At 68.7% G+C, this 227,415-nt stretch carries 210 protein-coding genes (1 of these 210 only partly in view); 84 read left to right on the top strand and 126 right to left on the bottom strand.

Annotated elements, in window-relative coordinates; genetic code table 11:
• Positions 1-11: 11 nt before the first annotated feature.
• From AB7E03_RS16675 to AB7E03_RS16665, 3 genes are read right to left on the bottom strand one after another with little or no spacing between them, the layout of a single operon-like run.
• Positions 12-851 carry a carbohydrate ABC transporter permease gene (locus AB7E03_RS16675; protein WP_489942450.1) on the bottom strand — a complete coding sequence of 280 codons (840 nt, stop codon included), beginning with the start codon at positions 849-851 and terminating at the stop codon, positions 12-14.
• The gene (locus AB7E03_RS16670; protein ID WP_489942928.1) at positions 848-1,801 is read right to left on the bottom strand and encodes a carbohydrate ABC transporter permease; all 954 of its coding nucleotides are present in this window, start codon (positions 1,799-1,801) and stop codon (positions 848-850) included. Before AB7E03_RS16670 ends, AB7E03_RS16675 begins: the two co-directional genes overlap by 4 nt.
• Complete coding sequence (locus tag AB7E03_RS16665; RefSeq protein WP_489942449.1) at positions 1,801-3,078, bottom strand: ABC transporter substrate-binding protein; 1,278 nt, start codon at positions 3,076-3,078, stop codon at positions 1,801-1,803. Before AB7E03_RS16665 ends, AB7E03_RS16670 begins: the two co-directional genes overlap by 1 nt.
• Before the next feature lie 255 nt (positions 3,079-3,333).
• On the opposite strand from AB7E03_RS16665, the gene AB7E03_RS16660 reads away from it, so the two are divergent.
• Complete coding sequence (locus tag AB7E03_RS16660; protein ID WP_489942448.1) at positions 3,334-4,575, top strand: MFS transporter; 1,242 nt, start codon at positions 3,334-3,336, stop codon at positions 4,573-4,575.
• A 109-nt stretch (positions 4,576-4,684) separates the two neighbouring features.
• On the opposite strand, the gene AB7E03_RS16655 is transcribed toward AB7E03_RS16660, so the two are convergent.
• Together AB7E03_RS16655 and AB7E03_RS16650 are read right to left on the bottom strand one after the other, a co-directional pair.
• Positions 4,685-5,566, bottom strand: a complete 882-nt coding sequence (locus AB7E03_RS16655; RefSeq protein ID WP_489942447.1) for an AraC family transcriptional regulator — start codon at positions 5,564-5,566, stop codon at positions 4,685-4,687.
• 70 nt (positions 5,567-5,636) lie between these two features.
• Positions 5,637-6,587, bottom strand: coding sequence for a zinc-binding dehydrogenase (locus AB7E03_RS16650; RefSeq protein WP_489942446.1), 951 nt, complete (start codon positions 6,585-6,587; stop codon positions 5,637-5,639).
• Positions 6,588-6,657: 70 nt separating this feature from the next.
• On the opposite strand from AB7E03_RS16650, the gene AB7E03_RS16645 reads away from it, so the two are divergent.
• Both AB7E03_RS16645 and AB7E03_RS16640 read left to right on the top strand, forming a co-directional pair.
• Positions 6,658-7,101, top strand: coding sequence for a MarR family winged helix-turn-helix transcriptional regulator (locus tag AB7E03_RS16645; protein WP_489942445.1), 444 nt, complete (start codon positions 6,658-6,660; stop codon positions 7,099-7,101).
• A 71-nt stretch (positions 7,102-7,172) separates the two neighbouring features.
• Positions 7,173-7,955: a FadR/GntR family transcriptional regulator gene (locus AB7E03_RS16640; RefSeq protein ID WP_489942444.1), complete on the top strand. Its 783-nt coding sequence runs from the start codon at positions 7,173-7,175 to the stop codon at positions 7,953-7,955.
• Here the strand turns inward: AB7E03_RS16640 and AB7E03_RS16635 are convergent.
• The 10 genes from AB7E03_RS16635 to AB7E03_RS16590 form a co-directional block, all read right to left on the bottom strand.
• Positions 7,940-8,773 carry an amidohydrolase family protein gene (locus tag AB7E03_RS16635; protein ID WP_489942443.1) on the bottom strand — a complete coding sequence of 278 codons (834 nt, stop codon included), beginning with the start codon at positions 8,771-8,773 and terminating at the stop codon, positions 7,940-7,942. The two genes, AB7E03_RS16640 and AB7E03_RS16635, sit on opposite strands and share 16 nt — an antisense overlap.
• Positions 8,770-9,108, bottom strand: a complete 339-nt coding sequence (locus AB7E03_RS16630) for an L-rhamnose mutarotase (RefSeq protein ID WP_489942442.1) — start codon at positions 9,106-9,108, stop codon at positions 8,770-8,772. The genes AB7E03_RS16635 and AB7E03_RS16630 overlap by 4 nt, the downstream gene beginning before the upstream one ends.
• The gene (locus AB7E03_RS16625; protein WP_489942441.1) at positions 9,105-10,283 is read right to left on the bottom strand and encodes a mandelate racemase/muconate lactonizing enzyme family protein; all 1,179 of its coding nucleotides are present in this window, start codon (positions 10,281-10,283) and stop codon (positions 9,105-9,107) included. The genes AB7E03_RS16630 and AB7E03_RS16625 overlap by 4 nt, the downstream gene beginning before the upstream one ends.
• Before the next feature lie 28 nt (positions 10,284-10,311).
• Entirely contained in the window at positions 10,312-11,214 is a 903-nt protein-coding gene (locus AB7E03_RS16620) for a carbohydrate ABC transporter permease (RefSeq protein ID WP_441783557.1), read from the bottom strand.
• Positions 11,215-11,216: 2 nt separating this feature from the next.
• On the bottom strand, positions 11,217-12,158 hold the full coding sequence (locus AB7E03_RS16615; RefSeq protein WP_441783556.1) for a carbohydrate ABC transporter permease: 942 nt from the start codon (positions 12,156-12,158) through the stop codon (positions 11,217-11,219).
• Between the two features lies 1 nt (position 12,159).
• Entirely contained in the window at positions 12,160-13,533 is a 1,374-nt protein-coding gene (locus AB7E03_RS16610) for an ABC transporter substrate-binding protein (protein WP_489942440.1), read from the bottom strand.
• Positions 13,534-13,632: 99 nt separating this feature from the next.
• Positions 13,633-14,583, bottom strand: a complete 951-nt coding sequence (locus AB7E03_RS16605) for a sugar kinase (RefSeq protein ID WP_489942439.1) — start codon at positions 14,581-14,583, stop codon at positions 13,633-13,635.
• The gene (eda, locus tag AB7E03_RS16600) at positions 14,580-15,203 is read right to left on the bottom strand and encodes a bifunctional 4-hydroxy-2-oxoglutarate aldolase/2-dehydro-3-deoxy-phosphogluconate aldolase (protein WP_489942438.1); all 624 of its coding nucleotides are present in this window, start codon (positions 15,201-15,203) and stop codon (positions 14,580-14,582) included. Before eda ends, AB7E03_RS16605 begins: the two co-directional genes overlap by 4 nt.
• A complete protein-coding gene (locus AB7E03_RS16595) occupies positions 15,200-15,961 on the bottom strand; it encodes an SDR family oxidoreductase (RefSeq protein ID WP_489942437.1) in 762 nt (253 codons plus the stop codon). The genes eda and AB7E03_RS16595 overlap by 4 nt, the downstream gene beginning before the upstream one ends.
• Positions 15,958-16,974, bottom strand: a complete 1,017-nt coding sequence (locus tag AB7E03_RS16590) for a zinc-dependent alcohol dehydrogenase (RefSeq protein ID WP_489942436.1) — start codon at positions 16,972-16,974, stop codon at positions 15,958-15,960. The genes AB7E03_RS16595 and AB7E03_RS16590 overlap by 4 nt, the downstream gene beginning before the upstream one ends.
• Positions 16,975-17,051: 77 nt before the next feature.
• Between AB7E03_RS16590 and AB7E03_RS16585 the strand changes: the two genes are divergently transcribed.
• Together AB7E03_RS16585 and AB7E03_RS16580 are read left to right on the top strand one after the other, a co-directional pair.
• A complete protein-coding gene (locus AB7E03_RS16585) occupies positions 17,052-18,056 on the top strand; it encodes an aldo/keto reductase (RefSeq protein ID WP_489942435.1) in 1,005 nt (334 codons plus the stop codon).
• A 129-nt stretch (positions 18,057-18,185) separates the two neighbouring features.
• Entirely contained in the window at positions 18,186-20,801 is a 2,616-nt protein-coding gene (locus AB7E03_RS16580) for a right-handed parallel beta-helix repeat-containing protein (RefSeq protein ID WP_489942434.1), read from the top strand.
• 88 nt (positions 20,802-20,889) lie between these two features.
• Here AB7E03_RS16580 and AB7E03_RS16575 read toward each other — a convergent pair whose 3' ends face one another.
• Together AB7E03_RS16575 and AB7E03_RS16570 are read right to left on the bottom strand one after the other, a co-directional pair.
• Positions 20,890-21,594, bottom strand: coding sequence for a hypothetical protein (locus AB7E03_RS16575; RefSeq protein WP_489942433.1), 705 nt, complete (start codon positions 21,592-21,594; stop codon positions 20,890-20,892).
• Entirely contained in the window at positions 21,591-22,478 is an 888-nt protein-coding gene (locus AB7E03_RS16570; RefSeq protein WP_489942432.1) for a DUF5996 family protein, read from the bottom strand. Before AB7E03_RS16570 ends, AB7E03_RS16575 begins: the two co-directional genes overlap by 4 nt.
• Before the next feature lie 33 nt (positions 22,479-22,511).
• Here AB7E03_RS16570 and AB7E03_RS16565 point away from each other — a divergent pair, with 33 nt between their 5' ends.
• The 3 genes from AB7E03_RS16565 to AB7E03_RS16555 are packed head-to-tail and all read left to right on the top strand — an operon-like array spanning position 22,512 to position 24,809.
• Positions 22,512-23,213 carry a YoaK family protein gene (locus tag AB7E03_RS16565; RefSeq protein WP_489942431.1) on the top strand — a complete coding sequence of 234 codons (702 nt, stop codon included), beginning with the start codon at positions 22,512-22,514 and terminating at the stop codon, positions 23,211-23,213.
• Between the two features lie 10 nt (positions 23,214-23,223).
• Positions 23,224-24,216 (top strand): class I mannose-6-phosphate isomerase, encoded by a 993-nt coding sequence (locus AB7E03_RS16560; RefSeq protein WP_489942430.1) that lies wholly within the window; start codon positions 23,224-23,226, stop codon positions 24,214-24,216.
• Between the two features lie 50 nt (positions 24,217-24,266).
• Complete coding sequence (locus tag AB7E03_RS16555) at positions 24,267-24,809, top strand: GIY-YIG nuclease family protein (protein ID WP_489942429.1); 543 nt, start codon at positions 24,267-24,269, stop codon at positions 24,807-24,809.
• Between the two features lie 87 nt (positions 24,810-24,896).
• Here AB7E03_RS16555 and AB7E03_RS16550 read toward each other — a convergent pair whose 3' ends face one another.
• Positions 24,897-26,477, bottom strand: a complete 1,581-nt coding sequence (locus AB7E03_RS16550) for an MFS transporter (RefSeq protein WP_489942428.1) — start codon at positions 26,475-26,477, stop codon at positions 24,897-24,899.
• 155 nt (positions 26,478-26,632) lie between these two features.
• Here AB7E03_RS16550 and AB7E03_RS16545 point away from each other — a divergent pair, with 155 nt between their 5' ends.
• The 4 genes from AB7E03_RS16545 to AB7E03_RS16530 all read left to right on the top strand — a co-directional run bounded on the left by AB7E03_RS16545 (position 26,633) and on the right by AB7E03_RS16530 (position 31,245).
• Entirely contained in the window at positions 26,633-27,199 is a 567-nt protein-coding gene (locus AB7E03_RS16545) for a TetR/AcrR family transcriptional regulator (protein ID WP_489942427.1), read from the top strand.
• A 37-nt stretch (positions 27,200-27,236) separates the two neighbouring features.
• A complete protein-coding gene (locus AB7E03_RS16540; RefSeq protein WP_489942426.1) occupies positions 27,237-28,964 on the top strand; it encodes a cation:proton antiporter in 1,728 nt (575 codons plus the stop codon).
• Positions 28,965-29,270: 306 nt separating this feature from the next.
• The gene (locus AB7E03_RS16535) at positions 29,271-29,705 is read left to right on the top strand and encodes a Fur family transcriptional regulator (RefSeq protein ID WP_489942425.1); all 435 of its coding nucleotides are present in this window, start codon (positions 29,271-29,273) and stop codon (positions 29,703-29,705) included.
• A 46-nt stretch (positions 29,706-29,751) separates the two neighbouring features.
• Positions 29,752-31,245: a catalase gene (locus AB7E03_RS16530; protein ID WP_489942424.1), complete on the top strand. Its 1,494-nt coding sequence runs from the start codon at positions 29,752-29,754 to the stop codon at positions 31,243-31,245.
• 81 nt (positions 31,246-31,326) lie between these two features.
• Here AB7E03_RS16530 and AB7E03_RS16525 read toward each other — a convergent pair whose 3' ends face one another.
• The gene (locus tag AB7E03_RS16525) at positions 31,327-32,019 is read right to left on the bottom strand and encodes a PhzF family phenazine biosynthesis protein (protein ID WP_489942423.1); all 693 of its coding nucleotides are present in this window, start codon (positions 32,017-32,019) and stop codon (positions 31,327-31,329) included.
• A 62-nt stretch (positions 32,020-32,081) separates the two neighbouring features.
• On the opposite strand from AB7E03_RS16525, the gene AB7E03_RS16520 reads away from it, so the two are divergent.
• The gene (locus AB7E03_RS16520) at positions 32,082-32,306 is read left to right on the top strand and encodes a three-helix bundle dimerization domain-containing protein (protein WP_489942422.1); all 225 of its coding nucleotides are present in this window, start codon (positions 32,082-32,084) and stop codon (positions 32,304-32,306) included.
• Positions 32,307-32,336: 30 nt separating this feature from the next.
• Here AB7E03_RS16520 and AB7E03_RS16515 read toward each other — a convergent pair whose 3' ends face one another.
• A complete protein-coding gene (locus AB7E03_RS16515) occupies positions 32,337-33,827 on the bottom strand; it encodes an NAD-dependent succinate-semialdehyde dehydrogenase (protein WP_489942421.1) in 1,491 nt (496 codons plus the stop codon).
• Positions 33,824-35,185, bottom strand: coding sequence for a 4-aminobutyrate--2-oxoglutarate transaminase (gene gabT / locus AB7E03_RS16510; protein ID WP_489942420.1), 1,362 nt, complete (start codon positions 35,183-35,185; stop codon positions 33,824-33,826). The genes AB7E03_RS16515 and gabT overlap by 4 nt, the downstream gene beginning before the upstream one ends.
• Positions 35,186-35,276: 91 nt before the next feature.
• On the opposite strand from gabT, the gene AB7E03_RS16505 reads away from it, so the two are divergent.
• Complete coding sequence (locus AB7E03_RS16505) at positions 35,277-36,728, top strand: PucR family transcriptional regulator (RefSeq protein WP_489942419.1); 1,452 nt, start codon at positions 35,277-35,279, stop codon at positions 36,726-36,728.
• 113 nt (positions 36,729-36,841) lie between these two features.
• On the top strand, positions 36,842-37,765 hold the full coding sequence (locus AB7E03_RS16500) for an aldose 1-epimerase family protein (RefSeq protein WP_489942418.1): 924 nt from the start codon (positions 36,842-36,844) through the stop codon (positions 37,763-37,765).
• Positions 37,766-37,782: 17 nt separating this feature from the next.
• Here the strand turns inward: AB7E03_RS16500 and AB7E03_RS16495 are convergent, their stop codons facing one another.
• From AB7E03_RS16495 to AB7E03_RS16470, 6 genes are all read right to left on the bottom strand, one after another.
• The gene (locus AB7E03_RS16495; RefSeq protein ID WP_489942417.1) at positions 37,783-39,387 is read right to left on the bottom strand and encodes an alpha-amylase family glycosyl hydrolase; all 1,605 of its coding nucleotides are present in this window, start codon (positions 39,385-39,387) and stop codon (positions 37,783-37,785) included.
• A 34-nt stretch (positions 39,388-39,421) separates the two neighbouring features.
• A complete protein-coding gene (locus tag AB7E03_RS16490; RefSeq protein ID WP_489942416.1) occupies positions 39,422-40,432 on the bottom strand; it encodes a LacI family DNA-binding transcriptional regulator in 1,011 nt (336 codons plus the stop codon).
• Between the two features lie 31 nt (positions 40,433-40,463).
• Positions 40,464-41,321 carry a carbohydrate ABC transporter permease gene (locus tag AB7E03_RS16485; protein WP_489942415.1) on the bottom strand — a complete coding sequence of 286 codons (858 nt, stop codon included), beginning with the start codon at positions 41,319-41,321 and terminating at the stop codon, positions 40,464-40,466.
• Positions 41,318-42,256 carry a carbohydrate ABC transporter permease gene (locus AB7E03_RS16480; RefSeq protein ID WP_489942414.1) on the bottom strand — a complete coding sequence of 313 codons (939 nt, stop codon included), beginning with the start codon at positions 42,254-42,256 and terminating at the stop codon, positions 41,318-41,320. Before AB7E03_RS16480 ends, AB7E03_RS16485 begins: the two co-directional genes overlap by 4 nt.
• Before the next feature lie 86 nt (positions 42,257-42,342).
• Positions 42,343-43,665 carry an ABC transporter substrate-binding protein gene (locus AB7E03_RS16475; RefSeq protein WP_489942413.1) on the bottom strand — a complete coding sequence of 441 codons (1,323 nt, stop codon included), beginning with the start codon at positions 43,663-43,665 and terminating at the stop codon, positions 42,343-42,345.
• A 37-nt stretch (positions 43,666-43,702) separates the two neighbouring features.
• Complete coding sequence (locus AB7E03_RS16470; RefSeq protein ID WP_489942412.1) at positions 43,703-45,838, bottom strand: glycoside hydrolase family 36 protein; 2,136 nt, start codon at positions 45,836-45,838, stop codon at positions 43,703-43,705.
• A 242-nt stretch (positions 45,839-46,080) separates the two neighbouring features.
• Here AB7E03_RS16470 and AB7E03_RS16465 point away from each other — a divergent pair, with 242 nt between their 5' ends.
• On the top strand, positions 46,081-48,789 hold the full coding sequence (locus tag AB7E03_RS16465) for a CBM35 domain-containing protein (RefSeq protein ID WP_489942411.1): 2,709 nt from the start codon (positions 46,081-46,083) through the stop codon (positions 48,787-48,789).
• 57 nt (positions 48,790-48,846) lie between these two features.
• Here AB7E03_RS16465 and AB7E03_RS16460 read toward each other — a convergent pair whose 3' ends face one another.
• From AB7E03_RS16460 to AB7E03_RS16450, 3 genes are all read right to left on the bottom strand, one after another.
• Complete coding sequence (locus AB7E03_RS16460) at positions 48,847-49,620, bottom strand: isocitrate lyase/PEP mutase family protein (protein WP_489942410.1); 774 nt, start codon at positions 49,618-49,620, stop codon at positions 48,847-48,849.
• 64 nt (positions 49,621-49,684) lie between these two features.
• Positions 49,685-50,059: a DUF2255 family protein gene (locus AB7E03_RS16455; protein ID WP_489942409.1), complete on the bottom strand. Its 375-nt coding sequence runs from the start codon at positions 50,057-50,059 to the stop codon at positions 49,685-49,687.
• Entirely contained in the window at positions 50,056-50,946 is an 891-nt protein-coding gene (locus tag AB7E03_RS16450; RefSeq protein WP_489942408.1) for a helix-turn-helix transcriptional regulator, read from the bottom strand. The genes AB7E03_RS16455 and AB7E03_RS16450 overlap by 4 nt, the downstream gene beginning before the upstream one ends.
• A 155-nt stretch (positions 50,947-51,101) precedes the next feature.
• Here AB7E03_RS16450 and AB7E03_RS16445 point away from each other — a divergent pair, with 155 nt between their 5' ends.
• From AB7E03_RS16445 to AB7E03_RS16435, 3 genes are read left to right on the top strand one after another with little or no spacing between them, the layout of a single operon-like run.
• Entirely contained in the window at positions 51,102-52,124 is a 1,023-nt protein-coding gene (locus tag AB7E03_RS16445; RefSeq protein ID WP_489942407.1) for a zinc-dependent alcohol dehydrogenase family protein, read from the top strand.
• A gap of 22 nt (positions 52,125-52,146) precedes the next feature.
• Positions 52,147-52,554 (top strand): (R)-mandelonitrile lyase, encoded by a 408-nt coding sequence (locus AB7E03_RS16440; protein WP_489942406.1) that lies wholly within the window; start codon positions 52,147-52,149, stop codon positions 52,552-52,554.
• Positions 52,551-52,883, top strand: a complete 333-nt coding sequence (locus tag AB7E03_RS16435) for a carboxymuconolactone decarboxylase family protein (protein ID WP_489942405.1) — start codon at positions 52,551-52,553, stop codon at positions 52,881-52,883. Before AB7E03_RS16440 ends, AB7E03_RS16435 begins: the two co-directional genes overlap by 4 nt.
• A 6-nt stretch (positions 52,884-52,889) precedes the next feature.
• Here the strand turns inward: AB7E03_RS16435 and AB7E03_RS16430 are convergent, their stop codons facing one another.
• From AB7E03_RS16430 to chvE, 4 genes are all read right to left on the bottom strand, one after another.
• On the bottom strand, positions 52,890-53,807 hold the full coding sequence (locus tag AB7E03_RS16430) for an NADP-dependent oxidoreductase (RefSeq protein ID WP_489942404.1): 918 nt from the start codon (positions 53,805-53,807) through the stop codon (positions 52,890-52,892).
• A 57-nt stretch (positions 53,808-53,864) separates the two neighbouring features.
• Positions 53,865-55,040 (bottom strand): multiple monosaccharide ABC transporter permease, encoded by a 1,176-nt coding sequence (gene mmsB, locus AB7E03_RS16425; RefSeq protein ID WP_441783514.1) that lies wholly within the window; start codon positions 55,038-55,040, stop codon positions 53,865-53,867.
• The gene (gene mmsA, locus AB7E03_RS16420) at positions 55,037-56,581 is read right to left on the bottom strand and encodes a multiple monosaccharide ABC transporter ATP-binding protein (protein WP_441783513.1); all 1,545 of its coding nucleotides are present in this window, start codon (positions 56,579-56,581) and stop codon (positions 55,037-55,039) included. Before mmsA ends, mmsB begins: the two co-directional genes overlap by 4 nt.
• 68 nt (positions 56,582-56,649) lie before the next feature.
• On the bottom strand, positions 56,650-57,777 hold the full coding sequence (gene chvE, locus AB7E03_RS16415) for a multiple monosaccharide ABC transporter substrate-binding protein (RefSeq protein ID WP_489942403.1): 1,128 nt from the start codon (positions 57,775-57,777) through the stop codon (positions 56,650-56,652).
• Positions 57,778-58,089: 312 nt separating this feature from the next.
• On the opposite strand from chvE, the gene AB7E03_RS16410 reads away from it, so the two are divergent.
• Positions 58,090-59,121, top strand: a complete 1,032-nt coding sequence (locus AB7E03_RS16410; protein WP_489942402.1) for a LacI family DNA-binding transcriptional regulator — start codon at positions 58,090-58,092, stop codon at positions 59,119-59,121.
• Positions 59,122-59,170: 49 nt separating this feature from the next.
• On the opposite strand, the gene AB7E03_RS16405 is transcribed toward AB7E03_RS16410, so the two are convergent.
• Genes AB7E03_RS16405 through AB7E03_RS16390 form a run of 4 tightly spaced genes read right to left on the bottom strand, consistent with a single transcriptional unit; the run spans position 59,171 to position 64,471 of the window.
• Positions 59,171-61,273 (bottom strand): beta-galactosidase, encoded by a 2,103-nt coding sequence (locus tag AB7E03_RS16405; RefSeq protein ID WP_489942401.1) that lies wholly within the window; start codon positions 61,271-61,273, stop codon positions 59,171-59,173.
• Between the two features lie 14 nt (positions 61,274-61,287).
• Positions 61,288-62,184, bottom strand: coding sequence for a carbohydrate ABC transporter permease (locus AB7E03_RS16400; protein ID WP_489942400.1), 897 nt, complete (start codon positions 62,182-62,184; stop codon positions 61,288-61,290).
• Positions 62,185-62,201: 17 nt separating this feature from the next.
• Entirely contained in the window at positions 62,202-63,143 is a 942-nt protein-coding gene (locus AB7E03_RS16395; RefSeq protein WP_489942399.1) for a carbohydrate ABC transporter permease, read from the bottom strand.
• Positions 63,140-64,471, bottom strand: a complete 1,332-nt coding sequence (locus AB7E03_RS16390; protein ID WP_489942398.1) for an ABC transporter substrate-binding protein — start codon at positions 64,469-64,471, stop codon at positions 63,140-63,142. Before AB7E03_RS16390 ends, AB7E03_RS16395 begins: the two co-directional genes overlap by 4 nt.
• A 198-nt stretch (positions 64,472-64,669) precedes the next feature.
• On the opposite strand from AB7E03_RS16390, the gene AB7E03_RS16385 reads away from it, so the two are divergent.
• Positions 64,670-65,299 (top strand): TetR family transcriptional regulator, encoded by a 630-nt coding sequence (locus AB7E03_RS16385; RefSeq protein WP_489942397.1) that lies wholly within the window; start codon positions 64,670-64,672, stop codon positions 65,297-65,299.
• A gap of 54 nt (positions 65,300-65,353) precedes the next feature.
• On the opposite strand, the gene AB7E03_RS16380 is transcribed toward AB7E03_RS16385, so the two are convergent.
• The 6 genes from AB7E03_RS16380 to uidA are packed head-to-tail and all read right to left on the bottom strand — an operon-like array spanning position 65,354 to position 72,834.
• On the bottom strand, positions 65,354-66,139 hold the full coding sequence (locus tag AB7E03_RS16380) for an SDR family NAD(P)-dependent oxidoreductase (protein ID WP_489942396.1): 786 nt from the start codon (positions 66,137-66,139) through the stop codon (positions 65,354-65,356).
• A 43-nt stretch (positions 66,140-66,182) separates the two neighbouring features.
• On the bottom strand, positions 66,183-67,808 hold the full coding sequence (locus AB7E03_RS16375; protein WP_489942395.1) for a hypothetical protein: 1,626 nt from the start codon (positions 67,806-67,808) through the stop codon (positions 66,183-66,185).
• On the bottom strand, positions 67,805-68,353 hold the full coding sequence (locus tag AB7E03_RS16370; RefSeq protein WP_489942394.1) for a gluconokinase: 549 nt from the start codon (positions 68,351-68,353) through the stop codon (positions 67,805-67,807). The genes AB7E03_RS16375 and AB7E03_RS16370 overlap by 4 nt, the downstream gene beginning before the upstream one ends.
• Positions 68,343-69,716, bottom strand: coding sequence for an MFS transporter (locus AB7E03_RS16365; RefSeq protein WP_441783502.1), 1,374 nt, complete (start codon positions 69,714-69,716; stop codon positions 68,343-68,345). Before AB7E03_RS16365 ends, AB7E03_RS16370 begins: the two co-directional genes overlap by 11 nt.
• A gap of 50 nt (positions 69,717-69,766) precedes the next feature.
• Entirely contained in the window at positions 69,767-71,005 is a 1,239-nt protein-coding gene (gene manD, locus AB7E03_RS16360; RefSeq protein ID WP_489942393.1) for a D-mannonate dehydratase ManD, read from the bottom strand.
• Entirely contained in the window at positions 71,002-72,834 is a 1,833-nt protein-coding gene (gene uidA / locus AB7E03_RS16355; RefSeq protein ID WP_489942392.1) for a beta-glucuronidase, read from the bottom strand. The genes manD and uidA overlap by 4 nt, the downstream gene beginning before the upstream one ends.
• 125 nt (positions 72,835-72,959) lie before the next feature.
• Between uidA and AB7E03_RS16350 the strand changes: the two genes are divergently transcribed.
• The gene (locus tag AB7E03_RS16350; RefSeq protein ID WP_489942391.1) at positions 72,960-75,596 is read left to right on the top strand and encodes a family 78 glycoside hydrolase catalytic domain; all 2,637 of its coding nucleotides are present in this window, start codon (positions 72,960-72,962) and stop codon (positions 75,594-75,596) included.
• 88 nt (positions 75,597-75,684) lie between these two features.
• On the opposite strand, the gene AB7E03_RS16345 is transcribed toward AB7E03_RS16350, so the two are convergent.
• From AB7E03_RS16345 to uxaC, 6 genes are all read right to left on the bottom strand, one after another.
• Positions 75,685-76,482: a DUF6999 family protein gene (locus AB7E03_RS16345; RefSeq protein ID WP_489942927.1), complete on the bottom strand. Its 798-nt coding sequence runs from the start codon at positions 76,480-76,482 to the stop codon at positions 75,685-75,687.
• Positions 76,483-76,513: 31 nt separating this feature from the next.
• On the bottom strand, positions 76,514-77,212 hold the full coding sequence (locus AB7E03_RS16340) for an iron-containing redox enzyme family protein (protein ID WP_489942390.1): 699 nt from the start codon (positions 77,210-77,212) through the stop codon (positions 76,514-76,516).
• On the bottom strand, positions 77,209-78,342 hold the full coding sequence (locus tag AB7E03_RS16335) for a 3-oxoacyl-[acyl-carrier-protein] synthase III C-terminal domain-containing protein (protein WP_489942389.1): 1,134 nt from the start codon (positions 78,340-78,342) through the stop codon (positions 77,209-77,211). The genes AB7E03_RS16340 and AB7E03_RS16335 overlap by 4 nt, the downstream gene beginning before the upstream one ends.
• A gap of 217 nt (positions 78,343-78,559) precedes the next feature.
• On the bottom strand, positions 78,560-79,777 hold the full coding sequence (locus AB7E03_RS16330) for a family 1 glycosylhydrolase (protein ID WP_489942388.1): 1,218 nt from the start codon (positions 79,775-79,777) through the stop codon (positions 78,560-78,562).
• Positions 79,774-81,153 carry a mannitol dehydrogenase family protein gene (locus tag AB7E03_RS16325; protein WP_489942387.1) on the bottom strand — a complete coding sequence of 460 codons (1,380 nt, stop codon included), beginning with the start codon at positions 81,151-81,153 and terminating at the stop codon, positions 79,774-79,776. The genes AB7E03_RS16330 and AB7E03_RS16325 overlap by 4 nt, the downstream gene beginning before the upstream one ends.
• Positions 81,150-82,544 carry a glucuronate isomerase gene (gene uxaC / locus AB7E03_RS16320; protein WP_489942386.1) on the bottom strand — a complete coding sequence of 465 codons (1,395 nt, stop codon included), beginning with the start codon at positions 82,542-82,544 and terminating at the stop codon, positions 81,150-81,152. Before uxaC ends, AB7E03_RS16325 begins: the two co-directional genes overlap by 4 nt.
• Positions 82,545-82,726: 182 nt before the next feature.
• Here uxaC and AB7E03_RS16315 point away from each other — a divergent pair, with 182 nt between their 5' ends.
• Together AB7E03_RS16315 and AB7E03_RS16310 are read left to right on the top strand one after the other, a co-directional pair.
• Positions 82,727-83,752: a LacI family DNA-binding transcriptional regulator gene (locus AB7E03_RS16315; protein WP_489942385.1), complete on the top strand. Its 1,026-nt coding sequence runs from the start codon at positions 82,727-82,729 to the stop codon at positions 83,750-83,752.
• Positions 83,753-83,804: 52 nt separating this feature from the next.
• Entirely contained in the window at positions 83,805-85,760 is a 1,956-nt protein-coding gene (locus AB7E03_RS16310; protein ID WP_489942384.1) for a potassium transporter Kup, read from the top strand.
• Positions 85,761-85,766: 6 nt separating this feature from the next.
• On the opposite strand, the gene AB7E03_RS16305 is transcribed toward AB7E03_RS16310, so the two are convergent.
• Positions 85,767-86,699, bottom strand: coding sequence for an NADP-dependent oxidoreductase (locus AB7E03_RS16305; RefSeq protein ID WP_489942383.1), 933 nt, complete (start codon positions 86,697-86,699; stop codon positions 85,767-85,769).
• A 91-nt stretch (positions 86,700-86,790) separates the two neighbouring features.
• On the opposite strand from AB7E03_RS16305, the gene AB7E03_RS16300 reads away from it, so the two are divergent.
• The 3 genes from AB7E03_RS16300 (at position 86,791) to AB7E03_RS16290 (ending at position 88,703) form a co-directional block, all read left to right on the top strand.
• Entirely contained in the window at positions 86,791-87,291 is a 501-nt protein-coding gene (locus AB7E03_RS16300; protein ID WP_489942382.1) for a MarR family winged helix-turn-helix transcriptional regulator, read from the top strand.
• Complete coding sequence (locus AB7E03_RS16295) at positions 87,288-87,836, top strand: RBBP9/YdeN family alpha/beta hydrolase (RefSeq protein WP_489942381.1); 549 nt, start codon at positions 87,288-87,290, stop codon at positions 87,834-87,836. Before AB7E03_RS16300 ends, AB7E03_RS16295 begins: the two co-directional genes overlap by 4 nt.
• Positions 87,837-88,109: 273 nt before the next feature.
• Complete coding sequence (locus tag AB7E03_RS16290; protein WP_441783490.1) at positions 88,110-88,703, top strand: hypothetical protein; 594 nt, start codon at positions 88,110-88,112, stop codon at positions 88,701-88,703.
• Between the two features lie 68 nt (positions 88,704-88,771).
• Here AB7E03_RS16290 and AB7E03_RS16285 read toward each other — a convergent pair whose 3' ends face one another.
• Complete coding sequence (locus tag AB7E03_RS16285) at positions 88,772-89,641, bottom strand: SDR family oxidoreductase (RefSeq protein ID WP_489942380.1); 870 nt, start codon at positions 89,639-89,641, stop codon at positions 88,772-88,774.
• Between the two features lie 93 nt (positions 89,642-89,734).
• Between AB7E03_RS16285 and AB7E03_RS16280 the strand changes: the two genes are divergently transcribed.
• Positions 89,735-90,136, top strand: coding sequence for a winged helix-turn-helix transcriptional regulator (locus AB7E03_RS16280; protein WP_489942379.1), 402 nt, complete (start codon positions 89,735-89,737; stop codon positions 90,134-90,136).
• Between the two features lie 28 nt (positions 90,137-90,164).
• Here the strand turns inward: AB7E03_RS16280 and AB7E03_RS16275 are convergent, their stop codons facing one another.
• From AB7E03_RS16275 to AB7E03_RS16265, 3 genes are read right to left on the bottom strand one after another with little or no spacing between them, the layout of a single operon-like run.
• Positions 90,165-90,764, bottom strand: a complete 600-nt coding sequence (locus AB7E03_RS16275) for a DUF1349 domain-containing protein (RefSeq protein WP_489942378.1) — start codon at positions 90,762-90,764, stop codon at positions 90,165-90,167.
• Between the two features lie 45 nt (positions 90,765-90,809).
• Entirely contained in the window at positions 90,810-92,438 is a 1,629-nt protein-coding gene (locus AB7E03_RS16270) for an amidohydrolase (RefSeq protein ID WP_489942377.1), read from the bottom strand.
• Entirely contained in the window at positions 92,435-93,865 is a 1,431-nt protein-coding gene (locus tag AB7E03_RS16265; RefSeq protein ID WP_489942376.1) for a purine-cytosine permease family protein, read from the bottom strand. The genes AB7E03_RS16270 and AB7E03_RS16265 overlap by 4 nt, the downstream gene beginning before the upstream one ends.
• 84 nt (positions 93,866-93,949) lie before the next feature.
• Between AB7E03_RS16265 and AB7E03_RS16260 the strand changes: the two genes are divergently transcribed.
• On the top strand, positions 93,950-94,579 hold the full coding sequence (locus AB7E03_RS16260) for a TetR family transcriptional regulator (protein WP_489942375.1): 630 nt from the start codon (positions 93,950-93,952) through the stop codon (positions 94,577-94,579).
• A gap of 18 nt (positions 94,580-94,597) precedes the next feature.
• Here the strand turns inward: AB7E03_RS16260 and AB7E03_RS16255 are convergent, their stop codons facing one another.
• On the bottom strand, positions 94,598-95,638 hold the full coding sequence (locus AB7E03_RS16255) for an aldo/keto reductase (protein ID WP_489942374.1): 1,041 nt from the start codon (positions 95,636-95,638) through the stop codon (positions 94,598-94,600).
• Between the two features lie 158 nt (positions 95,639-95,796).
• Between AB7E03_RS16255 and AB7E03_RS16250 the strand changes: the two genes are divergently transcribed.
• The gene (locus AB7E03_RS16250; RefSeq protein WP_489942373.1) at positions 95,797-96,711 is read left to right on the top strand and encodes an AraC family transcriptional regulator; all 915 of its coding nucleotides are present in this window, start codon (positions 95,797-95,799) and stop codon (positions 96,709-96,711) included.
• Between the two features lie 22 nt (positions 96,712-96,733).
• On the opposite strand, the gene AB7E03_RS16245 is transcribed toward AB7E03_RS16250, so the two are convergent.
• Positions 96,734-97,453, bottom strand: a complete 720-nt coding sequence (locus tag AB7E03_RS16245) for an SDR family oxidoreductase (RefSeq protein WP_489942372.1) — start codon at positions 97,451-97,453, stop codon at positions 96,734-96,736.
• Positions 97,454-97,569: 116 nt separating this feature from the next.
• On the opposite strand from AB7E03_RS16245, the gene AB7E03_RS16240 reads away from it, so the two are divergent.
• Positions 97,570-98,436, top strand: coding sequence for a LysR family transcriptional regulator (locus AB7E03_RS16240; RefSeq protein ID WP_489942371.1), 867 nt, complete (start codon positions 97,570-97,572; stop codon positions 98,434-98,436).
• Positions 98,437-98,446: 10 nt separating this feature from the next.
• On the opposite strand, the gene AB7E03_RS16235 is transcribed toward AB7E03_RS16240, so the two are convergent.
• The 11 genes from AB7E03_RS16235 to AB7E03_RS16185 form a co-directional block, all read right to left on the bottom strand.
• Positions 98,447-100,444: a beta-galactosidase gene (locus tag AB7E03_RS16235; protein ID WP_489942370.1), complete on the bottom strand. Its 1,998-nt coding sequence runs from the start codon at positions 100,442-100,444 to the stop codon at positions 98,447-98,449.
• Positions 100,441-101,382, bottom strand: coding sequence for a carbohydrate ABC transporter permease (locus AB7E03_RS16230; protein ID WP_441783477.1), 942 nt, complete (start codon positions 101,380-101,382; stop codon positions 100,441-100,443). Before AB7E03_RS16230 ends, AB7E03_RS16235 begins: the two co-directional genes overlap by 4 nt.
• The gene (locus AB7E03_RS16225) at positions 101,375-102,328 is read right to left on the bottom strand and encodes a carbohydrate ABC transporter permease (RefSeq protein WP_441783476.1); all 954 of its coding nucleotides are present in this window, start codon (positions 102,326-102,328) and stop codon (positions 101,375-101,377) included. Before AB7E03_RS16225 ends, AB7E03_RS16230 begins: the two co-directional genes overlap by 8 nt.
• A 72-nt stretch (positions 102,329-102,400) precedes the next feature.
• Positions 102,401-103,759: an ABC transporter substrate-binding protein gene (locus tag AB7E03_RS16220; RefSeq protein WP_489942369.1), complete on the bottom strand. Its 1,359-nt coding sequence runs from the start codon at positions 103,757-103,759 to the stop codon at positions 102,401-102,403.
• Between the two features lie 28 nt (positions 103,760-103,787).
• Positions 103,788-105,899 carry a beta-galactosidase gene (locus tag AB7E03_RS16215; RefSeq protein ID WP_489942368.1) on the bottom strand — a complete coding sequence of 704 codons (2,112 nt, stop codon included), beginning with the start codon at positions 105,897-105,899 and terminating at the stop codon, positions 103,788-103,790.
• A 132-nt stretch (positions 105,900-106,031) separates the two neighbouring features.
• Complete coding sequence (locus AB7E03_RS16210; protein ID WP_489942367.1) at positions 106,032-107,030, bottom strand: LacI family DNA-binding transcriptional regulator; 999 nt, start codon at positions 107,028-107,030, stop codon at positions 106,032-106,034.
• A 37-nt stretch (positions 107,031-107,067) separates the two neighbouring features.
• Positions 107,068-107,841 (bottom strand): SDR family NAD(P)-dependent oxidoreductase, encoded by a 774-nt coding sequence (locus tag AB7E03_RS16205; protein ID WP_489942366.1) that lies wholly within the window; start codon positions 107,839-107,841, stop codon positions 107,068-107,070.
• 64 nt (positions 107,842-107,905) lie between these two features.
• Positions 107,906-108,244, bottom strand: a complete 339-nt coding sequence (locus AB7E03_RS16200; RefSeq protein ID WP_489942365.1) for a hypothetical protein — start codon at positions 108,242-108,244, stop codon at positions 107,906-107,908.
• Positions 108,245-108,249: 5 nt separating this feature from the next.
• The gene (gene panD, locus AB7E03_RS16195; RefSeq protein ID WP_489942364.1) at positions 108,250-108,666 is read right to left on the bottom strand and encodes an aspartate 1-decarboxylase; all 417 of its coding nucleotides are present in this window, start codon (positions 108,664-108,666) and stop codon (positions 108,250-108,252) included.
• 148 nt (positions 108,667-108,814) lie between these two features.
• Positions 108,815-109,825: an aldo/keto reductase family protein gene (locus tag AB7E03_RS16190; RefSeq protein WP_489942363.1), complete on the bottom strand. Its 1,011-nt coding sequence runs from the start codon at positions 109,823-109,825 to the stop codon at positions 108,815-108,817.
• A gap of 177 nt (positions 109,826-110,002) precedes the next feature.
• Positions 110,003-113,362, bottom strand: a complete 3,360-nt coding sequence (locus tag AB7E03_RS16185; protein ID WP_489942362.1) for an RICIN domain-containing protein — start codon at positions 113,360-113,362, stop codon at positions 110,003-110,005.
• A 291-nt stretch (positions 113,363-113,653) separates the two neighbouring features.
• Here AB7E03_RS16185 and AB7E03_RS16180 point away from each other — a divergent pair, with 291 nt between their 5' ends.
• The 7 genes from AB7E03_RS16180 to AB7E03_RS16150 all read left to right on the top strand — a co-directional run bounded on the left by AB7E03_RS16180 (position 113,654) and on the right by AB7E03_RS16150 (position 123,135).
• Entirely contained in the window at positions 113,654-114,670 is a 1,017-nt protein-coding gene (locus tag AB7E03_RS16180; protein WP_489942361.1) for a LacI family DNA-binding transcriptional regulator, read from the top strand.
• A 665-nt stretch (positions 114,671-115,335) separates the two neighbouring features.
• On the top strand, positions 115,336-116,343 hold the full coding sequence (locus AB7E03_RS16175) for a LacI family DNA-binding transcriptional regulator (RefSeq protein WP_441783466.1): 1,008 nt from the start codon (positions 115,336-115,338) through the stop codon (positions 116,341-116,343).
• A gap of 85 nt (positions 116,344-116,428) precedes the next feature.
• Positions 116,429-117,679: a sugar ABC transporter substrate-binding protein gene (locus AB7E03_RS16170; protein ID WP_489942360.1), complete on the top strand. Its 1,251-nt coding sequence runs from the start codon at positions 116,429-116,431 to the stop codon at positions 117,677-117,679.
• Between the two features lie 32 nt (positions 117,680-117,711).
• Positions 117,712-118,680, top strand: coding sequence for a carbohydrate ABC transporter permease (locus AB7E03_RS16165; protein WP_489942359.1), 969 nt, complete (start codon positions 117,712-117,714; stop codon positions 118,678-118,680).
• A complete protein-coding gene (locus AB7E03_RS16160) occupies positions 118,677-119,495 on the top strand; it encodes a carbohydrate ABC transporter permease (RefSeq protein WP_489942358.1) in 819 nt (272 codons plus the stop codon). The genes AB7E03_RS16165 and AB7E03_RS16160 overlap by 4 nt, the downstream gene beginning before the upstream one ends.
• 2 nt (positions 119,496-119,497) lie before the next feature.
• Positions 119,498-121,219: an amylo-alpha-1,6-glucosidase gene (locus tag AB7E03_RS16155; RefSeq protein WP_489942357.1), complete on the top strand. Its 1,722-nt coding sequence runs from the start codon at positions 119,498-119,500 to the stop codon at positions 121,217-121,219.
• The gene (locus tag AB7E03_RS16150; RefSeq protein WP_489942356.1) at positions 121,216-123,135 is read left to right on the top strand and encodes a glycoside hydrolase family 127 protein; all 1,920 of its coding nucleotides are present in this window, start codon (positions 121,216-121,218) and stop codon (positions 123,133-123,135) included. Before AB7E03_RS16155 ends, AB7E03_RS16150 begins: the two co-directional genes overlap by 4 nt.
• Here the strand turns inward: AB7E03_RS16150 and AB7E03_RS16145 are convergent.
• Together AB7E03_RS16145 and AB7E03_RS16140 are read right to left on the bottom strand one after the other, a co-directional pair.
• Entirely contained in the window at positions 123,132-123,599 is a 468-nt protein-coding gene (locus tag AB7E03_RS16145; protein ID WP_489942355.1) for an MSMEG_6728 family protein, read from the bottom strand. The genes AB7E03_RS16150 and AB7E03_RS16145 overlap by 4 nt on opposite strands.
• Before the next feature lie 23 nt (positions 123,600-123,622).
• Positions 123,623-124,249, bottom strand: coding sequence for a TetR/AcrR family transcriptional regulator (locus AB7E03_RS16140; protein WP_489942354.1), 627 nt, complete (start codon positions 124,247-124,249; stop codon positions 123,623-123,625).
• Positions 124,250-124,320: 71 nt separating this feature from the next.
• Here AB7E03_RS16140 and AB7E03_RS16135 point away from each other — a divergent pair, with 71 nt between their 5' ends.
• Positions 124,321-125,865, top strand: coding sequence for an MFS transporter (locus AB7E03_RS16135; RefSeq protein WP_489942353.1), 1,545 nt, complete (start codon positions 124,321-124,323; stop codon positions 125,863-125,865).
• 109 nt (positions 125,866-125,974) lie between these two features.
• Here AB7E03_RS16135 and AB7E03_RS16130 read toward each other — a convergent pair whose 3' ends face one another.
• The 6 genes from AB7E03_RS16130 to AB7E03_RS16105 all read right to left on the bottom strand — a co-directional run bounded on the left by AB7E03_RS16130 (position 125,975) and on the right by AB7E03_RS16105 (position 132,383).
• Positions 125,975-126,409: a hypothetical protein gene (locus AB7E03_RS16130; RefSeq protein WP_489942352.1), complete on the bottom strand. Its 435-nt coding sequence runs from the start codon at positions 126,407-126,409 to the stop codon at positions 125,975-125,977.
• Positions 126,410-126,966: 557 nt separating this feature from the next.
• Positions 126,967-127,257 carry a hypothetical protein gene (locus AB7E03_RS16125; protein ID WP_489942351.1) on the bottom strand — a complete coding sequence of 97 codons (291 nt, stop codon included), beginning with the start codon at positions 127,255-127,257 and terminating at the stop codon, positions 126,967-126,969.
• Positions 127,258-127,444: 187 nt separating this feature from the next.
• Positions 127,445-129,220, bottom strand: a complete 1,776-nt coding sequence (locus AB7E03_RS16120) for a DEAD/DEAH box helicase (protein ID WP_489942350.1) — start codon at positions 129,218-129,220, stop codon at positions 127,445-127,447.
• A gap of 58 nt (positions 129,221-129,278) precedes the next feature.
• Positions 129,279-131,192 (bottom strand): Na+/H+ antiporter NhaA, encoded by a 1,914-nt coding sequence (locus AB7E03_RS16115; RefSeq protein WP_489942349.1) that lies wholly within the window; start codon positions 131,190-131,192, stop codon positions 129,279-129,281.
• 1 nt (position 131,193) lies between these two features.
• Entirely contained in the window at positions 131,194-131,610 is a 417-nt protein-coding gene (locus tag AB7E03_RS16110) for a GNAT family N-acetyltransferase (protein WP_489942348.1), read from the bottom strand.
• Positions 131,611-131,750: 140 nt separating this feature from the next.
• Positions 131,751-132,383 carry a TetR/AcrR family transcriptional regulator C-terminal domain-containing protein gene (locus AB7E03_RS16105; protein ID WP_489942347.1) on the bottom strand — a complete coding sequence of 211 codons (633 nt, stop codon included), beginning with the start codon at positions 132,381-132,383 and terminating at the stop codon, positions 131,751-131,753.
• Between the two features lie 86 nt (positions 132,384-132,469).
• On the opposite strand from AB7E03_RS16105, the gene AB7E03_RS16100 reads away from it, so the two are divergent.
• Both AB7E03_RS16100 and AB7E03_RS16095 read left to right on the top strand, forming a co-directional pair.
• Positions 132,470-132,661 (top strand): DUF7489 domain-containing protein, encoded by a 192-nt coding sequence (locus AB7E03_RS16100; RefSeq protein ID WP_489942346.1) that lies wholly within the window; start codon positions 132,470-132,472, stop codon positions 132,659-132,661.
• Entirely contained in the window at positions 132,658-133,257 is a 600-nt protein-coding gene (locus AB7E03_RS16095; RefSeq protein WP_489942345.1) for a dihydrofolate reductase family protein, read from the top strand. Before AB7E03_RS16100 ends, AB7E03_RS16095 begins: the two co-directional genes overlap by 4 nt.
• Positions 133,258-133,353: 96 nt before the next feature.
• On the opposite strand, the gene AB7E03_RS16090 is transcribed toward AB7E03_RS16095, so the two are convergent.
• A complete protein-coding gene (locus AB7E03_RS16090) occupies positions 133,354-134,094 on the bottom strand; it encodes a sirohydrochlorin chelatase (protein WP_489942344.1) in 741 nt (246 codons plus the stop codon).
• The gene (gene nirD / locus AB7E03_RS16085; protein ID WP_441783447.1) at positions 134,091-134,462 is read right to left on the bottom strand and encodes a nitrite reductase small subunit NirD; all 372 of its coding nucleotides are present in this window, start codon (positions 134,460-134,462) and stop codon (positions 134,091-134,093) included. The genes AB7E03_RS16090 and nirD overlap by 4 nt, the downstream gene beginning before the upstream one ends.
• A 221-nt stretch (positions 134,463-134,683) precedes the next feature.
• Here nirD and nirB point away from each other — a divergent pair, with 221 nt between their 5' ends.
• The 7 genes from nirB to AB7E03_RS16050 all read left to right on the top strand — a co-directional run bounded on the left by nirB (position 134,684) and on the right by AB7E03_RS16050 (position 141,681).
• Entirely contained in the window at positions 134,684-137,266 is a 2,583-nt protein-coding gene (gene nirB / locus AB7E03_RS16080) for a nitrite reductase large subunit NirB (protein WP_489942343.1), read from the top strand.
• Positions 137,263-138,042 (top strand): uroporphyrinogen-III C-methyltransferase, encoded by a 780-nt coding sequence (gene cobA / locus AB7E03_RS16075; RefSeq protein ID WP_489942342.1) that lies wholly within the window; start codon positions 137,263-137,265, stop codon positions 138,040-138,042. The genes nirB and cobA overlap by 4 nt, the downstream gene beginning before the upstream one ends.
• 1 nt (position 138,043) lies before the next feature.
• Positions 138,044-139,174 (top strand): uroporphyrinogen-III synthase, encoded by a 1,131-nt coding sequence (locus AB7E03_RS16070; RefSeq protein WP_489942341.1) that lies wholly within the window; start codon positions 138,044-138,046, stop codon positions 139,172-139,174.
• Between the two features lie 153 nt (positions 139,175-139,327).
• Positions 139,328-139,729, top strand: a complete 402-nt coding sequence (locus AB7E03_RS16065) for a hypothetical protein (RefSeq protein WP_489942340.1) — start codon at positions 139,328-139,330, stop codon at positions 139,727-139,729.
• A complete protein-coding gene (locus AB7E03_RS16060; protein ID WP_489942339.1) occupies positions 139,726-140,955 on the top strand; it encodes a hypothetical protein in 1,230 nt (409 codons plus the stop codon). The genes AB7E03_RS16065 and AB7E03_RS16060 overlap by 4 nt, the downstream gene beginning before the upstream one ends.
• 22 nt (positions 140,956-140,977) lie before the next feature.
• Positions 140,978-141,334, top strand: a complete 357-nt coding sequence (locus AB7E03_RS16055; RefSeq protein WP_441783441.1) for a hypothetical protein — start codon at positions 140,978-140,980, stop codon at positions 141,332-141,334.
• The gene (locus AB7E03_RS16050) at positions 141,331-141,681 is read left to right on the top strand and encodes a hypothetical protein (RefSeq protein ID WP_489942338.1); all 351 of its coding nucleotides are present in this window, start codon (positions 141,331-141,333) and stop codon (positions 141,679-141,681) included. The genes AB7E03_RS16055 and AB7E03_RS16050 overlap by 4 nt, the downstream gene beginning before the upstream one ends.
• 1 nt (position 141,682) lies before the next feature.
• On the opposite strand, the gene AB7E03_RS16045 is transcribed toward AB7E03_RS16050, so the two are convergent.
• The 3 genes from AB7E03_RS16045 to AB7E03_RS16035 are packed head-to-tail and all read right to left on the bottom strand — an operon-like array spanning position 141,683 to position 146,795.
• Positions 141,683-143,275 (bottom strand): FAD-dependent oxidoreductase, encoded by a 1,593-nt coding sequence (locus AB7E03_RS16045; protein WP_489942337.1) that lies wholly within the window; start codon positions 143,273-143,275, stop codon positions 141,683-141,685.
• On the bottom strand, positions 143,272-145,371 hold the full coding sequence (locus tag AB7E03_RS16040; protein ID WP_489942336.1) for a molybdopterin oxidoreductase family protein: 2,100 nt from the start codon (positions 145,369-145,371) through the stop codon (positions 143,272-143,274). Before AB7E03_RS16040 ends, AB7E03_RS16045 begins: the two co-directional genes overlap by 4 nt.
• 14 nt (positions 145,372-145,385) lie before the next feature.
• Positions 145,386-146,795, bottom strand: coding sequence for an MFS transporter (locus tag AB7E03_RS16035; RefSeq protein WP_489942335.1), 1,410 nt, complete (start codon positions 146,793-146,795; stop codon positions 145,386-145,388).
• Between the two features lie 220 nt (positions 146,796-147,015).
• On the opposite strand from AB7E03_RS16035, the gene AB7E03_RS16030 reads away from it, so the two are divergent.
• Positions 147,016-148,251, top strand: coding sequence for a molybdopterin molybdotransferase MoeA (locus AB7E03_RS16030; RefSeq protein WP_489942334.1), 1,236 nt, complete (start codon positions 147,016-147,018; stop codon positions 148,249-148,251).
• Between the two features lie 21 nt (positions 148,252-148,272).
• On the opposite strand, the gene AB7E03_RS16025 is transcribed toward AB7E03_RS16030, so the two are convergent.
• Positions 148,273-149,349, bottom strand: coding sequence for a fatty acid desaturase family protein (locus AB7E03_RS16025; protein WP_489942333.1), 1,077 nt, complete (start codon positions 149,347-149,349; stop codon positions 148,273-148,275).
• A 122-nt stretch (positions 149,350-149,471) separates the two neighbouring features.
• On the opposite strand from AB7E03_RS16025, the gene AB7E03_RS16020 reads away from it, so the two are divergent.
• Both AB7E03_RS16020 and AB7E03_RS16015 read left to right on the top strand, forming a co-directional pair.
• On the top strand, positions 149,472-149,801 hold the full coding sequence (locus tag AB7E03_RS16020; RefSeq protein ID WP_489942332.1) for a hypothetical protein: 330 nt from the start codon (positions 149,472-149,474) through the stop codon (positions 149,799-149,801).
• A gap of 37 nt (positions 149,802-149,838) precedes the next feature.
• Positions 149,839-150,192: a DUF7882 family protein gene (locus AB7E03_RS16015; RefSeq protein WP_489942331.1), complete on the top strand. Its 354-nt coding sequence runs from the start codon at positions 149,839-149,841 to the stop codon at positions 150,190-150,192.
• On the opposite strand, the gene AB7E03_RS16010 is transcribed toward AB7E03_RS16015, so the two are convergent.
• The 3 genes from AB7E03_RS16010 to AB7E03_RS16000 form a co-directional block, all read right to left on the bottom strand.
• Positions 150,189-152,078 carry an alkyl/aryl-sulfatase gene (locus AB7E03_RS16010; protein WP_489942330.1) on the bottom strand — a complete coding sequence of 630 codons (1,890 nt, stop codon included), beginning with the start codon at positions 152,076-152,078 and terminating at the stop codon, positions 150,189-150,191. The two genes, AB7E03_RS16015 and AB7E03_RS16010, sit on opposite strands and share 4 nt — an antisense overlap.
• A gap of 97 nt (positions 152,079-152,175) precedes the next feature.
• Entirely contained in the window at positions 152,176-152,613 is a 438-nt protein-coding gene (locus tag AB7E03_RS16005) for a VOC family protein (RefSeq protein ID WP_489942329.1), read from the bottom strand.
• Between the two features lie 8 nt (positions 152,614-152,621).
• The gene (locus AB7E03_RS16000) at positions 152,622-153,590 is read right to left on the bottom strand and encodes a zinc-binding dehydrogenase (RefSeq protein WP_489942328.1); all 969 of its coding nucleotides are present in this window, start codon (positions 153,588-153,590) and stop codon (positions 152,622-152,624) included.
• Between the two features lie 83 nt (positions 153,591-153,673).
• On the opposite strand from AB7E03_RS16000, the gene AB7E03_RS15995 reads away from it, so the two are divergent.
• Positions 153,674-154,339 (top strand): TetR/AcrR family transcriptional regulator, encoded by a 666-nt coding sequence (locus AB7E03_RS15995; RefSeq protein WP_489942327.1) that lies wholly within the window; start codon positions 153,674-153,676, stop codon positions 154,337-154,339.
• Here AB7E03_RS15995 and AB7E03_RS15990 read toward each other — a convergent pair.
• On the bottom strand, positions 154,270-155,295 hold the full coding sequence (locus tag AB7E03_RS15990) for an aldo/keto reductase (protein ID WP_489942326.1): 1,026 nt from the start codon (positions 155,293-155,295) through the stop codon (positions 154,270-154,272). The two genes, AB7E03_RS15995 and AB7E03_RS15990, sit on opposite strands and share 70 nt — an antisense overlap.
• 129 nt (positions 155,296-155,424) lie before the next feature.
• Between AB7E03_RS15990 and AB7E03_RS15985 the strand changes: the two genes are divergently transcribed.
• The 7 genes from AB7E03_RS15985 to AB7E03_RS15955 all read left to right on the top strand — a co-directional run bounded on the left by AB7E03_RS15985 (position 155,425) and on the right by AB7E03_RS15955 (position 161,204).
• Positions 155,425-156,048: a TetR/AcrR family transcriptional regulator gene (locus AB7E03_RS15985; protein ID WP_489942325.1), complete on the top strand. Its 624-nt coding sequence runs from the start codon at positions 155,425-155,427 to the stop codon at positions 156,046-156,048.
• Positions 156,049-156,224: 176 nt separating this feature from the next.
• The gene (locus AB7E03_RS15980) at positions 156,225-156,551 is read left to right on the top strand and encodes a DUF7882 family protein (RefSeq protein WP_489942324.1); all 327 of its coding nucleotides are present in this window, start codon (positions 156,225-156,227) and stop codon (positions 156,549-156,551) included.
• Between the two features lie 85 nt (positions 156,552-156,636).
• The gene (locus AB7E03_RS15975) at positions 156,637-158,016 is read left to right on the top strand and encodes a ferredoxin reductase family protein (RefSeq protein ID WP_489942323.1); all 1,380 of its coding nucleotides are present in this window, start codon (positions 156,637-156,639) and stop codon (positions 158,014-158,016) included.
• Positions 158,013-158,528 carry an FMN-binding protein gene (locus tag AB7E03_RS15970; RefSeq protein ID WP_489942322.1) on the top strand — a complete coding sequence of 172 codons (516 nt, stop codon included), beginning with the start codon at positions 158,013-158,015 and terminating at the stop codon, positions 158,526-158,528. The genes AB7E03_RS15975 and AB7E03_RS15970 overlap by 4 nt, the downstream gene beginning before the upstream one ends.
• The gene (locus tag AB7E03_RS15965) at positions 158,525-159,277 is read left to right on the top strand and encodes an FAD:protein FMN transferase (RefSeq protein ID WP_489942321.1); all 753 of its coding nucleotides are present in this window, start codon (positions 158,525-158,527) and stop codon (positions 159,275-159,277) included. Before AB7E03_RS15970 ends, AB7E03_RS15965 begins: the two co-directional genes overlap by 4 nt.
• A gap of 47 nt (positions 159,278-159,324) precedes the next feature.
• Complete coding sequence (locus tag AB7E03_RS15960; protein WP_489942320.1) at positions 159,325-159,993, top strand: response regulator transcription factor; 669 nt, start codon at positions 159,325-159,327, stop codon at positions 159,991-159,993.
• On the top strand, positions 159,990-161,204 hold the full coding sequence (locus tag AB7E03_RS15955; protein WP_489942319.1) for a sensor histidine kinase: 1,215 nt from the start codon (positions 159,990-159,992) through the stop codon (positions 161,202-161,204). The genes AB7E03_RS15960 and AB7E03_RS15955 overlap by 4 nt, the downstream gene beginning before the upstream one ends.
• Positions 161,205-161,233: 29 nt before the next feature.
• Here AB7E03_RS15955 and AB7E03_RS15950 read toward each other — a convergent pair whose 3' ends face one another.
• The 4 genes from AB7E03_RS15950 to AB7E03_RS15935 form a co-directional block, all read right to left on the bottom strand.
• Positions 161,234-162,463, bottom strand: a complete 1,230-nt coding sequence (locus AB7E03_RS15950) for an ABC transporter permease (protein ID WP_489942318.1) — start codon at positions 162,461-162,463, stop codon at positions 161,234-161,236.
• Entirely contained in the window at positions 162,460-163,158 is a 699-nt protein-coding gene (locus AB7E03_RS15945; RefSeq protein ID WP_489942317.1) for an ABC transporter ATP-binding protein, read from the bottom strand. Before AB7E03_RS15945 ends, AB7E03_RS15950 begins: the two co-directional genes overlap by 4 nt.
• Positions 163,158-164,186: an efflux RND transporter periplasmic adaptor subunit gene (locus AB7E03_RS15940; protein WP_489942316.1), complete on the bottom strand. Its 1,029-nt coding sequence runs from the start codon at positions 164,184-164,186 to the stop codon at positions 163,158-163,160. Before AB7E03_RS15940 ends, AB7E03_RS15945 begins: the two co-directional genes overlap by 1 nt.
• 118 nt (positions 164,187-164,304) lie before the next feature.
• Entirely contained in the window at positions 164,305-165,771 is a 1,467-nt protein-coding gene (locus AB7E03_RS15935; protein ID WP_489942315.1) for an MDR family MFS transporter, read from the bottom strand.
• 216 nt (positions 165,772-165,987) lie between these two features.
• Here AB7E03_RS15935 and AB7E03_RS15930 point away from each other — a divergent pair, with 216 nt between their 5' ends.
• On the top strand, positions 165,988-167,094 hold the full coding sequence (locus AB7E03_RS15930) for an epoxide hydrolase family protein (RefSeq protein ID WP_489942314.1): 1,107 nt from the start codon (positions 165,988-165,990) through the stop codon (positions 167,092-167,094).
• Between the two features lie 25 nt (positions 167,095-167,119).
• Here AB7E03_RS15930 and AB7E03_RS15925 read toward each other — a convergent pair whose 3' ends face one another.
• Positions 167,120-167,761 carry a TetR/AcrR family transcriptional regulator gene (locus tag AB7E03_RS15925; protein ID WP_489942313.1) on the bottom strand — a complete coding sequence of 214 codons (642 nt, stop codon included), beginning with the start codon at positions 167,759-167,761 and terminating at the stop codon, positions 167,120-167,122.
• 84 nt (positions 167,762-167,845) lie between these two features.
• Here AB7E03_RS15925 and AB7E03_RS15920 point away from each other — a divergent pair, with 84 nt between their 5' ends.
• Entirely contained in the window at positions 167,846-168,592 is a 747-nt protein-coding gene (locus tag AB7E03_RS15920; RefSeq protein ID WP_489942312.1) for an SDR family NAD(P)-dependent oxidoreductase, read from the top strand.
• A gap of 50 nt (positions 168,593-168,642) precedes the next feature.
• Here AB7E03_RS15920 and AB7E03_RS15915 read toward each other — a convergent pair whose 3' ends face one another.
• Positions 168,643-169,638 (bottom strand): GlxA family transcriptional regulator, encoded by a 996-nt coding sequence (locus AB7E03_RS15915; RefSeq protein WP_489942311.1) that lies wholly within the window; start codon positions 169,636-169,638, stop codon positions 168,643-168,645.
• 137 nt (positions 169,639-169,775) lie between these two features.
• Here AB7E03_RS15915 and AB7E03_RS15910 point away from each other — a divergent pair, with 137 nt between their 5' ends.
• The gene (locus tag AB7E03_RS15910) at positions 169,776-170,417 is read left to right on the top strand and encodes an HD domain-containing protein (RefSeq protein ID WP_489942310.1); all 642 of its coding nucleotides are present in this window, start codon (positions 169,776-169,778) and stop codon (positions 170,415-170,417) included.
• Positions 170,418-170,451: 34 nt separating this feature from the next.
• Positions 170,452-171,189 carry an SDR family oxidoreductase gene (locus AB7E03_RS15905; RefSeq protein ID WP_489942309.1) on the top strand — a complete coding sequence of 246 codons (738 nt, stop codon included), beginning with the start codon at positions 170,452-170,454 and terminating at the stop codon, positions 171,187-171,189.
• A gap of 35 nt (positions 171,190-171,224) precedes the next feature.
• Here AB7E03_RS15905 and AB7E03_RS15900 read toward each other — a convergent pair whose 3' ends face one another.
• The 8 genes from AB7E03_RS15900 to AB7E03_RS15865 all read right to left on the bottom strand — a co-directional run bounded on the left by AB7E03_RS15900 (position 171,225) and on the right by AB7E03_RS15865 (position 179,882).
• Complete coding sequence (locus AB7E03_RS15900; protein WP_489942308.1) at positions 171,225-172,310, bottom strand: CapA family protein; 1,086 nt, start codon at positions 172,308-172,310, stop codon at positions 171,225-171,227.
• Positions 172,310-173,416 carry an acyltransferase family protein gene (locus tag AB7E03_RS15895; protein ID WP_489942307.1) on the bottom strand — a complete coding sequence of 369 codons (1,107 nt, stop codon included), beginning with the start codon at positions 173,414-173,416 and terminating at the stop codon, positions 172,310-172,312. Before AB7E03_RS15895 ends, AB7E03_RS15900 begins: the two co-directional genes overlap by 1 nt.
• Positions 173,413-174,411, bottom strand: a complete 999-nt coding sequence (locus AB7E03_RS15890; protein WP_489942306.1) for a D-alanine--D-alanine ligase family protein — start codon at positions 174,409-174,411, stop codon at positions 173,413-173,415. The genes AB7E03_RS15895 and AB7E03_RS15890 overlap by 4 nt, the downstream gene beginning before the upstream one ends.
• The gene (gene alr / locus AB7E03_RS15885) at positions 174,404-175,546 is read right to left on the bottom strand and encodes an alanine racemase (protein ID WP_489942305.1); all 1,143 of its coding nucleotides are present in this window, start codon (positions 175,544-175,546) and stop codon (positions 174,404-174,406) included. Before alr ends, AB7E03_RS15890 begins: the two co-directional genes overlap by 8 nt.
• A 151-nt stretch (positions 175,547-175,697) precedes the next feature.
• Positions 175,698-176,666 carry a glycosyl hydrolase family 32 gene (locus AB7E03_RS15880; protein ID WP_489942304.1) on the bottom strand — a complete coding sequence of 323 codons (969 nt, stop codon included), beginning with the start codon at positions 176,664-176,666 and terminating at the stop codon, positions 175,698-175,700.
• Positions 176,667-176,669: 3 nt separating this feature from the next.
• Positions 176,670-177,599, bottom strand: coding sequence for a carbohydrate ABC transporter permease (locus AB7E03_RS15875; protein WP_489942303.1), 930 nt, complete (start codon positions 177,597-177,599; stop codon positions 176,670-176,672).
• Entirely contained in the window at positions 177,599-178,537 is a 939-nt protein-coding gene (locus AB7E03_RS15870; RefSeq protein ID WP_489942302.1) for a carbohydrate ABC transporter permease, read from the bottom strand. Before AB7E03_RS15870 ends, AB7E03_RS15875 begins: the two co-directional genes overlap by 1 nt.
• Positions 178,538-178,589: 52 nt before the next feature.
• Entirely contained in the window at positions 178,590-179,882 is a 1,293-nt protein-coding gene (locus AB7E03_RS15865) for a sugar ABC transporter substrate-binding protein (RefSeq protein WP_489942301.1), read from the bottom strand.
• A 168-nt stretch (positions 179,883-180,050) separates the two neighbouring features.
• Here AB7E03_RS15865 and AB7E03_RS15860 point away from each other — a divergent pair, with 168 nt between their 5' ends.
• Together AB7E03_RS15860 and AB7E03_RS15855 are read left to right on the top strand one after the other, a co-directional pair.
• Positions 180,051-181,067, top strand: coding sequence for a LacI family DNA-binding transcriptional regulator (locus AB7E03_RS15860; RefSeq protein WP_489942300.1), 1,017 nt, complete (start codon positions 180,051-180,053; stop codon positions 181,065-181,067).
• Positions 181,068-181,100: 33 nt separating this feature from the next.
• Positions 181,101-181,715 carry an MBL fold metallo-hydrolase gene (locus AB7E03_RS15855; protein ID WP_489942299.1) on the top strand — a complete coding sequence of 205 codons (615 nt, stop codon included), beginning with the start codon at positions 181,101-181,103 and terminating at the stop codon, positions 181,713-181,715.
• 6 nt (positions 181,716-181,721) lie between these two features.
• Here AB7E03_RS15855 and AB7E03_RS15850 read toward each other — a convergent pair whose 3' ends face one another.
• The 5 genes from AB7E03_RS15850 to AB7E03_RS15830 form a co-directional block, all read right to left on the bottom strand.
• Complete coding sequence (locus AB7E03_RS15850; RefSeq protein ID WP_489942298.1) at positions 181,722-182,819, bottom strand: glycoside hydrolase family 172 protein; 1,098 nt, start codon at positions 182,817-182,819, stop codon at positions 181,722-181,724.
• Positions 182,820-182,845: 26 nt separating this feature from the next.
• Entirely contained in the window at positions 182,846-183,754 is a 909-nt protein-coding gene (locus AB7E03_RS15845) for a carbohydrate ABC transporter permease (RefSeq protein ID WP_489942297.1), read from the bottom strand.
• On the bottom strand, positions 183,751-184,680 hold the full coding sequence (locus AB7E03_RS15840; RefSeq protein ID WP_489942296.1) for a carbohydrate ABC transporter permease: 930 nt from the start codon (positions 184,678-184,680) through the stop codon (positions 183,751-183,753). The genes AB7E03_RS15845 and AB7E03_RS15840 overlap by 4 nt, the downstream gene beginning before the upstream one ends.
• 69 nt (positions 184,681-184,749) lie before the next feature.
• A complete protein-coding gene (locus AB7E03_RS15835) occupies positions 184,750-186,087 on the bottom strand; it encodes an ABC transporter substrate-binding protein (protein WP_489942295.1) in 1,338 nt (445 codons plus the stop codon).
• Between the two features lie 125 nt (positions 186,088-186,212).
• Positions 186,213-187,247, bottom strand: a complete 1,035-nt coding sequence (locus tag AB7E03_RS15830) for a LacI family DNA-binding transcriptional regulator (RefSeq protein ID WP_489942294.1) — start codon at positions 187,245-187,247, stop codon at positions 186,213-186,215.
• Between the two features lie 455 nt (positions 187,248-187,702).
• On the opposite strand from AB7E03_RS15830, the gene AB7E03_RS15825 reads away from it, so the two are divergent.
• Positions 187,703-189,388, top strand: a complete 1,686-nt coding sequence (locus AB7E03_RS15825; RefSeq protein ID WP_489942293.1) for an ATP-dependent nuclease — start codon at positions 187,703-187,705, stop codon at positions 189,386-189,388.
• Between the two features lie 248 nt (positions 189,389-189,636).
• Positions 189,637-189,825, top strand: a complete 189-nt coding sequence (locus AB7E03_RS15820) for a hypothetical protein (RefSeq protein ID WP_489942292.1) — start codon at positions 189,637-189,639, stop codon at positions 189,823-189,825.
• 165 nt (positions 189,826-189,990) lie between these two features.
• Here the strand turns inward: AB7E03_RS15820 and AB7E03_RS15815 are convergent, their stop codons facing one another.
• Positions 189,991-190,494, bottom strand: coding sequence for a hypothetical protein (locus tag AB7E03_RS15815; RefSeq protein WP_489942291.1), 504 nt, complete (start codon positions 190,492-190,494; stop codon positions 189,991-189,993).
• A gap of 335 nt (positions 190,495-190,829) precedes the next feature.
• On the opposite strand from AB7E03_RS15815, the gene AB7E03_RS15810 reads away from it, so the two are divergent.
• Both AB7E03_RS15810 and AB7E03_RS15805 read left to right on the top strand, forming a co-directional pair.
• Positions 190,830-191,423 (top strand): RNA polymerase sigma factor, encoded by a 594-nt coding sequence (locus AB7E03_RS15810; RefSeq protein ID WP_489942290.1) that lies wholly within the window; start codon positions 190,830-190,832, stop codon positions 191,421-191,423.
• Positions 191,420-192,028, top strand: coding sequence for a hypothetical protein (locus tag AB7E03_RS15805; protein WP_489942289.1), 609 nt, complete (start codon positions 191,420-191,422; stop codon positions 192,026-192,028). The genes AB7E03_RS15810 and AB7E03_RS15805 overlap by 4 nt, the downstream gene beginning before the upstream one ends.
• 142 nt (positions 192,029-192,170) lie before the next feature.
• Here the strand turns inward: AB7E03_RS15805 and AB7E03_RS15800 are convergent, their stop codons facing one another.
• The 3 genes from AB7E03_RS15800 to AB7E03_RS15790 all read right to left on the bottom strand — a co-directional run bounded on the left by AB7E03_RS15800 (position 192,171) and on the right by AB7E03_RS15790 (position 194,094).
• Positions 192,171-192,665, bottom strand: a complete 495-nt coding sequence (locus AB7E03_RS15800) for a DUF402 domain-containing protein (RefSeq protein WP_489942288.1) — start codon at positions 192,663-192,665, stop codon at positions 192,171-192,173.
• A 169-nt stretch (positions 192,666-192,834) separates the two neighbouring features.
• Entirely contained in the window at positions 192,835-193,377 is a 543-nt protein-coding gene (locus tag AB7E03_RS15795; protein ID WP_489942287.1) for a GNAT family N-acetyltransferase, read from the bottom strand.
• A 150-nt stretch (positions 193,378-193,527) separates the two neighbouring features.
• Positions 193,528-194,094, bottom strand: coding sequence for a hypothetical protein (locus AB7E03_RS15790; RefSeq protein ID WP_489942286.1), 567 nt, complete (start codon positions 194,092-194,094; stop codon positions 193,528-193,530).
• A 276-nt stretch (positions 194,095-194,370) separates the two neighbouring features.
• Between AB7E03_RS15790 and AB7E03_RS15785 the strand changes: the two genes are divergently transcribed.
• A complete protein-coding gene (locus AB7E03_RS15785) occupies positions 194,371-194,655 on the top strand; it encodes a hypothetical protein (protein ID WP_489942285.1) in 285 nt (94 codons plus the stop codon).
• Positions 194,656-195,111: 456 nt separating this feature from the next.
• Here AB7E03_RS15785 and AB7E03_RS15780 read toward each other — a convergent pair whose 3' ends face one another.
• Positions 195,112-195,468 carry a PASTA domain-containing protein gene (locus AB7E03_RS15780; protein ID WP_489942284.1) on the bottom strand — a complete coding sequence of 119 codons (357 nt, stop codon included), beginning with the start codon at positions 195,466-195,468 and terminating at the stop codon, positions 195,112-195,114.
• 564 nt (positions 195,469-196,032) lie between these two features.
• Here AB7E03_RS15780 and AB7E03_RS15775 point away from each other — a divergent pair.
• The 3 genes from AB7E03_RS15775 to AB7E03_RS15765 all read left to right on the top strand — a co-directional run bounded on the left by AB7E03_RS15775 (position 196,033) and on the right by AB7E03_RS15765 (position 198,184).
• Positions 196,033-196,575 carry a DUF2087 domain-containing protein gene (locus tag AB7E03_RS15775; protein ID WP_489942283.1) on the top strand — a complete coding sequence of 181 codons (543 nt, stop codon included), beginning with the start codon at positions 196,033-196,035 and terminating at the stop codon, positions 196,573-196,575.
• A gap of 133 nt (positions 196,576-196,708) precedes the next feature.
• Entirely contained in the window at positions 196,709-197,401 is a 693-nt protein-coding gene (locus AB7E03_RS15770) for a GNAT family N-acetyltransferase (protein ID WP_489942282.1), read from the top strand.
• A 141-nt stretch (positions 197,402-197,542) separates the two neighbouring features.
• A complete protein-coding gene (locus AB7E03_RS15765) occupies positions 197,543-198,184 on the top strand; it encodes a class I SAM-dependent methyltransferase (RefSeq protein ID WP_489942281.1) in 642 nt (213 codons plus the stop codon).
• A gap of 39 nt (positions 198,185-198,223) precedes the next feature.
• On the opposite strand, the gene AB7E03_RS15760 is transcribed toward AB7E03_RS15765, so the two are convergent.
• A complete protein-coding gene (locus AB7E03_RS15760) occupies positions 198,224-198,970 on the bottom strand; it encodes a nucleoside phosphorylase (protein WP_489942280.1) in 747 nt (248 codons plus the stop codon).
• A gap of 167 nt (positions 198,971-199,137) precedes the next feature.
• On the opposite strand from AB7E03_RS15760, the gene AB7E03_RS15755 reads away from it, so the two are divergent.
• Together AB7E03_RS15755 and AB7E03_RS15750 are read left to right on the top strand one after the other, a co-directional pair.
• Positions 199,138-199,893: a phosphotransferase gene (locus AB7E03_RS15755; protein WP_489942279.1), complete on the top strand. Its 756-nt coding sequence runs from the start codon at positions 199,138-199,140 to the stop codon at positions 199,891-199,893.
• A gap of 158 nt (positions 199,894-200,051) precedes the next feature.
• Entirely contained in the window at positions 200,052-202,160 is a 2,109-nt protein-coding gene (locus tag AB7E03_RS15750) for an NPCBM/NEW2 domain-containing protein (RefSeq protein WP_489942278.1), read from the top strand.
• Between the two features lie 55 nt (positions 202,161-202,215).
• Here AB7E03_RS15750 and AB7E03_RS15745 read toward each other — a convergent pair whose 3' ends face one another.
• The 5 genes from AB7E03_RS15745 to AB7E03_RS15725 are packed head-to-tail and all read right to left on the bottom strand — an operon-like array spanning position 202,216 to position 208,339.
• Positions 202,216-203,064 (bottom strand): aldose epimerase family protein, encoded by an 849-nt coding sequence (locus AB7E03_RS15745; protein ID WP_489942277.1) that lies wholly within the window; start codon positions 203,062-203,064, stop codon positions 202,216-202,218.
• A 49-nt stretch (positions 203,065-203,113) separates the two neighbouring features.
• Positions 203,114-205,252, bottom strand: a complete 2,139-nt coding sequence (locus AB7E03_RS15740; protein WP_489942276.1) for an alpha-galactosidase — start codon at positions 205,250-205,252, stop codon at positions 203,114-203,116.
• Positions 205,253-205,257: 5 nt separating this feature from the next.
• Positions 205,258-206,151 carry a carbohydrate ABC transporter permease gene (locus AB7E03_RS15735; protein ID WP_489942275.1) on the bottom strand — a complete coding sequence of 298 codons (894 nt, stop codon included), beginning with the start codon at positions 206,149-206,151 and terminating at the stop codon, positions 205,258-205,260.
• Positions 206,148-207,053 carry a carbohydrate ABC transporter permease gene (locus AB7E03_RS15730; RefSeq protein ID WP_489942274.1) on the bottom strand — a complete coding sequence of 302 codons (906 nt, stop codon included), beginning with the start codon at positions 207,051-207,053 and terminating at the stop codon, positions 206,148-206,150. The genes AB7E03_RS15735 and AB7E03_RS15730 overlap by 4 nt, the downstream gene beginning before the upstream one ends.
• The gene (locus AB7E03_RS15725) at positions 207,050-208,339 is read right to left on the bottom strand and encodes an ABC transporter substrate-binding protein (protein WP_489942273.1); all 1,290 of its coding nucleotides are present in this window, start codon (positions 208,337-208,339) and stop codon (positions 207,050-207,052) included. Before AB7E03_RS15725 ends, AB7E03_RS15730 begins: the two co-directional genes overlap by 4 nt.
• A 114-nt stretch (positions 208,340-208,453) precedes the next feature.
• Between AB7E03_RS15725 and AB7E03_RS15720 the strand changes: the two genes are divergently transcribed.
• Positions 208,454-209,362: an AraC family transcriptional regulator gene (locus AB7E03_RS15720; RefSeq protein ID WP_489942272.1), complete on the top strand. Its 909-nt coding sequence runs from the start codon at positions 208,454-208,456 to the stop codon at positions 209,360-209,362.
• Here AB7E03_RS15720 and AB7E03_RS15715 read toward each other — a convergent pair whose 3' ends face one another.
• Both AB7E03_RS15715 and AB7E03_RS15710 read right to left on the bottom strand, forming a co-directional pair.
• The gene (locus tag AB7E03_RS15715; protein WP_489942271.1) at positions 209,363-212,749 is read right to left on the bottom strand and encodes a DUF5107 domain-containing protein; all 3,387 of its coding nucleotides are present in this window, start codon (positions 212,747-212,749) and stop codon (positions 209,363-209,365) included. It abuts the gene before it with no gap.
• Between the two features lie 88 nt (positions 212,750-212,837).
• Entirely contained in the window at positions 212,838-213,770 is a 933-nt protein-coding gene (locus AB7E03_RS15710; RefSeq protein WP_489942270.1) for an SDR family oxidoreductase, read from the bottom strand.
• Positions 213,771-213,847: 77 nt separating this feature from the next.
• On the opposite strand from AB7E03_RS15710, the gene AB7E03_RS15705 reads away from it, so the two are divergent.
• Entirely contained in the window at positions 213,848-214,495 is a 648-nt protein-coding gene (locus AB7E03_RS15705; protein WP_489942269.1) for a TetR/AcrR family transcriptional regulator, read from the top strand.
• A 7-nt stretch (positions 214,496-214,502) separates the two neighbouring features.
• Here the strand turns inward: AB7E03_RS15705 and AB7E03_RS15700 are convergent, their stop codons facing one another.
• Together AB7E03_RS15700 and AB7E03_RS15695 are read right to left on the bottom strand one after the other, a co-directional pair.
• Positions 214,503-216,020, bottom strand: coding sequence for a SulP family inorganic anion transporter (locus tag AB7E03_RS15700; protein ID WP_489942268.1), 1,518 nt, complete (start codon positions 216,018-216,020; stop codon positions 214,503-214,505).
• Between the two features lie 85 nt (positions 216,021-216,105).
• Positions 216,106-216,519, bottom strand: a complete 414-nt coding sequence (locus tag AB7E03_RS15695; protein ID WP_489942267.1) for a MarR family winged helix-turn-helix transcriptional regulator — start codon at positions 216,517-216,519, stop codon at positions 216,106-216,108.
• A gap of 50 nt (positions 216,520-216,569) precedes the next feature.
• Between AB7E03_RS15695 and AB7E03_RS15690 the strand changes: the two genes are divergently transcribed.
• Entirely contained in the window at positions 216,570-217,346 is a 777-nt protein-coding gene (locus AB7E03_RS15690) for an alpha/beta fold hydrolase (RefSeq protein ID WP_489942266.1), read from the top strand.
• Here AB7E03_RS15690 and AB7E03_RS15685 read toward each other — a convergent pair.
• Positions 217,343-218,092 carry a sugar phosphate isomerase/epimerase family protein gene (locus tag AB7E03_RS15685; protein WP_489942265.1) on the bottom strand — a complete coding sequence of 250 codons (750 nt, stop codon included), beginning with the start codon at positions 218,090-218,092 and terminating at the stop codon, positions 217,343-217,345. The two genes, AB7E03_RS15690 and AB7E03_RS15685, sit on opposite strands and share 4 nt — an antisense overlap.
• An 82-nt stretch (positions 218,093-218,174) precedes the next feature.
• On the opposite strand from AB7E03_RS15685, the gene AB7E03_RS15680 reads away from it, so the two are divergent.
• The 3 genes from AB7E03_RS15680 (at position 218,175) to AB7E03_RS15670 (ending at position 220,175) form a co-directional block, all read left to right on the top strand.
• Entirely contained in the window at positions 218,175-218,864 is a 690-nt protein-coding gene (locus AB7E03_RS15680) for an aspartate/glutamate racemase family protein (RefSeq protein ID WP_489942264.1), read from the top strand.
• Positions 218,865-218,893: 29 nt separating this feature from the next.
• Complete coding sequence (locus AB7E03_RS15675; RefSeq protein WP_489942263.1) at positions 218,894-219,532, top strand: M23 family metallopeptidase; 639 nt, start codon at positions 218,894-218,896, stop codon at positions 219,530-219,532.
• 61 nt (positions 219,533-219,593) lie between these two features.
• Positions 219,594-220,175, top strand: coding sequence for a dihydrofolate reductase family protein (locus AB7E03_RS15670; RefSeq protein ID WP_489942262.1), 582 nt, complete (start codon positions 219,594-219,596; stop codon positions 220,173-220,175).
• Positions 220,176-220,188: 13 nt separating this feature from the next.
• Here the strand turns inward: AB7E03_RS15670 and AB7E03_RS15665 are convergent, their stop codons facing one another.
• Positions 220,189-221,217 carry an NAD(P)-dependent alcohol dehydrogenase gene (locus AB7E03_RS15665; RefSeq protein WP_489942261.1) on the bottom strand — a complete coding sequence of 343 codons (1,029 nt, stop codon included), beginning with the start codon at positions 221,215-221,217 and terminating at the stop codon, positions 220,189-220,191.
• An 88-nt stretch (positions 221,218-221,305) separates the two neighbouring features.
• Here AB7E03_RS15665 and AB7E03_RS15660 point away from each other — a divergent pair, with 88 nt between their 5' ends.
• From AB7E03_RS15660 to AB7E03_RS15650, 3 genes are all read left to right on the top strand, one after another.
• Positions 221,306-221,983, top strand: coding sequence for a TetR/AcrR family transcriptional regulator C-terminal domain-containing protein (locus AB7E03_RS15660; RefSeq protein ID WP_489942260.1), 678 nt, complete (start codon positions 221,306-221,308; stop codon positions 221,981-221,983).
• 99 nt (positions 221,984-222,082) lie between these two features.
• Positions 222,083-223,312 (top strand): acyl-CoA dehydrogenase family protein, encoded by a 1,230-nt coding sequence (locus AB7E03_RS15655; RefSeq protein ID WP_489942259.1) that lies wholly within the window; start codon positions 222,083-222,085, stop codon positions 223,310-223,312.
• 15 nt (positions 223,313-223,327) lie between these two features.
• Positions 223,328-224,212, top strand: a complete 885-nt coding sequence (locus AB7E03_RS15650; protein ID WP_489942258.1) for a PhzF family phenazine biosynthesis protein — start codon at positions 223,328-223,330, stop codon at positions 224,210-224,212.
• 16 nt (positions 224,213-224,228) lie between these two features.
• Here the strand turns inward: AB7E03_RS15650 and AB7E03_RS15645 are convergent, their stop codons facing one another.
• From AB7E03_RS15645 to AB7E03_RS15630, 4 genes are all read right to left on the bottom strand, one after another.
• Complete coding sequence (locus tag AB7E03_RS15645) at positions 224,229-224,711, bottom strand: hypothetical protein (RefSeq protein ID WP_489942257.1); 483 nt, start codon at positions 224,709-224,711, stop codon at positions 224,229-224,231.
• Positions 224,695-225,429: an alpha/beta fold hydrolase gene (locus AB7E03_RS15640; protein ID WP_489942256.1), complete on the bottom strand. Its 735-nt coding sequence runs from the start codon at positions 225,427-225,429 to the stop codon at positions 224,695-224,697. The genes AB7E03_RS15645 and AB7E03_RS15640 overlap by 17 nt, the downstream gene beginning before the upstream one ends.
• Before the next feature lie 83 nt (positions 225,430-225,512).
• Positions 225,513-226,586: a DNA glycosylase AlkZ-like family protein gene (locus AB7E03_RS15635; RefSeq protein ID WP_489942255.1), complete on the bottom strand. Its 1,074-nt coding sequence runs from the start codon at positions 226,584-226,586 to the stop codon at positions 225,513-225,515.
• Positions 226,587-226,608: 22 nt separating this feature from the next.
• Positions 226,609-227,415 carry the 3' portion of an NAD(P)-dependent oxidoreductase gene (locus tag AB7E03_RS15630; protein ID WP_489942254.1) on the bottom strand. Its footprint extends 99 nt past the window's final position, so 807 of the gene's 906 nt are visible here — the last part of the coding sequence; its start codon lies off the right edge, out of view; the stop codon is at positions 226,609-226,611.

Below are 227,415 nucleotides of genomic sequence, written 5' to 3'. Positions count from 1 at the left end.
CCCCACGAAGCTCATCCCTTCACCGCACCGAGCGTGAGTCCAGCAACGATATGCCGCTGCAGGAGCAACGTGAGCAGAATCACCGGGATCGAATAGATGACGGCAAGGGCGGTCATCGATCCCCAGTCGAGCCCGAACTGCGTCTGGAAGTTGGCGATCACGATCGGCGTGGTCTGCGACCGGACCGCCGTCAGCAGCAACGCGAACAAGAACTCGTTCCAGCTGGCCAGAAAGGCGAAGATTGCGGTGACCGCGACCCCGCCCGCCGTCACCGGGATGACCACCCGCCAGAGTGCGCCGAGCCGGCTGTTGCCGTCGATCTTCGCCGCCTCTTCGAGCTCACCGGGCACTGCTTCGAAGAAGCTCGACATGAGCCAGATCGACAGCGGCAGGGAGATCGTGGTGTGGGCGATCGCCAACGCCAGTGAGGTGTCCGAAATGCCCAGGTTGCGGAAGATGGAGATCATCGGAACGCCGATCACGATCGGCGGCACCATGCGGGCGACGAGCGCCAGGACGATGAAGATCCTGCCCGTCCGGGTCCGGAACCGCGTCACCGCATAGGCCGCCGGGATGGCGAGCACGAGAGAGATGAGAGTGCTCAGGACGGCGGTGATGATGCTGTTGATGAAGGAGGCGAGGACCCCGTCGCGGGTGAGCGCCGAAACGTAGTTGTCGACGGTCCACACGCTCGGGAGCAGCCTCGGCGGGACAGAAATGGTCTCCAGCGGCGTCTTGAATGACGTGAAGAGCATGTAGAGGAAGGGGAACCCGTACAGCAGGACGACAGCGATCAGGATCAGCCAGAGGAGCGCACGGGAACTCAGGCGACGCGCTTCCAGTCCGTTCATCGCTCCGTCTCGCTTCCTGGCCGCCAGATCGTCAGGATCGCGAAAAGGGCGACGGCGAGCATCGCGATCAAGTAGATGGTTCCCATTGCGCTTGCGAGGCCCGGGTCGCCGAAGCGCACCATCGTCCGGTAGATCAACAGCGACAGAGTCTCCGTGCTCTGCTGGGGTCCGCCGTTGGTCTGGATAACGATCACGTCGAAGGCGCGGGCAGCGTCGATGCCGCGCACGATCAAGGCAACGGCGATCACCGGTCGAAGCAGCGGGATGATGATGCGGAACAGGATGGTGGTGTACCGCGCACCGTCGAGCCTGGCCGCCTCGATCACATCCCCCGGGATGTTCTGCAGGCCGGCGAAGAGCACGAGTGTGATGAAGGAGGTGGTGAGCCAGATGTCGGGAATCGCGACGGAGAACAGGGCGATGTTCGGGTCGCTCAGCCACTGGATCTGGTCGCTGGAGTGGATGATTCCGACCGACTTCAGCAGCTCGTTGACGATTCCGAAGTTGTCGATGAGCAGGAATCGCCAGAGCAGACCGGCGACGATCGGTGCGATCATCAGGGGGTAAAGGAAGATCGTGCGGAAGACCCGCGACGAGTTGCCCAGTGAGGTGAACAGGAGCGCCACCAGCAGTCCGAGGACGAACTCGAAGGCGACCACGATCACTGTGTAGAGGATGGTCCGCCACACCGCGTTGGTGAAGTCGTCGCTGGTCAACGCAGTGACGTAGTTCGCGAACCCGACGAACTCGCGCGGCCCTCCGGCGATCGGGCTGATCTTGAAGAAGCTGTCGCTGACGAACTGAAGCAGCGGCCATCCGATGAAGATGGCAAGGAACAGTCCGGCCGGCAGCATCAGCAGTGCTGCGAACCGCCGATCGGCGGTGCGGAGAGAACGTTTACGAGGAGACCGAAGTGGGCGGCCGGTGCGGCCGCCCACTCGCTGCTCCATCACTTGACTAGCGATTGGACCTGCTCCTTTGCTGCGTTCAGCAGCGCCTGCTTGTCAGCGCCGGGCTGCAACGACTTCTGAATCATCGGGACCAGCACCGTGTCCACGATCTGCTGCCACTTCGGGTTAGCCGGCCGCGGGATCGTCGCCTGCGCATCCAGCGTCTCCACCAGCGGCTTGTAGTTCTCGTAACCCGGCTGATCCTGGTACTTCTCGAACGCCGACTTACGGGCGACAAGACCGAGAGAGGTCTTCGCGCTCAGTTCGTTGTGCTCATAGGCGAACTTCACGAAGTCCAGACCCTGCTGCTGCTTCTTGCTGGCCTTCGCCACGGACAGGTACCAGGCGCCGGGCACGCCGGCGATGCCGCCGGACCCGGCGATCATCGGCGCGACGCCGACCTTGCCGTACACGGAGGCGTCCTTCGGGATCTGCCGGTAGGCATGAGCCCAGAACCGCATCATTGCCGTCTTGCCCTGGTTGAACAGGTTCTGCGCACCGGCCCAGTCGAGCTGGGCGGATCCGGCAGGCGCGTACTTCTGCATCGCGGTGTAGAAGTCGAGGGCCTTGAGACTGTTCTCGTCCCCCAGCGACACCTCGCTGCCCGAGTTGTTCAGCACCATGGTCTTTTCGCCGGTCTGGGACAGCGTGGCGAGATACTCGGTCTCGACGGCGCCCTTCATGTCGGTGCCGTAGAGGCCCTTGTCGGGCTGGGTGAAGAACTCAGCCGCGTCCTGATACTGCTGCCATGTGGTCGGCGGGACCAGGTCGTAGCCGTACTTGGTCTTGAACGCGGCCTTGTTCGCCGCGTCGTCGAAGAGGTCTTTCCGGTAGTACAGGATCTCCGAGTTCGTCCAGACCGGCATCCCGGCGTAGGTGCCGTCGACGTTCGCCTCCTTGACGAGGGCAGGGAACAGGTCGCTCTTCACCTCCGAGGTGAAGAGCTTGTCCAGCGGCGTGACGGCGTCCTTGAATGCCGGCAGCCAGATGGAGTCGAGCGCGGCGACGTCGAACGAGACGGTTCCGGACGTGAACTCGCTGTTGAGACGGTTGTAGAGACCGTCGTACGGGAGCTCGACGAAGGTCACCTTGGTACCGGTGTCCTTCTTGTACAGGTCGGCGATCGGCTGGAGTTCAGCGTGGCCGCCGGCCTCGACGAGCACGGTGATGGCTTTGTCCGACGAGGAACCGTCCCCGCCGCCGACGCCGCACCCTGCGAGGGTGAGCGCAACCGCGGTGCCGACTGCTGCGGCGGCCGCGAACTTCTTACGAAGCATCGTTACTCCGAATCTGCTGTGCAGCGAACGGCTGCGTGAATGAGGGTGCGTGTGCCAAGACGTTTTGGCAAAACGTCTTGGCACGACGATAAGGAGGGTCGCAGGCAGTCGTCAACCGCCAAACAATGCCAAAATGCCAAAACTTGCCAAACGACGGGGAGTCGGGAAGCAGCGGATCGCCGATTCCGGACGGAGGATCAGGCACCCCGGACGATCGGTTCGGCGCATCCGCGCACAGCCGACCACGATCGAAGGATGAGCGTCGAAACGTCCTCCCCCTCCGATACGTCGTCCGTCCCTGCGGTCTCCGCCGCGTCCGCCCGCTCCGCCGCCTCCGCCACACCGGCGCGCCGCGCATCCTGGGGCGGCGTGGTCGCCCTCATGGTGGGAGTCTTCGCGCTCGTCACCGGCGAGTTCCTCCCGGCGAGCCTGCTGTCGCCGATCGCCTCGGGGCTAGGAGTCAGCGAAGGAACGGCCGGGCAGGCGGTCACCGCGACAGCACTCATCGGTGTGATCGCGGGGCCCGCGATCGGGCCCCTGTTCCCGCGGCTCGACCGGCGCATCCTGCTTGTCGGGCTCGCGGTGCTCGCGGCGGTCTCGAACATCCTCGTCGCCGTCGCTCCGCAGTTCTGGCTGCTGCTGGTGGCTCGAGTGCTTCTGGGTGTCGCGATCTCCGGCTTCTGGTCCATGGCGGTCGCGGTCGCCGCGCAGTTGGTGCCCGCCCAGCATCTCGGACGCGCCATGATGATCGTCAACACGGGCGTGTCGCTCGCGACGGTGGTCGCCGTACCGCTCGGCGCGTTCCTCGGCGCAATCTGGGGATGGCGCGCCGTCTTCCTCCTCGTCGCGGCGATGTCCGTCGCAGCAGCAGTGGCGCAGGTCCTGCTCCTACCGCGGGTCGCCCCGGCCAAGGGGTCCGGTGTGCGGACGCTCCTGGCCGCCGTGCGCGCGCCGGTCATGATCGTCGGGCTGCTCGGCATCGCGCTGCTCGCGGGCGGACACTTCGCCGGGTTCACCTACATCCGGTTGGGTGCCGCCGACATCCCGGGTCTCACCGCAGGCGGCCTTGCGATCCTGTTGGCGGCGTACGGCCTCGGTGGCTTCGCCGGCAACATCATCGCCGGAATCGTGGCCGACCGACGGCTGCGGACGGCCCTGATCGTGATGCCGGCCGTGCTGGGAACCGCGGTGACGGTATTTGCGCTGGTCCCCGACTTCGTACCGCTCGCCTTCGCCGCGGTCGTGCTGTGGGGCTTCGCGTTCGGTGGCGTCCCGACGCTCGTGCAGACCTGGGCGGCTCGCGTGGAGCCGGAGCGGATGGAGGCCGCCGGCGGGCTCGTCGTCGCCGCCTTCCAGCTGGCGATCGCTCTCGGTGCCGCGGTCGGCGGGGTGCTCGTCGACGGAGCAGGCGTGAAGGCGGCGCTCGTCACCGGGGGCGTGGTCGCCGTCCTCGGCGGTGTCCTGCTGGGCTCCGCCCGGAGAGGCAAGGCGCTCTAGCGGCGAAGCAGCCGCCCTGCCGGGCAAGGGAAACCGGCAGGGCGGCTCGAGGACGATCGCACTGCGGGCGCGCTCGCTCCTCACCGAGATAGACGAGGGATTCCGCGTGTTATGACGCCATCGCGGACTCGCGACGCCACGTCGCCGGGCTCGTCCCGGTGTGGCGGCGGAACGCGCGGCTGAAGGCGACGTCCGACCCGTACCCGAGGCGCAGCGCGACCTCGCCGACGCTGAGCCGGCCGTCACCCAGCAGCTGCTTGGCCTGATCCATCCGGAGTCCGGTGAGATAGCGGCTCGGGGAGTCACCGACGACTTCGCGGAAACGTTCGGCGAACACGGTCCGCGAAGCGCTGGCCACGTGGGCCAGCCGGTCCACCGTCCACTGCTCGCCCGGTGATTGCTGCATCGCAGCGAGGGCGCGCGCGATGTGCGGGTCACTCACGCGCACCAGCCACTGGTCCGGCGCACAGCCGTTCTCGGCCCAGGCGCGCACCGCCGCGGAGGCGATGATCGTCGCGATCCGGCTGGCCATCACGCAGGTTCCGGCGCGCATCCCGCCGTATTCGTGACTCAACGTCTCGATGAGGGGTCCCATGTGGGGTTCGCGCACAACGAACCCGCAGGCGACGAGCAGCTCGGGCAGCGCGAGCACGAACGGCACGCCGGCGGCGGTCGCCGCTTCAAGTTCGCCTGACGCGAGGACCGTGTCCTCCGTGGCGAGGATGCGGTGGGCGCCGGCCCGGGGCAGCATCAGGAAGTCGCCCGCGGCGAGCCGCAGCGGCGAGTCGCCGCCCGACACCTCGACCGCCCCCTCGACCACGTAGTGGAAGCGCACGTGCCCGCCGGGGATCGCCGCGAGACCTCCGGCGACCAGCTCACGCCGGCTGAAGTCGAGCAGCGTCCACTCGAGCCGAGCCAGCATCCGCCCCAGCTCGCCGATGGTGGCCGGCTCGGGGGTCACCGCGCGAGTGACGGGCAGAGTCAGGGTCATGGAGTAGCGAACCGCCCAACGACAACAGGCATTCCCCGGCACCGTCCTCTGCCCGTCCATGCGGGTCACCTCACGGGATGACGACGGTCCGCTCGCCGCGGGCATCCGAATGCTCCCACGCCTCCTCGATATCGCTCAGCGCAACGACGCGGGGCCGGATCGCGAGGGCTCCGGAGGCGACCGCCGCAGCGAGTTCAGGCAGCCGCGCCTTCCCCAGGTCGGCGGAGCCGAGTCCGCTCCCGCTGACGCGAAGCGCGTTCGACCGAAGCCAGGCGCCGTCCAGAGTGATGGCAGGGCCGCCCATCCCACCGATGTGCACCCAGTCGAGCAGCTGGGTGTGGTCTCGTCGCGCGCTCAGGATGGCCAGCATGGCGCGCTCGGCCGGCGCACCCCACACATAGTCGAGGACGATGTCGACGTCCGCCGCCGCCTCCGCGATAGAGGTGGCTGTCGCCTTCTCATCGGAAGACAGCACCACCCGGTCGTCCGCTCCCTCCGCGAGCAATTGGTCGAGTCGTTCGGTGTCGCGTCCGGCCGCGATGACGCGCCCCGCCCCGAGGTGACGTGCCGCCTTGACCGCCATCGAGCCGGCGGCCCCGGTCGCGCCCAGAACGAGCACCGACTGCCCTTCGGCGAACGGCACCCGGGAGGTGAGGACGACCCAGGACGACATAGCGGGGTTCATGGATGCGGCCACGGTCGCCGGGTCCGCATCCTCAGGCAGAGCGACGGCCCTGCGCGGATCGATCAGGATGCGCTCCGCCATGGTGCCGCCGAGACCGCCGACATAGGCCAGCGAGCCATCCGCCCGCCGGACGACGCCGTCGATTCCGGGCACCAGGGGAAGCACGCCGGAGCTCGCATAGTGCCGCCCCGCGGCGATGCCCCGGGTGACCGGGTGGATGCCGACGGCGAGCACGTCGGCCAGTTCGCGCCCGGCTTCCGCGCGGGGTGCGGGGATGGAGCGGTACCGCGGTGATTCGCCGAACGACTCGACGAGGGCTGCAGCGATGGTGTCCACGAGACCTCCTATTAGTACGTGATACGCACTAATATAGTACGCATCGCGGACTATTCGCTAGACTGAGGCCATGAGCGAGGAAGATCACCGGACGGCGCTCGAGCTTCTCGCACAGCTCTCCTTCGAGACGAGCGAGCGCCTGCAGGAACGGGCCGCGGAGGCCGGGCTGTCCATGCAGCAGGCGCGCCTGCTCGGCATCCTGAGGGACCGCGAACCCACGATCAACGACCTCACCACGCATCTACGATTGGACAAGTCCAGCGTCAGCGGCCTGGTGATCCGCGCCGAACGCCGGGGACTGGTCAGCCGAATCCGGCACGAGAGCGACGGGCGCGCCGTGCGGGTCCGGTTGGAGCCGCCCGGCCGCGCGCTGATCGACGCGGCCAACGCGCGATTCGAAGAGGACATGCGCGACTTCTTCACGACACTGGACGACGCCGAGCGGAGGCAGTGGACGGCCATGACCGCCCGGCTCCTCACCGCCGAAGCAGAACGGCGACGCTCCGCTCTGTAAGCCCCACCCGCCCCAGACCGGGCCGCGGAACCCACGGCCATTTCGCACCACCGAGCGCTAAGGTCATACCTATGACGCCAGACTCCACGGCTGCGACGCGGCTCATTCCGCAGCGGCTGCCCGCCGAGCGGCTCGGGGTGGCGGTCGTCGCCGAGCTGGTCGAGATCATCGTGACCGGTCAGCTCAACGAGGGCGACCTCCTACCGCCGGAAGGCCCGCTCAGCGAGCACTTCGGCGTGAGCCGGACCGTCCTCCGCGAGTCGGTGAAGCGCCTGGAGGAGAAGGGGCTCGTCATCGTCTCCCAGGGTCGCGGCACGCAGGTGCAGGCGCCCGGGTACTGGAACATGCTCGATCCGATCGTCCTGTCGGCCCTCATCGACAACGACGAGAGCCTCGGCGTGCTCGATGAGTTGACGGTCGTCCGTGCGAGCCTCGAATCGGCGATGGCGGGAGCGGTGGCCCGTTCCCACTCTTCGGAGGAGCTGCGCCGTCTCGAGAACGCGCTCACCGCGATGCGCGAGAGCGAGTCGGAGACCGACTCGTTCCGGCAGGCGGACGTCGTCTTCCACTACGCGCTGATGGAGATCTCGGGTAATCGGCTCGCCGAGAACATCGCCAAGCACCTGTACAAGCGCGCCGTCGAATCCAGCCGCTACCAGGGCATCAACCCGCCGGATGCTGTGGCGCTCACACTCGACGAGCATGCAGCGATCGTGGAGGCCATCGCCGGCAACGATCCGGCCGCAGCCGAGAAGGCGATGCACGACCACATCCACGTCTCGTGGGAGCGTCGACGCCTACCCGACCACGCGCCCCGCACGCGCAAGAGCACGAAGGCTCAGGCCACCGAGTAGACCCTCGCCGCCGTCCCGCCGAGGACGTCGTCGCGTTCCGCTGCCGAGAACCCGGCCGTGAGGATGTCGAACGCGTCCCGCCAGGCCGTGGCGCCTCCGCCGAGTTCGGCGAGCGGCCAGTCCGAGCCGTACAGCAGGCGGTCCGTGCCGAAGGCGTCGACGGCGATGTCGACGACCGATCGCAGGTCGTCCGCCGACCACTGGCCGGGCGCGAGGCCGGAGCTGAGGCCGGACACCTTGGCCGTCACATTCGGCCGGCGCGCGAGCTCGCGAAGCCCTGCCTCCCAGCGCGCCGGGTGTGCGTCCTCCGCGAGCGGACCGCCGAGGTGGTCCAGCACGAAACGGACGCCGTCGTGGCGGGCCGCCAGGTCTGCGGCTTGCCCGAGCTGCCAGTCGCGGACGACGAGGTCGAACGCGAGCCCCTCGCGACCGAGCGCCGCGATACCCTCCGACACGCCGTCCCGGAGCAGCCATTCCGGGTCCGGATCGATGTGCGCGAGATGCCGCACGCCGACGACGGGGACGGTGCCCGCCCGCACGCGGGCCAGCTGCGCAGAGACGTCGCCGGTCAGGTCCACCCAGGCGACCAGCCCAGCCACGACGGCCGGGTCGGATCGCGAGAGCCGCTCGCTCTCCGCCAGGCTGTTGCTCGCCTGCACGAGAATCGCCCGGTCCATCCCGGTGGCCGCCAGCATCGCGCTCAGTTCGTCGCCCCCGAAATCGCGGTCGATCGCGGCCATCGTGTCCGGGTCGATCCAGTCCTGCGGGTCGGTCCGGCGGTTCCAGAGGTGAACGTGGGTGTCGACGCGTCCCGTCATCTCTGGCGCCACACCTCGTCGATGGGCTGCCAGAGCGCCCCCGGGTCGCGCTCCTCGGCGATCCTGACCTGGCACGGATCGGTGTGCGTCCACCACTCCTGCGACACCGGATCCTCGCCGATCCGTCGCAGGTCGGCTGCGTGATCGTCCCCGATGTACTCGTAGTGGGCGAACAGGATGTCGCCGAAGACGAAGATGCTGTAGTTACGGATGTTGCACTCCGTCAGCTTCGCCTCGACCCCCGGCCACACGGTTCGGTGGAGCTCGAGATACTCCTCACGCTTCTCCGGCCGGACCCCGACGACCAGGGCGAACCGCTGCGGCTCTCCGCTCACGAAACGGTCCTCACCGGCACGGTGGGGTCGTCGTTCACGTCCGGCTCGGCGACCAGGCGCAGCGCGGCCCGCTCCGGCCGGATGTGCGGCCCGGTCGCGGGCGGAGCACCCGGGGTGCCCGCGGCTGTCAGCAGCGACTCGTCGACGATGATCCCGAGCCCTGGCCGGTCGCCGAGGACGATGCCTCCGTCGTCGAACTGCTGGTCCACATCCAGCCCCCGGGGGAAGGCGAGATCCTGCACCTCGTGCGTGAGGAGGTTCGGCACGGCGGCGGCCGCGTGCGCGATCGGGTTGGCGTTGTAGGCAACCGGGCTGACCGGCAGGTCGTGCCCGTGCGCAAGGGTCGCGACACGGAGGAAGTGCGTGATCCCCCAGACGTTGCCGACCTGGACGACGTCGACGGCATTGGCATCGAGGAGCGGACGGTACTGCTCCAACCCGGTGAGGTTCTCACCGCTGGCGACGGCCGCCTTGATCTTGCCGCGCAACGCGGCCATCCCCGCCGCATCCCACCGACGTAGCGGCTCCTCCACCCAGGTCAGGTCGAGGCGCTCTTCGATCGCGCCGACATACCGCGCCGCCTGTGCGTGGTTCCACGACTCGTTCACGTCGAACATGATCGCGGGATGCCGGGAGTTGCGGCTCAGCACATCCCGCATGATCTCCAGCCGCGGAAGGTCGCGGTCGAGATCGCGACCGCCCTTGAGCTTTCCCGCCTTGAATCCGCGGTCGGCGAATCGCCCGTACAGCTCGGCCAGCTCGTCGTCGGTCTGCCCGTACTCGAGCCCGGACGCGTAGCCGGGCACGAAGCGCTCCCGGGCGCCGAGCGTCCGCCAGAGCGGCTCCTCCGCCGCCTTCGCCTTCAGATCCCAGAGCGCCATGTCGATGGCGCCGATCGTGCCGAAGGTTGAGCCGGAGTGGCCGGCCTTGAAGACCCAGTCGAGCATCCGGTCGTAGAGCGCGACGACCGCGCGCGGGTCCTCGCCCTCGATCGCCGGGAAGACCCGGGCGATGTCATCGTGGGCGCCGAGCCCGACGCCCTCCAGACCGCTGTCCGTCTCGAGGATGAGCACGGGGACGGGCGTCGTGTTGCCGACCTGGACCCCGTTGACGTCGCCGGTGACACGTCCCCAGTCGTGGACGGTGGTCAGGCTGCGGTAGCCGGTGATCTTCATGGGCGGTTCTCCTTCGGTGCGGGCGTGATCATTCCTTGGTTCCTCCCGCCGTCATGCCCGCGACGAGGAAGCGCTGGGAGAAGAGGAAGACGATGAGCACGGGGAGGATCGACACGATGGTCGCCAGCGCCAGGGTGGGCAGCTGGACCGAGTCGGATCCCGCCGAGCTGGGGTTGAACGCGGGGGTCGCGGCGAGCAGCGACGTCAGCCCGACCTGCACGGGGTACCCGTCGCTGGAGGGCAGCATCACGAACGGCAGGAAGAAGTTGTTCCAGTTCTGCACGAAGCTGAAGAACGCGACCAGGGCCACGACCGGCGCGGCGAGCGGCAGCGCCACCCGGGCGAACACCTGGAACTCCGTACAGCCGTCGATGCGTGCCGCGGCAAGGAGGTCGCGCGGGATGCTCGTCGAGAAGTAGATGTAGGTCAGGTAGACGCCGAACGGGAAGAACGACATCGGAAGGATGACCGACAGCGGGCTCCCGATCAGGCCGACCGTGTTGAGCTCCAGGAAGATCGGCAGCACCAGGGCGGTGCTCGGAATAAGCATGACCACCAGGGTCAGTACCAGCAGCGCCTTCCGCAGACGGAACTCGGTGAGCGCCAGGGCGTAGCCGGCCGGGATGCTCACCAGCAGGGTGATGACGAGCGCGCCGATGGAGTACAGCGCCGAGTTGCCGATCCACAGGGTGACGGCGCCGTCCTGGAAGCCGAACAGCTGGTTCCAGTTCGCGGTGAAGTCGGCCCACGATCCGATCGCGAACGGGTTGTCCACGATGAGCGCCTTGGACGACTTGGTGACGGCGAACAGCAGCCACACGATCGGGATGGCGAAGAACAGGACGAAGACGGCCAGGACGACGCCGGCGATGGTGCGGCCGCTCCACCCGCGGAGGCTCGCGCGGCGACGCTCGCCGGTGAGTGCAGTCATTGTCATTCCTTTTCGAAGAGGCCGCCGCGGGTGACGAACACCCAGGAGAGCAGGAGCGCGACGATCAGCAGGAGGAGCGAGATCGCGGCAGCGCCGTTGAAGTCGTTCTGCTGGAACGCGTACTGGTAGGCGAGCTGGTTCAGCGAGTAGTCGTTGGGAACCACGGCGTTGCTCGCCTGGCTGAGGAGTTGCGGTTCGACGAACAGCTGCGTGCCCGCCGCCAGCGACATCACGCCCATGTAGGCGATCCACTTGCGCAGCATCGGCAGCTGGATGCGGATGGCGATCTGCGCGGCGTTCGCGCCGTCGATACGCGCGGCCTCGAGGATGTCGGTGCTGATGTTGTTCAGCGCTCCGTACATGATCACGATCCAGCCGCCCGCGCCTGTCCAGAAGGCGATGATCGCGAAGATCGCCGGGAGGTTGCCGGGCTGGATGACCTGCACGAAACTGTTCAACCCCATCAGCCGGAGCAGCCCGCTCACCGGGCTCGCGGTCGGGTCGAGCACGAACAGCCAGAGCAGCACACTCGACGCACCCGCCAGGGCGCCGGGGAGGTAATAGACGAAGCGGAGCGTCGTGCTCGCCCAGCGGACGCGGAGGGCGTGGACCACCAGCGCGAGCAGCACCACGAAGATCACCAGGCTGATCAGCCAGATCACGAGGTAGATCGTGACGTGGAGAACCGCGGGCCAGAACCGGAAGTCGGTGACGACCTTGATGAAGTTGTCGAAGCCGGCGAATCCGCCGTCGGCGTTGGTGAAGGCGAGCAGCACCGCGTAGAGCGCGGGGATGATGCCGAAGGCGATGGCGAGCAGGGCGTAGAGCGAGACGAAGACGTAGCCGATGGGCGTGCGTCCTGGCGCCCGGCTGCTCCGCCGGGCCGACCGCCGGCGCGCGGAGGCGCCGGCGGTCAGCTGGTCGCTCGGAGGAGCGAGGGTCATGTCAGTTCACCTTGTATCCGTCGACCTTGGCCTGGTTCTCGATCGCCTGCTGCCAGGTCGGGAGCAGCTCCTTGATCGTCTTGCCACCGGAGATGGCCGGGGTCATCGTCTTCGCCCAGACGGCCTCCTGGCTGAAGATGCCGTAGCCCCAGCCGTCCCAGACCTGCGAGGCGGCGGTGGCGACGGGTGCGAGCGAGGTGGCGAAGTACTTGCTCGCCTCCTGCTTCTCCACCCACTTCTTGGCAGCGGGAGCGTAGGCCGGGTATCCGGGAGCGACGTTCACCTGGTAGTCGTCGGACGTCGTGACGAACTGCGCGAACTTCTCGGCGGCCTTCAGGTTCTTGGAGTGGCTGGAGATGAACCAGGTTCCGCCGCCGACGTTTCCGGTGACGGCCTTGTCCTCGCCCTTCCACGGCAGGGGCGCAGCCACACCGAGTTCACCGGCGGGCACGTTGAGCGACTGCGGGTTGTTGAAGATGGCGCCCGCGTACCAGGCCGGACCGGGCATCATCAGGACCTTGCCCGCGTAGCTCTTGACGAACTCCGGGGTGAAGACGCTGATCGCCGGCACGGTGCCGTTCTCGCGGAGGGTGTCGAGCAGGGATGCCGCCCGTGCGCACTCGTCGCTGTCGGTCTTCACCGTGACGGACTTCGGCCCGGTGATGTCGTTGGCCTGGCACTTGCTGGCCCACATGAACACCTCGGGCGTCCACGCGTCACCGGCGGTCCCGATGATGTAGCCGGGGTGCTCCTTGGCGACCTTCTCGCCGAGGGCCTGGTACTCCTCCCACGTCGTGGGGACGGTGTAGCCGAACTTGTCCAGCTGCGCCTTGTCGTACCAGAGCACCGCCTGTGCGAGGTCGTTGCGGAGGCAGTACACCTGCCCGTTCACGGTGCAGGGGTTGAGGGCGCCCTCGGTGAAGTTGTCGAGGGTGTCCTTGGGCACGAGGCCCTTGTCGAGGACCGCCGCGAACGCCTGCTTGCCGTTGCTCTTCTGGCTGGCCCAGGCGGCGTCGTTGTTCTGGCTGGAGAAGACCACATCCGGCCAGCCGCTTCCGGCCCGGTCGAACAGCTGCATCTTCGTGCGGAACGAGTTGGACCCGTTCGCGGAGCCGTCGTAGGTGACGACCTTGATCTTGGTGTCCGGGTTCGCCTTCTCGAATGCCTTCGCCGCGGCCTGACGGTCCGCGTCCACCCAGACGGTGATCGTCGAGGAGGTGTCCTGCTTGGCTTCGGGAAAGCCGTACGACCCGTTCGCCGAGCTCCCACCGGTACTGCAACCGGTGAGGGCCAGGAGCGCCGTCGCGGCGCCAAGTGCGGCGACGGTCAGCGCCGACGAACGGCGTGAACGCACCACAGTGTGGATTCCGACCATGAGATGTCCTTGTCTTGTCGACTTCGTTGACGACTCCGAGGAGGCGTGTTCTGACTATAGAGCATACGTATGATGTTTGCCAACAGCACGTCGAGGCGACTAGCGCGACACCGGATCGCCGTCACCCAGAAGGGCCAGTTCCTCCGAACGCGGCATGCTCTCCCAGTCGCCCCAGCCCATGCACGCGAAGGCGCCGCAGGCATTCGCCGTGCTGAGAGAGTCGGCCAGACTCTCGCCACGGAGGCGTCCGGCGAGAAAGCCCGCGACGAAGGCGTCGCCCGCGCCGACGGTGTCCACGACCGGGACATGAAGAGCCGGATGCTCGACCAGCGCGCCGCCGTCGGAGGCCATGCTGCCGAGCGCCCCGCGCTTGAGGACCGCCGTCGTCGGCCCCAGCTCGCGCATCCCCTCGACCAGTGCTGCGGCGTCGGCATCGGGCCGGCCGAGCAGCAGCGCCGCCTCGTCGTCGCCGGCGAAGATCACATCGGCCCTGGCCGCGATCTGCCGGTACACCTCCGCCGGATCACCGGTCGTCCACAGCGCGCTGCGGTGGTTCACGTCGAAGGAGACGGGGATGCCGTTCTCTCGCGTGATCTCGAGCACGCGGTGGACGGTCTCCCGCCCGGACCCGGAGATCGACGCCGTGATGCCGGTCATGTGCACGAGCTCCGCAGTCTCGATCAACCGCCGATCGATGTCGCCGGGCTCGAGTCGGCTCCCGGCGCTGCCCGAGCGGTAGAACCAGACCTTCGTCGTGTGCGGAGTCCGCTTCTCCTTGACCATCAGGCCGGTGGGATGGTCGGCGTCGACGATCGGATGCGCATCCACTCCCTGGCCGAGGACGTCCCGGAGCACCCGCCGACCGAGGCCATCGGCGCCGACCCGGCCCACCCAGGCCGTCGGGATTCCGAGTCGACTGAGGCCGATGGCGACGTTGCTGTCCGCTCCGCCTGTCCCGATCCGCGCCATGTCGATGTCAGCGAGGCTTCCGACTTCCGCCGCGCGGAAGAGCCCCATCGTCTCGCCGAAGGTGAGGACGTGGCCGCTCATGGTGCGGCCTCGACGGCCTCGACGGCCTGGACCGCGTGTCGGCAGAGCGACTCGATCGCCGCGAAGTCACGCGCGGAGAGGGCGGCTCGGGGCACCATCCAGCTTCCGCCGACCGCGACGACCGACGGCAGCGTGAGGTACTCCCCGGCGCGCGCCGCGTCGATGCCGCCGGTCGGGACGAAGCGGATCTCCGGGAACACGGTGGACAGCGCAGCGACCGCGGCGCGGCCTCCCGACGCCTCGGCCGGGAAGAATTTCAGCGTGCGCAGCCCGAGAGCTCGGGCGCGCATGACTTCGGTGGCCGTGACGACGCCGGGCACCGCCGGCACGCCCCGCCGGGCGCACACTGCGATGACAGCGTCGGCGAGCCCTGGGCTCACGATGAACGACGCGCCGGCATCGATCGCCGCCTCCGCCTGATCGGCATCCAGCACTGTTCCTGCGCCCACTCGCAGCCCGGGAACCGCGCCCATCCTGCGCAGCGCTTCGAGGGCCGCGGGCGTCCGGAGGGTGATCTCGGCTTGCCGGATGCCTCCGGCGACGAGCGCGCGGCCGAGGCTCTCGGCGGCGTCCGCGTCGTCGATCACGACGACTGGGAGGATCGGCTCGAACGCGATCATCGACCGAGCCAGCCGCCGTCGACGGGCAGGATCGCTCCGGAGATGTAGCGCGCGGCATCCGAGGCGAGGAAGACGGCCGCTCCCCCGATGTCCTCTGCGCTGCCCCAGCGGCCCGCCGGGATCCGGTCGAGGATGGCGCGCGACCGCTCCGGGTCGTCTTGGAGGGCCTGCGTGTTGTCCGTCGCGATGTAGCCGGGGGCGATGCCGTTCACGGTGACGCCGCGTCCCGCCCACTCGTTCGAGAGGGCGCGCACGAGACCTGCGACCCCGGACTTCGCCGCGGCGTAGCCCGGAACGGTGATGCCGCCCTGGAAGGACAGCAGCGACGCCGTGAAGACGATCCGCCCGCCGCCTTCCCGCAGCATCCGGCCGCCGAGCGCCTGGCTGAGCACGAACCCGCTGGTCAGGTCGACCTCGAGCACCTCGTCGAACCAGTCGAGGGGATGCTCGGCTGCGGGCGCACGGCGGATCGTTCCCGCGTTGTTGACGAGGATGTCCACGGGTCGCTCCTGCGTCGCCAGCCCGGAGGCCAGCTCGGTCACTTGAGCCCGGTCGGCGAAGTCGACGCGATGGCCCTCGAAGCTCCGCCCCAGCTCGCGCACCCGGTCGCCGATCGCGGACGACGCCGGATCGAGCGTGGCCGACACCCCCACGATGTCCGCCCCGGCTTCGGCGAGCGCCTCGGCGATCGCGAACCCGATCCCGCGCTTGGCGCCGGTGACGACCGCCAGCCGGCCGGTGAGGTCGAATGCGGTCATCGTGCGACCTCCACGAGCAGCTTCATGGCCTGCCCGGCTTCGAGCGTCTCGAACGCCGACGCGACCTCGGGCAGAGGCACGACGCGGGTGATCAGGCGGTCGGCCGGGATCTCGCCCGCGGCGACCAGCTCGACCGCGCGCTCGAAGTCGCGACGCTCGTACACCCGGGCGCCGAGGATGCGCAGCTCCCGCCAGAAGAGGCGGTGCAGGTCGATCGGGCGCGGCTGCGAGTGGATGGCGACCACCACGAGCGTGCCCCGCACCTTCGCCAGCGAGGTCGCCCCGAGCACTGCTGCCGCGGCGCCGGAGACCTCAAAGACGACGTCCGCCCCCGCCCCTCCGGTCCACTCCTCCGCCCAGGCCACCTGGTCTACCGCCGACGGGTCGAGCGTGCGCAGCCCCATCTCCTCGGCAGCGGCCCGGCGGTTGGGATCGATCTCGGCGACCACGACCTCCGCCCCGAACGCTGCGGCGACAGTGGCGATGAGGACCCCGATGGGTCCGGCGCCGATGACGACCGCCTTGTCGCCGGGCGCGAGTTCGGAACGGCGGACGTCGTGGACGGCCACCGCGACCGGCTCGACGAGCGCCGCATCCCGGAGCGAGACGCCGGAGGGAAGCCGGACGAGGGTCGACGCCGGCACGTTCCACAGCTCCTGCAAGGCGCCCGCGCTGTCGATCCCGATGAAGTCGAGGTTCTGACAGATGTGCTGGTTGCCCGCGAGGCAGGCCGGGCACGTGCCGTCCCAGTCGAGCGGCATGACCGTCACCGCATCGCCGACGGCCCAGCCGTCGACCTCCGGCCCGAGCTCGACGATGGTCCCGGACATCTCGTGCCCGATGGTGGCGGGCATGGTGACCCGCGCATCCATGTCTCCGTGGAAGACGTGGAGGTCGGTCCCGCAGATGCCCACGTAGGCGACCGCGAGGCGCACTTCTCCGGGATTCAAGGGTTCTGGTTCGCGCTCCTCGATCGTGATCGTCCGGTCGCCTACATAGTTCGCCGCCAACATCGCCGGGGTGTCCCTTCTTCGAAACTCTCGTGGGTATCCAAACATAATACGTATGCTGAGTGGAATAGACTGCGGCAATGACTCAGCCCTTGCCCACCCGCGCGCTCCGCACCGGGACCGAGCTCACCGAACTCGGCTTTGGAGCCGCGCAGCTCGGCAACCTCTTCCGCGAGACCACCGACGAGGAGTCGGCGGCGGCCGTCTCCACTGCCCTCGACGGAGGGATCCGCTACCTCGACACGGCCCCGCACTACGGGCTGGGGCTGTCCGAACGCCGCCTCGGCGCCGCGCTGAGGGAGGTTCCGCGCGACACGATCGCTCTCTCCTCGAAGGTGGGGCGACTGCTGGTCGACAGCCCTGAAACAGCCGACCGCCTCGACGACGATGGGTTCATCGTCGCGGCAGCGACCACGCGCGTCTGGGACTTCAGCCGCGACGGCATCCTGCGTTCGGTCGAGGCGTCGCTGGGGCGACTCGGCACCGATCACCTCGACATCGCCTACCTCCACGACCCCGACGAGCATTGGGAGGCGGCATCCACCACCGGCATCGACGCCCTGATCGAACTGCGGGACGCAGGGGTCGTCCGAGCCATCGGCGCGGGAATGAACCAGTCGGCGATGCTCGCCGAGTTCGTCCGGCGTACCGACGTGGATGTCGTGATGGTCGCCGGCCGTTTCACCCTGCTCGACCAGTCGGCGCTCGACGATCTCCTGCCGCTGGCGCAGGAACGCGGGGTCGGGGTCGTCGCCGCGGCCGTGTACAACTCGGGGCTGCTGAGCAGCGAGACCGTCGACCGGACCGCCAAGTTCGACTACGGCACCGCCCCAGAGGCCGTCGTCGATCGCGCCGTACGCATCGCCGAGGTCTGCGCGCGGCACGAGGTGAGCCTTCCGGCGGCCGCCATCCAGTACCCGCTGCGGCATCCCGCTGTCGTGTCGGTCGTGACGGGGATGCGCACCGCAGCACACGTGAACAGCACGATCGACCGCTACAGGGCGACGATTCCCGAGGCGCTCTGGGAAGAACTGGAAGCCTCCGGTCTTGCTCCCGACCCGGCTCGGAACGACGCGCGGCGCTGAGCGAACGCAAAGGTCATACGTCTCTTGCTGTAAACGTCATACGTATGATAACCCTGTTGCGGGGGCATCGACGCTCCCCACGACAGGAAGCGATCCAACATGACATTGACGTCAGAACCGGGGCGTTCGATGACGAGGCGAAAGGGGAGGTCGGCGCTGCTGGCACTCCTCGGCGCAGGCGTCGTCATCGCGTCGGCGCTCATCCCGCTCAAGGCGGAAGCCGCTCCATCGACCATCTTCTACGCAGCACCCGACGGTAAAGACGCCGGGCACTGCAGCCAGAGCATGCCGTGCTCGCTCGAACGCGCACAGCATGTGCTCCGTCCCTCCATCAAGCACGGGGATGTGACCGTCCAGCTCGCCGACGGCACCTACCGCCTCTCCAAGCCGCTCAGCTTCGACGCGGGCGACGGCGGAGGCACGAACACGGTCCACTGGACCGCCGCCCCGGGCGCCCACCCCGTCATCAGCGGCGCTTCGGACGTCACCGGGTGGTCGCAGTCCGACGCCGGCACCGGCATCTGGGAGGCCCCGACACCCGCCGGGCTCGACACGCGGCAGCTCTACGTGAACGGCACCATCGCCCCCCGCGCGGCCATCCGGCTCGCCAACGCCGACGTCACCCCGACCGCCACCGGCCTGACGATCAAGAATCCGGCCCTCGCCTCCATGGCGAACCTGCCGGACCAGGGACGCATCGAGTTCGAGTCGCTCGGCGACTTCACCAACCGGTATTCGCCCGTACAGAGCATCAGCCCCACCGAGATCACCATGGCGCAGCCGGCCTGGGACAACAACACCTGGGGCTGGGACACCGTCCAAAGATCCTTCCTCGCCGGCCCCAGCTGGTACCTCGACAACTCGCTCGCCTTCCTCACGCAGACGAACCAGTGGTACATCGACCCGAGCGGCGGGAAGCTCTACTACAAGCCCGCCGCGGGCGTCGACCCGAACAAGCTCGACATCGAGTTGCCGCGCCTGCAGTCGCTGATCAGCATCGGCGGCACGTACGACAAGCCGGTCAGCGGACTGTCGTTCGAGGGCATCCAGTTCTCGGGAACCTCCTGGCTCGGCCCGTCCACCGACGGCTACGCCGACCAGCAGAACGGGCTTTTCTTGAAGGGGACGTACGACTACCGGCCCGCCGACGCGTTCACCAGCTGCTCCCGCGGCTGCGAGATGTTCGAGCGCGCGCGCACCAGCTGGTTCCAGGAGCCGTCAGCGGTCCAGGTCTCGGCGGCCAGCCACATCTCCTTCACCGGCAACACCTTCACCAACCTGGGCTCCACAGCGCTCGGCATCGGGAACGATGCCAACGCCACGGTCACCGGCGTCGGCTACGGAGCAAGCAGCATCGACGTGGTCGGCAACCGGTTCACGGAGGACAGCGGGCACGGTGTCGCCGTCGGCGGAGTACTGCCGGACGCGCACCACCCGAGCGATGTGCGGATGACCAACCAGGACATCCGCATCCAGGACAACACGATCGACCACGTGTCGGTGGACTACAAGGACAACAGCGGGATCCTGAGCACCTACGTGACGAACGCGCAGATCCTGCACAACGAGGTGTCCAACGTCCCGTACGACGGCATCGACACCGGCTACGGCTGGGGCATCAACGACGCGGGCGGATCGAACGACTACGTCGACCGCGGCTACTACAACTGGAACACCCTGTACACGACGCCGACGACGCTGAAGGACAACCGCGTCGAAGGCAACCTCGTGCACAACACCAAGGCGCGTTTCGCCGACGGCGGGTCGGTGTACAACCTCTCCGCCAGCCCGGGCAGCGTCGTAGACAAGAACTACCTGTTCAACATCTCGGGAGTCGGCCTCTACCTCGATGAGGGATCGCGCTCGCTGACCTATGAGAACAACGTGGTCCAGGGCGGTTCGTTCGTCTTCACCAACGCCTCCAGCCTCCGGAACAACACCAGCGACAACACCATCCAGAACAACTGGTACAACTCCGGCGGCGTCTCGGCGCCGAACGCGGCCGCGCACAACAACAAGCTGATCAACAACGTCAAGGTCACCGGCGCCAACTGGCCGCAGGGTGCCCGGGACGTGATCTGCGCAGCCGGGGTGGCGCCTCAGTACCGCACCTCGCTCAACGCCAACCAGTTCGGCTTCACCGGGTGCCCGGTGACCGCGCCGGTGGGTGCCGGATTCGCCACGACCGGGGCCTCGGCCGTCAGCTCGTACTTCGGGCAGGCGGGCGGAGCGTTCGGGATCGCGGCGGCCGGAGCGGACGTATGGGGCGCCGGCGGTCAGCACTCCGACCAGTTCGGCGCGATCTACAAGGACGACTCCTTCGGTTCGGCGTCGAGCGTCTCGGCCCGGGTGGTGTCGGTGAACGACGCCAACGCCTCCGCGAAGTCGGGTGTGATGGTCCGCAACGACATCACGAAGGCGGGGGCCTCGGCCGGCTACGCGGTCGTCGCGGTCACCGCCCGCAACGGGGTCGTCTTCGAGTGGGATGCGAACGGCGACGGCTACCTGGACTCGGAGGCGAAAGCCTCCGTGGACGTGTTCCGCCCGATCTGGGTGCAGCTGACCCGGAGCGGCTCGTCGTTCACCGCGTCGTACTCGTACGACGGCGCGAACTACGTGCCGATCGGGTCGCCGGTCACGCTGGCCTCGGCCGCGGCGACGCAGGATGCGGGGCTCTTCTCGACCTCGCACGATGTCACGCAGTCCGCGATCAACCAGTTCGACGGGTTCACGGTCACGCCGTGATCCGCTGACGCTTGGCGCGCTGACAACAGCGAGGGCGACGGGCCGAACGGTCCGTCGCCCTCCTGCGTTTGCCTCGTGCGTTTCCGGATCAGCTCTCGGTGGAGGGAATCCTCTGCCCGGATGGCCCCGCCAGCAGCCGCCGCTGCCGGCCGTACCGCGTCTCCTGGTAGGCGCCGTGCAGGATCGCGAACACGACCGCTGCGCCGATGCCGACGGCGATAGCGGCGGGGAAGGCCGCGGACCAGACGTAGACGAGCAGGGACACCCCGACGCCCGCCACGATCGAGTTCACGATCGCGATGGCGGACGAGATGGTGAAGAAGACGCCCCTCCGGTAGCCCCTCTGCCCGATCTCCAGCAGTTCGTTGGGCGCGTCGCCCGGAGGGATCGGGAAGTACCGGTCGGCGCCGGGCAGGAGCGACCCGTAGTAACGGCGGATGCGCTGGATGGACGCGAGCGCGGCAACGTCCTCGAGGGAGGTCTGGACGAGCCTTTCGTAGGTGAAGACCCCGAGGATGACGATGACGGGGATGATGACCGCGAGGAATCCGACGGCGAACGGCGTCGACGCCAGGAAGCCGAAGGCGACGAGCGCACTGGAGAGCGTCATCAGGTAGAGAGATGCCCTGCTGCTCGACTCGCTGACGGTGATCCCGCGGGCGGATTCCAGGACGAAATGCTCCGTCAGCAGCGCGTTGTAGAAGGCGAGCGGCCGGTCGGCGAGCGCCCGGGCGGAGTCGTCCGCGCTGGGCAGCGGCACATCGCCTGCGCTGTCGGCATCACGCTCGCTCATCGTTCCCCTTTCTCGACCGAGGGCCACTCCCCCAGCCGGACGGCCGCGGCGTAGGTCGCCTCCAGGAACCCGAGCACCAGCGCATCCGGGTCCTGCGAGCGCCGCACGGTCTCGTACGGGAGCAGGAACTCGCCGTACTCCTCGCTGAAGACCGCGCCATCGGGCACCGGTGCGTCAGCGAATCCGGCGGGCGCCGGGTACGCGTAGGAGTAATACGCACCCTCGGCACCCCCGCCGGGCCAGAATCCGGCGCTGCTGATCTCGTGCGAGTAGCCCTCGACCATCACGCGGTCCGGGCAGTTCGGCACGCCGCCAGGATGCGCGGGCGCCGTCCGCCCCGAGAACCGGGTGACCGCCAGATCCATCGCGCCCCAGAAGTAGTGCACCGGGCTCACTTTGCCGACGAACCTGGAGCGGAAGCGCTGCAGCAGTCGCTGCGCGTCGATCAGCTGCCGCCAGAACGCCTGCGCCTGCTCGGGGACGTACGTGCAGTGCGTGGTGTCGTCCGCGAACGGGATCGCCACCTCCACCTCGTTCGGCACCGGGTGGATGGACACATCCACCCCCAGGGCGCCGAGCGCCGCGAGGGTCTCCTCGTAGAACTGCGCGACCGACTTCCCCGCGAGCGGGAAGCTGCGCCGGCCGCCGTCGCTCGTGCGCAGCACCAGTTCGTGCTCGAGGAAGTCGAACTCGATGTCGAGGATCCCGCCGGGGATGGGCACCGGCCCGGTGCCAAGGCCGCGCGCGCTCAGGTACAGCGTGACGTGCCACCAGTGGTTGACCGGCGGGGTCAGCGCCATCCGGATCTTGCCGACGACCTGCGTCCACAGATGGAGGGTGTCGCGGGTGGCCTGCCAGGAGGCGACGGTGAGCTCGGTCCGCACACGTGAGATCCTATCCAGCGCAGGAGGCGACGAATGGCAGAGATGGACAACCGGCAACGCGAGATGACCCTGGTGCTGATGCTCGCGCTCACTTTCTCCACGGGGATCGTGGATGCGGTCGGGTACTTAGGGCTGGACAAGGTGTTCGCGGGCAACATGACCGGCAACGTGGTGATCCTCGGCATGGCCCTGGTGGGCGCAGAGGGGCTGCCGTGGGTGGGGCCGCTGATCGCGCTGGTCGCCTTCATGGCGGGCGCCGTGATCGGTGGCCGGACGCTGCGGCGCGAGAGCACCGGCTGGAACACCCGGACCAGCTGGTCCTTCACCGCGGTGGCGGTCGCGCTTGCCGTGCTCACCACCGTGACGACGATCACGGGAGGCGTTCCCCCGAAGCCGTGGGAGCTGGCGATCACGACGCTTCTCGCGGCCGCGATGGGCTTCCAGGCGGCGGTCGCACGGCACCTCGCGGTGAAGGACGTCACGACGGTCGTGGTCACCTCCACCATCACCGGACTTGCCGCGGACTCGGTGCTCGCCGGCGGCAGCGGCCAGCCGTGGCGGCGGCGCGCGGCGGCCGTCGTCCTCATCGCCGTCGGCGCACTGGTCGGAGCGCTGCTGCTCCGGCTGGGCATCGCGTTCCCGCTCGGTCTCGCCACGGTCGTCACCGGGGCCGCGGCGGTCGTCGGGCACCTCGCGGCCCACGAGACGCGCGCCGCGCATCCGGTGCACGACTAGATTTCTGACCGTGAGCACTCCGACACCGATCCTTCTCAGCCCGAACCAGCCCCTCGACCGCCCCTACCGCGGCGGCGCGGGGATCGCCCGCTTCCGCGGCACGGCCCAGCCGAGCCCGTTCACGCCGGAGGACTTCGTGGGCTCCACCACGGAGGTCTTCGCCGGCGGAGGCGTCGGCCTCACTGTTCTCCCGGACGGCCGGACACTGCGGGATGCTGTCGCCGCCGACCCGGTCTTCTTCCTCGGCGAACGGCACGTCGAACGGTTCGGCGCCCGCACGATGCTCCTCGTCAAGCTGCTGGACACCGCCGAACGGCTCTTCGTCCACTACCACCCGGACGACGCGTTCGCCGCCCGCCACCTCTCCAGTCCGCTCGGGAAGACGGAAGCGTGGGCGATCATCGACGCGGCCGACGACGCTTACGCGTCCCTCGGCTTCCGGCGGCCGGTCTCGCCCGACGAGGTGCGGGCCTGGTGGACGGGGCAGGATGCCGACGCCATGCTCGACGCGATGAACCGGGTGCCGCTGGCCGCAGGCGACACCCTGCTGGTGCCCGCCGGCCTCGCCCACGCGATCGGTCCGGGCGTCACCCTCGTCGAACTGCAGCAGCCCACCGACCTCTCGGTGCTGCTGGAGCGACGCACGCTGACCGAGGCGGAGGCGCTGCTGGGGTTGGACTTCGACACCGCCATCGGCGGACTCGTGCGCGAGGTCACGCCGGAGGAGCGCATCCACTCGCTGCGTCAGGGCCGGGGCGGGGAGACGCTTTTCCCCGCCGACGCCGACCCCTTCTTCGCCGCCGAGCGCATCACGGTGGACGGCAGCCGCGAGCTGGAGCCGTCCTTCTCGGTGCTCGTCGTACTCGACGGCGAGGGCACGCTTGAGGCGGAGGCCGGATCGCTGCCCCTGCGCCGGGGCGCGACCGTGCTGACCGCATACGGCGACGGACCGGTCGGCCTCAGCGGCCGGCTGGCGTTGGTCCGCTGTCGTCCTCCGCGCTGAGAGCTGGCGCTGCCGCCGCCACTGTCACCGGCTCCGGTTACGCTGACCCAGTGACCAGCCCGTGTGCCGTGTGCGGGGCCTCCGCACATCCCGAGGCTCCGGTCGCGCTCTGCCTGTCGCACCTGCTGGAGGCGCACGACTGGGTGGCCGGCGAGTTCGGGGTGACCGACGTGCTGCCGTCGCCCTGCGCCTTCTGCGGCTCAAGGCTCGGCGTTCGGTACCCATCCGGCTGGCTGTGCGCCGTGTGCGAGTGGCGCGTCGGCGAGCCGCCGCCGGACGACGCGACCACCACTCGTGTCGACGTCGTCTACTACCTGCGGTACCGCGACCGCATCAAGATCGGCACGACGGCGAACCCCGCGCAACGGTTCGCCGCGCTCCCCCACGACGAGGTGCTGGCGTTCGAACGGGGTGACAGGATGCTCGAGCACCGCCGGCACGAAGAATTCGCTCACCTGCGCATCCCCGGCACAGAGTGGTTCGAGACCGACGCGGCGCTGCTGGAGCACGTCGAGCGCGTACGCGAGGGTGCCCCCGAACCCTGGGCGTTGCTGGCCCGCTGGCGCAGCGAGGCCGCGGCGCTCCACGGCTGAACCCTGACCATCCCATAGGACTGGGCCCGGGGATGACGAAGGCCCGGATCCGTGCGGATCCGGGCCTTGCTGAGACCGACGGGACGCTCAGGCGACCTCGAGGCTCTCGCGCCGGCCGCTGTGGGCAGTGAGCGGCAGCTCCCCGTCCACCTTCGCTGCGAGGCGCGCCATCTCGTCCGCCTCCGCCTCCGCCGAGGAGACCGCGGCCATGACCATCGCGGGGGCGGCGGGCTCGAGGGTCTCCACCGATGCGGCGGCGACCAGTTCCTCGGCCTGAGCCACGGCGGAACGGCGAGCGGCCCGCATGATGCCCGCCGCGACGACCGTCACGACGCCCGCCGCGAACGCCAGGATGCCAGCGGTGGCGAAGCCCTCGGTGTAGCCCGACTCGGCCGGGAGGCCGTCCGGCGCGATGGCGCCGGTGACCAGCGCGGTCATCACGGCCGCCCCGACCGCCGAGCCCACGGTGCGCAGGTTGGCGTTCATCCCGCTGGCGATGCCGGTCTGGGTGGCCGGCACGCTCTGCACGACGACGCTGGTGATCGCCGCATAGATCAGGCCGAGTCCGAGGCCGAACACACCCGAAGCGGTGGCGACCGCGAACAGGGAGCCGTGGACGAATGCGAGCGACAGGCTCGCGACGCCCATGAGCACCGCCGAGACCACGATCTGCGCCCGGAAGCCGATCCAGCGGGCGAGGGGTCCGCTCAGGAAGCCGGTCACGGCCATGGTCACGAGCATCGGGAGCATCAGCATCCCCGACTCCGCCACGGACGCGCCCAGGCCGTAGCCGGTGGAGGTGGGCGTCTGCACGAACCGCGGGAAGAAGGCGAACACCGCGAACATCGACGCGCCGATGAAGACGGCCGCTGCGTTCATCGACCAGACGCCCGGGTCGCGCATGAGCCGCATGTCGACGAGGGGATGCCGCGAGCGCAGCTCGACCAGGATCCAGGCGGCGAGCAGAATCGCTGCGAGGAGGAACAGGCCGATCACGACCGGTGACGACCATCCCCACTGCGCGCCGGTGCTGAGCGGCAGCAGCAGCGCGATGAGCCAGCCGGAGAGCAGCAGGCCTGCCCACGGGTTCACGCCGCCGGTCGCCCGGGTGGGCGATTCGGGGATGAAGATGAGGGCAAGGACGGCCGCCGTCACGGTGAGCGCGACAGGCAGCAGGAAGAGTCCACGCCAGCTGAGCGCGTCGGCCAGCGGGCCGGCGAGCACGGTGCCGAGGCCGCTGCCGATCGCGATGATCGACGCGATGGCGCCGATGGCGGAGGGCAGCCGGCGGGCGGGGAACTCGTCGCGGATGATGCCGAAGGCGAGCGGGAACATCGCCCCGCCGAGGCCCTGGATGACGCGGCCGGCGATGACGACGCCGATGGTGGGCGCCACAGCGGCGACCACGCTTCCGAGCGCGACGGCGAGGAGGGCGAGCACGAGGATGCGGCGCTTGCCGACCAGGTCGCCGACGCGACCGAGGAGGGGCGTTGCGACCGCGGCGGCGATGAGCCACGCGGTCATGGTCCAGGTGACGCCCGCGGTGGTGGTGTGCAGGTCGGACTGGATGACGGGAAGGACGGGGACGACGAGCGACTGGAGGGTCGCGAAGGAACCGACGCTGAGCGCCAGGATGGCGAAGGTCAGTCCAGGGTGGGATCGAGACATTGTCGGGAGTTTTCCGTTTCTCGAGGTGATGCCGGAAAGGCGCTAGAATTGGAGGGAGGCTCCGTTCGGAGGGTTCCTCCGGTTAGCTCCTACAGTACCGGAGGCAGCCTCCGCTTCGCAACCCCGGCTTTACCGACCTGAGAGGACCCCTCGCCGTGACCGGCACCCAGACACCCGTCGTGGGCGTCGTCCGCCCCCAGCGGGCGGACGCGCGCCGCAACTTCGACGCGCTTCTCACTGCAGCGCGCGAGGCGTTCGCCGCGCAGGGACCGAGCGCACCTCTCGAGGACATCGCTCGCCGCGCCGGCGTCGGGATCGGGACGCTGTACCGCAACTTCCCGACTCGGGATGCTCTGGTGGAGGCCGTCTACATCGACGAGGTCGCGGCGGTGGTCCGTGCGGCAGACGAGGCCGGATCCCTCGACCCGTGGGAGGCCGTCCAGGCGTGGCTCCGCCGCTTCGTCGCGTACGTCGGCACCAAGCGCGCGCTGGTCGAGGGCCTCAACAAGGAGTCGCCGGTGCTGCTCAGCTGCCGCACCTCGCTCTACGACGCAGGCGAGCCGTTGCTTCAGCGCGCCCAGGCCGCCGGCGAGCTCCGCGATGACGCCACGATCGGCGACGTCATCCGGATGGTCTCCGGCATCGCCGGCGTCGCCTTCGACGACGACGAGCAGCGCGACCGCGTGATCGCCATGGCGATCGACGGGCTCCGCGCCCGCTGAACCCGGCCGTCCCGTGGCATCCCCGTAGGCTTGGGGAATGGAGCTGGGCGTCTATGCGGTGATCGCCGTGGCGGTCATCGTCGGCGTGGCCGCCTTCGCGCGCAAGCTCGGGGTCGCGGCCCCGATCATCCTCGTGATCGTCGGGGTGACCCTCTCCTTCCTTCCCGGGGTGCCCGAGATCGAGGTGCCGCCGGAGATCATCCTGGATGGGCTGCTCCCGCCCATCCTGTACGCCGCGGCGATCAGCGTCCCGCTCACCGATTTCCGACGCAACCTCGCGCCGATCGCCGGGCTGTCGGTGGTGCTCGTCGTGATCACTGCGTTCGCCTCTGGGTTCGTGCTCTTCACGATGCTGCCGGACCTGAACCTGGCGGCCGCGATCGCCCTCGGCGCGATCATCAGCCCACCGGATGCCGTGGCCGCCACCTCCATCGGCCGCAAGCTCGGCCTGCCTCCGCGCCTGCTCACGGTGCTGGAAGGCGAGGGGCTGGTCAACGACGCGACGGCCCTCGTGCTGCTGCGCACGGCTCTGGCTGCGGCGCTCGGCACCCTCGCCACGCCCTGGGCGGGTGTCGTCGACTTCTTCTCGGCCGTCATCATCGCGATCGTCGTCGGTCTCATCGTCGGCTTCGTCTCGGTCTGGGTGCGCTCGAAACTCAACGACCCCGTCCTCGACACGGCGCTGTCGGTCGTCGTGCCGTTCGCCGCGTTCGCCCCCACCGAGGCGCTGCACGGGTCGGGCGTGCTCGCCGTCGTGATCACGGGCCTCTACACCGGCCACGCGGCGCCGTCGCAGTTCAGCGCGCAGGCCCGCATCAGCGATCAGATCAACTGGCGCACCATCCAGTTCCTGCTCGAGAACGGCGTGTTCCTGCTGATCGGCCTCGAACTGCGCACGCTCGTCGCCGACGTGCAGAATCCGGAGATCCTGAGCGTCTGGAACGCCGTCGGCCTGGGGCTCATCGCCGTTGTCTCCCTCATCATCATCCGTTTCATCCTCATCGTCCCGTTGATCTACGGCTTGCGAAGACGCGCGGAGCTCGCCGAGCGCTCGGTGCTGCGGGAGTGGCTGATGATCAGCTTCTTCCGCGACCATCCCGTGCGCTACCGCTGGCAGGCGCTGCGGAAGCAACGGGCGGAGCAGCGGTACCTCCGGCACCGCACCGACCTCGAGGAGTACCGCCAGGAGGCGATCGACTGGAAGGGCGGTGTGGTGCTGGGCTGGGCCGGGATGCGCGGCGTCGTCACGCTCGCGGCCGCACAGTCGCTGCCCTCCGGCATCCCGTACCGTCCGCAGCTCATCCTGATCGCGTTCACGGTCGCGTTCGTCAGCCTGGTCGTGCAGGGCGGCACGCTTCCGTGGCTGATCCGCACGCTCGGGCTCCAGGGGGCGGATGCGAAGGAGGACCGTCGCCTGCTCGCACACCTGCTCGACGACCTGAGCGAGGCCGGGCTGGCCGTGCTCGACGATCCTGAGACGGCAGCCGGGGCCGCCACTCCGATCGACCCGGAGGTGGTCGAACGGGTGCGTCAGTCCTCGTATCTGCGTGCGGAGTCGGCGTGGGAGCGAACGCTGCTGAGCGACTCTCCGCAGGAGAGCCGGCCGCACCACATCTACCGGACGCTGCGCCTCGCGGTGGTCGACGCAGAGCGCACGCGCCTGCTGCTCGAGCGCGCCCGTGGCTCCTACCCCTCGCGCGTCCTGACCGAGGCGCAGTCGCTCCTGGATCTCGAGGAGACTCGGCTGCGGTCCCGCTCGCGCTGATCCCGCGGTCTCTCGTCATGACCGGCCGTCTCCTTCGTCTCTAGTGATGAGACCCGCGCAGGGGGCGGGAGGAAGGGGAATCATGGAGCTCACCGTGATTCGCAGCGAAGATCGACGCCGCATGGTCGTGTCGGTCGAGGCGACAACAGAGACAGAGGCTCTCCAGACCATCGGCAAGGCCATGGGCCCGGTCACGCTGGCACTGAGGCAGCTGTCCGTCCGCAAGCGGCGCGGGCCGGTCGGAGACCAACACGCCCGACCTCCCAGTAATTTTAGTTATTCAAAATAACCGACTAGGGTCGAGCCATGGACACGGCACGGCTCGAAAGCATCCTGCGGGAAGCCGGCCTGAAAGCGACGAGAGGCCGGGTCGCCGTCCTCGAAACGCTGACCGAACGGCCGCACGCCGACGCGGAGACCGTCTTCCGCGCGTTGGGGCCGGTGCTTCCGGGCACCTCGATCCAGAACGTGCACAACGTCCTGGGCGACCTGACGGCCGCAGGCCTCGTGCGACGCATCGAACCGGCCGGGTCGGCCGCTCTCTACGAGCGACGGATCGGCGACAACCACCACCACGTGGTGTGCACCGGGTGCGGTGCCGTCGCCGACGTCGACTGCGTCGTGGGGCGCGCGCCCTGCCTGCATCCGTCGGATGCGGGCGGGTTCGCGATCAGCACCGCCGAGGTCACGTTCTGGGGCCTGTGCCCGTCCTGCCAAGAGCGCACGGCGCTCGCTCCGTAATCCGAGCGCCCGCCACGGCGCGCGCTCAACCGACACCGGGAGAAGTATGTCCGACGACTACACCACCACCCAGACCGGAACGCCGGTCGCCAGCGACGCCCACTCGCTGACGGCAGGGCGCGACGGAGCCACCGCGCTGCACGACCGCTACCTCGTGGAGAAGCTCGCCCAGTTCAACCGGGAGCGCATCCCCGAGCGCATCGTGCACGCGAAGGGCGGTGGCGCGTTCGGCCGGTTCGTCGTGACGGGCGATGTGACGGCCTTCACCAAGGCGGCTGTCTTCCAGCCGGGCACCACGACCCGCACGCTGCAGCGCTTCTCGTCGGTCGCCGGTGAGCAGGGGTCGCCCGACACCTGGCGCGACGTGCGCGGCTTCTCGGTGAAGTTCTACACGACCGAGGGCAACTACGACATCGTCGGCAACAACACCCCGGTCTTCTTCATCCGTGACGGCATCAAGTTCCCCGACTTCATCCACTCGCAGAAGCGCCTTCCCGGCTCAGGTCTGCGCGACGCCGACATGCAGTGGGACTTCTGGACGCTGTCGCCCGAGTCGGCCCACCAGGTCACCTACCTCATGGGCGACCGCGGCCTCCCCCGCTCCTGGCGCACCATGCCCGGCTACGGCTCGCACACCTACCAGTGGATCAACGCGGCCGGCGAGCGCTTCTGGGTGAAGTACCACTTCCACTCGCTGCAGGGCAACGAGGAGATCACCGGCGTCGAGGCGGAGCAGCTCGCGGGCGCCGACGCCGACTACTACCGGCGCGACCTGTACGAGGCGATCGAGCGCGGCGAGTTCCCCGCCTGGCGCGTCTCGGTGCAGGTGATGCCGTACGAGCACGCCAAGGACTACCGCTTCAACCCGTTCGACCTGACCAAGGTGTGGCCGCACAGCGACTACCCACTGATCGAGGTCGGCATCCACACGCTCACCGAGAACCCGCAGAACTTCTTCGCCGAGATCGAGCAGGCCGCCTTCTCGCCGGCGAACACCGTGCCGGGTATCGACATCAGCCCGGACAAGATGCTCATGGCCCGCGTCTTCTCCTACCCGGACGCGCAGCGGTACCGCGTCGGCACCAACTACAACGAGCTGCCGGTCAACCGACCCGTAGCCCCGGTCAACAACTACTCGCAGGATGGCGCCGGCCGTCACGGCTTCAAGCCGGCCGACGCGCCGGTGTACGCGCCAAACTCCTTCGGCGGCCCGGCCGCGCAGCCGGAGCGCGCGGGTGAGGGCGCGTGGGAGTCGGACGGCGCGCTGGTCCGCTCCGCGGCGACGCTCCACACGGAGGACGACGACTTCGGTCAGGCAGGCACCCTCTACCGCGAGGTGTTCGACGACGCCGCGCGGGCGCGCTTCCTCGACACGATCGCCGGAGCGGTCGGCGGCGTGAAGCGCGAAGACATCCGCGAGCGCGCCATCCAGTACTGGACGAACGTGGATGCGGCCCTCGGCCGTGCGCTGCGCGACCGTCTCGAGTCGGGCGCGCAGACTCCCGACGAGGACGCCGAGTACGTCGGCGTCGCCGAGTAACGAGCAGCCGGGTAACAACCAGTTGACGCAACACGCCGTCATCGCTCCGGCGATGGCGGCGTGTTGCGTCAGGCAGACGGGCTAGAGGGTCGCCTCGATGGTGCGGTCGTACACGGTGGTCCCGCCCACGCGCACCCGGCCGTCGTCGAGCAGCTCGGTCTGGAGCTGGGAGCCCTCCCCCTGCACGATGCTGAGCGAGCGGCCCAGCCGGGCCGTCAGCGCGATGGCCGCAGCGCCGGTCGCCTCGTCCTCGATGATGCCCATCTCGGGCGCGAACATGCGGGAGCGCAGCGTGCCGGCCGCCTCGTCGATCCAGGCGTAGGCGTAGTGCTGACCGGACGGGAAGGCGAACGGGTCGAGGGCGTCGACGTCGTCCGGCGACTGCAAGACCAGCCACTCGAATTCGGGCGCCCACTCCGGCCGGGCGGTGATCCAGGCGGTGTCGTCGTCGACCGCCACCTCGACATCCCCGGCGCGCTCGATCAGCACGTCGACCGGAGTGCGGCGATCCGAGAGCCACCAGGCGGTGCCGACGCTGGGATGCCCGGCGAACGGCAGCTCCTTCGCCGGCGTGAAGATGCGCAGCGCCGCGTCACGCGTGCTCTCATCCACCCCATCGAGGAACACCGTCTCGCTGAACCCGAGGGCGGAGGCGATCTCCTGCTCCCGTGAGGCTGTCGCCTCAGAACTGCGCACGATGCCGAGCTCGTTGCCGTTGCGCCCGCTCTCATCGGTGAACACCCGTACTACGACTACCTCGATGGTCTCGTCCATGCCCCCAGCCTGCCAGAACCCACCCATACCGCGCGTTAACTATGCGGGTGCATAATCTCGGCATGACGACCGACGATCGCCAGAAGGCTGCAGAAGAGGACCTCGCCGTGGAACACGCTGCCGAGCGGCTCGCCGACCGCTACCCCGGGGTGCCGCGCGAACGCATCGACGAGCTGGTCGAGAAGTACCACGGGGAGTTCGACGGCGCACCCGTGCGCGACTTCGTTCCTGTGTTGATCGAGCACGATGTCAAGCGCGAGCTGAACGCGGAGAAGCGCGCCGACTGAATCAGACCGGCGCGCTCCTCGGTGCTCCGGTCAGGCCGGGATGAGCGTGTACTTGGTGCTCAGGTACTCGTGGATGCCCTCCAGGCCGCCCTCGCGGCCGAGCCCCGACTGCTTGACGCCGCCGAACGGTGCGGCCGCGTTGGAGACGAGACCCGTGTTGAGCCCCATCATTCCGGTGTCGATGCGATCGATCATCCGCTGACCGCGGGCGAGATCCGCCGTGAAGACGTAGCCGACCAGCCCGTACTCGGTCGAGTTGGCGGCAGCGACGGCCTCATCCTCGGTCGAGAAGGTGCTGATCGCCAGGATGGGCCCGAAGATCTCCTCGCGGAGGAGGTCGCTGCCGGGCTGCACATCCACGATCACGGTCGGCTCGAAGAAGAACCCGTCGCCCGCGGGTGCGGTCCCGCCGGTGAGCACGCGTGCGCCGCGGGCCACCGCATCCTGAACCAGTGCCGACATGGATGCGACAGCACGGTCGTCGATCAGCGGCCCGATGGTCACGCCGTCGTCGGTGCCGCGACCGATCCGCAGCGCCTCGACCTTCTCGGTGACGCGCCGCGCGAACTCGTCGGCGACGGACTCGTGCACGAGGAACCGGTTGGCCGCGGTGCACGCCTGCCCGATGTTGCGGAACTTGGCGAGCATCGCTCCGTTGACCGCCGCATCCAGGTCCGCGTCCTCGAACACCACGAAGGGGGCGTTACCGCCGAGCTCCATGGAGGTGCGGAGCACGTTCTGGCCTGCCTGGGCGAGCAGCGAGCGGCCCACCGGCGTGGAACCGGTGAACGACAGCTTGCGCAGCCGCGGGTCGGCGATGATCGGCTCGGACACGGTCCGCGCGGTGCTCGTCGGCACCACATTGACGACGCCGGCCGGAACCCCCGCGTCGGCGAGCAGCTGCACGAAGAACAGCGTGGTCAGCGGCGTCAGCTCGGCCGGCTTGACCACGACGGTGCAGCCCGCGGCGAGCGCGGGGGCGATCTTGCGGGTCGCCATCGCGAGCGGGAAGTTCCACGGCGTGATCAGGTAGCACGGCCCGACCGGACGCTGCGAGACGACCATGGTGCCGGTCCCCTCGGGGTTCTGCCCGAAGCGCCCGGAGATGCGCACGGCCTCCTCCGAGAACCAGCGCAGAAACTCGCCGCCGTAGGTGACCTCGCCGTTGGCCTCGGCGAGGGGCTTGCCCATCTCCAGGGTCATCAGCAGGGCGAAGTCGTCGCGGCGCTCCTGCAGCAGGTCGAACGCGCGGCGCAGGATCTCGGCACGGACGCGGGGCGGGGTGGCGGCCCACTCGTCGGCGGCGCCAACAGCAGCGTCGAGCGCGCGCATCCCGTCCTCCGGCGTCGCGTTGGCGATGCGCTTGATGACGCGGCCGGTGGCGGGATCCTGCACCTCGATCGGGTCGCGGCTTCCGGCCTCCCACTGTCCCGCGATGAAGAGACCGTCGGGGACGCGGGAGAGCAGGTCGGCCTCGCGAGCGGTTGCAGTCGTGTCTGCGGTGGTGTCGACGATGGTCATGCGCCCGCCACCGCCTCCGCGACGACGTCGAGACCCTCGATGAGGAGGTGGTCCGGGATGCTCAGCGGCGGGAGGAAGCGGATGACGTTCCCGTAGGTGCCGCAGGTGAGCAGGATGACGCCCGCGGCGTGGGCGGCCGCAGCGACCTTCGAAGTGAGGGCCGCATCCGGCTCTCCCGTGGCCGGGTCGACGAGCTCGATCGCGACCATCGCGCCGCGTCCGCGCACTTCGGCGACGCGCGGGTCGGCGTCGCGCAGGGCGCCGAGCTTCTCGAACAGGATGTCGCCGATCTGCCGGGCGCGCCCCGCCAGGTCCTCCTGCTCGTAGGTCTCGATCGTCGCGAGCGCGGCGACGCAGGCGAGCGGGTTGCCTCCGTAAGTGCCGCCGAGGCCGCCGACCTGCGGGGCGTCCATGATCTCGGCACGGCCGGTGACGGCGGACAGCGGCAGACCACCGGCGATGCCCTTGGCGGTGACGATGAGGTCGGGGGTGATCCCGAACTGCTCGGACGCGAACATCGTGCCGGTGCGGGCGAAGCCGGTCTGCACCTCGTCGGCGATGAAGACGACGCCGTTGGCGTTCGCCCACTCCTGCAGCGCCGGCAGGAAGCCGTCGGCGGGGACGATGAAGCCGCCCTCGCCCTGGATCGGCTCGATGATGAGCGCGGCCAGGTTGGCGGCGCCGATCTGCTTCTCGATCATCGAGATGGCGCGCGCCGCGGCCTCGGTGCCCGAGAGGCCGCCGTCGCGCAGCGGGTAGCTGAGCGGTGCGCGGTAGATCTCGGGGGCGAACGGTCCGAACCCGTTCTTGTACGGCTGGTTCTTGGCGGTCAGGCCCATCGTGAGGTTCGTGCGGCCGTGGTACGCGTGGTCGAACGCGACGACCGCCTGCTTGCCGGTGTAGTGACGGGCGATCTTCACCGCGTTCTCGACGGCCTCGGCGCCGGAGTTGAACAGGGCGCTGCGCTTGGCGAAGTCGCCGGGGGTGAGGCGGTTGAGGGCCTCGGCCACGTCGACGTAGGAGTCGTACGGAGCGATGGTGAAGCAGGTGTGCGTGAAGGCGGCGACCTGCGCGGTGACCGCCTCGACGACGCGGGGAGCGGAGTTGCCGACGCCGGTCACCGCGATGCCCGAGCCGAGATCGATGAGAGAGTTGCCGTCCACATCCACGAGCACGCCGCCGCCGGCTGCGACCGCGTACACCGGGATGGTGGTGCCGACGCCGGCCGCGACGGCCTGCGCCTTGCGCTCGGCCCGCTTGCGCGACTCCGGGCCGGGGATCGGGGTGACGAGCCGGCGCTCCTGCGGGAGCGAGGGTCCGCCGACGGGGGCGTCGATGGCGGTGTCGAGGATGGTCATGGTTCGAATGTAGGAACCCGACACGCGATCAGGGCTGGACACGACGTACAATCACTCCGCCGGGGATCGACACCCTGGCGGATGGAGCCCCATGCCCGCGACTCTCACCCAGCTGCTGGCGCGCGCCGAGCTGGGCCTGCGCCTGCTGACACCGCCCACCGTCGGAGACCTCGACGCCCCGCTGGCCTGGGCGCACAGCTCCGACCTGCCGGACCCGACGCCGTTTCTCTCCGCTGGTCAGGTCCTGCTGCTGACCCAGCCACCGGAGGACCCCGAGCCGTACGTGCGGCGGCTGGCCGAGCACGGCATCGCCGCGCTGGGATTCGGAACGGAGGTCGTCCGCGACGGGACGCCGGTTGCGCTCGTCGAGGCGTGCTCGCGCCTCGGGCTGCCGCTCTTCGAGGTGCCGTACCGGACGCCGTTCATCGCCGTGGCGCGCTTCGTCGCCGACCGCGTCGCCGCCGACGCGTACGCCCGGAGCACCTGGGCGCTGCGGGCGTCGCGCGCGATCTCCCTGGCCGCGCTCCGACCGGATGCGCTGGGTGCCGTGCTCTCCGAGCTCTCGCGCCAGATCGAGCGGCCGGTGGCGCTCGTGGGCAGCGACGGCGCCGTCGGGCGCAGCTACCCCTCCGGTGCGCTCGACGCCCGCGCGCGGCGGGCTCTCGCGGAGGCGGCCGACCCGCTGCTGCGGAGCGGACGGCGGGCAGCGGGCACCGTCGGCACCGATGCCGGTCCGTTCGCCCTCCAGACGCTCGGTGCCGCTGGTCGCCTGCGCGGCGTCCTCGCGGTCGGTTCGGAGGGACTGGATGCGCCCGCCCAGCAGGTCGTGACCGGCGTGGTCGCGCTCGCCGGGCTCGCGCTCGAGCAGTCACGGGCGGCGGATGCGGCACGCGCCCGGCTGCGGACCGCCGTCTGGCGGGCGCTGCTGGCCGGCGACACGGCGGTCGCCGCCTCCATCGCCGAGCCGGTGCTGGGGGTGCTGCCCGCATCCCCGCTCCGGGTGGCGGTGCTGAGCGGGCCGGCCGTGGCGGCTGCGCTCGACTGGCTGGAGGCGAACTCTGACGGGTTCTTCGCCCGTGACGGAGCGGACCTCGTCGTGCTCGGCGACGACGCGGCCGCCACGGCACTCGCTAAGCGCTTCGAACTGCGCGGGGGGATCTCCTCAGACACCGCCCTGGATGCGCTCGACGCAGCCCTCGAACAGGCCCACGCCGCGCGCAGCCGGGCCTCGGCCGACGAGCCGGTCCCCTCGTTCGACGACGTCGCGTCGGCGGGCATGCTGGCGCTGCTGCACACACCGGATGCCCGCGCGGTCGCGGCGACCGCCCTGCAGCCGCTCGTCGCATCCGACCCGTCGCTGCCGGGAGTGCTCCGCACGTGGCTCGACGCGGACGGCGTCTACGACGTTGCCGCCCGGCAGCTCGGCATCCACCGCCACACCCTGCGCGCCCGGGTGGCCGAGGCGGAGCGCCTGCTGGGCCGAGACCTCGGCTCCTTCGCTGCTCGCGCCGACCTCTACGCCGCCCTGCGCGCGACCGCATAACCCCTCCCGAATCCCCCTCCATCGAGTCCGCGCACTTTGCACGCTGAGAGCCCCCTGAGCGCGCAAAAGTTGCGGACTCGACGGTGGGCGGACGGGTTGGAGACAATGGGCGGATGAACACACCCATCTCCGGAACCCACTTCGGCCTCACCGCGGGCGACTACCACGCGACCATCGCGTCCGTCGGCGCGACGCTGCGTACGCTGCAGTTCGACGGTCGCGACCTCGTCGTGCCGTTCGGCGCAGATGAGGTGCGCCCCGCTTTCCGGGGCGCGACGCTCGCGCCGTGGCCGAACCGGGTCGTCGATGGGCGGTACGCGTTCGACGGTTTCGAGCAGCAGCTGGCGCTCACCGAGCCCAACCGCGGGCATGCCCTCCACGGCCTCGCCGCATGGCTCGACTTCGCCGCCGTCGACCGCGCTGCGGACAGCGTGACGTTCGCGGCCACCATCGAGGCGCAGCAGGGCTACCCGCACCGCGTGGAGGTGAGCGTCGCCTTCACCCTCGACGAGGAGGGACTGCACACCACGGTCACCGGCACGAACACCGGCCCGACGCGCGCGCCGTGGGGCACCGGGCCGCATCCCTATCTGGTGGCCGGCGACGGACGGGTCGACGACTGGACGCTGACCCTCCCCGCCGATGAGGTGCTGACGGTCACCGAAGACCGTCTCGTCCCCATCGGTCTCGTCGATGTCGCGACGGAGCGGGACGGCGTCTGGGACTTCCGCGCCGCGCGGGTGATCGGAGACACCTTCATCGACCACGCGTTCACCGGGCTCGAGCGCACCGCCGACGGTGCAGCCACCGTCCGGGTGACCGCCCCGTCCGGGACCGGAGTGGAGCTGGCGTGGGGCGAGGACTGCCCGTGGGTGCAGATCCACACCGCCGACCAGCCGGTGCCGGAACTGAACCGTCTGGGCCTTGCCGTCGAGCCGATGACCTGTCCGCCGGACGCCTTCAACTCCGGCACGGACCTCGTCGTGCTGGAGCCCGGTGCGTCGGCGTCGGCCTCCTGGACCATCCGCGCGGTCTGAGCGGCGATCTCGGCGAGTCAGTCCGAGAGCCAGGCGAAGCCGTACCCGCCGAGGGTCCGGCCGTCCCAGCGTTCCGTCAGGACGTCGCCGCACTCGACGTCGAGCTGCACCTCGACGTCGTCCGGCGACAGGTTGTGCAGGGTGATCAACCCGTCGCGACGCATGGCGAGCACGGAGGACTGCCCCACGTCGAGCACCGTCCAGCCCCCCGCATCGGCGTCCTTCTCCCGCCGCACCCGGGAGATGCGGCGCACGAGCGACAACAGGGAGTCCGGGTCCGCGTCCTGCGCCCGGACGTTCACCGTCCCGGAGCCGAACGGCCCGCTCGCCTGCGCCGGCAGGGTGAGCGGTGATGCCTCGGCCGAGGTGAAGCCGCCCCAGCGGGTGTCGTCCCACTGCATCGTGGTGCGCGCAGCACCGCGCCCCTCGATCGTGAGGTCGTCGCCGACGCCCAGTTCCTGCCCGGCCAACAGCAGCGGCACGCCGGGCAGGGCGTACAGCAGGCTCACGGTCATCCGGAGGCGCTGCTGCGGCTGCATCATCGGCGCCCAGCCGCGACGGATGCCGCGCCCATAGATCAGCATGGCCTCCTCCGGCGCGAAGTGCTCGAAGGCCTCCGCCCGTTCCGCGTCGGTGAGTTGTTGCAGGTCGATCTCGTCGGCGTTGTGCAGGAAGTTGAGCCGGGCGACCGGCGGGATGCTGTCATCCAACCGGCTTAGCGCATCCACCACCGGCTGGGCCTCGCCCCGCGTCAGCGCGAGGATCACCGCGTTGTTGAGCGTGAAGTCGATGACCGCCTCGAACCGGCCGTTCTCCACCAGCGCCGCCATCAGCTCCGGCGACTCGTCGGCCTCGGCGATCAGCGCGACGTCGTGCCGCACCTCCCGCAGCCGCGCCCGCAACTCGTCGAAGAAGGAGCCGTCCTCCACATCCGTGTCCGGCCGGCCCTTGCCCTGCACGATCAGCAGGGCCGCGTCGATCCGGAACCCGTCGACGCCCACCTCCAGCCAGAAGCTGAGCACGTGAACGATCGCCTCGAACACGTCGGGGTCGGTGGCGTTGAGGTCCGGCTGGAACCCATAGAACTGGTGGTGGAAGTAGCGGCCCGCCCGCTCGTCGAACCGCCAGACTTCGTCGTCCTCGCCGGGGAACATGGGATGGTCGCCCGGCTCCATCGAGTCGTCCTCGCTCCAGACGAAGAACCGGCCGGCCTCGCCGTCGGGGTCCTCCCGCGCGGCGAGGAACCACTCGTGCCGGTCGGACGTGTGGTGCAGGACGGCGTCGATGAGGACGCGCATCCCCCGCTCATGGGCGGCGGCGAGAAACGCGCGAACGTCGTCGAGGTCGCCGAAGCGCGGGTCGACGGCCAGGTGGTCGTCGACGTCGTAGCCGTTGTCGCGCCGGGCGCTCGGGTAGAACGGGAGAAGCCAGATCCACGTCACCCCGAGCGACGCGAGGTAGTCGAGGTGCTGCATCGCGCCGGCGAAGTCACCGAATCCGTCGCCGTCGCCGTCTGCGAACCGCGAGAGGTCGAGTCCGTACACGAGTTCGCCCGGGTCGCCTGCCCAGCCGTTCTCCCATTCACGGGCAGGATCGTGCCGGACGTCAGGAGTTGTGGTCATGTCCCACTAATACGCCACCGAGGTGACGCGCGGCTCAGGATGGCGGCGGCGCGGTGCTCTCGCGGATGACGACCGTTGGACGTTCCGAGGAGAACTTCCGCACCCTGCCGCCGGCCATCACGCCTTCGAGCAGGTCGTAGGCGCGCGAACCGAGGCCGACGAAGTCCTGGTCCACGGTGGTCAGCGGCGGCGTCCACATGCGGGCGAGGGGATGGTCGTCGAAGCCGGCGACGCTGACGTCGTCGGGCACCCGCTTGCCGCCCTCCACGAGGCCGCGGATGACGCCCATCGCGATCTCGTCGTTGCCGCAGAAGACCGCGGTAACGGCCGGGTCGTCGGCCAGCGCGCGGCCGATCTCCCGGCCGGACTCCGGCTCCCAGCTCGCGTCGATCGGGGTCGGGACGGGCGCGCCATGGGCGACGAGCGCCCGCTTCCAGCCGGTCGTCCGGCCGTCCTCCTTGCGCGACGGAGGCACCCGGACATGCTGGACGGTCGCATGGCCGAGCTCCAGCAGGTAACCGACGACCTCTTCGGCGGCATCCGCCTCCGCGAGCACCGCCTGTGGGACGCCCGACTCGCGCACGCCCGAGATCGAGACCGTCGGGATCGACTTCGGGAGCCGGTGCAGGGCCGCGACGCCGGGCGGATCGAACTTGAGCACGACGAGCCCGGCGATGGGCTGCTCGAGCACGAGCGACACGGCGGTGTCGATCGTCTCGTCGTCGGCCGACTCCACCACCGTGATCGTCACCGTGTAGCCGGCGGCACGCGCCCGCTCCTCGATGCCGCGGATGGTCTCGGCGTAGCCGTACCGGGAGGTGTTGCCCGCGATGACGGCGATCAGCTTCGGCTGCCGGGCGACGAGCGCGCGGGCGGCAGCGGACGGCCGGAAGTCGAGCTCCTGGATGGCCTGCATCACCCGCGACCGCTTCTCGTCGGAGACGTACGCGGCACCGTTGAGGACGCGCGACACGGTCGGGACCGAGACGCCCGCCCGGCGCGCGACATCGCTGATCACGGGCGGTTTCGGCGCGTTGTTCGGCATCGCCCTCAGCATAGCCAGGTGCCCCGCTCGATCATTTGACTGCCCCGCTGGTGATGCCCGAGATGATGCGGCGCTGCATCACCGTGAAGGTGATCAGCAGCGGCAGGCTCATCAGGATGATGTAGGCGAAGATCAGGTGCCAGTTCTGCAGATAGAGCCCCGCGCTCGCCACCTGGTACAGGTTGAGCGGGAGCGTGTCGAGGCGGCCGCCGATCACGAACAGCGCGTAGAAGACGTCGTTCCAGATGTACAGGCAGATCAGGATGGTCGCCGTCGCGAGCGTCGGAGTGAGCAGCGGCAGGATGACGCGGAAGAACACCTTCACCGGTCCGGCGCCGTCCACCCGTGCAGCCTCCTCCAGCTCGACCGGGATGGTCCGGACGAACCCGGTCACGAAGAAGATCACGGTGGACATGTACATGCCCATGTAGACCCCGATCATGCCGACCGCTGTGCCGGCGAGGCCGAGCTGCCGCAGCAACAGCACGATCGTCACGACCGCGGGCGGCAGCACGATACCGCTGATGCCGAGCGCGTAGACGAACGCGATTCCGCGACCTCGGCGCCGCCCCAGGATCCACGAGGCCATGGCCCCGAGCAGCAGTACGCCGAAGACCGACGGCACCATGATCAGGAGGCTGCCGAAGAAGGCGGGAACCATCCGGCCCTGGTCGAGGACCGTGGCGAAGTTCTGCAGGAGGTGCCACGCGGTCGGCAGCGCGAGGCTCGGGTTGAGAGCTTCCGCCTGGTCCTTCCCGGCGGTCACGACGACCAGCCAGAACGGGACGCCGAGGAGGAGCACCACGAGCACGATCGCGAGGATCGGCTGCAGGATGCGCGACGGCTTCAGTGCCCGCCGGCGACGACTAGTGGAGGCGAGCGCGCTCACAGCACGTTCTCCCTTCTGCGCAGGAAGTAGATGACGGGGAACGCGAGGATCGCCACCATCAGGAAGAGTGCCAGGCTCATCGTGGTCGCCTGGGCGAACAGCCCCTGCCCGAAGGTGCGGAAGATGAAGATGTTGAGGAGCTCGGTCGTGCCGCCCGGCCCACCGCCGGTGGTCGCCTGGACGATGTCGAACCCGTTCATCGACCCGAGCAGTGCCGTCGCCACGTTGAAGGTCACGGCGGGCGCGAGCAGCGGGAAGCGGATGGTGCGGAAGGTGGTCCACCAACCGGCGCCGTCGAGGCGGGCGGCTTCGAGGATGTCCTCATTGATGGTCTTGAGTCCCGCGAGGAAGATCAGCATCGAGAGCCCCATCCACTTCCACGCGTGGATGAGCGCGACGACGACGATGGTCCAGGTGGTGCTGCCGAGCCACGCGATTGTGACGTGCTGGCCGGTGAAGAAGCCGAGGATCTGGTTGAACGCGCCCTCGGGCTTCAGCATCGCCTGGAAGATGTAGCCGACCGCGAGCGCCGACATCACGACGGGAACGAAGAAGGCCACGCGAGCGAACCGGTTGATCGCGGTGTCTCGCTCCAGCACGAGCGCGAGGACGAGGCCGAAGAGGTTCTGGAACACGGCGACCAGCACCGCGTAGACGAGGGTGATGCGCAGGTCGTTCAGGAGGCTGCCGTTGCTGAACAGCGACGCGAAGTTGTCGAAGCCGACGAAGCCGATGTCGCTGTGGAAGCTGGACCAGTTCGTGAACGCGTAGACGAAGTTGAAGATCGTCGGCACGAAGAAGAAGACGACCAGCACCAGCAGGGCGGGCACGAGGAACCAGGCCGGGTGGTCCTGGCGCCGACGCGGACGCGGGGCGCGCTGGCGGGCGGGCGGCGGCGCCGTGGTGGGCGCCGGCGGGGCGAGTTGTGCGGTCACGGTGTCTGCCTTCCTTCGTGATCGGCGGGTTCGGGAGGGGCCGGGAACCGCCGGGGCGACGTCACCGCCGCCCCGGCGTCCGAGGGCTAGAAGCCCTTCACCCCTTGGGCCTTGGCCAGCTGGGCGAACTGCGCCTGCGTGGCCTCTGCGACCTGGGCTGGGGTCTTGGTGCCCTGGATCATGTCGGCGAGGTTCAGGTACAGGTCCGGGTTCGCCACGGCGAGCGCCTGCATCGACCCGACGGAGCTGTCGAGCGAGGCGGCCACGTCGGTCAGGGCGGTCGGAACCGTGCTCGGGGTGTCGACGCCCTTGATCAGGGAGACGGTGGACTGCGCCTTCACGAAGTCCGCGTACCCGTCGCCGAGCCAGTAGCTGAGGAACTGGCGTGCCGCAGCCTCCCGCTTGCTGTCACCGGTCTTGAACGCGACGAGGGCGTTGGACTGGTCGGGGATGTACGTGCCGACGTTGCCCTTCGGCGAGATCGGGAAGAAGCCGATCTTCTTGTTCAGCTCCTCCGTGTTCGAGGTCGCCTGCAGCTCACCGAAGAACGAGTTGACCTGCATCGCCATGGCGGCTTTGCCGCCCAGCAGCGCGGTCCCCTGGTCGACGAAGGTCGCCGTCTTGATGTCGGAGTTGAACAATCCCTGCTGGATCAGCTTCTGGTAGCTGTCGATGGCGCCCTGGATGGTCGGGTCGGTGAACTTCTCCTTGTTCTGGTTCACCTTGTCCCACAGGCCGTCCTTGGCGGCATCCGCCAGCTGGGCCTGCACCCACCACTGGGTGGCCCACTTGTCGCCGCCCATCTCGTAGAACGGGTCGACGCCCTTGGCCTTGAGCTGCTCGGCCAGCGCGATGAACTCGTCCCAGTTCTTCGGGGTGGTGGTGATGCCGTTCGCCGCGAAGACGTCCTTGTTGTAGTAGACGCCGATGACGGCCGGGGTGGTGACGAGCGCCGCGTAGCGGGTGCCGTCGAGCTTGCCGGTCATGTCGGCCAGGTTGCCCGTGTAGTTCTTCACCCAGGGCGCGCCTTCCAGCGACTGCAGGTTCTGGGTGGCGTTGAGGGCGGTGAGTTCGGATGCGGTGGGCTGCCAGAAGGCGAGGTCCGGCTTGTCACCGGTCGCCACCTTCGTCTGCACACCCTGCTCGTACGGGTCGGGGATGGTGACGACCTTGACCTTCGCACCGGTCGCCTTCTCGAAACCGGAGATGACGCTCTCCGGGGTCTTGTTCGAGTTCTGCGCGGCCCAGATGGTGAGGCTGACGCCGTCCAGTTTCGTGTCCTGTGCCGGCCACGACGCGCTGCCCGCGCTGCCGCCTCCGGAGCCGGGGTCGCTGCACCCCGACAGAACGAGCGCCGCGGCGGCCGCGATGGCCGCGATCGAGGCGGCTCCCTTCCAAGCGATCTTCATTGAACTGCTCTCCTTGTGTGACGTAGCGACGGTAGCGCTACTGGCTCGGTGTTGCGGAATACGTTGCGGACGCGACGTTCGTCGCGACCTCGATGCGGAGAACGCGCGCGCCGACCTCGCCGAGGGGGCTGGCGACGTGGAGCTCTCCTGTACCCGCGTCCCAGTGGAACTGCCACTCGGGAAGGGATCGCGGGAAGACGGTGGTGACGGCCAGCTCGCGCCCGGCGAAGGCCGGCAGCGCGAGGATGGTCTCCGGAGCCGATGGGTCCCGGTTCCAGACGGTGACGAGCGCGCCGCCGTCGACGACGAGCCCGAGCGAAGTCCAGGCGGCATCCCAGGTGGGGATGCCGAGCGGCCAGAACGGAGTGGATGCGGCGAGCTCGCCGCGCAGCTCCTTGGCGACCGCGACGGCGTCGGACACCAGCGCGAGCCGCTCGTCGTCCATGCGGGCGAGGTGACCGGACACGTAGTAGCGGCCGAGCATCCCGGTCGCCAGGCAGAAGGCGACCTCCTCCCGGGTCATCTCGGGCTGGGGATACGCCCAGCTGGCCGCCTGCTCCGGCAGCATGGCCGCCGGGGCGCTCGCGGCGATGGGCGGGTACTTGAGGAAGTCCTGCTGATCGGAGGTCGACTGCATCTGCAGACGCGACAGCATGGCGAAATCGGAACGCATCGCACCGGACGCGCAGTTTTCGAGCACGAGCCCGGGGTGCCGGTCGAGGACGCCGTCGAGCCAGTCGAGGTGGGCGCGGTTGTGCGCGAGGAGCCCGGCGCCGACGCTGTCCGCGTCGCGGTCCGTACCGGGGCCCGGGTTGATGTTGTAGTCCAGTTTGAAGAAGCCGATGCCGAACTCCTCGACCAGCCGATCGACCACCCCGTCGAGGTGCGCGCGGGCCGCCGGGTGCCGGAGGTCGAGGTGGTAGCGGTGGTGCTCGACCACGCGCTCGCCCTTGCGCTGGAGGAACGCTTCGTCCGGCATGCGCTCCGCCATCGGGCTGTTCACGCCGATGACCTCGGGCTCGAGCCAGAGCCCCGGCACCATCCCGGCGTCGCGGATGTGGTCGATCACCTCGGAGAGGCCGCCGGGGAAGCGCGTCGTGCTCGGCACCCACTCGCCGACGGTGTCCCACCATTCGCCGCTGTCGTCGTACCAGCCGGCATCGATGCAGAAGACCTCCGCTCCGGCCCGCGCTGCCGCGTCGATCAGGGGTAGCAGCTTCTCGGTGGTGGGGTCGCCGTTGAGCGTGTTCATGTAGTCGTTGAAGACGACTGGCATCGCGGCGTTGTCGGGATGCGCGCGGCGGCGGGCCCGGCGGTAGGCGGTGAGCTGCCCGACCGCGGAGGTGACGTCGCGCGCCAGGGCCAGCGCAGCGGGGACAGTCGTGAAGGAGTCGCCCGGGCGGAGCTCCTGGCTCCACTGGTGGTCCGTGTCGGTGGGCCCGGAGAGGGCGAGGTATCCGCTCGCGGTGTCCTCGCCGAGCTCCCAGCGCCATGCTCCGTTGTGCTCGATCTGCCACGCCCAGGCGGCGCCGAGCAGCGTCGACCGGATCGCGGCGACCGGGAGGTGCTTGCCGGTGGACCAGGTGCCGGAGGAGATCACGCTGAACTCGCCGCGCGGGTTGTGGTTCGTCAGGTGCTGCTCGAGGCGCGGGAAGCGGACCCCGTTCAGCGGCTCCCGCACCCACCGGCCCTCGCCCAGCCAATCGCTCAGGGCGTGGTACACCTCCCAGTCGCGGATGCTGCTCCGGCCGTTCCCGCCGAGGTAGAGGGCGAGCGAGGGGATGGAGCGCAGCACGACCGGCTCGGAACCGCCGTTGACCACGGTGGCGCTCGACCGCAGGACGGAGAGTCCGTCGGTAAGCTCCAGCCGGAGTTCGATGGCGAGTCCGCTGCCGGCGTGCGCCATCCGGAACCGCAACTCAGGACCGTGCTCGGTCCGCTCCTCGTCGTGGCCGGCGTAGCGGAGGTCGTGGCCGATGGCCGTGTGGACGAGGCGATCGCTGGCGAGGGAGTGGCCGTGGCTGACCGCGAGCACGTCGACGAGCGGGAGCCCCGGCGGCATCTCCAGCCGGAGCCCGTCGGTTTCGATCGCGGCCACGCGCGGTGCGGAGTCGGGCGACCATTCGACCTCGACGGTCAGCGTCGCACTTCCCCAGCTCAGGCGCTCGGTCATCGGTCTCCTCGTCGTCGCGGATGGTCGCGGCCGGTCGCCGCATCGGTTCATGATAGCGCTATCAGAAGCTTTTGCAACTCAATTCTGATAGCGCTATCAGATCAGTGATCATATGACTTCGTCTCGCTCTTGTGGATGGTGGCGAAATCGCTATCATGATAGCGGTTTCAGAAATGCGCTCCACGGTGGAGACCCGACGCGAGCCCGGAACCAATCAACCGATCCGTACGAAGGAGTACCGCGTGAACGGAACACAACGCAGGCACCGCCTGCGAAGCATCCTCCCGCCCTCGATCGCGCTTGCCGCGGGGCTCGCCCTCGCGTCGGGCGGCCTCTCCGCCCTCCCCGCCGCGGCCGCAGGAGTCGACCACCTCGGCGTCGACCTGTCGCAGACGACCGGCGCGTTCCGGGGCGGCGCCACCGGCACGCTCTACGGTCTCGGCGATGACGGGGTGCCCAGCCAGTCCGTCCTCGACGGCGCCCACATCACCAACACCTCGCAGAAGCCGCCGTTCGGTGCCCAGCATCCCAACGGCGACGCCCTCCAGGTCGAGTCGTCGTTCTTCGCCGGCGGCGGGCAGGACCTGTACGTCTATGCGCAGGACATGTACCCCGACTGGCCGTACAACGCCGGAAAGCGCCCAGGCGACGCGAACGGCGACGGAGTCTGGGACTACCTGCCCGTGCTGAAGAAGGTCGTCGAGGATGTGGCCACCACATCCAAGCATCCCGAGAAGTACGTCTTCATCCCGTTCAACGAGCCCGACGGCGGCAACTGGTACCCCAACTGGTCGACGCAGAAGGACCAGTTCCTCGCCGACTGGTCCGCGGCCTACGACCTGATCCAGGGCGTCTACGCCGAGCACGGGCTGGGCCACGCGCGAGTGGGCGGCCCGGGCGACTCGGTCTGGCACGCCGACCGCAGCACCGACTTCCTCACCTACGCCAAGGCGCACTCCGAACTGCCCGACATCTTCATCTGGCACGAGCTGGGCACGAACAACCTGGCGACCTTCCGCGGCCACCACGACGAGTACACCGCGCTGCTTCAGCGGCTCGGCATCCCGCCCATCCCGGTCAACATCACCGAGTTCGGGATGCTGCGCGACATGGGCGTGCCCGGCCAGCTGGTGCAGTGGATCTCGATGTTCGAGAGCGAGAAGGTCGACGCCCAGACCGCCTATTGGAACTACGCGGGCAACCTCTCCGACAACTCATCGCGCAACAACGGCGCGAACGGAGGATGGTGGATGTTCAACTGGTACGGCGACCTCGCCGGCTCCCAGACCGCGCAGGTCACTCCCCCGCAGCTGAACAAGCCCGACACCCTGCAGGGTCTCGCCGCGCTCGACAGTGACGCCCGCACGGCGACCGTACTCTTCGGCGGAGGCACCTCCGATGTGAGCGTGGACGTGAAGGGACTGGACGCCTCCACCTTCGGCACCACGGTGGACGTGCGGGTGCGCGCCGACCGCCTGAACGGCGCCGAGGGCGCCTCGCTGCAGCCGCCGGTCATCCTCTCGACGACGGCGAAGGTCGACCACGGCAGCATCTCGGTCACCGTTCCGAACAGCGACCGATACTCGGCGTACCAGCTGCAGATCACGCCGCAGGCGACCGACCCGCAGCCGGTCGCCGCCGACCTGGTCAACAGCACGGAGGCCGAGAACGCAACGCTCTCGAACGCCACCGTCTACACCCAGGATCCGTCGCGCGAGTGGTCCTTCATGGCCTCCGGTGGCAAGGACGTCGGCTCGTTCAACCGCGCCGGCTCCTCGGCCACCTGGAATGTGACCGTCCCGACGTCCGGCGACTACCGCCTTTCGGTGCTGAGCGGGTCGAACGCGACGCCGGGCAAGCACGCCCTCTTCGTCGACGGCACGCTGAATCAGCTCGTGAAGTACTCGGCCGATCTCAACTGGGGCTACCGGGGCACCGCCGAGGCGACCATCCACCTGTCCGCCGGAACGCACGCCCTGTCGCTGCGCGCCAGCGCCGACGGCACGACGGTCCTGCCCGGCGCCGACATCACGCTCGACCGGTTCGACCTGTACGACGTCACCTCGGGTGAGCGTGCGACCTACCCGGCCGTCGACGCAAGGCTGGCCGGTGGAGCGGCGCTGTCCTGGAAGCAGCCCGCCGCTCGCGGCTACGCGTCGGTGAGCGGAGGCGGCAGCGCCACCTTCTTCGCCGCCACCGCGGCGACCGGGTACTACGACGTGACCACGCACTTCGCGGCGACAGGGAAGGGCGGAACGCCCGTCCTCGTCGTCAACGGCCGCAGTGTCGCGCTTCCCGCATCCACGGGTCCGGGCGTCTTCGACGCCACCGTCCGGCTGTTCCTGCCGCAGGGCGTCAACGAGCTGTCCGTCCGCGCGGCGGCCGGCACTGTGCTCGTCGGCGACGTGTCGACGGTGCGCGGGGCGGAGCAGAAGGCGGCCGACGCGGATGCGTCGCTCGTCTTCCGCAGCGAGGCGGAGGCCCTGCCGCTGGCAGGGGCGGCAAAGGTGCAGACCGACCCGGCCAACTCGAACGGCTCGGCGGATGCGCAGGGCGTCGTCCGCGACGTCGGCTACCTCGGCAACGGTGCGGCCAACACCCTCACCGTGCCGCGGCCCAGCGGATTCGCCGCGGGCGACTACCAGCTGGTCCTCGGGGCGGCGAACGCCGACAAGTCGGCGGCGATCAACTACAACCCGCAGGTGATCAGTCGCTTCCTCGACGTGACCGAGGCCGGCGGCGCTACGACCCGCGCTGCCTTCCGGCACAACTACTCGTGGAACAGCTACTGGGACAAGACCGTCCCGCTGACGCTGACGACGGGTGGAGGCGCGCTCACGCTCGGCAACGCCACGGCGTACGGGCCGAACCTCGACACTGTGACGCTTGCGAAGTTCGTGGGCGGGTCGGCGTCGATCACCCGGCTCCAGACGGGGCTCGGGGCCAAGTAGTAGTCCCGGTGACGGCGCCGGAGGCTTCGGCCTTCGGCGCCGTTCTCGTGTTCGGGGTCAGCGGTGCGTGCGCTGCGAGAAGTCGATCAGCCGCTGCTGCGACTCGGCGTATGAAGTGGCCGGCGGAACCTCCCGGCCGTCGCGGACCGCGGTCGCGACGCCGACCGCCGCGTCGATCGCGACGCGGTATGGGAGGGATCCCGTGCTGACGCGGCGCACACCCAGGCGCCCCAACTCAGTGAGGGTGAGCCCCGGCACGACGAGCACGTTCAAGGGGAGCGGGATGGATGCGGCCAGCTGCTCCAGTGTCGCGGGGTCGGAAGCGCCCGGGACGAAGATTCCGTCCGCACCCGCGTCGGCGTACGCCTTCGCCCGATCGCGCACCGCGGGCACCGTGGCCTCCTCGTGGAACCAGTACGAGTCGACGCGCGCGTTGACGAAGACCTCGGGCGCCGCCTTCCTGATGGCGGCAATCTTCGCAGCCGGGATGGACGGGTCGACCAGGTGCCCACCGGCCGAGTCCTCGAGATTCACACCGGCGACACCGAGACCCGCGACGAGGTCGGCGACCTCTGCCGGGTCGTCGCTGAAACCGTCCTCGATGTCGGCGGAGATGTACACAGGAAGTGCCGTGATCAGTGCCACCAAGGTCAGAGTGGCCTCGCGGCTCGCTCCGTCGGAGTCGGGCCGGCCCGTGGAGGCGTTCACGCCGAAGCTGGTCGTCCCGACCGCGTCGAATCCGGCCTCGGCGAATGCGATCGCCGACCCCACATCCCACGCATTGGGCAGCAGGAGGGGCAGGTCGGCGGTGTGCAGCTCGCGGAACGACATCGTGCTCCCTCCCTGACGGGAGGATAGCGCTGACCGACGACGGCGGGCAGCCGTCATCCGGGGCTCAGCGCGGATCGACGCGAACGGTCGCCGCCCGCGTCTTCGCCGTCACCATCGGCGGGAAGTACGGGCTGTCGCCGTATTTCGCCTCGTAGGCGGCGTCCACGCGGTCGTTGACAGCGCCATCCTCGACCGGGGTGAAGACGACGTCCTTCTGGATGCCGCCCGCGGTGACCCGGCCGGCGCGCTGCGCTCGCGCGGCCCGGTACCAGCGCGAGGCGGTGCCGTTGTAGGCGCGGACCCAGACGGTGTCGTCCACGACGACCGACCAGATCCAGGTGGGGGTGCCCAGCGTCGTCCCGTCCTCACGGAACGGCGAGATGTGGAAGTCGTCGGTGGAGGCGATGGCGCGCAGCTCCTCGGGAGTCCAGCCGGTCATGCCTCCGCGATCCTCTCCGTCTGGGGGATGACAGGGTGCTCCGCCGCCCACGATGCGAGCAGTCGCAGCTTCTGCGCAGAGTCGGAGCCCGGCTCGGCGGTGTACACCAGGACGACGTGCCCGGGTTCGGCGGTGACCGCCAGCTCCTCGAAGGCGAGAGTGACGTCCCCGACGACCGGGTGGTGGAAACGCTTCGTGCCGGCGCCGTGGGTGCGGACGTTGTGCGCGCCCCACAGCCGGCGGAAGGAGTCGCTGCGGGTGGACAGCTCCCCGACGAGTTCCTGCAGAGCCGGATTGTGCGGGTCGCGGCCCGCCTCGGCGCGCATGACGGCGACGCACATGTCGGCGAACAGGTCCCAGTCGGGGTAGAAGTCGCGGGAGGCCGGATCGAGGAACTGGAAGCGCGCGAAGTTCGGCGTGCGTCCTCCGTCCCCGATCATGGGCGCGTAGAACGCGCGGCCCAGCGCGTTGAAGGCGATCACATCCGACTGGACGTTGCGGACGACGGCGATGCCCTCGGTGACGGCCTCGAGCATCCACTGCAGACTCGGTCGCTGAACCGGGTTGCGGGTGCTGCGGCGCCGGGACCGTCCGGAGGTGGGAATGCCGTCAGCCGCGCGAGCCAGGTCGAGCAGGTGCGCACGCTCGGCGTCGTCGAGCTGGAGCGCCTGCGACACCGCGTCGAGTACGGCGGCGGAGGCGCCCGAAATCGAGCCGCGCTCCAGCTTCGCGTAGTACTCCACGCTGACCCCCGCGAGCATCGCGACCTCGGAACGGCGCAGGCCGCTGACGCGCCGGCCCTCGCCGGCGGGCAGGCCGGCCATCTCGGGTCGGAGCCGCGCGCGCCTGCTCATCAGGAACTCGCGTACCTCTGCTCGGTTGTCCATGGCATCGAGAGTACGTCCGTGCGGCCGGCGGAGGGGTTCCCTCTCAGTACACGTCATGCCAGTGCACGTCACGCCAGTGCACGTCACATCAGGGACTCCCGCGCCCGCCGTCGAGCGGGTGTCATGGATGCGTACCCAACGGAAGGACCTCGCACATGCGTGGAGTAGTCATGTACGCACCCCGGGACGTCCGCGTCGAAGAGCGTGACGACCCGAGAATCCAGGAGCCGACGGACGCGATCATCCGCGTCGAGGCGGCCTGCATCTGCGGCTCGGACCTGTGGCCGTACCGCGGGACGGACCCGGTGGACCGGCCGACCCCCATGGGCCACGAGTACGTGGGAGTCGTGGAGCAGGTCGGCGACGCCGTCTCCACCCTCTCCGTCGGCGACTTCGTCGTGGGCTCGTTCTTCGCCTCCGACAACACCTGTGAGATCTGCCGGGCCGGCTACCAGTCGCGCTGCGTCCACGCCGTGCCGATGGGCGCCATCGGCACGCAGGCGGAGAAGCTGCGCGTCCCGCTGGCCGACGGCACGCTCGTCGTCGTTCCCGGCCAACCGGACGAGAAGCAGGTTCGCGGTCTGCTCGCCGCGTCCGACGTACTCGGCACGGGATGGTTCGCCGCCGTCGCCGCCGAGGCCGGGCCCGGGAAGACCGTCGCCGTGGTCGGCGACGGCGCGGTCGGGCTGCTCGGCGTCCTCGCGGCGAAGCAGCTCGGCGCCGAGCGCATCATCGCCATGAGCCGCCACGCCGACCGGCACGCACTCGCCCGCCGCTTCGGCGCCACCGACATCGTCGAGGAGCGCGGCGACGCGGGTGTGGAGAAGATCAAGGAGCTCACCGACGGGCTCGGCGCCCACTCTGTCATCGAGGCCGTCGGAACGCAGGAGTCGATGATGCAGGCGATCCGCGCCACCCGCCCCGGCGGACACGTCGGCTACGTCGGCGTCTCGCACGACGTCGAGCTGCCCGGCCTCGAACTGTTCTTCTCCGGCGTGCACCTGCACGGCGGACCCGCGCCCGTGCGCCGGTTCCTCCCGGAGCTGATCGGGCTCATCATGGACGGCGAGATCGACCCCGGGCTCGTTTTCGACCTCACTCTTCCGCTGGAGGACGCGGCCGAAGGTTACCGGGCGATGGATGAGCGCCGCGCCACCAAGGTGCTGCTCACGCTGTGATCGCTCACAGAAAGGACGCGCGATGAACATCGAGCCCCGCATCCCCACCATCCTGAATCCACCGGAGCAGTTCGCCGGCGAGGTCTGGGTGGACCCGATCGCCGGCCCGCACGAGGACGACCAGCGGATGACCGTCGCGCTGGTCCGCTTCGCGCCCGGCGCCCGCACCGCCTGGCACAGCCATGCGCGCGGCCAGTACCTGCGGGTCACGGCCGGGGTCGCCCGCTTCGGCGACCGCGACGGCACCATCATCGAGGTGCACCCGGGAGAGACCCTCTACACACCGCCCGGCCAGGATCACTGGCACGCCGCGGCGCCGGGCTGCTTCATGGAGCACATCGCGATGCTGGAGTCGGCGGACGACCCCGCGAAGACCACTACGTGGAAAGAGCACATCACGGACGACGAGTACGAAGGGCGCAGCGCATGAGCGACGAGACGACGGGATGGACGGGCGGACAGCGCGCATTCGGCGACTTCGCCCCGGGGCTCGTGCACTACACCGACCGGGTGCTCTTCGACGAGGTGTGGGAACGGCCGGAGCTGTCCAAGCGCGACCGGAGCCTCGTGACGGTGGCCGCGCTGCTGACCGGCGGCAACGTCGAGCAGCTGCGCTTCCACCTCGCGTTCGCGCGCGACAACGGCGCGACGGAGGCGGAGCTGGTCGAGGCGATCACGCACCTCGCGTTCTACGCGGGCTGGCCGAAGGCCATGTCGGCGATGGCCGTCGCCAAGGAGGTCTTCGCGTCCGAGGCCTGACGGGCGCTAGTCCTCCGCGACCCGCACGATCGTCTTGCCTCCGCCGCGCGGGCCGCTTCCGCTGAACGCCGCAGGCGCCTCGCTGAGCGGCACCACCGCCCCGACGAACGTTCGCAACTCTCCGCGGCGCACCCGTCCCACGAGCTCGACGAGCTCCGCCCTGCTCGGCTCCACCACGAAGAAAACGGACCGCACGCCCACGCGCGAACCCTCGGGCGGCGCCGCGATCGAGATCAGCGTTCCGCCCTCGCGAACCAGGGCCGCGGCCTGCGACCCCACCTCTCCGCCGAGCACGTCGAAGACCGCATCCACCTCGCCCACCTGCGCAAGGTCCGACACCTCGGCGAACGCGTGCGCACCCGCTTCCTCGGCCCGCGAACGATGCCCGTCACGCCCGACACCGATCACCCGAGCGCCGGCAGCCCGCGCCAGCTGCACCACGACCGAGCCGACCCCGCCGGCCGCGCCCGTGACGAGCACGGTCTGGCCAGCCTGCACCCCGCCGTGCAGGAAGAGCCCCTGCCAGGCGGTCAGTCCTGAGATCGGGAGGCTGGCTCCCTTCACGAAGTCGACGTCGGCGGGCAGCGGGGCGAGGTTCCGCGCCTCCACGGCGACGTACTCCGCCAGCGTGCCGTCGCGCGTCCAGTCGGCCAGCCCGAACACGCGCTGGCCGACCGTCAGGCCGGTCGTGCCGTAGCCCAGCTCGGTCACCACCCCCGCGAGCTCATGCCCAGGAACAGTGGGGGTGCGGTCGCGGCCGGCCCGGTCGGTCCAGGTGGCCGGCCACGACAGCTCCCCCGGCGTGAAACCGGCGGCGTGCACCCGGACGATGACGTCGTTCTCCGAGGCGTGGGGATGCGGACGCTCGTCGAGCCGCATCCCCGCGGCACCAGCCGCAGCGTCGGACACCGTGATCGCTTTCATGGGACCTCCTTGATCAGCCTCAGGCTTACCAAGACCGTCCCGCCGCGACAACCCGCCCTACTGCCCCACCGACCGCCGCTTGTTGTACACGTCGAAGGCGACGGCGGCGAGCAGCACCAGACCCTTGATCAGCAACTGGTAGTCGCTGTCGATGCCGAGGATCGACATGCCGTTGTTGAGCACGCCGATGATCAGACCACCGATGATCGCGCCGGTGACCGTTCCGATGCCTCCGGTGACCGCCGCGCCACCGATGAAGACGGCGGAGATCGCATCCAGCTCGAAGCTCGTTCCGGCGCTTGGACTCGCCAGGTTGAGCCCCGCGGTGAACACCAGGCCCGCGACCGCGGACAGCACGCCCATGTTGACGAACAGCAGGAACGTGACGCGCTTGGTCTTGACGCCCGAGAGCGCCGCCGCGGCCAGGTTGCCACCGATCGCATAGATGTGGCGGCCGAAGACGGAGCCGTTCATGATCGCCGAGTAGCCGATGACCAGCACGGCCAGGATGATCAGCACGATCGGCGTGCCGTTGTAGCTGGCGAGCAGCACGGTCATGACGAGCACGAGCGCGATGAGGAACACCAGCTTGATGATGAACCACCACAGCGGCTCGTCCTCGAGGTCGTACTTGCGGCGCACGGCCCGTTGCCGCAGGGACGACGCCAGGATGGCGATGCTCGCGAGGAGGCCCAGGATCATCGTCAGCGGCTCGTAGCCGGTGGTCCCGAACGCGGGCAGGAAGCCCGATCCGATCGCGCGGAACTCCTTCGGGAAGAACGAGATCTGCTGGTTGCCCAGCGCGATCTGCGCAGCCCCGCGGAACGCGAGCATGCCGGCGAGCGTGACGATGAACGCCGGGATGCCGAAGTACGCGATCCAGAACCCCTGCCACGCGCCGACCAGCGCACCCAGCACCAGGCAGAACACGATGGCGAGCGGCCAGGGCAGATGCCAGTTCGAGATGAACACGCCGGCCATGGCGCCGATGAACGCCACCACACTGCCGACCGAGAGGTCGATGTGGCCGGCGATGATGACCATCACCATGCCGATCGCGAGGATCAGGATGTAGCTGTTCTGCACGATCAGGTTCGACACGTTGATCGGCGCCAGGGTGATGCCGCCCGTCGCGATCTGGAAGAAGACGACGATGGCGATCAGGGTGATGAACAGCCCGATCTGACGCAGCTGCCCGGTCAGGTAGTTCAGGGCTTTGGTGAGCGGTTTCATGCGGTGTTCTTCTCGCGTTCCTGGGTCATGAATTGCATGAGGTATTCGGCGGTGGCCTTCTCGCGCGGGACGTCGGCGGTGATGCGGCCCTCGCTGAGGGTGTAGATGCGGTCGCAGATTCCGAGCAGCTCGGGCAGCTCGGAGGAGATGACGACGATGCCTTTCCCCTGGTCGGCGAGCCGGTCGATGATCGTATAGATCTCGTACTTGGCGCCGACGTCGATGCCACGGGTGGGCTCATCGAGGATGAGGACCTCCGGGTCGGAGTACATCCACTTCGACAGCACGACCTTCTGCTGGTTGCCGCCCGAGAGCTTGCCGGTGAGCGTCAGGACGTTGGGCGTCTTGATGTTCATGCTCTTGCGGTACTGCTCCGCGACCAGCGACTCGCGTTGCTCGTTGATGAAGCGGAACCAGTTGGCCAGCTTGTCGAGCGCGGCGATCGAGATGTTGCGCTGGATGTTGTCGATCAGGTTCAGGCCGAAGTGCTTGCGGTCCTCCGTGGAGTAGGCGATGCCGTTGGCGATGGCCTTCGACACCGTGCTCACCGAGATCGGCTCGCCGCGCTTGTACACGCGGCCGCTGATCCCGACGCCGTAGCTGCGTCCGAAGATGCTCATGGCGAGCTCTGTGCGCCCAGCGCCCATCAGGCCCGCGATGCCGACGATCTCTCCGGCGTGGACCTTGAAGCTCACGTTGTCGACGACCACGCGGTTGCGGTCGAGTGGATGGTGCACCGTCCAGTCCTCGACGCGGAGGAGCTCCTCGCCGATGTGCGGAACGTGGTCGGGGAAGCGGCTGGCGACATCCCGGCCCACCATCCCCTTGATGATGCGCTCCTCGCTGGTGCCCTCCTTGCCCATCTCGAGCGTCTCGATCGTGCGCCCGTCGCGGATGATGGTCACCCGGTCGGCGATCGCTTTGATCTCGTTGAGCTTGTGGCTGATGATGATCGACGTGATCCCGTGCTCCTGGAGCTGACGGATCAGGTCGAGGAGGTGCGCCGAGTCGTCGTCGTTGAGGGCCGCCGTCGGCTCGTCGAGGATGAGGATCTTGACCTCTTTGGACAGCGCCTTGGCGATCTCCACCAGCTGCTGCTTGCCGACCCCGATGTCTTTGATCTTGGTGATCGGGTTGTCGTGGAGGCCGACGCGCTTGAGCAGTTTCGCCGCTTCGAGGTTCGTCTCGTTCCAGTCGATGAAGCCGCGCTTCTGCCGCTCGTTGCCGAGGTAGATGTTCTCGGCGATCGACAGGTACGGCGACAGCGCCAGCTCCTGGTGGATGATGACGATGCCCGCCGCCTCCGAGTCGTTGATCGACCGGAACTCGACGGGTTCGCCGTTCATGACGATCTCGCCCTCGAAGGTGCCGTGCGGGTACACGCCCGACAGCACCTTCATCAGCGTGGATTTGCCCGCGCCGTTCTCGCCGCAGATCGCGTGGACCGATCCTTCCTCGACACTGATCGAGACGTCCTGCAGCGCCTTCACGCCGGGGAAGGATTTCGAGATGTTCCGCATCTCGAGAATCGTGTCAGCCATGGTCTCCCTTGCTCGCAGTGGTCCGGGCGGGCGCTGGATGCGCACCCGCCCGGACCGTCAGGCCGGCGCTACTTGAGGTCGGATTCCTTGTAGTAGCCGCTGTCGACCAGGATCTTCTGGTAGTTGTCCTTGGTGACGACCACGGGCTGGAAGAGGTAGCTCGGGACGACCTTCACCTTGTTGTCGTAGCTCTTGGTGTCGTTCACCTCGGGCTTCTTGCCGGAGAGCAGGTCGTTCGCCATCTTGGCGGCCTCGTTCGCCAGCTGGCGGGTGTCCTTGTAGATGGTCGAGTACTGCGTGCCCGCGATGATCTGCTTCACGCTGGCGACCTCGGCGTCCTGGCCGGTGATGACCGGCAGCTTCTTGCCGCCGGAGCCGTAGCCCGCGCCCTCGAGGGCGCTGAGGATTCCGTCGGAGAGGCCGTCGTAGGGCGACAGCACGCCCTGGACCTCGGTGCCGGTGGAGTACGACTTGGCGACCAGGTCCTGCATGCGGGCCTTGGCGGTCGCCGGGTCCCAGCGCAGGATGGCGACCTGGTTGAAGTTGGTCTGGCCGCTCTTGACCACGAGCGTCCCGTCGGCGATGTACGGCTTCAGGGTGTCCATCGCGCCGTTGTAGAAGAACGTGGCGTTGTTGTCGTCCGGGCTGCCGGCGAACACCTCGATGTTGAACGGACCCTTCTGCCCGGTCGGCTTGCCGTCGGCGTCGAGGACGCCGAGCCCGGTGAGCAGCGACTTGGCCTGGTAGACGCCGACCTTGTAGTTGTCGAACGACACGTAGTAGTCGACGTTCTTGTCGCCCGTCAGCAGGCGGTCGTACGAGATGACCTTGATGCCGGCCTTGGCCGCCGCGTCGAGCTGGTCGGTGAGCGACCCGCCGTCGATGGAGGCGATGATCAGCACCTTGGCGCCCTTGGTGATCATCGTGTTCACCTGCTGCACCTGGGTCGGGATGTCGTTGTTGGCGTATTCGAGGTCGACCTTGTAGCCGTTCTTCTGGAGGTCCGACTTGACGGCGTTGCCGTCGGCGATCCAGCGCTCCGACACCTTGGTGGGCATGGCGACGCCGACGAGGGCGCCCTTGTTGTCTCCGCTTCCCGTAGCGCTTCCGCCACCGCGGCCTCCTCCTGAGCAGGCGGCGAGTGCGACCGCGACGCCGAGTGCGGCGGCGGCGAGTGCGACTTTCCTGAATTTCACTGTGATTCCCTTCGAGCGGTGAGGCGGCCGGCGCGCCCTCTGCGCGCCGATTCGCCGAGCTCGGAACTGTCACGCCCTCGGTTCTCAGCATGCGAAGGGACAGTGCAGCGGCCGTCGCTCCCGTGCGATTCGGCTGCTGTCATGTGCGACTCCCTCGTCGTATGCTGGTCCGCGGGCGATATATGTGACCGGTCCCAGAACGGGTTAGACGTTATGACCCCAACCGGTGGTCAGTCAAGTGCTTCGCCGAAAAATATGATGAGCACGTTACCGAGCGGCAGCGCTGCCGCTCCCGCAGACGAGACAGGATCCATGGACAAACACGGACCCGACGAGCAGCGCGCCCTCTCCATCCGGGACATCGCCCGCCTGGCCGGTGTGTCGCGCCAAACGGTGTCGCGCGTCCTCAACGGCGAGCGCTACATCAAGGCGTCCACCGAGGCGCAAGTGCGCAAGGTCATCGAAGAGAACTCGTGGAGACCCAACAGCGCCGCCCGTGCGCTCGCAACATCCCGGTCCAAGACGATCGGGCTGCTCGTCTCGGCCCGCTCGCATTACGGCCCCTTCAGCGCGGCCACCTCGATCGACGAGGCAGCGCGGGCGCGCGGCTACGCCATCCTCACGGCCACACTGGCCCGGGAGGACGACGCCAGCATCTCCGAGGCGCTCGACTCCTTCGCCGCCCAGGGGGTGGATGGCGTCGTCGTCATCGCGCCGCAGCAGCGGGCCCACGAGGCGCTGCAGCGCGTCGCCGTCCGCCTGCCGTTCGTGAGCCTGCACTGGAAGGACGACGGCGACGGGCGCGTGGCGGCGTTCGACCAGGAGGCGGGCGCCCGCCTGGCGACGCGTCACCTCATCGAGCTCGGCCACACCCGGATCGTGCACCTCGCCGGCCCGCAGGACTGGAACGAGGCGGAGGACCGGATGAACGGGTTCCTCGGCGAGCTGAACGACCACGACCTCCCGGTGACCGCTCCCCTGCTGGGCGACTGGTCGGCCGACCTCGGCTACGAGGTCGGGCTGAAGCTGTTCGACCATCCGGATTTCACGGCGGTGTTCGCCTCCAACGACCAGATGGCGCTCGGCCTCATGCACGCCGCCGCCGACTTCGGCCTCTCGGTGCCCTGTGACCTCAGCGTGGTCGGCTTCGACGACATCCCGGAGGCCAAGCATTTCGCGCCGCCGTTGACCACGATCCGCCAGGACTTCGGCTGGCTCGGCACGCAGGCGATCGACGTCCTGGTGTCTCAGATCGAGGGTGTCGAGCCGCTGGTGCCGATGGAGTACCCGATCCCGCAGCTGGTCGTGAGGGAGAGTACGGCGCCGCCACCGCCTGGGCGGTGAGGGGGTCTCTCCCTGCGGCGGTGTCCTGAGAACAGGACTCGGCTCGGCGCTACACGTTCTGAGCCGACGCCCCTAGGATCGGGGCACGGGCCGGTGACGGTTCCTCCATCACGGACGCGGCCACGACCGCGACATCGTGCTGGCCCAGCGTCATCCCTCGGGCACTCCCGCCGCTCAGCACGTCGGTGCCATCGACGTTGACGACCACCGGGCTCGTCCCGTGGTTGATGAGGAACAGCAGGTCGCCGCGCCGCACCGATTCGACCGGACCGCGGCCGTCCCCCGACAACGGATGCTCGACGCAGACCCCGCTCTCGGCGATGAGTCGCTCGACAACCGCCGCACGGCCGTCCCGGTCGAGGCGTGTGGCGAGGTACCAGGCCGCGCCCTCACCTCGGGCTTTCCGGGTCAGCGCCGGCCAGCCGTCCAGCGCACCGCCCTCGAAGACCGCCTCGACCTCCGCGTCGTGGATGTGCAGGGCTTCGGTCCACTCCGCACCCGTGCTGATGCCGCCCGCGAAGACTCCGCCCCGCACGGTCACCGTCGGCGCGATGGTGGCCGACTCTGCGACCGGGATCCCGCCGGGCCGCGCCCAAGCGCCGGTCAGCGGCCAGAACTCCTCGATCCACACACCCAGCGTCGACTGCAGCTCGCCGAGGTAGCCGCCGAGTCGCGCCCGCAGGTTCTCGTCGACGATCCCGGTCTGGTCGGTCACCAGGACGCTCGACCCCGACCGTACCGCCGCGTCGATCGCCGCCGCCTGTGCGTCGGTGGTGACGTACAGGCTCGGCACCACGACGATCGGGTACCCCGTGAGGTCACCGTCGCCGCGCACCAGGTCGACCGTCAGTCCGGCGTCCGTCAGGGCCGCATGCCACCGCGAGACCAGGGAGAGGTACGACGAGGTCGCCGGAAGTCCGCGCTGCTCGATCGCCCACCAGCTGTCCCAGTCGAAGAGGAGCGCGGCGTGCGAACGGGTCTCCGTCCCCATCACGTCACCCAGGGCCGCGAGCTCGGACCCCAGCTGCTCGACCTCGCGCCAGACGCGCGTCGCCGTGCCGGCGTGGGGCACCATCCCGGAGTGGAACTTCTCGGCACCGGATGCCGACTGCCTCCACTGGAAGAACAGGATGCCGTCCGCGCCCCGGGCGAGCGCCTGGTACGAGAGCGCCCGCGTCTGCCCTGCGGCCTTCGGAGCGTTCGCGGGCCGCGTGTTGACGGCGCTCGTCGCCTGCTCCATCAGGATCCACGGACGTCCGCCGCCCAGCGACCGCATCAGGTCGCGGGCCATCGCGGCGGCGCGCGGGGCGTCAGGGTCTGCGGGGTCCGGGTAGAGGTCGTCGGCGATCACATCCACGTAGGGTGCCCACCGCCAGTAGTCGGCGCCGCGGAACAGCCCCATGAAGTTGGTGGTGACCGGGATGTCGGGGGTCACCTCCCGCAGGATCGCCTTCTCCTCGAGGCAGCAGGCGAGCAGCTCGTCCGAGCTGAACCGGTCGAAGTCGAGCGCCTGTGTGGGGTTGCCGATCGCCGGGGTCGTCCGCGGCGGGAGGATCTCGTCGAACCTCGCGTAGGACTGCGACCAGAACGCCGTCCCCCACGCCTCGTTGAGCGTCTCGATCGTCCCGTACTTCCGTTCGAGCCAGCGCCGGAACGCGGCCGCCGACTCGTCGCAGTAGCACCGGGCGACGTGACAGCCGTACTCGTTGTTGACGTGCCAGAGCACTACGGCGGGGTGCTTCCCGTAGCGCTCTGCGATGGCACGGGCCAGCTTCCCCGCGCTCGCCCGGTACTGCGGCGAGCTCGGGCAGTACGCCTGCCGCGATCCCGGAGACAGCCGGATGCCGTCCGCGGTCACCGGGAGCGACTCGGGATACGCACGCGAGAACCAGGGCGGCGGCGAGGCCGTCGCCGTCGCGAGATCGACGGCGATCCCGTTCTCGTGAAGGAGATCCAGGATGCTGTCGAGCCAGCCGAAGTCGTACCGGCCCTCCTCGGGCTCCAGCAGCGACCAGGCGAACACGCCTACGGTGACGAGGTTCACCCCGGCGCGGCGCATGAGGTCGACGTCCTCATCCCACACCGCCTCGGGCCACTGCTCGGGGTTGTAGTCGCCGCCGAACCAGGGCGAACGGGCGAATGCAGGATGCATGGAGGACGTGTTCCTTACTTGATGGCCCCGGCGCTGATGCCGTCGACGATCTGACGCTGGGCGAAGAGATAGAAGACGAGCACCGGCACGATGGAGATGAGGGTGGCGGCGAGCAGGATCTGCGGCTGCGGCGTCTCGGCGGAGACGAAGCTGGTAAGGCCGCGTTGCACCGGCATCAGCGAGGTGTCGTTGAAGATGACGAGCGCCATGAGGTACTCGTTCCACACCGCGAACGCCTGGATGACGGCCACGGCTGCCAGCCCCGGCTTCGCCAGCGGGAGCATGATGCTGAAGAAGGTGCGCAGGGCGGACGCGCCATCGAGTGATGCCGCCTCCTCCAGGTCGCGGGGCTGCGACGCGAAGAAGCTGCGCATGATCAGCGTCGAGATCGGGATGCCCGAGGTGATCAGGATGAGGACGTATCCCTGCCGGGTGTTGGCCAGATCCAGGGTCAGCAGCACCTTGTACTGCGCGAGGAACATCGCCGGCGCCGGGATGATCATCACCGCGAGGATGAGGGCGGTGAAGATCGCCTTGCCCCGGAATTCGAGGCGCGCAAGCGCGTACCCGGCGAGGCTCGACACCAGCAGGATGCCTGCGACCGCGCACAGGGTGTAGATGATGCTGTTCGTCAGGTAGACGCCCAGGTTGCCTTTCACCCAGGCGGTGGTGAAATTCTGCCACTGGGGGACGGCCGGGAGGAGCGAGTCGCCGGTGAGGAGCTCCGGCAGCGTCTGCATCGAGCCGGAGATCATCCACAGGATGGGGAAGATAGCGCTCAGCGCTCCCGCGACGAGGAGCGCGTACAGCGCCACCCGCCCGGGCCCGAGGGGACGTCGCGTCGCGCGGGTCTCGGCGGGGACCGCCTCTTGGGCAGCCACGTAGCCGGGGGCATTCGTCGTGGTCGTCATGGTGTCTCCCGTGTTGCTCAGTCGTTCGCACGCCGGCGCGAGACGCCGAGCTGGACGAGCGACAGGATGATGAGAGCGCCGCCGAAGATGACCGACATGGCGGCTGCCTGCCCGTAGTTGTTGTAGGTGAACGCCTGGGTGAAGATCTGCAGCGTGGGCACCATGGTCGTGTACCCGGGACCGCCGTTGGTCAGCACCTGCACCGTCCCGAAGATCTGCAGGGCGGCCAGCAGCGTCAGCAGGCTGACCACCGTGGTGACCGGCGCAAGCTGCGGCCAGGTGATGTAGCGGAACTTGGCCCACCCCCGCGCGCCGTCGAGCTCGGCTGCCTCGTAGAGGTACTTCGGGATGTCCTGGAGACCGGCGAGGAAGAGGATGAAGCCGAATCCCCAGTGCAGCCAGAGGAAGACGGCGATGACGGCGAACAGCGCGACGTTCGGGTCGTTCAGCCAGTCGTGCTGGAGGAACGGCAGCCCCATCCAACCGAGGATCTTGTTCACGATCCCGGAGCGCGGGTCGAGCATCGCGGAGAACACCATGCCGACCACCACCACCGACAGCACGCTGGGGAGGTAATAGACGGTTCGGAAGAAGGTGCGTCCCTTGCGGATGGCGTTCACCGCGAGCGCCATGACGATGGCGACGCCGTTGCCCACGACGAACCCGACCACGCCGAAGATGACGACGTTCTTCATCGACGCCCAGAAGGCGACGTTGCGGAACGCGGCCTGGTAGTTCAGCCAGCCGATCCACGGTGTGTCCGGGCTGACGCCGTCCCACGACTGGAAGCTGAGCAGGATGGACTCGACGAACGGGGCCAGCGTGAAGACGGCGATCAGCGCGATCGCCGGAGCCAGGAACAGGTAGCCGGTGAGGCCGCGCCGCCGGCCGACCCGGCGCCGCCTGCGCGGCGCCCCGGAGGAGCGCCGCGCAGGGAGGGTGCTGACGGACGTGGTCACTGGCTGCTGTCCTGTGCCGTCTGGATGTCGGCGACCAGGTCGTCGACGCTCATCTGGCCGAGCACCAGCCGCTGCACATCACGGCTGATCGCGTCCGTGACCGGCGCGCTGAAGGTGTTCGGGATGACCTGGAGGTCCTTGATGCCGGCCGCGAAGCCGGTCAGCTGCTCGGGCAGCTTGGGGCTCGCCAGCAGGGACGGACTGGTCGGGATGATGTACGCCTCGGCCGAGAAGACCTGCTGTTGCGCCGGCTCGGTCAGCCACTTCACGAAGTCGAGCGACGCCTGCACGTGCTCGCCGCGCGGGTTGATGACCGCTCCCTTCCCGGGGACCCCCGGTGCACGCGGGGTGTACTTCGCGTCGGTGGCCTTCGGGATCGCGAGCGAGAAGTAGCTCGTGTAGTCGGGCGCGGTCTTGTGGCCGACGGAGACGCCGGGCGAGCCGTCGAAGACCGCTCCGACGCTATGCTTGGTGAAGAAGTTCGTCTCAACGGTCGGGTTGTCGTTCTGCCCGCCCGGGATCGCGTTGCCGGAGATCGCCTTGGCCTTCTGCAGGTCGGCGATGAACTGGAACGCTTTCTTCCATCCCGCCGACGTCCACTTGTACTTGCCCGCGAACGTGTCGGAGATCTGCTTGTCGGTCAGCCAATTGGAGGCGACGTACTGCGCCAGGAAGGGGCTCACGGATGCGGCGACCGAGAAACCGCCGGTGCCGCTCGCGTTGCTCTCCGCCAGCTGGTCGACCAGCGCATCGAGGTTCTTCGGCGGGTTCTCGGCGTCGAGGCCCGAGTTCTTCTCGTCCGCGACGATCCCGTAGGACTGCGTCTCCCAGTGGGCGGTGTAGATGCCGGGCTTGACGCCCAGGTTGTTGCCCTTCTCGAAGGTCGACAGCTTGATCACCTCGGGGGTGAAGTTCTTGCTCCACCCCGCCTTCAGCTCCTTGGTGAGGTCGAGCGCCCATCCGGCTTTGTAGAACGGCGCCATGGAGGTCTGGTTGAACGACGAGTAGATGTCCGGCATCTGCTTCGACTGCGCGTCCGCCTGCAGTTTCGGGAGGTAGTCCACCGGCCCTGGGGTGTCGACCGTCACGGTCACGCCGGTCTTCTCGCCGTACTTCTTGGCGAGTTCGTTGAGCGCCGCTTCCTGGCCGCGGGACTGGTTGAGGAACGTCAGGTGGACGTCCTTCTCGGCGGTCGCGGTGGCCGTGCTGGCCGTCGATCCGGAAGCGCTGCAGCCGCTCAGCAGCAGGGCGGCCGCGGCCAGCGCCGCGCTCGCGGCGACGGCAGAGCGCCGCCGTACGTTGTATCGATTCAGTTCGCGTGGATGCATTGTCCTCACCTTTGAAAGACACCGGGGGCGATCCCCAGCAGACCGGGAATGGGATGCAGGCCGTCCAGGGGTGCGTGCGGCCCGACTGCTAACTCTGAGTCGCTTATAGAGTTCGCACTTGGATGGTAACCAGCGCGTGCGGCCCGTGTCAATTCTTAATGGGCAATAGTTTTAAAGAATCTGGGCTATCGTGGCGGCATGGTGAAAACTGTCGCCGTGCGCGGGCCTCGCGGGAGCTACGCCAAGACCAAAGAGCGTCGGCGCGCCATTGCTGAGGCGGCCCTCGAGATCGTCCTGGAGAAGGGGCACCGGTCGCTCATCACGGCGGATGTCGCACAGCGCGCGGGGCTCAGCGAGCCCGGGGTGCTGTACCACTACCCGACGAAGGACGACCTGCTGCTGGCCGCCCTCCGCCTGTCGGACGAGTACGAGTGGTCGACGATGCCGCTCGGCGAATCGGTGCGCCGCGCCCCTGCCCGCGCGGCGGAGAGCCTGCGACGCATCAACGTCGTCCGCCTGCACACGGCGATGTTCGGCGAGTCGAGCGACCCGGCGCATCCCGCACACGAGTACTTCAAAGAGCGCTGGCGCGCCGGAGACGAGCGGATGGTGGAGAGCATCGTCCGCCTGCAGCAGGCGGGCGTCGTCGATTCGTCCCTCGACCCCTATCGCGCGTCGCGCTGGATCCACACGGCCTGGGAGGGCCTGCAGCTCCAATGGCTGGCCGAACAGAATTTCGACATCGCCGCCGAGCTGGGGTCCCTCATCGAGCGCGTCCTCGGAGTGCCGATGAGCGCGATCGAACGGGCCGGCGACCAGAGCGCCTGACCGCGCCTCAGAGGGTCTCCCCCGCGTCCGCCAGCAGCGTGCTCCCGGTCATGATCAGGGACAGATCGCTTGCGGCGAAGAGCACCACCCGGGCGATGTCGTCCGGAGTGCCGAGCGGCCGATCCTGCTCTGCGTCATCACGTCCAGCGGCGGCATCTCGATGCCCGCTGCCGCCGCCTGCTCGGTCGCCGCCCGGGCCGCCGCGATGTTGCCCTCGGTCGGGACGAAGCTCGGAGCGACCCCGAGGACGCGCACACCGAGGGGTGCGAGATCGACGGCCAGCGACTTCGTGAGGCCACGCGCCGCGTGCTTGGAACTGACGTACGCCGCCATGCCGGGGAACGCGACCTGGAAGCCGGCCGTCGAGATGATGTTGACGATGACTCCCCCGGAACCGTCCGCGGCCATCCGGCGAGCGGCCTCCCGCGAGCCGAGGAACACTCCGCGCGCGTTGACCGCGAACACCCGGTCCCACAGCTCGTCCGGCATGTCGAGCACGGGAGCGTTGGGGAACAGGCCCGCGTTGTTGACCCAGATGTCGAGGCCGCCGAGCTCCCGGACGGCCAGGTCGGCTGCGGCAACGACCGAGTCGGTGTCGGATACGTCGGCGCGCGTCCCGATCGCGGTCACGCCGTACCGTTCGGCGAGCTCGGCCGCTGCCGCCTGGGCAGGTTCCTCGTTCAGGTCGACGACGAGCACGTCCGCTCCCGCCTCGGCCAGTCGTTCGGCGATGGCCCTGCCCAGGCCTTGGGCGCCGCCGGTGACGACTGCGCGGCGGCCTCGGAGGGAGACGAGTTCGGCGATCGACGCGTTCGAGACGTCAGGGAAGGGATAGGGCATACGGACCTCCAGGTCGTGTGGGTGTGGTCATCGGTGGAAGGCGCTACTCGACCAGGTCCTCGACGCGCGCCTCGGTGTCTCCGAACCGTGCGGAACCGAAACTCTGCGGCCGCCCGTCCTCTGCGGTCCCGAACAGCAGCCGCGCGCCCTGCTGGACGCCGGACCAGGTCGCACGGAGACGCATCTCCCCGCTGGCCTCGCCCTCCGCGACGAGGTCCGCCTCGTACACCGCGCCAGTCGCCATCGAGCCGCTCGAGCGTTCGTAGCCGTTGTAGACGGTCCTGCCGTCGTCGCTGAAGTCGACGTAGCGCGAGAACGCGGACCACGTCCCGTGCCCGTCCGACGACCGCTCGAACTCGAGGTGCCCGGAGTGCGCACCGGCGATGCGCCCGGACGGCACGACGTGGATCCGGCGCCGTAGCCGCTCGCGCGCCTCGTCGCCCGTCACCGCATACGGCGGGATGCCGGGCGTCGTGACGACCGGCGCGGCGGCCGCCGGCGCGTGCTCGGGAAGCCGGGCGACGCGGATCCTGAGTTCGGGATGGCCGCCCTCCCCCGAGCCTCGGAGCTGCTCCATCCACATCGCCCGCGTGCCATCCGGATGCCACGACATCGGGGAGACGTAGACCCACGACGCGTCGGCGCTGTTCAGCGGCACGCCCTGATACCCCGGCTCGGTCACCGAACGCTCCATGTCGATCAGGACGGGCCCGATGTTCCCCGGCCGGAACCGCCGGACACCGTCGACGGCGTAGACGTAGAGCACCCACGCCAGGTCCATCGTCACGAGCTGCGCGTGCGGGCGCGGCACGAGGCCGAGGAATCGCGGGTCGGTGCCGCGCGACGCTCGCGAGGTCATCACGATGCCCAGCCGCTCATCCGGCGAGAGGATGGTCGTCTCGTCGTACCCGGGGGTCCTCGTGATCGGCTCGATGTGCTCCGACGTGAGGCTCTGGATGACGGAGTCCGTCAGCGCGCTGCCCCCGTCTCCGACGGACGAGAGAGCGGAGCCGCCGCGGACGAACTGCTTGACCTCTCCGCCGAGCATAGGCCGCATCCTGAACCAGCCGTCGCGCTCCGGGTCGGGGACGACCACCTCCCTGCTGCTGATGATCGCCGGCTCCTCGATCGTGTACCGGTCCGCACCACGCTCGAGCCGGCCGAGCGCCACGACGGCCGACATGTCGGTCCGCAGGATCGTCCAGGCGATGTTCCGGTCGTCCGGCGAGACGATGATCTCCGACCAGTGGTGCGAGGTGAGCGGGTCCGATGTCAGGTCCCATGGATACTCGACGGGCAGGAGCTCGACCGTCGTGGCGGTGCCGAGGTCCGGCGTCGCTTCGAGGACGTAGTCGCCGAGAAGCACCCGGCGGCCGTCGCTGAACGGCATGTGGCGGATACCGTTCGCCGTCGGGCTCTGCGGGATCGCTCCGGAGAAGATCTCGCGGAAGTCCGTCCCGTCATCTCGGACGATGCCGACACGGAACCAGTCGTCGTGGTCGCCGGCGCGTCGGAACAGCACGAAGACGTCGCCCGACGGCAGGTACGTGGCGCTCGACAGCTGGACGCCGTCGGGCAGCGGAACCGTCGAGAGCTCGATCCGGCCGAAGGCGCTGTCCCGGGTCTCGGTTTCCCGCTCGTCGGTCGCGGCGAGTGTTCCCTCTGTCATGCAAGCGCATCCTCTCGGGTGGTGACCCAGTCGTAGATCCGTGCCGCCACAAGCTCGGGGGCGTCGTGGACGGAGAACACGGACCCCGTCTCGTCGGGCTCCAGCGTCTCCAGCGTCTGCAACTGGGAGGTGAGCAGCCCGGGCGGCATGAAGTGGTCGGTGCGAGCGCCGATCCGCTCTCCCAGCAGGTCGGCACTGCCCTCCAGCTGGGCGAACGTCACCGGCCCGTCCGCACTGCGGCGGATGGCATCCCGATACGTCCGTCGCAGCGCCGAGCAGGCGACGACGACGCCGCGACCCGACCGGAGCTCGGCGGCGACCGCCTCACCGACCCGGGCGAGCCACGGCCAGCGGTCGTCGTCGGTGAGCGGTGTCCCGCCGGCCATCTTGTCCTTGTTCGCCTGCGGGTGCAGGTCGTCGGCGTCGATGAACGGCAGGTGCAAGCGCTCGGCGAGCGCCCGTCCCACGGTCGTCTTGCCTGCACCCGAGACGCCCATCACGACGATCGCCGACCGCGAGACGGCGTCCCCGGCCTCAGCGGACACTCTTCACCTTGGTGAAGATGATGAGCCCGCCGATGAGGGCGAAGACCGCGCCGATGAGGTACAGCGTCGTGTAGTTCTTGTCGGCTCCGACCGCCCCGATGGTGATGATCAGCGGAGCGATCAGGGGCGCGATCGCGCTCGGGATCTTCTGGGCGAACGCCACGACCGCGAGGTAACGACCGGCCTCCGCACGGCTCGGCAGCACGGCGAACACGATCGCCTGGTCCACCACGCTGAACGCCGCGATGGCCAGCTGCATCAGCACCGATCCGACGACCAGCGGGACGATGGAGTGCGCGAACGCCTCGACACAGGCGCCGGCCACGAACAGCAGGGCACCGATCAGGGTGAAGAGCTTGCGGCGTCCCAGCTTGTCCGAGAGGAACCCGCCGAGGATCGCACCGCCGGTGGCGGCCAGCACGCCGATGATGCCGATCGCGGCGACGACGCCCGCCACCTGCACCACAGGGATGCCGAGCCGCTGCGCGTAGAAGAACGTGCCGAACGTCGTGTTGAAGTACAGCCCCATGAAGAAGATGAACCGGCCCAGCCAGTTCCAGCCGAAGTCGGGGTACTTCCTCGGGTTGAAGACGTAACTGCTGAACAGCGCCTTGGCGCTCACGGTGTCGTTCCGGACGATGTCGCGCGAGCTGCCCTCCCGCTTGATCAGGACGAACGCGAGGATGAGCACGAGGCCCACCAGGGCGGGCACGAGGAAGAGCAGGAAGGTCGACTTCACGACCGCGTAGGCGACGCCGATGCCGATGACCGGCGCGATCTGCGTGGACACCCCGGTGAGGGCGGAGGCGCGTCCGCGCTGCTCCTCGGGCACCCGGTCGGCCAGCAGGGTCTGGATGCCCTGGCCGGCGGTCGCCCAGCCCAGCAGGCCGACCACCCAGCCGGCGCCGATGAGCAGGAGGTTCGGCGACACGGCGATGAACACCACCGCCAGGAGGCCCAGGATCGCCCCGCCCACGACGAACGGCGTGCGACGCCCGAACGGCGACCGGAGCCGATCGCTCCACACGCCGAGCAGCGGGCTGAGGACGAGGTACACCAGCTGCGCGGTCCCCGTGATGTAGCCGAGGACCTCCTCGTGGCCGGGATCCAGCTGGGACACCCGCACCGCGAGGGAGTACGTGAGCGGCACCATCAGGGCGAGGCTGGCGCCGAAGTTCGCGACCGTGATCCAGAAGAGGTAGCTCGCGCTCACCCGTCGGAGCGGCGGGGCGACCAGGTCAGGGCCGTTGATCTCCTGGTTCTGGGGACCGGCCGCCGGACCCGCCGAGGTGGGCAGGACCGTGGCGGCCTCGACCCTCACGGCACGCGAGGATTTCGTGTCGAGGTTGCTGTACTTGCGCATCGGGAATGACTCCTTCGTCAAACGCTGAAAAGGGGGAGGGTGTTCGGGGTCTACCAGTCGTGGACGGTGCCGTCGGCGAGCCGGTTGTAGGGCAGGTAGGCGCGGACGTACGGGTACTTCCCGGCCTCGTCGACATCCAGCTCGACCCCGAGCCCCGGCTGGTCGCCCGGGTGCAGGAAGCCGTCCGTCCAGGTGAAGGACTGCTGGAAGACGCTGTCCGTCTTCTCGCCGTGCTTCATGTACTCCTGGATGCCGAAGTTGTGGATCGCGAGGCCGAGATGCATGGCCGCGGCCATCCCGACCGGCGAGATGTCGGTCGGGCCGTGCATCCCGGACTTGATCTGGTACTGGGAGGCGTAGTCGAGGACCTTCTTGAGGTGCGTGATGCCGCCGGTGTGGGTCACCGCCGAGCGGACGTAGTCGATGAGCTGCTCGCGGATGATCTGCTGGTAGTCCCACACGGTGTTGAAGATCTCGCCGATGGCGAGCGGCGTGGTCGTGTGCTGGCGGACGAGCCGCAACGCCTCCTGATTCTCGGCCGGCGTGCAGTCCTCCAGCCAGAACAGGTCGTACGGCTCGAGCGACTTCCCGAGCTGCGCGGCCTGGATCGGCGTCATCCGGTGGTGCCCGTCGTGCAGCAGCGGCAGCTCCGGACCGAACTCGTTCCGCACCGCTTCGAACACGGTCGGGATGTGGCGCAGGTAGGAGCGGGTGTCCCAATCCTCCTCGTTCGGCAGGCCGCCGCGCTGCGCCGGCTCGTGGTCGTAGCGCACGCCCTGGTTGGCCTCGTAGGTCGCGTTGGAGGCGATCCCGTAGATCGACTTCAGCCCGGGGACGGCCGACTGGATGCGGATGGCGCGGTAGCCCTGCTCCTGGTGCTCGCGCACGCTGTCGAAGAGCTCGGGCAGGTCGCGGCCCGAGGCGTGGCCGTAGGCCAGGAGTCCGTTGCGCGAGGCTCCGCCGAGAAGCTGGTAGACCGGCATCCCGGCGGCTTTGCCCTTGATGTCCCAGAGGGCCATGTCGACTGATGCGATCGCCGCCATCGTCACCGGTCCCCGCCGCCAGTACGCGCTGCGGTAGAGGAACTGCCAGGTGTCCTCGATTCGCGAGGCGTCTCGACCGATCAGCAGCGGGACGACGTGCTCGCTCAGGTAGGCGACCACCGCCTGCTCGCGCCCGTTGAGCGTGGCATCGCCGAGGCCCGTGAGCCCGTCGTCGGTGGTCAGCTTGAGGGTCACGAAGTTGCGGTCGGGGCTCGTGACGATGACTTCGGCCTTGTCGATGATCATGAGGGGTTCCCTTCGCTCGCTGCGGGTCGTTCTGCAGGGCCGCCCGGTTTCTTCCCTTCTAGGCCGCGCCAGCGGTTGCGCACGGAGAAGGCCGCGCCCTTGGGTTTGCGGTCGCGGGTGAAGACGCCCTTCTTGTTGCCGTCGACCCGGTGGATGCCGGGGCCGGTCATGAAGTCGGCGAAGTTCCAGATGTGCTCGCCCACGAACTCGGGGATCCGGTCGAAGACCCGGTGGTACGCGGCCAGCAGGTCGGACTGGTACTCCTCCGTCCACGGCATGTCCCAGACCGAGTGGAGCCCGGGCTGGGTGTCGGCGCCGTACTCGGACATCATGATGGGCTTGCCGAAGCGCTGCACCCAGCCACGGAGCTCCTGCTCCAGCACGCTCTCCGCCGTGGCGAGGTCGCCGGTGAAGACGTACCAGCCGTAATAGCGGTTGATGGAGAGCACGTCGAAGAGGTCGCCGATCTTGTCGTTCGCGGGGGTGGCGAACATGACGGCGGCGTAGGTGAGCGGCCGGGTGGGGTCGAGCTCCCGGGCGAGGTCGACCAGGGGCTCGAAGTACTCCCGCGATCCGTCCTCGTTGGAGGCGGGCTCGTTGGCGATGCTCCACATGACGACGCTGGGATGGTTCTTGTCGCGGGCGAGAAGCTCGCGCAGGTGCTGGGCGTGCACGTTCCGTGTCTCCCCGCCGAAGTTCTCCGGGGCGAAGGTCGGTGTCGGCGGGATGCCCGTCAGCCCGCCCTGCACGCCGAGATTGAGACCGACCGCGGCGGTCTCTCCGATGACGACGATCCCATGACGGTCGGCGAAGTCGAGCACCTCTTCGGCGTAGGGGTAGTGGCTGGTGCGGAACGAGTTGGCGCCCGTCCACTCCAGCAGCTGGAAGTCGTGCACCAGATAGGCGTCGTCGTGACCTTTGCCCCGCACGGGAGTGTCCTCGTGCTTGCCGAAGCCCGTGAAGTAGAACGGTTCGCCGTTGATCAGGAAGTCGCTGCCGCGCACCTCCACGGTACGGACGCCGAAGGGCAGGATGTAGCTGTCGACCGGCTCGCCGTCCTGTACGAGTTCGACCAGCAGGTCGTACAGGTACGCCGCTCCCGGCTGCCAGAGGTGGACGTCATCGATGCGGACGCTGCCCTCGGCGCCTTCCGCCGTCGCGACGGTGGTACCGCTCTCGTCGAGGACGCGGATGCGAACATCCGCTCCCTCCGCTCCGGCCGTCTCGATCCGGTAGTCGACGAGGCCTGCCGAGCCCTCGATCCGGGTCACGACGGTGATGTCATCCACGTAGGCCTGCGGTGTGCTGTACAGCTTCACCGAGCGGGCGATGCCTGCGTAGTTGTAGAAGTCGTGGTGGTACGTCTGCTTGAGACGGCCGTCCGGCAGCGTGTCGACGGTCCCCGGTGGGATGGTGAGGTGCGTCAACCGGTTGTCCACGGCGACGGTCAGGCGGAACTCCTCGCCGGGCGCGATGATGCCGGTGAGGTCGGCGTCGAACGGCGTGTAACCTCCGACGTGCTCGGCCACGAGCACGTCGTTCGCGTAGACCGTGGCGGCGTGCGTGACCGAGCCGAACCGGAGGACGACCCGCTCGCCGGCCCACCCGCGCGGCACCCGCGCGGCACGCTGGTACCAGACCACCCCGACGTGATCGCGGATGGCCGAGTCGACGAAGAGGTCGTTGTAGCTGGCCGGAACGGGCGCTTCGAGCGAAGTGACGATGCGCGAGCGCCAGGGCTCCGCGCCGACGGCGGAGTCGAGCGCGAAGCGCCAGAGACCGTCGAGGCTGACGACGTCGCGGGTGGGGGTGGTGCGGATGCTGAGCATGGTTCTCCTACGCGGCACTGCGGGGACAGTGGACTCAGTACACCAGGTTTTGCGAATTTCGGCAAGCGATTGCCATAATGATCCCGGCAGCAGGTTCGCGACGCGAAATGGAGGCGATGGCGCCGATGACACAGACAGCTCCGACCGGGTTGCGGATCGACTCAGGGGGCGACGGTTATCCGGTCTCCGAGCAGACGGCGCGCCTCTCCTGGTTCCCTGTTGCCGAAACCGCGACATACGAGATCGAGGCCTCGATCGGGTCGGAGCGCCAGCCGGTCGTGACGACGACCGGCCACCGGTTCATGGAGTGGCCGTGGCGCGATCTGCGCAGCGGCGAGCGCGTACGCTGGCGGGTCCGTCGGCCCGGCGGACCGTGGAGCGAGGAGCACCTGTTCGAAGCGGGCCTTCTCGACGCTGACTGGACGGCCGAGTGGATCTCGCCAGCCGAACCCGACGACGGCAAGCCCGGGCAGCGTCCGGGTCACCTGCTGCGCGGCGAGGCCACGATCGAGGCCCCGGTGATCTCTGCCCGCCTGTATGCGACGGCGCTCGGCGTCTACGAGGCCTTCGTCAACGGCGAGCGCGCCGGGACTGCGGAGCTCTGCCCCGGCTCCACCTCGTACGACAAGACGGTGTACGCCCAGGTCGCCGATGTGACCAACGCTCTCGTGGTCGGGGTGAACCACATCGAGATCCTGCTGACCGACGGCTGGTACCGCGGCCAGGTCGGGGCGTTCCACGCGCCGGCCGCCTGGGGCGAGCAGGTGGCCGCCCGGGCGGAACTGCACGTGGAGTTCGCGGACGGCAGCCGCCGCGTCGTCGGAACCGACGGCAGCTGGACCGAGTGGACCTCGCCCATCCTGCGCGCCGATCTGATGGACGGCCAGGAAACCGACCTGACCATCGAGCCACAGGCGATCGGCCCGGTCCGGACCGGACTCGTGGCGGCGCCGCCGATCTCGTGGTCGCCCGCGCCGCCGGTGCGGCGGATCGAGGAGCGGGAGCCGCGCTCCTTCACCCGGGGCCCGTCCGGCGGCTGGATCGCCGATTTCGGACAGAACGCTTCGGGCTGGCTCCGCCTGACGGACCTCGGACCCCGCGGCACGCGAACAGTCCTCGAGCATGGCGAGTACCTCGACCCGTCCGGCGACCTCGACATGTCGCACCTCGACTCCGAGCGGGCGGGCGATGGCCTCGTCGTCCTCGATCAGCGCGACGAGGTGGTCTCCTCGGGCGAGGTGAATGCGGTGTTCGAGCCGAGGCACACCATCCACGGCTTCCAGTACGCCCGCATCACGCGCGATGAGCCGCTCAGCGCCGACGCCGTGCGGATGCAGGTCGTCAACACGGACCTCGCCCCGGCGGGCACCTTCCGATGCAGCGACGACGACCTCAACCGCCTGCACGAGATCGCCGACTGGAGCTTCCGCGGCAACGCGGTCGACGTGCCGACCGACTGTCCGCAGCGCGAGCGCCTCGGCTGGACCGGCGACTATCAGGTCTTCGCGTCCACCGCCGTGCTGCTGTTCGACGTCCACGGCTTCACCCGGAAGTGGCTGCGCTCCGTCCGCGACGACCAGCTGGACGACGGACGCATCGCGAACTTCTCGCCCGACGGTCGTCAGGTGAAGCACCATCCCGAACTCCAGGTCGCGCAGATGACCGGGTCGGCCGGCTGGGGCGACGCGATCGTGCACGTGCCCTGGGTGCTGTACGAGACGTACGGCGACCGCGGCGAGCTGGCGGCGAACTGGGACGCGATGGTGCGCTGGGTGGAGTGGGCGCTGGAGACCGCACGGACGAAGCGCCACCCGTCGAGGGTTCAGCGCTCGGCCGAGCCGCTGCCGCACGAGCAGTATCTGTGGGACGGCTCGTTCCACTGGGGCGAGTGGTGCGAGCCCAAGGTCCGCACGCCCGACGGAGCGTTCGTGGACCCGCTGAAGGACAACCCCCTGGCGTGGTTCACGGAGGACAAAGGCGAGGTGGGGACCGCCTTCCTGCACCGTTCGACGTCGACCCTGGCGCGGATCGCGGCAGTGCTCGACCGAAGTGACGAGGCCTCACGCTATTCGGTGCTTGCGGACCGCATCCGCGACGCCTGGCGGACCGAGTTCCTGACCCCTGACGGACGGACGGCCACGGACACCCAGGCCTCGTACGTTCGTGCGCTCAGCTTCGGGCTCATCCCGGAGGTGCTCCGCACGGCGGCGGCTGACCGGCTCGTAGCGTTGATCCGGGATGCCGGAACGCACCTCGGCACCGGCTTCCTCTCCACCGCCGACCTGCTCCCGATTCTGGCGGAGACCGGGCACAGCGACCTCGCGTACGAGCTGCTGTTCCAGCGGTCGTCGCCGTCGTGGCTCGGGATGATCGATCGCGGCGCGACGACGATCTGGGAGGACTGGGACGGGATCGACGAGGACGGCCGGGCGCACGAATCCCTGAACCACTACAGCAAGGGAGCGGTGATCCGCTTCCTGCACACCCACCTGCTCGGGCTCGACCAGGCGCCGGGGTCGGTGGCATGGGAGTCGTTCGTCCTCCGTCCCGTCCCCGGCGGCGGGGTCGCCTGGGCAGAGGGGTCGTACACGACCCCGCAGGGTGTGCTCGAGGCCGCGTGGCGGATCGAGGACGGGACGATGCGCATAAGCGGGCGCGTTCCGGAGGCGACCCGTGGCGTCGTCGTGCTGCCCGACGGGCGCACAGTGAGCGTGGGGCCGGGGGCGTTCACGGTGTCATCCGCCGTGTCGGCCGCCGCCTGACGATCGCGGCGCCTGCCCGCAACGGGGCTGAGCGCGCGCGGAGGATCGGAGGTCGGGCTCCGAATCGCCGACGGACCGTGGTGCGGTCTCAGCCCGCATCGGCCTGCGCGAGCTTCACCAGGTGCGCGTGCGCGTATTCGCACACCAGAGCGTGACGGTAGACCATCTGCGGCACATCCACGTTGGAGTCCATCCAGAGGCTCAAGACGCCGACCTTCCAGTCCCGGAAAGTGTCGTCGCCGGAGACGAGCGCGAGGATCTCCAGGAAGGAGTCGTCGAATCTCATCGAGTGCACAGCCCGGCGATATTCGTGCAGGGACAGCGCGACGGAGAACGGGATGTTCATGAGGCAGAGCGCCGTCTGGATATCCAGGCGGAGAAGCCGACTGCGACCCCTTTCGGGGTCGAGCACCGGAATATCGAGCTGTGCGAAATCGAGCACGTCCGGCCGGGAGAGCGGAACCCCGTCGAGCCCGATGACCACGTCGTAGACGTTGACGTCGTGCTCGACCACGGCGTGATCTCCGAGGCCGGCCAGGCTCTCCGGGCGCAGCGTGACCGGTTCCAGCCGGGCGGAGGTGTTTCGGATGACGAAGTTGATGAGGTTCGTCTCGACCACGAAGTGCCGGATGAGCAGCTCGACGGTATCCGGTGAGACGAACCTCCGGAGGAACCAGACGCACAGCGCGTCCATGACGCTCAGCGACATCCACCGGAAGGGAAGCACTCGCTTGACGATCGAGACCACCGCGACGATGACCCGGGACACGATGCGCGCAACCGGGTAGAGCCATCGCCGGGAGAGCTGACGCTGGTCATCGACGATCTTGCGGATGACGGCACGGTCGAGCGGCACGGCGGGATCGGCATACATCGCATCCCACATACTGGGGTCGGAGAGGGGCGATCCCGCCACGTCAGCGATCCAGTTCTTCCAGCTGCAGCGCATACAGCCGTGCGACCACTTCGGCGCAACGCACGATCTCGTCGGCGGCGGCGTCGTCGACGATGCCTGAGGTCAGGATGGCGTCGAGACCGCCCGTGTGCTGGGCGTCGGCCTCCTGGTGGTAGCGCATGAAGTGGACCTGGTTGTCGGCGAGGCCGAGTACCTCCTGGAAGCGTGCGGCCCAACCGGCCGCTCTCTTCGCCCCCAGCCCTTCGATGATGAACATGGCGCCGAGGAGGCCGACCGGATTCGGCTGTGCGGCGTAGTGGAACATGTAGCCCGAAAGGGCTTCCGAACCGACGTTCTTCCGACCGCGGCGGAGCTCGTCGAGCGATCCGCCGATCGCGACGTAGTCCCGTTCGATCATGAGGTAGTCGCGGTGCTCCTCCTCGGCGTGATGGATGGCCGCGGAGCGGAGCACGAAGTGGTCGATGTCGAAACTGGACGCCGCGCGCGATATCCACGGCGAACCGTCGACGACCTGCTGCCGCAGGTTGAAGAGCAGCCGCTCGTAATCGTGAAGGGTCGCGGTTCCCTCGGCGAGCCGCCGCAGGACGGGGACTCGCTCCAAGTGCTCTTCGAGTTGCGCCCAGACGGCGGCGAGCCGCGCGGGAAGGGTGTCTGCCGTCTCCGGCTGGGCATCGATCACGGGAGTGGTCGCGTCGGTCATGTCTGAGCTCCTTGCTGTTGCGGGGCGACCACCGTCAGATGGGCGAAGGCGAATGAGAACCGTCCGGATTCGGGTACCGCCAGGAGAACGGTCTCACCGGGCGAGAACCGACCGGTGCGCCACGCTTCCTCCAGCGCGATGAAGATGCTCGCCGACCCTGTGTTCCCCCTGGTCTCGAGGTTGGAGAACCAGCGGTCGGTATCGAGCGTCGGGAGACGACGGCGCAGCCCGTCGAAGGCGAGGTCGCGGAACGCGTTGGTGCTGTAGTGGCACAGCACGTGGTCGAGGTGCCGCACATCGACGAGTCCGATGTCGACCAGTTCTTCGAACTGCCGGAGGCCGTGCTCGGCGAGCTCGCCCAGCACACTCACGTCCTGGCGGAGCACGAACATCCCCCGAGCCTCGGCCTCCTCGATGCCGACGTCTTGCCAGGTGTGGCCGGCATCGGCGTGAGTGCCGTCCATGCCGGCACGCATGCACACCTCGTGCTCGTGGGCGACGGAGACATGGCGAACCCAGTCGACTCGCAGGGACGGTCGACTCGGATGCGGCTGGAACTCGACAAGAACGGCGCCTGCGCCGTCGGAGAGCATCCACCGCAGGAAGTGCGCATCCATACCGGCCCGGATGTCGTCGAACCGTTGTTGACGCAGGCTGCGGCTCGGCAACTCCGACCCGACCACCAGTGCTCGGGGATGGTCGCCGAGCCGGATCTTGCTCACAGCCGCGTCGAGCGCCGCCAGGCCGGACGCGCAGACGCCCGACGCCGAGAGCAACTGCATCGGACCGCCGCCCAAGCGGCCGTGCACCATGGAGGCGAAGCCGGGCACGAGCACGTCGCCCATGGTGGTGGCGGTCGCCAGCATCCGCACATCCTCGGCCACGATGCCGCGGTCGTCGAGGGCGGCACGAAGTGCCTTCACGGCGAGTTCTTCGTTCAGCTCGGTGGGCTCACCGTTCTCGTCCAGCGCGTAATGCCGGAGCTTGATGCCATTGGCGTTGAGAATCTGGCGGCGGATGCGCTCGGTGACCGGATCGTGGCCGCCGAGGCGGGCGGCGATCCCGTCGTTGTCGACCGGTTCGCCCGGGAGGTAGCTGCCGAGGCCCGTGATGTACGCGGTCGCTGTCACGATTCGCGCACCGCGCGGTGCCGGCGGCACAGCAGCACATCGAGACCACCCATGGCAATTGCCCCCCTGTTTCCCCCTGGAATGCCGACGTTCGCTGCTCGCCATGACGGCGTGCTCGAACGGTGCAGGCTGAGGCTAACATGCCACGGCTCAGCATCTAACCATGTGACCCCAATCCTGGGGGCAGCCCTTCGCTCCCCCGGCACACGTCGCCGCCTTACGCGGCGTCGGCGCGGGCGTTCCGCCGGGCGACGTCGCCCAGCCATCGCAGACTCGGCTTCGGGGTGCGCTCGAACGTCTTCCGGTCGACCTCGACCAGACCGAACGTCGGCTCCCAGTGACCCCACTCATAGTTGTCGAGGAGGCTCCAGTGGAGGTAGCCGCGCACGTCGACCCCCTCGGCGATCGTCTGCCCCAGGTGCCGCAGCGCCTCGTCGGTGTAGGCGATCCGCCGGCTGTCGTCGTGGGTGGCGATGCCGTTCTCGGTGACGACGATGGGGATGCCGCCGGTCACCTCGGCCGTGTGCCGCACGGCGATCGCCAGGGCGTCCGGACGGTACGCCGACCCGACGAGGGTGTTGTCGGGGTGGGAGGGATACGGCTCGATGCCGTCGGCGTTCACCCACTGGGCGGAGTACGACTGCACGCCGACGAAGTCGTCGCCGCGCGAACCTTCGAGGTACAGGTCCTCCCAGATGTACTCGAGCTCGCGGCGCTTCTCCTCCCCGCCGGGCCGGGTCTCGAAGGCGCGGTTGGCGACGGTCCAGCCGACCTTGGCGCCGGTGCGCTCGCGCACGATGTCGCGAACCGCGTGGTGGGCCTCGACGAAGATCCGCCCGATCTCGGGCCTCGGCGCGGGGAGGGCCGGCCGCGGGCCGTCCGTGTCCACCGTCGGGCTCTGCCAGCCTTCCCCCTGCTGCTGTGCCTGCTGCATCAGGGCGGCCATTCCGGTCATCATCGCCAGCATGTTCGGCTCGTTCATGGTGGCGACCCATTCGACCCCGTCGAGGATGCTCGTCACGTTTTCGACGTAGGAGCGGAACCGGTCGATCGCGCCCGGCGCCGTCCATCCACCCTGCTCGGCGAACCAGCGGGGGTTGGTGAAGTGGTGGAGGGTCACGAACGGCGTCAGGCTGAAGTCGTTCGCCGTGTCGATCATCCGACGGTAGTGCGCCAGCTCAGCCCGGGAGATGAGGCCCGGCTCCGGCTCGATACGCGCCCACTCGATCCCGAACCGGTAGCTGTTGAGGCCGGCCTCGGCGAGCAGCTGCATGTCTTCCCGGTAGCGGTGGTAGCTGTCGCAGGCGTCGCCGCTGCGCTCCATGCCGGGGACACGACCCTCATTGGCCCAGAAGTCGCTGTTCAGGTTGTTGCCCTCGATCTGGTGCGGGGCGGTGGATGCTCCCCAGAGGAAGCCGTCGGGGAAGGTGTTCATCGGGTCAGGTCTGCTTTCTGCCGGTCGGCGGCGGTGAGGGTCGGCATGGTGTGGAGAACGGTGGCGACGAACGCGTCGTCGGCGGCGAGTTCGGGTGAGAGGGCGGCCAGCAGCTGCCGGGGGTCAACGGCGGGGTGCTCCTGGCGGATCCAGGCGGCGATGGCGAGGGCGCACCCGGCTGCAGGGCGTCCGGCCGCGCGTTCGGCGAGGGCCACGGGCACGACCCGAAGCTGCAGCTTGATGCGGGAACCCTCGGCGATCTGCGCGAGGCGGTGCACGATCCGCGGGTTCGCGAAGCGCTCCGCGAGCGCGCGGCGGTAGTCCGTCGTCTCGACGTCTCCGAGCTGGGCGGCGGCTTCGTCCCACAGCTGCTCGACCTGGGCTCGGCAGACGGGGTCGCAGAACGCCTCGGCGACCGTCGCGTGCCCGCGCAGGCGACCGGCGGAGGCGAGGAGCGTGTGTGCGCCGTTCAGCATCCACAGCTTGCGCGCCTCCCAGGGCGTGATGTCGTCGACGAAGCGCGCGCCGGCCGCCTCCCACTGGGGGCGTCCGGACGGGAAATCGCCGGAGAGCACCCAGTCGCTGAACGGCTCCGTGACGACCGGGGCCGCGTCGAACCGTCCGGTAGCTGCGGCGACGAGGTCGCGGTCGGCCGGGTCGAGGCGCGGGGTGATCCGATCAACCGACGTGGAGACGAAGGAGGCACCGCTCGGCAGCCAGTCGGCGAGGGCCGCATCCACTTCGGTTGCCAGGCGCGTGAGCGCGCGGCGCACCAGCGGCCCGTTCTCGGGCAGGTTGTCGCACGGAACGATTGCTACGGCGGGTGCACCCTGCAGTCGCCGGGCGTTCAGGCCGAGCAGCAGGCGACCGAGCACGGTCCGTAGTGGGGCCGGAGAGGCGGACGTGCCCGGCGGGGCGCCTACCGCGGCCCGGAGGAGCAGGATGTCGGATGCGGTGTCCGGGTCGCTCAGGTCGAGCTCGCCCGCCGCATCCACCCGGTAGCCGGCCTCGGTGATCGTCAGCGTGATGACCGCGACCTCCGGCGCGGATACGGCCTCGAGGAACCCCGCGAGGTCGTCGCCGGCGGACGCTTTCGCGATGCTGCCGACGAGCTCGAACCGGTCCTCGAGCGGCCCGCGCTCGACCAGCGTGTAGACGCATCCCTGGGCCTCGAGCACCTCAGCGGCGTCCGGCCGCCGTCCGGTGAAGGCGGCGATCCCCCAAGCTTCTGCGTCCGCCGCGTGCGCGGTGTACCAGGCCTGGTGCGCGCGGTGGAACGCGCCCAGGCCCAGGTGCACGATCCGAACGGGAGGGACGGGCGAGGGATGCGGCAGCGCGTCGCGCGACAGGCGCGGGACAGTCGGATGCGCGGTCACAGCTTGAACACCCGTTTCGGCAGAGGGCCGACCAGGTCGTCGGCGATGCGCTCAGCGGTGTCGAGCGCGATCCGGCCCTCGGCCACATACCGGGCCAGGAATCCGGCATCCGCGCGACGGGCGGTGTCGTGCCGGGCGGGTATCGAGAGGAAGGCGCGGGTGTCGTCGATGAATCCCGATCCCCGTGAGAATCCGGCCGTCTCCGTCACCGCCGACCGGAACCGGGCGATCGCGTCCGGCGCATCCAGGAACCACCAGGGGGCGCCGATGTGGACGCTGCGGTAGAAGCCGGCGAGGGGGGCGAGCTCACGGGAGTACACCGTCTCGTCCACCGCGAACAGCACCAAGTGGAAGCCGTCGCTGTTGCCGAACCGCTGCAGCAGCGGTCGGAGGCCGTGCACGAAGTCGGTGCGGGCGGGGATGTCGTGGCCGCTGTCCGGGCCGAATGCCTCGAACGTCGGCGTGTGATGGTTGCGCACGACGCCCGCGTGGACCGTCATGACCAGGCCGTCGTCGACACTCATGCGCGCCATCTGGAAGAGCATGTGACCGCGGAAGACCCGGCGCTCGTGTTCGTCTGCGGCACCGGATCGTACGGCGGCGAACAGCCGCTCCGCCTCGACGGCGTCCAGGTCGACCGTCAGCGGCTCTTCGACGCCGTGATCGGCGGAGACCGCGCCGTGCTCGATGAAGTACTGACGGCGCGCCTCGAGCGCGGCGAGGTATCCCGCGAAGGTCCCCGGCCGGCCGGTCGCGGCGAGCAGCCGGTCGACCGCATCCTGGAAGCCGACGGCATCCGGGTCGAGGTATTTGTCGGGGCGGAATGTCGGCAGCACCCGGCCGCCGAGTCCGGATGCGCGGACCGCGTCGTGGAGTTGTAGGTCGTCGAGGGGGTCGTCGGTGGTCGCCAGCACCTCGATGCCGAACCGCTCGAACAGGGCGCGCGGCCGGAAAGCCGGTTCCGCCAGGCGTGCGGCGATCGCGTCGTACACCCGGTCGGCGCTGGATGGCGCGAGCGGCTCCTCGATACCGAGAACGGTGTCCAGCTCTTCCTCCAGCCAGTAGCCGCTGGCGGTTCCGGCGAACAGGTGCCAGTGCTCGGCGAGCAGGCGCCAGACGGCGCGAGGATCGGCGGGCGCGCCGACGGCGAGGTCGGGCAGGTCGACGCCGGAGGCGTGCAGCAGCCGGGTGACGTAGTGATCGTGAGTGACCAAGAGCTCTGCGGGGTCGCGGAACGCCTGGTCTTCAGCAAGCCACTGCGCGGGAACGTGGCCGTGAGGCGAGACGATCGGCGCCTCGGCGACCCGCTGGTAGAGGTCGCGGGCGATCGCCCGCGTCGTCGGATCTACGGGCAGGAGGCGGTCGGGGTCGCGGCGTCGCGGCTGGAGCATGTCACCATTCCACCGGTCGCGACTCGTTTTGTCAACCGGTTGCCGAAACGCTGTGCAGGCACGAGGGGACCCCCGTCAAGCAGGCCGCTTTTGGCGGGAGACGTCCTCCCGATCGGGGTCGGCCCGATAGACTGTGCCAACCGTTTGCCTAATTCGGCAACGGCGTCGGGAAAGGAAGTCGGATGGCCGAAGCGGAGCCTGCTGCACCCGCACGCGTGAACGTCCGGCGACCTGCTGCCACCATCTACGACGTCGCCAAGGCGACCGGGGTGAGCCCCTCGACGGTGTCTCGCGCGCTCAACAAGCCGGGGCGACTGAAGGCCGCGACCGAGCAGCGCATCCGGGATGCGGCCCAGGAGCTGGGCTATCGCATCAACCCGATGGCCAGGGCCCTCCCGACCGGGAAGACCGGGACGCTAGCGCTGCTCGTCTCGGACATCACGAACCCGGTGTACTTCGACCTGGTGCGCGGGGCCGAGCGGGTGGCGACGGCAAACGGCCTCACTCTGATCTTCGCGGAGTCGCAGGAGTCGCCCGAGCTCGAATTCGCCACCGCTCAGCGCCTCCAGACCTCCGTCGACGGGCTGTTCCTCGTCGCCTCCCGCCTCGACGACGAACGGATCGTCGAGCTCACAGCGGTGAAGCCGCTCGTCCTCGCGAACCGCCTCGTTCCGGGCATCCCCACTGTGGTCCCCGACCCGCGCCCGGGGATCACCGCCGCCCTGGAGCAGCTGCGTGAACGCGGACACCGCCGCATCGCCTACCTCGCGGGCCCCGAGGCCTCATGGATGAGCGAGGTGCGGTGGCGCACGCTGTTCGCCTTCGCCGTCGAGCGCGAGCTGTCGATCGTCGAGATCGCCTCGGTCGCGCCGACCCGTGAGGGTGGAGCGGAGGCGCTCCCCCGCGTGCTCGCCGCGGACGTCAGCGCCGTCTTCGCCTACAACGACCTGCTGGCACTCGGCCTCCTCCGGGCGGCACGCGACCGGGGCCTCGAGGTTCCCGAACGTCTCAGCGTCATCGGGTTCGACGACATCTTCGGGGCCGACCTGCCGACGCCCGCGCTGAGCACGATCAAGAGTCCGCTGCGGGAGGTCGGTGCGGAGGGCGTTCGGCGGCTGCTCGAGGAGATCGAGGGTGCCGTCGAGGGCGAGCCGCCCACGCTCCCGACGACGTACATCAGCCGCGAATCGGTCGCAGACCTCCTCTGACACCTCACCGGGCGCGCGACGGCGTACCGTTGCCAGAGTGCAAGGATCCCATGTGCCACCGGCGGCAGGCTCGGGTCATAAGACCGTGCCGAAGGCCGGAGTGCCCGCCCGGCCCGGCCATCCACCCCGGATGCTGGCGGGAGCCGCGCTCGCCGCTCTGGGCGTCGTCTTCGGCGACATCGGCACCAGCCCGCTGTATGCCCTGAAGACGGTCTTCCTGCTGGATGGCGGGGCGGTGCGGGCCGAGCAGGACGACGTCTTCGGGGTGATCTCGCTGATGTTCTGGAGCGTCACGATCATCGTGTCGATCAAGTACCTCGGCGTCCTGATGCGCGCCGACAACGACGGCGAGGGTGGCGTCATGGCGCTGGCAGCGCTGGCCCAGCGCCTGTACGCGAACAAAGCGGGCAAGGCCGGGGTGCTCCTCGTCATCGGGATCGTCGGCGTCGCGCTCTTCTACGGCGACTCGATCATCACGCCCGCGATCAGCGTCCTCTCCGCCGTCGAGGGCCTCCACGTCACCGTTCCGGCGATCTCGCACCTCGTCATCCCGATCTCGGTGGTGATCCTCGTGATCCTGTTCGCCGCCCAGCGGTTCGGGACGGGCAAGGTCGGCGTGCTCTTCGGCCCGGTCATGGTGCTCTGGTTCGCGGTGCTCGGCGTCGCAGGCGCCGCCATGGTCATCCAGTACCCCGCGGTGCTGCTCGGACTCTCGCCCACCTACGCGATCGTCTTCATCGTCGCGCACCCCGCGATCTCGTTCATCGCACTCGGAGCGGTGGTGCTGGTCATCACCGGCGCCGAGGCGCTCTACGCCGACATGGGTCACTTCGGACGCTCGCCCATCCGTCGCGCCTGGTTCGTCCTCGTCCTCCCGGCCCTGACGCTCAACTACCTCGGCCAGGCGGCGCTCATCCTGCAGCACCCGGCCGCCAAGGCGAATCCGTTCTTCCTGCTGATCCCGGAGTGGGGGCGGCTGCCTGTCGTCATCCTGGCGACCGCGGCGACCGTCATCGCCAGCCAGGCGGTCATCTCGGGTGCCTTCTCGCTGTCACGCCAGGCGGTGTCCCTCGGGCTGCTGCCACCGCTGACCATTCGGCAGACGTCGAAGCATGAAGGTGGCCAGATCTACCTGCCGGCGATCAACACCCTGCTGTTCATCGGAGTGATCGCCATCATGCTGGCCTTCGGCTCCTCCGAGCGACTCTCGACCGCCTACGGGATCTCGGTCACCGGAGCGCTGGTGGTCGACACCCTGCTCCTCCTGCTCGTCTCCCGCCCGCTGTGGCATTGGGCGCCGTGGAAGATCGTGCTCGCGGCGGTCGCGTTCGGCGGTCTGGAGCTGGCGTTCCTCGCCGGCAACCTCTCCAAGGTGATCAACGGCGGGTGGGTGCCGCTGCTCATCGCCGCCGCGGTCATCTTGCTCATGACCACCTGGCGCCGGGGCCGCCAGCTGGTGCAGGCGGACCGCATCAGGAAGGAGGGATCGCTTGAGGAGTTCATCGAGGAGGTCCGCAAGGCGAACCTTCCGCGCGTCCCCGGCATCGCCGTCTTCCCGCACCCCAACAAGGACACCACCCCGCTGGCGCTCCGGGCCAACGTCAAGCACAACCATGTGCTCCACGAACACGTCGTGATCGTGTCGGTGAGCACTGCACAGGTGCCGCACGTGCCGCCGGGGCAGGCCTTCACTTATGACGATCTCGGCTACGCCGACGACGGGATCGAGCACCTGAGCATCCGGTTCGGGTTCTCGGACAAGCCGGACATCCCCAGGGCGCTCCGTGCCGCCTGTCGTGGCGGCGTGCTCCCGATCGACCCGGCGGGCTTCACGCACGCTTCGTACTTCATCTCGCGCGGCGCTATCCGCACGACGAGGACGAAGGGGATGGTGCCTTGGCGCCGGTCGCTCTTCGTCGCGCTCGCCCACAACGCCGCCGATCCGGCAGCCCGGTTCGGGCTGCCGGCGCTGCGGACCGTCACGATGGGGAGCGACGTCGAGATCTGACCGGGATCACTCGGGGAGGACGATGACCTTTCCCGTGACACGGCCCGCGCCGGCCTCCGCGTGGAGAGCGGGAAGGTCGGTGAGCGGGATGCGGCGGGTGACCTCCACGGTCAGCTCGCCGTCGTCGACGAGGGACACGAGGCTGCTGAGACGCTCACGGTTCGGCTGCACGAACACCGTCACGGCGCCCACTCCACGCCCCTCATCGCCCGGTGTCGCCATGAACGCGGTGGTGCTGACCACCGTTCCGCCATCGCGGACGAGCGCGACGTACGCCGCGAACTGGTCCGGATCGATCGGCGCGAGGTTGAGCAACACGTCGACGGGCTCATGGACCGCGCTGAGCAGGTCCGTGTCGGTGTGGTCGATGATCTCGTCCGCACCCGCCGCGCGCACCGCCTCGACGCTGCGCGGGCTGGCGGTCGCCACGACGTGCACGCCGGCGCGCTTGGCGAGCTGGATGGCGTACTTGCCCACGACCCCGCCGGCACCGACGATGAGCACGCGCTGCCCGGCCTCGAGGCGACCGTCGTCGAAGAGCGCCTGCCACGCGGTCAAGGCAACAGACGGCAGGGCTGCGGCATCGGCCAGCGGGATGCTCGTCGGAGCCGGCACGACCGCATCCGCCTCGGCGATCACGTACTCGGCGGCGCCGCCATCCCGCTCCATCGGGAGGAAGCCGATCACCGCATCCCCCACGGAGACGCCGTCGACACCCTCGCCGACGGCGTCGATGGTGCCCGAGACGTCGTAGCCCGGAACGTGGGGCAGCGCGACCGGGATCGGCAGGAACCCGGCCCGCATCCCGGCGTCTGCCGCGCTGAACGCCGACGCCGCGACACGCAGGCGGACCTGCCCCGCTGCCGGCACAGGCCGCTCGACGTCCTCGTACCGGAGCACTTCAGGGCCGCCCACCTCGTGGAATCGTACTGCCTTCATGATCTTTTCCTTTCGCCATTTGCTTCGAGTTCGAAGCAGTACGGCGACAGTAGCATTACTTCGAACTTGAAGCAACTGTTAGGATGGGGACATGACGGAAACCCCCGCATCCCTGACGCCCACTCAGCTCAGGGCGTACTTCGCCTTCACCGAGGTGAGCAGCCTGCTCAAGCACGCCGTCGAGAAGCAGCTCCGCGATGCCGGCGGCCTCAGCTACGTCCAGTTCGAGCTCCTGGCCCGCCTCGGGGATGCTCCCGGCGCGCAGGCGCGCATGACGGACCTCGCCGACGGCGTGGTGTACAGCCGGAGCGGGCTGACCTACCAGGCGCAGCTGCTGGAACAGCGCGGCCTCGTCACGCGCACGCCCTCACCCGACGACGAGCGCAGCACGGTTCTCACGCTCACCGACGCCGGCCGGTCCGTGCTCGCGGATGTGTTCCCCGGCCACATCGAGGCCCTGCACCAGCTGCTGTTCGCGACGCTCTCGGACGATGACGTCGACGATCTGGCCCGCGTCCTCGGTCAGGCCGCCGACCACCTCCGCGCAAGCCCGCCGCGCTCGGCCGCCCCCCGCAGGCGGAAGGCATCGTGAGGACTCCCCCGCGAATCATCACGGTGCCCGGCATCGGCGGTTCTGACGAACGGCACTGGCAGACGATCTGGGAACGGGAATCGACCGACATGCACCGATTCGCCCCGGCGTCCTGGGACGAGCCGGACTTCGACGACTGGTCGGGTGCTCTAGACCTCGCCGTTGGAACGGACCCCGTCGTCCTGGTGGCTCACAGCCTCGGCTGCCTCCTCGCCGTGCGCTGGGCCTTCGCGAACCCGGAGCGTGTGGCCGGGCTCTTCCTGGTGGCTGTCCCGGACCCGGACGGCCCGAACTTCCCCCGTCAAGGAGCGTCGTTCGCGCGCGAACTGCAGGTGCGGCCACCGAGTCCGGGGGTCATCGTCGCCAGCGAAGACGATCCCTACTGCACTCCGGAAAGTTCAGCCGCCCTGGCGGCCTCGTGGGGTCTCTCGAGAGTCTCCGTCGGAGAACACGGTCATCTGAACTCGGCCAGTGGGCTCGGCTCCTGGCCCGAGGGCCGGAATCTGCTGACGGCGTTCATGGCGGGGCTTCGCCGCTCGGAGTGACGACGGCCGCCTCTTGCGTGGGAGGCCGCGAACCGACAAAGTGTGCCTGTGGTGCAGAGAATCCGTCCGGGCGCGCTGCTTGCAGCCTCGGCGCTGGCGATGTCCGTCGGTCTCCTGCTCGCAGGATGCACCGGAACGGCCTCGCCGCATGCGCCTGGTCCCACTGTGAAGGCGGTTGCCGGGGGGAGCCGTCCGGCTGCACCGACTCCGGCTGCCAGAACGGGAACGCCGTACGCCGACGAGTTCCAATATCTCCCTCCGGCAGGAACCGTGATGGGCACAGGAAGGCTCGCAGACGTCGACGGCCACGCCACCGGTGACGTCACCGTCAGCGTCGCATCCGACCTGCGCTTCCAGGTCTCGATCACGGGATTCGCCACGGACGCCGGACCGGGGTTGACGGCCGCGCTCAGCGTGGACCGGTTCGGCCCGACGGCAGGCCTGCCGACTGTGCCCGCGCAGGATGATCCGGTGGGCATCCTGCAGACCACCAGCGGCGACCAGCTGCTGCCCTTCGACTCCAGTGGTCGACGCGACCGCGGCAACCTGTCCTACTTCCACAGCGTGGAACTCGTGAGCGACGGCACCGTCTATGCCGCCGCCCCGATCACCTGGACGATCCCCGACTTCTATCCGGGGCTCACCCTGAAGGACTCCGGTCCGCGCCCGTTCGCGCGCGGCACGGTCATCTCCTACGAAGGTCAGCCAGCCGGCTACACCGTCTGGGGCAACGACAACTCCCAGGCCGTCGCCGCTCGATTCGGGATCACCCTGGATCAGCTGTTCTACCTCAACCCGCAGCTGCGGCGCGGCGACACGACCCTGCTTCGCGACACCCGCCTCAACCTCAGCGTCGCCTACCGCTGAGGGCTCGTCCGATGTACGTGATCGACCTGTAGCGGCTCACCACGTGACAGCTGGCTCGACGGCGTGCATCAGGCTGCGGCTTCCTCGCGGGACTCGGCGAGGCCCTGCGCGAGCGGGGTCGTCGGGCGCCCGATCAGCTCTGCGAGGGTACTGCGGGCGTCGGCCAGTTCGCCGTCGCGGATGTTGCCGTCGAGCGCCACGACGAAGCCGGCCGTACCCTCATCCAGTCCCGCCTCGGTGAGGATGCGCGTGTGCTCCTCCGGTGTGACCGACCGGTAGTGGACGTCGCGGCCGGCCAGTTCCCCAACGGTGGTGGCCAACTGGTCGAAGGTCCAGGCCGTGTCGCCGCTGAGCTCGTACACCGCGCCCTCGTGACCGGGGGTCATCAGGACGACCGCGGCCGCCTCGGCGTAATCCTTGCGGGACGCGCTGGCCACGCGCCCGTGACCGGCGCTGCCGACGATCTCGCCGGTCACAGCCGCCTGGTCGATCAGGCCGGTGTAGTTCTCGGTGTACCAGTTGTTGCGGAGGACGGTGACCGGCACGGACGAGGCGGCCAGGATCTCCTCGGTCGCCTTGTGCTCCGGCGCGAGCACGAGCGCTCCGTCGGTCGCGTGTGGTGCGCTCGTGTAGACGAGCCGGCCGACGCCGGCGGCCTCCGCGGCCTCGATCGCGTTGCGGTGCTGCTGCACCCGCTTGCCGACCTCGGAGCCGGACACGAGCAGCACGGCGTCCGCACCGGCGAAGGCCGCCGTGAGCGTCTCGGGCTTCTCGAAGTCGATGACGACGGTCTCGACGCCCAGCGCGGCGAGCGGGGCGAGCCGTTCGGCGGAGCGGCCGGCGGCTCGGATATCAGATGCGGCGACGCCGCGGGCGAGCAGGGAGTCGACGGTGAGGCGGCCGAGGTGGCCGGTGGCGCCGGTGACGACGATGGTCATGATGGGTTCCTTTCGATCGGACATGAACGGGAACCCGACCAACCGCGCATTACTTCCCTATTGCAGGTACCCACTTTTTGGTAAGTTACTGACGTGGACACCAGTTTTGCGTCTCTGAACGGGTTCGGCTTCACCGACGGCGTCCTCCCGTCGGCATGCCCGACCCGGATCGTTCTCAATCACGTGACCAGCACCTGGGGTGTGCTGGTACTCGTAGCGCTCTCCCAGAGCGATCTCCGCTGGGGCGAGCTGCGCCGGACGGTGCAGGGCATCAGCGAGAAAATGCTCGCCCAGACGCTTCGCACCCTCGAGGCGGACGGCTTCGTGCTCCGCACGGCACAGCCCACCATCCCCCCAAGGGTGGACTACAGCCTCACCGCACGTGGCCACGACCTGGCCGAACACCTGTTGCCCCTGATGTCGTGGATCGCGACCAACGCGGACGACATCCTCGGCGACGAGGACGCCGTTGACCTTGCCAGTCCGGCGAAGTGATGTGACCTCGCCCGGCGCCGCGACCGGGTTACTCGCCGTTGCGGAGGTCGGCCGGAACGGTGGTGCTGTATTCGATGGTGTCGAACTCCCCCACGCAGGTGTCCCCCATCGGCGCCTGCGCCAGGAAGCCGACGTTCACGGGCCCATCGAACGGAACCCGGAAGACGCGGACGAAGTCCCAGCTCCGGCCGTCCGCCGACGAGTGGAACGCCCATCCTGAACCGAGCTTCGCGATGCGGAGGAAGACGTGGTCGGCCGTGACGATGGTGGAGTTGCAGTCATCCGAGTAGCCGTTGGTGACGACGGAGACGACCATCGCCTGCCCCTGCAGGGAGAACTCGAAGCAGAGCTTGGCCCAGTGGTCCGTGTCGCCCCAGACGGCGAGCACCGCGGCGTCGAAGGTGCTCCGCGGAGGATGCACGCGGACGCGCGCACTGAGGGTGAAGTCCTGCGTCGGTACGAAACCGAGCGAGGTCGCAGCATGCTGCTGCGGGCCGCCGAGCGCGTCGTTCGTCCAGTCGGTGCCGGCGGCGGCAGTGAGGAGGAGGCGGTCGGGCGTCGGCCACTCCGCAACGCCTTGTCCGTTGGTCCAGGTCAGGGGTGGAAGGTTCTCGATCACAGAAGGCATGTGCTCAGGCTAGGGGTGATCCGTGCGCGAGCCTCGGCGGCAGGCCTAGTCGGTGTAGGCCGTCCGGCCGGCGACGATCGTCTCCACCACGCGCGCCTCCAGCAGGGACTCGGGTCCGCTCTCGAACACGTCGGTGTCGAGCATCGCCACGTCGGCCGCGTAGCCGGGCGCAATTCGGCCGCGCCAGGCGCCGTCGCCGACGGAGGACGCCGCATCCCGAGTCGCGTGGGCGATCGCGCGCTCCAGCGGCAGGGCATACTGCGGCTGCGCGGCCGGTACCGAGGGAACCAGCGCGGAGGCGCGGGTCGAAGCGACGTACATGTTCGCGAGCGCCTCGTGCGGCGCGGTCGGCGAATCTGTCGAGAACGCCAGCAGCGCACCGGCGTCCTCATACTCCGGCCACGGGAAGGCCCGGTCGACACGGGAGTCGCCGAGCATCGCCACCCAGTTCTCGAAGATGGCCGGATCGGCGTGCACCGGCTGCATCGACGCGGTCACCCCCAGGCGCGCCATCCGCTCGGCTGTCCCCGGGGCTGCGTACTCCAGGTGCTCGATGCGGTGCCGGCGCGGCCGGTCGCCGTTCTGCTCGATCGCGCGCTCGATCGCATCCAGCGCGATCTCGCTGGCGTAGTCGCCGATGGCGTGCTGGGCGATCTGGAGCCCCGCTGCGTCCGCCGCCGCCACGACCGGTGTCAGCCTCTCCAACGGCCAGATCGGGTCGGCGTTCGAGCCGTTCGAGTACGGCTGCCGCATGGCCGCCGTGCACGCGTCGATCACCCCGTCGAGGATGAGCTTGATCCCGACCACCCGCAGCCAGGGTGTGGATGGCTCGGCGGCCAGGCGCGCGGCCTCCGCGACCTGGGCGAGGTTGGCCGCATCGTCTCCCGTGTTCGTGATCAGCCAGTGGGCGGCCACGCGGATCGGCAGTTCCCCGCCGCGTCGATCCTGCGCTCGCTGCAGGGCCGCCAGCGCGAACTCGTCCATGGCCATGTCGACCACTCCGGTGACGCCGGTCGCGAGGTAGGCGGCGAGCGCCCGCTCCACCTGGGCGTCGCGGTCGACGTCGGTCGTCGCCGCATCCCGCTGCGCCCAGGCGTACTGGGTGGCGGCCGTCTCCAGCAGCAGGCCGGTCGGGTTGCCGTCGGCGTCGCGAACGATCTCGCCGCCGATCGGATCGGGGGTGTCGCCCGTGATCCCGAGCTCGGTCAGCGCCGCCGAGTTGACCCAGCAGGAGTGGTAGTCGTTCGCATCCAGGTAGACGGGAATGTCGGAGATCACCTCATCGATCATCGCCGCGGTCGGCGCACCGCCGGACACCGCGTCGAACAGCCAGCCACGCCCGCGCAACACCGTCGCGCCGGGGTCGGCGGCCCGCGCCTCCAGAAGCAGGTTCCAGATATCGTCGAGCGTCCGCGCGCCGGTCAGGTACACCTGTCCCAGCGCCGCACCCATCATCAGCAGGTGCGTATGGGCGTCCGTGAACCCGGGGAGCACCAGCCGGCCCTCGAGGTCGATGACCCGGTCGGCCGCGGGCGGCTCCTCGCCGCCTTCCCGGCCCACCCAGACGATCCGATCGCCGGTGACGGCGAAGGCGGTCGCCCAGAGGTTCTCCGTGTCAGGGTCGGCGGTGAAAATCCGACCGTTCCGGTACAGCGTGTCAGCGAGCCCGGTCACGACCGGCCCTCCTTTCCGAGCCGCGTGCGACTCAACAGCAGATAGGCGCCGGCGGCGACCGCCATCCCGACCGGCACCGAGAGGTCCACGTGCCCGAGCGCCACTCCGATCGGGCCGGTCCAGACGTCCGTCGACAGGCACAGCGCGGTCGCCACACCACCGAGCAGGAGCGCCACGATACCCGGGATGCTCCAGCCGCCGGTGAACCAGAAGCGGCCGCCCCGGCCGGTGTCGAACAGGTCGACGCTGTCGTACACGTAGTGCCGCTGGAGCACATCCACGACGAAGATGGCCATCGCCGGCCCCGAGACGATGACGAGGAACTGCAGCATCAGATTCGCCGCCTCGAGCAGGCTGGACGACAGCACCAGGTAGATCGTCAGCGCCGTGCCGACCACACCCACGATGATCGCGGCGGGGATGCGCTTCAGCCGGAACCCGATCGCCTGCAGCGCCATGCTCGAGGTGTACGTCGTCATCGCGTTGAGCGCGATCGTGTTCACGACGACGCCGACGACGAGCACCGGGCCGAGCCATCCCGGCAGCAGGTCGAAGAGGGCGACGTCGATCCCCGCATCGAACGCGGGCGCCTTCAGGCCGGTGGCGAGGAGGACGCCGACGGCGGTGAAGACGATGAACGGCAGCGCCCCGCCGAACCCGGTCGCGGCCGCGATGTGCGACGGCTTCGTCGACCGCGGCAGGTAGCGGGCGATGTCCGGGCTGTTGATGAACGACAGCGGCGTGGAGGCGAGGATGGTGAACCCGATCGTGATCGCCGACCACAGCGGCACGCCGCCGAGCGGCTCAGGCGCGGTGTACGCCCAGTCCACGGTCGGGAGGATGAACGCCGAGACGAGCACGAAGATCGCGAACAGCACCACGGCCATCACCGGGTAGATGCGGAGGATGAGCCCGTGCCCGAAGATCGCGACCAGGACGGTCACCGCCGACACCACGATCGTCACCCCGATCGGAACCCACACCGGGTCGTCGAGACCGACCCGCCGCAGCAGGTCCGCACCCATGAACGAGGAGGCGAGCCAGGTGAGGGAGAGGAAGACCGCGCCGATGAACCAGCCGACGAAGGCGACGAAGAGCTTGTTGCCGACGATCCCGTACATCGCCCGCGTCACGACCGAGCCGGAGGTGCCGGCGGCCGGCCCGCTCGCCGCGATCAGCCCGGGGAAGACCCAGAGCAGCGACGCGGCGAGGATGACGGCGAACGCCTGCCAGATCTCCAGGCCCAGCAGGATGAGCGTCGCCCCGATCGTGAAGTTCAGGATGCTGACGCCGGGTGCCGCCCAGACGAAGAAGAGGTCGCGGGCACGGCCGTGCCGCTCGGAGTCGCTGATGACCTCGATGCCGCGGGTCTCGGGCTGCGTCGAGGCGTCCACGAAGTGCTCGGGGCCGGTCCGCGTCTCAGACATGGGGTTCCTCTCCTGACCCAGCTCCATCGCTGTTGGTCATGCGGCCAATAGGCTGTTGGTCAGTCATTCAATAGCATGGGACCCATGGAGTCAAGCGCGCCCCCTCCCCGCTCCCGCAAGCAGCCGGAGGAACGCAGGGAGGAGATCCTCGCGGCGGCAGCCGTGATCGCGCTCGACGAGGGCCTCGAGCGGATCACGCTTCGCGCGGTCGCAACCCGGCTCGGCGTGCGTCCCGGGCTGATCTCCCACTATTTCCCCGCCGCAGAAGACCTGGTCGACGAGGCATTCGTGCGCGCCGCGACGATCGAACGCGAGCGCTTCTTCCCGCGCGAAGGCACCGGCCTCGAACGGCTGGCGCACTTCGTCCACCACATCGAGACCGGCGCCTCCCTCCCCCTCGCGCGGCTGTGGCTCAACGCGCGCCACCTCTCCCGCTTCACCCCGTCATTGGATGTGACCCTCACCGCCCAAGACGCCCTCGACCGCGCCCGGCTGCGGGCGATCATCGAGGACGGCATCGCCGAAGGCGACTTCGCCCCGGTGGACCCGGAGGGCGCAAGCATCCGCATCCTCATGGCCGTCGACGGTGGCGGCTCCTACGTCAACAGCACCGACGACCTGAGCCACCCGTCCCACGTCCGTTTCGTTGCGGACGTCTCCGAGTGGACACTCGGCCTGCCGCCCGGGACGCTGAGGGCCGTCGCGGGCCGGTAGCAGTGGCGGATAGCCGGATCAGGCCTCTGCGACGAGCGCCGAGGCTTTCTCCCGCCGACGTCGCAGCGCAGGGTCCACGAGGGCGGGAGGGGTGGCGGCGTAGCTGTCGTCGTTGAGCTCCGTTCCGGGCGGGACGATCGCGTCAATCCGGTCGAGCACCTCGTCGGACAGCACGACGTCGGCCGCCGCCAGCAGTCCGTCGACCTGCTCCTGCGTGCGCGGGCCGATGATCGCGGAGGTGACCGCGGGATGCGAGGTCACGAACGCGATCGCCAGCTGGGGCATGGTGAGTCCGGCATCGGCCGCGACCCGCTGGAGTTCCTCCACCGCGCGAGCCCGCCGCCGACCTGCTTCCGTCGCGGGGTCGTACAGCGCGCCGCGCGTCTGTGCGCGGTGGCCCCTGTCGGGCCGCGGTCGCCCGGAGAGCCACCCGCCGTGCAACGGGCTGTAGGTGAGCACGCCCATCTCGTACTGCTGGGCGACCGGGAAGACCGCCCGCTCCGGCACCCGGCCGAGGATGGAGTACATCGGCTGCTCGCTGAGGAACCGGTGCGTCCCGGCAGCGTGTGCCACCCACTGCGCCTCGACGATCTTCTCGGCGGCGAACGTGGACGCGCCCACCGCGAGCACCTTCCCGGACCGCATGAGGTCGTCGAGCGCGGTCAGCGTCTCAGTGAGGTCGGTGTTCCCGTCAAAGCGGTGCAACTGATACAGGTCGATACGGTCGGTGCCCAGCCTCCGGAGGCTGTCCTCGACCGCGCGGACGATCCAGCGGCGCGATGCACCACCCGAATTCGGGTCGGCACCCATCGGGAGGCCGAACTTGGTGGCCAGGACCACCTCGTCGCGGCGGGCCGCGATGGCTCGCCCGACGATGATCTCCGACTCGCCCGCCGAGTACACGTCGGCCGTGTCGACGAAATTGATCCCCGCGTCGAGCGCGCTGTTGATGACGCGCGCGTCATCGTGGTCACTGTTGCCCATCGTCCCGAACATCATCGTGCCGAGCGCGAGCTCGCTCACCGACCATCCCGTCGCACCGAAAATCCTGCGTCTCATCGTTTCTCCATCCCTTCGTGCGGATGCTTCCATCGCATCACCGGGGAGCGCTGCGCCCTACATCGATCCTGCGGGGGTCGTGCACGATCCTGCCGACGTGCGTGCAGACGCCGGCGCAGTGTTTGCGCGGACGCCCGTCATGGTGCTTATCTCGCCGTATGGCACGACTGGCCGACCTGCGCGATCTGATCATCCGGCATGCCCGCGGCGGCATCCGCCGGAACATCGTCGACGGGCTGAGCCTCGGCGTCGTGACCGACGGCACACCCCCGGCCGCGACCATGTCCGAGCCGTCCGTGACCCTGATCGCGGGCGGTCGCAAGCGCACCGCGGTGGGCGACCTGGAGTTCGTCTACGGCGCCGGCGAGTACCTCGTCGTCTCCATCGACCTTCCGGTGACGGGCCGGGTCGAGCACGCGACCCGTGACGACCCGTTCGTCGTGTTCAGCCTGGCCCTGAGACCGCCGGTCATCGCCGCACTGCTGCTGGACACGGTCGATGTCGCACGACCGCCCGCCTTCACCGGTCTCGCTGTGGGCACAGCCTCCGCCGGTCTGGTCGACGCTGCGTGCCGGATGCTGAACCTGCTGGACGACCCGGCCGACCGTGCCGCCCTCGGCCCGGCCACCGAGCGCGAGATCGTCTGGCGCCTGCTCACCGGCCAGCAAGGCGGCATCGTGCGCCAGATCGGTCTTGCCGACGGGAGCATCGCGCACATTTCGCGGGCGATCGGCTGGATGCGCGAACACGTCGCCGATCCGGTCGCCGTGGCCGACCTGGCTCGGATCAGCGGAATGAGCGTGTCCACCTTCCACCGGCATTTCCGGGCGGCGACCTCGATGACTCCCCTCCAGTGGCAGAAGGCGTTGCGGCTGCGCGAGGCCCGAGGCCGGCTGCTCATGGGAGCGGCCGGCGTCGCCGAGGCGGGATACGCCGTCGGCTACGGGAGCCCGTCGCAGTTCAGCCGAGAGTACCGCCGCGCCTTCGGGCGTCCACCAGGGCAGGATGTACGCGAGCTACGGAACGACGACGCCCAGTCCCCTGTGCAGGGCGCGGACGCCTGGATCCCCTGAGCCCGGGCATCCTGGACCGGGGTCACACCAGGAGCGCCCCGCCGTCCACCGGGATGGACGCGCCCGTCATGAACGACTGGGTCATGGAGTACAGGAACGCCTTCGCGACGTCGTGGACCTCCCCGACCCGGCCGACCGGGAGGATGTCGGCCTGCTGCTGGTACATCGCCTCCTGGTCCTCCGGGCTCATCCCGCCCCAGAGGGGGCTCCGAACGATGCCGGGCTCGACCACGTTCACACGGATCGGCGCCAGCTCGACCGCGAGGGCCCCGGCGAGGCTCGTGGTCGCACCGCACAGGCTGGACGCGACCGCCCAGCCGGCACCGGGACGGGTGCGAGCCGAGCCCGAGGTGAGGGTGATCGATCCCCCCGGGCGGATGTGCCGTGCCGCCGCGCTGACGGCGTTCAGCGCCCCGAAGTACCGCACCTGGAAGAAGGTGCGCGCTTCGTCGATGTCGAGTCCTTCCAGCGGCAGGAGCCCGAGCGGCTCCCCGGCAGTGTAGACGAGGTGGTCAAACGCGCCCACCTCGTCGAAGAACGACTGCACGGCGGTGGAATCGAGGACGTCGAGGGTGCGGCCGATGGCGCCGGCGGAGAGCTCGCCGAGCGCCGCGTCGATACTCGACTGCCGGCTGGAGGCGATCACCACCTCCGCTCCTGCGTCGACCGCGGCGTGGGCTGTCGCCAAGCCGATTCCGGAGGTTCCGCCGATGATGACGACGCGCTTGCCCGTGAGAGACATGGGGTTCCTTTCGTTGAGCCGCATCGAGCATCCCTCCCCCGCATCGCCGCCGTCCAAGACCTCTTTCGTCTGGAATGACACCCAACGGGTATCACCGACCGTGCGAAGCTTGTGGCGTGAACACCGACCTCGACCTGCGGAAGCTGCGGTACTTCGTCGCCGTCGCCGACGAGCTCAACTTCGGGCGGGCTGCCGAGGCACTGATGATCGCGCAGCCGGTCCTCTCCCGGCAGATCCGGGCGTTCGAGGCGGAGCTCGGTGTGCAGCTGTTCGTGCGCGACACCCGCGGCACGGAGCTCACCGAGCCTGGCCGCCTGCTCTACCAGGAGGCGAAAGCGCTGCTCGCGTCGGCCTCGGCAGTGCGCCGCAGGGTGGCCATCGCCGCGCGAGGCGAGTCCGAATTCACCGTCGGCTTCATGCCGGGCGTGATGGTCACCTCGGCTGTACGGGCCTTCCAGCACTCCCACCCGGATGTGACGATCCAGGTCATGCGCACCAGCTGGGACGACCAGGTGCGGGTGCTCCACGACGGCCGCGCGGACGTGAGCTACCTGCGGCGACCGTTCGACGGCACGGGACTGACCACCGAGCTGCTGTTCTCCGAACCGCGCGTGGTCGTGCTCCCGACGGATCACGAGCTGGCGGCCGCCTCCAGCGTTCTGATGGCCGACCTCGCCGGTGAGCATCTGCTCCAGGATCCGGCGGCCGTGCCGGAGTGGGAGGCGATCGCGACCGAGCTGCAGCGTCGGCCCGGCCGGGCTCGTCCGCCCGGCCGGACCGTTGAGGAGAAACTGGAGTTGGTCGCGGTGGGCAACGGGATCGCCATCCTCCCCCTGTCGACCGCGCAGTTCTACCGGCGGGACGACGTCGCCGTCGTCTCGGTGTCCGACCTGCCCCCGACCGACGTGCTGCTCGGATGGGACCGCAGCAGACGGTCCCCCCTCATCGACGCGTTCGTGGCCATCGCCCGCGACCCGAAGTAAGCCGGCCGGCTCACGCCTCTGCGACGAGCGCCACCCCCTGCGCTCCCAAGCGAAGGCTCGACGCCGAGGCTCCGGTGAGGATGTCGGTGCCGGGCACATCGATCGTCACGGCATCCTCCGAGTGGTTGATGGCCACCAGGATCCGACCGCGGCGGACGAACTCGACTCCAGCGACCACCGGCAGCCGGTCGACGCGCGCTGAGGCGAGCACGCCGTCCAGCAGCGCGACGAGGGGCGCTTCATCGAGCTGGGTCGCCACGTACCACGCGGTCCCGTCGCCTCGGGCGTGCCGGGTGACGGCGGGATGGCCGTCCAGCGCTCCGCCGTCGAAGACCGCCGCGACGCTGGCCGTCTCGACCCGGACGTACTCCGACCAGAGCGAGGCGGAGGCGTCGCCACCGACCGCCTCGCCGCGGACCCGGACAGCGGGAGGCTCGCCCCCGCCGAGTGCGGCCAGGTCCGGGGCTGCGGGCGGGGCGAACTCCTCCACCCAGACGCCCAGCGTCTGCTGGAGCGTGCCGAGGTAGCCCCCGGTGCGCACGTGCAGGTTCTTGTCGAGGATGCCGGTCAGGTAGCCGACGACGAGTGTGCCGCCCTGGCTCGCGTACGCATCCAGCGCATCCAGCTGTTCATCGCTTGCGACGAAGAGCGAGGGGACGACCACGACGCGGTAGCCCGCGAGGTCGCCGGTCGGTTGGACGAAGTCGACGGTCGCACCCGCCGCCACCAACCCTCGGTACCAGGCGAACACGCCCGCGAGGTACTGGATGGCCGTCGGGGAGGCCTTCTGCTCGATCGCCCACCACGAATCCCAGTCGAAGACGATCGCGACCTGCGCGGGCACCGGCTGACCGAGGAGACCGTCCTCGCCGGACAGCTCCTTCAGTTCGGCGCCCAGCTGCTCGACCTCGCGGAAGATCCGGGTGTCCGTCCCCCCGTGCGGGACCATCCCCGCGTGGAACTTCTCCGCACCGGCGACCGCCTGCCGCCACTGGAAGAACAGGATGCCGTCGGCACCCCGCCCGATGCTCTGGTACGACCAGGCCCGCATCTGCCCGGGCGTCTTGGCCGCGTTGCGTTCGCGCCAGTTCACCGCACCGGGAGACTGCTCCATCAGAAGCCACGGTTTTCCTCCGCCGAGGGATCGCATCAGGTCGCGCTGCATGGCGGCGTACGTCGGCGACAGCGGGTCGGCGGGATCGGGGTAGGAGTCGTCCGACACGATGTCGACCTCCTGGGCCCACGCCCAGTAGTCGGCCGGCTTGAAGAAGCCCATGAAGTTCGTCGTGATCGGGACGGTCGACCGCGACCGGATGATGTCGGTTTCGGCCCGGAAGCACGCGCGCAACTCGTCCGAGCTGAAGCGATCGAAATCGAGCAGCTGGGTCGGGTTCTGGAAGGTCGGAGCGGCACGCGGCGGGAAGACCTCGTCGAATCCGTCGTAGTGCTGCGACCAGAAGGCGGTCCCCCACGCGTCGTTCAACGCCTCGACCGTCCCGTACTTGGCCTCCAGCCAGGCGCGGAACGCCGCGGCCGAGACGTCGCAGTAGCAGTGGCTGACGTGGCAGCCGTACTCGTTGTTCACGTGCCACAGCTCGAGGGCGGGATGGTCGGCGTAGCGCTCCACGATCGCCGACACGAGACGCGCGGCGTACCGCCGGTAGACCGGCGAGCTCGGGCAGTACGCCTGCCGGCTGCCGGGCCAGAGCGTCACGCCCTGCTCCGTGACGGGGAGCATCTCGGGATGCTTCACCGCGAGCCAGGGCGGCGGCGAGGCCGTCGCCGTGGCGAGATCCACCCGGATTCCGCCGCCGTGGAGCAGGTCGATCACCTCATCCAGCCAGGTGAAGTCGAACTCGCCGTCACGCGGTTCGATGCGCGCCCAGGAGAAGATGCCGACCGAGACCAGGTTCACTCCGGCGCGGTTCATCAGCTCCACATCCTCGCGCCAGACCTCCGCCGGCCACTGCTCGGGGTTGTAGTCGCCGCCGTAGTGGAATCCGCTCATTCTTTGACACTCCCGCTCGCTAGTCCGGTCGTCCAGTATCGCTGCAGGAACAGGAACGCGATGACCAGGGGGATGATGGACACGAGCGAACCCGTGATGACGACGGAGAACAGGGCCTGGGATCCGCCGCCCGCCGCGCTGGTGGCCTGCTGCTGGGCGAGGCCCACCGTGAGCGGGTACAGGTCGGAGCTGTTCAGCATGATCAGCGGCAGGAAGTAGTTGTTCCACGTCCCGACGAGGGCGAACAGGAAGACGGTCACGATGCCGGGCCCGAGCAGGCGGAGGCCCACCTGCCAGAAGATCCGGAACTCGCCCGCCCCATCCACTCGACCCGCCTCGATCATCGAATCGGGGATGGCATCGGCCGCGTACACGCGCATCAGGAAGACGCCGAACGGGCTCACCAGCGACGGCACGATGACGGCCGCCGGCGTGTTCGTGATCCCGAGCTGGCTGAACATCAGGTACGTCGGCAGCGCCAGAGCCGTCAGCGGGATCATGATCGCGCCCAGCACGACGCTGAACATCAGGATCGCGCCGGGGAAGCGGTACTTCGCGAAGGCGTAACCGGCCATGGTGGCGAGCAGGGATGCGCCGATCGCGCTCACCAGCGCGTACACCAGGGTGTTGATCGCCCAGTGCACGTAGATGCCGTTCTGCGCCGTGAACACCGCGCCGATGTTGGTGAAGAGATCGAACGTGCGGCCGAAGGCGAACCCGAAGGTGCTGAACAGGTCGGCGTTGCTCTTGGTCGACGCGATGAACAGCCAGACGATCGGCAGCACGAAGTAGAGCGCGCAGATCCACAGCATCACCGTGAGCAGAGTGCTCCGCTGCTTCTCCCGGTTGTAGGCGCGGGCCTGCCCGCGCGCACGGCGGCCGCGCGGCGTCGCCGCGGTGCCCGGCACCACCGGCTGGTCTGTCGCTGTCTCAGTCATTGCGGATCTCCCTGCGCTGGGCCGAAAGCTGCACCACGTAGGACACGATCGCGATCAGGATCCCGAGCAGGAAGGCGATGGCGGCCGCGTAGTTGACGTCCTGGTTGGTGAAGGCGAGGTTGTACGCGTAGTAGTTGGGCGTGTACCCGTTGTCGATCACGTTCGGTGCCAGCGCGTGCAGAAGGCTCGGCTCGTTGAACAGCTGGAATGTGCCGATGATCGAGAAGATCACCGTCAGGATGATCGCCGGCCGGATGCCCGGGATCTTGATGCTCCACGCCACCCGCCACTGGCTGGCCCCGTCGATCTCGGCCGCCTCGAACAGCTCGGTCGGGATCGAACGCAGAGCCGCGTACATGATGATCATGTTGTAGCCGACGAAGGCCCAGGTGACGATGTTCATCATCGAGCCGAGCATGTTCTGCGCGCTCAGCAGGTCAGGGGCGCCGAGTCCGATACCCCGGAAGGCCTGCGCGATCGGACCGAAGTCGTTGCCGTAGAGGTATCCCCACATCAGCGTGGCGACGACCCCGGGCACGGCGAACGGCAGGAAGATCAGCAGCCGCAGAGCGATCGATCCGCGCACCCGGCCGCTGTCGAGGGCGAGCGCGAAGAACAGCGAGAGCGCCAGCATGATCGGCACCTGGATGATCAGGAAGAGGCCCATCCGTCCGATGCCCGCCAGGAAGTCCGGGTCGGTGAACGCGCGGATGTAGTTGGCGAACCAGGCGAACGTCTGGCCGCCCACGAGCTGGGTGGTGAACAGGCTCAGGTAGCCGGAGTAGAGCAGCGGCAGGAGCAGCATCACGACGAAGACGATCATGAACGGCGCGACGAACAGGTACGCCGCGAGGTTCAGCCGGCGTTGGTTGGCGCTCCGCCTGGGTCGTTGTCGCTCGGTGCGCTCTCGCGTTCGCACCCCGGCGGGTGCGACGGACTGGGTCATGATGAACTCCCTTGTTCGAACCTGTCGCGCTGCGGCCGGCGGCGGGACCCGATCCCGCCGCCGGCGCAGGTGTCACTTGTTGACGGAGAAGCCCTGCTGGGTCCCGTAGCTGACGAGGGCCTTCTGCCAGGCGTCAAGGCCGGCGGACAGGTCGCCCTTCGCGGCGAGCGCTTTGCCCATCGTCTCGGTGTAGCTCGAATAGGCGTAGTCCATGTACGGCAGCCAGTCGAACTTCGTGTCGACGGTGGTCGAGATGTTCGCGAACAGCTCGTTCACCTTCTGGCCTCCGTAGAACGGCGCCTGCTGATCGACGAAGGCCGGATCCTTCAACGTCGAGTTCAGCGTCGGGAACAGGAACTGCTTGTTCGCGAACATCAGCGTCGACTCGGGGTCGTTGTTGATGAACTTGGCCAGCTCGTATGCGGCGATCGGGTTCTTCGTGGTCTTCAGGACCGCGTCGGAGGATCCGCCCCAGTTTCCGGAGGCCGGCTTGGCTCCCGGCGTCTGCGGGAGTTCGGCCGCTCGCCACAGACCCGAGGTCTTGGCGGCGGTCCCCTGCAGGAAGACGGGCGCCCATGCGGCGGTCAGCCATCCGGCGTACTTGCCGTTCGCGAGACCCTGGTACCAGCTGTCGGTGAAGTCGGGGTCGGTGGAGACGTATCCCTTCTGGATGAGGTCCTGCCAGTACGCCGCGACCTTCTTCGCCTCGGCGCTGTTCACATCCACGGTGACGCCCTTCTTGCCGTCGTAGCCGAAGGGCTTCACGCCGGCCTGCCAGAGGAGGCCGAGCATCTGTCCGGCCTGGCTGGACGCGAGGTTCGACATGAAGACGCCGGTCTTCGACTTGACCGACGCGGCATCGGTCGCGTACTGATCCCAGGTCTTTGGCGGCTCAGTGACACCGGCCTTCTCCAGGATGTCCTTACGGTAGAGGTTCCCCATCGGGCCGGAGTCCTGCGGGACCGCGTAGACGCCGTCGTTCTGGTTCACCTGGTTCCACACCCACGGCACGTACTGGTTCGCCAGGTCGCCGGCGCCGTACGGCTTCAGGTTCAGGAGGCTGTCGGTGACGGTGAACGACGAGATGTACTGGAACTCGATCTGAGCCACGTCCGGAGCGCCCTTGCCGGCCTTCAACGCCGTGCGGAGCTTCTGGTAGTGCGGTGCGCCCTGACCGACGTTCTCGACGTTGACCTTGATCGCGGGGTACTTCTTCTCGAACAGGGCGACCTCGTTCTTGATGTCGGGGACCCAGGTCCAGAAGGTCAGCGTCGTCGGCGTCTTCATCGCCTTGTCGATGTCGGACTGCGAGACCGGCTTGGTATCGCCGCCCGTCCCTCCACCGCCTCCGGTGCAGCCGGTCAGCACCAGGGCCACGGCCAGCAGACCGGTCCCCAGCGCCATCGCTGTTCTCGGTGCTTTCTTCCTCATGAGCGTTCTCTTTCTCTCGGTGTTCCGGTCACGCCTGTGAACCGGCGGCCTCGAACACGGCGACGTCGCGCGGTTCGAGGGTGAAGCGGGATCCGGCGGCATACCGCTCGCCGGTCTCGACGTGGATGCTGTCGACGGGCATGTCGACCCGGTGCGGCCGCCCGGACCAGTTGTGGACGAAGGTGACGGTCTTCTCGCCCGAGCGCCCGGTGCTGACGGTCACCGGCGACTCGGCGGCCCAGGCGGATGCTGCCGTCTCGGGCACGAGCCAGCGCGCGAGGCTGCGTGCGAGCTCCCGGTTCGGGACGGTGCCGACATAGGTGATGCGCCCCGCACCGAAGGGCGCCGTCGTGATCGCGGCGTCGGCGCCCAGTTCCGTCGGCTCGTAAGAGACGACCGTCTCGGCGCCGTCGAGGTTGAGTACGTCGACCCAGGCGGTCGCCTGCGACCCCGGCTCCAGCTCGATGGCCGTGCCGGCCGTGCCGGTCGCCGTGACGTCCAGCGGCTCGGCCAGGTTGCTGTACTCGTCGTACCAGACGCCGGCCGCGTCGTGCAGGCGGTCCGGTGCGACGCCACGGCGGGCTCGGGCCAGCTCGTCGCCGTAGCCGGTGCGGATGCCGAGCACCAGGTGGCCTCCCGCCTCGGCATACGCCCGCAGCGCATCCAGCACCGCATCGTCGGCGACGTACTCGGCGGCGGCGACGAGAACTGGATACCGCTCGACCAGGTCGGCCGCGGAGTGCTGGACGAACTGTCGTGTGTGCTGCACGCGCACCTGCGCGCCGGTCTCGCTGAACCCGCGGTAGAAGGCGTCGGCGATGCGGCCGTACGACTCGGTGTCGGGGCCGCCGTCGTCCGTCGCGAGAGGCGGATAGAACTCGAACGACCACTTGGTGTCGGTGGAGTGCAGCATGAGCACGTCCGCATCCGGCTCGAACCCGTCGAGGGCGCCGCCGATGCGCTTCAGGCTCGCGCCGAGCTCAGCGACCTCCCGGTAGATGCGGCCGGGCACCTGGCTGTGCGGGAGCACGCCGCCCCAGTAGGTCTCCACCCCGAAGTGGAGGGTGTGCCAGTGCCAGTACTCGACCATCCGGGCGCCACGGCTCACCAGCGCGAACGCCGCCTGCTTGATCTGCCCGGGATACGGCGGCTGGTTCTGCCAGGGCCCGCCGATCGACTGCGCGTTCGTCTCGGTCACGAGGAAGCGCTCCTGCGCCGACGAGAACGCCCGGTCGGCCCACTGGAACAGGGCCCACGGCCCGGTGTGCCACCACTGCGCGCGCCGCGGGAGGTCGACGTCGGCGGAGAGGCCGTCCTGCATCAGGTAGTACGGGTTGCCCGCGGTGATATCGAGGGAGGCGACGAGCTCATCATCGGAGATCTGCGGACGGGAGTACGAGATGCAGGTGGTGACGAACTGGTCGTCCCTGGCGTACTCGCGGACGATGGCGGCCTGCCAGGCGATCAGGTCGGTGGCCTGTTCGCCCTGGAACCGGCGCCATTCGAGCTGGTACTGCGGCATCCGGTTACCCCCGGGCCGCCAGAGCTCCGACCACTCGGCGATGCGGTGCGACCAGTAGACCAGGCCCCACTCGTCGTTCAGCCGCTCGACGGTGCCGTAGCGTTCGCGCAGCCAGCCGACGAACGCCTGGAAGGTGCTCTCGTTGTGCGGCAGGTTGTTGCCTGGCTCGTTGTCGACCTGGTAGCCGATCACGGAGGGATGGTCGGCGTAGCGGGCGACCACCTTCCGGATGATCCGCTCCGCGTACCAGCGGTACACGGGAACGGACTGGTCCATCTCCTGGCGCGCTCCCCAGCCGATCGCATGCCCGTCGCCCTCGATGGCCGCGATCTCCGGGTGGAGCGTCTGCAGCCACGGCGGGATGGCGTACGTGGGGGTGCCCAGGATGACGGCGATGCCCCGCGCGTGCGCGCCGTCGAGCACCGGCTGGAGCCAGTCGAGGTCGAACTCCCCGTTGCGCGGCTCCCACGTCGACCACACCGACTCGCCGACGCGGATCACGGTGAACCCGGCTTCGACCATCAGGTCGAGGTCGCGATCGAGCGTCCCCGCCTCCTGGTACTCGGCGTAGTAGGCGGCTCCGAAGAGCACGCCGGGGAACGGGGGGTTCTGGGTCATCGTCGACCTTTCGCATCGTCACGCTGTTATCGACAACATCCGGAGGGTGCTTCCTGAATGTTGTCGACAACATTAGGTGGGTGCGATGCTACACAGGCCGTCGCCCGGCGCACAAGCACCGAGACCGGATGGTTACCTTTCCGGTGCCCGGACGGGTGCCGTCGACCCTCTGTGCACGAGTTCGGGGAGGCGGTAACCGGGCACGTCAGCGACGTCCTCCCCCTCGATCTTCGCGATCAGCACGTTCATCAGATACGCGCCCTCGCCCTCGAAATCGAGCCGGATGGTGGTGAGCGACGGGAGGTGGAACCGCGACTCCGGTGCGTCGTCCATCCCGATCACGCTGACATCCTCCGGCACCCGGACGCCGCGCTCCGCGAGCCCGAAGATCAGCCCGATGGCCATGCTGTCGTTGGCGAGCGCGACGGCGGTGACCCCGTCCGGCAGGTCGTGCGCCGCCCGATAGCCGGCCTCCGCCGACCAGTCGCCGTCGTGCTCCCAGACCACCTCCAGGCCGCGCTCGGCGGCCACGTCCAGGAAGCCCGTCCGCCGCTCGCCCGCTGCGATCCACACCTCGGGCCCGTTCACGAAGGCGACCCGGCGGTGACCGAGGTCGGCCAGGTGGGCGGCGGCGAGCCGGCCCGGGTGCGCACGGGGATTGGCGCCGAACGACGCCAGCCCCTCCCCCGAGTCGACGGAGATGGGGACGTCGATGTTGCGGTTCGCGACCGCGACGCGGACCGCGTTCGTCTGGGCGGTCGCGAAGACGCCGGCGATTTGGTGCTCCATGACGACGTCAAGCGCCGCATCGACCGAGTCCACGTCCTCGCCGTCCATCGACGCGATGTCGAGGACGTACCCGCGGCTGCGCGCCGCCGTCGTGGCGCCGGCGATGATCCGGCCGGGGCCGGACAGCTCCATGCGGTGCGCCAGGATGCCGATGCGGTTCGACTGCCGCGAGCGTAGCCAGCGGGCTGCCCCGTTCGGCCGGTAGTTCAGCTCGTCGATCGCGGCCTGGACCTTCGCACGCGTCGTCGGGCGGATGCCCTCGAAACCGTTGAGGAAGCGGGTGACCGTCTGGTGCGAGACTCCCGCCTGACGTGCCACATCGTAGATGGTGGCGCGCTTCATGAACTGTAGTGTAGCCACCGCCGACGGCCGGGCTTCCTCACATCGTCTGCCGGAGGCCCCCGTCGATGACCACATCGGACCCCGTCAGGTTGCCCAGCAGCGGGCTCGCGAGCATGACCGTGAGCGCGGCAACCTCCTCCGGTGTCGTGAACCGTCCGGTCACCATCGACTCCTCGGCGCCGCGCTTCACCTGCGCCGGGTCGCCGCCGCCGGCCGCCGCGACCGTCTGTGCGACCCCGCCGGCTCCCAGCCACAGATCCGTCGCGACCGGGCCCGGGCTGATCGAGTTGACCCGGATGCCGCGGTGCCCGACCTCCTTCGAGAGCGACTTCGTGAAGCTCAGCAGGGCGGCCTTCGCCGCGCTGTAGTCCATCACCAGCGGGTCGGCGAGGATCGCGTTCTCGGAGGCGATGTTCACGACGCATCCGCCGTCGGGGATGCGGTCGAACAGCGCGCGGGTGGTCCGGACCGCGGCCAGGGCGTTCAGCTGGTACGTGTTCGACCACTGCTCGTCGGTGATGCTGGGGAATCCGCCGGGCCGCGGCGGAGCCGACCCGACGTTGTTCACCAGGATGTCGACCGGTCCGGAAAGCCGCGCCGCCACGGCGATGATGCCCTCATCGGTACTCAGGTCGGCCTCGAAAAGCTCGAACCCGCCCTCCTGCTGCAGCGCCGCCGTCTCGGGCGTGCTCTTTCGGGCGATGCCGGTCACTGTCGCGCCCTCCTGGATGAGAGCGCGGGCGATGGCAAGCCCGATCCCCCGGCTCGCCCCGGTGACGACTGCGTGCTTGCTGCTGAGTTCGAGATCCACGGCGCGAGACTATGGGAGGCCGGTGGGCCGCGGCTAGGGCCGCTGTCCCGCGCGTCTCTTCACGTCACCAACCGTGGGTGTTGAACCACTCCCGCGCCCGGAGCGCGTCGGCGTCGGTCTCGGTCGCATCCGTCGTGTCGTGCTCGACCAGCCGGCCGGTCGCGTCGAGGTCGATGAAACGCAGGCAGCGCTCGCACAGCGCGCGACCCTCCGGGAAGCCGTCGGGAAGCGTCTCGGCCGGCGTCCCGGGCTCTCCCGAGCCGGGGCAGCGCGGCGGGTCGGCGGACGTGTCGTTCCACATCGCCCCGTTGTGGCGGTGCAGCCCCGGGTGGCCCAGCGGCCGGGTGCACCGGCGGCCCGCGTTGCGGCTGGGGCAGAAGCGCGCGGGCGCTGAAACAGTCACTGCGCCTACCGCGGCAGCGACAGCGGCGGCGACTCGACGCCGTCCGTGAGAGCCGCCGCAGGGTCGTCGCCCACGGCGAGGATGCGGTTGCGCTCATCGACGTGCACGACGCTGGGCGTGAACGTGCGCGCCTCCGCGTCGTCGAGCTGGGCGTACGAGATCACGATGATCGTGTCGCCCACCTGCGCCAGGTGCGCCGCCGCGCCGTTGACACCGATCACGCCGCTGCCGCGCTCGCCCGCGATCAGGTAGGTCTCCAGACGCGAGCCGTTGGTCACATCCACGACGGCGACCTGCTCTCCCGGCAGGAGATCCGCGGCCTCCATCAGATCGAGGTCGACGGTGAGCGAGCCGACATAGTGGAGGTCGGCGTGCGTCACCGTGGCGCGGTGGATCTTCGACTTGAACATCGTTCGGAGCACGAACTCATCCAACCATCGCGGCGCCCCTGATGTTCCCTGCTCTCCCCTCCCATCCCTCCGCAGATTCGGCACGAATGTCGACTTCGCCGGCGGCGAAGTCGACATTCGGCACGAATCGCGGGGGTGGAGGAGGGGGAAGCGCGGCGCGTCAGGCCTCGCGGGTCTTCGGCGAGCGCGTGTGCGTGTGCGACGGGTCGCGCTCGATGGCGCCGCCCAGGACCTCGTCGATGCGGCCGAGCAGCTCGGCGGGGATCGTGACGCCGGAGGCCTTCACGTTCTCGACCACCTGCTCCGGACGGGAGGCTCCGATGATCGCCGTGGCGACGTTGTCGTTCTGCAGCACCCACGCGACGGCCAGCTGCGCCGGGGTCAGGCTGAGCTCCTGCGCGATCGGCGTGAGCTCCTGGACGCGCGTGAGCACGTCATCCGTCAGCCAGCGCTTGACGGCGCCCGCGCCGCCCTTCTCGTCGGTGGCACGGCTGCCCTCGGGCAGTGGCGCACCGGGACGGTACTTGCCGCTGAGCACGCCCTGCGCGACCGGCGACCACACGATCTGAGAGATGCCGAGTTCCTTCGAAGTCGGCACGACCTCCTCCTCGATCACCCGCCACAGCGCCGAGTACTCCGGCTGGTTCGAGATGAGCTGGATGTGCAGCTCCTTCGCGAGCGCAGCACCGGCACGCAGCTGCTCGGCGGTCCACTCGCTGACGCCGATGTAGAGCGCCTTGCCCTGGCGCACGACGTCCGCGAACGCCTGCATGGTCTCCTCGAGCGGCGTCTCGTAGTCGAAGCGGTGCGCCTGGTACAGGTCGACGTAGTCGGTCTGCAGCCGCGACAGCGACCCGTCGATCGACTCGAGGATGTGCTTGCGCGACAGTCCGACGTCGTTGTGGCCCTTGGGTCCGGTCGGTCCGAAAACCTTGGTGAAGATCTCCAGCGACTGCCGGCGCTCGCCCTTCAGCGCCTCGCCGAGCACCGTCTCCGCGGCCGTGTTGGCGTAGACGTCTGCCGTGTCGAAGGTGGTGATTCCGGCATCGAGCGCCGCGCGGACGCAGGCGGCGGCCGTGTCGTTCTCGACCTGCGAGCCGTGGGTCAGCCAATTGCCGTAGGTGATCTCGGAGATCTTGAAGCCGGAGTTGCCGAGGTATCTGAACTGCACTGTCGTTCCCTTTCACACCGCTGGACGAGGTTCGTCAGGGGAATCGTAGGCACGATCGATTCAGCAACTCCAACAGCGGTTCGTTCTCGGATTCAGTCCCGCGATCGATGAAACGGGCCCAAGATGCACGCAAAGGAGGCGCGGACCGCTGGGCCCGCGCCTCCCGTGTCCCCTCGGCTACTTGGTGACCGTGACCGTCATCGTCTTGCTGCTGGTGGTGCCCGCAGCATTGGTGAAGTCGACCCGGTACACGTATGTGGCCGTGGACTTCGCGTGGACCGCCAGCGTCGCCGACTGAGCACCCGGCGTCTGCGCCACCAGGCTCCCCTGGCCGACGGCCACGCCGTTCTCGTAGAACGTGTAGGAGGTCGCGTTGGTTCCCCACCACATGTTCGCCGTGACGGTGTAGCTGCCGCCGCCTCCGCGGTTGTCGTTGCTCAGCACCGGCGTTCCGGGCGCGGCCTGCGTCACCGTCACGGTGGTGCTGCTCGTCGCCGTCGTCCCCGTGCTGTTCACGAGCTCACCCGTGTAGACGTAGGTGCCGTCGGACTTGCCGTGCACCGGGATGGACACCTGCTGCGCACCGACGCCGCCGAAGGTGAGCTGCTTGGTCGCGACCAGGGCGCCGTTCTCGTAGAGCCGGTAGATGGACCCTTCTTCGCCCCACCACAGGTTCATGACGACGTTGTAGTCGCCATCCTTGAGACCCGTGTCCCAGCCGTTGTCGTTCGAGAGCACGGCCTTGCCCGGCTTGCTGGTGGACCCGTCCGGGACGGTCACCGGCGCACTCAGCTCCGACTTCGCACTCTCACCCGCTGCGTTGACCGCCGCCACCGCGAACCGCGCACTGTCGCCGGGCCAGACGCCCGTAATCGTCGCGCTTGTCGCATCCGCGGCGACCGTGGCGACCGGATCGGTCACACCGTCGCTGTAGACGCGGTAGCCGGTGATCGGCGTCCCGCCGTCGTCCGCAGGAGCACTCCAGCTCACCGTGACGGCCGACGCATCGGCCGTGGCCGTTACGGCGGAGGGCGCAGCGGACGCGGCCACCTGGTGCAGGGTCCAGAAGTGGTCAGCGGTCTGCGCATCCGTCGCCGAGGTGTTCGTCGTCGCGGAGGCACCTGCCACGACCGTCCCCGTGCGTCCACTGCCGGAGGAGTCGACCAGCGTCGTTCCCCCCGCCTCGTCGAACGCGTAGTGGACGACGTCGCCGCTGCCGGCCTGACCGGACGCCAGGGCGGCGACCTCGGCCGCGCTCAACGCCCGGCTGTAGATGTTCAGGTCGTCCACGGCCGCATTCAGCGCCGGGTCGCCGCTGTACTGCGACTTGCCGATGTAGTTGCGCGTGCTCTGGCCGAAGGCCGACGGGTGGACCGTCATTGCTGCGTTGGTGGCGACCACCTGGCCGTTGACGTACAGGGCGCCCGTCGTCCCCGCGACGGTGACCGTGACGAGCGACCACTGATTGAGCGGGAGGGTCTTGCTCGCGCTGTTCAGCCGTTGCTCACCCCCGCCGCCGCTGGTCGTGATGGCGTACCGCAGCTCGGTTCCGTCGTTGAGGGTCAGGAACATGCTGGCGTTGCTGCTGGAACCGATGTCGAACACGCGCTGCCAGCTGGAGTTGCTCGCCGGGTTCACCCACGCCGAGACGGTGTAGTCGCCGGTCAGGCCGCTGACGGCGCCGGTCGGGAGGGTGGCGTACGCCGTGCTGTTGCAGAACGAGAGCGCCGACCCGATCTTGCCGGGCTGTCGGGGACCGGTTGCGGTGCACCCGGAGGTCACCGATCCGTCGGTCCACTGGACGACGCCCGCACCAGCCGCCTTGCTCATGCCGGCGACGGACAGGACGAGTCCGGTGCCGTAGTTCGCGAACCGGTAGTTCCCCTTCCCGTCCGGGACGACCTGCCAGAGCTGTTCGTCCGTCCCGCCGTCACCCCAGATCACCGCGGGAGCGCCGGTGGCGGTGGATGCGCCCTGGATGCCGAGGGCGAGCCCCGATGCCGGGTTCACCACCTTGTACAGGCCGGAACCCGCGGAGACGAGCTTCCACGTCTGGGTGGCGCTTCCGCCGGCAGCGGCCGTGTTCTGGACCGCCGCGGTACCGGACGCGGTGCCGGAGGACTGCGTGTCGAGAGAGAGCCCGCTGTTGACGTTCGAGATCGTGTACGTGCCCGAGAGGTCGACGGAGTCGCCGGCCGGGGTCACCACGATGTGATAGCCGTACGCCGGGTTCATGACCACGGGAACCGTGATGGAGCCGTCATCGCCGACCTGGTAGTTCGTGGTGGAGATCGTGGTCGGTGCGGCCACGGCCGTGGTCCTGCCGTACGACGGAGTGAACTCCACCTTGACGTTGACCTTGCTGCCCAGCTGCAGCTTGTCGAGGCCCGCGACTCGGATGCCGGCCGCGCCCGAGGTGCCGCCGGTGATCACGTCCACCTCCTTCTTGCCGGGGCTGACGGAGGCTGCCGCGTCGAAATTGTTGTTGCCGGGCGGTGTCGTGGTGACCATGTCGCCGTTCATGCCGGCGTACCAGGTGTAGAGCCAGTAGGCGCCGTTCGGCTTGCCTCCCTGGCCGGTGAGGAGGTCGCCCAGCGCACCGGACTGGTTCCAGAAAGCGAGTTCGGCGTTACGGATGCCGAGCCGTTCGAATTTGGAGATGTAGCCCACGAGCGACCCGGGGATGCCCACCTCCGCCGGAGCCGCGTACTCCTCGATGTCGATCGGGCGGCGCTGGATGCCGAGCGCATCCTCCATCGCCTCCACCTTGGCCACGTCGCCGGCGATCTTCGACGACGAGATGAGCTCATGCCAGGCCAGGACATCGGGCACGGTGTCCGTAGCGACCGCGTTCTGCAGGAAGTTCTGCATGTCGCCGATGTTGTCGGAGAAGCTGGGCCCCTGGATCGGTGTGGTCGCGTCGAGGCTGCGGATCAGCCGGTAGGTGTGGGTCCAGAAGTCCTCGAACGTGCCGTTGGAGGCGAGCCAGGTGTTGTCTGACTCGTTCCAGGGCGCGTAGGCGGCGAGGTTCGTCATCCCCGAGGCCTTCACCTGCTGGATCTGGGTCGTCACGACCTGGTCCCACGTGCTCCAGGAGAACTGGTACGGCCAGCCCGCGTAGTAGTCGGAGAGCCGGTCGACGACCTTCGCGCCGGCCGCGTTCGCCTTCTGCCAGGTCTGGCCGATGTCGCCGGAGCCCTGCTGGTGCCCGCCGATGGGCATCATCACGAACGTGTTCGGCTTGATCGCCTGCACGAGGGCGTCGGAGGGCGTCGTCGCGTTCGCGAGGCCGTACAGCGAGCCGGTCGCCACATGGGTCACGGGACGGAACGGCTGATCCGCCTGCACGACGAGCGTGTTCGCTGCGGTGGGAGCGGCATCCGCCGGAAGCGCTGCGAGAGCGCCGCCGCCGACCACGAGGGCTGCGCCGGTCGCGGCGGTGACGACGGTGCGGAACACCCCACGGCGGGGCGTGGGCGGATGGGATCCGCGGTCGGGGATCCGTGTTGCGCGCCGGATCGAACGTGTTTCAGACATCGTTGTTCTCCATCGTTCTCGATCGGAAGGCAGAATCGGCGAGCGTCATCCCTGCCGCTCGAACCGCACCGGGGTACGCGGAACGCCCTGATGGATGCTCCGTCGCACCACGGCGCGTGTCCGCCGTCTGCCTGAGTACATCGCTTGTCGAACCGGTTCGACAGACGATGTGTGCAAGCTAGTCCCCCTTGACGTTTTTCGTCAAGGATTCTCGGCGAACCGATTCGACGCCCGCGCCGCGCCGGTGCGCTGTGACGGCATGACAGAATCGACCCGTCGAGGAGGTACGACATGGCGACCACGATCGGCGACGTCGCCCGGGCAGCCGGCGTCTCGCGCAGCACGGTGTCGTACGCGCTCTCCGGCAAGCGCGCGATCTCCGAGGAGACGCGGACGCGCATCCAGGCCGCCATCGAGCAGCTCGGCTTCACGCCGAACGCCGGCGCCCGCGCCCTCGCCACCGCGCAGACGAACGTCCTCGGTCTTTACCTGCAATTCCAGGAGGACGAGTTCGCGCCGGCGATGCTGCAGTACGTGCTGCCCGTGTCGACGACGGCCCGCGAGCACGGCTACGACCTGCTCATGGTCACGGACACCGACCTCGTGAACGCCGTGCGGCGCACCACCTCCTCCGCGATGGTGGATGGCGTCGTCCTGCTCGACGTCACCTACGACGACGTGCGACTCGACCCGCTGCGCGAGACGACCCAGCCGGCCGTGCTGATCGGCTACGCCCGCAACGGCGAGGGATTCGACTCCTACGACCTCGACTTCGGCGAGGCCGCGCGGCTGATCGTGGACCACCTGGCGGAACTCGGGCATCGCGACGCCCTGCTCATAACCCCGCCCCGCCACGTCTACGACCGCGGCGGTTCGTACGCCTGGCGGTTCCGCGACGCCGCGCTCGAGCGGGCCGCCCGCTACGGGATGCGGCTGGTGTCGCACTATGGCGAATCGCGGCAGCCTCGGATCACGGAGTCGCTCGATGCCGCCTTCGAGGCGTCGCCGGATGCGACCGCGCTGGTCGTCCACAACGATGCGACCATCGCTGCGCTGCCCGCCTATCTGGACAAGCGGCGCGTCCGTACACCGGAAGACCTCTCCGTCGTGGGCGTCTTCTCGCAGGATTTCGGGCAGGCGTTCTCCCTTCCGTACACCGCCGCGGAGACCTTGCCCGACCGGCTCGGCGAGGAGGCCGTGCGCCGCCTGATCCGCCGGATCGCCAACCCGGACGAGGCCGGCGCCCCGCGCGCCCGCTTCATCGAGCCGACGCTCGTGGACCGCGGGAGCACGCGCCCCATCCCCTGAGCCGCCCCGCCCGGCCCGGCCGCTTCGCCCGCCCGGCCGCTTCGCCCGGCGCGCGCTTTCGCCCGCTCGGCCAGTTCGCCCGCTCGGCCAGTTCGCCCGCCGCGCCGGGCCACTCGCCACCTCCGCCTCGCGCTGCCCGCCGCGCGCCGCGCGGGGAGGGAAATTCGCACAGCCAACCGCCGGATCTCCTTCAGTACTGCCAATCGGAGGAGATCCGACACCCGATCTCCTTCGTTGTGCGGCAGCAGGCACGACGTCCACCGCAACCCCGTCTTTCGTGAGGTGCTCGCAGTTGCTGCCGACACGCCGTGGGCGAGCGCAACTACGAGCACCTCAAGTGGGGGTGAGAGCGGAACGGACACCCCTGCACCTGCACTCGCTGCGACGCTTGCAGCCGCTGCCGCACTTGCAGCCGCTGCGGCATGCTGCCTGCGCCCGTCTGCCCGCTGCCCGCGCGGCCCGCCGAGCGCAGGCCAACGAAGGAAATTCGAACCGCCGACGGCCGAATCTCCTTCAGTACTGCCAATCGAAGGAGATTCGACGCCCGATCTCCTTCAGTACGCAAGTGCGCGCAAACTATCGAACCGCTTCGACTTGTGAACCCCTCCCAGAGTCGCTACAGTGATCGAACCGGTTCGACGATGAATGCTCCGAGGAGGCGCGCTGTGGCGATCACGATCACCGATGTGGCCCGCCACGCGGGAGTCTCCCCGAGCACGGTCTCCTACGCTCTCTCCGGTAAGCGCTCGATCTCCCCCGAGACCCGGGCCCGCATCGACGAGGCCGTCGCCGCCCTCGGCTTCACGGCGAACGCCGGCGCCCGGGCCCTCGCCACCTCCCAGACGATGGTCATCGGCCTGCTGACGCAGTTCCACCAGGACGAGTTCGCCCCCGCGATGCTCCAGTACGTGCTCCCGGTGTCGGACACCGCGCGCGAGCTGGGGTACGACATCCTGCTGGTCACCGAGACCGACGCGACCGCGGCCCTGCGCCGGGTGACCAGCGCCGGGATGGTCGACGGCGTCGTCCTGCTGGATGTCGTGCACGAGGATCCGCGCCTCGCGACCATGAGGGCGGCCGCCCAGCCCGGAGCCCTCGTCGGACTGCCCAAGCAGACCGAAGGACTCGACGTCTTCGACCTGGACTTCGGCGAGTCCGCGCGCATCCTCGTCGACCACCTCTACGGCCTCGGCCACCGCGAGATCATCGTCGTCTCGCCGCCCAAGCACGTGTTCGAACGCGGCGGCGCCTACGGCTGGCGGTTCCGGGATGCGGCGCTCGAGCGCGCTGCCAGGTACGGCATCCAGATCCACCCCTACTACGGCGAGGCGCAGCAGCCGGCCATCGGCCAGAGCATGAACGCGATCCTGGATGCGCGCCCCACCGCGACCGCGCTGATCGTGCACAACGACGCCACCATCGCGGCACTGCCCTCCGTGCTGGCCACCCGCGGGATGCGGGTACCCGAGGACCTCTCGGTGGCGAGCCTCTACTCCAAAGACTTCGGCCGAGCGTTCTCCCTGCCCTACACGGCGGTGGAGAGCTCGCCCGATCAGCTGGGCCAGAACGCGGTCCGGCAACTGGTGCGCCGGATCACGTCGCCGGAGCTCGCGGGAGCCCCGGTCACCCGGTTCATCGCACCGGAACTCACGATCCGCGGGAGCACCCGATGAACCCGAACTCACACGCAGCGACCCATACCCAGCCCGGTGCTCCCCGGACGACACGACAGCAACGCACGATTCAAGGAGGAATACTGTGATCGCACACAAGCACGCGCGCCTCATCGGCGCCGCGATTCTCGCGACGGCCGTCATCGGCGGCGTCTCAGCCTGCTCGGGCTCCGGCTCGAACTCGACCAGCAGCGCGGGCGGGACGTACGCGTTCTGGGACCCGTACCCCCAGTTCGACGCGTCGTCCGACTGGACCAAGCTCGTCGAGCAGTGCGGCACCGAGGCCGGCGTCACCGTCAAGCGCACCGGCTACGACACGAGCGACCTGACCAACAAGGCGCTTCTGGCCGGCCAGCAGGGCAGCTCGCCGGACCTCCTGCTGGTCGACAACCCGGTCGTCTCGACCCTGGCCGAGGCCGGCATCCTGACCAGCACGTCGGAGAACAAGCTGGACACCTCCGACATCCAGAAGAACATCCTGGCCGCCGGTCAGCTCGACGGGAAGACCTACGGGGTCCCGATCGGAGCCAACACGCTGGCGCTGTACTACAACAAGGCCGTCCTCAGCGCGGCCGGCGTCGACGTGGCGAGCATTACCGACTGGGACAGCCTCACCGCCGCCCTCGCCAAGGTCACCGCCGCCGGTAAGAAGGGCATCACCTTCTCGGCGATCGGCACCGAGGAGGGCAGCTTCCAGTTCCTCCCCTGGTTCTGGGGTTCCGGGGCCGACCTGAAGCACCTCGACTCGGCCAAGGCGGTGCAGGCGCTCACGCTCTGGACGGACTGGGTGAAGAAGGGCTACGCCCCCAACTCGGTGATCAACAACACCCAGACCACGTCGTGGCAGGAGTTCGCGACCGGCGACTACGCGTTCGGCGAGAACGGCACGTGGCAGCTGGGGAACGTGAAGAAGGCCGGTATCGACTACGGCATCCTCACCATCCCCGCCGCCGACGGTTCCGCGGCGCCTGCGCCGACGGGCGGCGAGTTCATGACCCTCCCGGTCCAGAAGGACACCGCACGCTACGCGACCTCGAAGAAGATCGCGGACTGCCTCACCAGCACCAAGAGCTTCGTGAAGACCGACACGACCCTCTCCTACATCGCCCCCACCGAGGCGGCGCAGAAGGAGCAGGTCGCCGCGAACCCTGAGCTGAAGCCGTGGGTGGATGCGGTGGCCGCGGCGAAGGGCCGCACCAGCGACAACCTGGGCACCAAGTACCCGAAGATCTCGCAGCAGCTCTGGGGCGCGGTCCAGAATGCCCTGAGCGGCTCGCAGACGCCGGAAGCGGCGCTGAAGACCGCCCAGAGCGCGGCCGAGGCTGCGACGAAGTAACCGACCTGCACCTCCTTCGAAAGCACGGATCCATGACCACGACACAGGCAGCACCGCGCGGTGCTGTGCGGGGCGAGGACGGGGTGGCCCACACGGCCGCCCCGTCCAGGGCCCCGAAGCGCCGGTCGGGACAGTGGGCCGCCTGGGCGTTCCTCGCCCCGGTGGTCCTCTACCTGATCGTCTTCTACGCCTTCCCGCTCTACCGCAACATCGAGCTCAGCGTCCGCGACTACACGGTGCGCTCCTTCGTGCAGGGGGATGCACCCTTCGTCGGCCTGGACAACTACGTGAAGGTGTTCCAGAGCCCGACCTTCGCGCCGGCCATCCTGCACACGGGACTCTTCACCGTGATCTCGATCGCGTTCCAGTTCACGATCGGCATGGCGCTCGCGGTCTTCTTCCACCAGAACTTCCGGCTCTCGGCCACGCTCCGCGCGCTGTTCCTCGTGCCGTGGCTGCTGCCGTTGATCGTGTCGGCGTCGACCTGGTCGTGGATGCTGAACAGCGACTCCGGTGTCGTGAACGCCCTGCTGGAGGCGGTCGGTCTTCCCGGGATCAACTGGCTGACCTCGCCCGACTGGGCGCTCACCAGCGTGATCATCGCGAACATCTGGATCGGGATCCCGTTCAATCTCGTCATCCTGTATTCAGGACTCCAGAACATCCCGACCGAGCTCTACGAGGCCGCGTCCCTCGACGGCGCGAACGGCTGGCAGAAGTTCTGGAGGGTGACCTTTCCGCTGCTGCGGCCGGTCTCCGCCATCACGCTGCTCCTCGGCCTGATCTATACCCTGAAGGTCTTCGACATCATCTGGATCATGACCAGGGGCGGCCCGGGAACCTCGTCGACGACCCTGGCGACGTGGTCCTACCAGCTCGGGTTCGCCTCCACACTGCCCGACTTCAGCCCGGCCGCCGCGGTCGGCAACGTGCTGATCGTCATCGCCCTCGTCTTCGGCGTCATCTACATCCGCACCCAGCGAAAGCAGGATCTCGCATGAACGGCCGGCGGCCCTGGTGGAAGACCGTCGTGGGCATCCTGCTCACGGCGCTGATGCTCTTCCCGGTCTACTGGATGATCAACGTCTCGCTGACGCCGACGAATGAGATGCGCAAGAGCCCGCCGAACCTCTTCCCGGTGCACGCCACCTTCGAGGGGTACCAGGCGGTCCTCAGCCAGCAGCTGCCCTATCTCGGCACGAGCCTCCTCATAGGGCTCGGCACGGTCATCCTGACGGTGGCGCTCGCGGCTCCGGCGGCGTACTCGCTGGCCAAGCTGCGCCCGCGCGGTCGTGGAGCGCTCGGATTCGTGCTCCTGATCGCGCAGATGATCCCCGGCATCATCATGGCGATGGGCTTCTACGCCATCTACCTGAACCTGGGCATCCTCAACACGATCTGGGGACTGATCATCGCCGACTCGACGCTCGCCGTCCCGTTCGGTGTGCTGATCTTCACGGCTTTCATGACAGGCATCCCCGACGAACTGATGAGCGCCGCGAAGATCGACGGCGCGGGCACGTGGCGCACCTTCCGCTCGATCGTGCTTCCGGTGAGCCGCAACTCCATCGTCACGGTGTCGCTGTTCGCCTTCCTGTGGGCCTGGTCGGACTTCATCTTCTCGTCGACCTTGAACAGCGGTGGCACCCTGCAGACGATCACGCTCGGCATCTACAAGTACATCGGCAACAACAACCAGGAGTGGAACGCGATCATGGCGACCGCCGTCGTCGCCTCCATCCCTGCGGCTGTGCTGCTCGTGATCGCCCAGAAGTACGTCGCGGCGGGCGTCACGGCCGGAGCGGTGAAGGACTGAACATGCAGCACTTCGACGACTTCTCCTTCGACATCGCGGAGATCCCCTTCTCCCGTCGGGGCGCCTGGCTGGACCTGTCGCGGGTCACCGGCCTGCACACTCTCGCCGACGACATCCACCTGGTGACGCACACGGGCGGCATGCACGCCGTCTTCCGTCTCGAGCCGCGGCTCGACGGACGGAGGGTGGATGCCGTGGTGCGGGCGACTCCTGCGGTCCTGAGCTGGAATGTGGCCGGCGCTTCGGTGGAGGCCGTCTTCGGCGAGGGCGGCATGCGGTTCCGCGGGAACGGTCTCGGGATGAGCTTCCTCGCCCCGGACGAGCTCACGCCGTTCACCGGCGGTTACCTGTTCGTGGACCCGCTCGACGATGCGGTCACCCTGACGAGCTACGAGTCGGGCCGGCGCTACCGGTTCACGACCCTGACCGGTCAGCCGGAGGTGACCGGGGCGGAGCGGGTCGGCGTCGGCGAGCGTTCGCTGACCTTCGGCTCGGACGCGCCGTGGGAGGTGCTCCTCGAGGAGATAGAGACGGGCGCTCCGCCGGCCGGCACGGCCGACGACTTCGACCGGGTGGCCGACGCCAGACGCGCGGAGTTCCGCGCGTACTGGGACGGTCTGATCGGCGGGGAAGCGACACCCACCGCGATCAAGGCCGCCTACGTCCTGTGGTCCGCCACGGTCGCTCCCGCCGGCTTCGTCACGCGGGAGGCCGTGCTGATGTCCAAGCACTGGATGGACAAGGTCTGGAGCTGGGATCACTGCTTCAACGCCCTCGCGCTCGCTCCGAGCGACCCCGATGCGGCGCTCGACCAGTTCCTGCTCCCGTTCGACCACCAGAACCCGGTCGGCGCCCTGCCCGACTCGGTGACCCACTCGGAGGTGCTGTACAACTTCGTGAAGCCGCCCATCCACGGCTGGGCCTTCGCACAGCTCCGCGCCCGGACCGCTCGGCCATATAGCGTCGGGCAGCTCCAGGAGGTCCACACTCGTCTGAGCGCCTGGACCCGGTTCTGGCTCGACTACCGCCGCAAGCCCGGCCACGCGCTGCCGTACTACCAGCACGGCAACGACAGCGGGTGGGACAACGCGACGACCTTCGACAAGGGCGGCGTAATCGAGGCGCCCGACCTGGCCGCCTTCCTCATCGTGCAGCTGCGGGTTCTCGCGGACCTCAGCGAGGAGCTCGGTCACTCGTCCAAGGAGTGGTCGGCGGCCGAGCGCGAGCTCCGCGCCGCACTGTTCGATCAGCTCTGGACCGGCGGCACGTTCGTCGCCCGGTCCCTCGCGACCGCCGAGGCCACCCTCGACAGCAGCCTCCTGAACTGCCTGCCGATCATTCTCGGCGAGCAGCTGCCGTCCGAGGTCGTGGAGCGGCTGGCCGCCTCCATCGGCGACCACCTCACCGAGTGGGGGCCCGCGACCGAGCCGGTCGGCTCACCGCTTTACGAGGACGACGGCTACTGGCGTGGTCCGATCTGGGCGCCGGCGACGGTGCTGATCGAGGACGGACTCCGGCGAGCAGGATGCGCTGAGCTGGCCGACCGGGTCTCCGCCTCCTTCCAGGCCGTCTGCGAGAGGTCCGGCTTCGCCGAGAACTTCGACGCGCGCACCGGTGCGGGCCTCCGCGACCGCGCGTACAGCTGGACCGCCGCCGCCTACCTGACCCTCCGGGCCGACGCGCGGCAACGCGCGCTGGCCCCCGCCCTTGCAGGAGAACGATGACGGACACCCTCGACCTCACCCGCCTCGGCGGACCGGTCTCGCCCCGCGCCTCGGCGCTTCGTCCGCTCAACCCGGCGGAGGTCCGCATCACCGGCGGATTCTGGCGGGAGAAGCAGGAGCTCAATGCGAGCGCGATCATCGATCACTGCTTGACCTGGATGGAACGGATCGGCTGGATCGGCAACTTCGACCGGGCTGCGGCGGGCACCGTCGCCGAGCACCACGAGGGGATCGAGTTCGTCGACTCCGAGGTCTACAAGCTGCTCGAGGCGATGGCATGGGAGATCGGCCGGGCCGGCGACACTGGGCTCGACGCCGTGTACCGGCGGCTGGTCGAGCGGGTGGCCGCGGCACAGGAACCCGACGGCTACCTCCACACGTCGTTCGGCAGGCCCGGGCAGCGCCCGCGCTTCTCCGATCTGGAGTGGGGACACGAGCTCTACTGCTTCGGGCACCTGTTCCAGGCGGCCGTCGCGCGCATCCGGACCGGGTACGACGACACGATCGTCGAGGTGGCGCGGAGACTCGCGGACCACGTCTACCGGGAGTTCGGCCCTGAGGGTCGGGACGAGATCTGCGGGCACCCGGAGATCGAGACGGCCCTGGTCGAGCTGGGCCGGGCGCTCCACGAGCCGAGGTACGTCGACCTCGCGCGCCTCTTCGTCGAGCGGCGCGGACGGCGGACGCTGAAGACGACTCTGTTCCAGGGAAGCGAGTACTTCCTCGACGACCAGCCTGTCCGCAGCGCCGACGTGCTGCGCGGACACGCCGTTCGCGCCATGTACCTCGCCGCGGGAGCGACGGATGTCGCCGCCGAGGTGGGCGACGACGAGCTGCTCGACGTCCTCAGGCGCCAGTGGGAGAACACCGTCGCGCGACGCACTTACCTTACCGGCGGGATCGGATCCCACCATCAGAACGAGGAGTTCGGGAGCGACCTGGAGCTGCCCGCCGACCGCGCTTACGCGGAGACCTGCGCCGCGATCGGCTCGGTGATGTTCAGCTGGAGGCTGCTGCTGCAGACCGGCGAGGCGAAGTACGCCGACCTCATCGAGCGGACTCTCCTCAATGCGGTGCTGGTGTCTCCCCGCGAGGACGGCCGCGCGTTCTACTACGCGAACACGCTCCACCAGCGCTTCGCCGGCTCGGTCCCGGACGAGGACGAGATCAGCGAGCGCGCCGAGTCGAGCATGCGGGCTCCCTGGTTCGAGGTCTCCTGCTGTCCGACGAACGTCGCCCGGACTCTCGCGAGTGTCGGCTCGTACATCGCCACGGCGACGCCGGACGGTGTGCAACTGCACCAGTTCGCCGACGCGGAGATCTCGACGGTCGTCGCGAGCGGCGCGCTGCGATTGCGGGTGGAGAGCGGCGGCTACCCGTTCGCGGGCTCGCTCTCGGTTGCGGTCGAGTCCGAGGGCGAGGCGGAGGTCGCCATCCGCATCCCCGGCTGGGCGCAGGGCGCGCGCGTCCTGCTCGACGGGATGGAGGTGGCCGTCGCCGACGGGTATGCGCGCGTGCGCGACCGTTTCGCGCCCGAGAGCAGGATCGACGTGGAGCTTCCTCTGGAGGCGCGCCTCACCCATCCCGACCCCCGCATCGACGCTCTCCGCGGGACCGTCGCGGTGGAGCGCGGCCCGCTCGTGCTGTGCGCCGAGTCCACGGACCTCCCCGCCGGCGTCGACGTCGGTCGTGTCAGCATCGACTCCAGCGCACCGCTGCAGACCACCGGCGACGGCGCGTCCGTCCGGCTCCGGATCGCGCCCGAGCGGGAGTCGTCGTGGCCCTACGGCGACCGTCCGGTGGCTGAGGCGGGCACGGAGACCACGGCCCGCCTCATCCCGTACCACCGCTGGGCGAACCGGGGGCCGAGTACGATGCGCGTCTTCCTGCCCCTCGCCGAGGGCGGGGCCGTCTAGACGTCCAGCAGCGGCGATCCGTCGGCCTCCCGGCTCGCACCGGGCCACACGTACGGCAGGTCGTCAGGCACATCCGGGAACAGCGGACGGTAGAACTCGGGATCCTTGCGCACCAGGTTCGACCGGTGGCTGCGGTGGAACTCCGGGTCGCCGATCCACGGCGGAACCTCGAGCTCGTCCTGGGCGAGGTCGACCACCTCCGGCGCGAACTCGAGCACCTGCGGACGCACGGTGTCGGCGTGGCCGAGTTCGATCCACGCGTCAGCGGATTCGAGCGCGTACTTGGTCAGGGCGGGGACGTATCCCCGCCACATCTTCGCGACGGGATGGTGCCGCCACCCGTACCCGGGAACCGTGACCGCGCGGAGCACCTGCAGTGCTTCGACGCGCTGCTTCCCCATCCGGGCGCGGTCGAGGATGCGCACGCTCTCCGCGAAGGACGGATACGGGAGGAACGTCTGCACCTCCCACACCGTACGCGCGGGGTCTAGACGCGATCCGGCGCGGTCCGTCTGATGCCGACGGCGGGCAGCAGGATGTCGTCGATGATCCTGAGCAGGAACTCCCGGTCGACGGGCTTCCGCAGCACCAGCACCCGGTAGGCCGCCATCGACGGCGCGACGAGCGCGAGGTGCTCGATGTCACAGTCGGCGGGGATCTCGCCGCGTTCCACAGCGCGGCGCAGGAACATCCGGTTGATGGATGCGCGCGGCTCGACGATCGCGGCATTGACCGCTTCTGCGAGGTCCGGATTCTCGGCGAGCATCGAGACGAGGCCCGCCATCACCCGAAGCTTCTTCTCGGCGTCGACGATGGTGTGCGGTTTCATCATGGCGACGAGGTCGCCACGAAGGGTGCCGGTGTCGGGAAGCGCCGTCGACTCCACGTCGACCTTCTTCATGCAGGCGACGGCGTCGACGACCAACTCGGCCTTGGAGGCCCACCGCCGGTACACCGTCGCCTTGCCCGCTTTGGCGCGTGCGGCGACCATGTCGACCGTCATGCGGTCGTAGCCGGTCTCGGCGAGCACGTCGAGGGCGGCCTCGAGGATCTCGGGGTCGCGGGTGTGATCTCGCTTGCGCCCGAGCTTCGGTGCGAGGGCTTGTGTTTCCATCTCTGACAGTCTAGATGAATTCCTGAACAAAAGAGATCCGGAACTGCTGAGTTTCGTATAGGCTGACGCTCATGTCTCAGACCAACCCCTCCTCTACGACCGCGGCACCCGACGCGGCCGCGCCCTCCTCGCGGCGCTGGTGGACCCTCGTCACCGTCGCCCTGGCGCAGCTGATGGTCGTGCTCGACTCGACCGTCGTGAACATCGCCCTGCCGTCCGCGCAGGCCGATCTCGGCTTTTCGAACGCCGACCGCCAGTGGATCGTTACCGCCTACTCCCTCGCCTTCGGCAGCCTCCTGCTGTTCGGCGGCCGGGTCTCCGACCTGATCGGCCGCAAACGCGCCTTCATCATCGGCCTGGTCGGCTTCGCCGGCGCCTCCGCGCTCGGCGGCGCCGCGGGCACGTTCGAACTCCTGGTGGGCGCCCGCGCTCTCCAGGGCGCGTTCGGCGCGTTGCTCGCCCCGACCGCCCTCGCGGTGCTCACCACGACCTTCACGGTGCCCAAGGAACGGGCGCGCGCGTTCGGCATCTTCGGCGCGATCGCCGGCGCCGGCGGAGCCGTCGGCCTGCTCCTCGGCGGCGTGCTCACCGAACAGCTGGACTGGCGCTGGAACCTCTACATCAACGTGGTCATCGCGCTGGTCGCGGTCGTCGGGGCGGTCCTCTTCGTCACCACCGTCCCGCGTACCGGGCCGCGTCCGAAGCTCGACGTGCCGGGCACCATCCTCGTGTCCGCCGCGCTCTTCTCCATCGTCTACGGCTTCTCGAACGCCGAATCCGAAGGATGGGACTCGCCGCTCTCATGGGGCTTCCTCGCGGCCGGCGGGATCCTGCTGATCGCCTTCGTGATCTGGCAGCGTCGCGCAACGCATCCGCTCCTTCCCCTGCCGATCGTGCTCGACCGCAACCGGGGCGCGTCGTACAGCGCGATCCTGATCGCGGGCGCCGGGATGTTCGGCATCTTCCTGTTCGTGACGTACTACCTTCAGTCCACGCTGAAGTTCACGCCCATCCAGACCGGTCTCGGCTTCCTTCCGATGATCGTGATGCTCGTGCTCGCCGCGCAGCTCTCGACCAACATCTTCGTTCCGCGGTTCGGGCCGAAGGTCATGGTGCCGATCGGCATGACGATCGCGGGGAGCGGCATGCTCTACCTGACGCACCTCGGTGTGACGGCGAACTACGCGGTCGACCTGCTCCCGCCGCTGATGATCCTCGGCTTCGGGATGGGCTCCACGATGCCGGCCGCGATCCAGACCGCGACGCTCGGGGTCGACCGCCGCTTCGCGGGCGTCGCGTCGGCGATGGTCAACACCAGCCAGCAGGTCGGCGGTTCCATCGGCACCGCGCTGCTGAACACGCTCGCGGCGACGGCGGCCGCCGACTACCTCGCGTCGCACCTGCCGCCGACGCCGCAGGTCGCCGCGGAGGCGGCCGTGCACAGCTACGCCACCGCTTACTGGTGGGGCGCCGCGTTCTTCGCCTTCGGCGCCGTGCTCACCGCGTTCCTCTACCGGCGCCGGGGCGCCACGCAGGCAAGCGCGGCACCAGCAGGTTCGGCCGGTGACGGAGTCGCCGACACCTCGGCCGCTCCGGAGCCGGTCGTCGCCCACTGAGGGACGCCGCCCGCTGAAGGGCACCCTCCACTGGCACCGCCCGTCGCGGAGCCGCCGACGTAAGCTGCGTCGGGGCTTCCGCGATGGGCGGTCGTCGAGGGGAGAGCCGTCAGTCGTTACGTACGGACTCCCACACTTCTCGCACCGTCGGGCCCCCGGGCGCGCGCAACGATCGCAAACGCTTGATGAAGCGATTCCGTTGATCCGGAGTGGCCCCCCGCTCATCCAGGTACATCGCCAACGAATCCTCGGAGTGCTCGCTCAGAGGCGAGCCGTCCTTCATCTCGGCCGACGCATTGCGATTCAGACGAGCGAATTGCTCAACTTCCGGGTGATGACGACTCACCTCGTCAAGAACCCGAGCGGACGCGCCGATGTTGCCCGCGATACTTATCGCCACTTGCCGATCGGGGTGGGATGCCAGTCGGAACAGTGCGTCCTCAGAAGTGTCCGGGCCGCTGGCCACTCGCCAGCGCTCGCTGGCCTCCTCTTGCTCAGGAGAGAGATTGCCATGCCCATCCCCGAAGGAACCGAACCCGCTCAAGGGCACACCTCCTGGCTCAGAACACACACTGATAGGCAGCCGGACTGGGCTCTTTGCACGTCGCTGACCTGCCCGTCTTGAACTCGAACGCCTGAGTCCCGCCCGGTTTCCCGATACGCACTTCGTACCATGCCTGGAAAGATTTGTTCAACGTGGAGCTGTGATAGTTGTATTCCGCGCAGACGAGCACGGCGACCTCTGAGAGCACGAAGAGGGGCGCGGATCACTCCACGCCCCTCTTCGCTCGTCTAGTCGTCGCCCATCCGGTGCGCACGTGGCGGCCCGTAGGCGCCCGTGCCACGCCGTCGATCCCGCAGCGCAATAACCAGGTAGGCCCCGGCGACCGCCCCGGCCCAAACTGTGGCCAAAAACAATAGCCACCAGTTTGTAATGCCGCGAATGGCGTAACTGACGCCGAGTGCGCCGGATGCTACGCCGAGCATTCCCCAGAGCACGGCGTGGATGATTCGAGGACTACCGAAAGCCCATCGAACCCAGCGGGAACGGTCACCTATGCTCATGCTGCACTCCGTCCGGGTATCGGTCAGCGACGCCTTTCAGTTCCGCTGCGGGTGGATCGCAGTGAGGCGAATCGCCGAGTTCAGATACGCAACGGCAATAGCCAGCGAGACGATTCCACTCACCCATCCCGCTCGTCCGCCGGTGAGCATCGCAGTGCTCGCCGAACCGATCGCCTGCACGATGAACCAGCCCGCGAGCACAAAGCCAGCCGTGGGGTACGCCGTCATACGCCACCACTGCCGCGGCGCATCGGACTCGTTCTCGCCCCGGAGGAGGCGAGTGAGGATCAGCACGAGGACCACGACGATCCCGCAGCTCGCCACCACCCCCCACCCTGGGGACGTGGTCAGTTCGACCGTTATCCCGACTATCACGGCGAGCGCAGAGCCCGCAGCGATCAGAGCCGCTTTCGTTGCACCGTTTCGGACTCGCATGACGTCACCACCCGTGAGCGCCGCACGTTACGACGCTCACTTACGTAGACGCCGCTTTCTACGCGTTATGACGAGGACGTCAGCTGCGTCGCGGTTTCCGCGGCGGGCGGTCGTCGTAGCGCGGGGTGTCGCGGCGGGCGCCGGCGCCGCGGTCGGGCCGGATCTCGATGAGCTTGCCGCTGATCCGGGTGCCGGAGAGACGCGCGAGCGTGTCGCCGGGAAGGTCAGCGGGCAGCTCGACCACCGAGAAGTCCGGCATGATCCGGATGTGCCCGAAGTCCTCGCGGCTCAGGCCGCCCTCGTTGGCGAGCGCGCCGACGATCTGGCGCGGCTCGACCTTCTGCCGCTTGCCGACCTCGATCCGGTACGCGGCCATGGGCTTGTCGCTCCGCGCGCGCCGGTCCGGACGATCGCCGCGGTCGCGCGTGCCTCGATCCGGGCGGCTGGACCGGTCGTCGCGGGAGTCGCGGTCGACGCGCTGGGTGAGCGCATCCTCGGGGCTCAGCAGCAGCGGCTCGTCGCCCTGCGCCACGATCGCGAGCGCCGCGGCGACATCCGCCTCGGGAACGTCGTGGTGCTCGACGTAGTGGCCGATGATGTCGCGGAACCGCGAGACGCGGTCCTCCTGAGCCAGTGCCGCCGTGATCGCGTCGTCGAACCGGGTCAGCCGGGTGACGTTGACGTCGTCGACGCTGGGCAGCTGCATCTGGGTGAGCGGCTGGCGGGTGGCCTTCTCGATGGACGTGAGCATGCGACGCTCGCGCGGCGTCACGAAGCTGATGGCGGCACCGCTGCGGCCCGCGCGGCCCGTACGACCGATGCGGTGCACGTACGACTCGGTGTCGATGGGCAGGTCGAAGTTGACGACGTGGCTGATGCGCTCGACGTCGAGTCCGCGCGCGGCGACGTCGGTGGCGACGAGGATGTCGAGCTTGCCCGACTTCAGCTGGTCGACCGTGCGCTCGCGCTGCGCCTGCGCGACATCGCCGTTGATCGCGGCCGCCGAGTACCCCCGGGCTCGCAGCCGCTCCGCGAGCGTCTCCGTCTCGTTCTTGGTGCGGACGAAGACGATCATGCCCTCGAAGTTCTCGACCTCGAGGATGCGCGTGAGCGCATCCACCTTCTGCGGGTACGACACGACCAGGTAGCGCTGCGTGGTGTTCGCCGAAGTCGTGGTCTTCGACTTGACCGTGATCTCCTCAGGGTCGTTCAGGTACTTCTTCGAAATGCGCCGGATCTGGGGCGGCATCGTCGCCGAGAACAGCGCGACCTGCTTGTCGGAGGGCGTGTCGGCGAGGATCGTCTCGACGTCCTCCGCGAAGCCCATCTTGAGCATCTCGTCGGCCTCGTCGAGCACCAGGTACTTGAGCTGCGAGAGGTCGAGGGTGCCCTTGTCGAGATGGTCCATGATGCGACCGGGAGTGCCTACGACGATGTGGACGCCGCGGCGCAGCGCCGAGAGCTGGACGCCGTATCCCTGCCCGCCGTAGACCGGAAGCAGGTGCACGCCCTTCAGGTGCGACGCGTAGCTCTCGAACGCTTCTGCGACCTGGAGGGCCAGCTCGCGGGTGGGTGCAAGCACGAGCGCCTGCGGGGTCTTCTGCGACAGGTCGAGGCGCGACAGGATCGGCAGCGCGAACGCGGCCGTCTTGCCCGTGCCCGTCTGGGCGAGGCCGACGACGTCGCGTCCCTCCAGCAGCAGCGGGATGGTCGCCGCCTGGATGGCGGACGGGGTCTCGTACCCGACATCCTTCAGCGCCTTGAGCACGGGGCCGTCGAGTCCGAGATCGGAGAAGGTGGTGGTGGTGTCGCTGGCGGTCTCCGCCTCGCTGTCCAGGGAATCAGACGGGGTCATCATCCAACGGTAGCCCCTGCGGGCCACGCAGCGCTGCCATCCCGCTGCTATCGCCCTGCTATCGCCCTCCGACGCCTCCGGCGACGGCCGTGCGTGCCGCATTGATCGCCTGCGACAGCGAGTCGATGTCGACGGCGCCCTCGTGCCGCTGACCGTTGATGAAGTAGGTGGGCGTGCCCGCCGCGCCGCTCTCCTCGGCCGACATGATGTCGGCCCGGACCCGGTCCGCGTAGGTGTGCCTGCGCAGGTCCTCGATGAACCGGTCCGGATCGATGCCGACCTGCTCGGCGTAGCCCTCCATGTCGCGCAGGGTCAGATGGTGCTGGTTCTCGAACAGAACGTCGTGCATCGGCCAGAACGCCCCTTGCCCGCCTGCGGCCTCGGCCGCCTCCGCTGCCAGCAACGCGTTGGGGTGCACGTCCGTCAGCGGGAGGTGTCGCCAGACGAGGGCCACATCCGGGTGCCGCTCCAACAGTTCGCGCGCCGTGGGTTCGCCTCGCTTGCAGTAGCCGCACTCGAAGTCGCCGTACTCGACGAGCGTGACCCGCGCGTTGTCGGCGCCGCGGACGTGGTCGGTGCGCTCGTCGATGGGACGCAACAGGTCGAGGGTCGGATTCGGCATGCCGTTGAGGGCGACCGTCCGCCTGTTGGCCGGAATGAACCGCACGCACTGGAAGACCAGCCAGGTGAGGATCGCCGAGCCGATCACCGAGTAGAAGATCCCGATCTTCGCCTCCGCGAGTTCCGGCCCCGCCAGCGCGATGCTCGCGATCAGCAGGGACACGGTGAAGCCGACGCCCGCCGCCGTGCCGCTGCCCAGCACCGACAGCCAGCCGACCTGTGGATGGACGCGCCCGCGGGTCACCCTGCTCAGCAGCCACGCGCTCCCCAGCACGGAGATCGGTTTGCCGACCACGTAGCCGAGCACGATGCCGATCGTGATCGCGCTTACGGCCGAGCGGGCGAGGAGCTCCGGCGTGATCCTCACCCCGGCGTTGGCGAGGGCGAAGATCGGCACGACCACATAGCTGGTCCAGGGGCTCAGCCGGTACAGGATGCGCTCGTTCTCGGACAGCGAGTCCGCCAGCCCGGCCGCCGCCGACCGCGCGAGTTCGGCGTTCGGGCTCTCGCGGTAGCTCCGGACGAGTCCGGTCGCCCGCTCCAGGTCGGCTCGGAGCGGCACGTACGCGGTCGTCGCCAGGCCGATGGCGAGGCCGGCCACGACCGGGTCGATCCCGCTGACCAGAAGGGCGAGCCACATCCCGACTCCGAGGACGATCGCCAGGTTCCTGCCGAGGGTGCGGTCCATCCGCCGCACGACGATGATGCCGATGAACAGGACCACGGCGACGACGAGGGCCCACGGCGAGATCGGTCCGCTGTAGAGGACGGCGATGATGATGAGGGCTGCGACGTCGTCGACGACGAAGGCGGTGAGCAGGAAGGTCCGGGTCCGCCTCGGCGCTCGGCGCGCCAGCAGGGTGAGGATGCCGAGGGCGAGTGCCGTGTCCGTCGACATCGCGACGCCCCAGGCGCGGGCCGAATCCATCCCCTGGTTGATCAGGAGGTAGATGCCGACGGGCAGGGCCATCCCGGCGAGCCCGACGGTGATCGGGAGGACCAGGCGTTTGCGTTCCCGCAGGTCGCCCAGGTCGAACTCCCTCCGCGCCTCGAGCCCGACCGCCAGGAAGAACAGCGTCATGAGTCCGCTGTTGACCCACGTGCGCAGGTCGTAGCTGACTTCGAACCGGCCGATGCTGATGCCGAGCGGCTGCTCCCAGAACTCGTCGTACCCGCCGATGTTGGCCCACACCACGGCGAGGATGACGGCGAGGACGAGCAGCACGGAAGCGAGGGCGCCCGCCCGGAGGATCCCGTGGAAGGTCCGCTTCGGGTGCACCATGACGGTGCGCTCCTCGTCGCCAGGCGCGGCGACCACCGCTGCGGGCGGCTCGGTCTGGGGTGTGGTCACGTCAGTTTCGGGCGACGAGTGAGTCGTACTCGTCGTGCTGCTCGATGAACGTCTTCACGATCGGACACTGCACCTTCACCTGCAGGCCCTCGGACCGGATGGCGTCGAGCACGCGCCGGATGAGCTCCGTCGCGACCCCCTGGCCGCGGAACTCGGGATAGACGGAGGTGGCGATCAGCGTGATGACGTCGCCGTGGCGCTTGTACGTGATCCCGCCCACCAGAGTGTCGCCGCTGACCGCGTCATAGCTCTCGGTCTCCGCGTTGTCCACGACGAAGAACTCGATCCCCGGCTCCGCCGGACCGTTCGCGGTCACCTCGTCGACCAGCACCCGCTGGTCCTCCGAAAGTGTGCCGGTCCCGTCGGGGTAGCCGGCCTCATCGGGGTACTCGATCGATCCGCTCGTCTCGTCGGCCATCGCCCTGCCTTCCTGCTCGAAGCGTCTGAACATCCCGTCGGGGATGCTCAACGCTATCCCCGCAGGCCTCCCCACCACCATCCATCGAGGTGCTCGTTGTTGCGGTTCTTCACGGCGTGTCGGGCGCAACAACGAGCACCTCACCGGAGAGGTTCCGAGGGGCTCGGCGCCAGCCCCCGGATCAGCGCGGCGAGCCCCGTCTCGAACTCGTGGTCCTGGCCGAGGGCGACGACCTGTCGGGCGCTGTCCATCAGCCGTGACGCAGCGCTGTCCGTGCGCTCCGTCTGGATGACGATGTCCCCGCTGTCGCGCGCGGACTGCTGTTCGATCACCGAGCCGATCGTGTACCGAGCCACGGCGATGAGGGCGAGGATGGCGCCCGTGGCCGTGAAGCCCGCCGCCTCCAAGACGCCCACCTGGGCGATCGCTGTGTCGAGCTCTGGGCTCCGCGACCCGGATGACGCGATTAGGCGCGCTCCGTCGCGGGTGCCGAGCATCGCGCTGCGCAGGCTCCGCGCATTGCGGGCGACGAAGGTGTCCCAGCGTTCGCCATCTGCGGGCAGACGGTCCGTGTGCTGCCGGGCGAGGATCTCGTCCGCGACGGCATCCAAGAGTTCCGCCTTGTTGGCGAAGTGGTGGTAGAGCGCGGGCTGGCGGATACCGAGCCGCTCTGCGATCGCACGCAGCGACACATCGTCGAGTCCGCGCTCGTCCAGGACCAGGAGCGCGGCCGCCACGATGGAGGCCCGGTCGGTGCGCGAGGGGTACGGCATCATCACAGAATATCGCGGTTGGCACGCAAGGCTATCGTTGATAAGCTTCACGGCACTGAGTGGGGAACAGAGGGGAAGGGGAACGCATGGGATCCGAACAGTCATGGACGGGCACGGTGGTCGAGAAGTCACGGAAGCTGCTGGACGGCTCGAACCTCTACCGGCAGGTCATCGTCGAGACGGACGAGGGCACGACCAAGGCGATCCGAGTCGACCGGGCCGTGTGGAAGGACCTTGCGATCGGGGATCGCGTGGATGCGAAGGGGAACAAATCATGAAACTCACCGTCAGCCTCCAGGTCACCCTCGACGGCGTCGCCCAGGCGAACGGAGGCAACAACGAAGAGATGGACCCGGGGTTCACTCGCGGTGGATGGGCGCTTCCGCTCAACGACGAGGACGCGGTGCAGTACATCCTCGAAACCTGGAGGCGGCCCGAGGCGTTCCTCCTCGGCCGCAAGACCTACGGCCTGTTCGACACCTACTGGGGCGCCCGCAGCGACGACGGCGGATTCGGCGAGGCGATCAGCTCCAAGCCGAAGTACCTGGTGTCCACGACCGTGGCCGACCCGACCTGGCAGCAGACGACCGTCGTCTCGGGCGACGTCGCGGCCCGCGTGCGCGAGCTCAAAGCCGAGCCCGGCGGCGAACTGCTCGTGGTGGGCAGCACTGCGCTTGTTCGCTGGCTGCTCGAGAACGAGCTGGTCGACGAACTGAACCTGGTCCAATTTCCGGTGATCGTCGGCGAGGGCGAACGCGTCTTCCCGCAGCGGGGCCTCGACTTCGCGCTCGACCTGGTCGACTCGCGCGTCTTCGGGACGGGGATCGTCGCCCTCACGTACCGCGTGGGCGGTCGTCCCCAATACGCCGGCTAGGAGCCCCCTCCCGGCGTCCCTAGCCTGGTCAGACCTCCGGGCGAGGTGCTCGTAGTTGCGCTCTCCGACGGCGTGTCGGGCGCAACGACGAGCATCTCAGCAGAGGTGGACGGGCTGCGACGCGGGTAAGGCAGCGGAGGGATGGGGAGCGGCGTCCGCGATGCGGGACAGCACGACCTCCACCAGCTCCGGCGGCGTCGATGTGGCTGTCAGCAGCGGTGCGGAGACCGCATCCGCCCCGGCGCGCGCCGCGAGTGTCGCGAAGTAGCCGGGCGCCAGCAGATAGGTGGCGATGAGCACGCGGGCGCCGGGCTGCGCGGCGCGCACCGCTGCCACCGCCTCAGGAAGAGGGGGCGACGCGGCGGAGATGAAGCCGACGGTGACCGGCCGGCCGATGCGCTGCGCGAGGAGCTCGCCCATCGTGCGGCAGTCGGTCACCGCACGCTCGTCGGTGGAGCCGGCCGCGGCAAGGATGACGGCGTCGCCCTCGCGCATCCCGGCCTCTTCCAGCCGCTGCACCAGCACGTCGGCCAGCCGCGTGTCGGGGCCGAGGGCGCCCGCAACCGTCGTCGCAAGGGGCGCCTCGGCCGCGCTCTCGGCGAGGTCGACGAACACGTGATAGCCCGCCGACAGCAGCAGGGGGACGATGACCGCACGATCCGCGAGGTCCGTGGCTGCGGCGAGCGCGGTGGGCACATCCGGCTGTTCCACATCGACGTGGCAGCCGAGCACGGGCTCCTCGAGCGCCGCATCCACTCGCTCGACCAGACCGCGCACGGCGGCCTGCCCCTCGGGTGACGAGGTGCCGTGGGAGGCGGCGACGACGGCCGTGGTCATGCGTCCTCGAGTTCGATCTCGATGAAGCCGCCGACGATGCGCGTGCGGAAGGTGCGGAGGGCGAGCGCGGGATCGGTGAAGCACTCGCCGGTGCCGAGGTCGTAGACCTGCTTGTGCAACGGGGAGGCGATAGTCGGTCGGTCGCCGCGCGATCCGACGATGCCGCGCGCCATCACCGGCGCGCCGCCGTCCGGGTCCTCCTGGGCGACCGCATAGACCTCGCGCGGGCCGAGCAGGAACAGCGCGATCTGCCGCATGCGCAGCAGCACCGCCTCGCCCCAGGACGGCTCCAGATCGTCGACCTGGCAGGCGCGCACCCAGTCGGCGTGCCGGGAATCGGAACGGGGAGTCGTCTGCGTGATGGTCATGCACCGAGAGTAGACAGCCGATGTTTCGGGCGGCGACGGCGGCTGTTACTTCTGGGTGAACCGCGCCTCACACCAGTGGGGCCGTCGTGTGCGTCTCGTGTTAACGCGCGGTTACACCGACGAAATTCGGGGGAAACCGCGCGCCCGTACGCTCGAAAGGCACCGGGCGGGAGCCTCCCGCCGGTGCGGCGGCAGCCGCCACACTCCCGGAAGGGGCCCGCATGACGACCGGACGAACAGTGATCGTAGGGGGCGGGCCGGCCGCGCACCGCCTCGTGGATGCGCTGGTGTCGCGCGGCGGCGGGGACCGCTCCCTCATAGTGCTGGCCGAGGAGTCCTACCTCCCCTATGACCGGGTGCAGCTGAGCAAGCGCCTGGCCGACGGGACCATCGACCTGACCCTGGAGCCCGCGACGCACTGGGAGGACGCGGCCGTGGAGCTGCGCGTCGGCGAGGCCGCGACGGCGATCGACACCGCGGCCCGGACGGTTACCACGTCCACCGGGGCCGTGATCGGCTATGACGACCTCGTGCTCGCCACCGGCTCGTCGGCGCCCGTCCCCGAGATCCCGGGAGCGCACGCCAGCCGCGTCTACCGCACGATCGACGACGTGGATGCGCTGGTCGCCGAGGTCGCCGACCTGCGCGAGACCCTCGGCCGCGCACCGCGCGTCGCCGTCGCCGGCGGCGGTCTGCTCGGGCTGGAGGCGGCTGGAGGTGTCGCAGCGCTCGGGGCGGAAGCGGTCATTATCCACTCGGGCGGCTGGCTGATGTCGGCCCAGCTCGACGAGGGCGCTGGGCAGGCGCTCGGCCGGCTCATCCGGTCGCGCGGAATCGACCTGCACCTCGGCACGCGACCCCGCGAGATCCTGCTCGACGACGACGGCCGCCCCACCGCCGTGCGCTGCGCGGACGGGCGGACCGTTCCCGCCGACATCGTCGTGTTCTCGATCGGCATCCGCGCACGCGACGAGCTCGCCCGCGACGCGGGCATCGTGACGGTGGAACGTGGGGGCGTGGTGGTCGACGAGGCGTGCCGCACCTCCGACCCCTCGGTCTGGGCGATCGGCGAGGTCGCGGCCATCGACGGCCGGACGGTCGGCCTCGTGGCCCCGGCGAATGCCATGGCCGAGACGGTCGCCGACCGCCTCCTCGGCGGCGACGCCACCTTCACGACCGTCGACGACGCGACCAAGCTGAAGCTGTCCGGCGTGGATGTGGCGAGCTTCGGCGACGCCTTCGCCCGCGAGCCCGGAGCGCTGGAGATCGTCTACGCCGACCCGGCGCGGGGCCTCTACCAGAAGCTCGTGGTGAGCGACGACGCGAAGACGCTGCTCGGCGGGGTCTTCGTCGGCGACGCCTCCCCGTACTCGAGCCTGCGGCCCCTGCTCGGCCGCTCGCTCGATGCGGAACCGGCCGCCTACCTCTCCGCGGCCGGCGCCGAGCCGCCGGCGGGCGGGGCACTGCCCGACGACGCCCTCGTCTGCTCCTGCAACAACGTGACCTCGGGAACCGTGCGCACGGCCGTCGAGGACGGCTGCCACGACCTCGGCGAGCTGAGGGCGTGCACCCGCGCGGGCACGCAGTGCGGATCGTGCGTGCCGCTGGTGAAGAAGATCCTCGAATCCGAGCTCACCCGCTCCGGTGCGACGGTCTCCCGCGCGCTGTGCGAGCACTTCGATCTTTCCCGGCAGGAGCTGTTCGAGTCCATCCGCGTTCTCGAGCTGACCAGCTGGGAGGACACGGTCACCCGGCTCGGCCGCGGGCGGGGCTGCGACATCTGCAAGCCGGCCGTCGGCTCCATCCTGGCGAGCCAGCACAACGGGTACCCGCTCGACGGCGGGCGGGGCCAGCTGCAGGACACCAACGACCGTGCCCTCGCCAACATGCAGAAGGACGGCACCTACTCGGTCGTGCCACGCATCCCAGGCGGCGAGATCACGCCGCAGAAGCTCGCCGTGATCGCCCAGGTCGCCACCGACTTCGGCCTGTACACGAAGATCACCGGCGGCCAGCGCATCGACATGTTCGGCGCGCGGCTGGAGCAGCTGCCCGAGATCTGGAAGGTCCTGGTGGAGGCCGGCTTCGAGTCCGGCCAGGCGTACGGCAAGGCGCTGCGGAACGTGAAGAGCTGCGTCGGCTCGACCTGGTGCCGCTTCGGCGTCCAGGACGCGGTGGGCATGGCGGTCGACCTGGAGCTCCGCTACCGAGGCCTCCGCGCCCCGCACAAGTTCAAGTTCGGCGTCTCGGGATGCGCGCGCGAGTGCGCAGAAGCCCGCGGCAAGGACGTCGGCGTGATCGCCACCGACAAGGGATGGAACCTGTACGTCGGCGGCAACGGCGGCTTCCAGCCGGCGCATGCCCAGCTCCTCGCATCCGACCTCGACGACGAGACCCTGGTGCGCTACATCGACCGCTATCTCATGTACTACATCCGCACCGCCGACCGTCTGCAGCGCACGGCGCGGTGGATGGAGGAGCTCGATGGCGGTGTCGACCACGTCCGCGAGGTGGTGGTCGAGGATTCGCTGGGTCTCGCTGACGAGCTGGAGGCCGCGATGGCGAAGCACATCGACACCTACGAGGACGAGTGGGCGGCCACGCTGCGAGACCCGGAGCGGCTGCGCCGGTTCCGCTCGTTCGTGAACGAGCCGGGCACCCCCGACCCGTCGATCGCCCGGGTCGAAGAGCGGGGCCAGCTGCGTCCGGCGACCGCGGAGGAACGGGCGGCGGGCGCTGTGCTGGTGGCCGGGACGACCATCCCGGTCCGTGTGGCTGCCGCGACCGAAGGAGGTGCTTCATGACTGCTCGCACCGGTACGGTGACGCTCGTCGGTGGAGGGCCCGGCGACCCCGAGCTCCTCACCGTCGCCGCCGTCCGCGCCCTGGCGAAGGCCGACGTGGTGCTGTTCGACCGGCTCGCCCCGCACGAGACCCTCGCCGAGCTGGCGCCGCACGCCCGCCTGATCGACGTGGGGAAGCGGCCCGGTCACCACCCGATCCCGCAGGACGAGATCGAACGCATCCTCGTCGCCCACGCGCTGGAGGGGTCTGAGGTCGTTCGGCTGAAGGGCGGCGACCCGTTCGTGTTCGGCCGCGGCGGCGAGGAGGTGGAGGCGTGCCGCAGGGCGGGGGTTCCGGTCCGCGTCATTCCGGGCGTGACGAGCGCCATCTCTGTTCCGGCAGCCGCCGGCATCCCCGTCACCCATCGGAACACCAGCAGGATGTTCACGGTCGTCTCCGGGCACGCGCCGCTCTCCCCCGCCGAACTGGAGCACCTGGCGGGCCTCGGAGGAACCATCGTCATTCTCATGGGCATCACCAACCTGCCCTCCATCACGGCCGGTCTCGCCCGCTTCGGGATGGACCCGGGCATGCCGGTCGCGGTGATCGAGCAGGGATATTCCTCGCGGCAGCGGTCGACGTTCGGGAGCCTCTCCACGATCCTCACGGAGTCGGTCCGGGCGGGCGTCGGCTCGCCGGCCGTCGTCGTGATCGGCGAGGTCGTGCGCCTCGCCCGCGGCGGGGACGCGGATGCCGCAGCGGCCCTCAGCGATGCCGCCACGGTGACGGGACCCTGAGATGAGCGACGAGCGCCCCGGCGTCGCGGCGTTCCGGCCGGACCAGCTGGCCGGCTTCCGGATCGGCGTCACCAGCGACCGCCGCTCCGCCGACCTCATCGACGCCTTCGAGCGCCGCGGCGCGAGCGTGCTGCATGCGCCGACCGTCCACATGCAGCACGCGGACGACGACGCCCCGGTCATCGCGGACACCGAACGCATCATCGCGGCAGCGCCCCACGTGCTCCTGGCGACCACGAGCTACGGGATGCGCCGCTGGTTCGAGGTCGCCGACTCCGCCGGTCTCGGCGAGGGCCTGCAGCGCGTGCTCGCCGAGTCGACGATCCTCGTCCGCGGCCCCAAGGCGCGCGGTGCCGTCCGGGCCGCCGGGCTCGACGACGCCGGGATGAGCGACGAGGAGACCACCGCATCCCTCGTGGGGAAGGTGATCGCCGAGTACCCCGCAGGCATCACCGTGGCCGTGCAGCTGCACGGCCAGACCGACGAGGAGCAGCTGCAACGGCTGCGCGACGCCGGCAACCGGGTCATCACGGTGGCGCCGTACTCGTGGTCGGTCGCCGAGCACAGCGACGAACGCGTCATCCGGCTCGTCGACGCGATCGCCTCCCGCCAGCTCGACTGCGTGACCTTCACCAGCGCGCCGGCGGTCGACGGACTCTTCGTCGCGGCCCTCGCCCGCAACCGCTACCGCGAGGTGGTGGATGCGCTCTCAGGCGACGTGGTCGCCGCGGGCGTCGGACCGGTCACGGTCGCCCCGCTGGTCGCGGCCGGGATCACGCCGCTCCAGCCCGACCGGTTCCGGATGGGCGCGCTCATCCGGCTGGTCTGCGAGCACCTGGAGGCCCGGTCGACCCGGCGCGTCTCCACCCGGCACGGCGACGTCGAGCTGCGCGGCAGCCTCGCCATCGTCGGCGGCACCCCGGTGCGCCTCACGCCGACCTCGCTGTCGCTGTTCCGTGCGCTGGTCGCGGCGAACGGCGCCGTCGTCTCCCGCAGGGAACTCTCCTTCGCGCTCGCAGAGGAGTACGACGAGCACGCGATGGAGGTATCGCTCAGCCGGCTGCGCCAGAGCCTCGGAACGCCGGGGCTGGTCGCGACCGTCGTGAAGCGCGGATACCGCCTGGACGTCTGAGCGGCTGGCGTTCGCCCCCTGGGCTCGCCGAGCTCCAGCACGCCCGGCCGATCTATTGCGGACACCGACGCCGAGTTGGCTCCCGCGCTGGGATACCGTACCGGAACATGACATTGCTCAAGCAAAGATGGGCGGCATAACGGTGAGCAGCGAGTGCGCCTGTTAAGCGAAAACGTCCGCAAGAGGCTGTTCCCGAGCCTCGGCGTCGCCGTTGCGATCGTTGTGGCGTTGACGTCGTGTTCGATATTTGGAGATGGTGCATTGGGTCAACAGGACACAACGGCGACAAACCTCGCGAACCAGAGGGAGGCGGCGCTGAAATTCATAAGCGGCTGGCCCGAGACGGAACGGATCAAGTTCCTTCAGGAGGGCATCACCGACCCTGGAGGCGATTGGGCGGCGTACTCGGTGATCACCATTCACGGTAAGGACTACCACGAGCACTTAGGGCCACATGAGTTAGGCGGAGATCCCCTGCCCAGCCCCGACCCCAGCCCGGCACCTTCACAAGTCACCGTCATCTTCAGCGATGGATCGTCGGAGGCGTTGGGATGACCACGGCGGAAGAGTACGGAAGCATCGCGCGGGCGGCGTACAAGGCGGATCCCCTGTGGAGAAACCCGCCGTATGCTTCAGGGCAGCGGTTCCACCCCGACGGCAAACCCGGGCAGCTTTTCGAGGTTGTTCCGCCGCCGCCGGTGAGTGATCCAGTGACGGGTTTTCAGGCGATCACCGTCGCGCCGGTGGTGAACGGCAAGCCGGACTATTCGCAGGTGTACATCTCGTACGCGGGGACCAATCCGGGTCACCACGCGGATATCAGTGCCGATGCGCAGATCGTGGTCGGCGGTCAGATCGCGGCGGGAACGCAGGCCGCTCAGGCGTTGGCGTACGCGAAGAAGGTGATGGCCAAGTATCCAAAGGCGGACTTCGGGACTGTCGGGCATTCGCTGGGCGGTTACCTGGCGGAGTACGTGTCCGGCAAACTGCATGTTCCTTCCACAACCTTCAACGGTCCGGATGCCTGGGACTCGCTCTCGGATGAGGACAAGAAGTGGTACCGCGCTGAGGTCGCCGCGGGCAGGAAACCATGGTCGAGATACGTGAACGAGTGGGACCTGATCGGCAACCTCTTAGGAGACCCGAGCGGCTCGGCCATCTACGTGAAAGGCAAGCCCGGGCAGGCATTCTTCGACTATCACAACATTCCGACGGCCTTCGGCTTCGATCCCAAGGACGGCTCCGTAATCGGAGCGGGCGTCAAGGGCCGGAGCCTTGAGGCAATCAGTGAAAACGTCCTGAGTGGGCTGCCGGAAAGTGTCCGCATCTACGTGGCTCCGCTGCTGACGGGCGGGCTGGCACTGCTCCGAAATCCGGCAGTCGGGGCCGTGGCCGGGATGTTGGGCTCCGGGCTGACGGTGATGATGGACACGTTGGCGGCGTCCTCTATGGCGGCGAACTTCATCCAGCTGGAGGAACCGTTGCGGTCAATCAAAGCGGTCAACAGCGGCCTGATCCCACAGATGGAGCAGGGTTTGCGTGAGGCAAAGACCGCGGTGGCGATGATTCCGTTCATCACCGAGGCGGACATTGAAAACTGTGCGGCCATCAACCGGCTGCAGGTGCATCACAACATCGACCAGAACGCCGTCGACGCCGTCAACCGACGGGTGGATGAGCACCTGGACACCGTCCACAAGCTAGCGGTCGGCATCGCCTCTGCCGCCCAGAACGCCCTCGCGCAGGACAAGCAATGGGCGTCCACTTATAGCGGGCTCTAGATCCGCAGAAAGAAGACATGGCATGCCAGACTTCGGCTCGAACGAAGCCAACCTCGCCTACCTCATCCAGCAATTCGGGAGCGGTCTGCATGACCTCGCCGACGGAGTGCACGACGGGATCGCTGCCCTGATCCACCACGAGGCGGTGGGAATGTTGAACTCGGTCCTGCCGCCCCTCGTCCACGCCAAGAACACGCTGGTCCGAACCGGAGGCTGGGTTCCGGTGGAAGCCCACACGATAGAGATCGGCGGGCGACTGGCCGGAGTAACGGTCAGCAACGCCATCCTGTCCGGCCTGGTACAGAAAAAGGTCGAGGAAGGCGTCGGCACGATCACTGCCAACCTCGACTACACCCACGGAGTGAACACCATCACATGACCACTTACAGCAGTCTCGGCGAGCTCGAGGAGGCTCAGGACGACGCCACTCGAGCAGCGCGGGAGCGAATCGAGCACGCCGAGGAATTCGTCGACCACTACCGCACCCAGATGCGGCGCATGCAAGAAGACTTCTACCACCTCGCCGCCCGGGAAGGCGTCGCAGACGATCCCGGATTCTCGCAACAGCTCCAACGTGTCACCGAACGGACCGACGAAGAAGTACGCAGCGCCGCCCGGGTCATCGCCGGATTCGAAGAAGACCTCGAAACCATGACCAGCCGACACACCCGAGAACGCGAAGACCACCTCCAACAACAGCGCACGAACAGCGACCACTCGCGCTGAGTTACTTCGGTACCGCCTGGGCGGCCGCCAGCAGGCTCGCGATGCGCCCCTTGCAGCCGCCGCACCCCGTGCCGGCGCGTGTCTCGCGGCCGACAGCATCCACCGTGTCGCACCCGGATGCCGCCGCCTCGCCGATCCGGCCGGCCGTGACGCCGTTGCACCAGCAGACCGTTGCCGCGGGCCCCAGAGGGTCCTCGGCTGGGGCGCTTCCGGAATCCGCCGCATCCAGTCTCAGCAGAGCGGACGGCTCGGCGGGCAGTGCCGCACCACGCTCGAACAGGAGGGTCAGCTCGGCGCCCGCGTGCGGGAGCCCCACCGAGACGAAGCCCGTGAGCGCACCATCCTGGACCACGGCCTTCAGGTAGGCGGCCCGGGCAGGGTCGAGCCAGACCGTCACGTCGGAGTCCGCGTCCCACGGCTCGGCCGTGTGGTTCCCGCCCGCGACGACGTCGATGCCGGTCGCCTTCAGCATCACGGCGGCCGGTCGTTCCCGCAGCGCCACCGCGGCGTCGTGCCCGGCCGCGCCTCCGGCCGACTCCGCGCGGAAGCGGCGGGCGAGCGCGCCCGCCTGACGCCATCCCGGGCCGATGAGTCCGCTCGGCGCCCCCGCGACCCGGCCGTCCGCGTCCGCTTCGTCCGGCGACGCCACCTGTGCGCAGTCGCCGATGGCGAACACGTCAGGGTCGGTCCAGGAGCGCAGCTCCTCGTCGACGAGGATGCCGGCGGAGCAGGCGATCCCCGCCGCGAGCGCGAGCTCCACCCGCGCACCCACGCCGCAGGACAACACGAGCAGGTCGCCGGGGATGTACGTGCCGTCCGCGCATCCCACGCCGTCGAACACGCGTCCGCCGTCGTGGTCGCGGAAGCCGATGCTCTCGGCCCGCGCGTGCGCGGCCATTCCCACGCCCCGCGTCCGGGCGGCACGGCTGAGCATCCGGCCGCCGGGCTCGTCCAGGTTGCGGGCCATCGGCGCCGCACCGTGGTGGACGACGACGACCTCGGCCCCGTGCTCGGCGGCGAGAAGGGCGAACTCCATCCCGAGCACCCCAGCGCCGAGCACCACGATCGTGCCGCCCGTGGCGACGACCGGTGCGACCGCCGCGGCGTCGCCTAGGTCGCGCAGGGCGACGACGCCGGACGGGAGCGGACGAGCGCCCTGGTCGAGCGCGGGCGTGGGCGCCGCTGAACGGTCACGGCGGGTGCTCTGCAAGCCGTCGAGAGTCGGGATGTTGGCGCGCGCACCCGTCGCGAGCACCAGCCGGTCGTACGGCAGCTCGCCGCCTCCCTCGCTGCTGTCTCCTTCGACGAGGACCCGCTGCCGGTCGCGGTCGATCGCCACCGCCACATCGCCCAGCCGGATGTCGACCCCTGCAGCCCGCGCCGCGTCGGTATCCGTCACGTCCAGCCGGTCGCGAGCCGCCGCGCCGACGGCGTACTCGGCGACCAGCACCCGGTTGTACGCGTCCTCGCGCTCGGCTCCAACCACCGTCAGGCTCGCTTCCCCGGCGGCGACCGCGGGGAGCAGCTCCTCCACGAAACGCGCGCCGACCGGCCCGTAGCCGACCAGCACGACGCGCAGCGGTCTCCCGTTCATGCCGCCTCCTCCTGGTGCGCCCGCTCGACCGTCACGGCCGTGCGCTTGAACTCGGGCATCGCCGAGACCGGATCGACGGCCGCCTCAGTGAGCAGGTTCGCGCACTGACGCCCGGCGAAGTGGAAGGGCAGGAAGACGGTGTCGATCCGCATCCCGCCGGTGAGCTGTGCGCGGGCCACGACCTCGCCGCGCACGTTGTGGACGCGCACCGGGTCGCCGTCCGCGATCCCCAACCGCGCGGCGGTCGCCGGGTGCAGTTCGGCACGCACCTCGGGCTGGGCGGACAGGAGTTCGGGCACCCGCCGCGTCTGCGCTCCGGACTGGTAGTGCTCCAGCAGGCGCCCGGTGATCAGCGTCAGCTCTCCCGGCCCGCGGCCGGTGTCGAGTTCCCGTGCCCGCACGGGGACCAGCCGCGCGCGTCCGTCATCGTGACCGAAGCGGTCGAGGAACAGCCGGGGTGTCCCGCTGGAGCCCGCCGGATACGGCCAGTGGGCGGCCTCGCCTGCTGCGAGCTGCGCATCCAGCAGGGCATGGCTCAACCCGGAGTAGTCGGCGATCCCGCCGGCCGATGCCCGCGCGAGCTCATCGAAGACCTCCGCGGGGTCGGTGGGCCACGCTGAGGGGGCGTCGAGTCTGCGGGCGAGGTCGGCGAGGATGTCGAGCTCGCTCCGCACACCCGGCGGCGGGTCGAGCGCCCGCCGCCTGCGCAGCACGCGCCCCTCGAGGCTCGTCATCGTGCCCTCCTCCTCCGCCCACTGCGTCACCGGCAGCACCACATCGGCGAGCTCGGCCGTCTCGGACAGCACGAAGTCGCAGACGACCAGCAGGTCGAGAGCCTGCAGACCGGTGCGGATCGCACCTGCGTCGGGACCCGAGACCACGACGTTCGCTCCGTGCACGAGTAGGGCCCTCACGCCGCCCGCCCGACCGAGCATCCCGAGCAGCTCCACCGCCGGGACACCGGGGCCGGGGAGCGTGCCGGGGTCGACTCCCCAGACCGCGGCGACCGCGGCGCGCGCCTCCGGATCCGCGATCTTTCGGTAGCCGGGCAGCTGGTCGCACTTCTGGCCGTGCTCCCGGCCGCCCTGCCCGTTGCCCTGGCCGGTCAGCGTCCCGTAACCCGATCCCGGCCGGCCGGGCAGCCCCAGCACGAGCGCGAGGTTGATGGCGGCGGTCGCCGTGTCGGTGCCGTCGACGTGCTGCTCCACGCCGCGCCCCGTCAGGATGTACGTGCCGCGCCCGCGCGCCAAGCGGCGGGCGACTTCCCGCAGCTCTCCGACCGGGACACCGGTGTGCTCCTGCACGCGCTCCGGCCACCAGGCGGCGACGCTGCGGCGCACCGCGTCGAAGCCCGTCGCCCGCTGCTCCAGGTAGGCGGTGTCGGCGAGCCCCTCGGCCAGCACGACGTGGGTGAGTCCGAGCAGCAGCGCCAGGTCGGTCCCCGGGGCGGGTTGCAGGTGGATGCCGGCCCCCTCGGCCGTGAGCTGCGCGGTCTGCGAGCGGCGAGGGTCGACCACGACCAGACCCCCGGCCGCGCGGGCCCCCGCCAGGTGGCCGAGGAACGGCGGCATGGTGGCGGCGACGTTCGACCCGAGAAGCAGGATGGTGTCGGCGTCATCGAGGTCTGTCACCGGGAACGGCATCCCGCGGTCCACCCCGAACGCCCGGTTGCCGGCCGCCGCCGCGGAGGCCATGCAGAACCGGCCGTTGTAGTCGATGCGGGAGGTACCGAGGGCGAGCCGGGCGAACTTGCCGAGCAGGTACGCCTTCTCGTTGGTGAGTCCGCCGCCGCCGAAGACTCCGACCGCGTCCGCGCCGTCCTCCCGGCGGATGGCCGTCAACGTGCCGGCCACCAGCTCAAGAGCTTCATCCCAGCTCGCCGGCCGCAGCTCGCCCTCACGGCGGATCAGCGGTGTGGTCAGCCGCCCGGACGTCGCCAGCACCTCCGCCGACGTCCACCCCTTCTTGCAGAGCCCGCCGCGGTTCGTCGGGAACTGGCGTCCCGTGACCGCGACGGGCGTCGGCCCGCCCGGGGTGGGGGTCAGCGTCATCGCGCACTGAAGGGCGCAGTACGGGCAGTGCGTGTCGGTGGGCATCCGGGCGATCCCTGCTAGATCCGGACCCCGCGGCGACGACCGTGCACCGCGACACCGACGGTGACGGCGAGCAACACGACGTATGCCGCGACGAACCACATGAGGCCCGTCTCGTAGCCGCCGGTGGACGTCTTCGACAGTCCGAGCACCTGTGGGATGACGAAGCCTCCGTAGGCGCCGAACGCGGACACGATCCCGAGGGCCGCTGCCGCCGTCCGCTGCGCCGAGACGTCGCCCGCCGAGCTGTGGCCGTCGGCCGCGCCGGCACGGAGCGCGAACAGGGTGGGGATCATCCGGTAGGTCGCCCCGTTGCCGGCGCCGCTGGCCACGAACAGCACGAGGAAGAACGCGAGGAACAGCCAGAAATTGTCGAGCGGCAGCGTGAGCACCACGGCGAGCGCGCCCAGGGCCATCACCACGAAGGCGGCGATCGTGATCGCGCTGCCGCCGAAGCGGTCGGCCAGCCGGCCACCGAACGGCCGGGCCAGGGAGCCGACGAGGGCGCCGAGGAAGGCGAGGGAGAGTGTCGCCCCGGCGACGGGGAAGGAACTGAACGACGGGAACTGGTCGGCGATGAGCTTCGGGAAGACGCCGGAGAAGCCGATGAACGACCCGAACGTCCCGATGTAGAGGAGCGCCATCAGCCACAGCTCCGGGGCACGGAGGGCGGCCAGCGATGCCTTCAGGTCGGAGCGGGCGTTGGACAGGTTGTCCATGCGCCGCCACGCGCCGACGATGGCCACGATGATCAGCGGCACCCAGATCAGCCCGGCGAGGGGCAGCTGGAGGGTCGCGCCGGCTCCGATGGTGATGACGATCGGCACGGCGAACTGCGCGACGGCTGCGCCCAGGTTGCCGCCTGCCGCGTTCAGGCCGAGCGCCCATCCCTTCTTCCGCTGCGGGTAGAAGAAGGTGATGTTCGCCATCGAGCTGGCGAAGTTCCCGCCGCCGAGGCCGGCGAGGGCGGCCACCAGCAGCATCACGCCGAACGGAGTCTGCGGATTGGCCACGCAGATCGCGAGCCCGATGGCGGGGATGAGCAGCAGCGCCGCGGAGATCATCGTCCAGTTGCGGCCGCCGAACTTCGGCACCATGAACGTGTACGGGAAGCGCAGGGTCGCGCCCACCAGGCTCGGCATCGAGATCAGCCAGAACGTCTGCGCGGTGTCGAACGTGAATCCCGCCGCGGGCAGCGAGACGACGACGATCGACCACAGCTGCCAGACGACGAAGCCGAGGAACTCGGCGAAGATCGACCAGCGCAGGTTCCGTTGCGCTATGGCGGCGCCGCCCTGCTGCCACTGGACCGGATCCTCGGCGTTCCAGCCCTCGATCCACCTCCCGGGGCGATGGACGAGTTCGGAGGTGGCGGTCGACGTGCCGGCGGTGCCGGGCGCGGACGGGGCGGAGACGGTGCTGGTCATCGTGGACCTCCTGCGGGATGGAGCCGGTGAATGAGGTGGTGCCCCCACGCTAGGAACACCGTGTTTCGGCGGGACACGCGCGACGTGAAAGGGGCGTAACGAACACCTCTCGTATGGTCAGCGGCCGTGTGAGGGAAACGTAATCCGCGGTGACGCAACGGCAACGGCGCGGTCACGGCGGCGGCCTAGCGTGGGCTCATCGACACCTGAGGAGGTGGGGATGGACCAGCTCGCCTGCACCGTCGCCGAGTACCGTGCTGCCGTCGTCGCCCTGGTGCGGCCGCTGCCGATCGAGCATGTTGCTCTGATCGACGGCGGCGGCCGGGTCACCGCGACGGATATGGCCGCCCTGCAGCCCGCGCCGCTGTTCGACAACTCGGCGATGGATGGATACGCCGTCCGGTCCGCGGACGTCGCGGGCGCCACCCCGTCGCATCCTGCGCGGCTGACCGTGGTGGATCGGGTGCCGGCCGGGCACCGCCGCGCGCATCCTCTCGGCCCGGGAGAAGCGGTGCGAATCATGACCGGCGCGCCCGTTCCCGAGGGGGCCGACCTGGTCATCCCGGTCGAGCTCTCGACGGCCGGCCGGTTCACCGACGACCAGACCGTCGAGGTGTGGCCGCCCGCCAAGCCGAATATCCGGTGGGCGGGGGAAGACGTGTCGGCCGGAGAGGCGCTTCTCCCGCAGGGCACGACGCTGACGGCACGGGCCCTCGCGCTTCTGGCGGCCACCGGTCACTGGACGGTCGCCGTCCGCCGGCGCCCGCGCGTTGCCGTGCTGTCCTCCGGCGACGAGCTGAGCGACGGCCTGACCGGCTGCTCCGACCCGTCGGCGGGGACCATCCCTGACTCCAACGCCGTGTACCTCTGCGCCGCCGTGCGTGCCGTGGGCGGGGAGATCACGGGCATCTATAGGGCGGGCGATGCTCGCGGAGCGGTCGACGCCGCCCTCGACGAGGCCTGCCGTGACGTCGATCTGATCGTGTCCACCGGTGGCCTCGGCGCGGGGACGCACGACATCCTCGGGCACACGATCGCCGGCTCACCCGGCGGCCTGCTGACCCGTGTCGCCATGCGCCCGGGCAGACCGCAGGCGCACGGCAGTTGGAACGGAGTCCCGTGGATCGCCCTCCCCGGCACGCCGACCGCTGCGTTCGTGTCGTTCGAGGCGTTCGTGCGACCGGCTCTCGAGCGGCTGTCCGGCATCCTTCACCCCCAGGCGCTCCTGGCGGAGACGGTGTCGACGGGATGGTCCGGTTCGGCAGGGACGGTCCGCTTCGTCCCGCTGGCGGTCACCCAGCGCGCCGACGGGGTGACGGTCGCGCCCGCCGACGAGCCCGCCCACGCCGCACACGCCCTTTCAGCGATGTTCACGGCGCCGCTCATCGGGGTCGTCGCCGCTGAAATCGGCGACGTGCTCGCCGGTCAGCTGCTCCCCGTGATCGAGCCGGCCTGACGATCGATCCGGAGGCCGGCGCTACTCCGTCGTCGAGGAGACCTGCCGCAACTCCAGGAGGGGGCAGCTGAATGGGTCCCGATCACCGAGACCGACGCTGTTGATGTGCCGGGTCACGATCGCGTACGAGCTCAGCAGTCCCGTCTCCGTATAAGGCACCTTCTGCGCCTCGCAGTACGCACGGATCATCGGCGCCGCCCTCCGGAGGTGCGGCCGCGGCATGGACGGGAACAGGTGGTGCTCGATCTGATAGTTGAGGCCACCCATCAGGAAGTCGAGCGTCCGGTTGCCGCGGATGTTGCGGCTCATCAGCACCTGCCTCCGCAGGAAGTCCAGCTTCATGTCGTGCGGTACCAGTGGCATCCCCTTGTGGTTGGGGGCGAATGACATCCCCATGTAGAAGCCGAACAGGCCCAGCTGGATGGCCAGGAACGCGGCCGCGATCCCGGGCGAGAGGACGAGGAAGACCAGCGCCAGGTAGCCGACGATGCGGATGGTGAGGAAGGCGATCTCCACCGGCCGCCGCTGCAGCTGGCCGCCCGTGACCACCCGCCGGACGCTCGACGCGTGGAGGGAGAGCCCCTCCAGCAGCAGGATGGGGAAGAAGAACCATCCCTGGTGACCGATCAGCCAGCGCACCAGGTCCGAACGCGCCGCCGCCGCCCGGCCGGGAGTGAAGGCGACCACCGGGAGGTCGAGATCGGGATCGACCCCCTCTTGGTTCGGATTGGCGTGGTGCCGCGTGTGCTTGTGCTGCCACCAGCCGTAGCTCATCCCGACGAAGAGGTTGCCGACGAGGAGGCTCGTCCAGTCGTTCCACCGGCCGGAGCGGAAGATCTGCCGATGCGCCGCGTCATGTCCGAGGAAGGCGATCTGCGTGAACACGAAGGCGAACACCCCGGCGGTGATCAGCTGCCACCAGCTGTCGCCGATCAGCACGAACGCCGCCACGGTCACGGCGGTGACGATCGGGACCAGCGCCAGCTTCGTCCAGTAGTACCCGTACCGGCGGCGCAGCAGCCCCGACTCACGAATGACAGTGGCGAGCCCGGCGTAACCGCCGTCACGCCGGCTCGAAAGCCCCGATGCTTCTGTCATGGCGGCCCGCCTCTGATCAAATCGCATCGAGGTCCGGGACGCTGTGCGAGCGATTTTACGCCGCGGATGCCCGCACCGGGGTATCCCTAGAAAATTCGGGAAAACGGTGTCAATGATGTGGCATGCAGAAGTTGTACTACGCAGGGGGATACATCTTTCTCGACGACGACGTGTGCGAGGCGTTGGTCATGTACGCCAAGGCGCTCGCCGACGTCGGCAAGTCGGATCTGGTCACCGTCCCGGCGCTTTCCGATGAGGGGCTGCAGGGCCGCACCCGCTTGCTCATCGGTCCGGCAAGCCAGTTGTTCTCGGCGCCGGCCCTCGACCGCGGAGTGGACCTGACCGATGCGCACGCGACGCAATCCATGCGGGAGAAGACGGCGAGCTTGCAGCCGTCCCGGCCGGTGTTCGAGGAGAGCGCCGACTACACGAACGACGGCTTCGACGAGTAGCCCGGCCAGCAGCGCCGCAGCGAGGAGAGACACGAAGATGGGAACCCTGTTCTACGGCGCCGGCCGTCTGGCGATCGCGTTCGACGACCGCGTCCTCGCGCACCTGCAGATCGCGGTCGGCACCAAGCTCCGCCGCCAGGAGACGTTCATGTTGAACTGGCGCGACAACGAGACCGTGGGGGACGGCCGCAGCGCCGTGTGGATCGGCCCGCACACCGACCTGCACTTCAAATACTCCGGCAGCCGTTTCCCCGAGATCAACCGGGAGTGGATCAACGCGCTCGTCGTGTCTGCGTCCACGCCCCTCGGCCTGCAGCTTCTGGACGAGGGGAGCCTGGATACGCCCCCGACCACCAAACCGGGCTCGAACAACGGCAATTTCTCCAGCTAGGGCACGACGATCTCGAAGTCCGGGTCGCCCGGGTCGAGCACGCTCGTCAGCTGCTCCAGCACTCGGGCGTCGCCCTCCAGGGTGATCCCTGGCGTCGCGGTGTCGCCCGCCGTCAGGGCGAGGAAGCGCGGACGCGTGGTGGTGACGTGCAACTGCGCGTCGTCGGCCGGCTCCTTCTCCACAGAGACGAGGACGCCGTTGCGCAGCGTCACGCGGAAACTGCGCCGGAGGTCCGTGAAGGTGATGTCGATCGCGAGGTCCAGGTCCCACGCCTTCGGCCCGTCGATCTGGATGGCGATCGCGTCGAAGATCTGCTCCGGCGACAGCTGGTTGAGGAGCGTCGGCGCGTTGCCGGAGATCGGGGTCCCGAAGTTGCCCTCGCGCAGCTCCCTCGCGCCCGAGAGGAAGAAGTTGCGCCAGGTCGCGTTCTCGGCGCCGTAGCCCAGCTGCTCGTACGTGTCGGCCAGCAGCGCTTTCGCCTCGGCGTTCTGCGGGTCGGCACTCTTCGGGTCGGCGAACACCGCCGTGTCGAGCAGCGTCGCGGCCCAGCGGAAGTCGCCTGCCTCGTAGGCGGCTCGGGCCCCCTCGATGAGCTTCCCGACGCCACCGACGAGCGCCGCCCAGCGCTCGGCCTGCTCCGTCGGGGGATGCGGCCAGAGCCGGGACGGATTGCCGTCGAAGAACCCCATGTACCGCTGGTAGATGGCGCGCACGTTGTGCGATACCGAGCCGTAGTAGCCGTGCGTGCTCCACTCCTGCTCCAGCGCCGGCGGCAGCTGGAACGTCTCGGCGATCTCGGCGCCGTTGTAGCCCTGGTTCAGCTGTCGCAGAGTCTGGTCGTGCAGGTAGCCGTAGAGATCCCGCTGGACCGCGAGGAAGTGCAGGATGCGGTCGGTTCCCCAGGTGGGCCAGTGGTGGGAGGCGAACAGCACGTCCGAGCGACTGCCGTATCGTTCGATCGCCTCGGTCAGATACCGCGACCAGATGTGCGGGTCGCGCACCAGGGCGCCGCGCAGCGTCAGCAGATTGTGCAGGTTGTGGGTCGCGTTCTCGGCCATGCACAGCGCCCGGAAGCGCGGGATGTAGAAGTGCATCTCCGCCGGCGCCTCGGTGTTCGGCGCCAACTGGAACTCGACCTCCACGCCGTCGAACGTGTGAGTCTCGCCGGTGGTCGCGATCTCGACCGTGGGCGGCAGGATCCCCGGCGTCCCGATGGAGTTGGTCTGCGCGAGGCCGGCACCGACCTGCCCCTTCGGCCCGCGCGGCAGGACCGCGCCGTACATGTACGCCGCCCTGCGGGCCATCGCCGTGCCGGCGTAGACGTTCTCCTCGATCGCGTGCGTCAGGAATCCCTCGGGAGCGACGATGGGCACCTCCCCCGGCTCCGCCGCCTCCGGAGTGACGATGCCCAACACCCCGCCGAAGTGGTCGATGTGCGAGTGGGTGTGGATGACGGCGACCACCCGACGGTCGCCTCGGTGCTTCCGATACAGAGCCAGCGCCGCCGCCGCGGTCTCCTGCGACACCAGCGGGTCCACCACGATCACGCCGGTGTCCCCCTCGATCAGCGACATCACGGAGAGGTCGAGACCGCGCACCTGATAAAGTCCCTCGACCACCTCGAACAGGCCGTTGCGCTGGATCAGGTTCCCTTGCCGCCACAGGCTCGGGTTGACCGAGTCCGGGGCGTCGCCGGCCAGGAAATCGAACTGGGACGCGTCGAAGACCACCCGCCCGTCCGCGTCGGTGATCGCCGGTTCGTCGAGGGTACCCAGGAACCCCCGATCCGCGTCCTCGAAGTCGGCCACATCCTGAAAGATGCTGCGATCAAGCCATGCACGGTTCGCGGCGACGATGGATTCGGTCGGCTCGTTCTGCTTCGGCACGGTCGTGCTCCTCACCGGGGCGGCACCCCACAGGGCAGAGACTGCACCCCCGGAGCGGGACGCGGCTAGGCCCGACCGTGTCGCCTTCGAGCGGCCGTCAGTCGTCCTTCAGCTTCTGCGCGAGCATGACGAGGATGCCGCTGGGCCCGCGCAGATAGGTGAGCTTGTAGATGTCCTGGTAGGTGGCGACACCACGCAGCGGATGGCATCCGTGCGTGGCCGCAATCGCGAGGGCCTCGTCGATGTCGTCTACGGCGAACGCGACCCGGTGCATCCCGATCTCGTTGGGAAGCGTCGGCGCGGTCTCGATCGCCTCCGGGTGGATGTACTCGAACAGTTCCAGCCGGCCGCTGCCGTCCGGCGTCTGCAGCATCGCGATACGGGCGTGGTTCCCGTCCAGACCGACTGCGGTGTCGGTCCACTCACCGCTGACCGTGTCGCGGCCGACGACCGTGAGCCCCAGGTCGGTGAAGAAGGAGATCGTCTCGTCGAGATCGCGGACGGCGATGCCCACGTTGTCCATTCTGATGGTCATGCTGCATGCTACCGAGCGGTCGGGACGAGGACGATGCGGCCGAACACGCTGCCGTCGTCCATCCTGCGGTGCGCCTCCGGCGCCTCTTCGAGCGGCAGGATCTCGTCGACCACCGCGGTGAGTTCGTCTCGGGCGGCCAGCCGGAGCAGCTCCTCCCGAGCCTGGTTGCGCTCCGCGACCGGGATCGTGGCAAGACTGAACGTCGCGAACGAGCGGGACTGCTGAAAGGAGCGCAGCAGCGTCAGGCCGAAGTCGGGCGGAGGGAATCCGGCGATGGCGCCGACGAGGACGAACCGGCCGTTGGGAGCGAGCCGGTCGAGGAAGGCCGGAACCTCCGCTCCCCCGGCGATGTCGATGATCACATCGAAGGCGTCCGGCGCCTCCGCGTCACCCTGTCCCGCCCGGTCCAGGATGTGCGTCGCGCCCCGCTCGCGGAGCCGCCGACCGCGCTCCGCGGAGGCGGTGGTGGCCGCGACAACGCTGGCGCCGCCGCGAACCGCCAGCTCGATCGCGGCGATGCCGATGCTCCCGGCCGCGCCGCGCACCAGCACCGATTCGCCCGACCGGAATCGTGCGTGCGCGAGCGCGAAGTGCGCGACCGTGGCGGCGCTGCCCAGCGTCACCGCGTCGCTCGACGAGAGCCCCGACGGGATGACCGAGAGATCGTCGACATGCGCCACGGCGAACTCGGCGTAGCCGCCCGAGATCCCGGTGAACGCCCACACGCGTCTGCCGATCCAGGAGTCATCGACGCCTGCGCCCACGGAGACCACCGTTCCGGACACCTCGCTGCCGGGGATCATCCCCGCGGAGGAGACCGAGCCGACCGTGCCGCGACGGATCACCGCATCCACACCGCCGACGCCGATCGCCTCGGTCCTGATGAGCACGTGTCCGGGCTGCGCGGCGGGCGTCTCCCGTTCCACCACGCGCATCCCGCTCGCGTCCCCGAACTCCTCGATGATGACTGCCCTCACGACTGCTCCCTCTTCTTCCCGAACGCCGGTGCTACCCTCGCACGGTAGTGGACGCCCGCGTCCGCTTGGAGGAAGTGGAACAGATGACCCGCGAACTGACTCGCCTGCGGTCCGACGCACAGGAGAACCGCGACCGGATCCTCGCCGCAGCGGCCGCACTGTTCGCCGAGCGGGGCCTCGACGTCGGGATGCGCGACATCGCTCGGCGTGCCGACGTCGGCCCGGCGACGCTGTACCGCAGGTTCCCGACCCGGCAGGCGCTCATCGACGAAGCGTTCTCGATCGAGTTCCGGGCCTGCCGACGGATCGTCGAAGAGGGATGCGCCGATCCCGACGCGTGGAGCGGCTTCACCGGCACTCTCCAGCGCCTGATCGTGCTGAACGCGCGAAACAGAGGGTTCGTGGATGCGCTGGTCTCCTCGGCACCGTCCGCCGCCATCGCGCAGCACCGGCGGGAGCTGCTCCGACTGCTGAGTGGCCTCGCCCGGCGTGCGCAGCGCGACGGGATGCTCCGGGCCGACTTCGCGATCGACGACCTCGTCGTCATCCTGGCGGCCGGTCGTGGGCTGACGGCAGCCCGGCCGGACCTACTGCCCGCCGTCGCGCGCCGCTTCGCCGACCTCGCGATCGACGCGTTCCGCGCTCGCCCGACCCTCCCGAATCAGGGTACGGCGACGGCTCACGCCACCGGTCGCTCGCCGAGCGGACGGCGCCGGAGCGACGGCTCCCCCACCTCCACGCCCCGGTAGACCATGTCCATCGCGCCGATGCTCTCCCCCGGTGGGACGATCGCGTCGATCCGGTCGAGGATCTCATCCGACAGCGTGACCTCAGCCCCGGCCAGGGTGTCCTCCAGCTGCTCCATCGTGCGCGGGCCGGCGATCGCCGAAGTGACTCCGGGATGCGCGACGACGAAGGCCATCGCCAGATGGGTGAGCTTCACGCCGACCTCGTCGGAGAGCGCGATCAGCTCTTCGACGGCGGCGAGCCGGCGCTCGTCGCGGAAGTGGTTCATACCGGTGCGGGTGGAGCGGAAGTTGTCGTTCTCCCGCCCGGCCCGGTATCGGCCGGTGAGAGTGCCTCCAGCGAGAGGGCTGTAGACGAGGGTGCCCATGCCGTAGCGCTGGGCCACCGGCAGGATCTCGCGTTCGATCTCGCGGTCGAGGATGGAGTAGTTGGGCTGCTCGGTGCGGAACCGCTCGTACCCGCGCCGCTCCGACATCCATTGGGCCTCGACGATCTCGGAGCCCCGCATCGACGACGACCCGATCGCCCTGACCTTGCCCTGCCTCACCAGGTCGGTCAGGGCGGAGAGCGTCTCGTCGATGTCGGTCTCGGGATCGGGACGGTGCAGCTGGTAGAGGTCGATGTGGTCCGTCTGCAGGCGTCGCAGCGAGCGCTCGACGGCCTGCACGATCCACCGCCGGGATGCGCCGCGGTGGTTGATGTCGTCGTCGACCGGCCCCCAGAACTTGGTGGCGAGCACGACCTCGTCGCGTCGGCCCTTGAGCGCCTCGCCGACCACCTCTTCGGAATCGCCGTAGCGGTCCGCGGTGTCCACGAAGTTGATCCCGGAGTCCAGCGCCCGGTGGATGATCCGGATGCCCTCCGCCCGGTCGGGGTTGCCCAGCGACCCGAGCATCATCGCGCCGAGCGCGTAGGGGGTCACCTTGATGCCGGTGCGGCCGAGAGTTCGGTGCTGCATGATTCTTCTCCTGTAGTCTCGAGGAAGCGGAACATCACTCCGGTTGGCCCACGGGCTAACCGGAACAATGTTCCACTTATGGTCGACTGTACACGCGCATCCCCCAGACCGCCAGAGGAGCCTCCCGCCATGCCCGCCAGAACGACGGAACCCGCCCACGCGGAAGCGGTCGCAGCGGGTACGTCTGCGCGGGCCCGCCGGGCCGACGCGCAACGGAACGTCACCGCGCTGGTCGAGGCCGCGAAGGCGGTCTTCGTCGAATCCGGTGTCGAGGCGCCCGTGCGCGCCATCGCTGAGCGGGCGGGTGTCGGTGTCGGAACCCTGTACCGCCACTTCCCCCTCCGGTCCGACCTGATCTCAGCGGTCTTCCGGCACGAGATCGACGCCTGCGCCGAGGCGGCGACGGCGATCGAGGCCGCCTATCCGCCGGGTCAGGCGCTCGACGAGTGGATCATGCGCTATACACAGTTCGTCGCGACCAAGCGCGGCCTCGCCGCCGCCCTCCACTCGGGCGACCCTGCGTACGAACCGCTCGCGGACTACTTCTCGACGCACCTCGCGCCGCCCCTCGAACGGCTGCTCGCCGCCGCGCGCTCGGCAGGGGACATCGCTCAGGACGTGGACCCGGCGGAGTTCCTCGGCGCCGTTGCGAACCTGTGCCACGGTGCGGGACCGGGTGACACGATCCCCGGGCGCGCCGACCGGATGGTGCACATCCTGCTCGCCGGCCTGCGGCTCCCTGCCACCGACTGAAGGCGCTGCGCGTTCGTCTTCCGGCCGACGAATTGGTGGGGTCGGAAACGCTCCGCGGAGCGCACAATAGGAGTGTCGCGACAACGACGTCGCGGCGCTCCGCCGTGGTCCCGGACCCCGACCGCGCGGAGCGATCGGGGCCAACATGTGCGCGGGGTCGGACGGGAGCAGGACCCATGGGCGTGTTGGTTTACGGGGGTCACCAGGAGATCGAGATCGACGATCGGATGCTGGCGCACCTGCAGATCGTGATCGGATCCAAGCTTCGGCGGCGCGAGGGCTTCTTCGTGTCCTGGACGGGAGACGCGGGAGCCGACTGCGGCAGGGTCACCATCTGGGTGGATCCTGCCATCACCCTGGTGTTCCGGTACAACGCCGTGACGCCCGGGGGAATCGATCGCGAATGGCTGGAGACGCTGATGGCGGCCTCCAACAGCAACCACGGACTCCTCATGACGGAGCAGTCCGCCCCCCTTGCGGCTGAAACGATCGGCGTCACCTAGGGATCGCGCCGTTTCATATCAGCCTCATAGGGGGCTCCCACCTCACGTAAGAATCCACAAAGAATGCGTCTGCATCGTGGGATACATGGATCAGACGTTGAGCGTGACCGCGCCGGCCCGACGGGTGCGCACCTCCAGCCGAAGCGCCGGGCGGCGGAGCGGAGCTCGGGCGGTTCGCGCGGCACTGGTGATCGGCGTCATCGTCGTTCTGGGGATGTGGTGGCTGGCGGTTCCGGCAGGGTTCGCGGCGACCCCCGCGAACGCCCTCACCTCTCTCGGCGAGGTGAGCGGGATGGTCGGCGGCTTCCTCGTGTGCGCCCAGGTGCTGCTGATCGCCCGCGTGCCGTGGTTCGAGAGGGCCGTCGGGCTCGACAAGCTGGTCTCGTGGCACCGCTCCCTCGGTGCCTCCGTCCTCTTCCTCATCGTCGCCCACGTGCTGTTCCTGGTGCTGGGTGGGGAGCTCCTCGACAAGAACCCGCCCTGGACCGAGTTCGTGTCCATCCTGCAGTCGTATCCGGACATGCTGACCGCCCTGATCGGCACGATCGCGTTCCTCGTCGTCGGTCTCAGCAGCGCCCGGCTGATCCGCACGAAGCTGTCGTACGAGGTCTGGTACTGGCTGCACGTCACCACCTACGTCTCGATCTTCCTCACCTTCTTCCATCAGTTGAGCGGCGGCGCCCACTTCGTCTCCGATCCGGTCAACCGCATCCTCTGGATCGCGCTCTACCTCGGTACGGCGGCTGCCGTGCTGACCTGGCGGTTCATCCTGCCCTCCCTCGACGCCTGGCGCGGCCGGATGCGCGTGGCCGCCGTCGTGCCCGAGAGCGAAGGCGTCAACAGCGTGTGGCTGACCGGCCCGCGCATCGAGCAGCTCGGCGTGCGGGCGGGCAACTTCCTCCTGTTCCGCTTCCTCAGCTGGGGTCACCTCGGCACCGCCCACCCCTACTCGGTGTCCGCCGTGCCCGCGAACGGCCACCTCCGCATCACCGTGGGTTCGATCGGCGACCACTCCAGTCGCCTGCCCGCCCTCAAAGCCGGCTCCCTGGTCTTCGCGGAGGGGCCGTTCGGCCGTTTCACCGCGGATCGGGCGAGCCGGGAGCGCATCCTGCTGATCGCCGGTGGTGCCGGGATCGGGCCGATCCGCGCCCTCGCCGAGGAGCTGGTCCGGCGCGGCGCCCGACCGGTCGTCCTCTACCGCGCCCGCTCGCCACGGCACCTCGCCCTCCTCGGTGAGCTGCAGGCCATGCCCGAAGTGACGGTCATTCCGCTGGTCGGCCGCCGCTCGGAACTCGGTTATGACCCGCTCGACATCGAGCCGTTGCGCCACCTCATCCCGGACCTCCACAACTGGGAGGCCTTCATCTGCGGGCCGGAAGGGATGGGCCAGCGGGCCGTGGCGTCCCTCCGGGCGCTGCGGATGCCGAACCGTTTCATCCACCGAGAAGAACTGAGCATGTCATGAGCAGCACACCCTGGCGGGGAACCGTCCTCTTCACTGCGATCGTCGTCGTCATGGGCGCCACCGTCGGCCTGAAACTTTACGGCATCGGCCAGGATACGGTGGCCGCTTCCACCTCGGTCCATTCGACGACGAGCGGCACGACCTCGGACACGTCGAGCGGCGGCTCGACCACGACGGCCACCCCCGACCCGTCCGCATCCGCGTCCGCCACCCCGTCGCCTTCTGCTTCTGCGTCCACGGCATCCACCACCGTCACCGGCTCGGCCGTCGACACCCGGTACGGTGCAGTGCAGGTGGAGGTCACCTTCTCCGGCAACACGATCACCGCGGTGAAGACCCTCCAATCGCCCGACCGCGACGGACGTGACGTCGAGATCAACGACCAGGCACTGCCCATCCTCGAGCAGGAGGTGCTCGCCTCGCAGTCGGCGAACATCGACACGGTGTCCGGAGCGACCTACACCTCGGAGGGCTACATCCAGTCGGTCCAGTCGGCGATCGACCAGCGATGAGGTTCCTGGAGACCGTGATGGGCATCCCGATGTCGATCGACATCCGAGACGGAGTGGATGGGACGGAGGCCGCCGAGCGCGCCTTCGGGGTGCTGCGGGAGGCCGACCGACGCTTCAGCGCCTATCGCCCGGACAGCGAGCTGAGTCGCGCAAACGCGTCCGCCGATGACCGCGCCGCGTACAGCGGGGACTTCCGCGAGGTCGTCGCTATCGGGGAGGAGGCGTGCCGTGCCTCCGGAGGCGCGTTCCGCATCCGCCGACCGGACGGCGCCTGGGATCTGGACGGCGTCGTCAAGGGATGGGCTGCCGCCCGCGCCGCACGAGAGCTCCGCTCCGCGGGTCTCCGCGACTTCTGCCTGAATGCCGGCGGCGACGTGGTGGTCTCCGGGAACCCGCAGCCAGGGACGCCGTGGAGTGTCGGCATCCGTTCTCCCCACGATCCGTCCGCGATGCTGGCCGTCCTGACGGTCAGCGACGTGGGGGTGGCGACCTCGGGCGCCTACGAACGCGGGCAGCACATCGTGGACGGCCGCGACGACTCCCCCGCCCGCGGCCTGCTCAGCGCGACCGTCGTGGCGGACGACCTGACCACTGCGGACGTGCTGGCGACGACCGTGTTCGCGATGGGGCCCGACGGCATCGATCACGCGCTGGCCGCCGGAGCACGCGGCGTCCTCGCCGTGGATGCGGCCGGGCGCCTGCTCGGAGCCGGAGACCTGACGTTCGCGCGCCCGGCGAGCGCCCGGTGACGGTGGCCGCCCCTGTGGAGGGATCACCCGGCTCCTATACTGCCAACGTGACCGGAAACCTGCGCGTGCTGGTCGCCGAAGACGACAGCCGGCTCGCCGGCATGCTGACCGGGCTCCTGGAATCCGAAGGTTTCGACGTGGAGCTCGCGCGAGACGGCCAGCGCGCTCTCCACCTCGGCCTCACCGCCGAGTTCGACGCCATCGTGCTCGACCGGGGCCTGCCCGCGGTGGAAGGGCTGGATGTGCTGCGCCGGCTGCGCGACGACGGGGTCACGACGCCCGTCCTGGTGCTGTCCGCGCTGGGCACCGCTCCCGACCGGGTCGACGGGCTGAACGCCGGCGCGGAGGACTACCTCGCCAAGCCGTTCGACATCGACGAACTGGTCGCCCGTGTTCGTGGGCTGACCCGGCGCGCGGCCGCGGTCGTGCCCGTTGTGCGCTTCCCAGGCGGCCGGCTCGACATCGGCAGCCGCACGGTCACACTCGACGACGGCTCGCGGTCGGTCCTCTCCGAACGCGAGTCCGCTCTTCTGGAGCTGCTGGCCCGGCGCCCGGGCCAGGTGTTCTCCCGCGCGCTCCTCCTGGACGAGGTGTTCGCGGCGGCGGACGACCCGGGGGTGGTGGACACCTACGTGCATCACCTGCGCCGGAAGTTCGGACGTTCGCTCGTCGACACGGTCCGCGGCGTCGGCTATCGGATGGGCGGGCTGCGGTGAGCCGCGCCGACGATCGCGAGCTGCGTTCCGCATCCCTTCGGCTGGCGGCCCAGTTCGCCCTGATCATCCTGGGCCTGTTCGTCGCACTCGGCGTGGTCGTCTACAGCGTCGTCGCCGCCGGACAGGTCGAAGCCGCGCGGCGTGCGCTCTCCGACGCGTCGATGGTCGACTCGACGCACGACGCGCCGCGGGACCTGCTCGTCACGGTCGTCACGCCGCAAGGCCGCGACAGTTCTCCCAACATGCCCGCCGGCCTCCCGGACGAGGCCGCCCTCGATCAGGTGGCTCGCGAGGGCGGGTCGGTCTCCGGAACCGTGGAAGCCGGCGGACAGCGCTACCTGACCGTGACGGATGTTCGCCACGGCAAGGTGGTGCAGGTCGCGTACGGCCTGGGCGAGCAGCAGGAGGAACTGAGCCGGCTGGTGCTCGCACTGGTGATCAGTGGCCTGATCGCCACCATCGCGGCTGCCGGACTCGGGCTGGTGCTCGCGCGGCGGTCCATTCGCCCGCTGGCGGACGCGCTTGCACTGCAGCGCAGGTTCGTCGCGGATGCGGGCCACGAGCTCCGCACTCCGCTGACGCTTTTGAGCACGCGCGCCCAGCTGCTCCGCCGTCACGTGGTGTCGGCGCCGGGCGGAGCCTCCGACGACGAAGTCCGCTCGGGCCTCGACGAGATCGTCGACGACAGCCGGGCGCTCACCGAGATCGTGCAGGACCTCCTGACCGCCGCCGACCCCCGTCAGACCGCGGAGAGCGAAGGCGTCGGCCTGGGTGAGCTGGCGGCGACGGTCGCGCGCTCGGCGGAAGGGCGGGCGGCCGATCGCGGGCTCTCGATCGTGGTCGACGCGCAGCCGGATGCGCTCGTCACCGGCACACCGGTGTCGCTTCGGCGGATGATCGTCGCGCTCGTCGACAACGCGCTGGACCATGCGGCGTCCGAGGTGCGGCTGACCGTGTCCACGTCCCAAGACCGAGTCGTCCTCTCCGTCCAGGACGACGGTCCCGGCTTCTCCGCCGGGGTGGCGGACGGCGCGTTCGAGCGCTTCGCGAGTGCGCGCGCCGCGCAGCCGGGAGACGACCGCGCCCGGCACTACGGACTCGGGCTGGCGCTGGTGGCGGAGGTGGTGAGCCGGCACCACGGGACGGTGGGGGCGACGAATCCGAGTGGAGGGGGCGCCGCCGTCACCGTGCGGCTCCCGCGTCGGCGCTGAACGCCAGCGGCCCGGCGCGCAGGCGGTCCTCAGAACCGGATCGCGTCGATCGGTCGCACCCGAATCGCCACCATCGCCGGGAGCACGCCGGCGAGCGCACCGACGCCGATCGCCACCAGCATCCCGAACGCGGCGGCCGAAAGCGGGAAGGCGGGCACATCCTGAAGGCCCTGCCGATGCAGGAACCCGGCGACGATCGGGTTCTCGAGCGCAAGGATCGCGACCATCACCCCGATCACGCCCGCAACGGCCGTCGCGACGACGCTCTCCATCATCACCCCCGCGAACACGCGCCCCGCGGTGGCGCCGAAGCTGCGGCGGATCCCGATCTCGCGGATCCGCGACCGGACCGTCACCATCGAGATGTTGAGGAGGCCGAGGGCACCGAGCAGAAGGATCAGACCGGCCGCAGCGCCGCCCACGATCTTGAGGAACAGCAGCGGATCGGGACCATCGAATGACGCGTAGTCCTGCCGGTTGACCTGCACGGTGCCGCCGTTTCCGACCGCGTGCGACAGGTCCGAGGCCAGGCGGTCGGACAGCTGGGCTGACATCGGCTCCGGAACCCACGCGAAGTATTGCGTCGACCCCGACACGTTCGCGGCCGAACCCGGCGGCACGAGCGCTTGGTACGCGTCGAACAGCATCCAGAGCTGTGCGGAGTGCTCGTCGCCGCCGGCCGCGACGCCGATGATGACGGCGTCCACCGAGCTCGGGCTGATCAGGTGGAGAACCGGATGCGTCCGCACATCGGGTGAGCCGAGCAGCCTCCAGAGTCCCTCGTTGATGACGACGGCCGGCACGAGCCGGTCGGCGTCTCCGCTGGAGAACCACGACCCGGAGACTATGCGGGTGCGGAACATGACGCCGTAGTCCGGGTCGACCGTCTGCCCGTTCAGGTTCGCGTCGACCGGGACCCCGCGGGCGACGGGCTGCGCGAAACCTTGCCGGCTCCAGTAGCGGACCTTATAGCGTGCGAGCTCGTTTCGGACCTGAGCGCTGAAGGTGTCATCCGACACCAGTTGCTGCCCGTCGTTCGAATAGGGCGGACTGATGTTGAGCATCGCCGGGCGGCCCTGCCCGCGTTCCAACCCTTCGACGACGCCCTGCTGCGCGACCGCCGAAATCGCCGCTATGGCCGTGAGCGCCATGATGGCGACGGCCACGCCAACGATGGACATCAGCACGCGGGCGCGGTAGACCCGGAACTCCGACCAGGCCTCGACGAGAATGCCGCAGAGGGCGGTGATCGCCCTCACCGGACGGCCTCCGCGTGTTCGGGGTGCAGAATCCCGCCGTCGAGCCGGAACCGCCGGTCCGCGAGCGCGGCGATCGCGGGATCGTGGGTGATGGTGACGAGCGCCGACTGGGTGTCGTGGGCGACGGAGTCGAGCAACTGCATGACGGACTGTCCGGTCTGGACGTCGAGGGCGCCGGTCGGCTCGTCCGCGAGGATCACCCGAGGGTTGCGGACCAGAGCACGGGCGATGGCGACGCGCTGCTGCTCCCCGCCGGAGAGGCGGCTCGGCATCCACTCGGCCCGGTTCGCCAGCCCAACCCTGTCGAGCATTTCCAGCGCGAGGCGCCGACGACGCCAGAACCGCCGGGGCTCCGCATAGAGCAGCGGGGTCGCGACGTTCTCGAGGGCCGTGCGGCCCGGAAGCAGGTTGAACTGCTGGAAGATGAACCCGACCTCACGGCCGCGCCGGCGATCACGGTCAGCGGACGACATCCGTCGCACCGGCACACCGTCGAACGTGATGCTGCCGTCGGTCGGTTCGTCCAGCAGGCCCAGGATGTTGAGGAGGGTCGACTTGCCGGAACCGCTGCGGCCGACGATCGAGACGTGCTCGCCCGCGTCGACCACCAGGTCCACACCGCTCAGGATGCGCAACGGCTCGTCGTCGGGGATCGGCACGACGCGCGTTACGCCCTCCAGTTCGAGGAGCGGCATCAGCCGCCCAGGCCGTTCATCGCGGCGGCCGCCTGCTCGTCGGACTTCGAGGGTACGAACTCGAGGATCTCCTCGCCCTCTTTCAGACCGGAGACGATCTGCACGTTCCGGCCGTCGAAGATGCCGAGCTCGACCTTGACCGGCTTGGGAGCACCTCCGCCCGCTGCCGGACGGTAGATGGTGCCGGCCGTGCCGCTGCCCTCCACCGCTGTCGCGGGCACGACGAGCGCATCGGCAGCGGCTCCCGCGCTGATCGTGAGTTTCGCCGAGAGGCCGCCGAACACGGTCACTCCCGCGGGTACGGCGCAGCGCACGCTCGGGCCGGCGTTCGAACCGGAACCCGACGCCGAGGGGCCCGCGGGTGCGGGTGCGTCGCCGGAGGAGTCCGGCGAAGCGCCGGCGCCGGCACCGGCCAATGGAGCGTTGATCGTCAGACCCGTGCACGTGAAGGGAGCCGGTCCGCCCGCAATGGTGACCGTCGCCTCGGTCGGCTTGGTGAGGAGGCGGTACTGCTCGACCGGAGCGATCGTCCCCGTGACATTGAAGGTCGGCGGTGCGACCTGCGCGATCGTGTCGCCCACAGCGACCTGCTGTCCGACGAGAACGCTCAGCGCCGACAGCGTCCCGGCCGCACCCGCGCTGATGGTCACCCTCTCGAACAGCGGGGTGCCGTCGGCGGCTGCGGTCGCCAGTGGATGCTTCACCACGACGACCGCGGTGCCGGCGTCGACCGCCGCACCGACCGCGACGTCGACCTTCGAGACCTCACCTGAAGCCGTCGCGCGCACCGGCACGGCTGCATCCGGGTACACCGTCGCATCCAGGCTGATGTCATTGCGGATCGACCCTGTCTGCACGGTCGTGGTCGGATCGCTCACTTCGGCCGTCGGCACGATGCCGTCGGTTCCCGACGTAGCACCGTTGAAGAACGCGAGCTTGACCAGGGCGACGGCGATCGCGGCGAACACCACGATGCGGATGACCGGAAGAACCCAGCGGCGCACGACGCCCGGGGAGGAGACACTCATGCGCCCAGTCTGGCCGAGATGCGGTGCGGGGCTCGTCATCCGAAGGAAGGATCTCCACGGCCCGAGGTGAAGCTATGTCCCGTACTCAGGACATAGCTTCACCCCTCGCGAGCGATCCCTACACCCGTTCCGTCTCCGCCGTCGCGGCAGGCCGTCGCACGAAGAACGAGCCGACGACCAGCAGGAGCGAGAGCGAGGCCCCGGCGATGAAGGCCGCCCGCACACCCGCTTCGACGCCCTCCGTCGCCGTCCCACCACCCGCGACGGCGCTCGCGCCGACCGCCGAGAGGATGGTGATGAAGATCGCCGTCCCGATCGCTCCGGCGAGCTGCTGGTTCGTCCCGATCACCGCCGACCCGTACGAGTAGAGCCGGGGCGGTAGCACTCCGAGCGCGGAGGTGAACAACGGGGTGAAGGTCAGCGCCAGACCGAGGGACAGTCCCACGTGGACCAGCACGATCATCCCCACCGGGGTGGCGTGATTCACCGTCGTGAGGATCCACAGCACCGAGCTGACGATCATGGTTCCCGGGATGATGAGCGGCGACGGTCCCCGCTTGTCGTAGATCCGGCCGACCACAGGACCCAGCAGCCCCATCAGCAGGCTCCCCGGCAGCAGCACGAGTCCACTGGCGAGGGAAGCGAGGCCGAGAACGGTCTGCATATAGAGGGGCAGCAGGATGAGCGTGCCGAACAGCGCTGCCATCGCGATGCCCATCATGATGACGGACAGGGTGAAAGTGCGAGCACGGAACACCCGCAGATCGAGCAGCGCCCTGTCGTCCCGCTGCAGGACGAGCTGCCGCCAGACGAATCCACCGAGCGCGAGCGCCCCGCCCACGATGGGAATCCAGAACGGGATGCCGGAGTGACCCTGTTCTGCCTCCGCGATGCTGCTGAAACCGTAGATCAGCCCGGCGAACGCGAACGCCGACAGGATGACCGAGAGCACATCGAGCGGCACCTTCCTCGGCTCGTTCACGTTCGGGATGCGCAGGGCACCCAGCAGCAGGGCGCCGACGGCGAACGGCAGCACCAGCAGGAAGATCCACCTCCAGCCGGCGACATTCAGGATCGCGCCGGCGACGGTGGGGCCGACGGCCGGCGCGACCGACATGACGATGGAGATGTTGCCCATCGTCTTTCCCCGCGAGGACGCCGGCACCAGCGTCATCACCGTCGTCATCAGCAGCGGCATCATGATCGCTGTGCCGCTGGCCTGCACCACTCGGCCGGTGACCAGGAGGCCGAAACCGGGCGCGCTCGCGCAGATCAGGGTACCCAGCGTGAACAGGCCCATCGCGGCGACGAAGACGGTCCGGGTCTTCAGTCGCTGCAGCAGGAACCCGGTGGTCGGGATGACCACGGCCGTGGTCAACAGGAAGGCGGTGGTCAGCCATTGGCCGACGCTCGGTTGGATGCCGAGATCCTTCATGAGGTCGGGAAGAGCGACGTTCATGACGGTCTCGTTGAGGATCACCACGAAGGCGGAGATCAGCAGAAGCGAGATGACGAGGCGGTTACGAGCGGAGTGATCGGTGTGCTGAGCGGGTGTCGAGTTGGATGTGGTCCGGGTCTCGGACAAGCGGTCTCCTTATGTAGCGGTTGACGTCGTCGCCCATCCGGCGCGCATGCCGTCAGGACAACGGCGGCCATTCTGCACGCTGCCGGGGTCTTGCGGCAAGCCCCCCAGTGAGCTATAGATTGAAAATGCGGGGAGAGGTGTCTCCCCGTTTTCTGCGCCCCACCGTCGCCACCCCGTCGCCACACCGTCCCGCGCCACTCGCGCGGAAGGAGCAGCGTGACCGTTTCCCCGTTCCGCGTGCAGGTCTCCGACGACGTGCTCGCCGACCTGCGGCAGAGACTCGAGCGGACCCGCTATCTGCCCAGTGTCGGCCGCATCGGACGTCCCGCCGGCCTCGGCGGCGAGCGCCTGCGCGCCCTGGTCGAGCTCTGGCAGCGGTTCGACTGGCGGGCCGAGGAGGCGCGGCTCAACTCCGTCGAGCAGTTCACGGCCGACGTCCACGGACACCGTCTGCACTTCGCCCGCGTGCGACCGACCCGACCTGCCGCCACCGTCGTCCCTCTGCTCCTGCTGCACGGCTGGCCCAGCGCGTTCACCGAGTATCTTCCGCTCGCGGACGCTCTCGCCCGGGAGGCCACCGACGAACTCGCCTTCAACATCGTCATCCCGTCCCTTCCCGGGTTCGCCTTCTCAGAACTTCCGGAGGGGCCGCTCACCCGGGTCGCGATCGCCGAGGACCTCCACGCACTGATGACAGACGTCCTCGGCTTCTCTCGGTACGGCGCCTTCGGAGGCGACATCGGCGGAGGCGCCGCCACCTGGCTCGGAGCGACGCATCCCGAATCGGTGATCGGGCTGCAGTTGCTGCACCCGCCGTTCCCGGCTGACGAGACACCGCAGACAGCCGAGGAGAAGGTGTTCCTAGACGCGCTCGCCGAGTACGACGAATCGGATGGCGGCTACAGCGAGATCATGGGCACGCGTCCGGATACGATCGCCGCCGCCCTCGCAGACTCCCCTGCCGGCCTCCTGGCGTGGATCGCCGACAAGTGGGACGACTGGGCGGACGGCGGCCTGGATGTCATCGACCCGGCCGAACTGTTCCGCGTCGCCATGCTCTACTGGGTGACCGGCAGCATCGGCACCTCCTTCCAGCAGTACGCGGACTGGTCCTTCAACGAACCGCGGCCGCCCATCATCGCTCCGGTCGGGATCCTGCTCAGCCGCGAACCCTTCCTCGCCGGCTACCCGCGCTCCCTGGTGGAGCGGGCGGTCACCGACCTCCGCGCGTTCGAGGTGCCGGAGAGCGGCGGACATTTCATGGGAGCGGAGCAACCGCAGCCCACAGCGGAGGCCATCCGCCGCTTCTTCGGGTCCCTCTAGGACGAGGTCTCGGTGACGAACGCGGTCACCGGTCGCTCGCCGGCCGTAGTGTCGAGAGGTAGGCGATGGAGGCGTCGATTGCGATCCGGACGGCGCTCGAGTCCCGCCGGGTCTGGCTGAGCAGCAGACCACCCTGGAGCCCGGCGAGGATGCTCACCGCCAGCGCCTCCACGTCGGCATCGGCGCGAAGCTCGCCCCTGTCTCGCATCGCGGAGAGGCCATCGCGGAGGAGCCGCTCCCACTCGGCGAACGAGTCTGCCAGCGCACCCCGCGCGATCGGGTCCGACTCCGCGAGGCCGCTCGCCAGCGACCCGAGGGGGCACCCCCCGATGCAGTTCTGGGCGTCGAGCATCCCGACCACCATGTCGCGCCATTCTGCGAGTGCCGTGAAACTGTCCAATCGTTCCAGCACAGCACGATGCGGTCCGAGCACCGACTGCGTCTGGTGGTCGATGACAGCGAGCAGTAGTGCGTTCTTGTCGGTGAAGTAGTGGTAAAGCTGGGACGCGCTGACGTGGGCCGCCGCTTGGATCTCTTCCAGCGTCGCGCCCTCCAGCCCCTGCTCGACGATGAGCCGGGCCGCCGTTTCGACGATTCGCTGCCGTGTGGCGAGCCCCTTGGGCGTGAACGTGCGCTCACCGTCGGCGGCACCTCTTTGTCTGTCCATGCCATTACCGTAGCTGTTTTGTAGTTGCTACTCCATTTTTACGTGGCCACGATTGCAGTATTCACTCCAATCGAAGGGATCGACATGAACGACTACGCAGGTAGGACGGCGCTGGTCACGGGGGCCACCAGCGGAATAGGACGCGAGACGGCCGCGAAGCTCGCCGCGGCGGGGGCGCACGTCATCGTCAGCGGACGCGATCTGCAGCGCGGAGAAAGCACGGTAACAGCGATCCGGGATGCGGGTGGGCGAGCGGACTTCGTAGCGGCCGACCTCCGCGACGGGGACAGCGTGCGCCACCTCGCCGATAGCGCCCTGGAGCTGGCCGGAGGACGCATCGACGTGCTGGTCAACAACGCGGGCATCTTCCCGTTCGGGCCGACCGCCGAGACGCAGGAAAGCGACATCGACGCGGTCGCCGCCGTCAACATCAAGGCGCCCTTCCTCCTGGTCGCCGCCCTCGCCCCGGGGATGGCGTCTCGCGGCAACGGAGCGATCGTGAATGTGACCACGATGGTAGCCAGCTTCGGGATGTCCGGCATGGCCCTCTACGGATCGAGCAAAGCGGCGTTGCAGTTGCTGACCAAAGCCTGGGCTGCGGAGTTCGGCCCGAGCGGCGTGCGCGTCAACGCCGTGAGCCCCGGCCCGACCCGCACCGAGGGCACCGCCGCCATGGGCGAGGGCCTCGACCAGCTGGCCGCTACCACTCCGGCCGGACGGCCGGGCCAGGCAGCCGATGTCGCGGATGCGATCGTGTTCCTCGCCTCGGATGCGGCACAGAACATCCATGGCGCCGTCCTGCCGGTCGACGGCGGCCGGATCGCCGTGTGACGCCTGGTACGACGAATCGGGTGGCGGGCTAGCGCGAAATCATCGCAGCCTCAGGGCCGCGGGCGGCGCCGGGCCTCCGTCGCGGGCGCCGTCGTACTGAAGCGGTGCTGGTAGCGGCTGGGCGGGATCTTGAGCCGGGCGATAAAGGCGCGTCGCAGTGCCTCCGAACTGCCGAATCCGGATAGCTCGGCCGCCAACGTGACGCTGTGACCCGCGTCGAGGTACGCCTTGGCGAGTTCGAACCGGACCAGCTCCACGTACTTGGCCGGGGTGGAATCCAGCTCCTCGTGGAACAGCCGGGTGAGCTGACGCGGACTCACCCGTGCGCGTTCGGCGAGCGAAGCGACGGTGTATTCGGCCGTCGGGTCCGAGCGGATGGCGGCGACGACCAGGTGCAGCACGGGAGTCCGCGGGCCGGGGCCTAGGAGCGGTGCCGAGAACTGCGACTGCCCGCCCGCCCGGCGCATGTACACCACCAGCGAGCGCGCGACCGCTCGGGTGATCTCCTGCCCGTGATCCTCCTCCAGGAGTGCCAGCGCCAAGTCGATGCCGGCGGTGACACCTGCAGACGAGTAGGTGCGGCCGTCCTTAACGTAGATGGCGTCCGGCTGAACGGTCGCGAGCGGGTGGCGGCGTGCGAGCTCCGCCGTGTGCTTCCAATGCGTGGTCGCGCGTTTACCGTCGAGCAGACCGGCAGCGCCGAGCACGAAAGCGCCGGTGCAGACGGAGGCGATGCGGTCGCTCCGATCGGCCAGACGCAGCGCCGCATCCCGGAGTTGTGTCGAGACGGGTGCCGACGGGAAGAGTTCGCCTCCCGCGACGAGCACCGTGTCGTAGCGCGCGCTGTCGTCGCCGGACGCATCGACGGGGATGCTCATCCCGATGGAGGTGGCAACGTCGGCTCCGTCCGGGGAGATCATGGAGATCCGATACCGGCCCTGCGAGAGGTTCGCCTCGGCGAAGACCTCCGCCGGGCCCGCGACGTCGAGCATCTTCACGCCGTCGAAGACGAGCACTCCCACCCTGTGCACCGGGGAGGACGTCATCGCCGCACCTCTTCTTGGTCGTGTCCCGAATCGTGGGAATCGTGGCCGATCACGAGGGGCCATGAGGCGGCGGTCCGGCGACCCTGGACGTATTGCACATTCTCGCAGCCCGCTGCCCCACCCTGAGGAGACATTTCGTGACGACCGACACGATCGCTGGAGTCCGCATCCCTGACAGCGACCTGGTCGCCGAGGCCACCGACCTCGTCCGCACCACCACCCCCGAGCTGATCTTCCACCACTCCCGGCGGGTGTTCCTGTTCGGTACGCTCCAAGCGCAACGCGCCGGGCTGACCCCCGACCCCGAACTCCTGTACGTGGCGGCCCTCTTCCACGATCTGGGCCTCGTACCTCCGTACCGCGGCGACGACCAGCGCTTCGAGCTGGACGGCGCCGACCAGGCCCGGGCGTTCCTGACCACGCACGGGTTCAGCGCGGCAGACAGCGAACTGGTGTGGACGGCCATCGCCCTGCACACCACACCCGAGGTCCCATGGCGGATGCACCCGCTCATCGCCGGCACCACCGCCGGGGTCGAGACAGACGTGCTCGGGATGCGCCTGGACGCGCTCACCCGGGAGGAGATCGACGAGGTGGTCCGGGCGCATCCGCGGCCGCGTTTCAAGGAACGCATCCTCGCCGCCTTCACCGACGGCTTCGCCCACCGGCCGGAGAGCACCTTCGGGACCGTCAACGCGGATGTCTTGGAGCACTTCCTGCCCGGCTTCAGCCGCACCGACTTCGTCGAGGTCATCGAAGGGTCCGACTGGCCGGAGTGAGCGAGATCATCCCCCACCGGAAAGGAAACAGAGCATGAGCGACAACGTGACCCGTGCAGCGATCGTCACGGGTGGATCGGGCGGCATCGGCGGCGCCGTCGCCCGCCGGCTGGCACGGGATGGCATGGCCGTCGCGGTCCACTACTCCGGCAACGAGACCCGCGCGCGGGGCGTCCTCGAGGACATCGAAGCCGAGGGCGGTCGCGGTCTGGTGCTGCGCGCGGATATCGCCGATGAGGCGGCGATGTCGGCTCTCTTCGACACGGTGGAGGGCGAATTCGGCGGTGTGGACGTCGTGGTGAACACCGCCGGCATCATGGTGCTCGCCCCGCTCGCCGACCTCGACCTGGACGACCTGGACAGGATGCACCGGATCAACATCCGCGGCGCGTTCGTGGTGACCCAGCAGGCGGCCCGCCGCGTGCGCCGTGGCGGGGCCATCGTCAACTTCTCCAGCTCCGTGGTGCGTCTGCAGTTCCCTTCGTATGCCGGTTACGCCGCGAGCAAGGGAGCAGTGAACGCGATGACGCTCATCCTGGCTCGCGAGCTCCGGGGCAAGGACATCACCGTCAACGTCGTCGCGCCCGGACCGACCGCGACCGACCTGTTCCTCGACGGGAAGGACGAGCAGACGGTCGAGGGACTCGCCAAGCTGGCGCCCCTCGAGCGGCTCGGCACCCCTGTCGACATCGCTGAGACCGTCAGCTACTTGGCCGGGCCCGCGAGGTGGGTCAACGGCCAGGTCCTCTATGTCAACGGCGGCATCGCCTGAGCGTGCGCGGCGCCACAGTGGTTGCGGACCGACGGCTACAGCCTCGGCGGCGCGATCGTGCCGTCCTCGGCGATCGTCGGCGCAGTCTTCGGGAGGTCGCGCCGGCCGAAGTCGTCCACCAGCTGTGCTGCCCGGTTCTGCGGGTCCGGTTGCGGGACGCCCGTCGAGTGCTCGAAGTGCACCGAGCGCATCCGGCCGCTCACGAATCGTCCGCGCGAGTCCAGGGTGACGTCGAGGTAGACGCCGTACCGCGTCTCCGGCTCGGCCCCGAAGACCCCACCCCCTCCGAAGTTGCCGAGACTGTACGCGATGAGCCGTCCGCGGTAGAACTCGGCCCCGCGCAGCGTGTGCGGGCCGTGGCCGAGGACGATATCGGCGCCGGCGTCGACCGCGGCGTGCGAGAACGCCAGGACATCGCCCCGGTTCTCCCCGTACATGCGTTCCGTCCCGGGGGCGACGACGCTCGCATCCGGTCCCTCAGCGCCCATGTGCGCCTGCACGACGACGACATCGGCGGAGGCGGCCGCCGCGGCCACCACGCGGCGGACGTGCCGGAGATCGGTGACCGGGTTGGTGCCGCGGTACGGTGCGAAGCCGACCATGGCGACGGTGGTGCCGCCGATTCGGGTACAGACGATCTCGTCCCGGCGGCCGACCGCACGGATACCGTTCGCCGCGAGGTTCGCCCGCGTGTTCGCGTAGCCGTCGTCGCCGAAGTCGCCGGTGTGGTTGTTCGCCATGTTGAGGAGGTCGAAGCCGGCGAAGTATCGCGCAGTGGACGGTTCGCTGCGGAATGCCAGGCAGTCCGAATCGGAACCGCACTTGTCGTACCCGGTGTCCTCTGAGATCACCTGCTCGAGGTTGCCCGTCACGAGATCTTGGGCGAACCACGGCCGGACGGCGTCGAAGTATCCGGCCCCATCGTCCTTCTGCACGCCGTGCCCGACGTCGTGGATCAGCAGGTCGCCGGTGGCGCCGACGCTGATTTCGCCGGGATGGCCGGCGGGAACGCTCGGGGTGTCGGCTCCGCATCCCGGGATGGCGGTGGCGCGGGTCGCGACGACCCCGCAGGCGACCAGCAGGATCACCGCAGCGGCCGTCCGCCAGGGTACGCCGCGCATCAGAACTCCCCGCCGACCGGGGATGCCACGCCGACCGGGGCCGTCTCGGGCGTCCGGATCCGCCGCCGCGGCAGGTCGAAGAGCCAGGTCAGCCCATCCCGGACCAGGAGCCGGTTGAGCAGCACGCACACCGCGACCAGCAGCGCCGTGGTCGCGATCGGGAGAAGGACCGCCGCGGCGAGCGCCACGCCGGGTCGCGCCGTGGCGAGCAGGTCGGACAACGGGAGGTCAATGAGGGCGAGCAGCGGCATGTGGAGCAGGTAGATCGGCAGGGTGCGCCGGCCCAACCAAGCGAGCCCCGGGCCGAGGCCGCGGATCCGTGCAAGCTGTGTCGCCACCGCCAGTCCCATCGCGCAGCCCAGCACCGATACCAGCGGCCAGACGCCCGGCGTCTCCTCGGTTCCGGTGAGCCGCATCCCCGCGAATCCGACCACGTAGACCAGCAGGGCCAGCAGGGCCCACCACGGCGTGATCCGCGCGAGCAGGCCACGCAGCTGGCGGGCGAAAAAAACCCCGAGGAGGAAGAACGTGAAGTTGTAGAGCAGCGAACCCCGGTTGCTCACGATCTCGACGTACCCGGCGGAGACCGCGACCGACAGGGCTGCGGCGAGGCTGAGCAGGAGCCATCTGGGCAGGCGGGAAAGCGCCTTGGCCAGGACGAAGTAGAGGGCCAGAGCGTACAGGTACCAGGTGTCCGGCGGGCTGATCGTGACGGATTCGACGAACTGCGACACGCTGCGCGGTACCAGCGTCGGGAAGTCGGGGAACGCCCACAGCGCCACCATGTGGACGAGCGACCACAGCAGGTAGAGGTACAGGAATCGGACGACGCGGGGCCGGAGCACCTGGGTCCAGGGGCGAGCGAGGGCGTTCGCGGCGAAATAGCCGGAGACCAACAGGAAGAGCGGCATCAAGAACGGCCAGCTAGCGTCGCCGACGAGTCCCCAGCCGCCAGGGATGGGAACGCCGAGTTGCCAGTCGAGCTGCAGGTAGCTCTTCATGATGACGTGCCACAGCACCACGAGCACGATGAGTACCCCTTTGAGGGCGTCCCCCCACGCTTCTCGGCCCGTAGCGCTTGTCGTATCGCCCGGCGCGGCGGTCACAGCATCACCGGACTCGGCGCGGACACGGCGTCGGTGGATGCGATCGCGGCGTCGAGCAGCGCGGCGACCAGCTCCACGTAGCCCATCCCCGTCGCCGCGTACATGCGGGGCACTTGGGAGTGCTCCGTGAACCCCGGGGTCGTATTCACCTCGTTGAGAACCACGCCGCCTGGGGTGACGAAGAAGTCGAAGCGCGCGACTCCGGCGCATCCCAGCGCTTCGTAGAGAGCACGTGCCGCGGAGTCGATCGCCGCCGCCTCGTGGTCGGTGAGGTGCGCGGGCACGGTGAAGGCGGCCGTCCCGTCGTATTTCTGAGCGCGGTCGAACACCCCGCCGTCTGCGACCCCGATCTCGAGTGTCGCGCCCGCCCGGAGTTCGCCATCGCGGTCGCGGAACAACGCGATGTCGACCTCGCGTCCGCGGACGAAGGCCTCGACGAGCGGGATGCCGCCCGCCCGGCGGGCGTGGTCGATGGCCGCCCCCAACTCGGAGACGTTCCGGACTACCGAGACCCCGATGCTCGACCCTCCCGTCGTCGGCTTGACCACGTAGGGCGGTTCCCCCTCGATCGAGGCGGCATCCGCCGGGTGACGAACGAGCGTTCCCGGAGCGGTGTGCACGCCGAGGGCCGCTGCGACGAGTTTTGTGACCCACTTGTCCATGCCGAGGGCTCCCGCCCGGACCGGCGAGCCCACGAAGGGCACCCCGGTCAGGCCCAGGAGACCGGCGATGGAGCCGTCCTCGCCGTTGACACCGTGCAGCACCGGGAAGGCGACGTCGCACGTCGTGAGGAGGGCGACCGCCTCACCGGGTGACAGGGCCTGGTCGTCGCCGTGGTGCCATCCGCCGGCCCGATCGATCGTAAGCGCGACGGCTTCGAGGTCAAGGGACCGGACGGCGCGCGTGACCGCGGCCGCAGACGCGACGGACACGTCGTGCTCGTCGTTCGCTCCCCCGCCGATCACCGCCACTCGCTGTACGGGCTGGTTATGCATGCATTGCCTCCTGAGGACTGGTCGGGGATGTCGTCGTGCGGTGGATACGGGCGACGCGCGTTCCGATCCGGGTCACGATCTCGTGCTCGATGGTGTCGGCCCAGCGCGCCCACTCGGCCGTAGTCGGCTCCCCTTCCGCACCCGGGCCGAACACGGTCACCGTCTCGCCCGGCGGGATGCGGTCGTCCCCGGTGTCGGCGACCACCATGTCCATCGAGAAGCGCCCGACGAGCGGACGGCGACGGCCGCGGACGAGCACCTCGGCGCGCCCGGAAGCCGACCGGGGCAGCCCGTCGCCGTAGCCGATCGGAAGCAGAGCGAGGTTCGTGCCGCGTTCCGCGACGAAGTCGAGACCGTAGCCCACGCCGGTTCCCGCCCGGGCCTCGCGGGATGTCACGACGCGGGTGGTGAGCGACAGGGCCGGCCGGAGCCGGTCGGACACCCCCGACGGATCGATGCCGTACAGTCCCGCGCCGATACGGTGCAGGTCGAAGCCCCGCCCGACGCCGGTCACGGTCGCGGCGGTCGCGGCGAGGTGCGTAACGGAGGGCGCCAGGCCGCGGCGTCGCGCGGTCCGCACAGCGTTGGCGAAGACCAGACGCTCGCGCTGGTTCTGCGGGTGCTCCGGCCGGTCGGCGCACGACATATGACCCATCACGCCGACCACGTGCACCGAACCCAGCCGCTGCAGTTCGGAGGCGATCGCGCAGAGAGCCGACCACTCCTCGGCAGGGCAGCCGTCCCGTCCCATACCGATGTCGATGTGCAGATGAACGCGGGCGCGCACGCCCGCGTGTGCAGCCGCCCGGCTGACAGCGATGAGCAGCTGAGTACTCGACACGGCGACGTCGATGTCGGCGACGACGGCGGACTCGAAGTCGGCGTCGACCGGATTGAGCCAGCTCAGGATCGGCGCGCGGACACCCGAGACCCGGAGGTCGAGTGCCTCGGCGACCGAGGTGACGCCGATGGAGGACGCGCCGGAGTCCAGGATCGAACGGGCCACGGCGCCGTGCCCGAACGCGTCCGCCTTGAGCACGGCCATGACCCGGCCGTCGGTGAGGCCCGCGAAGTACGCCGTGTTCGCCCGGATCGCGTCATCGTGGACCAGGAGCTGGGAGGGCGGATCCGTCATTCGGCCAACGCGCCCGTAATGGCCGGTCGGGCGCTCGAGATGTGCATGCCTCCAGGCTTCGGCATCCCGGCGACAGGGTCGTCCCTCGCCCGTCGAGACCGTGTCGTTCGCAGGACGGTCGTGATGTCATCCCTGCGGAGGACGCGGCGGTTCAGCCGGCGACCGTGGCGAGCGCGTCCTCTCCGGTCACGACACGACCGCCCACGACCCCGATCGGCTGCGGGTCGGTGATGCCGCCCAGCCACTCCCCGGACGGCGCGTTGTTCCGGAATGCCAGGAACACCGGACGACCCTGTGCCCGGTCGTGGATCACGCGGCCCACGTAGAGGTCGTCATCGGTGAGCTGCTGCGCCTCCCGCGGGTCCCAGGTCCCGTCGGAGCCCGCGACGACGGCCCAGACACCGCCGGTGGTCCCAGAGGCCCGCCTGCTCTCCGCAAGATCGGGGGCCAGGCAGGAGAAGAACAGCACCGATTCGCCGTCGATCGTGGCCGTGTTGAGCACCTCCAGCTGGCCGAATCCCGCGCCCGGCGCGCTCAGCGGAGGCTGCAGGGTCCAGGTCTCGAGGTCGGTCGAGGTCGCGGTCCCGATCACGCCGCGATCGTCGGCGGGTCCGGTGTTGGCGCGTGCGGTGATCAGCATCCGCCACGTGCCGTCCTTCTCCCGGAAGACGAACGGGTCTCGGAAGGCCTCGTCGTGCCAGTTCCCGTCCGTGATCAACTCGTACCAGCGTGCGTCCGCTTCGACCAGCGGATTCGCGGCGCTCTTGCGCCACGTGATGAGGTCGTCCGAGGTGGCCGACCCGACGCTCTGGACGTTCCCGAGCGCCGTCAGCGTGGCGCCGGTGTAGAACATGTGCCAGGTTCCGTCGTCGGCACGCACGATACTGCCCGTCCAGGTGGCCAGATCGTCGAAGGCCGGCGCGTCGCTCCGCACCAGCGCATCCTCGATCCGTGTCCAATCCGTCAGATCGGTCGAGGTCGCGTGGCCGACCGATGCGCGGTGGTGTCGCGCGTTCGGGTCCTGAAGCGCCTTCGAGGCGTAGAGGAAGAAGAGGTGGTACTGGTCGCCGTCGTCTGCGAGCCAGAAGTCCCAGACGTAGCTGTCGGGGAGTGTGAACATGGATCAGCCTTTCAGCCCTTGCGAGGCGATGGAGTTGACGAACGAGCGCTGGAAGGCGACGAAGAGCGCCAGTACAGGGATGGTGATGATGGTCGCGTACGCCATGATCTGGCCCCACGAGGTGTTGAGCTGCTTGAAGTAGTCGATGCCGACCATCGCCGGGCGCACCGCCTCGCTCTGGGTGACCATGAGCGGCCACAGGTACTGGTTCCAGGCGGGGAGGAAGGTCAGGATGGCGACGGTCGCGACCGCGGGCCCGGCCAGCGGCATGATGATCGTACGGTAGATCCGGAACCAGCCGGCACCGTCCACACGCGCCGCCTCATCCAGTTCTCTCGGGATGGAGTCGAAGTACTGATAGAAGAGGAAGATCGAGAACGCGTTCGCGATGAACGGCACGATCTGCACGGTGTACGTGTCGAGCCAGCCCTGCACGATCTGCGATCCGTCGAAGTACGGGAGCTGGTTGACCTCCCAGAGCAGCGGCAGCGCCATCACCTCGAACGGGACGATGAGCGTCGCGAGCACGACGCCGAGCGCCCACTTGCGGCCCGGCATCCGCATCCGCGACAGGGCGAAGGCGGCCATCGAATTCACCACGATGCCGAGCACGACCGTGGTCACGGAGATGATGACCGAGTTCAGCAGGAACTGGGCGAACGGCACGCGGTCGAAGACTCCGAAGTAGTTGTGGAAGCTCAGGTCGCCGACCGGGAGAAACGCCTGGATGCCATCCAGGTCTCCGAAGATCTGCGTGTCGGGCTTGAAGCTCGACACGATCATGAAGACCAGCGGCAGGCCGAAGACCAGCGCCAATGCGATCTTGAGGACGAGTAGCAGCACGCCACGCAGCGAGCGCTTCCGGCGCCTCTGGGCGGGCGGGACGACCGTCGTGGATGCGGCCCGCTCGGCCTGGGCGATGTCGGTGGTCATCACTTCGCCTCCTTGTCTCGGGTGAGGAACCGCTGGATCAGCGTGACGACGAGCACCAGCACGAAGAACACCAGGGAGATCGCCGACGCGTATCCCGTCTGCTGCTGCTGGAAGCCGCTGCGCACCGCCTGGAAGACCAGGGTCGTGGTCGAGTTGACCGGGCCGCCCTGGGTCATGATGTTGACCTGCGAGAACAGCCCGAACGCCGCGATCGTGATGGTGATGAGGATGAAGGTGCGGGTCTGCCGCAGTCCGGGCCAGGTGATGTTGGCGAACTGCTGCCAGCGGGTCGCGCCGTCCAGGGCGGCCGCCTCGTACAGCTCCTCCGGGATGGTCTGGAGCCCTGCCAGCCAGATGATCATGTGGAAGCCCATCGCCTGCCACGCCGACATGAGGATGATCGCGAACAGCGCCCAGTGCGGGTCGCCCAGCCAGTCGGGACCCTGGATGCCCGCCTTCGACAGCAGGACGTTGATCAGGCCGTCCTTCTGGTAGAGGAAGAGCCAGAGCATGGAGACCACGACGATCGAGGTGACGACCGGAAGGAAGTACACCGTCCGGAAGAACGTGGTGCCCCGCGTCCGGGTGTTGACGAGCAGCGCCAGCACCAGAGCGAGGGCGGACTGGAACGGCACGATCACGACCGTGAAGATGATCGTGTTGCGCAACGACGCCCAGAAGGTGTCGTCCGTGAACAGGTTGACGAAGTTGTCGACCCCGACGAACTGCGCGGGCTCCGGAGACACCAGCCGGGCGTTCGTGAAGGCGAGGACGAAGGTGAGGCCGATCGGGACGATCAGGAAGGTCGCGATCAGAACGGCGGCCGGGGCGAACATCACCAGAGCGACGGACGCTTCCTTCCGGCGGCCGGCGACGCTCGTGCGGGCGGTGCGGACGGCGCGCTCGACGCGCACATCCGGCTTGACAATGGTGGTCATGGCAGATCCCTCGTGATGCCGGGGCCGGGCGCTCGGCCCGGCCCCGGACTCATCACTTGAAGTAGTTGTTCGACTTCTGGTTGGCGTCGATGTCCTTGACCGCCTGGTCGAGGGTCGACTTCGGGTCGCCGCCGTTGATGATGTCCTGCGCTGCCTTCGTGAAGGTCGTAGCGATGAACGGATACCCGGGCGTCACCGGGCGCACCTCCGCGAACTTCTGCGAGTACTCGCGGAAGACGGCGTTGGCCTCGCCTTCGCCGTACCCGGGCACCAGCGCGGCTGCACCCTCGGTCGCCGGGATGGTGCCGGCGGCCTTGGCGACACCGGCGACGTACTTGTCCCCGGTCGCGAACTTCATGTACGCCATGGCGCCGGCCTGGTTCGAGCAGGTCTTGGAGACGCCCCACTGCCACGAACCGCCGCCGATCTTCGCGCCGTTGCCGAAGTCCACCGGCGGGAGGAACAGCACGTCGTCGCCGAACTTCTGGCGCAGCGTGTCTGCGGCCCAACTGCCGTCGTACAGGATGCCGGTCTTGCCGTTGGTGAAATCGGCCGCCGGGTCGGTGCCCGACTTCGCGGCGATGTACCCGTCGGAGACGAGCCCGCGGAACCATTTCGCCCACGCGACGGCATCGCTGCCGTTGAGCGCACCGTCGGCGGTCTTGTAGCCGTCGCGGTCGATCAGGTCGCCGCCGAAGCTCTGCAGGAGCGGCGAGTAGGCGTAGGGCCACCACTCACCGGTGGAGCCCGTCATCAGGTCGGCGGCGTAGCTGAACTTCCCCGACGCCTTGAGCTTCGCGAGCAGGTCGTCGAACTCCTGCTTCGTCCACGGCTTGTCGACCGTCGGCACGCGCGCGCCGACCGAGTCGAGCGTGCTCTTCTTCGTGACGAGGTTGAGCGCCACGTCGTAGAAGCCGTAGGAGTACGTCTTGCCGTTGTACTTGCCGACCGTCGAGGGCAGGAAGTTCTTCAGCTGGGCGTCGAGGCCCGTGAGCGGCGAGAGGTATCCGGCCCAGACCCAGTTCGGCACGTTCGGCGCGTCGATGTCGAGGATGCACGGCAGCTTCTTCGACGCCGCGGCCGCGGTCACGGACTGGTTGTAGGAGTCCTGGGGGAACGCCTGGACCTTGACCGTGTACTTCGACTGGCTGGCGTTGAAGTCGTCGACGACCTTTTGCACGGCGGCGAGTTCGGCCTTGTTCCCGGCGTTGTGCGTCCACATGACGAGGTCGCCGTTGGACGCTCCCGCGCTGCCGCCGCCCTTGGCGCAGCCGGTGAGCGAAACCACTGCAGTGGCTGCCACGATCGCCGTGGCCATGAGCGCCCGGCGCGTTCTGTTTCTCACTGTCTATCCTCCATTGGATGTGATCACCGGACGCGAACCGACGCGAACCGCTGGATTACTAAATGCATTTAGGTGTTCACTAAATGCGTTTAGTTCGCCTGACGCTAACACTATGATGGGGTTCGTGCAACAACGACGATCGAGGACGAGACCGGGCGGAGGGCTGCGATGAAACGCGTGACCATCGCCGACGTGGCCGCAGAGGCGGGTCTCTCCAAGACCGCCGTCAGCATGATCCTCAACGACCGGCCGGGCACCGGGCTGTCTCCCGAGACCGCGAAGCGGGTCCGCTCGATCGCGCGGCGGCTGAACTACCGTCCCGACCCGTCCGCTCGCGCTCTGCGGATCGGAACCGCCCCGACGATCGGCTTCGTCTCCGACGATGTCACTCTCACCCGCTACGCTTCCGCGATGATCCGCGGGCTGCTCGACATCGCCGAGGAGAAGGAGCACACCGTGCTCATCGCCGAGACGGGTCACCACCCCGAGAGACTCAACGGAGTGCTCGACGCGATGCAGGATCGGCGGGTCGCAGGCCTCGTCTTCGGCTCCATGGCTGCTCGGCAGGTCGAGCTGCCGGCCCTGCCCGACAACCTTCCCGTCGTCCTGGCGAACGCCACGGCGGCGGTAGACCATCCCGTCGTCCTCCCCGACGAGAGGACGGCCGGCGCGGCGATCGCGCAGCTGCTGATCGACGCGGGGCACACCGAGATCGGCCTGATCGGGCGACGTTTCGAAGCCGACCTGCCGCCGGAGGTGTCCGTCACGATTTCCGACCGCTTCGCGGGCCTCGACGGCGTCATGGCGGAGAACGGCCTGGCCTGGGCGCACGAGGAGGCGTTCGACTTCTGGTCGCCGGAGGAGGGCTACCAGGCGACTAAGCGGGCTCTCGCGTCCGGAGCACGATTCACGGCGCTGGTCTGCCTGACCGACAACGTGTCCTTCGGGGCGTACCAGGCGCTGCAGGAGGCCGGCGTCCGGATCCCCGACGACGTCTCTATCGCCTCATTCGATGATGACGAGATCTCCACCTACCTCCGACCGCAACTGACCACCGCGCGGCTGCCCTACGAGGAGATCGGCCGCAAAGCGATGGAGCTGGCCCTGGCGGGGACGACCGACGGCGGTCGCCATCTCGTTGCCATGCCGATCATCCGGCGGGATTCGGTCGCGGATCGGACCTGACCGCGCCGTGCCGCGCGTCGGTACAGTGTCCCCATGATCGTGACGCCCGTACAGGTTGCCAGCCTTCTCGCGGGCGAGGAGCGGTTGCCCGTCCTCGTCCACGTCATCGACCATCCGGATGGCCGCATCCTGGTCGACACGGGGATGACGACCCTCCACCCCGCTGTGGCCGACATGGATCCGCTCCTCGAGCCGCTGACGGAGCACGACGAGCTCGACCTCGACAGCATCGCCGCGGTCGTCAACACCCACCTGCATTTCGACCACTGCGGCGGCAATCACCTGTTCGCCGGCCGTCCGGTGTACGTGCAGCGCCAGGAACTCGAGGACGCCAGAACGCTGGACGACTACACGATCCTCGAGTGGGTGGATGCGCCCGGCATGACCTACGAGCCCGTCGACGGTGAATTCGAGCTGCTCCCGGGCATCCGCCTGGTTCCCGCGCCGGGCCACACCCGCGGTTCGCAGATCGTCGTCATCGAGACCGACGACCGCCCGATCGTCATCGCCGGCGACACGGCGGTGTGGTTCGGTCAGCTCGACGATCCCGAGACGGACGGCCAGCGGCTCATCCGCGCGCTCGACCCGCAACAGGTGTGGCTCGCCCACGCAAGCACTCCATGGCGGCCCGACCGCGCGGATGACTAGGGTGCCCTAACGGGGAATGCGCCCCGCGGCGTCGGGCAGCACAGGGAACGCGGTGTGCGGCTCCGTCTGGTACCAGTAGGCCACCGAGAACACGTCGTCCGTGCGCTCGAAGAGGCCCTTGTCCCAGACCCCGATCTGCTGGAGGGTGGCGCGGAAGTCTCTCTCGAACCAGACCGGGTCGGGCAGGTGCCAGCGATACACCGCGTGCATGGGAGCGGTCGACTGGATGAACGTCGCGGCCCTGGTCTCGTCCCGAGTGCTGAAGTACGGGTACCCGCAGTACGGAGCGCTGAACGTGAGTGGAACCGGCTCCGGGTCCTTCCGCAGGTCGTCCTGGAACGCCCAGGCTCCGCCGGCGTAGTCCTCCAGCCCTGTGCTGCAGAGGGTCGGCAGGTCGGTGTCCCCGTCGACGAAGAACTTCACCTCGCCCTCGCCCCACCAGTACCGCGAGAGCGCAGCCACTCCGATGTACGTGCCGAGGTAGCGGCCGCGGCCGGTGACACCGTCCAGGATGACGTGGTCCTCGCCCAGCGCCGTCGTCGCGTTCGAGCGGCGCCACTGGGCGTGGAAGTACGCGGTGTCCGCCGGCACGTCGTCGCCGACGGTGTAGTCGATCTGGAAGAACACGTGGTCGATGGATGCCGGGTGCTCGCTGTCGAGCACGATGCGGGCTCTGCGGCCGAACGGCATGGGGATGTACGAGTTCATCCCGCCGGTCGGCGCGACCACGATCGGCTCGGAGGTCACGAGTGCGCGGGCAGCGAAGCCGTTGCAGAAGAAGTCGCCGAGCGGCGCTTCCACCGACGGCTTCTCTTCGTCATCCCAGTACATCCGCAGCACCAGGTCCCGCAGCACGAACGGCCCGCCCTCGGTGCGGTCGGGGACGGTGATCCAGATGTGGCGGATCACTCCGGGCCCCTCGATGTCGGCCAAGGTCAGACTCCCGCCTGCCGGCAGGGGGAGGTATGCGCTGCCCTTCCGGCCGGGGCCGAGGTGGGAGCTCGCCGCCGCGGCGCTGCCGGGCTCGCCGGTCGGGTTCTCCGCGTTGATGGATCGGGAGCTCACGCCTGCAGGGGCGACGAGGTCGGACAGGGTGGGAAGCACGATTCTCCTTGGGTTTCTGTGTGCGGTCACTTCACTGAGCCGACGGTCACGCCGCGGCTCAGTGTGCGTTGGAAGATGATGAAGAAGACGAGCGTCGGCAGCAGGGACAGCAGCGAGCCGGCGTTCAGTGAGGTGATGTCGATGGAGTTCTGCCCCTGCAGCGTGGCCAGGGCGATCGGAACCGTCTGCACCGATTGGTCGGAGAGCAGGATCAACGGGATGTAGAACTCATTCCAGGTCCAGACGAAAAAGAAGACCATGAGCACCGAGAGCGTCGGTCGCATCACCGGATACACCACCGACCAGAGGATGCGCCAGCGGCCGGCGCCGTCGAGGGCGGCGGCCTCGAGCAGCGAGGGCGGCAAGGTCGACATCACGCTGGAGAGCAGGTAGGTGCCGAAAGCCGCCTGCAACACGGTGAAGACGATGATGACGCTCCACACGGTGTTGAACGTCCCCGTCGCCTGCGCGCCGTAGAACAGTGGGTAGATCAGCGCCTCCTGCGGCAACATCGTCGCCAGGAGGAAGACCGCCAGCAGTGCGGTACTCCCCCGGACGCGTCCGACCCCGATCGCGTACGCGCTGAGCAGCGAGACCAGGGTTCCGAGCAGCGCGACGAAGGTCGAGATGACCACGGAGTTCCAGAGGGCCCGGAGGAAGTCGACCCGGTCAAGGTAGTCCTGGAACGACTGCACGCTCCAGCTCGTAGGCAGCGCCAGCGGGCCGTGGGCCGAATAGTCTCCGCCGGTCTTGAACGCGTTCAGGACGAGCAGGACCAACGGTGCCAGCATCACCAACGCGACCAGCACGGCACCCGCGAGGATCACCCAGCGCAGCGGCCGGGGACGCCGCCGGCGCTTCAGCGGCGGGCGTGCAGCGCGCGGCGCATCCTGCCGCGGGTCCGTCTGCGGGTCCGACACCGTGGTCGTGGTCATGAGCCGGTCTCCTCTCGGGCACCTCGCCGCTGGAGCCAGAGCATGACGCCCGCGACGAGGAAGATGACGATGGACATGGCGGTCGCGATCGCCGAGCCGTACCCGACCTTGGAGAGCTCGAAGAAGTTCCGGTACGAGTAGTAGGACGGCACGATGGTCGATCCCTCCGGCCCTCCCCCGGTGAGGATGAGCACCGGCGCGAACACCTTCAGCGCACCGACCGTCGCGGTGATGACCACGACGAACACCTCCGGCCGGATCTGCGGAACGGTGATCGCCCGGAACCGCCGCCACCACCCGGCGCCGTCGAGGGAGGCCGCCTCGTACAGCTCGGGGTCGACCCGCTGAAGCGCGGCCATGAAGATGACGACGGGGTAGCCGAGCTGCAACCAGATCAGCATCAGCATCACCGCATAGATCGCGATGTTCGGATCGCCGAGCCAGTCCGGCGGACTGGTCACCCCGATCGCCCGGATGACGCTGTTCAGGAGTCCGTTCTGGGTCGCCAGCACCCAGCTCCAGATGAAACCGGCGACGGCGATCGGCAGGATCTGCGGCAGGTAGTACGTCGCCCGCAGGAACGCAGCCGAGCGACCACCGAACTCCCGGCCGATGTAGTCGAAGAGCATCGCGGCCAGCAGCAGCCCCAGCACGGTGGGGATGACGACGATGCCGACGATCATGAAGATGGTGTTCTTGAAGGCGAGCCAGAACTGCGCGTCGTTCAGCAGGTCGACGTAGTTCTGGATGCCGTTCCAGCGCATCGGGGCGATGCCGCCCTTCCACCGGAACAGGCTGATGAACACGTTCACCGCGAACGGCAGGAGCACGATCAGGATCGTGCCGGCGATCATCGGGATGAGGTACAGCCAGTAGCCCGCGTTGCGCGGCCGGGTGCGCCGGCCGGTCAGTGCCGCTGTCGTCATGTGAGTGTCTCCGGGTCAGTGTGCGGGACAGGATGCGGGGACCGCCGGGCGGCGGCCCCCGCACGCCGGTCAGCCCTGGTCGGTCGCTTTCTTGCCGTCGTCGTAGAACTTCTGCAGCTTGGCGAGGTACTCGTCGGCCGTCTCGTTCTTGTTCGACATCGCCGCCATGTTGGTCTGGATGAAGTCGAGGAACCCCGGCACCGGGTAGTCCGGGTAGAACGTCAAGGTGTCCGCCTTGACGATCTCGTCGAACCGCTCGGAGTAGGCGCGGGTCACCGGATCGGTGATCTTCGACGAGTCGCCGGCCAAGGGCAGTCCACCGAGTTCGCCGATCTTGTTCTGCACCTCCGGGCTCAGCGTGGTGTCGATCCAGTCGTAGGCGAGGTCCTTGTTCGCGGCCTTCGCCGGAACGCCCCAGAGGTGGCCGGAGGAGCCCATCGACAGATTCGCTCCAGGGAGCGTGAAGTATCCCCACGCGAAGTCCTTCTGGTCCTTCACCCGTGAGAAGACGCCGTTGTTCCAGATCAGCATCCCGGTCTTCCCGCTGAGGAAGTTGACGTTCGCCTGCTCATAGGTGAGCCCGGCGAGGTCGGTGCCCAAGTAGCCCTTGTCGATCCAGTCCTGGAACTGCTCGGTGCCCTTCTTCCACGGGTCCGCGGAGAAGTCGACCTTGCCCTTCAGGAACATGAAGTCGTCGATCTGCTTCCGATCCGCGTACGCGGAGACCAGGGAGTACCAAACCCACATCTGGTTGAAGCCCTGGTTGGTGGAGGCGGAGGAGGATACGGGGGTGATGCCCGCGGCATGCAGCTTCTGCATGGCGGCGACGAACTCATCCATCGTCTTCGGCTCGGCCGTGATGCCCGCCTTCGCGAACAGGTCCTTGTTGTAGTACAGGGTCACGTACTCGCCGATGTTCGGGATGCCGTACCAGTCTCCGGAACCCGCCCTGCCCTGCTCGTCGTACTTGGCGAAGGACTGCATGCCGCCGGTGACCTTCTTGTCCCAGCCGTACTTCTTCACCTGGTCGTTCAGGGGAGTGAGGAGCCCCTGGCTCGCGAGTTGCCCGCCGTCGGCGTTGCCCTTGTTGAACTCGACGACATCCGGCACCTTGTTGCCGCCGAGGGTGAGCTTCGCGTTCTTGCGAACAGCGTCGAAGCTGGTCGTCTGGAAGTCCACCTTCACGTCCGGGTGCTTCTTCTTGAACAACTCGAGGGCGAGCTGCCAGCCCTGACCCTGTGCCGTCTTCGGGTCTTCGTACTGGAGGATCGTGAACGTCTTTCCGGCGTCTCCGCCGCCTCCACCGCCACTGCAGGCGACGAGGCCGGCAGCGGCGACGGCCATAGCGGCGGCAGCCGCCGCGAGGCGCGCGACCCTGCGGGTGCCCGGCTTTCGGGATGGTTTCATTGCGTTGCTCCTTTGCATCGGTGTTCTCGTGGCGACGCGCGACGGCAGGAGGGCAGGCTCCCGCCACCGGCGCCTCCGGTGTGTGGTGCGGATGGGATCGTGCGAATCGGGTTGGAGTCGGGAGGTCAGGTGCTCGCGGGTGGTCCGATCGACTGCCTGATCACGGGCTCGCACGGCATCAGGTAGCCTTCGCGCTCTGCGCCGTCGAGAGAGCCGTCGAGTCGGCCGACAAGGCGACGGACCGCCCACTCGCCCATCTCCCGGTGAGGTAGCTGCACCGTGGTGAGGCCCGGGTCGAGCGCTTCGGCGACGAACTCCTGGTTGTCGAAGCCTGCGATGGACAGGTCGCCGGGCACGGTCAGCCCGAGTCGCCGGGCGACGGTGTAGAAGCCCATGGCCGTCTGGTCGCTGAAGCAGAAGACGGCGGTGGGCCTGTCGTCCCGCTCGAGCAGCAGGCGGGCCGGGTCGAGGGCGAAGCGCGTCGCCGCGTCTTCGGCGACGACGGTCAGCGAGGCGTCGTACGCGATCCCGCTCTCCTCCAGAGCCCGCCGATACCCACGCTGCCGCAGTCGCGAGGCGATCGGATACGCGGCGACGTCGCAGAAGCCGATGCGGGTGTGCCCCGCCTCCACGAGCATCCGCGTCGACGTGTACGCGCCCAGTTCCTCATCCGGGACGACGTAGTCGACCGTGGGATGCGAGTCGTCAGCGGGTCGTCCGTCCAGGATGACGACCGGCATGGTCGGAGGAACGAGCGGGAGCTCGACGACCTTGTGGAAGTTCGTCGCGACGATGAGGCCCTCGATGTTGCGCTGCAGAAGGGACTGCACCGCCGGGGTCTGGACCTCGTCGTTTCCGTACGTGTCGATGAGCATCAGCATGAAGCCGCACTCCCAGGCCGCCTGCTGCGCGCCCGCGAGCATGTGACCGGAGAACGGGACGGTCGCCACCCGGTCGGAGACCACGCCGATCGTGCGACTCTGCTTGGTCTTCAACGATCGCGCCAACTGATTCGGGACGTACCCCAACTCGTCGGCGACGTCCTTGATGCGCTGGGCGACGCCCGGATTGACGCGCCCTTCGCCCCGCCCGCTGAGCACGAGACTCACGCTGGACACGGAAACACCCACATGCGAGGCGATGTCCTTCATCGTCAGCATCCGGGGCTCCTTCGTCCGTCAATCGTTTGACTTCAATCGATTGACGTCACCGTAGAAGCGTCAAACGCGTTGACGCAAACCACCGTTACCGAGTCGTTATCGCGGCCGTGACTCGAGCGTGGTTGGTTGGGGTCCGTCGGCTCGCCGCTGTGTCACCCGAACGCACTGTCGCTAGCGCTTCGCGGAGGACGGACGCTCTCGGTTGGTGAGGCCTTGATCGACGTGGATGTTCTCCTCGTCAAGGCCAGCGGCCGGGGTGCGTTGCGTTGCACAGTGAGTTGCTCGGCTTTGGTGGAGACTCGGCGTAACCGATGAGCATGAATTGGCCTGTAGCGTTTGAGGCTCCATCACCGGGCATCTTTGCGGGCCGGTGTTACGTTGATCGACCGGCTTACGGGCACGCGGCGCCCCTCTCACACCTGCTCGTCACCGCTAGGTTTCGCTATGTTCTGGTTATGCGAGCGAGCGTCAGCGTCACCGAAATCAATCTCAGTGATGCGACGACAGTGGCTATACCGGAGAGCGGCGTAGTGCTGATTGTTGGTCCGAACAACTCGGGTAAGAGTCAGGCCCTGCGCGACATCTCCAAGCTGATCACCAGTTCAGGGGACAGGGGCCTTGTCGTTGTCGGCGCACAGGTCGCCTTCCGGGGATCAACCGATGAACTGTTGGCGACGTTTGAAGTGGACAGTTCCATCCTGCGATCGGCAACGCAAGGAGACCGCGTTGACCTGAAGGCTGCCGGCATACAGCCGCTGGGAAACGCGATGACATGGTGGTCTGGGGGCGCTCAATCCATCGTGGGAGCGTACTTCGTGTTGTATGCCGACACAGAAAGTCGCCTGCTTGCAAGTAAGCCCGCGCCCGCGCTGAACCTATACGAATCGGACGCGAGCCATCCACTGCATCGTCTATATGAGCGGGAGGACGTTGAGGCTCAGCTCCGGAATATCAGTCGAGGGGCATTCGATCAGGGTCTGATCCTCGACACATGGACGGGAGGGGACCACTGGGCCCTCCGCGTCGGAGATATCGAGCCGCCGAAAAGCCCCAGACCTCCGCAGGAGTACTTGGATCTCTTGCGCAGGCTTCCCCTCCTACATGAGCAGGGCGACGGAGTGCGATCCATGATGGGCCTGCTTCTGAACCTGCAGACCGGTCATCAGACTGTCTCGCTTATCGATGAGCCCGAAGCGTTCCTACATCCGCCGCAGGCCCGATATTTAGCAAGAGTGATCTCGGAAGATGCCGCTAGCTCTGGTACGACCACGTTCTTAAGCACTCACAGCTCCGATATTGTGCACGGCACGCTTGAGGGATCAGCCAATGCGACTGTGATTCGCCTGACCCGGCGAGGTGACATTAACTCCGCATCTGTACTGGACAATTCCGCGGTGAGACGTCTGTGGAGCGACCCACTGTTGAGGTATTCGAACCTGTTGGAGGGCTTGTTCACGGACGCCGTTGTTGTCTGCGAGTCAGACGCCGACTGCAAATTCTTCGCCGCGATGCGTGACACGCTGCCGGCGGACGACACCTCGGCCCGGCGGCGGGACCTCCTCTTCACGAATTGCGGCGGAAAACATCGCATGCACGTCGCGGTCGAAGCTCTGCGAGCTGCAAGCGTTCCCGTGGCAGTGATTGGTGACTTTGATGTGCTCAACGAATGGGCGGTGCTTGAGCGTCTTATCCGTGCCGCGGGCGGGAATCCTGCCGATTTTGAACGGGACTGGAAGACAGTGAACGCCGCATTGACTGCAACCTCTCGGACACCGTCGGCAGCTGGAATGCAAGAAGCCGTAATCCGAGCTTTTGAGGGGATTACCGACGTTTCCGAGCGCACGCTGGCACCTGTACGGGCGGCACTGAAGATTGAGAATGGCTGGGACCGAGTCAAGAACGTCGGGCTCGCGGGTATGCCTAAGGCAGACCCATATCAGGCCTGCGAGCGGCTGTTAGAGGGGCTTGCCGCCCTTCGCGTCCACCTAGTGTCGATCGGGGAGATGGAAGATTTCGTCCCCTCAGTAGGGAATCACGGACCAAAGTGGGTCGCCGAGGTGCTCGAGAAGCGTTTACACGAATCGTCTGCTACTGACTCGGGGAGAGAATTCTTCGCGTCAGTGCTCTCCTCTTTCGACTGATTCGGCGCCGTCCGTAAGAGTGCGAACGGGGGCGGCCATCAAGGCACTATGTGCGCACAGTGATCGGCTACCACGCCTGGCATCCGGATAGCCTCTCCTCGCAATCGAATCGTTCAGCGGCATGTACCCGTTCACCACGGGCGTGGGGCCGGGCAACGCTTGTAGTCCTCGCCTGTCGGTCATCGTCGGCGCTAGCGGATGGGCCCTCGGCCGCAGGTCGGTCCTGAGCCGCGACGAGTGATCAGGTAATGACCAAGATGCTGGAGCTGCTCGTGCGCGCGTCACGCGCGACAGCGCCGCCGAGCGGTCAGGAGTGCAACGACACGGTCGCTCTCGGTCCGACCCCTGACTGGGCCCGGCTCGTCGTCCTCAGTATCGGCGGTGTGGCGGTGGTCTTCGCAGTTGTCATAGCAGCGCGCCGAGGGCGTCGTCGTTGAGCGCTCTCAACGGCTGCGACCGGCCGGCGGACCGAGACCGGCCTGTAACCGGGGCCCTGGTACGACACCTCGGCGACCGGCGCTCAGCGAGCTGTCCGTCAGGAGAACCGCTACCGGACGCCCGCAAGCCGATCCGTAATCGGGCGGACTGCAGGCGGCCGGGATCTATGACGGGAGATCGACAAGTTGCATCCGAAGTAACGTGCGCGGGAAATCGCCTTGACCCCACGCGGCGAGGACCCTGGCCCCCAGGTCGGCATGCGCGATGAACCCCCCGCCAAGCGAGCGATGCCACAGCGCGTAGGGCACGCTGGCTATCACCATTGGGGCGAACGCCCATCTAGCGCGGTCACTCGCCACTGCTTGCGATTCCGTATTGGCGCCATCCATGAGCCTGACCGCTTCCTCTCGCGGCAGCCCAGATGAGACTGACTGCAGCAGCAGGGAATTTGCTACCAACGTTGCCACTGAAATCGGGTCCGTGAGGATCCCGTGCGGCCTGCCGGCGCTGTTAATCCGCTCGCCGAGCAACTCCAGCGTGCGAACGGTGAAGGTCAGCCCCTCTGCTGAAGGGATTTCTACCGAGACCTCGGAAAGAACACCATCCTGCGTGACGGTTGACGTCACGCAGGAATCGGCAATCCAGGGATCCGGAACGATAGCCAGCACGGCACTCATTCAACCGTCAGAACCGACAAACCGTCCACCTCCAGACCGGCGCCGTAAGCCGATCGGCTTGTGGACGCGCTAAGTCAGCGCTGATGTCTCTTACCCGTGGATCAGACTCACTCGAGGGTCTGGTCGGCAGTATTGGTCAGACAAGGCTTCGGGTTCTCGTTGCAGGCCTGACCCAGTTGGACAGGTGTTTCTCGTGCGCGTAGACGCTGCGGTGATCGGAGCGTTTGGGAAGGTCACGGCTATTTCGGCGAAGACGCGTTCGGCAGCCTAGACGTCGGGGCCGACGTCTCCGAGAACCTTTTTCGCCTGCGCGGACATTATGGGGTATGACGTCTTTTCTCAGCGACCTGCAGCCGGACGAGGGGGCGCAGCTACGTTCCGGGGGTCCCGCCGCCTTCGGCGCGCTCTTCGAGACGCATCACAATCGGGTTTTATGGCACGCTCTGCGATCCGTTGGCTCGTTCCATGACGCCGAAGACGTTGCCGCACTTGTCTTTCTAGAGGCGTGGCGAAGGCGCCAGTCTGTTCGAGTCGTCAACGGGTCGGTCCTGCCGTGGCTTTTGGTGACGACTAACTACGTGGCTCGCAACCTCGCGCGAGCACATCGTCGCCACCGCCACGCGATGGAGGCCCTCCCAGGTGGGCAACATCACGACGATTTCTCGCCCGCGGTGAATGATCGGCTCGATGACGAACCGCGGCGGGTAGCGGTGCGGCGAGCGTTCACCACGCTGACCAGCGTCGAGCAGGACGTCGTGTCGTTGTGCCTGGTCCAGGGAATGACGGCGCTGGATGCGTCGATAGTGCTCGGAGTTCCGGTCGGGACAGTCAAGTCCCGCCTCTTCCGAGCGAAGAACAAGTTGGCGGAGCTGGTCACCGAAATGACGGACGTAACCTCGATCCCGGGAGACGCACGATGAAGAGCACCAATAATTCGTCACCGTTCGATCGCGACCGTATCGACGCGATCAAGAGCATGCTGATAAGGGAGGTGGCGCGCGAACAGCCGGAGCGGCGGGGACACCGTCGCGTCGCCGCCGTGGTGTCGCTCGTCGTGGCTGCCTTGCTCTTGTCGACAGGCGGCGCCGCACTAGCCCTGTCCGGGAGACTGCCCTTCATCCCGGCCCCTGCCTCGCCGAGCGCCTCGGCTCCAAGCTCACCCCTCGCCACTCCCACAGATACGCCAACGCCGTCACGGACCACAGCGCCGGCCGCGAACGACGCCCAGCAGATCATTGAAAAGGCCTGCACGGACTTCGGGGCCACCTTCGAGGAGAAGATCGACGTCAAGTTTCCCCATCAGGAATCCGCCACCGCGGCCGCTCAACGGGCGGCGCAGTTGGATCCCCGATGGACGGCGATCGCCGACGACATGTCGCTCATCACCAGTGTTGGCGAACGAATCAACATCTTGCATGACCCGACGCTGACTCTGGATGAGGATGCCAAGGCCAACCAGGCCGTTGCCGACCTCCAACAAAAGTGCACGGTCGCCGGTGGAACGTTCCAACTTCCGCCAGACTGATCCTCTCGAAGCCGGAGTAGCCCGAGAGAGACATGGCACCTTGGTGGGGGCGGACAGAGATCCTGTCGTCAACCACTCGCCCGGTTAGGGATCGTCTACCGTGCAATTGGTCGGGAAGCGCTTGGTCACGGGCCGTCAGAGGTCAGTCGATCTGGGGACGCCAGTCGCGCCAGCTGCGATCCCAGGGCACTTCACCGCGTTCAAGCGCGTTCTCGACGGCAACACACGAATCGAGGATGCGCTGCGCGTCGCGTTGCTCGTAGACGCCCATCTCGAGAGCTAGTTCCAACTCGTCGTGGTCCTTGCGCTCCCACGACGAGAAGTCGGGTGCGACGAGCAGGTCGAGAGTCTCATCCATGGTGTCGAATCCCTGCAAGGTCCGCATTAAGGGCTGCTGGAAGTTGACGTACCACGAGGTGATACCGAGTTCTGCGGTGACGTGCGCGAACACTTCGAATGGTCGCCCGGTGGGAGCGATTCTCAGCATTCCAGGCGCGTGGAATTCTTTGGGGCCGAGTTCCCATTCACCCGACAACCACATTAAGAATGTGCCGCGCCCGTGCTGCGTTCCGACGGGGTAATCAATGATCGTCCCGGGTTCGAGGTACGAAACGAACTGATCCGCCGTGTCTTCCACCACGACAACCGGACGAGACGTCCAGACGCGTCCTCGTAGGACCTCCCGAATCGCGATCCGTTCTCCGGGTCGCAACCGCGGCGGGGCTGGCAACATCCCTTCACCTTAGGACCCTCGGACAGCACCGCGCCCGATAGCCGATCCTCTACCGCTCGGGCCGGAATCTCGCCTAGGCGATGTGCGCCTCGTTCTGGCGGTCAACGATGAACAGCTCGCATTCGGTGTCGTAATACCTCGCAGTGCGCCCGGCGTCGCTCATGCCCAGCCGCAGGCAGACCCGGTGCGAGGCGGTGTTGTCGGGGTGGGCTACGGCGATGATGCGCTTGAGTCCGGAATCGAATGCATGCTGGAGAACGCGCCTGGCCGCATCCGTCGCATAGCCGTTACCCCAAGCATCCGGATGGAAGTGCCAACCGATTTCGATCTCGTCAGAAGGCTGCTGCGTCCCCGAGATTCGTATGCCCTGCAGCATGGTCGTACCAACGAGCCTTCCTGTGGCAAGTGCTTCGACAGCCCAATACCCCAACACGCCGTCATCCTTGCCGCGAAGGCGCTCGATCAGCGCACGAGCTTGCCGGAGCTCCGTCATGACCTGGGGTTCGCGCCCGATATACCTCTGTACCTCCCACCGGGAGTAGAGGTCGTAGACGAACGCGGCATCGTCCAACCTCCACGGGCGCAGAAACACACGTTCTCCGCTCAGATCTGTCACTGTCGAAGCCTACGCATGTTGAGCTGTAAGAGGATCGACTTGCGGGGGCTCAGTTGTTGCTTCGTGCTGGACGTTGCCTACTTGTCATGGCCCGTCCCGTTGCGACCGCTGTCGCAGTTCTCGGTGCCGATGCCGAACTTGCGCCAGCGTTCACATTTCTTGTGGTTCGAGTCCGTGCGCGAGGTCTGACCAGAATGCGGTTGGCGGGCGGTCGGTCGGGTGGCGCGTGCCGACGTGGAACTCCTTGGCGATGTAGTCCAGAAGGTTATCTCCGTAAAGGACGACGTCGGTTTGGTAGACGGAGAAGATCGGGCTGCGAACGTCTCCTGGGCCGGCGACTAGGTAACGGTGACTGTGTAGCGGGACAAGTTGCGGCACCTGGGTGAATCGCACCGCGGCCACCTCGACCGCCTCCGCCAGATCCGGTGGACGGGGCCCCCACGATCGTGGCCAGAAGGCATTGTTCTCGACGTCGAAGAGGAGCCCCTCAAGTGGCCAAGACAGGCGACTTCTCAACGCCGTGGGTTCTCCGTTCCGCCAGTCAGCCCATTTGGGTCCGACCGGCGAGACGCTCGCGAGGAACTCTCGGTGCTGGTTGCTGAACTTGAAGCCGTACTCGTTCTCGACTTGCTCGAATTCCGCTGTATCGAGGCCACGCTCCAGCACCACGCCAGCCTCGCGTAACCGATGAACGACGCAAGCCAAGAATTCCGACATGGGGCAATCATGCACGAGCACGACTGGACTCAACTCGAAGCCCGCAGATCCGCTACCGGACGGCTTGCACGCATCGCATGACTGACTGGGGAAGCCCGCTGACCGACCCGCATACGTTTCACCTTGAATGCTGGTCGACGCTTGGTGCGTATGCTCGAATCGTGACGGCGAAGACTGACCGCAGGAGCATGCGAGGACTCGCATGGACGGGGCGGGCCGCGCTTGCGTGTCTGTGCCGCCGGGATCGCTTATGTCATCAATAGCATTACTGCAAACGTGCTCCCCAGACACCCGCACAGCATCGTCGCCGACGTCATTGCTGTGATACTCACGACCATCTTCGCCGTCGGGCCGCTGGCCTTCGGATTGGCGACGATCGCCGATCATACGTGGCCAAGGTGGGTGGTACTCGCCTTCGCGCTGATCGCTGTCGCCCTCGTATTGGGCGCGGTCACCCTGTCTGGCCATACCGTAGCTCTGATCGATATCTACACAGCGGGACTGATCGCGGCTTTCGTGCTGATGTGTATCCGCCCGAAGCAAACAGGTTCTCTCGCCTAGCTGACTCGCAGCTCTAGCGCTTGCCGCACTCTTGCTGGAGATGCGCGTCCCGCAGTACGCAAGCCGATCCCTGACTGGAGCACTCCTGGCACGGATTTTGGGCCCACCCATCCACCCCGACGTTAGTGCCCCACTGATCGGATGAGCAGTCAATGCGATCAGTGTGGCAAGACGTTGCGTGGAGATGGGCATCAGACTGCGACTCGGGTCCTGTGTGATGACTGCTACGCGGGGTTCGCAGGACTGGCAGCCGGCTACCTGGCTGGCGCCACAGTCGAGGACGCAATCAGCACGTCCGGCTGGTACCAACGCGTGAGGAAGGCATTCACCAGGAAGAAGTGAGTCGGAGCAAGCTCGTTCACGCGGTAGTCGAATCGGCTGTCTCTTGGCGATCGTTAGGCGGTAGACCAGGGAGCGTGCACGGTGGCAGATCCATGAGCGTGCGTCGGGGTGGAATCAATCAATGCTGCCGTCCCGCGCGGCGAGGTCCACGAATGTATCACGCTCCGGCACTGCCTGAGCGATATCCGACGGAGGATCTTTGGGTCGGATTGCGCCCGCGTTGGAGTCCGTCTCGCCGTAGGCGACGATTTCCACTCTGACGGAATCCCAGCGATACACCACGGCGCCCGCTGCCGGATTCTGCGAGGTGATGTAAAAGAGGCCAGGCCACGCTAGGGCGCCAATGGGCGCGCCATCCGGGTCCGTGTTCGCGAGAGTCAGGCCGGCAGCGGATGCAACGTCGCGACCTACGTGGAACGGCATCCCGACGACATCCGGCACGGTCACCTGATCAGCGAGGCGTTCAACCACAATGCAGACGGTACGCCTACCGCCGCAATGTCGATAAGGGTGGAGCAGCTGAAGATCGCTACTCGTGCACGACCTGGACTGACATCAGGCCCTCGGCTCGTTGCGAAAGCTACTGTTGAGACGATGAGGCCGATACTCCGACGATTGCTGGGATTGGTTTTAGCGTTGGTGTTCGGAGGCCTTGCGCTGAGCGCGCTAGTGGTCGGTGTAACGCTCGATGGCAAAGAGGCTCCTGCGATCCAATGCACTAGATCCGCTCCTCGCCCGGATGTCGGAGGGCCGTACTTCGAATCGACCATCACAACGGGAGAGCGAACATGGTTCCCTCTCGGCATCAATTGCACCTATGACTCGCCCGACGATGCGATCGGGCCACAGACCGTATTCAACAGCAACTGGCCCGCGACATTTGTTTGGCTCGCAAGCTCAGTCGCGGCCATTTCCGGCATGGTCTTGGTGCTCAAGCCGGCCAGGCAGAGCCGGGCCATCCTCGCCGCCCCCTGAGGGATCAGCTTTTGTGCGCTCGGAACGTTCCCGAGAGCCCGGTTGCCCAATACTAGGTTGATGACAATCGCACCCGGAACGAGCGGGACACCGGACGAATCGCGCGTGGCGGCACCGACATGGCGGGCGGCCATTGCGGCTCTTGCAAACGACGTCCTTCGGGCCGAATACGCGCGCATCATCCTTGCGCAGGAGCCGACGCAGCCTCGTCGGATCTCTCGGCTCGTGCGAGCTGGCCTCGTTGAAATGCGTGACGGGAAGGCCGTGCCGGCTACCGACGGGCTGCGATCGATGCTTGCGGAGCGGCCAGGTGCGCGGCCTAAGCGCGGTGTGGGGCGTTTCCTGCACCCGGACGGATCGATAGACCGGTATCCGTCGCAGCACAGCGAGCGTGTGGAACTGCTTCGCTGTGTCGGCGCTGAGGTGATCCAAGCCGATGAGCAGCTACCCGAGGCCGAGTTGAACGAACGGTTGCGGCGGTTCGACGACGACACCGCGCTCCTTCGCCGATACCTCGTCGACTACGGCGTTCTCGACCGGACCGCGTCCGGGTCTGAGTACCGCCGACACATCACCGATGCCGGGGAGACCCTTCCGCAGTGAGGGATCGGCTTACGGCTACAACTCTCGAGAAGGCTGCCTTCGAACGATCGACTACGTCTCCATCCGGCAGCGGTTCGAACGGATCGTCGGTAAGCAATCGAATTGGGTGATCGGTTCGGCGTAGGCTCCGGCAATGGCTTCGGCTAACGAAATCGCTGATGCGTATTGGGCTGACATCTTCGAGGTCGAAGATGTCGAGGTGTGGCCGGACGGCGTGCACCTAACGTTTGTTGAGAGCGGCTGGCACGGTATCTACATCATGCGCGTCGGCCAGTCGGTGCGATTGCGGGCACCGGGGCGATCGCGCGAGGTAGTCGAAGCACTCGTGCGCGAAGTGTCAGTCGACGGGCTGATGAGTGGTTCGTTCTGGTCGACCGGGCTGGCAGGCCTTCGGCCGAGGGTGTTGGGTCCGGCAGCCCACTTCCTGGCCTGTTCGCTGCTTGACGGGGGTCACAACGCCACCAGCCTGGAACCGTGGCAGGCGTCGTCCTTCGTAGCGGGGCTACCTCGGGACGAGCTGGAGGAGTCCGGGATTTCAAACGAAGGTGCAGTGCTTTTCGGCGCCTCGTTGGATGGACAACTGGCGGCGGTCGCGTCCCTCTCCGAGTGGGCCGGAGAGGCGAGCGATGTGGGTGTTATCACTGACCCCCGCTTTCGCGAAAGAGGGTTGGGGCGGGAAGCGGCCACCGCGGCTATCAACCACGCAGTCTCGCGATGCGGCTTCGCGCGGTGGCGGTCACGCGAGGACAACGTTGGCTCCATCCGGCTCGCACATCGTCTAGGTCTTGCTTTCTATGGCAGCAACCTTGGCATCCGGCTGGGTTGACCGCGGGCATAAATCCGGGGGCGGTAGAGGATCGGCTTGCGGGCGTGGGCGATAGCGGCAGACTTGGTGAATGAGGCGCTCGCTTCGGTCGCGTTGCGTGTTGCGTGTTGCACAGAGTGGCAGTGTCCATAGTGTGACTGGGTGACAGACTTCGACTGGATCGAGAGCACGCGGACTTCGTATGACACGGTGGCTGATAGCTATACAGACTTTGTCGATGCCGCAATCGGCCGCTGGGACCCATTCGTGTGGGCGTTTCTGGACGCCTTTGCGGCCCTGAGCAAGGCGAAGGGCCCGGTTCTCGACGCTGGGTGTGGCCCCGGACGCGTTACGGCCCACTTGAAGGACAAGGGTCTCGACATCAGCGGCATCGATCTGTCCCCACGTCTCATCGAGATCGCCCGAACACATCGCCCAGACATTGACTTCACCGTCGGGTCGATCACTCAGCTTCCGGTCGATGCAGCACACCTTGCCGGCATCATCTGCTGGTGGGTGCTGCACCACGTTCCGGACGACTCCATCGGCTCGGTTATTGGGCAGTTCTTCGAGAAGCTTCAGCCGGGTGGTGTTCTGCTTCTCGGCGGCCACCTCGGTTCGTCGACGCACACCAAGACCGAAGGCTACGGAGGGCACCGGATGAACGTGCACATGGCCAAACGACCGCTGGAAGCCGTCGCCGAAATACTCCAGCAGAACGGCTTCGTGATCGACCTCCAAGCGACACTAGATCCTCGGTCGACAGCCCCATCGCTCGTAGTCCTCGCACGCAAACCGATGTAGAGGTGCTAGGTCGGCGCACGCAGAACGATCCTCAACCGGTCAACGTGTGGGCCGTGAGAGTTCGATACCGGCTTCGAGGAGTTGGGCCCTTCGGCTCGAGAGGGTCCATGAGCGTTCGGCCCATCGTGTTCCGTGGAGTGCGTCACCGCTGTAGAGCAGGTGTCCGTATTGGACGCCGCGGAAGTGGCATACGGCCGCCAGCGGGGCTGCCTCCATTTCGACGGCTACGCAGCCCTCGGCACGTCTTCGGTCCACCCGAGCGCGGGTTTCGCGGAAGTCGGCATCCGTTGTCCAGGTCGCCCCAGCAGTAGCTGGAATACCCGAGGAATCGAGGCCCGCGACCAGCCGGCGGACTTCTTCAGCGTCGAACTCGACACTGCGAGCCGGGGGAAGGTAGTGGAAGGAGGTTCCTTCGTCCCGGAGCGCTGACCGCACCACGAGCACGTCGTCTTTACCGAACGTCTCAGCCAACGACCCGGCACCGCCGATCGCTAGTGCGCGCGCTACACCGCTGGCAATTGCTCGCTCCAGCGAGTGCGCGGCCTGTGGGCCGCCGACGCCAGGATGGAACACCGCGACTTGCCGGTCCGGTGTCGCAAGAATCGGTCGAGCACCCATCTCCGCGCTGAAGCGGCCTATTTCGACCAGCTTGCCGGCACCGATCATTTCGTCAGCTGCATCCGCGAAGAAACAAAGGACCGCTGCAGCAGGGAAATCACCGGTCACACAAAGCGGCTGCGGAGGTAGCACCCCGTCGTCGTCATCGAACTCCTCCAAAGGAAGCATCTTCCGAGGCTAACGTCGGCAGCGTTCGCCCACCATTCAACTCCTCTAGCCGATCCCCAAATGAGACGCCGCTTTCGCCGTGGTCCATCGCGAGACCGATGTCAAATGAGTTACCCCGCTGCCCGGAACCCCGCCGCTCATCGGATGCGGGAACTACCCTCGAGTCTGTGGCTGACGAAGAGGTGCTCTCCGGTGGCAACGCCAGCGGTGAGGTCGTGCGAGTCGGGATGACCGTGCGTAAACCGTGGAGTGCTTCGACGCCGAGCGTGTTCGCGTTCATGACGGCGGTTCGGGATGCGGGCGTGGACGTGCCCGCTGTCTTGGGCCGGGATGAGCACGGTCGGCAGGTCATGGAGTTCGTGCCCGGGCGCCTGGCGATGGATTCGTATCCGCTGAGCCCGCCGGAACTCCACAGGGTGGGAGCGATCGTTCGGGCGATCCACGATGCGAGCGCGAACTTCACACCGGCGCGGGAAGCCACCTGGAGTACGGCCATCCCTGCTCCAGGAGCAGAGATGATCTGTCATAACGACCTGGCCCCGTGGAACCTCATCGTCGGCGAACGGTGGGTGTTCATCGATTGGGACGGAGCAGCGCCGAGTACCAGGCTGTGGGACTTGGCCTATGCCGCCCAATCCTTCACCCTCAACGACCCCACCCAGCCACCAGAGGAAGCCGCTCGCAACCTTGCGAGTTTCGCGGAGGGCTACGGGGCGACAGCCGCGCTTCGCCAGGCCCTCCCCGCGGCGATGCGTCGCAGAGCCGCGGCCATGTACGAATTGCTGCGATCGTCGCACGACATAAGAGTCGAACCGTGGGGGACGATGTTCGCCGACGGCCACGGGGCACATTGGCAGGGCGTGACCCAGTACATCGAGCGCCATCAGAGCACCTGGTCGGACGCGCTTTTCGGTACCTGCTGAGACCGCCACCCTTACTGAGCCTTTATCGCGCCGAGTCGGAGCGCGGCCGTCGACTTGTCCAGGTATTCCGTGGTTCGCGCCTGTTGAGACGGGCATCCGTCGCGGTGTCATGAAAAGGCCCCGGCGGATGCCGGGTGACGACGAAGTCAGGAGCTTTGATGTTGACCAAACGCCTACTGGGGCTCGGCGTCGCGGCGCTGCTCGGCCTCACAGCGGTGACGGCGTCGGCGTTGCCGGCGACGGCCGCACCACGGCCGTCCGCAGCGACCGAGAAGACGTCGCCCGCTTCCCCGACCGCCGTGCTGAGCGCGACACCCTACGCGGGATGGAACACGTATTTCGGGCTGGGCGGGGACTACACGGCGGCGCAGGTGCTCGAGGTCGCCGACCGCCTGAAGTCCAGCGGCCTTGCCAAGGCGGGATACGACATCGTGTGGCTGGACGGCGGCTGGCAGGCCTCCACTCCGCGCGGCGATGATGGCCTGCTGCAGGGCGACCCGGCACGGTTCCCCGACGGGATGGCCGCCCTCGCCGCCGCGATCCACGCCAAGGGATTGAAGGCCGGGATCTACACCGACGCCGGCCCGTACATCCCCGGGTCGTGCGGTCTCGGCAGTTACGGTCACTACCAGACCGACGCCGACACGTTCGCCAAGTGGGGCTATGACGCCGTCAAGGTCGACTTCCTCTGCGGGATCGCCGCGAACCTCGACCCCAAGACCGTCTACACCCAGTTCGCGGACGCGTTGCGGCACAACAGCAGCGGACGGCCGATCATCTTCAATCTCTGCAACCCGGTGACGTCGCCCGACTGGGGCAACTATCCCGAGTCGCAGCAGTCGACCAACACCTGGAGCTACGCTCCCGCTATCGCCCAGTCGTGGCGCACCTACACGGACGTCGGATTCGTGAACTCCATCAAATACAGCGACGTACTGCGCAACTTCGACGCCAATGCGCGTCACCCGGAGGCCGCTGGACCCGGACACTGGAACGACCCTGACTACCTGGGCCCGCAGCTCGGGATGACCGATGAGGAGTTCCGTTCGCAGATGGCCCTGTGGTCGATGTCGGCCGCTCCCCTGGTCGTCGGGAGCGACCCGCGCACCTTCAGCGACGCGACCGTCGCCACACTGACGAACCCCGATCTCCTGGCGATCGACCGGGACCCGCTCGGCAAGCAGGCGGTTCGTGTCGGGCCGGCCGGGACGACGGAGACCTGGACCAAGCCTCTCGCAGACGGGTCCACCGCGGTCGCGCTGGTCAACCGCGGCGATGCGGCGGCGGAGATCGCCACGACCGCCTCCGCCGTCGGCCTCGCGGCCACGCGCGTGGAGGTGAAGGATGCGTGGACCCACGCTGTCAGCGAGAGCAAGGACGCCATCCGCTCCGCGGTTCCGGCCCATGGCGTCTCCGTGCTGATCGTGAGCAAGAGCACGGGGATTCCGCAGAGCCCCCGGGTCGTCGTCGGAGCTCCGACCGTCACGGCGGTGAACGGCACGGCAATCACGCCCACCGGCAACCTGCTCGCTGCCGCGGGCTCGACGCTGGATGTCACGGTCACCGTCCGCAACGACGGCACCACGCCGGTCGCCGCGCCGAAGGCGGCGCTGACCGTCCCGGACGGATGGACGACCGTGTCCACCGGGAAGCAGCCGCTGCTGATCCTCCCCGGACGAACCGCCGATGTGACTTTCACGGTCACCGTCCCGGCGGCGGCAGGCACGGGCTCCTCCGCGATCGGCGCATCCGTCCGCTTCACGGGTCTCCGCGGACAGGTCACGGTGGCCTCGCCGGCCTCGACGGTGACGGTCGCCCCGGCGCCGCCGTCGGGTGCGGACCAGCCGCTGTCGCACCAGCCGTGGATCTCCGCCACCAGTGGATGGATGTCGCCGGCGGTCGACGAGAGCGTCGGGGGCGGCAACCCGATCCGGGTCGCCGGCACCACGTACGCCACCGGACTCGGAGTCGCCAGCCCGTCCGACATCCGGTACTACGTCGGTGGCGTGTGCAGCCGCCTGACCGGGAGCGTCGGCATCGATGACGTCGTGAACAACGTCGGCCCCGATGGGGGAACGGCCACCTTCTCCCTCGTCGCTGACGGCAAGACCGTGTGGGACAGCGGGACCGTCGCCCGGGGCACAGCGGTCCCCTTCGACGTAGACCTCACCGGTGCGCGTGAGCTCGTCCTGCATGTCGGGGACGCCGGCGACGGTGGCTACAACGACCGGGCCGACTGGGTGGCGCCGCTGATCAGCTGCAGCTGAGCCGCAGAGGAGAGCGGGGCGCCGGGGTCACAGACCTCGCGCCCCGCTTGCGCGTTCAGCGGAGGCTGATACCCCACGCGAGCGCCCAGCGCGATGCCGGCGCCATCCACTCGAGGTCGACGCCGGAGTTGAGGGCATCCGGGGGTGCGGTCATCGGCTCGAGCGCAACGGCGACGTGCCCGGGGGCCGTGCCGGGCAGCCGGTCGGTGACGTACACCTGGGCCCAGCGGAAGCGGGCGTCGGCCCACACCTCCGCGGTCCAACCTGTTGACCGATCGGTCAACCGCTGGGTGACGTGACCGTCGGTCGCCTTAAGAGCGGTATAGGCGGCGTGGGCCGGAGCCTCGGTGAGGGGCGTCGGCGTCCGGAGATCGTAGATCGTCCCAGAGACGGCCGCCTGCTCGAGCGGCAGATTGTCGTCGCCGAGCCGCAGCGTCCGCTCGGCGACGACCTGCAGGAGGAGGTCGACCGTCCTCGCCTCTCCCAGCCTCAGGTACGGGTGAACGCCGATCGCGACCGGCGCTGGCCGGTCGCTGCGATTCACGACGACGATGGTCGATGCGACCCCGGTCCGGGTCAGCCGGTAGGAGACGGTGACGGCCAGGTCGAACGGATAGCCCGGCGCGTTGCGCACCATCGTCGTGAGCTGGACCGCGCCGGCCTCCCGCTTCAGGACCGCGAACGGCGTCCTCGAGACCAGGCCGTGCAGGGCATTGCCTGCGTCCGGCTCGGTCACATCCAGCTGCTGAAGGTCGCCGTCGAGCATCCACCGGCCTCCCCGGACTCGGTTCGGCCAGGGGACGAGCACGGCGCCGGAGGACCCGACGGGCCCGTCCGGCGATCCGGCCACCAGTTCGATGCCGTCGACTCGGAGCTGCTGAAGGCTCGCCCCGACGGGCGACACCAGTGCCTCCACGACCCGGCCGCCGAAGCGCTGAAACAGAGGAATGGGTTCAGACGGCGCGGACATGAAGGAGCACGGAGCGGTCCGGATCCAGCGAGGGCGGCTCGACGCCGACCAGTCTCAGAACACGGCCCGAGAGGGTCACCTCGCCCGACATCCACGGCGGCTGCGCCCCCGGCGGTCTCTGTCCCTGCGGGAAGACCGCGGCCACGGTGTACGTCCGCGCATCGTCGAGGCCCGGCAGTCCCACCCGTCCCACCGGCCAGGTCCGCGGCCGCTCCGTGATCGAGAAGGCGTACAGCGCCTCATCCGCTCCCTGGCCGACGACACCCTCGAGCCGGGCTGCGGTCTCGGTGAGGTCGGCGTGGACACTCGTGCCCGTGTGGAGGAGGTCACGATGCTGCTTGTGGAACGCGATCCAGCCGGCGAGGTCGCGCTTGGTCTCCTCATCGGCAGTGAGCAGGTTCAACTCGATCCCGAGGTGACCCCAGATCGCCTTCTCCGCGCGATACGACAGCGGATGCGACCGGTGCGTAGTATGCGACTCCTCGGCCCCGATGTGGGTGCCCTGCAGCTCCGGCGGCACGACGAGGCCCGTCCACCGCTGGATCTCCAGGCGCTCGTGCGGGTCGTTGCAATCGCTCGGCCAGACGCGCTGTGTGCGTTCGAGGACTCCGAGGTCGATCCGCCCGCCGCCGCTCGCGCACGACTCGATCTCGAGCCCAGGATGGAGCCGGCCGAGTTCGTCCATCAGGCGGTAGGCGGCGAGCGTCTGCTGACGCAGCCCGGGGCGGCCCGATGGGGTGTGGCCCGCATCCAGCAGGTACCGGTTGTGGTCCCACTTCACGTACGCGATGCCGACCTCGGCGATGAGGGCGGTCATGCGTTCGAGCACGTACGCGTAGGCCTCCGGATGGCCGAGATCCAGCACGTGCTGATGCCGGGACGGCAGTCCAGGGCCGTGGCCCGCGTCGAAGATCCAGTCGGGATGCTCGGCAGCCAGCCGCGAATCGAGGTTGACCATCTCGGGTTCGAACCAGAGGCCGAAGTCCATGCCCAGCTCGCGGACACGATCGGCCAGCGGTTTCAGGCCGTCCGGCCACCGTTCGGGATCGACGACCCAGTCGCCGAGGGAGCTGGTGTCGTCGCGGCGGCCGAGGAACCACCCGTCGTCCACGACGAAGCGCTCGGCGCCGATGGCGGCGGCCTCCTCCGCGAAGCGGGCGAGCGCATCGGGGTCGTGGTCGAAGTAGACCGCCTCCCAGGTGTTGACCAGCACAGGGCGTGGGCCGGCGGGATGCGCGCTGGACGCCCGAAGGTGCCGGTGGAACCGCCCGGCGAGGTCGTCGAGGCCGTTCCCCCACGAGCCGTACTGCCAGGGCGTGAGGTACTCCTCGCCCTCCGACAGCTCCACCTCGCCCGCGGCGAGACCCTCCACACCGGACAACCGGCGGATGTTCGTCGGACTGCGCTCGGCGGCCAGGGTGTGGTTGCCGCTCCAGGCCAGGTGGGTCGCCCACACGCGGCCCGAGCGGAACCCGAACCCGGGCTCGCCGGCAGCCAGCAGCAGGGTGTGCTCGAGGCCCGGCTTGCCGCCGCGGGAGGCACGCACCCACTCCCCCACGTCGAACGGCCGGCGCTGCGGGACGCGCTCCAGCGACCAGCGACCGGTCAGATCCAGAAGCTCGTCGGCGTCCGCCGGGACCGGCAGGGCGAGTTCGAGCCCGTCGACGCGGAAGATCTCGTCGCGGTCGTTTCGCAGTCGAGCGCGCTGGCGGACCAGGCCGCTCGCGGCGAGGACCTCCAGTTCGAGGGTGAGCGACAGCCCATACGCCTCGTCGCGCGCAGCCATGGTGAGGGCCACGCCGCCGGTGGACGTCCGCAGCTCCGAGGACGTCGTCAGGAACTCCGGCGCCCAACGGCGGCCGTTCGAGTCGCCGGTCAGCCCGGGCCGGCCCAGCCATCCCTCGTGCAGCTGGCCGAGCACGGGCACGGGCTGCGGATACGTGACGGCGCTGTCGCCGACCGCCGGCCGGGCGGTGAGGGCGATGTGCCGCAGCTCCTCCGCGCCGAGATCGCCGAGGTCTTCGCCCCAGTGCAGGATCCGGGGGAGGCGATGCTGATCGAGGAGGACGACGACGCTCGTGCCGCCCGCCCTGAGGTGGAGCTGATCTGTGTCCACGAGCATGTGTTCTATTTCACCGATCCGAGGGCGAGGCCCCCGATGAAGCTGCGCTGGAAGAGCAGGAAGACGATGGTCGAGGGGACGGCTGCCACGACGGTTGCTGCCGCGATGACCGACCAGCTGGAGACGTACTGTCCCTGCAGGGAGAGCACGGCCGCCGTGATCGGCAGCTTCTCCGACGTCTGGAGCAGAGTGATCGACCACAGCAAGTCGTTGAAGACCCAGGTGAACGACAGTGCGCCGAGGGCGGCCAGCGCCGGCCGGGTCAGCGGGAGAATGACCTGCACGAAGATCCGCATGGTGCTGGCGCCGTCGAGGGTCGCCGCCTCCTGCAACTCGTTCGGGATGGTGCGCATGAAGCCGTACAGGACGAACGTGTAGAAACCGATCCCGAAGGCGACCTGCACGGCGATGAGTGCGCCGAGGGTGTCGTACACGTTGAGCTGCTGCGTCAGGCGCGCGACCGGGATGAGCAGCATCTGCACCGGCAGCAGGTTGCCCGCCAGCATCAGCAGCAGGATGGTGCGCCGGAACGGGATACGGAAGCGGCTCAAGCCGAACGCCGCAGCGGCGGAGAGCAGGAGGGTGAGCACGACGGTCGGGATGGTGACGATCATGCTGTTCACAAGCGCCTGGAACAGACCGCCCTGATTCCACGCCTGGACATACGTGGACAGCGTGAAGGTGCGCGGGATGCTGGCAATGCCGTTGGCGGAGATGTCGTCGAAGGTGCGGAACGACGTGATGAGCACCACGAGGATCGGCGCGAACCAGGCCAGGGAGATGAGGATGCCGCTGGTGTGAAAACCGACGGTGGCGGCTGTTCTGCGGCTGCTGCGGCGGCGGACGGCGGTCAGTGCAGGCGCGGCGGCTGTGCGGGTTCGAGAGGCGGTGACGGTCACGATTCCTTCTCCTCGGAGAGTGCTCGCACGAGGTAGGACACGATGACCGCGATCGCGAGGACGAAGATGACCACCGCGATCGCGGAGGCGTATCCGAGCGCACGGGAGCCGAAGGCGGTGGAGAACATGTACGTGCTCAGCAGCTCGGTCGAATGGTACGGCCCGCCGCGGGTCATCGCCCAGACGATGTCGAAGGAACGCAGCGAGTCGATGATCAGCACCGACAGCACGACGAGGTTGACGCTCCGCAACTGCGGCATCGTGACATAACGGAAGCGCTGCCACGCCGAAGCCCCGTCGACACGGGCGGCCTCCTGGACCGCCGGGTCGAGCGCCTTGAGCCCCGCGATGAACAGCACCATCACGTACCCGATCTCGCGCCAGAGAGCCGCGACGATGACGGCGTACAGTGCCGTGCTCGAGTCGCCGAGCCAGACGTGGGTCCAGCTGTGCAGGCCGACTGCGTCGAGGACGTTATTGAGCACGCCGTTGGGCTGGAAGAACGCTCCCCAGATGAGAGCGGTCACGACCAGGGAGAAGACGATGGGGAGGAAGAGGGCGGTGCGGTAGATCCCCACACCACGGCGCTCCGACTGGAACAGGAGCGCGACCCCGAGGCCGGCGACGAATGAGATCCCGCCGAACAGCACGATCCAGATCGCCGTGTTCTTCAGGGCGGTCATGAAGATGGGATCCGAGAACAGGTCGACGTAGTTCTGCACGCCGACCGTTGTGGCCGGCCCCACGCCGTTCCAATGCAGGAACGACAGGCTGATCCCCTGGAACGCCGGCCAGAACACGCCGACCGCCTCGATGAGGAACGGGACGAGGACGAGCGCGAACACGATCGGCGGCGGAATGGAGATCCGCCGCCGACCGCGAACAGAGGTGAGAGTCGTCACGAAGTCGCCCGGATCTTCTTCGCCGCGGCGTCCCAGTCCTTGAGGATCTGGTCGACATTCTCCGGGTGTGCGAAGAAGCTGGTCATCGCCGTATCGGCCGGCGTCTGCTGGGCGTCGCCAGCGTCCCGGTTGTAGAACTGGGTGATCTGCTTGGCCGACTCGAGCATCTCCTTGCCCTGCTTGGACAGCGCATCGAGCTTCAGCGTCGCCTTCGTGTTCGCCGGCAGGTACGTGCCCTGCTGGCTCTTGGCGAGGTCGCTCTGGCCCTCAGGACCCGCGACGTAGTCGAGGAACTTCTTCGTCAAATTCGGCTTGTCGGTCTTCGAACTCGCGATGAATCCATCCGTCGGTCCTTCTTCGGCCACCGGGACCTTCGGGTCGACGATCGGGAACTGGAAGAACGCGAGGTCGCTCTGCTTGTCGGCGGGAACCGACGGCTGAGCCCAGGCGCCGAGCAGGTACATGGCGACCTTGCCCTGCGAGAAATCGCTCATCGCCTGGTTCTGGGTGGTTCCGAGCACCGCAGGATCGAAGTACGGGAGCACCTGCTTGAGATCGGCGAACACCTTCTTCACCTCAGGGCTGTCGTACTTCTCCTTGCCCGAGAGCAGCTTCAGGTGGAAGTCGGCGCCGTTGATGCGGAGGTCGAGGTAGTCGAACCACGCCGACGCGAGCCAGGCGTTGTCGCTCAGGCCCGCCGTGAGCGGGGTGACGCCCTGGCTCTTGATCTTCTCGGAAGCCGCCAGGAACTCATCCCACGTCTTCGGCGGCGTGATGCCGAGCTTCTCGAAGTCGCTCTTGAAGTAGTAGACGCCCCACCAGTAGTAGCCGGTCGGAACGAACACCTCCTTGCCGGAGGAGTCCTGGCTGAGGCTCTTCAGTGCGTCGGGGAAGTCGCCTCCGCTGTTCTTCCAGACGCTCGAGAGGTCGAGCAGCTGGTTCTGATCGGCGAAGTCGCGCGTGGCCTGACCCGCGTACCAGGTGTAGACGTCCGGCGGGTTCTTCGCGGTCAGGTACGACGGCAGCTGCTGGTTGAAGGTGTTAGTCGGGATGGTGTTCACCTTGACCTGGCCCTCCCCCTTGGCGTTGAAGTTCTTGACCAGCTGATCGAGCCCGCCCTTTTCGGCGTCGGTGAAACGAGACTGGAGGATGAGCGGGCCAGATGCGTCCGGGCCGCTCTTGGTCTGCTGCGCTTCCCCGGACGTGGCGACACATCCCGCGAGGAGCGCGGTGGCGGCGACGGTGCTGCCGAGCGCCGCCAGCCATCGGGTGGTCTTTCGGGTCATCTTCGACTCCATTTCGTGAGTGAACGCTAGGGACGCTCGGCCGAAGGACGATCTTAGGGCCGAACGTGATCCACGGTATGTCGCCGCGGTGAGCCGCCGTAGCAGAAACCGGCGATGTATCTGGACATTCCGATGGTCATGGCCCACAATCGTCGGGTGCTCATCCCCGACGGCTTCCCGGGCCAGCGAATGCTGGTCCTCCCCCGCCCCCGCGTGCGCGAATTCCTCAACCAGCCCGGAACAGCCCGACTTGTCGTGACCGACTGCGGATATTTCCCGCGCGCGGATTCGCACGGTCGCCGCCGGACCGTCCCGATCGGCCAGACCGTCGTGATGGCGTGCGTGGACGGATCCGGCTGGTGCGAGACCGAAGCTGGACGATTCCCCGTGCAGCACGGTCAGGTCGTCGTGCTTCCCGCACGTCAGCCGCACGCCTACGGTGCCGACGCCCACGATCCATGGACGTTGTGGTGGTTCCATGCCGCCAGCCCCGAGGTGGAGGCGTTCCTGGCGTCCGCGGGCATGTCCGGCGACAACCCCGTCCGCCGGCCACGCGACCTCTACCCGATCGTGTCCCTCATGTCAGAGGTGCTCTCGTGGATGGAGCGCGACACGACCAACACGAGCCTGAACGCAGCCGCAGGCGCAGCGTGGCACGCACTGACGCTGCTCGCGTCCGAACGATCGCGATCCGACGACGCCGGCGACGTGATCGAGCACGCCACCGAGTACCTGCGCGCCCACATCGCCGACCGGGTCACCGTTCCGGAGCTGGCGGCGATGGCCAGCCTCAGCGCATCGCATTTCAGCGCCCTCTTCAAGCGCCACGTCGGCTACCCGGTACTGCAGTATCAGACGATGTTGCGCATGAGCCGCGCCCGCGAACTCCTGGACACCACCTCCGCGACGGTCGCGGCGATCGCCGCGGAGGTGGGATACCCGGACTCGTTCTACTTCGCACGTCAGTTCAAGAAGGTGCACGGCATGACCGCGCGGGAGTACCGCGATCAGCACAAGGGCTGATCAGGCGGCGAACGCTGCCTCGGCTTCGCGCAACAGACTGCGGGCCAGGGTGTTCGCCGGATCGCGTGCCTCCAGGCCGCTCAGGAGCGACCGGGCAGTGGTCCGGTCGCCGGCGAGGAGGGCGAGTTCGGCATCCATCAGGGTGACCAGCTCGCGGTGGGTCTGCTCGATGTCCTCCCGGAAGATCAGCATGCTCGGGAGCGAGGTCGCGAAGTAGTCGATGCTGACGCGTGCACCCCGTCTCTCCTCGACGTAGGCGGCCAGTTCGGAGGTGAGCCGTTCCACCCGCTGTGTGTCCCCGAGCCGCTGGGCGGCCAGCACCGAGAAGTAGGTCATCGGCGAATGCGGGACAGCGGTCATCGTCGTGAAATCTCCGACACTGTGCGCCGCCTCCTGCCAGGCCGCCTCGGCCTCTGCGCGGTTCCCCGCCTCCTGGTTCGCGTCGCCGTACGCGAGCAGCAGGTCGGACCGGTTCGCGAGGGGATGCGGCGCCTCGCCGAGCGTCACCGGCACCTCCAGCGCCGAGGCCAGCGCGTCGACGGCGCCTTGGGGGTCGCCGAGCGACAGCGCCTGAGCGGCCACCGCCCGCTGTGCAAGCGTCCACACCCGGATCGCCTCCCCCTCGCCACCCTCCCAGGGGCTGAACCGCCGGGAGGCGAGCACGGCGACCGCTTCATCGTGCCTCCCGGTGAGGACCAGCAGCTCCGCGTACGCGAGAGCGAGGTCGTCGCGTTCCGCGATGAGCTGTGCGGCGTCGGCAAGCTGATCCAGTCGCTGTTGCGGTGGGACGCCCACCCTGCGCGCCAGTTGGTCCGCTTCGTACCGCAGCTTCGCATCCCCGGGCGCGACCTCGACAGCACGCAGGTACAGCGCTGTCGCCTTCTCGGGGGCCCCTTCGACGTTGTACGCGGCCAGACCGAGGCCGCGAAGCGCGACCGCGTCATTCGGATCCCCCGCGACCGCCGCTTCGAGGTGACGGATCGCGTCCGCGTACCTGCGGTGGAAATACAGCCAGTGACCGAGGAGGGCGTGCGCGCGTGGATCGCCGGTGGCGGCGATGCGGCGCTCGAGCAGGGCCGCATCCCCTAGGCCGCCGGCGAAGCACCCGGCGACTGTGACCTCGCGCGCGCTCTGCAGGGCGATCGCGGACTCGGCCGAGCGGCCCAGCTTCTCCAGGATCTCGACGCGGCTGTAGTGGATGAGCGGGAGCGGGTTTCCGGCGCCCGGGACAGGACGTTCGGTGGCGGCCACGACCGCGGCGTCGAGTATTCGCAGCGCATCCTCCGCCCGTCCGAGCGATCCGTACTCGGCGGCGAGATCCCGGAGCGTCTGGGGGTCCGTCGCGGTCTGCGCCCCGGCGAGATCGTTCAGCCAGGCGTCCAGGGGATCCAGCGCCCGGGCGGCGCCGAGCACCACCTCCGCCTCCGAGGAGCGTCCGAGCTCCCGCAGCGCGATCGCTCGCACGGCTGCGAGCTGGAGGTTGTCTGCATCCAGGCGTGCGGCATCCTCTGCCAGGCGCAGAGCGTCGGCCCAGCGCCCGGCCCGGGCGGCGATCCGAGCACGGGCGAGGCCCGATGGCGCGCGCCATGCATAATTCCAGGCTGCCTTGGCGAACGCGGCGTCCGCATGCCGATCGCGTCCCTGCTCGGTCAGCACGAGCCCCAGCAGATACGACGCCTCGCCGTCGGCCGGGTTCGGGTTCCTTCGCGTCTGGCGCTGCAGAGCGGCACGGAGGTGTGCTTCCGTCTCGCCGAGGCGTCCGGCGCCGAAACGGGCCGACGCCAGCGCCACGTGCGAGCGGGAGTCGCCGGGGTCACGTCGAAGAGCCTCCTCCCAGTACGGCTCCGGCGAGCGCGTCGCATGACGGTACTGGGCGAGGTGCACTCCGGTCAGGTACAGCTCGTCGATGGAGTCGATCTCTGCAGGCGCCGGCGGCTCGGTCGCCGTCTCCACGCCCTCGGGGGCGGCATCGCGGAAGCGGGTCGTGGCACGGAGCAGCTCCACACCGCCGGCGGACGCGACCAGTTCCAGATCGCCCTCCGTTTCCACGGTGACCGTCGCACGCGCCGGACGGCCGGGAGCCACAGCGACCCGACGCTGCCACAGCACCCTCCCGGCTTCGTCGAGAAGTGCAAGGTCGAGCTCTTCGCGCACGGTCGTGACAGCGACGCCCACGTTCACCGTGCGGGTTCCCGCGTCGTCGCGAGCGATGAGACTGAGCGCCACGTCGGTCGAGGCTTGAGTGAGGGGGCCGATGTCGTGGTACGGGAACCAGTACTGACTGAAGGTCTTGGTCTCCCCAGGCGCCAGGTAGGAGAAGTCGGGCTGGTTGTCGGTGTAGACACCGGCCATGAGCTCCACGTAGGCGCTGCGGTCGTCGCTGAGGTTGGCATCCCAGGCCCAGCCGAACGGCGAGTTGCCCCAGGTCCACTGCTTCTTGCCCGGTGCGATGTGATGGTCGGCGACGTGGGCGAAGCCGAGAGCCGTCGAGTGGTCGTACCCGCCGAAGAAGTCGTCCTCGCTGGCGACGCACATGTACGACGTGGGCACGGGGATGTTGCGGTACCAGTCCAGCCGGTCGGCGTCGACGGCGACGAACGCCGGGTCGTCTCGATCCGCCCGCGCCGGGTAGTCGATTCCGTAGTAGGGACGGTCGGCAGCGGGGAATGCCGTCACCGCGCGCTTCGCATGGTCGGCGACCATGTGCACGTCCGCCGGGAAGAAGGACTGGTACTGGTCGTGCACGCGGACGGCGACGTTCGCCCACCAGAGGAACGTCTGGGTGAGAGCGGTGCGATTGAACAGCCGCACCCGCGCTTCCAGCACCGCGCTGCCCGGCCGCAGTCGGATACCGTGCATGCCTTTCATTCGCGCGAACGGGTCATGGTCGGAGCACCAGACCGTCACGGATCCGTCGTCCTCCCGTTCGATCGTCCAGTCCATGGGGAGGAACGTGCCCGGCCTGTGGTGCTGCGGCCAGTTGAACTCGATGCCGCCCGAGATCCACGGACCCGCGAGCCCCACCAGCGCAGGCTTGATGACGTCGTTCCGGTAGAAGAAGTCCTGGCCGGTGGTCTTGTCGACCGCGATGTGCACGCGGCCCCCGAGCTCCGGCAGGATCACCAGACGCAGGTACTCGTTCTCCAGATGGACCGCCTGCCAGGAGCGCATCCTCGCCTCATGGCTCACCGACTCGATGAAGGGCAGCGGGTAGACCCGTCCCGACGAGCCTTGATACACCCGGGACTCCAGGAAAGCAGGCAGCCGCCCCGGCTCCCCCGGCTCGTAGGTGGGGACATCGACGGGCTCGCTCCACGCAGCGACGGCGGCGTCCCGCTGATCCGCCGGCACAGGAGGGAGCGGGAAACGGGGCTGAGATTGCGACATAAGCAGGACCCTATGGGGGCCGTGCCGTCGGGAGAATATGCGTTCCCACGCATCACCTGGACAATCCTCTGGTGAGTCCCCTTCGGCGTCAGCGGGAGAAGTCGATGGATGCGGGACGCTCGCCCGCGATGCCCGGAAGCCGCGTGTCGGTGAGCTCCTCGGCGAGGTGCCACAGCGGCTCGCGCACGCCCTCGCGTCTGGCGCTCCTGGGCAGCCGTGCGATCCGCTTCGTCGGCCCGACCAGCCCGAGTCGTGAGGGACCGTAGTAGGCGCCCTGCTGCGCGGCGGGGTCCGCCGCGGCGAACAGCAGCGGCTCGGCGCCCTGCTCCACGCCCTGGGAAGGCAACAGCGTGCGGCGGACGGGCGGCCGGTCGCGACCGTCGAGGTTGCGTCCGGAGGTCTGGAGGTTCGTGCGGGTGTAGCCGGGATGCGCGACCGTGCTGCGAAGGCTCCAACCGCGCTCTGTGGAGATCTCCGCGAGCGTGGTCGCGAAGAGGAGGTCGGCCAGCTTCGACTGCGCGTACGCCCTGCCGGCGCTGTAGCTTGTGCTCCATTGGGGATCATCGAACCGGATGCGCCCGAAGTTCGCGGTGCCGCTCGACATGGTGGCGACGCGCGGTGACTCGGCCTCCAGGAGCACCGGGAGCAGCAGCAGCGTCAGCGCGAAGGGGCCGAGGAAGTTGGTGCCGAACTGGAGCTCGAACCCGTCCGACGTCGTGATGCGCGTAGGCGGGATCATCACGCCGGCGTTGTTCACGAGGGTGTCGAGCCGGTCGATGCTGCGGGCGAACGCTCGGACGCTGGACAGGTCGGCGAGGTCGAGCTGACGCACCTCGACGACGGCGGACGGATGGCGCGCGACAATCTCCGCCCGGGCCTTCTCGCCCTTTTCGATGCTGCGGACGGCCAGGACGACCTCTGCACCCGCGGCAGCGAGCCGCTCAGCCGCCTCGCCGCCGGTGCCGCTGTTCGCGCCCGTCACGACGATGCGTCGACCGGACTGATCGGGAACTGTGTACATGACGTCCTCCGTTATAATAGACCATCGGTCTCTTTAGATCGAAAGTAACAGACTGACGGTCTTTAAGCGAGGTGCGCATGACATCCACAGGCTTCTCCCGAGCTCGCAGCGAGGAGCAGCGCGCCGCTCGGGCCACGGCGATCCTCGCGACCGCCGACCAGATGCTCTCGGAGATGCGGGTCGCCGACATCACCCTGAACGAACTCGCGCGCCGGGTCGGACTCGCCAAGTCCAATGTGCTGCGCTACTTCCCGTCGCGAGAGGCCGTGCTGCTCCAGCTCCTCGACCGGGAGACCCGCGGCTGGCTGGAGGACGTCGAAGCGCGTCTGGAGTCGCCGTCGCACCAGCAGCTTCCCGAGGCGATCGCTGCGGCCGCCTCGGCCCGGCCCGTTTTCTGCGACCTCGTCGCCAGCTCCGCCGGGGTCCTGGAACACAACGTCTCGGGCGACGTGGCCGCGGAGCACAAGCGCGCATCCCTCGAAACGAGCGACCGACTGGCGAGGCTCGCCGGCTTCGACGGTCTCGACTCCCGCGCCGGCCTGCTCTTCGTCGCCTCGGTCATGCTCAGTATCGGCGGAGTGTGGGCCACCTCCCAGCCCAGCGAGGGGATGAGCGCCGCCTACGCCGAACATCCCGAGTTCCGCCCCTTCCGGGTGGACTTCGAGACGGCTCTGCGTGAACTCGTCGCCACCGCGCTGGCCGGGATCCGCGCGCGCGGACTCTGACGCCGCCTCAGCCGCCCAACGACCCGGTCAGCCGGGCGTGGAAGAGCGCGCTGTGCTCGTTCAGCCCGGTGAGTTCCACGGTGGCGCCGTGAGCAGCGTACTTGGTCTGGATCGCGTCGAGGGACGCAACGCTTGACGCGTCCCAGACGTGCGAGTCGCGCAGATCGATGACCACCCTGTCCGGATCGTCGGCGTAGGAGAACTGCTCCACCAGGTCATTACTGGAGGCGAAGAACAGCGGCCCGAGCACGCGGTAGTGAGCCACCTGGCCGTCCTCGGACAACTCGCGGGTGACGGTGACGACGTGGGCGATCCTCCGCGCGAAGAAGACCAGTGCGAGCAGAATGCCCACACCGACACCAGTCGCCAGATTGTTCGTAGCGACCACAACCGCAACGGTCACGAGCATCACCGCGGTCTCCGGCACCGGCATCCGCCTCAGGGTGGAGGGTCTCACGCTGTGCCAGTCCACGGTGCGCAAGGCGACGACCATCATCACCGCGGCGAGGGCGGCCATTGGGATCGCGGCCATCACCGGCGACAGGACGGCCACCAGCAGCAGCAGGAAGAGGCCGGCCACGACGGTCGACACGCGCGTTCGGGCGCGGCCGATCTGGACGTTGACGATCGTCTGCCCGATCATCGCGCATCCCGCGACACCGCCCCAGAAGCCCGCGAGGATATTCGCCACGCCCAGCCCCCAGGATTCGCGCCCCTTCCTGGACCGGCTGTCGGTGAGCTCGTCCACGAGCTTGGCGGTGAGGAGGCTCTCCAGCAGTCCGACCACGGCGGCCGCGAACGCCGTCGGCGCGATGATCTGCAGGGTCTCCAGGTCGAAGGGGACGGTCCAGGGAGTGAGTCCCGGCAGCCCCCCGCTGACCGAACCCTCGTCGCCGACCGTCGGCACATGCAGCCCGAGGAGGAGCGCGGCGGCCGTCACGACCACGATGGCGACCAGGGGCGCGGGGACCGCCTTGGTCATCCGGGGCAGGAATACAACGATCAGGATGGTGACGACGAACAGCGGATACACCTGCCACGGCACATCCACGATGTGCTGGACCTGCGCCACGAAGATGAGCACGCCGAGCGCGTTGACGAATCCGATCATCACCGATCGCGGGATGTATCGCACCAGGCGCGCGAGCCCTGCCGCCCCGAACGCGATCTGGATGAGGCCGGTGAGCAGCACTGCCGGCAGCACGTAGCCGGTGCCGTGCGCCTGCACCATCGGGGCGAGCACGAGGGCGACGGAGCCGGCCGCCGCCGAGACCATCGCCGGGCGACCGCCGAGGAACGACATCACCACCGCCAGCACCACCGAGGAGATGAGCGCCACATCCGGGCCGACTCCGGAGATGATCGAGAACGAGATCACTTCGGGGATCAGCGCGAGGGTGGTCACCATCCCCGCGAGGACCTCGGTCGTCAGCAGGCGCGGGCGTCGCAGCACCGCCAGCACGGGAACGTGCCCATCGGCCAGGCGGAAATCGGTCGACTCGGGGGCAGTGGGAGCGGCGGGCATCAGCACGTGCGCCGACGGCCGCGGGCGACCGCGCGGCAGTCCTTTCGGCAGCGGGAGACGACGCCCAGTCAGCGCCTGTACCAGCCTAAGGGAGGGTTGTCAGCAGCTGGAGCGTGCGCAGCAGTTCGCCGCGCTGCTTCTCGTCGAGTGGCGCGAAGAGCTCGTCGAGCACACCACGCGCCACTTCGTGACCGTCGTGCAGCGCGGCCCGTCCGGATCCGGTGAGCGCGTACTCGAGCCGACGGCCGCGACCCGCAGCGCGGGTGATCAGGCCGCGATCCTCGAGCCGGTTCGCGAGGGTTCCGAACGACTGGTCGCTCTGGAACGTCGCCACGGCGAGGTCATGTCCGGATGCGCCCGGCATCCGCTCGATGGCGCGCAGCGCATCCCACTGCACCAGAGTCACCCCGACATCGCGCAGGGCAGCATCCATCGTGCGGTGGTTGCGGTACTGCGCGCGCTTGACCGCCTGCCCGAGCACTTCCAGGTCCGTCGTCATGGTGCTATCGTATCAACACCCGTATATAAACATGCTTAGATAGGAACGTCATGATCTCAGTGATCCCCGAAGACCTGCCGGTCGTCCAAGCCGGCGACCCGACCGCGCGCACCGCGCTGGTTCTGCACGGCGGCGGCGGACCGCAGACCGTCGCGCCGATCGTGGGGCACCTCGCAGCCACGATGCACGTCCTTGCACCGACGCATCCCGGCTGGGACGGCACGACCCTCCCGGAGTCCATCGCCTCCGTCGCCGACCTCGCCCGGGCCTACCTCTCCTGGCTTTTCGACCAGCGAGAGCATGACGTCGTCCTGATCGGCTCCTCCATCGGCGGCTGGATCGCACTCGAAATGGCGGTGCAGGCCGCGGCAGACGATCGCTTCGCCGGGATGATCGGCGCGGTCATCGACATCGACGGCGTCGGCGCCCTGGTCGAAGGCGAGCCGATCGCCGACTTCTTCGCTCTCGACGCCCGAGGTCTCGCCGAAGTCGCTTGGCACGACCCGGAGCGGGGGTACCTCGACCCGGCCCGGTTCACGGACGAGCAGCGCTCGGTGCAGCAGGGGAGCGGACGGACCATGGCCGTCATCGCCGGCACGGGCATGAGCGACGCCACGCTCCTGGACCGCCTCAGTGCGGTGAACGTCCCGACCCTCGTAGTGTGGGGCGCGAGCGACGGGATCGTCACTCCCGCGTACGGCCGTGCTGTCGCCGCCGCCGTCCCCGGGGCGCAGTTCGTCGAGATCCCGGCGGCCGGACACCTCCCGCACCTCGAAGCCCCGGAAGCGACCTGGGCCGCGATCGACCCGTTCCTGGCTCGGGCCTAGCGGGCCCGGCGTTCCGCAAGGAGCTCGACCAGCCGAGCTCGGCTCCGGATGACCGCATCGAGCGTCGGGCCGCGGAACTCGTCGAGCCCGATCACCAGGGGAGCAGTCGGGGGGACGAGCGAGAGGAAGCCCGGCCAGTCGAGCTGGCCGTCGCCCACAGCGACCTGGTCCTCGTTCGTGCCGTCGAGCGGCCCGTCCTTCAGGTGGACGGCGAACACCTTGTCGCCGAGGGCGCCGATCGTCGACGGCACATCGACCCTGGCGATGGTCGTCCAGTACGGGTCGAACTCGACCCCGATCGACGGCCCGACACGCTCCATCAGCGCAACCAGAGCCGGCCGACCCTCGACGGTGACGCGGAGGTCGTCGTCGTGGTTGTGGAACGCCACCCGCATGCCCAGCGGGGCGGCCAGCTCCGCCGCCCGCTCGAGGTCGTCGGCTATGCGCAGAACGCCATCGGACGCGTGCCAGCGTTCGGCGGGGAACGAGGGATGCATCACGAGCGTGGCCCCGGCCTCCGCCGCGGCATCGACAGTGCGCGGCAGCTCGTCGCCGACGAGCTCGCCGTGCACAGTCGGCGTCGTGATGCCGGTGCGCGCGAGCGCCGGGGCGAGGGCGGTCAGGGTCCGCGAGACGTGGAACGGTTCCACGTGGATGAAGCCGGCATCCGCAAGTCTGTCGATGACGGCATCCCAGCCGAGCTCATCGATCTCTTCGCGAACGCTCCACAGTTGTACGGAGATCATCGGTGCAATTCTGGTCCATGACACCCTGAAAGTGACACCGCCGGGCGGGCCAGTAGTGTCGACATGATCCGGAGGCGACCACATGAGACGAATAGGACTCCTCGGTGGCATGAGCTGGGAGAGCAGCGCGCTGTACTACCAGCTCATCAACGAAGGGATACGGGACCGATTGGGCGGGTTGCATTCCGCCGACCTCGTCCTCGTCTCCCTCGACTTCGCAGAGGTTGAAAGGCTGCAGTCGGACGGCGAATGGCAGCAGGCAGCGTCACTGCTCGCCACCGAAGCGGTACGGCTGGAACGGGCCGGCGCAGAATGCATCGTCGTGTGCACCAATACGATGCACAAGGTCGCCGACCGCGTCCAGCAGGCGGTACGTATCCCGCTCATCCACATCGGCGATGTGACGGCCCGGGCCGTCGTCGGGGCCGGCGTCGGCAGCGTCGCGCTCCTGGGGACGAGATTCACCATGCGCGAAACCTTCTATCGCGAGCGCCTGGAGGCGCACGGGCTGCGCGTGCTGGTTCCTGCTCCCGAGGTGCAGACGAAGCTCGACGGGATCATCTACAGCGAGCTCGTGCTCGGAATCGTGACGGAGCCGTCCCGGGAGGTCTACCGACGTGCGATCGCTGACCTCGCCGAGGCGGGGGCCGACGGGGTGATCCTCGGCTGTACCGAGATCGAACTCCTGGTCCGCCCCCAGGACTCACCCCTACCGACGTTCCCGACCACATCGCTCCATGCCAGGGCTGCCGTGGACTTCGCCCTCGGCTGAGTCGATCCGGCGACCGTAAAGGGGATTGCATGCCTGCCTCGCGCGACATCGAGTACCCGTTTCGTGGGCGCTGGCTCGTGCAGAACAGCCCCGCCGATCGAGTGCCCAGCCACGGCACGGCGCTGTTCGCGAGTTCCTATGCGATCGATTTCGTGCCCGTCGATGTCACGGGGCGCACCGCTCCCCTCATGCTCGGTTCGCTGGTGCGGCCCGAACCTCCCGAACGGTTCCCGGGCTTCGGGCGCGAACTGCTCGCGCCCGTCGAGGGAGTCGTGACGCATACGCACGATGCCGAACCCGACCATCCGGCGTGTCGCGGACTGCCGTCGATCTCCTACGCCCTCACCCAGAGGCGCCGGGTGCAGGCGGGATGGACGGCGCTGGCCGGAAACTACGTGTTCATCGAGACGGACGGAGTCGTGATCGCCCTGTGCCACCTCCAACGCGGCAGCCTGACAGTGCGGCCGGGACAGCGCGTAGGCGTGGGTGACGTGATAGCCCGATGCGGCAACTCGGGCAACAGCACCGAACCGCACGTCCATGTCCAGGCCATCGACGACCGCGACATCCACCGCGCCAACGCCGTACGCCTCACCTTCGCCGGCTCGATCCCGCACAACGGAGACGTCATCGACGCCGGCAGGTCGCGCGGGCTCCGGTGCGGATGAACCTCTTACGAGCGCAGACAGCGGCACGCTAGCTTGGGGGCATCCCAGCAGAGGAGGGCCCGTGGGCACGGTGGTCATGTACAGCTCGGTGTCCGTCGACGGCTTCATCGCAGGCGCGGACGACCAGCCGGGACCGCTGTTCGATTGGCTGATGAGCGGTGACGTTCCGCTGGACGAGAGCGGCGTACTCAAGGTCTCTCAGGCGTCCTACGACTACACCCGGCCGTACTGGGATCGGATCGGCGTGACCGTCGTCGGCCGCCACGTCTTCGACCTGACGGACGGCTGGGACGGCACGCCTCCGAGCGGGGTGGAGCACGTGGTCGTCGTCACTCACCGCCCCGCGCCCGAAGGCTGGGACCCCGAGGCGCCGTTCCATTTCGTCGACGGCATCGAGGCAGCAGTCGCCAAGGCTCAGGAGCTCGCGGGTGACCGCGTTGTCGAGGTCGCGGCCGGCGATGTCGGTGGCCAGGCACTCGCCGCCGGCTTGATCGACGAAGTGCGGATGGATGTCATCCCCGTCGTGCTCGGGTCCGGCAAGCGCTACTTCGGGTCGGTCGAGGCGCAGCACCTCCTGGAGGACCCGGACGCGGTGATTCCGGGCGACCGGGTGCTGCATCTGCGCTATCCGGTGCGCCGTTGACCCGCTCGCGAAATCAGACGGTGATGACGATCTTGCCCTGCGTCTTTCCTGCTTCGAGGTAGCGCATCGCATCCGCAGCGCTCTCGAGCGGAAACGTCGCGTCGACTCTCGCGGTGATGGTGCCTGCCGCGAGAAGCTCGCCGAGCTCGTCGAGATCGGCCGTCGACTGTGTGCCGACCAGCATGAGCAGACGCTGACGGATGAACGGGCTGAGGGCGAGGGCTCGAACCTGTCTACTCATCCCGACCCAGTCGCCGGCATCCTCGCCGCCGACCAGCACGGCCACCCCGGAGGGGGTGAGGGTCCGGCGAAGCCGGCCGAGCGGGGCGTTTCCCCCGATGTCGAGGATCACGTCGTAGCGGTGACCACCATCCGTCGATCCGGTGCGGGTGTAGTCGATGACGTGGTCGGCGCCGAGCTCCCGCACGAACGGTACTTTCGACGTGCGGCACGTGCCGGTGACCTCGGCTCCGGCGGCTCTGGCGAGTTGCACGGCGAAGCTGCCGACGCCCCCGGAGGCACCGGTGACCAGCACCGTCTGGCCGGCGGCCAGGTCGGCTCGCCGGATAGCCTGCATTGCGGTGATGGCCGAGATCGGAGCGGACGCGGCATCCCCGAAGCTGACGCCCGCCGGCTTGTGCGCCAGTCGCGATGCCGACGCCACCGTGTACTCGGCCAAGGCTCCCTTGGCCACTCCGAACACTTCGTCGCCGACCGAGAACCGGGTGACGCCGTCACCGACCTCGACGACGGTGCCCGCCACATCCTGACCAGCGATCGGCTGCTTGGGGCCGCGCATTCCGAATGCGGGCCGCATCGCATACGGCTTACCCGTCATCAGGTGCCAGGTGTTGCGCCCGAGGCCGGCGGCGCGGACCTCCACCAGCACCTCGCCCGGCGCGGGGGTCGGTCGCGGCATCGTCCGGAGTTCCAGGACCTCGGCGGAACCGTATCGTTCCTGCGCGATCGCACGCATCGAGAACGTGGGGTGCGATCGGTCCGACTGGCCGGCGGCGCTGGCCGGGTTGCTGAAGGATGACATGGCGCTCCTTTCCGGTCGGCGAACTGCCGTTCCGTACTTAGTACGAAACTGTACCGTACTAAGTACCAAAACGCGATAGGGTAAAGCCATGACCGCAGAAGAGGCCAGCGACCCAGCTGCAGCGCCAGGCCGGCTGAGCCGGGAACGCGTCCTGCGCGCGGCCATCGCCATCGCCGGAGAGACGGGGATCGCCTCGCTGACGATCCGGTCCCTCGCCGAACGCCTCGGCGTGAAGCCGATGTCCGTCTACTACTACGTGAAGAACAAGAGCGAGATCCTCGACGGCATCGTCGACCTGGTGTTCGCAGAGATCGAACTGCCTTCGCTCGACGGCGAGTGGTCGACGGAGTTGCATGCGTGGGCGCTCTCGGCACGTCACGTGCTCGCCCGCAACTCCTGGGCGATCACTCTACTGGAGTCACGGTCAACGCCCGGGCCCGCGACGCTCCGCCACCACGATCGGATCATCGGCGTGCTGCGCGGCGCGGGGTTCTCCGTGGCCACGACCGCGCACGCCTACGCTCTCCTCGACAGCTACGTTTACGGATTCGCGCTCCAGGAGGCGGCGCTCCCCTTCGACTCGAGCACCGCAACCGAGGTCGCCGAGTCGATCATGCAGCCGTTCGAACCGGGCGAATACCCGAACCTCGTCGAACTGGCGACCGAGCACGTCTTCCAGCCCGCCTACGACTTCGGCAACGAGTTCGACTTCGGCATCACCCTGATCCTCGACGGGCTGGCGAAAGCGCTGGCGTCCGGCGGGTGAGACACGTCCCGGCCGCCGGCTTACCCCGTGTGACGTTCCTTACGCTCCGTGACATCGACGCGTGACGGGGCGCTGGGGACGTGCGTAACGTGCGGGCCCATGGCTTCCTCCACGACCCTCGCCCCGACCCGTTTCCGTACACCGCTGGACGGTCTCGACCCCGTCATCGACGACCTCGCGACCGATCTGCAGGACACGACAGCGCAGCGGGAGCGGGATCGCCAGCTGCTGCATGAGCCGGTCCGCCGGCTGATCGACGCGGGCTTCGGGGCAGTACGCGTGCCGGTCGGTCACGGCGGCCTCGGCGGGTCGCTCGAGGACCTCTTCGAGCGTCTGGTGCACCTGGCGTCGATCGACCCGAACCTCGCGCACGTGTTCCGCGGGCACATCGGATTCGTCGAGAGCCTCCACGTCGAGGACCGCCGTGAGTGGGCGGACCGCTGGCTCGCACGAGCTGCCGACGGCATCCTCGTCGGCAACGCCCAGTCGGAGCGGAGTGCCACCGCCGATGTCGCGGCCACGGTCGCCCGAACGCCCGACGGCCTCCGCCTCTCCGGGACCAAGTACTACACGACCGGAAGCATCTACTCCGATTGGATCCTCCTGACCGCCCAGCTCGACGACGAGCGCGTCAACGTCCTCGCCGACGCATCGCATCCCGGTGTGGCGTCGGTCGACGACTGGGACGGCTTCGGCCAGCCGTTGACCGGGAGCGGGACGACCGCGTTCGACGGCGTGCCCGTGGACCACGCCGACATCATCCGGTGGAGCGACGAGGACGACGGCGCCGGAGAATACGTGGCGGCGGTCTTCCAGCTGACCCTCTTAGCCGTCCTGGCGGGGATCGCGACCGCCGCCCTGCGCGACACGGTCGCGTTCGTCCGTCCCCGTCGCCGCATCTTCGGCTTCGCTGCAGAGGCGCGCCCGCGCGACGATGCGCTCGTTCAGCAGGTCGTCGGTCAGCTCAGCAGCGCGGCCGACGCCTCCCGTCGGCTGGTTCTTTCCGCTGCGCGAGAGCTCGACGACTTGCGCTCGCACAGCGACCGGCGGGATGCCTTCCGCGAGTCGGCGCTCAGCGTGTTCCGCGTGCAGCAGGTCGTGCCGAAGATCGTCCTGGATGCGACCACCGAGCTGTTCGAGGTCGGCGGCGCCAGCGCGGTCGGCAACGGGTTCGCCCTCGACCGGCACTGGCGCAACGCCCGCACGCTGTCCTCGCACAACCCGGCGCGTCAGCGTGCTCGCGCCATCGGCGAGTACGAGCTCAACGGCACCTTCCACGCCTGGGGACGGGAGCACACCCCGGTGAGCGTGCAGCCGACGGCCGAATAGGGCCAGAATCACGCTATGACCGTCCAGTTCTTCTGGGTGGACGTCTTCGCCGAACGGCCGTTGACCGGAAACCCTCTCTCGCTCGTGCCGGCCGCTGACGACCTCGACGAGGCGATCATGCGCGCCATCGCCCGCGAGTTCAATCAGTCCGAGACGACGTTCCTCCTCCAGCCGTTGCACCCGAGGGCTGACGTGCGGTTGCGATCTTTCACACCGGACGGCGTGGAAGTCTTCGGGGCCGGCCACAATGCGATGGGCGCGTGGCTATGGCTGGGAGAGTCGGATCGCCTCCCAGCGGACCGGAACACCTTCGTGCAGGAGATCGGCGAGGATCTGCTCGAGGTGCGACTGAGCCGGGATGACGACGGCCGCGTCCGGGTCACGATGGATCAGTCGCGGCCCGAGTTCCACGCGCGGCTGGCGGACTCGGGACCGCTCGCCGCCGCGCTCGGCGTCCCCGCGACCGCACTCGACACCCGCGGCCTTCCCGAGGTGGCCTCCACCGGGGCGGCTCACCTCCTTGTGCGGTTGGCGTCAGCGGACGGCGTGGATGCCGCACGACCGGATCCCGGCGCCCTTACGGCCGTGCTCGCCGAGGCGGGCGCAGAGGGCTGCTACCTGTACACGACCGCCGTCCCGCCAGACAGCTCGGCGCTCGCTTACGCGCGGTTCTTCAACCCGACCGTCGGGATCGCGGAGGACGCCGCCACCGGAACGGCGGCCGGTCCCCTGGCGGCGCTGCTCGTCCGCGACGGAATCGCAGCGCCGGGCGTGCCGGTCATCATCGAGCAGGGGCGGGCGATGGGACGGCCGAGCCGGATCACCGTGACCGCCGACGACGAGCGCGTGGCGATCTCCGGGTCGGGGGTCATCACCGGGTCGGGCGTACTCAACCTCTGAACGGGTGCGCTCACCGCTACTCGTCCGGCCGCACCAGGACCAGCCACGCGCCGACGCCGCCGCCGACGATTCCCACGATCGCAGCGAGCGCGAGCAGGAAGAGTGACCACGTCACGCCGAACAGCAGCCCCACCGCGCAGAGCGCGATGAGCACCACGGTGGTCACGTCGGGGTTGAGACGGTCGAGGGTCTTCTCGAGTCGTTGTCTCTCCGGGACGCGTCGGGCTCGGCTGCCCAGCGCCCACAGCGACGCTGCCAGACCGACGGCGAGTGCGAGCAACTCCACGCCCAGCGCCCACAGCGTGGGGTTCGGGAGTGCAGTGAGGATGGCGGCGATCAGGAGCCCGAGGAAGATGGCGAGGATCTGCGCCACCCGAGCGCGCAGACGGTGCGAGTGGGCGATCGCGTCGGCGCGGATCGACACGGCGACGAAGAGCAATCCGACGAGCGCTCCCATCGAGCCGCCGAGGATGACCGCGAAGTCAGTCCAGCGCTCCATGCACCCGCCCCGCTTCGCCGACGCTCTGGACGGCCTCGACGGCTTCAAGGATGAGGTCCGCGATGTCGCGCGGATGCGTGACGATCGAGAGGTGGCCGGAGGCCAGCTCGATCGTGCGGGCTCGCATCCTGTCGGCCAGGAACCGTTCGAGGTCCGGCGAGGTCGTATGGTCCTGTTGGGAGACCGCATACCAGCACGGCTTCTGGCGCCAGGATGCGGCCGTCGTGCGTGACGCGAACAGCGTCTGCGCGATCGGACCCTGCACCGCGTAGAGCACCTCGGCCCGTTCCTTCTCGACACCGTTGGCGAAGTGCTCCACGAAGGCAGAGTGCGTGAGCCGGCCGAACCCGTCGGTGAAGACGAGCCCGGCTGAGGCCGGAGGAGCCGGATAGCGGCCCGCCAGCGCCGTGTAATCCTCCCCGACGTCAGGCGCACGCGCGGCGACGTAGACCAGGGCACAGACGGCGTCGTGTGCTCCCGCCTCGGTGATCACTGTCCCCGCCCAGGAGTGCCCGGCGAGCACGACGGGACCGCCGGCAAGCTCGATAGCCCTCCGCGTGGCCGCGACGTCATCCGCAAGAGAGGTGAGCGGATTCTGCACCGCGATCACCGGGATGCCCGTCCGCCGCAGCAGCGCTATGACATCCGACCACGACGAGCCGTCCGCATATGCGCCATGCACGAGCATGACGCTCACGCCAGGGGATCCGTCGTCCATGTCCGACCTTCCGTTGAGCACGATCAGCGTTGTGCCAACATGCCCGACCGAGGCATCCCGCGGCTAGTGCTTTTTCCGCCGCGTCACCACTCCGGGACGTCGACGCCCAGCCATCGACCGAGGTCCGCGATCTCGGCGCGCACCATGTCGTGCTCGTCCTCGTCGAACGGCAGGAACTCGTGCACTGCCGTGATCCTCAGTTCTTCGCGCTCGCTGTCGACCTCGGCGTCGAGCATGCCCACGAAACGATCGCCCATCAGGATCGGGTGGGCGAAGTATCCGTACTTCCGCTGCGGCTTCGGCTTGAACTGCTCGAGCACGTAGTCGAACTCGAACAGTTCGCGCAGCCGCGGGCGATCGAACAGCATGCCGTCGTACGGGCTGAGGAACGCGGCCCGGCCGCCCACATCGTTCTCCAGCGCAGTGAGCGCCTCGGGATCGACACGCCACTTCTGGCGCATCCCCTCGATCACCGCCGGCTCGCCCGCCTCCCCGACGGGGGTCCACGGAGATTTCTGCTTGGCGATGCCGGCCGCTTGCAGCCTCCGCTCGTTCAGCATCCGCTCCGCCTCGTCATATGCGAATTCGGGCATATCCTTCGGGTAGACGCGCTCGGCGAGATCCCAACGCCGATGGCGTCCCTCGCGCCCCACGATCGCGACCTCGCCTTGCCGCAGCAGGAAGTCGAGCATGTGAACCACCTGGTTGGGCCCGTACCAGCCGTCCGGCGGCCGGACCACCTGGGCGGTATCGGGGATCTCGCTCGCAAGCAGCGGACCCTCCGCGCGCAATCGCGCCAGGACGTCGGCACGGAAGGCGTCGTTCGCCTCTAACCACTGCCTGCTGCTCTCCCGGCGCGGCCAGCGCCGCATGGCCGGCAGCATCAGCGGCAACAGGCTCACCGGACGGAAGGCTCCGTCGAACTCGAACAGCAACCGGTCCGCTTCGACGGTCTTGGCAAGCTGGCCCCTGTCGTAGCCCGAGCCGATCCGCGACCACAGGATGGTGTGCTCCGCCGGCGCGATGGTGGCCGTCGGGTCGATCTTGACGGCGCCGAGCTGCTCGGCGATCCCGACGACGTCGTCAGGACGGTCCGCCTCCAGCAGCTGCGCCTGCACCGCGATGCGGCGAGCCTGGTCGCGGGTGAGCTGGTGCATGACCACAGCGTAGGACGCCGGGTCACCGCAGGTACCGCCCGGCGAGCTCTTCGATCACTCGTGCTCCCAACAACTCACCCGGAACCGGCCCGAAGCGGGCGAGGGCTTCTCGGTGGACGCCGGCTGACGCATCCAGCAGCCGCGATGTCGTGGAGGACGATCGCGCGAGGGCGGCGACCGTGCCGAGTTCTTCGACCACCCGGTCGATGCCGAAGCTCGCCAGATAGTCACCCTCGAACAACCGCGGAAGGTGCTGACTCAAGGCCGTGCTGCTGCCGGCGCTGTCGGCGAGAAGTGCCTGCAGCTGCTGGGGCGCCAGCCCCTGGGCCTGGCCGATGAGCAGGGCTTCGGTGGCAGCGAGCGCGTTCGCGAACCACAGGGCGTTCGCCAAGAGTTTCACCGTGTGCCCGTCGCTCGGGTTCGGGCCGCACATCCTGATCCCGCCCTCAGCGGACAGCTGTCGCAGGATCGCCTCCGCCCGAGCCACTGGATCGGACGAGCCGCCCACGTAGAACACCAACGTCCCGGCGGCGGCGTCGGCAGGCCCTCCGCCCATCGGTGCCGCGACCGCGTCGATGCCCCGGTCAGCGGCTTTCGCCGTGAGTTCGGCGACCCTGACCGGATCTCCGGAGGTGAGGTCGAGCCAGAGCGCACCGCTGGTCAACGCGTGGAACGCCTCGTTCATGACCGCGTCGGCCTCGTCCGGCCCGGGAAGCACGGTGATGAAGACCTCGCTCACCTGCGCGACCGCGGCGACCGAATCCATCCAGGTGCCGCCCGCCCGGCTCACGGCCTCGCGCCGCCCATGATCGCTGTCGAACGCCGCCAC

It is taken from the genome of Leifsonia sp. RCC_180 (assembly GCF_058138205.1).
Note: the sequence above shows the minus strand (reverse complement) of the source record. Positions and strands in the feature narration are given on the sequence as shown.

Bases quoted from the DNA above. Each gene is read 5' to 3' on its own strand.
- AB7E03_RS16390 (WP_489942398.1), bottom strand. From the start codon at position 64,471: ATGCATCCACGCGAACTGAATCGATACAACGTACGGCGGCGCTCTGCC.
- gabT (WP_489942420.1), bottom strand. From the start codon at position 35,185: ATGACCATCCTCGACACCGCCATCGACGCCCCCGTCGGCGGACCCTCG.
- AB7E03_RS16380 (WP_489942396.1), bottom strand. From the start codon at position 66,139: ATGCCCTATCCCTTCCCTGACGTCTCGAACGCGTCGATCGCCGAACTC.
- AB7E03_RS16340 (WP_489942390.1), bottom strand. From the start codon at position 77,212: ATGACCGACGCGACCACTCCCGTGATCGATGCCCAGCCGGAGACGGCA.
- nirB (WP_489942343.1), top strand. From the start codon at position 134,684: ATGACGACCGGACGAACAGTGATCGTAGGGGGCGGGCCGGCCGCGCAC.
- nirD (WP_441783447.1), bottom strand. From the start codon at position 134,462: ATGACCATCACGCAGACGACTCCCCGTTCCGATTCCCGGCACGCCGAC.
- AB7E03_RS15905 (WP_489942309.1), top strand. From the start codon at position 170,452: ATGAGCGACAACGTGACCCGTGCAGCGATCGTCACGGGTGGATCGGGC.
- AB7E03_RS16505 (WP_489942419.1), top strand. From the start codon at position 35,277: ATGCCCGCGACTCTCACCCAGCTGCTGGCGCGCGCCGAGCTGGGCCTG.
- AB7E03_RS16655 (WP_489942447.1), bottom strand. From the start codon at position 5,566: ATGACCCTGACTCTGCCCGTCACTCGCGCGGTGACCCCCGAGCCGGCC.
- AB7E03_RS16005 (WP_489942329.1), bottom strand. From the start codon at position 152,613: ATGACCATCAGAATGGACAACGTGGGCATCGCCGTCCGCGATCTCGAC.
- AB7E03_RS15880 (WP_489942304.1), bottom strand. From the start codon at position 176,666: ATGTTCACACTCCCCGACAGCTACGTCTGGGACTTCTGGCTCGCAGAC.
- AB7E03_RS15720 (WP_489942272.1), top strand. From the start codon at position 208,454: ATGTATCTGGACATTCCGATGGTCATGGCCCACAATCGTCGGGTGCTC.
- AB7E03_RS16435 (WP_489942405.1), top strand. From the start codon at position 52,551: ATGAGCGACGAGACGACGGGATGGACGGGCGGACAGCGCGCATTCGGC.
- AB7E03_RS16215 (WP_489942368.1), bottom strand. From the start codon at position 105,899: ATGACCCAGAACCCCCCGTTCCCCGGCGTGCTCTTCGGAGCCGCCTAC.
- AB7E03_RS16635 (WP_489942443.1), bottom strand. From the start codon at position 8,773: ATGACGGGACGCGTCGACACCCACGTTCACCTCTGGAACCGCCGGACC.
- AB7E03_RS16050 (WP_489942338.1), top strand. From the start codon at position 141,331: ATGACCACTTACAGCAGTCTCGGCGAGCTCGAGGAGGCTCAGGACGAC.
- AB7E03_RS16475 (WP_489942413.1), bottom strand. From the start codon at position 43,665: ATGAAGATCGCTTGGAAGGGAGCCGCCTCGATCGCGGCCATCGCGGCC.
- AB7E03_RS15970 (WP_489942322.1), top strand. From the start codon at position 158,013: ATGAGCAGCACACCCTGGCGGGGAACCGTCCTCTTCACTGCGATCGTC.
- AB7E03_RS15915 (WP_489942311.1), bottom strand. From the start codon at position 169,638: ATGACGTCCTCCCCGGTGCACAGGGTGGGAGTGCTCGTCTTCGACGGC.
- AB7E03_RS16495 (WP_489942417.1), bottom strand. From the start codon at position 39,387: ATGACCACAACTCCTGACGTCCGGCACGATCCTGCCCGTGAATGGGAG.
- AB7E03_RS16235 (WP_489942370.1), bottom strand. From the start codon at position 100,444: ATGAGCGGATTCCACTACGGCGGCGACTACAACCCCGAGCAGTGGCCG.
- AB7E03_RS16490 (WP_489942416.1), bottom strand. From the start codon at position 40,432: ATGCCGAACAACGCGCCGAAACCGCCCGTGATCAGCGATGTCGCGCGC.
- AB7E03_RS15810 (WP_489942290.1), top strand. From the start codon at position 190,830: ATGACGTCTTTTCTCAGCGACCTGCAGCCGGACGAGGGGGCGCAGCTA.
- AB7E03_RS15835 (WP_489942295.1), bottom strand. From the start codon at position 186,087: ATGAAACCATCCCGAAAGCCGGGCACCCGCAGGGTCGCGCGCCTCGCG.
- AB7E03_RS15665 (WP_489942261.1), bottom strand. From the start codon at position 221,217: ATGTCATCCTTCAGCAACCCGGCCAGCGCCGCCGGCCAGTCGGACCGA.
- AB7E03_RS15920 (WP_489942312.1), top strand. From the start codon at position 167,846: ATGAACGACTACGCAGGTAGGACGGCGCTGGTCACGGGGGCCACCAGC.
- AB7E03_RS15710 (WP_489942270.1), bottom strand. From the start codon at position 213,770: ATGTACACAGTTCCCGATCAGTCCGGTCGACGCATCGTCGTGACGGGC.
- AB7E03_RS16315 (WP_489942385.1), top strand. From the start codon at position 82,727: ATGGCCGAAGCGGAGCCTGCTGCACCCGCACGCGTGAACGTCCGGCGA.
- AB7E03_RS16265 (WP_489942376.1), bottom strand. From the start codon at position 93,865: ATGTCTGAGACGCGGACCGGCCCCGAGCACTTCGTGGACGCCTCGACG.
- AB7E03_RS15965 (WP_489942321.1), top strand. From the start codon at position 158,525: ATGAGGTTCCTGGAGACCGTGATGGGCATCCCGATGTCGATCGACATC.
- AB7E03_RS16110 (WP_489942348.1), bottom strand. From the start codon at position 131,610: ATGGCCGACGAGACGAGCGGATCGATCGAGTACCCCGATGAGGCCGGC.
- AB7E03_RS16155 (WP_489942357.1), top strand. From the start codon at position 119,498: ATGCAGCACTTCGACGACTTCTCCTTCGACATCGCGGAGATCCCCTTC.
- AB7E03_RS16365 (WP_441783502.1), bottom strand. From the start codon at position 69,716: ATGCGCAAGTACAGCAACCTCGACACGAAATCCTCGCGTGCCGTGAGG.
- AB7E03_RS16540 (WP_489942426.1), top strand. From the start codon at position 27,237: ATGGAGCTGGGCGTCTATGCGGTGATCGCCGTGGCGGTCATCGTCGGC.
- AB7E03_RS16350 (WP_489942391.1), top strand. From the start codon at position 72,960: ATGACACAGACAGCTCCGACCGGGTTGCGGATCGACTCAGGGGGCGAC.
- AB7E03_RS16660 (WP_489942448.1), top strand. From the start codon at position 3,334: ATGAGCGTCGAAACGTCCTCCCCCTCCGATACGTCGTCCGTCCCTGCG.
- AB7E03_RS16185 (WP_489942362.1), bottom strand. From the start codon at position 113,362: ATGTCTGAAACACGTTCGATCCGGCGCGCAACACGGATCCCCGACCGC.
- AB7E03_RS16250 (WP_489942373.1), top strand. From the start codon at position 95,797: ATGGCACGACTGGCCGACCTGCGCGATCTGATCATCCGGCATGCCCGC.
- AB7E03_RS16020 (WP_489942332.1), top strand. From the start codon at position 149,472: ATGCAGAAGTTGTACTACGCAGGGGGATACATCTTTCTCGACGACGAC.
- mmsA (WP_441783513.1), bottom strand. From the start codon at position 56,581: ATGGCTGACACGATTCTCGAGATGCGGAACATCTCGAAATCCTTCCCC.
- AB7E03_RS15940 (WP_489942316.1), bottom strand. From the start codon at position 164,186: ATGAGTGTCTCCTCCCCGGGCGTCGTGCGCCGCTGGGTTCTTCCGGTC.
- AB7E03_RS16330 (WP_489942388.1), bottom strand. From the start codon at position 79,777: ATGAACACCTTCCCCGACGGCTTCCTCTGGGGAGCATCCACCGCCCCG.
- AB7E03_RS15900 (WP_489942308.1), bottom strand. From the start codon at position 172,310: ATGCGCGGCGTACCCTGGCGGACGGCCGCTGCGGTGATCCTGCTGGTC.
- AB7E03_RS16575 (WP_489942433.1), bottom strand. From the start codon at position 21,594: ATGAGCGAGCGTGATGCCGACAGCGCAGGCGATGTGCCGCTGCCCAGC.
- AB7E03_RS16515 (WP_489942421.1), bottom strand. From the start codon at position 33,827: ATGACCATCGTCGACACCACCGCAGACACGACTGCAACCGCTCGCGAG.
- AB7E03_RS16305 (WP_489942383.1), bottom strand. From the start codon at position 86,699: ATGAAGGCAGTACGATTCCACGAGGTGGGCGGCCCTGAAGTGCTCCGG.
- AB7E03_RS16345 (WP_489942927.1), bottom strand. From the start codon at position 76,482: ATGTGGGATGCGATGTATGCCGATCCCGCCGTGCCGCTCGACCGTGCC.
- AB7E03_RS15790 (WP_489942286.1), bottom strand. From the start codon at position 194,094: ATGTCGGAATTCTTGGCTTGCGTCGTTCATCGGTTACGCGAGGCTGGC.
- AB7E03_RS15990 (WP_489942326.1), bottom strand. From the start codon at position 155,295: ATGCAGCACCGAACTCTCGGCCGCACCGGCATCAAGGTGACCCCCTAC.
- AB7E03_RS16580 (WP_489942434.1), top strand. From the start codon at position 18,186: ATGACGAGGCGAAAGGGGAGGTCGGCGCTGCTGGCACTCCTCGGCGCA.
- AB7E03_RS15650 (WP_489942258.1), top strand. From the start codon at position 223,328: ATGACCGTCCAGTTCTTCTGGGTGGACGTCTTCGCCGAACGGCCGTTG.
- AB7E03_RS15995 (WP_489942327.1), top strand. From the start codon at position 153,674: ATGACCCGCGAACTGACTCGCCTGCGGTCCGACGCACAGGAGAACCGC.
- AB7E03_RS15645 (WP_489942257.1), bottom strand. From the start codon at position 224,711: ATGGAGCGCTGGACTGACTTCGCGGTCATCCTCGGCGGCTCGATGGGA.
- AB7E03_RS16410 (WP_489942402.1), top strand. From the start codon at position 58,090: ATGGACAAACACGGACCCGACGAGCAGCGCGCCCTCTCCATCCGGGAC.
- AB7E03_RS16220 (WP_489942369.1), bottom strand. From the start codon at position 103,759: ATGAGGAAGAAAGCACCGAGAACAGCGATGGCGCTGGGGACCGGTCTG.
- AB7E03_RS16060 (WP_489942339.1), top strand. From the start codon at position 139,726: ATGACCACGGCGGAAGAGTACGGAAGCATCGCGCGGGCGGCGTACAAG.
- AB7E03_RS15655 (WP_489942259.1), top strand. From the start codon at position 222,083: ATGGCTTCCTCCACGACCCTCGCCCCGACCCGTTTCCGTACACCGCTG.
- AB7E03_RS15855 (WP_489942299.1), top strand. From the start codon at position 181,101: ATGATCGTGACGCCCGTACAGGTTGCCAGCCTTCTCGCGGGCGAGGAG.
- AB7E03_RS15945 (WP_489942317.1), bottom strand. From the start codon at position 163,158: ATGCCGCTCCTCGAACTGGAGGGCGTAACGCGCGTCGTGCCGATCCCC.
- uidA (WP_489942392.1), bottom strand. From the start codon at position 72,834: ATGCTCAGCATCCGCACCACCCCCACCCGCGACGTCGTCAGCCTCGAC.
- AB7E03_RS16245 (WP_489942372.1), bottom strand. From the start codon at position 97,453: ATGTCTCTCACGGGCAAGCGCGTCGTCATCATCGGCGGAACCTCCGGA.
- AB7E03_RS15985 (WP_489942325.1), top strand. From the start codon at position 155,425: ATGCCCGCCAGAACGACGGAACCCGCCCACGCGGAAGCGGTCGCAGCG.
- AB7E03_RS15685 (WP_489942265.1), bottom strand. From the start codon at position 218,092: ATGATCTCCGTACAACTGTGGAGCGTTCGCGAAGAGATCGATGAGCTC.
- AB7E03_RS16500 (WP_489942418.1), top strand. From the start codon at position 36,842: ATGAACACACCCATCTCCGGAACCCACTTCGGCCTCACCGCGGGCGAC.
- AB7E03_RS16585 (WP_489942435.1), top strand. From the start codon at position 17,052: ATGACTCAGCCCTTGCCCACCCGCGCGCTCCGCACCGGGACCGAGCTC.
- cobA (WP_489942342.1), top strand. From the start codon at position 137,263: ATGACTGCTCGCACCGGTACGGTGACGCTCGTCGGTGGAGGGCCCGGC.
- AB7E03_RS16525 (WP_489942423.1), bottom strand. From the start codon at position 32,019: ATGGACGAGACCATCGAGGTAGTCGTAGTACGGGTGTTCACCGATGAG.
- AB7E03_RS15975 (WP_489942323.1), top strand. From the start codon at position 156,637: ATGGATCAGACGTTGAGCGTGACCGCGCCGGCCCGACGGGTGCGCACC.
- AB7E03_RS15825 (WP_489942293.1), top strand. From the start codon at position 187,703: ATGCGAGCGAGCGTCAGCGTCACCGAAATCAATCTCAGTGATGCGACG.
- AB7E03_RS16105 (WP_489942347.1), bottom strand. From the start codon at position 132,383: ATGCCGTACCCCTCGCGCACCGACCGGGCCTCCATCGTGGCGGCCGCG.
- AB7E03_RS16150 (WP_489942356.1), top strand. From the start codon at position 121,216: ATGACGGACACCCTCGACCTCACCCGCCTCGGCGGACCGGTCTCGCCC.
- AB7E03_RS15675 (WP_489942263.1), top strand. From the start codon at position 218,894: ATGCCTGCCTCGCGCGACATCGAGTACCCGTTTCGTGGGCGCTGGCTC.
- AB7E03_RS16160 (WP_489942358.1), top strand. From the start codon at position 118,677: ATGAACGGCCGGCGGCCCTGGTGGAAGACCGTCGTGGGCATCCTGCTC.
- AB7E03_RS16440 (WP_489942406.1), top strand. From the start codon at position 52,147: ATGAACATCGAGCCCCGCATCCCCACCATCCTGAATCCACCGGAGCAG.
- AB7E03_RS15830 (WP_489942294.1), bottom strand. From the start codon at position 187,247: ATGCTGACGATGAAGGACATCGCCTCGCATGTGGGTGTTTCCGTGTCC.
- AB7E03_RS16165 (WP_489942359.1), top strand. From the start codon at position 117,712: ATGACCACGACACAGGCAGCACCGCGCGGTGCTGTGCGGGGCGAGGAC.
- AB7E03_RS16670 (WP_489942928.1), bottom strand. From the start codon at position 1,801: ATGGAGCAGCGAGTGGGCGGCCGCACCGGCCGCCCACTTCGGTCTCCT.
- AB7E03_RS16455 (WP_489942409.1), bottom strand. From the start codon at position 50,059: ATGACCGGCTGGACTCCCGAGGAGCTGCGCGCCATCGCCTCCACCGAC.
- AB7E03_RS16520 (WP_489942422.1), top strand. From the start codon at position 32,082: ATGACGACCGACGATCGCCAGAAGGCTGCAGAAGAGGACCTCGCCGTG.
- AB7E03_RS16055 (WP_441783441.1), top strand. From the start codon at position 140,978: ATGCCAGACTTCGGCTCGAACGAAGCCAACCTCGCCTACCTCATCCAG.
- AB7E03_RS16035 (WP_489942335.1), bottom strand. From the start codon at position 146,795: ATGACCAGCACCGTCTCCGCCCCGTCCGCGCCCGGCACCGCCGGCACG.
- AB7E03_RS15690 (WP_489942266.1), top strand. From the start codon at position 216,570: ATGATCTCAGTGATCCCCGAAGACCTGCCGGTCGTCCAAGCCGGCGAC.
- AB7E03_RS15840 (WP_489942296.1), bottom strand. From the start codon at position 184,680: ATGACGACAGCGGCACTGACCGGCCGGCGCACCCGGCCGCGCAACGCG.
- AB7E03_RS15695 (WP_489942267.1), bottom strand. From the start codon at position 216,519: ATGACGACGGACCTGGAAGTGCTCGGGCAGGCGGTCAAGCGCGCGCAG.
- AB7E03_RS16030 (WP_489942334.1), top strand. From the start codon at position 147,016: ATGGACCAGCTCGCCTGCACCGTCGCCGAGTACCGTGCTGCCGTCGTC.
- AB7E03_RS16025 (WP_489942333.1), bottom strand. From the start codon at position 149,349: ATGACAGAAGCATCGGGGCTTTCGAGCCGGCGTGACGGCGGTTACGCC.
- AB7E03_RS16375 (WP_489942395.1), bottom strand. From the start codon at position 67,808: ATGACAGAGGGAACACTCGCCGCGACCGACGAGCGGGAAACCGAGACC.
- AB7E03_RS15890 (WP_489942306.1), bottom strand. From the start codon at position 174,411: ATGCATAACCAGCCCGTACAGCGAGTGGCGGTGATCGGCGGGGGAGCG.
- AB7E03_RS16285 (WP_489942380.1), bottom strand. From the start codon at position 89,641: ATGACCATCGTCGTCACCGGCGCCACCGGCCACCTCGGCCGCCTCACC.
- AB7E03_RS16535 (WP_489942425.1), top strand. From the start codon at position 29,271: ATGGACACGGCACGGCTCGAAAGCATCCTGCGGGAAGCCGGCCTGAAA.
- AB7E03_RS16550 (WP_489942428.1), bottom strand. From the start codon at position 26,477: ATGTCTCGATCCCACCCTGGACTGACCTTCGCCATCCTGGCGCTCAGC.
- AB7E03_RS16275 (WP_489942378.1), bottom strand. From the start codon at position 90,764: ATGCCTTCTGTGATCGAGAACCTTCCACCCCTGACCTGGACCAACGGA.
- AB7E03_RS15760 (WP_489942280.1), bottom strand. From the start codon at position 198,970: ATGCTTCCTTTGGAGGAGTTCGATGACGACGACGGGGTGCTACCTCCG.
- AB7E03_RS16230 (WP_441783477.1), bottom strand. From the start codon at position 101,382: ATGACTGAGACAGCGACAGACCAGCCGGTGGTGCCGGGCACCGCGGCG.
- AB7E03_RS15700 (WP_489942268.1), bottom strand. From the start codon at position 216,020: ATGCCCGCCGCTCCCACTGCCCCCGAGTCGACCGATTTCCGCCTGGCC.
- eda (WP_489942438.1), bottom strand. From the start codon at position 15,203: ATGATCGCGTTCGAGCCGATCCTCCCAGTCGTCGTGATCGACGACGCG.
- AB7E03_RS16625 (WP_489942441.1), bottom strand. From the start codon at position 10,283: ATGAAGATCACCGGCTACCGCAGCCTGACCACCGTCCACGACTGGGGA.
- AB7E03_RS15925 (WP_489942313.1), bottom strand. From the start codon at position 167,761: ATGGACAGACAAAGAGGTGCCGCCGACGGTGAGCGCACGTTCACGCCC.
- AB7E03_RS16675 (WP_489942450.1), bottom strand. From the start codon at position 851: ATGAACGGACTGGAAGCGCGTCGCCTGAGTTCCCGTGCGCTCCTCTGG.
- AB7E03_RS15820 (WP_489942292.1), top strand. From the start codon at position 189,637: ATGACCAAGATGCTGGAGCTGCTCGTGCGCGCGTCACGCGCGACAGCG.
- AB7E03_RS15750 (WP_489942278.1), top strand. From the start codon at position 200,052: ATGTTGACCAAACGCCTACTGGGGCTCGGCGTCGCGGCGCTGCTCGGC.
- AB7E03_RS16290 (WP_441783490.1), top strand. From the start codon at position 88,110: ATGGGCACAGGAAGGCTCGCAGACGTCGACGGCCACGCCACCGGTGAC.
- AB7E03_RS16430 (WP_489942404.1), bottom strand. From the start codon at position 53,807: ATGAAAGCGATCACGGTGTCCGACGCTGCGGCTGGTGCCGCGGGGATG.
- AB7E03_RS16385 (WP_489942397.1), top strand. From the start codon at position 64,670: ATGGTGAAAACTGTCGCCGTGCGCGGGCCTCGCGGGAGCTACGCCAAG.
- AB7E03_RS16610 (WP_489942440.1), bottom strand. From the start codon at position 13,533: ATGGTCGGAATCCACACTGTGGTGCGTTCACGCCGTTCGTCGGCGCTG.
- AB7E03_RS15660 (WP_489942260.1), top strand. From the start codon at position 221,306: ATGACCGCAGAAGAGGCCAGCGACCCAGCTGCAGCGCCAGGCCGGCTG.
- mmsB (WP_441783514.1), bottom strand. From the start codon at position 55,040: ATGAAACCGCTCACCAAAGCCCTGAACTACCTGACCGGGCAGCTGCGT.
- AB7E03_RS16605 (WP_489942439.1), bottom strand. From the start codon at position 14,583: ATGAGCGGCCACGTCCTCACCTTCGGCGAGACGATGGGGCTCTTCCGC.
- AB7E03_RS16260 (WP_489942375.1), top strand. From the start codon at position 93,950: ATGGAGTCAAGCGCGCCCCCTCCCCGCTCCCGCAAGCAGCCGGAGGAA.
- AB7E03_RS16120 (WP_489942350.1), bottom strand. From the start codon at position 129,220: ATGACCCCGTCTGATTCCCTGGACAGCGAGGCGGAGACCGCCAGCGAC.
- AB7E03_RS15680 (WP_489942264.1), top strand. From the start codon at position 218,175: ATGAGACGAATAGGACTCCTCGGTGGCATGAGCTGGGAGAGCAGCGCG.
- AB7E03_RS15715 (WP_489942271.1), bottom strand. From the start codon at position 212,749: ATGTCGCAATCTCAGCCCCGTTTCCCGCTCCCTCCTGTGCCGGCGGAT.
- AB7E03_RS16590 (WP_489942436.1), bottom strand. From the start codon at position 16,974: ATGTTGGCGGCGAACTATGTAGGCGACCGGACGATCACGATCGAGGAG.
- AB7E03_RS15635 (WP_489942255.1), bottom strand. From the start codon at position 226,586: ATGCACCAGCTCACCCGCGACCAGGCTCGCCGCATCGCGGTGCAGGCG.
- AB7E03_RS16100 (WP_489942346.1), top strand. From the start codon at position 132,470: ATGGGATCCGAACAGTCATGGACGGGCACGGTGGTCGAGAAGTCACGG.
- AB7E03_RS16620 (WP_441783557.1), bottom strand. From the start codon at position 11,214: ATGACTGCACTCACCGGCGAGCGTCGCCGCGCGAGCCTCCGCGGGTGG.
- AB7E03_RS16135 (WP_489942353.1), top strand. From the start codon at position 124,321: ATGTCTCAGACCAACCCCTCCTCTACGACCGCGGCACCCGACGCGGCC.
- AB7E03_RS16450 (WP_489942408.1), bottom strand. From the start codon at position 50,946: ATGGACAACCGAGCAGAGGTACGCGAGTTCCTGATGAGCAGGCGCGCG.
- AB7E03_RS16405 (WP_489942401.1), bottom strand. From the start codon at position 61,273: ATGCATCCTGCATTCGCCCGTTCGCCCTGGTTCGGCGGCGACTACAAC.
- AB7E03_RS16565 (WP_489942431.1), top strand. From the start codon at position 22,512: ATGGCAGAGATGGACAACCGGCAACGCGAGATGACCCTGGTGCTGATG.
- AB7E03_RS16470 (WP_489942412.1), bottom strand. From the start codon at position 45,838: ATGACCGAGCGCCTGAGCTGGGGAAGTGCGACGCTGACCGTCGAGGTC.
- AB7E03_RS16595 (WP_489942437.1), bottom strand. From the start codon at position 15,961: ATGACCGCATTCGACCTCACCGGCCGGCTGGCGGTCGTCACCGGCGCC.
- AB7E03_RS15870 (WP_489942302.1), bottom strand. From the start codon at position 178,537: ATGACCACCATTGTCAAGCCGGATGTGCGCGTCGAGCGCGCCGTCCGC.
- AB7E03_RS16070 (WP_489942341.1), top strand. From the start codon at position 138,044: ATGAGCGACGAGCGCCCCGGCGTCGCGGCGTTCCGGCCGGACCAGCTG.
- AB7E03_RS16045 (WP_489942337.1), bottom strand. From the start codon at position 143,275: ATGAACGGGAGACCGCTGCGCGTCGTGCTGGTCGGCTACGGGCCGGTC.
- AB7E03_RS15860 (WP_489942300.1), top strand. From the start codon at position 180,051: ATGAAACGCGTGACCATCGCCGACGTGGCCGCAGAGGCGGGTCTCTCC.
- uxaC (WP_489942386.1), bottom strand. From the start codon at position 82,544: ATGCTCCAGCCGCGACGCCGCGACCCCGACCGCCTCCTGCCCGTAGAT.
- AB7E03_RS15640 (WP_489942256.1), bottom strand. From the start codon at position 225,429: ATGGACGACGGATCCCCTGGCGTGAGCGTCATGCTCGTGCATGGCGCA.
- alr (WP_489942305.1), bottom strand. From the start codon at position 175,546: ATGACGGATCCGCCCTCCCAGCTCCTGGTCCACGATGACGCGATCCGG.
- AB7E03_RS16645 (WP_489942445.1), top strand. From the start codon at position 6,658: ATGAGCGAGGAAGATCACCGGACGGCGCTCGAGCTTCTCGCACAGCTC.
- AB7E03_RS16300 (WP_489942382.1), top strand. From the start codon at position 86,791: ATGACGGAAACCCCCGCATCCCTGACGCCCACTCAGCTCAGGGCGTAC.
- AB7E03_RS16640 (WP_489942444.1), top strand. From the start codon at position 7,173: ATGACGCCAGACTCCACGGCTGCGACGCGGCTCATTCCGCAGCGGCTG.
- AB7E03_RS16445 (WP_489942407.1), top strand. From the start codon at position 51,102: ATGCGTGGAGTAGTCATGTACGCACCCCGGGACGTCCGCGTCGAAGAG.
- AB7E03_RS16095 (WP_489942345.1), top strand. From the start codon at position 132,658: ATGAAACTCACCGTCAGCCTCCAGGTCACCCTCGACGGCGTCGCCCAG.
- AB7E03_RS16090 (WP_489942344.1), bottom strand. From the start codon at position 134,094: ATGACCACGGCCGTCGTCGCCGCCTCCCACGGCACCTCGTCACCCGAG.
- AB7E03_RS16400 (WP_489942400.1), bottom strand. From the start codon at position 62,184: ATGACGACCACGACGAATGCCCCCGGCTACGTGGCTGCCCAAGAGGCG.
- AB7E03_RS15805 (WP_489942289.1), top strand. From the start codon at position 191,420: ATGAAGAGCACCAATAATTCGTCACCGTTCGATCGCGACCGTATCGAC.
- AB7E03_RS15875 (WP_489942303.1), bottom strand. From the start codon at position 177,599: ATGACCACCGACATCGCCCAGGCCGAGCGGGCCGCATCCACGACGGTC.
- AB7E03_RS15770 (WP_489942282.1), top strand. From the start codon at position 196,709: ATGGCTTCGGCTAACGAAATCGCTGATGCGTATTGGGCTGACATCTTC.
- AB7E03_RS16210 (WP_489942367.1), bottom strand. From the start codon at position 107,030: ATGAAGCGCGCCACCATCTACGATGTGGCACGTCAGGCGGGAGTCTCG.
- AB7E03_RS16665 (WP_489942449.1), bottom strand. From the start codon at position 3,078: ATGCTTCGTAAGAAGTTCGCGGCCGCCGCAGCAGTCGGCACCGCGGTT.
- AB7E03_RS15980 (WP_489942324.1), top strand. From the start codon at position 156,225: ATGGGCGTGTTGGTTTACGGGGGTCACCAGGAGATCGAGATCGACGAT.
- AB7E03_RS15775 (WP_489942283.1), top strand. From the start codon at position 196,033: ATGACAATCGCACCCGGAACGAGCGGGACACCGGACGAATCGCGCGTG.
- AB7E03_RS15705 (WP_489942269.1), top strand. From the start codon at position 213,848: ATGACATCCACAGGCTTCTCCCGAGCTCGCAGCGAGGAGCAGCGCGCC.
- AB7E03_RS16015 (WP_489942331.1), top strand. From the start codon at position 149,839: ATGGGAACCCTGTTCTACGGCGCCGGCCGTCTGGCGATCGCGTTCGAC.
- AB7E03_RS16460 (WP_489942410.1), bottom strand. From the start codon at position 49,620: ATGTCGTTCCGCGAGCTGCACACCGCCGACCTGCCCCTCCTGCTGCCC.
- AB7E03_RS15725 (WP_489942273.1), bottom strand. From the start codon at position 208,339: ATGACCCGAAAGACCACCCGATGGCTGGCGGCGCTCGGCAGCACCGTC.
- AB7E03_RS15845 (WP_489942297.1), bottom strand. From the start codon at position 183,754: ATGACCACGACCACGGTGTCGGACCCGCAGACGGACCCGCGGCAGGAT.
- AB7E03_RS15740 (WP_489942276.1), bottom strand. From the start codon at position 205,252: ATGCTCGTGGACACAGATCAGCTCCACCTCAGGGCGGGCGGCACGAGC.
- AB7E03_RS16530 (WP_489942424.1), top strand. From the start codon at position 29,752: ATGTCCGACGACTACACCACCACCCAGACCGGAACGCCGGTCGCCAGC.
- AB7E03_RS16040 (WP_489942336.1), bottom strand. From the start codon at position 145,371: ATGCCCACCGACACGCACTGCCCGTACTGCGCCCTTCAGTGCGCGATG.
- AB7E03_RS16615 (WP_441783556.1), bottom strand. From the start codon at position 12,158: ATGACCCTCGCTCCTCCGAGCGACCAGCTGACCGCCGGCGCCTCCGCG.
- AB7E03_RS16140 (WP_489942354.1), bottom strand. From the start codon at position 124,249: ATGGAAACACAAGCCCTCGCACCGAAGCTCGGGCGCAAGCGAGATCAC.
- AB7E03_RS16180 (WP_489942361.1), top strand. From the start codon at position 113,654: ATGGCGACCACGATCGGCGACGTCGCCCGGGCAGCCGGCGTCTCGCGC.
- AB7E03_RS16225 (WP_441783476.1), bottom strand. From the start codon at position 102,328: ATGACCCAGTCCGTCGCACCCGCCGGGGTGCGAACGCGAGAGCGCACC.
- AB7E03_RS16255 (WP_489942374.1), bottom strand. From the start codon at position 95,638: ATGAGACGCAGGATTTTCGGTGCGACGGGATGGTCGGTGAGCGAGCTC.
- manD (WP_489942393.1), bottom strand. From the start codon at position 71,005: ATGATCATCGACAAGGCCGAAGTCATCGTCACGAGCCCCGACCGCAAC.